Below are 226548 nucleotides of genomic sequence, written 5' to 3'. Positions count from 1 at the left end.
AGGACATCGTGGCGACCCTGCGGCTCATGGCCGACCCGATGGCCGGCACGGCGGCGATGCGACTGCTGACCGGGGCGCGGTTCCGGTTGGGCGCCGCCGATCTCGCGGCGCTGTGGCGGCGTGCCCGGGAGCTCGCGGTCGCGGGCGGTCCCGGCGCCGGGGGAGCCGTCGACTCCGTCGCCGCCCTCGACGACGCGCTCGACGCGGTGCTCCCCTCCGACAGCGCGGACCAGGCGGGTCTCGGTGACGCCATCGCCGACCCGGGAGAGGCGTCGCGGTACAGCCCGACCGGCCACAAACGCATCGTCGACCTCGGGCACATGCTCGAGGGCCTGCGTCGCCGGATCGGACAGTCGCTGCCCGATCTCGTCGCCGACGTCGAGGCCACCCTGGGAGTCGCCGTCGAGACCCAGGTCCGGGCGCGCCGGATGCGTGGGGTCATCACCGGGCGTGAACACCTCGACGCCTTCGCCGATCACGTGGCAACCTACGCCGAGCGGCCGTCGGCGACGCTGTCGGGGCTGCTCGCCTTCCTGGACTCGGCGGCCACCGTCGAGAAGGGTCTCGAGATGGGTGCGGTCGAGATCGCCGACGACCGCGTGCAGATCCTCACGATGCATGCGGCGAAGGGCCTTGAGTGGGAGGTCATCGTGCTGCCGCACGTGTGCACCGACATCTTCCCGGGCGGCAAGGCGGACGGCACCTGGCTGGGCAGCGCCCGCGAGCTCCCGGCCGACCTGCGGGGCGATCTCGCCGACGCCACCGGTGTCGGCTTCCCGCCGCTGCGCCTCGAGGGCGTCGACGACCGCAAGGAACTCGTCGACCGCATCGACGAGCACAAGCAGGCACTGCGTGACCGCAAACTCGAGGAGGACCGGCGACTGCTGTACGTCGCCCTCACCCGCACCCAGCGACGGCTGCTGGTGTCCGGTCACCAGTGGACGGCCAAGCACGACAAGCCGAAGGGTCCATCGGACTTCCTCGTGGAGATCGCCGAGATCGTGCGCGAGGCCGACGATCCCGGCATGCGCATCGTCACCTGGGCCGACGACCCGGCCGACGGGGCCACCAACCCGCTGGCCGAGCACGCGATCACCGAAGAGTGGCCGCGCGATCCGTTGGGCAAGCACCGGTCGCGGATCGTCGCCGGCGCCGATCGGGTGCGCGAGGCCCTGCGGCGCCGTGGCGCGCCCGGACTGTTCGACACCCCCGGCGCCGACATGACGGTCGACCCGGACCCCGAGGACGACATCACCGTCCTCGAACGTGAGGTGGACGCACTGCTCGCCGAACGCGCCGCCGAGACGGTCTACGACCTCGAAGTGGCGCTGCCGCAGCACCTCTCGGTGAGCGAACTGGTCGAACTCGACAGCGACCAGGCGGCGTTCGCGCGTCGGTTGCGTCGGCCGATGCCGTTCAAGCCGAACCGTCTCGCGCGCCGGGGCACCGCGTTCCACGCGTGGGTCGAACGACGTTTCGGGGCCACCCGACTGCTCGACACCGACGAGTTGCCCGGTGCCGCAGACGAATCGAACGACGCCGACGCCGACCTCGAGCTGCTGCGGGAGGCGTTCCTGGCGTCGGAGTGGGCATCACGAACGCCGACCGAGGTGGAGGTGCCGTTCGAGACCGTCGTCGGGGACACCGTCGTGCGCGGTCGGATCGACGCGGTGTTCACCGAGCCCGACGGGTCGGCGATCGTCGTCGACTGGAAGACCGGGGCCCTGCCCGCCGCTGCGCACCGCGCGTCGCTGCAGGTGCAGCTCGCGGCCTACCGGGTGGCCTGGTCGGAACTCTCGGGTGTACCGCTCGACCGCGTCCGGGCCGCATTCCACTACGTCCGGCCGGACGTCACCGTCGAGCCGGACGACCTGCCCGACCGTGACGGCCTCGCGCGCCTGCTGGCGGTCAGGAGTCCCGACGGATCCGCAGCGCCGTCGTGATCATCGGGACCTGCAGCGGCAGCCGTGCGGCGGCGCCGGCGAGCAGCACCGGCTTGTCCTTGAACAGTCGCAGCGTGTTCACGTTGGCCGGGAAGACCGCGACGAACAACGCGACCGCGGCCGTGGCCGCGACGCGGCGGGTGCGCGGGTAGAGCAGCCCCGCACCGATCGCGGCCTCGGCAGCGCCCGACGCGTAGGTCAGAGTGCGCGCGTCGCCGGGGATCTCGGGCGGCACGATCGAGTCGAACGGAGCGGGGACGGCGAAGTGCAGAACACCCATGCCGATCAGGGCGCCGCCCATGATCCGGGCGTCGCGCTCGGCGATGCGCCGACGGCGGACGGCTGCGGGAGTCGGGAGTCTGTCCAGGAGCGTGGCCATGCGCACCACTGTGCCTGATCGCCGCCGTCTGTCGGGCTAGAGTCCCCGTGATGCCTGGACCCCTACGTCGCCGCCTGCGTCCGGACGACCTCACCGCCATGCCCGACCACGCCTTGGTCGGCGTCGTCCGCATCCCGGAGATGCAGGCCAGCCCCGTACGGGCGATCAGTCGGCGGGTGCTGTTCGCGCTCCTCGCGTTGTTCGCCGCGGTGTTCATCGTCTACCTCGACCGCGGCGGCTACCGGGACGTCCAGGACAACGAGCTTTCGTTCCTCGACTGCCTCTACTACGCGACGGTGTCGCTGTCGACGACGGGCTACGGCGACATCACCCCGTTCACCCCCGAGGCCCGTCTCATCAACGTGCTGATCATCACCCCGCTGCGCGTGATGTTCCTGATCGTCCTGGTCGGCACCACACTCGAGGTGCTCACGGAACGGTCCCGGCAGGCTTTGAAGATCCAGCGTTGGAGGAGCAAGGTGCGCAACCACACCGTCGTCGTCGGATACGGCACGAAGGGCAAGACCGCGGTGCGCGCGATGGTGGCCGACGGGACCAAGCCGTCCGAGATCGTCGTCGTCGACTCGCAACCGACCGTTCTGGAGGGCGCGGCCGCCGAGGGTCTCGTCACCGTCCGCGGTGACGCAACGCGCTCGGATGTGTTGCGCCTTGCGGGTGCTCAGCACGCCGCGTCGATCGTCATCGCCACCAACCGCGACGACACCGCTGTTCTCGCCACGCTCACCGCGCGCGAACTCGCACCGCGCGCGAAGATCGTCGCGTCCATCCGGGAGGCGGAGAACACCCACCTCATCCGACAGTCGGGTGCGAACTCGGTCGTCGTCTCGTCGGAGACCGCCGGGCGGTTGCTGGGGCTCGCGACCTCCACCCCGGCCGTCGTCGAGGTGATCGAGGACCTGCTGACCCCGGACGCCGGCTACGCCATCGCCGAGCGGGACGTCGAGCGTGACGAGCACGGCGCCAGCCCGCAGCACCTCGTCGACATCGTGCTCGGTGTCGTGCGTGACGGCCGTCTGTACCGCGTCGACGACAGTGAGGTCGACGCCATCGAGGACGGCGACCGCCTTCTCTACGTGCGCAAGGGTCCCGCCTGACCCTGCGCCGGTGTAGACAGGGCGGGTGACGCGAACCTGTGTGGTCGTCCAGTGGGTGCTGCGGGTCCTCGTCCTGGGGCCGCTCTTCCGTCTGCGCGACCGCCCCGTCGTGGTCGGCTCCGACGCCATCCCACGTCGCGGACCGCTGATCCTCGTCGCGAACCATCAGGCCGTCTCCGACTCGTTCCACCTCGCGATCGCGGCCCGGCGCCCGGTCGTGTTCCTCGCGAAGGCCGAGTACTTCACGGAGACGGGGTTGCGCGGCCGGATGAAGCAGTGGTTCTTCCGGTCCATCGGACAGATCCCGGTCGATCGTGACGGCGGGGACGCCGCGTCGGACGCCTTGTCGACCGCGGGTGCCGTGGTCGCGTCCGGTGCCGCGTGGGCGGTGCACCCGGAGGGGTCCAGGGTGACGTCGCACAGCATCCACCGGGGTCACACGGGGGCGCTGCGCGTCGCGATCGCCACCGGAGCGCCCGTCGTGCCACTCGCGATCACGGGGACCGCCGACGGTGAGCACTGGTGGTCGCGTCGTGACGTGACCATCCATGTGGGTGACGTGTTCGACCCGACGGGTCTCACCCCCGACGACGCGCGGGAGGCGATCGACCGGCTGATGCGCTGGATGGCGGACGCCACCGGCTGGCCGTACGTCGACAGCTACACCCCACGCCGCGGGGCGGCCTGATCCGCGATCGTTAGGCTCGGCAGGTGGCCTTCACCTTCGTCGAACCGCCGTTGCTGTCGCGGTCGACCATCGATCGCGCCGACGAGATCCGTGACGACGCCGAGAGGCTCGCCCGGGGATGGGGTGACGCCCGCGTGTTGCCCGTCGACGCCGACGGGCGGTCGGGGATCGGCCCGGAGGGTCTCCGGTGGGAGCGGTCGTCGACGTTCGGCGACACCATCCCGCAGGACGCGGTGTTCATCGGCATCCGCGAGGGCATCGACCTGTGGACGATGCGTGTCGAGCAGATCGAGGGCAAGACCGCCGATCCGCGGGGCAGCCTCGGGCGCCTCGACCCCGACGAGGCCGGGCTGCTGGTCACCGCGCTGGGGATCCTGAACTGGCATGCGACGGCCCGTTTCTCGCCGGTCGACGGTAGCCCCACGGTGCCCGCGCGCGCCGGATGGACCCGCAAGAGCACGGTGACCGGGCGTGAGGAGTTCCCTCGGTCGGATGCGGCGATCATCACCGTCGTCCACGATGGCGCCGACCACGTTCTGCTCGGCCGGCAGTCGGGGTGGCCGGAGAAGTGGTTCTCGACGTTCGCCGGATTCGTCGAACCGGGGGAGTCGGTGGAGCAGTGCGTCGTGCGGGAGCTGCACGAGGAGACCGGCCTCGATGTCGTCGACCCGCGCTACCTGGGCAGCCAGCCGTGGCCGTTCCCGCGGTCGCTGATGCTCGGGTTCGAGGCCCGTGCCGACCGTGACCAGCCGCTCGACTACCTCGACGGGGAGATCACCGAGGCGGTCTGGTTCCCCCGCGAAGAGGTCCTCGCGGCGTTGGAGAGCGGCGACGAGTGGCTCCGCGGCGACCCGTCCGGCGCGCAGTCGGCCGCCGAGGACCCGTCGGTCCGCCTCCGCCTGCCGGGCTCGATCTCCATCGCCCGCGGCCTCGTCACCGCTTGGGCCACGAGCTGATCCGTAGCGAATCTTCCCGCTGAGCGGGAAAGATCGCTACAGACGTAGCAGTTCGTGTCGTCAGGCGACACGAACTGCCACGGATGTGGCGGTCAGCTCGCGAGCTTGGCGAGGACGTCCTTCACGGACGGGTTGGTGGCGGTGGTGCCGTCGGCGTACTTCACCGTCGGGACGACGTGGTTGCCGTTGTTGACGCTGCCGACGAACTCGGCGGCCGACGGCTCGCGCTCGATGTCGATCTCGGTCCACTCGACGCCCTCGCTGCGCAGACCGGTCTTCAGCCGCGCGCAGAAGCCGCACCAGGATGTGGTGTACATGGTCAGGGCGGGGTTCTCGCTGCTCATGAACACCAGAACGTACCGACACCCGCCGGAGATTCCGCTGTCGGTGGGTCCGGGGATACTGGAGCCATGCGCTCGCTCGACGGTCTCGACCCGGAACAGCAGGCCGCCGTCCTCGCGCCGCGCGGACCGGTCTGCGTGCTCGCCGGCGCCGGCACGGGCAAGACCCGCACCATCACGCGTCGGATCGCGCACCTGGTCGGGGAGGGCCACGTCCGGGGCGACCAGGTCCTCGCCGTGACCTTCACCGCCCGCGCGGCGGGAGAGATGCGGGGTCGCCTGCGATCCCTGGGCCTCTCCGGCTCCGGCAACGCGGTGCAGGCGCAGACCTTCCACGCCGCGGCGATGCGGCAGCTGCGGTACTTCTGGCCGCAGGCGGTCGGGTCCAGCCGCTGGGAACTGCTCGACAACAAGTTCCCCGTCGTCTCCCGCGCCGCACGCCGCGCCGGACTCGACACCTCGACCGAGACCCTGCGCGATCTGTCGTCGGAGATCGAGTGGGCCAAGGCCTCGCTCATCGGCGTCGACGACTACGTCGCCGAGGTCGGCAAGCGTCGTCGGGAGACACCGTTCGCGGCGGAGAAGGTTGCCGCGGTCTACGCCGGATACGAGGCCGCAAAGGTCTCACCGGACGGTGACCAACTGCTCGACTTCGACGACCTGCTGCTCGTCACCGCCGGGATCCTCGCCGACAACGCCGCGCTCGCCGAGGTGTTCCGCGATCGCTACCGCTGCTTCGTCGTCGACGAGTACCAGGACGTCACCCCCGCCCAGCAGAGCCTGCTCGACGCCTGGCTGGGCAACCGCGACGACCTCACCGTCGTCGGCGACGCGAACCAGACCATCTACACGTTCACCGGCGCCAGTCCCCGGTACCTCCTCGACTTCACCCGCCGCTTCCCCGAGGCGCACCTCGTCCGCCTCGAACGCGACTACCGCTCGACCCCGCAGGTGGTCAGCCTGGCCAACCGCGCGATCGGCGCCGCGCGGGGTCGCGTCGCGGGCACCCGCCTCGCCCTCGTCGGACAGCGACCGCCCGGGCCGGAACCGGAGTTCGCCGAGTACGACGACGAACCCGCCGAGGCCGCGGCCGTCGCGAAACGAATCACAACCCTCCTCGCGCAGGGAGTCCCGGCGTCGGAGATCGCGATCCTGTACCGCGTCAACGCGCAGGCGCAGGCCCATGAGGACGCGCTCACCGCGGCGGGTATCGCCTACCAGGTGCGCGGCGGTGAGGCGTTCTTCCAGCGCGCCGAGATCCGCCAGGCCATGCGCGCCCTGCAATCCGCGGCCAACCGGGACGACCTCCCCACCGACGCCGACCTGCCCACCCTGGTCCGCGCGGTGCTGGTCCCGCTCGGCCTCACCGACGAGGAGCCGGCGGGTACCCAGGCCAAGCAGCGCTGGGAATCACTGCGAGCGCTGGTGACCCTGACCGAGGACCTCGTGGCCGATGTCCCGGACCTCGCCCTCCCGGGTCTCGTCGACGAACTCGCCGCACGCGCTCAGGCACGGCATCCACCGACGGTGCAGGGCGTCACGCTGTCGTCGCTGCACGCCGCCAAGGGGCTGGAATGGGATGCGGTGTTCCTCGCCGGCGTCACCGACGGCTCGCTGCCGATCAACCAGGCCATCAACGGGTCCGACGAGGACGTCGAGGAGGAACGCCGCCTCTTCTACGTCGGGATCACCCGTGCACGTGAAGTGCTGCACATCTCGTGGGCGTTGTCCCGCGCGGAGGGTGGCCGCAAGACCCGACGACGGTCTCGCTTCCTCGTCGGTCTCGTCCCCGACGACTCGCCCGCCTCGCGGATCGCCGAGCCGACGAAGCCCGGCAAGCGCCCACGCTGTCGGGTCTGCGGCAAACAGCTGATGGGCAAGACACCGTCGCTGCTGGGTCGATGCGAGGACTGCCCGTCCGACATCGACGAAGACCTGTTCGTCGCGCTGAAGGAATGGCGACGCGCACAGGCCGCCGAGCAGAAGGTGCCGGCGTTCGTCGTGTTCTCCGACAACACCCTGATCGCCATCGCCGAGCAGAAGCCGTCCGACGTCGCCGGCCTCGTCGCCATCCCGGGGATCGGCGCCAAGAAACTCGACCAATACGGCGAGATGGTGCTGGGGCTCGTCGCCGACACCGTTCGCTGACCCATGTGTCGACAAAGTCGCAGGTCAAAAAATGGTTGTGCGGATCGCGAAGCATCTCGTAGTGTTCTGGTCGTCGGTACGGGATCTCCGTGCGACGCCTCGATGAGCGGAAGGGAGTGAGTCGGATGAACAACGAATTCGTCAACGGCTTCGCTGCCTCCGTGTCCGCGCCCGCCGGCGCGAGCCGCTGGCTGGTCGAGCGTCCGCGTACCGCCGCCGCGATGGGCTTCGCCGCCCTCGCCCCGCTGGCAGCCGCGCATCACGCCGCCGCAGCCCAGGCAACCGCCATCCGCCCCGCGATCCCCGTGCACACCTAGATCCTCGGCTCAGCGCAGCAGCGCTGACGACATCCAGGCCACGGCGATCGCAGCAGCGAGACCCGTGGCCTTCTTCGTTCCCGGTCCCGATCGGACCACTGGAGAAGCGCCTTCCGGGTCACCAGCCACACATGACCCCGATCCCGCCCATCCCAGTGGAGGAGCCGACATGACCGCCCCGGCAGTCGACACCCGACCGACCGACACCGACCTCACACCCGAGACCGCGGCCGCCGCTCTCCGTCTGCCCTGCCGTGTCTCCGACCCGGACCTGTGGTTCGCCGAGAGCCCGGCCGACCTCGAGCGGGCGAAGGCGCTCTGCAGCGAGTGCCCGCTGCGGCAGGCGTGCCTCGCGGCGGCGCTGGAGCGCGCCGAGCCGTGGGGCGTGTGGGGTGGCGAGATCCTCGATCAGGGGACCGTCATCGCCCGTAAGCGCCCGCGGGGGCGTCCGCGCAAGACCGCGGTCGCCGCGTGAGCCCCGGTGCCGGGGCTGTGGTCACCTACGACCGCAGCCCCGGCACCCACTTCTCCATGATCCGACGGTAGGGCGCCTCGGCGTCGAGTTGCGCTGCGATGCCGACACATCCACCGAGCACCCGGAACACCATCACGTACTCGGTCGGCACGTTCAGGTGCCGCGACGTCTTGTACACGTCGCCCCTGAGGTCGGTCGCCTTGCCGGCCGCTCGCTGCAACCACTTCCGGGTGAAGTGGAACGACTCCGACAGCAGCGGGTCCACGTACGGCTTGAGGTAGTTCTCGATGTCGACCGCGGTGACGCGGTCTTTGTTCGCCCCGGTGATGAAGCCGGCCTCGACCATCGCGTCGACGAGTTCGTCGTACTTCTGATCGCGGGCGAGCGCGAGGATCGGCCCGGTCTCGGCGGGCAGGCCGTTCGGGTAGAGCCCGACGGCGCCGTAGTCGAGGACGATGAGTCGTCCGTCGGCGTGGATGCGGAAGTTGCCCGGATGTGGGTCGCCGTGCAGCAGCCCGACACGCGCGGGGGAGCTGATCTCGAACTCGGCGAGCTTGGCCGCCGCGGTGTTCCGCTCCTCGGCGGTCCCCGACGAGATCACCTGCGACAGCGGGGTCCCGTCCACCCATTCGCTGACGACGACCTTCGGTGCGCTCGCGACGATCTTGGGCACCAACACCTCGGGGTCACCGTCGAACTCGGCGGCGAAAGCGCGCTGGTTGGCGGCCTCGGCCTGGTAGTCCAGTTCGTCCTCGGTACGGGCGATGAGCTCGTCGACAAGGGCGCGCACGTCGGTGCCGGGCGTCATCCGCTGGATGATCGACGACATCCGCGAGAGGGTCTTGAGGTCGGCGCGCAGCGCGTGGTCGGCGCCGGGGTACTGGATCTTGACGGCGACCTCGCGCCCGTCGGCCCAGGTGCCGCGGTGGACCTGGCCGATGCTGGCCGACGCGGCGGGTTCGTCGGAGAACTCGGTGAACCGCGTGCGCCATGCCGTGCCGAGTTGGGCGTCGAGAACCTGGTGGACCTTCTTCGCGGGCAGCGGCGGCGCCTCCGCCTGCAGCTTCACGAGTGCCTCGCGGAACGGCTCCCCGTACTCGTCGGGGATGGCGGCCTCCATGACCGACAGCGCCTGGCCGACCTTCATGGCCCCGCCCTTGAGTTCGCCGAGCGTGGTGAACACCTGTTCGGCGGCCTTCTCCATCAGCTCCGCGTTGATCTCGTCGCGGTCCTTGCCGGCGAGACGCTTGCCGAACCCGGCGGCTGCACGCCCTGCCATGCCCAGCGGGAGTGCGGCGAGTTTGGCGTTGCGGCGACCCCGTCCCTCGGTGATGTCGGCCATCTGCGGTGCACCTCCTGCGTCCACACCACGATAGTTCACCGACGAAAACAGCAACCGCAGAGCGGGTGTGGCGTCCATCGCCGCATCTCCAGGCGCGCAGGTCGGCTGCGGTACTCGAGGGTGTGACCGACGCTGGCCGGCAGCGGGACGCTGCGATCGGTCGGGTCGTCGGCGAACCGCGCGAGCCCTTCGGCGACGTGGTCGATCTGGTCGAGGGCGAGGCCGGCGGTCGCGACCGCCGTCGCGACGCTCGCGTGACCGACGGCACCGATCATCTGGCCGCTCACGACGGGCCACTGCGGGTCGCGGTCGGACCGGTGACAGTCGGCGCACCGCAGGCAGCTGGTGCGTCCGGGCAATACGAGAGGGCCGACGACGCCGACGCCGCCGCGCAGACACACCTGCAGATGCGGGATGCGGCGGGTCATGAGGCCGGACACCACCGACGGATCGTGGACGAGGGCGTCACAGAGAACCACGAGATGGTCGGTCCACGACGAGAGCGGGACGTCGTCGGGGTGCTGGGGGCGCGGTCGCTGGGTCGACGTCTCGACGGCCATACCGCCGTCGCGCAGCAGACCGGCCAGCCGCGTCGACAGCGGGCCGCGCCCGTGGACCCGCACCCGGAAGTCGCCGGGTGACGCGACCGTGTCGATGACGCCGGCCGTGGTCATCCGTCGCAGCAACATGCTGAGATCGTCTGCGGCGAGACCGATCTCGCGCGCGGCGCGTCGGACCTCGGTGGGGGTGCGCGGCGTCGTCAGCGACCGGAGGAACGCCACGAACGATCGCGGCGACAGGTGGCCGGGGAGCTCCACGATGAGCCCGGCCTCGGCGTCGCCGCCGATCTGGACGGCGCGGTCACCGCGGTGCACCACCGGGGTGTCGGGGCGCAGGGTGGGCGACTCGGTGCGGGACATGCCGCACACCGTCGCATCCTGCGCCGACCACGAGCCGCCGTCGACGGGAGTTGTCCACAGGCGCGGCCGGTGTGTCAGACCGCGGCGGGACCACCCTTGCCGTCGGTCGTGCCCTCGTCGTCGCCGGGTTCGTCGGTCGCGGCGTCGTCCGCTGCCTCGTCGTCCTTGGCCGATGCCTCCTGGGCCATCTGCTTCTCGAGTTCGGCGATCGGGTCGTCCGTGCCGCCGCCGATCACGCGGTCGATGAAGCCGGCGGGGGAGTCGACGTCGTCACCGTCGGGCATGAGGTCGGGGTGGGCCCACACGCCGTCACGGGTCGCGATGTCGGATGCCTCGAGCAGCTTGTCCCACAGCGCGGCGGCCTCGCGGACCTTGCGGGGGCGCAGTTCGAGTCCGACGAGCGTGGCGAAGGTCTGCTCGGCGGGGCCACCGGTCGCGCGACGACGGCGCATCGTCTCGGCCAGGGCGCCCGCGCTGGGAATCCGGTCGGCCAGGGCGTGGTCGACGACGCGCTCCACCCAGCCCTCGATGAGGGCGAGCAGTGTCTCGAGCCGAGCCAGGGCGGCCTCCTGCTCGGGCGAGGTCGTCGGCTCGAAGGACGTCCCCGCCGACATGAGCTCCTCGATCTTGCCCGGGTTCGACAGCAACTCGGTCGGGTCGATCGACTGCGCCGCCTCCTGGATGCCGGAGAAGTCCATCGTGATGCCGCGGGCGTACTCCTCGACCGTCGACAGCAGGCGCTGCCGCAGCCACGGGACGTGCGCGAACAGTCGGACGTGCGCGGCCTCGCGGGCGGCGAGGAACACGATGATCTCCTGCGCGGGCTGCTCGAGTCCGTCGGCGAACTTCGCGATCGCCTCGGGCAGTAGGACAGCGGTCCCGGTGGGCGCGAGGGGCAGACCGACGTCGGTCGACGTCAGCACGTCCTTCGCGAGATGACCGAGACCCTGGCCCAATTGGGTGCCGAACGCCATGCCGCCCATCTGGGTGACCATGCCGAGCATCGGGCCGGCGAACTGGCGGGCCTCCTCGGGCAGGCCGGTCGCGAACATCCCGGAGATCTGCGACGCGATCGGGTCACACAGCGTCTTCCACGTCGGCATCGTCTCCTCGAGCCACTGCACGGGGGTCCACGCTGTCGTCTGCGTCACACCGGCCGGGAGGGTGGTGACGCCGTCGAGCCACACCTCGGCCAGCCGCACCGCATCGGTGACCGCGGCGCGCTGGCCGTCGTCGAGGGGACTGAAGTCACCGATCTGCTGCCGGGCGAGTGAGGTGGCGACCTGGTAGTTCACGGGACCGCCGCCGCCCGCGCCGCCGCCCTGCCCCATCCCGCTGAGCATCGAGCCGAGTTGGGACAGCATCTGCCCCAACTGGTTCGGGTCGAAGCCGCCCATGCCGAACGGATCGCCGCCGGACGGGTTCGACGAGGAACCGTCGCCCTTGCGTTCGCGGTCGTCGTCACCGTCGCCGCGGCCCGAGCTGAATCCGAATGGCAGGTCGTTCATGGCCCCCACGGTACCGGCGCGACCACCCACATCGTCCGTGCTCAGGGCCCACGCGCGTGGGTTTCGCTCTCAGCGCAGTCCGGCCGGGTGGTTCGTCCGCCGCGTCGGACGACCCCCGCAGGTCACACAGGTCGTCCCTCTACTGTGGTGCGCGTGAGAGTCGTCCCGGCCAACCGGCGGATGGTGACACTGGCGGTCACCCTGGTGCTGCTGGTGCTCCTCGTGCTGGTCGGATCGTTCGTCCGCGTGCCCTACGTGAGCCTCGGTCCGGGGCCGACGGTGAACACCCTCGGAACGGTCGAGGGCAAGCCCGTCGTCGCGATCGACGGTGCCCCCGTCCGCCCCACCGACGGCAACCTCAACCTCACGACGGTCTCCGTCACCGACGGGCTGACGCTGTTCCAGGCGCTGGGCATGTGGTTCTCCGGCCGCGACGCACTGCAACCGCGCGAGGAGATCTTCCCGCCGGACCAGTCCGCCGACGAGGTCCGGCAGCAGGACCAACAGCAGATGGGGGGCTCGGAGGACTCGGCCACCATCGCCGCGCTCCGGTACCTGAAGCGCCCGGTCGCGCTCTCGGTCGTCGTCGACCCGAAAGGCCCCGCCGCCGGGAAGCTGACGTCCGGTGATCGGGTCGTCTCGGTGAACGGACGGTCGGTGTCGACCCCGGAGCAGCTGCGGCAGGCCGTGTCGTCGTCGAAGCCGGGGGCCACGGTGACGTTCGGCGTCGCCGGGACGACCGGCGCCACGCGTGCGGTGCCCGTCGTGCTCGGCGCCCGTCCCGACGACAAGTCGAAGGGCTACCTCGGGGTCAGCCCGGAGTACGTCAACGCCGACCCGTCGCTGCGCATCGATTTCACCGTCGGCGACATCGGGGGGCCGTCGGCGGGGCTGATGCTGACCCTCGCGGTCATCGACAAGCTCGGCACCACCGACCTCACCGGCGGCCGCTTCATCGCCGGTACCGGCACCATCTCCGACGACGGGGACGTGGGGGAGATCGGCGGCATCACGCACAAGACGCTCGCCGCCCGCGAGGCCGGCGCCACCGACTTCCTGGTCCCCGAGGGCAACTGCGCCGAGGCGCGCTCCGACGTCCCCTCCGGCCTGCGCCTGGTCAAGGTCGACACGTTGTCCGACGCGGTGACCGCGCTCGGCGACATCCGTGCTGGTCGCGACGTGCCCCGATGCTAGGGGTCGAGCGTCACCAGTCCTCGGGGTCGTTCTCCAGCGTGGCGGCGACCGCGGCGACGAGGTTGGGCGCCAGCTCCGGGTGCGACAGCAACTCGATCGGTGCGTCCTCCTCGCCCAGCGGCGGCTTCAGCTGCAACAGACACAGCGTCCGGCCGTCGCGCATGGCGGCGGCGATGAGGCGCGCGTCGGTGGCCTCCGGGTGCTCGCGGGCGGTCTGGCGTGCGGCCTCGTCGGCGGCGTCGGGGTCGGCGAGCAGCGGACCGAACGCCTCGTCCAGGTCGGACTCGGCGTCCGGGGGCAGCACGATGATCTCCTGGACCAGCGCGCATCCGGCCACGGCCGCGGGCCAGCTGGTGGTCCCGAGCACGTGCTCGATCTCCGACATCCCCGAATCCGGCGCGACGGGCAGCGACTCCTGCTCGATGAGCGTCAGCTCGGACTCGTCCAGCGTGTCGGCGAGGTCCGGTTGGGCCTGGGCGACCACCGCGGTCGGCACGAGCGCGAACAGCACCGGGGGCTGTCCCCAGCCGCCGGCGTCGACGAATTCCGCGACCTCCCGCACGGCGATGCCGAGCGCGTCGGGGGACAGGGGTACGTCGGGACTCGTCACGGGGTCATCCTGTCATCATCGGCGGTCGGTCTCGTGGGGACCGGACCGCCACCGAGCCGTCAGTAAAGTAATGGCAAAGACGCGAGCTCACAGCCCGCGTCGTCATATCGCAGTGGGAGCGTGACAAGTGGGCGTACGGGGTCCGGCAGGGATGCCGACACTGTCCAAACGGAGCAAGATCCTCATCGGCGTCGCGGTCGCGATCCTGGTGATCCTGCTGGTGGGGCCGCGGTTCGTCGGGTTGTACACCGACCTGTTGTGGTTCGACGATCTCGGGTACCGCAGCGTCTTCTCGACGATCATCTGGACGCGCGTGGTGCTCTTCCTGGTCACCGCGATCATCGCGGGCGGCATCGTGTTCGCGGGTCTGGCACTGGCGTACCGGTCGCGACCGGTTTTCGTGCCGACGTCGGGTCCCGGTGACCCGATCGCGCGCTATCGCGCCGTGGTGATGAGCCGGATCCGGTGGTTCGCGATCCTGCCGTCGGCGCTCGTCGGTCTGCTGTCGGGGCTGGTGGCGCAGGGGTCGTGGGCGACGGTGCAGGTGTTCCTGCACAGCGAGTCGTTCGGGGTGAAGGACCCGCAGTTCGGGCTGGACAACTCGTTCTACGCGTTCGATCTACCGTTCTACCGGTTCGTCCTGAACTTCCTCTTCGTCATCCTCGTCATCACGTTCCTGGCGAGCCTGGTGACGCACTACATCTTCGGCGGCATCCACCTCGCCGGGCGCAACGGTGCGCTGACGCGTGCGGCGCGGATCCAGCTCGCCGTGATCGCCGGACTCTTCCTGCTGCTCAAGGCCGTCGCCTACTGGTTCGACCGGTACTCGTTGCTGTCGAGCACGCGCAAGCAGGAGATCTTCACCGGCGCGAGCTACACCGACATCAACGCGGTGCTCCCGTCGAAGCTGATCCTGTTGGCGATCGCCGTGATCTGTGCGGCCGCCTTCTTCGCGGGCATCGTGCTGCGTGATCTGCGTGTGCCCGCACTCGCCACAGCGCTGATGCTGTTGTCGGCGTTGGTGATCGGTGTCGGCTGGCCCGCGGTGATGGAGCAGTTCTCGGTCAAGCCCAACGCGGCGCAGAAGGAGTCCGAGTACATCCAGCGCAACATCGACGCGACGCGTGCGGCCTACCAGATCGGCGACGACCGCGTCACCTACCAGGAGAACTGGACCGGGGGACAGGTCAACCAGCAGAACGTCGACAACGACGCGGCGACCATCTCCAACATCCGTCTCCTCGACCCGAACATCGTCTCGCCGGCATTCACCCAGCTGCAGCAGCAGCAGAACTTCTACGGCTTCCCTTCGCAGTTGGCGATCGACCGCTACCGCGTCGACAACCAGCTGCGTGACTACGTGGTCGCGGTGCGCGAGCTCGACCCGAGCCGGTTCGCGGCGAACCAGCAGAACTGGATCAACAAGCACACGGTCTACACGCACGGCAACGGGTTCATCGCCGCGCCGGCTAACCGCGTGAACGAGCCCGCGTCGTCGGGCACGGACGTGAACAGCGGCGGCCAGCCCGATTTCGACGTCAGCGACATCCAGAGCATCAACACGCCGGGCTACCAGCAGACCGCGCCGATCAAGGTGAAGCAGCCGCGGATCTACTTCGGCGAGTTGATCTCCAAGGTCAACCCCGACTACGCGATCGTCGGGTCGTCGAACGGTCAGCAGACCGAGTACGACACCCCGAACAGCCGGTACACCTACTCCGGTGGCTCCGGTGTCTCGCTGGGCAACGTCTTCAACCGCCTGGCCTACTCGATCAAGTACACCGAGCGGAACATCCTGCTGTCCGGGGCGATCAACTCGAACTCGAAGATCATCTACAACCGTGATCCCCGCGACCGGGTGAAGAAGGCCGCGCCGTGGCTCACCGTCGACTCCAAGACGTACCCGGCCGTCATGAGCGACGGATCCATCCAGTGGATCGTCGACGGGTACACCACCCTCGACGCCTACCCGTACGCGCAGAAGACGTCCCTGCAGGACGCGACCACCGACGCGCAGGAGCTGACCCAGGGCCAGACGGGTCGGACGCAGGTGAACCGTCAGGTCGCGTATGTCCGCAACTCGGTGAAGGCCACCGTCGACGCCTACACGGGCAAGGTGACGCTGTACCAGTTCGACGACAAGGACCCCGTCCTCAAGACGTGGATGAAGGTGTTCCCGGGAACGGTGAAGTCGCGCGCGGAGTTCGACGCGAACACCAGCCTCAAGGAGCACGTCCGCTACCCGGAGGACCTGTTCAAGATCCAGCGCTCCCTCCTGGCGAAGTACCACGTCTCCGATCCCGGCACGTTCTTCCAGGGCAACTCGTTCTGGTCGATCCCGGCCGACCCGACGGACTCGAACGCCCTCGACCAGGGTCTCGATCAGCCGCCGTACTACTTCGTCGCGTCGAACCCGCGGCGTGAGAGCGATGCCACCTTCCAGTTGACCAGCGTGATGAACACGCTGAACCGGGATTTCCTGGCGTCGTACCTGACGGTGTCGTCGGATCCGGACAACTACGGGCAGATGACGATTCGCGAGGTTCCCCAGAACCCGACCCGTGAGGGACCGCGTCTGGCGTTCTCGGCGATGTCGACGTTCGGTCAGGTCAACGCCGACCTGAAGAACCTCGAGAACACGGCGTCGACGCGCTTCGGCAACCTGCTGACGTTGCCGGTGGGCCAGAACGGTCTGCTCAACGTCGTCCCGCTGTACGCGCAGGCGAAGAACTCCGACGCGACGTTCCCGCGCCTGTTCCGCGTGATCGTGCGGTACCGCAGTTCGGATGCGGACCCGCCGAGCATCGGCTACGCGCCGACGATCGCGCAGGCGTTGCAGCAGGCGGGCATCAGTCCGGCCGCGGCAGCCGAGCCGGACAACACCCCCAGCGGTGACACGTCCGGCGGGACCACCGGTCAGCAGCAGCAACCGACCCAGCAGGGTTCGGTCCCGACGACAGCACCGTCGTCGCCGACGACGTCCGCGCCGAGCACCTCGGCCGCCGCGCCTGCGAACCGGGATGCCGCTGTCGCGGAGCTGAACTCGGCGCTCGATGCGCTGCAGCAGGCGCAGAGCTCGGGCAACTTCACGGCCTACGGCCAGGCGCTCGATCGCCTGAACGCGGCCGTGCGGCAATACGAGTCGCTGCCGAACTAACTGCAGGTCAGCGGGCGATTTGCAGTGCGCCACCCCGCGTGTGTAACGTTGTGTTCACCAACGCGGGGTGGAGCAGCTCGGTAGCTCGCTGGGCTCATAACCCAGAGGTCGCAGGTTCAAATCCTGTCCCCGCTACCAGATGTCGAAGGCCCCCGGAATCCGCTCCGGGGGCCTTCGTCGTGTGCGGCCACAGCGCCGACCGCACGGCCGTCGGACCCCCGATCTAGCGTGAGCGCATGACGCCGGCCCCAGTCACATCCGTGTCGCCGGCGACGACCGACTCGTCCCGCGCTCGGTTGTACGGGTCGGTGATGGTCGGCGCGGCCTGCCTCTCGGTCTCGGCGGTGCTCGTGAAGCTGGCAGGTGTCGACGCACCGACGACCGCGTTCCTGCGGTGTGCGCTCGCCGTCGTGGCGATGTCGCCGTTCGTCGTGTGGGAACGGCGTCGACACGGTCCGCTGTCGACGCACGCGGGACTGTGGTCGGTGGCGGCCGGTGTCGCCCTCGGCATGGACTACGCGGCCTGGACGGCGTCCATCTACGACGTCGGCGCGGGCATCAGCACCGTGCTGATCAACGTGCAGGTGATCGTCCTGCCCGCGCTGGCCCTCATCGTCGACCGAGAGGCAATCCCGCGGCGCTTCCTCGCCGCCACACCTCTGTTGCTGGGCGGGGTGGTCCTGGTGGGAGGGATCGGCTCCCACCACGCCGTCGGTGACAACCCGGTTCGGGGGACCGTGCTCGGCCTTCTCGCCGGGATCGGTTACGGCAGCTACCTCTACCTCACCCGCCGCGGGAGCCGGGGCAAGCACACGATGCTGCTGCAGCCCCTGTTCGTCTCGACGACGGTCGCGGCGGTGACCGCGGCCGCGGTGTCACCGGCGACGGGCAGTCTGTCGCTCACACACATCTCGCCGCAGGCGTGGTTCTACCTGGTCCTGCTCGCCGTCCTCGGGCAGGTGGTCGCCTGGTTGTTCATCCACCACGCGAGCGTCCGACTCCCGCCGACCACCACGGCGGGGCTCCTGCTGACCCAGCCCGTTCTCGCCCTCGTCCTGAGCGCGGCGGTTCTCGACGAGTTCCCCAGCGCCCTGCAGTGGTGCGGAGCCGCCGTCGTGCTGATCGGTGTCGCGATCGCGAACCGAGTCGTCAGGACGACGCCACGCCCAGCTGCCAACTGATCCCGAAGCGGTCCTGCACCCACCCGAACGGCCCGAAGCCGTAGTCGCTCAACGGCATGAACTCCTGACCACCCTCGCCCAGGGCGGTGAAGACCCGGCGCTGGTCGTCGGCGGAGTCGCAGTCGACCCAGAGGGACACACCCGGGGTGAAGTCCCACGCGTGCGCGATCGCCGAGTCGCTGCACCGGATCCGCAGCCCGGCGATCTCGAACTCGGCGAGGAACACGGTGTCCTCGCCGCCGGGTTCGTCGGCCGTACGTCGTCGGTCGGAGATCACGCGGCCGCCGAAGATCTCGACGTAGGCGGCCATCGCCGCAGCGGCCCCACGGTCCGGCGGGGCGGGCTGGAAGGTGAGGAACGGCAGTGCTCGCATCCGGTCATCGTAGGGTCTACATTCTTCTCGAATCCGGCGTTCGTCGACGCCGAACGAGAAGGGCGCAGCGATGCGGTTGGTGCAGCGATCCAAGCGGGTTCTCGAGGCGCACCTCGACAATTCGGCAGTGCGTGCCCTGTCCGGTTCCATGGTGGCCTATGAGGGCCAGATCTCGTTCAAGTCAGCGGGTTTCGGTGGCGGAGAGGGCGTTCTCGCCGGGTTCAAGCAGCGCGCGACCGGTGAGGGACTGTCGCTGATGGAGTGCGCGGGCGCCGGCGTCGTCTACTTCGCGCACGACGCCGCGGAGGTCACCGTCGTCGACCTCGCCGGCGACACCCTGCAGGTCGAGTCCGAACAATTGCTGATCCTCGCCGGCGATCTCTCGACCAACGTCACGTTCGCCGGGGTCCGTGGCATGAGTACCGGCCAAGGGTTGTTCACGACGACCGTCACCGGCCACGGACAGGTCGGGCTCCTCTCGCGCGGTGGGCCACTCATCCATCTCGAGGTGAGCCCGCAGTACCCGCTCGTCGTCGACCCCGACGCGTTCGTGTGTGCCCGTGGTGCGCTGTCGCAATCGTTCGTCACCGACGTCTCGTGGCGCAGCGCGATCGGACAGGGTGGCGGCGAGGCGTTCTCACTGCGCTGGGACGGCACCGGCGTCGTGTCCATCCAGCCGGCCGAGCGATAGGGGAGCGACGTGTTCACCGTCGTCAACGGCAAGGTGGTCTCGGTCGACCTCGCGCGGTCGGGGCCGGTGATCGCCCGGCGCGGGGCGATGCTCTTTTACGCCGGCGCCGTGAACTTCGCGCCGCATCAGATCCCCGGTGCCGGCGGCGGGATGGGCGCGGTGGGCGGCATGGCCGGTCGCATGATCGCGGGCGAGCACGAGGCCACGATGATCGCCCAGGGCACCGGCACCGTCCACTACGGGTTCCGCGGCATCGAGACCCACGTCGCGGACGTCGGGGCACTCGGCGGTCAGGTGCGGGTCGAGGCGTCGCGGCTGCTGGCATACACGGTCGGCCTGCAGGCTTCGGTGGTGTCCGTGGCCGCATCGGGCGGTGGGGGCGGAGGCGGTGGTCTGTTCGGTTCCCTGCGCTCGGCAGCCGCCGGCGCGGTGACGGGGCAGGGCATGTTCACCACCCAGCTGTCGGGACAGGGATCGGCGGTGCTGCTCGGTCACGGGGGAGTGTTCGACCTCCCCATCACCCCGGACAAGCCGGTGATCGTCGACCCGCAGGCGTACGTCGGGGCGGCGGGCCAGGTGTCGACCACGTTGAAGTCGGCGGTCAGCTGGCGCAACGTCGGGCGCACCGGGGGCGAGGCGCTCCAGCTCGAATGCACCGGCCAGGGAACGGTGTTCGTGCAGGCATCGGAGGAGAAGCTGTGAGCGACCTCACCACCGTCTGGACCCCGCACACGCTCCCGGTCGACGACAACGTCCCCGGCAACAACTACGCGTTCTCCATCGACCTCACCCAGCCGTGGTTCCTGTCGAAGGGCGCGATGATCGCCTACTACGGGCAGATGTCGTTCCGCTCGCTGCAACACGGCCTCGAACAGCACCTGCTGCACATGGTGGCGCAACGCTTCTCGGCTCCGCTGTACCTCGGTGACTTCGTCATCGCCGAGGGGCAGGGAAAGCTCGTCATCGGCGACCGCGGTTACGACATCAATGCCTACGACCTCGACGACGGCAACCTCACGATCCGCGCGGCGAATCTGCTGGCGCTGCAACCCCAACTCTCGCTGAAGCAGTCCATCGTGCCCGGGTTCCTCACGCTGCTGGGGACGGGCAAGTTCCTCGCCTCGTCGAACGGGCCGGTGATGTTCGCCGAGCCGCCGCTGCGCGTCGACCCCGAGGCGCTGGTCGGCTGGGCCGACTGCCCGTCACCGAGCCACCATTACGACGAGTCCTGGGTCACCGACCTCATCTCGGCCGCCGGTCGGCGGTTCGGGGTGCACTCCGGCGAGGAGCGCCAGTTCGACTTCACCGGTACCGGAACGGTTCTGGTGCAGTCGAGCGAGAAGGTGCGCGACGACTCGTCGGTCGTCCGCTCGATCCAGGGCCAGCTCCCGGGACTGTCGGTGCCGGGCCTGCAGCAGATCAACCAGCAGATCTCGCAGCAACTGCAGCAGCACCAGTAGCTCGGGTTTCGCCACCGCGAGCATCGTTCGCCTGCGGAATCGGCTGGGCGAACCAAGGGTGCAGTGGCGAATCGTCCAGATCGCGGGCGAGATCGCACCTCGCGGGGGAATCCAGTCTCAGCGGGCGTCGAGAGCGGCCTGCATCTGCCTCGCCGTCGCGGCGTCGAACGCGACGAGGACAGCGCGTTGCACTCGTGTCGGCGTCGCCGTGATCGTGTCGACAGCCGCGTCGATCGCGTCGTCCTTGGGCCACCCGTAGACCCCGGCGCTGATGAGCGGGAACGCGATGGTGGCGACGCCGAGTTCGTCGGCGACGTCCAGCGAGCGGCGATAGCACGATGTAAGCAGCGATCGATCACGCTGACCGGCAGCGTGATTCGGGCCGACGGTGTGGATCACCCACTGCGCCGGCATGTCCCCGGCGGTCGTCCAACCCGCGTCGCCGGTGGCCAGGCCGTTCGGGAACCGCGCGATGCAGTCCTGCAACACCGCCGGGCCGCCCGCGCGGTGGATCGCCCCGTCGACGCCACCGCCGCCCCGCATGCGGGTGTTGGCGGCGTTCACAACGGCGTCCACCTCGAGAGTCGTGATGTCGCCGGTGACCACCTCGATGTCCGTCATGCAGGCGATTCTGCGCGCGTCACAGCCGGGTGACCACTCCGTCGACGACGGTCAGGGCGTCCCGGTCGCCGATGCGGTGGTGCGCGATCCCTTCCCGGGTCAGCCGGTCGCTGAGAGCTGCGCACCGCAGCGCCTCGTCGTAAGCGCCGTCGACGTGCGGTACCACGGGCCGGTCGAGGAGACCGAGGCCGGTGGACACCGGCGAGATGCCCGCCGCGGAGGGGTCGTCGACCTCGGCGACGTAGCGCAGGTCGGGGGAGAGGACGGCGGCGCCGGCGCTGTACCCAGCCCACATCAGGGCCCCGGCGCGTACCCGGTCGACGACCACGGCGTCCGCGCCGGCGGCGGCGAACGCTGCACGCAGGACGAAGGTGTTGCCGCCACGCACCCACAGGGCGTCGAGATCGTCGAGGCGGTGAACGGCGTCGGGATCGCGGACGTCGAGGTGCGCGGGACGCAGGCCCAGCCGGGCCATCTCGTCGGACTCGACCTCGACGGCGAGATCGCGGTCGCTTGCGGGGCGGTCGTCGACCGCGTTGACCACCACCCCGATCTTCGCGCCCTCGCCGACGGTGCGCACCAGCGCATCCGGGTGATCACCGAATCCCAACGACGAGAGGAAGAGTCGCACGGCTCAGCCCGGGAGGACGACGACGGGCACGGGGCTGGACCGCACGATCTTGGCGGCACGCGACCCCAGGAACACCCGTCGGATCTGACCGCGCGGTGACGTGCCGATGACGAGGGGCTCGGTGGGTGCCAGGTCGGCGGCGGCGAGCGCGTCGCGCCACGAGTCGCCGGTCGCCACCCTGGTCTCGACGGTCGACGGGATGGTGCCGTCGCGGCGCAGCGCGTCGAGCGCTGCGTGCGACTGCTCGGTCAGGGCCGCGAGGACCGCATCCTCGGCGTGCAACCCCACCTCCGGCGGGTACATGGTGCGGCCGCGCACCGCGAAGGTGATGACACGTAGCGCGACGCCGAGCCGGGATGCGAGTGACACCGCCGCGCGCACCGCCGCCAGCGAGTCCGGCGTACCCGCGTAGGCGCAGGTGATCCGTGGGAATCCGGTTCCGCGACCGGCGTATCCGCGGGGGCTGAGCGCCATGGCCACCGACGACGAGTGGAGCAGGCGATCACCTGTCGAGCCGAGCGAGACCTCACCGTCGGGACCGTCGGCGGATCCGAGGACCAGGGTGTGGGCGTCGGTCTCGGCCACGGCCTGCAGCAGTCCGCCGGACACGGACTTGTGATGCACTGCGCGGTAGGAGACCTCCACCGGCGCGGGCAGCCGGGACAGGATGTCCGCGGCGTCGCGGGCCGCGCGCTGGGCGAGTTCGCGGGACCACTGGTCGAATTCGGCGTCCACCCGCGCCATCGACGGCGTCGTCCACGGCGTCGGGATCACGGTGGTCACCACCAGGGGCTGGCGGAGTCGCGACGCGAGCGCCGCGGCCAGTGTGAGGGCGTCCGCGGCACCACGATCCGGGTGGACGCCGACGACCACCGTCACGGCGTTGCCTTCTCCCCGCCCAGCAGGCTGTGATGCCGACCCCACACCAGGTAGAAGCCGATGACGACTCCCACCCACAGCGCGAACCACAGCCACGTGTACCAGTGCAGGCCGGACAGGACGTAGATGCAGGCGGCGATCGAGAGCACCGGGGTGACGGGATACCCGGGGACCTTGAACCCGCGCGGGAGGTCGGGCCTGGTGCGCCGCAGGATGATCACGCCCAGCGACACGACGATGAACGCGGTGAGGGTGCCGATGGAGACCATGTCCGCGAGCTTGTCGAGCGGGATGAAGGCGGCGAGGAGTCCCACCACCACCGCCACGACGAGGGTGTTGTTGACCGGGGTCTGGGTCCGCGGGCTCACGCGGGCGAACCACCGGGGCAGCATGCCGTCGCGGGCCATCGCGAACAGGATGCGGGTCTGCCCGTACATCGTGACGAGGGTGACCGAGAAGATCGAGATGACCGCTCCGGCAGCGAGGATCGTCGCCGGCCAGAGGTTGCCCGTCACCTTCTGCAGGATCGTCGACAGGCCCGCCTCGGTCTGCGAGGCGAAGTCCTGCCACGGCTGCGCGCCGATGGCCGACGCCGCGACGAGGACGTAGGCGGTGATCACCACGAGCAGCGCCGCGATGAGAGCACGCGGCATCGCGCGTTGCGGGTCCTTCACCTCGTCGCCGGCGGTGGAGATCGCGTCGAGTCCGATGAACGAGAAGAAGATGGTGCCCGCCGCGACGCTGATGCCGTGCACGCCGAACGGCAGGAAGTCCGAGAAGTTGTCGGAGTCGAACGCGGTGAACGCGATCGCCACGAACATGCCCAGCACGGCGATCTTGATGATGACCATGATCGCGTTGGCCCGGGCGGACTCGCTGGCACCCCGGATCAACAGCAGCGCACACATGGCCACCAGCACCACCGCCGGCAGGTTGAGGACACCGGGGTTCGGGTCGAACGGGCCGGCGATGATGGCGTCGGGCAGGCGGACGTGCAGGACGTTGGCCAGCAGTTCGTTCAGATATCCCGACCAGCCGACCGAGACCGCCGCCGTCGACACGCCGTACTCCAGCAGCAGGCATGCCGCGACGCCCATCGCGACGAGCTCGCCGAGCGTGGCGTAGGCATAGGAGTACGTCGATCCCGACACGGGCACGGTCGACGCCATCTCCGCGTAGCAGAGAGCAGCGAGGCCCGCCGCGATGCCGGCGACGACGAACGACAGGATCACCGCGGGTCCCGCGTCGGGGACAGCCTGGGCCATGACGAAGAAGATGCCGGTGCCGATGGTGGACCCGACGCCGAACATCGTCAGCTGGAACGTGCTGATGCTGCGCGTCAGCCGCGCACCGCCCTCGCCGGAGTCGACCGGCCCGGTCACGGGTTTGCGGCGTAGCGCCTGACTGCCGAGCGACGTCGTCATGGCAGGACTCTAGATGTCCGGACCCGATCGCGGGCGGCGTACGACGTCGCGATCAGGGGGCCGGGGTGGTGGCCGTGGTCTGCTCGGACGTGGTCTGCGTCGCGGTGGTCGGGTCCGCCGTGGTCGCCGACGGGGTGGTCGGCGTCGCGGACGTCGACGCCGGTACGGTCGCCGCGGCTGCCGTCGCCGCCTCGGGTGTCGTCGTGTCCGCGGCGGCTGTGGCGTCGGCCGGTGCCGTGGTCGTCGCCGCGGGCGTGACCGAGGTGGTCGCGGTGGGTGACGCCGTGGCGTCGGCGGTGGTCGTCGGTGCCGCGGTCGTGTCGCCCGCTGCGGTGGGTGAGCCTGCCGTGGTCGGTGCCGCCGTGGTCGGTTCGGTCGTGGTCGTCGCGGCGGCGGTCGAGTCGGTACCCGTCGTCGGCGGGGTGCTGCTGGCCGAGGACACCAGCGCGACCTTCCGTGCCGCGGTCGACGACGACGTCGGGTGGGTCGCGATGAACTGCGCGATCACCGACGCCGCGGGCTTGGCCGTGCCGTCGTCGCGGTAGACCCCGAAGGTGTTCTCGGGATCGGTCGTGTCCGCCGAGTTCCGGTCGTCGAGGGTGTAGAGGAACGCCGGCCCGGCGTAGGGGAGTGTGCTCCAGGTGTTCAGGAAGTCGCCGATGAACGACGCCTGGTTCTGATCACCCACTGTGCCGGTGGGCAATCCGTACTCCGACGCCCAGATCTCCTTGCTCGCATCGCCATTCGCGGACATGAGGTCGCGGATGCGGGTGAGCTGGCTGAGCGGCGACTCCGTGCTCACGCTCGGACCCTGCGAGAACATCAGGGTGTTCTGATACGGGTGGAACGAGAGCGCGTCGAAGGAACCCGCCGCGCCGGCGGCGTACATCTGCTGGACGTAGTCGACCGGGTTCTCGGTGTACGTCCCCCAGGTGAGCGTCGATCCCAGCACTCCGCCGATCACCTCGGCGTTCGGGTCACCGGCTTTGATCGCGGGGTAGGCGGCCTTGAGGAGCGCGGTGTAACCCGCAGCGTCCGGTGCGGGCGAGTACGCGACGTAGTAGTTCGGTTCATTCCAGACCTCGTACGCACCGATCTTCCCGGCGTACCGCGACGAGAGTGTTCGGAGGAACGCGGCGTAGGCGTTCGGGTCGGATGGGGGCGCGTAGACGGTGGTGTTCGCACCGCGCGTCCAGGTCGGCGAGGTGCTGACCACGGCGAGCACACCCATGCCGCGGGCGTCGGCGGCGTTCACCATCGCGTCGACGCTGCTCCAGTCGTAGTAGCCGTCGGCGGGTTCCACGCCGGCCCACGGCACACCGATCCGGATGTTCTGGACGCCGAGCGCCTGCATGCGATCGAGGGCTTGGTTCACCGACGCCGGGTCGTTGCCGTCCCAGTAGAGATCGGTGTCAGAGATCCCCACCGTGTCCGGTGAATCGACGATCGCGGCGACCGGCATCACCGACATCTGGCCGCTCGGAGGGGCCAGTGCGACCACTCCCACGACTCCGGCGATGCTCGCCAAAACTGTTGCGGCGGTGACGATCCGGGTGGCCAGCGGCCACCGAGTGCGAGTTCGTGCCTGGTGCACGATGTTCTCCGTTCCACCCCCCGAGGGTGTACCCGGTACTCGCGTTCGCTCCACGAGAGCGTTTCATTTTACACAGATAATTCACTGAAGTGAATGTCAGCGAGATATGCCCGATCCCAGGAGATCTGCCGTGCGACGCAGCCAGTCGTCGTCGAGACGCGCGTACGGGTCGATCAGGAGGGCGACGATGACGGCCCCGCCGATCACCTGCGACACCGTCATCGGGTCGGCGGCCGTCGTGATCGATCCGCGCCGGCGGGCGTCGGCGAGATGGGCGTCGAGCACGGCGAACGTCGGCGCGAAGCGCTCCAGGACGCGACCTGCGAGCGCCGGGTCCGTGCGCAGATCCACGATGATCCCGGGCAGCGCGGCGCGCATCGCGGGCTCGGTGAACCGGTCGCGCGTCCAGCGCAGCATCTGCTCGACCGCCGTCCGCGGATCGGCGTCGAGGGCGGCGATCCCCTCCACCCCGCTGGGGAGCACCGCCTCGTGCAGGAGCTCCGTCTTCGACGCCCAGCGCCGGTAGAGCGCGGTCTTCGTCGTGCCGGCACGACGGGCGACGGCGTTCATCGTGACGGCCCCGTAGCCCTCCTCGACGAGGAGGTCGCGGGTGGCCTGCAGGACGGCGTCGTCGATCGCCGCGTCCCGGGGGCGGCCGCGTGTCCCGTTCCGGCCCGCGGGGAGGGGTGACTGTGCTGTCATAACGCTACCCACGGTAGCGGAATACGAGAGCAGGTGCGCATGACCGACAACCCCACCCCGCCCGACATCACCTCGCTGCAGCACTCGAGCCGCGACCTCGAGGCACTGCCTGCGGTGGTCGCCGACTGGCTGGCGGATCGCGAACCCGACCGCGGTGGCGCTCCGACGGTGGTCCTCTCCGACGCGATCGAGAAGAACGGTCAGTCGTCGGAGACCGTGGCGATGACCGCGGCATGGCCGGGAGCGGCCGACCCCGAGCGGCTGGTGATGCGGCTCGCGCCGACGGCGCAGGACGTCCCGGTGTTCACCGAGTACCGCCTCGACCACCAGTACGAGGCGATGCGTCTGGTGCGTGACCTGACCGACGTCCCGGTGCCGGTGGTCCGCGGGATCGAGCCGACCGGATCGGTGCTGGGAGTGCCCTTCCTGGTGATGGAGCACATCGACGGCGTCATCCCGCCCGACGTGCTGCCGTACACGTTCGGCGACAACTGGTTCGCCGACGCGCCCGCAGAGCGTCGTGCGGACGCGCAGCGCGCGACGGTGCGCACCATCGCGGCCCTGCACTCGATCCCCGACGCCGCGTCGGTGTTCGGCTTCCTCGACCGCCGCACGCCTGGGAAGACGCCCCTGCACCGACAGCTGTCCTGGCTCGACGAGTGGTACGGCTTCGCGCGCGACGAGGTCGGTCCGTCGGCTCGCGCCGACCGCGCCCTCGCGTGGCTCCACGACAACGTCCCCGGCGGCGCGGCGGCCGCCGAGCCCGTCCTCTGCTGGGGTGACGCACGCATCGGCAATGTCATCTACCGCGACTTCAGCCCGGTGGGCGTCCTCGACTGGGAGATGGCCGCTCTCGGGCCCCGCGAGTTCGACCTCGCGTGGATCGTGTTCGCGCACCGCGTGTTCCAGTCGATCACCGAATCGATGGGTCTGCCCGGACTGCCCGACACGTTGCGCGAGGCCGACGTCGTCGCCACCTACGAGGACGCGACGGGTGTGCAGGTCGGTGATCTGCGGTGGTTCCACGTGTGGTGCGCGGTCGCGTGGTCGGCCATCCTCATGCGCGTCACCGCCCGTCGTATCCGCTTCGGCGAGTTGCCGGCCGGCGCCGACGTCGAGGAGAACCTCCTGCACAACCCGCTCATCGACGAACTGCTCGGAGACGCATCGTGATCGGACCGCTCGACGAGTACCCCGTCCACCAGGCGCCCCTGCCGATCGCACTGCCCGCGACCACCGACCGCAACTTCTACGACCGGTGCTACTTCAATGCCCACGACTCGTCCGGGGACATCTTCGTGGTGATGGGGTTGGGGTACTACCCGGTGCTCGGGGTGACCGACGCCTTCGTCCTGGTGCACCGCGGCGACGAACAGACCGCGGTCCACGTGTCGGATGCGTTCGGCCACAACCGCCTCCGGCAGGGTGTGGGTCCCTTCGCCCTCGACGTCGTGGAACCACTGCGGTCGGTGCACGTCTCGCTGGGGCTCACCGAGGGCATCGCGCTCGACGCCACGTTCACCGGGTCGTTCGACGTCGTCGAGGAACAGCGGCATGTCCTGCGTGCAGGGAGCCGCACCACTCTCGACGCGCAGCGCTTCGCACAGGTGGGCACCTGGACCGGTGGGCTCGAGATCGACGGTGACCGCATCGAGTTCGACCCGTCGTCGTGGGTGGGGACACGCGACCGCTCGTGGGGGATCCGTCCGATCGGCGAGGCGGAACCGGCCGGGCGGCCGGCGGATCCGCCGTTCGAGGGGATGTGGTGGATGTACCTGCCGCTCGCCTTCGACGACTTCGGTGTGGTGATGGTGATCCAGGAGGAGCCCGACGGCTCCCGGACACTCGACGACGCCGTGCGCATCTGGCCCGACGGTCGTCGAGAACAGTTGCGGAGTCCGGACGTCGTGATCACCTACCGCGACGGTGCGCGGATCCCGGAGTCGGCGGTCGTGACGACGCGGTCGGGAGCGGGCGAGATCCGCATCGACGTCACCTCCCTGCTGCCCACCGCGCTGCACATCGGAGGCGGCTACGGTGGCGACCCGGACTGGACCCACGGTCTCTGGTGCGGCGAGGGTTTCGTCGAGCGCCGGACCTACGATCTCGCCGATCCCGCCGTGGCCGGACGGATCCCGTTCGGCGTCTCCGATCACGTCCCGGCAGTGACGTGGACCGAGAACGGCGCCACCCGGCGCGGTGTGGGCATGTTCGAACACGCCTGTCTCGGACGTCACGACCCGTCGGGGTTCTCCGACTGGTTCTGAACGAAGGCCGCGGCGACGGAGTCGACGAGTCCCGTCACCGCGGCCCCCGTCGGTGACATCGAGTCGCGCGGCGGTCGTGACGGCGTCGTCGCGTGGTGTCCAGCCCGTCGCCGGTGACGTCGGAATTGACACGTGTTCTCGTTTTCGCCGATCATGAGGCGATGACCTGCGACGATCTCGACCCGTCCACGCCGGTGCTGGTGGGTGTGGGTGAGGCGTCGGAACGCATCGACGACCCCGACTACGCGGCCCGGTCCGAGGCGCAGATGGCGGCCGACGCAGTGCTGGCAGCGCTCGCGGACACGGGGGCCGACGCGGCGGCTCTTGCCGACGCCGTCGACACGGCGGCCATGACGCGGTCGTTCGAGGCCATGGGATTTGGCGCCCCGCTCGGTGCCCCGACCGACTACCCGTGGGCGGTGCTGCGCCGTGTCGGTGCCGAACCGACCCACGTCGTCTACGACGCGCTCGGCGGGCAGACGCCGCAGAGCCTCATCACCGAGATGTGTGGGCGCATCGGGGCGGGGACATCTCAGGTCGCGGTCGTGTTCGGTGCCGACGTCACCTCGACGACGCGCCACTTCAGCCGCGGTGCCGGTGCTGCCGGCGAGGTCCCGGACTTCGCCGAGACCGTCGACGCCGGACCGGTCGACGACCGCGGCCGCGGAACGCACCTGGTGAACACACGGGAGAACGTGCTGCACGGCCTCACCAACGCGCCCGCCCAGTACGGGATGCTCGAGAACGCCCGCCGGCACCGTCTCGGGCTGGACCGACCGTCCTACGTGCGGGCGATGGCGGGCCTGTTCGCCCCGATGAGCGTTGTCGCGGAGAGCAATCCGCATTCCGCGGCCCCGACCGCGCGCACGGTCGACGAGGTCGCCACCCGCACCGACCGCAACCGTCCCGTCGCCGAGCCCTACCTGCGGTTCCTCGTCGCCCGCGACCAGATCAACCAGGGTGCGGCGTGCGTCATCACCTCCGTCGGCGCAGCACGCCGACTGGGCATCGACCCGTCTCGGTGGGTGTTCCTGCACGGCCACGCCGATCTCCGCGAGCGGCCCCTCCTCGAGCGACCGGACCTGTCCCGAAGCCCCGCCACGGTCGCCGCGGTGCGGCACGCGCTCGAGACCGCCGGTGCGTCCATGGACGATATCGCGGTGATGGACCTCTACAGCTGCTTCCCGGTCGCGGTTTGGACGGTGACCGACGCGTTCGGCCTCGCCGACGACGATCCGCGTGGCCTCACCGTCACCGGGGGACTGCCGTATTTCGGTGGGGCGGGCAGCAATTACGCGATGCACGCGGTCGCCGGGGTGATCCGACGGGTCCGCGCGCAGCCGGGTGCCCTCGGTCTCGTCGGCGCCAACGGTGGACAGCTGAGCAAGTACTCCGCCGGGGTGTACTCGACGACACCCGTGCCGTGGGTGCCCGACGACAGCCCCGACATCCAGGCCGCGCTCGACGCCGTGCCCGGGTTGCCGACCACGAGGTACGCCCACGGCCCCGCGACCATCGAGGCGTGGACCGTGCACCACGCCACCGGCGCCGGGATCTGCGTCTGCCGAGACCTGCAGGGGCGACGGTTCATCGCCCATGTCTGCGACGGCGACACCGCTCTGCTCGCCAGGCTCCTCGGGGAGGACGGCACCGACGACCCGATCGGCACCACGGTTCACGCCCGCCACGTACACCCGACCAACCGCATCGCCGTGTCCCGCACGGTGATTGACCGGTTGCTCCCGGAGCGGGTGCCGTCGCTGGACCGCGAGTTCGACCACGTGCGCGTCCATCGGGCGGGTCACGTCTGCGAGATCGAACTGCGCGACACGTCGCTCCTCGCCGCGGCGCACGCCGAACTCGACGAGGTGGTCACGGCGTTCCTCGCCGACCGTGCCCTGTGGGTGGCGATCGTCCACGGCAGCGGTCCGGACTTCTGCCGCGGCGCCGACCGCTCCGAGATCGGCTGGGGGAACACCGCCGTCACGCCCCCGAACGGCTTCGCGGGCCTCACCGCGCGCGCCGACCTCGACAAACCGGTCATTGCGGCGGTCGCCGGCGCCGCCCACGACGGCGGCCTCGAGCTGGTACTGGCGTGCCACCTCGTCGCCGCCGGCCGGGACGCGACCTTCGCGCTGGATCCGGTCTCCACCGGTCTCGTCGCCCAGGACGGCGGGTTGGTCCGCCTCCCTCGGGTGGTGGGTGAGCGGGTCGCGGCGGAGATGACCCTGGCGTCCCGGGTGCTCGACGCCGACGAGGCCCTGCGCCTCGGCCTGATCAACCGCGTCGTCGAGCCCGGCGAGCACCTTGCCGCCGCCCGCGAGATGGCCGAGGCCGTCGTCGCGAACGCCCCGTTCGCGGTCAGGCAGTCGCTGCGGCTGCGGGCGGAGGTCGCCGACGACGCCGACCCGGCCGCCGCGACACGACGCTCCCCGGACGCCGTCGACGCCATGACCTTCTCGCAGGACCTCCTCGTCGGGACGGCGGCGTTCTCCGACGGCGAGAAACCGGTCTGGACGAACGCGTAACGAATCCCGCGGCACCGACGACTCACGGGAAGTCGTCGAAAGGGAACACCCATGCGCTCTGCCGCCCCGGGATCACCGCAGTGGACCGTGCTCGAATCACCGACCGGTCCCCGCACCCGGGTCCTGCGGGCGCTCGCCGTCGCGGTCGCGCTGGCGATGGGAGTCTTCGTCGCGACCGCCTACTTCTCGAACCAGAACACCGCGCAGGCCCTCGTCGGCCACCCCGAGGTGCTCCGACCCGGGTGCACCTGGGACAAGTCGGGCAATTTCGTGCAGAACTGCTGGGTGTGGTCGCCGTCGCAGAACAAGAACGTGATGGTGCAGATCCGCGCCTCGAACGACAGCACCCGCGGGGTCTACCTCCTCGACGGCATGCGGGCCAGTGACGCGCGCTCGGCGTGGACCACCGACGTCCAGGCGTCGAAGATCTACGACGGCTCGACCAACACGACCCTCGTCATGCCGGTGGGTGGCGCCTCGTCGTTCTACACCGACTGGAACGGCGGCGCGGGCGCGAACAACGTCCCCATCAAGCAGGAGACGTTCCTGACCTCCGAGTTGCCGGCGTACCTGCAGCAGCAGTTCGGGGTGGCGCCGAACAACAACGCCATCGTCGGGTTGTCGATGTCGGCGGGACCGGCCGTGACGCTCGCGGCGAAGCACCCCGAGCAGTTCAAGGTCGTGCAGGCGATGTCGGGCTATTACCAGACTGACAACCCGCTCGGCGCGCTCGGCGTGTTCGCGACGCAGACGATGGTGTCGAACTACACCAACGGCATCGTCAACATGTGGGGCCCGCCCGGGAGCGCGCAGTGGGCCGCCAACGACCCGTCGAAGAACCTCGCGAAGCTCAAGGAGAACGGCCAGGTGCTGGTCGTGTCGTCGGGCAACGCCTTCCTCAGCCCGCAGGAGATGGCGTCGATGGCGCCGCAGGACCGCATCTCGGCGATCCTGCTCGAGGCGCTGTCCGCGGTGTCGACCGTGCTGTTCCAGCTCCAGGCTGCTCAGCAGGGCGTGTCGGTGGTGTCGCTGCCGAACTACGGCGGCCACGACTGGGCGAACTGGCAGCGCGGACTGACCTCGGGGCGCGACACCGTCATGAACGCGCTGCGGTCCTCGCCCCCGGTGACGCAGAAGGTGACGGTGCTGCCGGCTGCGAAGATCGGCACGTCGTCCGCTTCGTCATCGTCGTCCAGCACGACGCCGCCGGGCGCCTCGTCCGCGCCCGTGAGCAGTTCCGCCGTGCCGTCGACCACCGCCACCACCACGACGACAGTCCCCGGTTCGGTCGACGCCTCGGCGCCCGCCTCGGTCGACGCGTCGTCGGAGGCGCCGTCGTCGGCACCGGTCTCGGGCGACGCCTCGCAGAGTGCCGACCCGTCGGACTCCTCGGTCGTCACGACCACGGTCACACCCGCCGGCTGAGACGCGCCGGGGTCAGCCCCGGCGTCGGGCCACGACGATCACGTCGTGGGTGTGGTGGCCGCCGCCGCCCTCCCCGGAATGGCGACGTGCGCGGGTCTCGTGGGTGACGATCTCCCAGCGGGTCGGGTCGAGCTGCGCGGCGACGTCGGCGGGGGTGTGGATGTCGTCGACGGGGTACGTCTCGTGGCCGACCACCAGCAGCGTCCCGTCGGGCGCGACGGAGGCGAGGACGTCGCGGAGCGCGTCGTCCCCCTCAGGCCGGCGGATCGGGAAGTACATCATCGACACCAGGTCGTAGGGCCCGGGCGGAACCCCATCGGCGACGATGTCCGCCCGGACCCAGCTGATGGACCGCGTGCCGCCGAGCTCACGGGCGCGGTCGATCGCGACCTGCGAGATGTCGACGGCGACCACCGACCACCCGTGGTCGGCGAGCCACCGCGCGTCGTCGCCCTCCCCGGAGCCGAGATCCAACGCCCGTCCCGGCGACAGCGGTGACACCTCGTCGACCAGGGTCGCGTTCGGGTCTCCGCTCCAGATGCGATCGCCGTCGGCGTACTTCTCGTCCCACCAGCTCTGGTCCCACGGGGTCTGTTCCGTCACGTGCGTCTCCTGTGAATAGTCCGTAACACCTGTACCGCATGGCACGAGAGCACCTAGGGTCACTCTCATGCTCGTGCGTCACTGTCAACGACCCGCCCGGCGTGTCGCCGTCCTGGCCGTCGTCCTCGCGGCCGCGCTCGGCCTGTCCTGTGCCCCCGCGCAGGCGGACACCGGGCCGGACGTCTCGTCGTGGCAACACCCGAACTATGCGCTCGTGGACTGGTTCGCGGTCAAGCGGTCCGGTCGGGACTTCGCGATGGTCAAGGCGACCGAGGGCCTGTCGTATGTGAACCCGTGGTTCGTGCCGGACTCGATCGGGATGCGACTGGCCGGACTCGCGCGCGGCACGTACCACTACGCCGACCCGTCGTTGCCCGCGGCGCCGCAGGCGGCGTTCTTCGCGGCGGTCACGCTGGGGCAGAACGGCTGGGGTGACCTCCCGCCCGTCCTCGACCTCGAGCAGAGCGGTGGCCTGCCGCCGGGCGCCCTGATCGCGTGGACGCAGCAGTACCTCGACACCGTGTCTGCGCTGACCGGTCGGACGCCGATCATCTACACCTATCCGACGTTCTGGCGGACGGCGATGGCGAACACCGCACAGTTCACGCGGTACCCGCTGTGGATCGCCGACTACAACGGCCGATCGGCGCCCGGACCGCTGCCCGGCGGATGGCGGAGCTGGACGTTCTGGCAGTACACCGACTCCGCGGTCATCCCCGGCGTCCCCGTCCGCGTCGACAAGAACGTCTACAGCGGAACCCAGGGTCCTCTGGGCCCGTTCGCGCGGATGTGACGTAGGTTTCGTCCCATGCGCGTCTTCACCTCTGCATCGGACATCCTCGCGGCCGCCGGCGAGGAACTCGGATCGAGCGACTGGCTCACGATCACCCAGGAGCGGGTGAACCAGTTCGCCGAGGCCACCGGCGACCACCAGTGGATCCACGTCGACGTCGAGCGCGCGCAGCGGGAGAGCCCGTTCGGCGGACCCATCGCGCACGGCTACCTGACGCTGTCGCTGGTCCCGATGCTGGCCTGGCAGGTCTACTCGGTCGAGAACGCGACGTTCGCCGTCAACTACGGCTCGAACAAGGTGCGGTTCCCCGCGCCCGTCCTCGTCGGATCGGACGTGCAGCTGACCGCGACGCTCGCATCGGCGCGTGAGGTCGCGGAGGGCACGGTCGAGATGGTGGTGACGCAGACGATCACCGTCCGCGACGCCGCGAAGCCGTCACTGGTGGCGGAGACCATCACCCGCGTCGCCTTCTGAGAAGGCGGGGAGGGGTCAGACGGCCGTGGTGGCCAGGAGCCAGATGACCGACGTGGCGTCGTCGGGCAGCGTGCAGGGTGCGCCCTTGGCAGCGCTCTGCAACGCGAGGCCGTCGGCGTAGACGAGGACGCGGTCGACCCGGGTGGCGACCTGATCGGCGGGGACGCCGGCAGCGGTGAACGCGTGGCTCAGGAGCCGGCGGTAGGCGTCGAGCACACGCGCGGCGATGGCCGCGACCTCCGGGTTGCGGGCGGCCTCGGTGTAGGTCTCGAGCTGCGCCAGCATGCGGGTGACGTCGCAGTACGTGGCGTCGAGGTCCGCGACGACGGTGCGCATGATCTCGCGGCCGGTCCGACCGTCGTGGTCGGCGGCGGCGATGGCCTTGTCGCACTGGTCGGTGACCGAGTCGGCGAAGCGGCTCAGCGCGGCGATCAGGAGGGCGTCCCGGTCGGCGAAGTGATAGGTCGTCGATCCCAACGACAATCCGGCCGCGCCGGCGACCTCACGCAGTGTGATGGCGTGCAGACCGCGATCGCCGATCAGGCGCAGAGTCGCATCGAGCAGGACATCGCGTCCGGTCCCGCGGGCCACTGTTGCCCGACGTGTGTTCTCCACCGTTCTCCGTCCTTCCCGCGTCAGCGAGTACCCGCGGTCGTGATTGACAATAGCTACCGTACGTAAACCAGACGCGATCGGTGGCCGGAAACTTTCATCTGCACACATTGTGCCTCACAGATGTGCGGACCCGGCACCGCCGCGCGGTGCCGGGTCCGGTTCCACCTGTCGTCCCGACGTCGGGTCGGGCGGGCTTCGTCAGCTGTAGAGGTTGCTGCCGCACACGGGCCACGCGCCGACGCCCTGCGACGCCAGCACGTTCTCGGCCACGCGGATCTGCTCCTCGCGGCTCGCCGCGGCCGGGGTGCCGGTCCCGCCGTTCGCCTCCCAGGTGCTCTGGGTGAACTGCAGGCCGCCGGAGTAGCCGTTGCCCGTGTCGATGGCCCAGTTGCCACCGCTCTCGCACTGCGCGACGGCGTCCCAGTTGTGGCCGCCCTCGGCGTGCGCGGTGCCGGCCAGGACGCCGAGCGGCGCGGCGGCGAGGACGCCGGTCATGCCGGCACGCAGGGCGAGCTTCTTCAGTGCGGTGCTCATGTGAGTACCTCCATGCCGTCCGCGGCGCCTGAGGCGGCGCCCCGCGGAGCGGCTCGTTCGTCTTTCCCGTCCGTCGTGTTCCGGACAGTCGTCGCGATGACCTCGTCCCGGATGTCCCGGGGGGTCGTGTCGCGAGCCGGGAGCGACGGTACGAACAGTCCCCCGGGTCGGTCACATCGGACGGGGGGCCGGTAACGGGCGGATCACGAACAGATCACGGCTGGCGAGATCGCCGTTCGTGCAGCGCAGTACGGCGTGTCGAGATCACGAGCGGTGCGAACGACATGGGCCCGCGGGTGATGCAACACACGTGGTTTCTGTGGCCCCGGACACGCGTGTGGATCAGCTCGCGGGGGGCCTCAGGCCGTCGACGACGACACGGATCATCGCCTCGGAGACAGCGGGGTCGTCGTTGTCCGACGAGGTCATCGAGAGCCCGCCGATGAGGCGGGACACCATCTCGACGTCGACGTCGCTCCGCAGTTTCCCGGCTGCCTGGCCCGCCGCGAGGATGGTCCCGATCATCCCTCGGGTGGCCGCTCGGACGTCCTCGAACACCGGCGCGTCGGCGCCGAGTTGGGCATGGATGACCTCCCGCATGCCTCGTTTCACCGCGGCTGTGCGCAGGAACTCGTGGAGCAGGGCCACCAGGGCCTCGTCCGGGGGCAGCGTCGCGGCCAGGCGGTGGCCGGTGGCGACGATCTCCTCGGTCTGCGTGCGGTAGGCGGCCTCCACGAGCGCCTCGCGACTGGCGAAGTTGCGATACAGCGTCCCGATGCCGACGCCGGCGGTCTCGGCGACGCGTTCGAGAGCGACGTCGGGTCCATCGGAGCCGAACAGCTCGCGCGCGGCGGCCACGATGCGGGCACGGTTGCGCACGGCATCCGCGCGGGGCGCACGGCGCGTCGACGGGTCTGTCTTCGAGGTCGCCACCGCGCCACACCTCCCACCGGTTGCAAAGCGGAGGAGCCCTCCGTATCGTATCCGGAGGAAGCTTCCGTTTCTCGGTCCGAGTCTACCCGTCCATCTCTGGGAGACATCCATGTCGTTTCGTTTCTCGTCGTCCCTGGTGCTCGCCGCGGTCCTGGGGTGCCAGCTCATGGTGGTGGTCGACTCCACCATCGTGAACGTCGCACTACCGGACATCCAACGCGCACTGGGCTTCTCGTCCGCCTCGTTGTCCTGGGTGCTCAACGCGTACACCCTCACCTTCGGCGGACTGCTGCTGCTCGGCGCCCGACTGGGTGACGTCCTGGGCCGTCGCCGCACGTTCCTCGCGGGGGTGGCGCTGTTCGCCGTGGCCTCCGCGGCCGGCGGCCTGGCGACCGACGCCGCGGTGCTCCTGGCCGCCCGGGCCGTCCAGGGCGTGGGCGCGGCGATCGCCGCCCCGGCTGCACTGGCACTGCTCATGATCCGGTTCCCGCAGCCCGCGGACCGGGCCCGCGCGCTGGGCCTGTTCACGGCTGTCTCCCTCGGTGGCTTCTCGATCGGCCTGGTCGCCGGCGGGATGTTGGTGGAGTGGCTGAACTGGCGCTGGGTGATGGTCGTCAACGTGCCCATCGGCGTCCTGGTGCTCGTGGCCGGCGCGATCGCGCTGCCCACCACGCCGCGGGAGCGTCGACCGTTCGACCTCGCCGGGGCGGTGCTCTCCACCGGTGGTGTCGGCGCGCTCGTGTTCGGGCTCGTCCGGGCGGCCGAGGCGGGATGGTCCGCGCCGTCGACCCTCGCGCCGATCGCCGTCGGTGTCGCGGCCCTCGGTGGCTTCGTCCTCGCAGAACGCCGTGCCCTGCAACCGATCACACCACTGCGCATCTTCGCCGACCTCGGCCGCTCGTCCGCGTTCGCGGGCCGGTTGTTCATGGTCGCCGGGTTCGTCGGGATGATGTTCTTCCTCACCCGGTTCATGCAGGGCGTCCTCGGGTTCGGTCCGTTGACCACCGGGCTCGCCTACCTGCCGATGACGATGGGGACGCTGGTCGCCACGCAGTTCTCCGCGCGCTGGGCCTCCACGAGGATCGGGCCGCGTCCGCTGCTGGTCCTCGGCTTCGCACTCGCCGCTGGCGGCACCGGATGGCTCACCACCATCGGCCCCACATCGGTCTACGGCGACTTCGTCGGTGCGACCGTGCTCGTGGGATTCGGTGGGGGACTGGCGTTCTTCTCGCTGACGACCGCAGCCCTGCGCGACGTCCACCCCGAGGACGCCGGCGCCGCGTCGGGGATGGTGAACGCCGTCCAACAGCTCGGAGGAGCTCTCGGCCTCGCTGTGCTCGTGTCGGTGTTCGGTGCCGCGACGCACGCCACGGGCGGATCCGCCGCCGATGTGTTCACCGGCGGGGTCCGTGCGACGTTCTGGGTCTCGACCGGTCTGCTGCTGGCGGGGATGGCGCTGATGGCGCTGACACAGCCGTCGCGCGTCGTGCGCACGCTCGCACCGGCCCCGCCGGTGGTGGAGGAGGAGCTCAGCGCCGTCTGACCGGAGACGACGACGGCCCGGACACACGCGGTGTCCGGGCCGTCGCCTGTGCGCTCTCAGGCGCGCGTGGTCACTTCAGTTCGGCGCTGGTCTTGTTCAGCACGCGCCGCGCGATGACCAGGTTCTGGATCTGCTGGGTGCCCTCGAAGATGTCCAGGATCTTCGAGTCGCGTGCCCACTTCTCCAGGAGCAGGTGCTCGGAGTAGCCCAAGGTGCCCGCGAGCTCCACGGCCCGGGTGGTCACGTCGACGACGGTGCGTCCGGCCTTGGCCTTCGACATCGACGCCTCCTTGGAGTTGGGCTCCTTGTTATCGGCCATCCACGCCGCCCGCAGCATCAGCAGGTACGCGCCCTCGAAGTCGGACTCGAGGCGGATGAACTCCGCGGCCGCGGCATGCTGCGACTGGGCGGGCTTGTCGTAGTCGATCTCGACGCCGGCCTCCTCGAGGAGACGACGGATCTCCTCGAGCGCCGCGCGCGTCACGCCGACCGCCATCGCGGCCACCATCGGGCGCGTGTTGTCGAACGTCTGCATGACGCCGCCGAAGCCCTTCTTGGTGTCCACCTCGGGCGAACCCAGCAGGTTCTCCTTCGGGATGCGGCAGTTCTCGAAGCGGATCTGCGCGGTGTCGGACACCTTGATGCCCAGCTTGTGCTCGAGGCGCTCGATGGTGACGCCCGGGTGGTCACGCGGGACGACGAAGCTCTTGATGGCCGCGCGACCCGCACTCTTGTCCACCGTCGCCCACACCACGATGTGGGTGGCGCGGGAACCGGCCGTCACGTAGATCTTCTCGCCGTTGATGACGTACTCGTCGCCGTCGAGGACCGCGGTGGTCGACACCGCGGCGGAGTCGGAGCCGAAGCCGGGCTCGGTGATGGCCATGGCGGCCCACACCTTGCCGAAGCTCTTCAGCTGCTCGTCGGTCGCGACCGCCGAGATGGCGGCGTTGCCGAGTCCCTGGAACGGCATGCTGAGCACGAGACCCACGTCGCCCCACGACGTCTCGAGGACGTTGAGGCAGGCCTGCATGTTGCCGCCGTTGGCGACGGCGCCCTCGGGCAGCTCCTTCTGGGGCTGCTTGCGACCACCGTCGGCGCCCGCGCCGGCCTGACCGGCCTCGGACAGGCCGTCGTAGAGGCTGGCGAGGGTGTCCAGCTCGACGGGGTAGTCGTGCTCGCGCAGGTCGTACTTGCGGGAGACGGGACGGAAGATGTTCGCCGCCGCCTGGTGGGCCTGATCGACGGTGACCAGGAGCTTCTTCGGGAGCTCGAGATTGATGGCCATGATGTCTCTCTTTTCGAGGAGGAAGGGGAGTGAGGGTCTACAGGACGACGATGCCCTCGCCGATGCTGGCGGCGCGCAGATCGCGGTACCAGCGCTCGACGGGGTGCTCCTTGGTGAAACCGTGGCCGCCCAGCAGCTGCACACCGTCGGAGCCGATTTGCATGCCCTTGTCGGACACGAGCTTCCGGGCCAGTGCCGCCTCGCGGGCGAAGGACAGGCCCTGCTCGGCGCGCGAGGTGCCGCGCTGGGTGACCAGGCGCAGGGCGTCGAGCTCGGTGGCCATCACGGCGACCGGGAAGGCCACACCCTGACGGTTGGAGACCGGCTCGCCGAACGCCTCACGGGTGTTCACGTAGGGCACGACGTAGTCGAGGACGGCCTGCGAGGTCCCGACCGCCAGCGACGCCCACCCCAGACGGGAGAGGCGCACGACGTCGCGGTAGGCGGCGAACGCGGCGTCGCCTTCCTCCTCGCCCAGCAGACCGGACTTGGGGACCCGCACACCGTTGAGGAGCAGGCGACCCATGCCGGCGGCGCGCACGCCCATCCCCGGGTCGGCCTCGACGATCAGTCCCTCGGAGTCGGACTCGACGATGAACAGTGCCGGACGCCCGTCGAGCAGGGCGCCGACGATGAACAGCTCGGCCGAGCCGGCGGCCGGGACGAACGACTTCAGTCCGTCGAGCTTGTAGCCGCTCGGGGTGCGCGTGGCGCGGGTGGTGATGGAGAACGCGTCGAAGAGCGGGCGCGGCTCGGCGATGACCACCGACGCCTGCGGGACCTCCTCGCCGGCGAAGTCGGGCAGATAGGTCTTCTGCTGGCCGTCGCTGCCGAACTGGGTCAGCGTCGCCGCGACACCGCTCGGGGCGAGCAGCGGGAGCGCGAGACCCATGTCGCCGAAGGCGAGCGCCTCGGCGACAAGGCCGTTGGTGACCACGCCACGCTCGGATGCGGCGCCGTCGAACTCCTCGGGCACGTTGATGGTGGTGATGCCCAGCTCGGCGAAGCGGGTCAGCAGCTCCTCGGGCGCAGCGGCGGCCTCGTCGGCGTCGTGGGCGGCCGGTCGGAGGATCTCCTCGGCGAACTCCTTGGCGGTGCTCGCGATCATCTCCTGCTCGTCGTCCGGGCGGAGGTTGAAGTAGTCCTTGCCCGGGGTGCTGAGCCGCTTGGGCTGGCCGCCACCCTGGACGGACTTGAACGCGCGGCTCGCGGCGCCCAGCGTCTGGAAGCCGGACTTCGTGCCCTGGAAGGCCACGCGGTTGATCGGCTCGCGCAGCCCGAAGCGCTCGGCGATGTCAGAGCCCGTGATGGTGCTCAGCACGCGCATGGCGACGCCGATCGCGTTCTGCTTCGGAGCTGTCTTGCCCACCGCGGACGTGTCGCGGGGCTCGGTGTGAGTGGACATGTGACACCTAACGGTTCGGTGATTCGACGGACATGGAGTTGTCGGCTATGAACGCCGGTCGCCGATCTTACTCAGCGGTAAGTTCGATCTTACCGAGTGGTAAGGAGGATGTCACCCCCCAGGTGGACTGAGTGTCCAACACGTGCATCACAGGCCCGCGACCAGCGCCGATCGCCTAATCTGTCCGATATGACCTACCCCCCGATGGGCACGCCCGGACCGCCGCCGGGTCCGGCCACCGACACCTTCTATGCGGCGGTGATGGGGCAGGAGTGGGGGCCGCTGGCCTACCCCGATCTGCAGACGATGGTCCGAACCGGACAGATCAAGGCCGAGACCCAGGTGCGCACCGCGACGAGCACCTGGTTCCCGGTCACCCAGGTACCGGGACTGTTCTCCGAGAAGGACTGGCTGACCACCGTCATCATCTCGTTCTTCCTCGGCGGTCTGGGGATCGACCGCTTCTGGCTCGGTTACACCGGACTGGGGATCCTCAAGCTCATCACCTGCGGTGGCTTCGGCGTCTGGGCGCTGATCGACTTCATCCTCATCCTCCTGCGCCGGGTGCCCGACTCCGACGGTCGACCCCTTCGGTGACCTCCGCGCCCGCGGAGGCCCCTCCGGCCGGCGAGAGGCGCCACGCCTCCCCGACGGCCATCGCGACGGTGGTCGGCGGCGGTGCCGTTGTCGCCGCGTTCCTGATCCCGACCTCGGTGGTGGGCGAGGGGCCGGTGCTCTGCCCGTTCCGACTCGCCACCGGACTGCCGTGCCCGGGCTGCGGACTCACGCGGAGCTGGGTGGCGGCGGCGCACGGCGATCTGTCGGCGGCGTTCGCGGACAACCTCTTCGGCCCGATCAGCCTCGCGGTCGTGATGATCGCGGTGGCGGCGGTGGTTGTGCTGCGGGTCGTCGCGCCGACCCATCTCGACCTGCCGGCGCGCGTCGCTCGCAGCCGCGTCCTGTACGCGGTGGCCGCGGTGTGGATCGTCTACGGGGTGGCGCGCGCGGTCGACGCCGCCATCGGGACGGGCCTGTTCCCCGCAGTCACCTGAACGCTCAGGAGATCTCGAGCGCGTTCTCCCTGTCGAGGGTGCGCCAGTCGGTGTCGGAACCCTTGAGGCCCTCCAGCATCGACAAATAGGCGCCCCGGCCGCCGTCGGACAGGACGGCCTCGTGGATGGGGAACGCCGCGCGCGGCGCGACGGCCCGGAGGAAGTCGGCGCCCTCGCTGAGCTTCATCCACGGTGCGGCCGTGGGGATGGCCAACACGTCGACGTCCTCCTCGGGCACGAACAGCGCGTCGCCGGGGTGCATCAGCTTGCCGGGCGTGGCGTCGTCGCCGAGCAGGTAGGCGACGTTGTCGATCTGGGCGATGTCGGGGTGGATGATGGCGTGTTTGCCGCCGCGGATGCGTGCCGTCACCGACTTGATGGCGAACTCGTCACCGGGGTGGGCGGCGGTCCAGGACCCGGCAACCGAGTCGCCGTTGAGCTGCTCGGTGGTCTGCGGATCGGCGTAGAGCACCGCGTCCGGGTTGTTCGCGACGAGGTCCGGCAGACGGTCGACGTCGACGTGATCGAAGTGCTGGTGCGTGATGAGGATCGCGTCGAGTCCGGTGATCCCGGCAAACCCGTCGGAGAACACACCGGGGTCGAACAGGACTGTCGTGCCGTCGATCTCGACGAGGATGCAGGAGTGTCCGAAGTGTGTGACGCGCATGTGATCAGCCTAGTCGCGCGACGCAGTCCGCAGCCCCGGACGACGGATCCGCTCCGAGCGCGCAGATCCGCGCCGTGCATGGCGCGAATTCCCTGACCGGACGCGGGTCGGCGCCGATCCGGGCGGTCCGCGTCGAGCGTGCTGACCCGCGCCGTGCCCGCTGACCCGCGCCACGTCCGCAGATCCGCGCCGTGCGCGGCGCGGGTTCCCGAGGTCGGCGCGGGTCGAGGTGCGGTCAGGGACGGAGCGCGCTGAGCACCGTCTCGTGGAGGGCCCCGTTGGTGGCGACGGCGCTGCCGCCGTGGGGACCGGGCGAGCCGTCGAGTGCGGTGAAGGTCCCCCCGGCCTCGCGGACGAGGACGTCGAGCGGCGCGAGATCCCAGAGCGAGACCTCGGGCTCGGAGGCGATGTCGACGGCGCCCTCGGCGACGAGGCAGTAGTGGAAGAAGTCGCCGTAGCCGCGCACCCGCCAGACCGTGTCGGTCAGGGCGATGAACCGATCGCGCAGTCCGCGTTCCGCCCAGCCGCTCAGGCTCGCGAACGACAAACTCGCCGACGACAGGTCGGCGACGCCCGAGACCTCGATCGGACGCTCGGTCGCGTCGGGACCGCGGGTGTGTGCCCCCAGGCCTGCGGCCGCCCACCACCGCCTGCCCAGCGCAGGGGCCGAGACGACGCCGACGGTCGGCGTGCCGTCCTCGACGAGCGCGATCAGCGTCGCCCACACGGGTACGCCGCGGACGAAGTTCTTCGTCCCGTCGATCGGGTCGATCACCCACTGGCGACCACGGAGCACGGCGTCGCCCCCGAACTCCTCGCCGAGGACGGCGTCGCCGGGACGCTCGCGTTCCAGCTCGGCGCGCAGTCGTCGTTCGGCCTCGAGGTCGGCGTCGGAGACGGGCGTCAGGTCCGGTTTGTCGTCGACACGCAGATCGAGCGCGCCGAACCGCGGGAGGGTGATCGCATCGGCGACGTCGGCCAGCGCGAGCGCGAGCCGCAGGTCATCGGGGGTCGAGGGCATGCCCGGTACGGTAGAAGACACGCCCGAGCGGGTGTGCGAGAGGAGGTCCGCGGTGCTCTCCATCGCGTTCACGATCATGTTCGCGATCCTGTTGGTGGTGCTCGTCCTGCAGTGGCAGCGCGGACGTGCCGCAGGTGGCCGCGCCGCGGGCGGGGGATTGTTCGGCGGTGGCACCGCGGGGTTGGTCGAGGGCACCCTCACCGTCACCGGTGTGTCCGACCAGGCCGAGCAGGGCGACAAGAACGGCGACATGTTCTGCACGGTCTCGGGCACCATCATCGGTCCCGAGACCCCGCCGACCGACGTCTACGGGCATCTCGTCCTCGGAGCGGATTCCCCGTGGCCCAAGATCGGCACCGACATGCCCGTCGTCTACAAGCCGGGCAAGGCCGAGACCAGCTGGCGTTTCGGATCGCTGGAGGTCCCGCCCGCGGCCTGAGCGCACCGCGATCGGCCGACAGCCCCTGCGTCGGCCGGACCGCCACCGGGGAACCAGTAGCCTGAACCACCGTGCAACCTGACGTCCAGACCGACATCGAGAACCTCGACGCCACCCTCACCACGGTGGAGAAGGTCCTCGACCTCGAGGAGCTCTCCCGGCGCATCGCCGAGCTCGAGCACGAGGCGGCCGATCCCGAGCTCTGGAACAACCAGGAGAACGCCCAGAAGGTCACCTCGGAGCTGTCGCACGCGCAGAGTGAGTTCCGCCGCGTCAGCGAACTCCGCAGCCGTCTCGACGACCTGCCCGTCCTCTACGAACTCGCCGAGGACGAGGAGGGCGACGCGCGGACCGCGGGTCTGGCCGACGCCGACGCCGAGCGCGCCTCGCTCCGCACCGACATCGAGGCCATGGAGGTCAAGACGATGTTGGCCGGCGAGTACGACGCTCGCGACGCCCTCGTCAACATCCGCGCCGGCGCCGGTGGCGTCGACGCCGCCGACTGGGCCGAGATGCTGATGCGCATGTACATCCGCTGGGCCGAGAAGCACAAGTACGGCGTCGAGGTCTACGACACCTCCTACGCCGAGGAGGCCGGACTCAAGAGCGCGACGTTCGCCGTGAAGGCCCCGTACATGTACGGGACCCTGTCGATCGAGATGGGGACGCACCGCCTCGTGCGCATCAGTCCGTTCGACAACCAGGGACGCCGCCAGACGTCGTTCGCCGAGGTCGAGGTGCTGCCGGTCGTCGAGACCACCGACCACATCGACATCGACGAGAACGACCTCCGCGTCGACGTCTACCGCTCCTCGGGGCCCGGCGGGCAGTCGGTCAACACCACCGACTCGGCGGTGCGTCTGACCCACATCCCGACGGGCATCGTCGTGACCTGTCAGAACGAGAAGAGCCAGCTGCAGAACAAGGCGGTCGCGCTGCGCGTGCTGCAGGCCAAGCTCCTCGAGCGCAAGCGCCAGGAGGAGCGCGCCGAGATGGACGCCCTCAAGGGCGACGGCGGGAGCAGCTGGGGCAACCAGATGCGGTCCTATGTCCTGCACCCGTACCAGATGGTGAAGGACCTGCGGACCGAGTACGAGGTCAACAACCCCACCGCGGTCCTCGACGGTGACATCGACGGCTTCATCGAGTCGGGCATCCGCTGGCGGATGGCCTCCGCGCAGAGCTGAGAGGGGACCTGTGCACGACGTATTGTTCCTCGCCGTCGGGTCGCCCCCCGGGTCCGACCGCCTGATCCGCGCCCTGTCGCTGCAAGGTCTGCAGATCGTCCTGTTCGTACTGGGTGCGCTGATCCTGACGCGCCTCATCCAGTGGGCGACCAGCCGGATCACCACCCGCATCGACCGCAACTTCACGGAGTCCGACGAGTTGGTGCGGTCGGAGACGGCCAAGCACCGGCACTCGCTCGCCCAAGTGATCTCCTGGGTCGCGATCGTGATCGTCTACATCGTCGCGGCGTTCAACATCATCAAGGCCCTCGGCGTGCCGATCACCGGCTTCGTCGCGCCAGCAACGGTTCTCGGTGCCGCGCTCGGTTTCGGCGCACAGCGCGTCGTGCAGGACCTGCTCGCGGGGTTCTTCATCATCACCGAGAAGCAGTACGGCTTCGGCGACGTCGTCGAACTCGCGGTGACCGGCGGCATCCCGCCCGCCGAGGGGACCGTCGAGGACGTGACACTGCGGGTCACGAGGATCCGCTCCTCCGACGGTGAGGTCATCACCGTCCCGAACGGTCAGATCGTCAAGGCGATCAACCTCTCCAAGGACTGGGCGCGCTCCGTCGTGGACATCCCGTTGCCCGTCGGCGCGGACATGGGACGCGTCAACGAGATCCTCACCAAGGTGGGCCAGCAGACGTTCGCCGACCCACGGATGCGTCCGCTGCTGCTCGACGAGCCGTCGTCGATGGGCGTCACCGACGTCGAGCTCGACAACCTCACCGTCCGCATGGTCGCGCGCACCCTGCCGGGCAAGCAGTTCGAGGTCAGCCGCGACCTGCGCGCCCGGATCGTGCGGTCCTTCGGCCGGGCCGGCATCGCCCTCGCCAGCGGTGAACGCATCGAGACCGGCGCCATGACCCCGTCCGGCGTCGGCGAGACCCGGACCGAGTCCGACCAACCCGCACCCGACTCCTCGAGGCGGTCCTCATGAGCCCCGACACGAACGATCGATCGCAGACCCCGACGGACGACCACGATCCGAAGCGCACTCTCTGGTCGCGCATCCCGAGGCATCTGCTGGGCGGTCGCGTCCGCACGACGACGGCGGTCATGGTGCTGCTGTTCGTCGGACTGCTGGCGCTCTACGGGCAGCGCGTCGACCACTACGCCCAGGTCGACGCCGCGGATGCGACCAGGACCGCCGCGCCCCGGACCACCCCGTCGACGACGGAGGAGTACGTCCCGGAGACGACGACCACCCGCCGCTCGACCTCGTCGTCGGCGCCGTCCTCGACGAGCGGCACGACGACGACCACCGACGGGCAGGACGAGTCGACGGGCACCGAGACCGTCCCGACGACCACCACCGGTGGCCTGCAGTTCCCGACGATCCCGGGCCTGCAGTTCCCCGGTCAGACGCCCACGACGACACCGGCGCGGTGACGCGCGCGGGCGGCCTCCGGGTCCCCGGGGGCGGTGTCGGCCGTGGCTACACTGGCCGCCGTGATCAGCCTCGACAACGTCACGATGAAGTACAAGAACTCCGGGAGACCGGCGCTGCAGGGGCTGTCGTTGGAGGTCGAGAAGGGTGAGTTCGCCTTCCTGATCGGGCCGTCGGGGTCCGGGAAGTCGACGTTCTTCCGACTGCTCCTCAAGGAGGACAAGCCGACGAGCGGCGACATCCACGTGGGCCGGTTCCACGTGACCAAGCTGCCGAGCCGCCGTGTCCCGCAGCTGCGCCAGTCGATCGGCTGCGTGTTCCAGGACTTCCGTCTGCTGCAACAGAAGTCGGTCGCCGACAACGTCGCGTTCGCGCTCGAGGTGATCGGCAAGCCGCGCACGACGATCGAGAAGGTGGTGCCCGAGGTGCTCGACTACGTCGGCCTGTCGGGCAAGGCCGACCGCATGCCGACCGAGTTGTCGGGTGGCGAGATGCAGCGCGTCGCGATCGCCCGCGCGATCGCGAACCGGCCGCTGCTGCTCCTCGCCGACGAGCCGACCGGCAACCTCGACCCGACCACCAGTGAGGAGATCGTCGACGTGCTCGACCGTGTCAACCGTCGGGGCACCACGGTCGTGATGGCCACCCACGACCGCCACATCGTCGACGCCATGCGGCGTCGGGTTCTCGAGTTCGACCTCGGGCGACTCGTCCGCGACGACCAGCGCGGCGTCTACGGGGTCGGCTGATGCGATGGAGTTTCATCGTCAGCGAGGTCGCGAACGGTCTGCGCCGCAACGTCACGATGTTCGCCGCGATGGTGCTGACCACCGCGATCACCCTCGCCATGTTCGGCGGCGGTCTGCTGGTGGTGCAGATGGCCGACAAGAGCCGCGACATCTTCCTCGACCGCGTCGAGATGCAGTTCTTCATCTCCGATCAGGTCGCCGACGCCGACCCGGAGTGCCGGGCGGATCCGTGCGCCGCGCTGCGCACCCGGATCGAGCAGACGCAGGGCGTCGAGTCCGTGCAGTACATCGATCGGGCCGCGGCCTTCCGCGACGCGAAGACGAAGACGTTCGCCAACGATCCCGACCTCGCGTCGATGATCCGCGAGAACACACTGCCGGCGTCGTTCAAGGTGCGCGTGTCCGACGCGAACCGGTTCGGGCCGGTGCTCGACGAGTTCCGCACCGCGGACGGCATCGACGGCGTCCTCGACCAACGAGAACTGGTGAAACGCATCTTCAGCGTCCTCGACGGCGCGCGGAACGCCGCGTTCACGGTCGCGTTGGTGCTGGCCTTCGCGGCGATCCTGCTGATCGCGAACACCGTGCAGATCGCCGCCTACACCCGGCGTACCGAGGTCGGCATCATGCGTCTGGTGGGAGCGACGCGCTGGTACACCCAGCTCCCGTTCCTGCTGGAGGCGGTCGTGTCCGCGCTGATCGGGTCGGTGATCGCGATCGCGGGCCTGTTCGCGGCGAAGGTCCTCTTCTTCGACAGAGCCCTCGGAGACCTCTACGGGGTGAACATCCTCGCGCGGATCACCATGGGTGACGTCGTGTTCGTGTCGCCGTGGTTGCTGCTGGCCGGACTCGGACTGGCCACGGTGACCGGTTACGCCACGCTGCGGTTCTACGTCCGGATCTGATCGAGCAGGAGGCGGACAGACACCGCCTCGACCGCGCCGAGTGGGCCAAAACCAGCCGCCGAGTGGGCCACAACCCACTCCGAACGGGCCAGAAATCGGCGCCGACCGCAGTCGCGGCGCGCTCGGCGTCGGGTATCAGCCCACTCGGCGAGTGATGTCGGCACGGTCGACGGTGATTTTTGGCCCACTCGGCGAGTTGTGTCCGCTCGTCAGACGTCGAGGCGCCGCTCGAACAACACGATTTGCATGTCCCGGCCGAACTGCGCGGGGAGATCCGCCTCGCGGAGCACCGTGAACCCCAGCGATCGGTAGTAGTCGACCATCGTCGTGTTGTGGGCGGCGGTGTCCAGACGGAGACGGTCGTGCCCGGCCGCGGCGGTCGCCTCGGCGGCCCATTCGATGAGGGCTCGTCCCCAGCCGTGTCCGGCGTGGTCACGGCGGACCATCAGCCCGTGGACGTAGCCGGCGGGTGCGTCGTCGTCACCCCAGAAGTCCGGGTCCGACCACGCGAGTCGCACGCACGCGACGACCTCGCCGTCGACCTCGGCGACATGCCACTCGCCGAGTCGCGCGCCCGCGGCGACGTGCTCGACGGTGATCTCGCCCTCTTGCCACTGGTTGACGCCGGAGTCGGTGAGCCACCGCGCGAGCCCGTCACGCAACGCGACGATCGCCGGCGCGTCGTCGGGGCCGGCACGACGCAGTCGGGGGAGGGGGAGGCGGTCGGACACGGTACGGACCCTAAAGGATTCGTCGGGGCCGCCGGTCCCTGCGTAGGCTGGACCGTCGACCCGCGTCGACCGAGAAACCGTGAAGGAGGTGCGCCGTGGTGAAGGAGAAGGGCCGCAAGGCCATCGCGACCAACCGCAAGGCGCGCCACCTGTACACGATCCTCGAGACCTACGAGGCGGGCATTGCTCTCGTCGGCACCGAGGTGAAGGCGCTGCGCGACGGCAAGGCGTCTCTCGTCGACGCGTTCGCCACCATCGACGACGGCGAGGTGTGGCTGCGCGGCCTCCACATCGCCGAGTACGGCAGTGGTAGCTGGACCAACCACGCACCGCGCCGCAACCGCAAACTCCTGTTGCACCGCAAGGAGATCGACGGACTCGTCGGCACGCTCCAGACGCAGAACCTGACCCTGGTCCCACTGTCGATGTACTTCAGCGACGGCAAGGTGAAGGTCGAACTCGCCCTCGCCCGCGGCAAGCAGGCGCACGACAAGCGCCGCGACATCGCCGAACGCGATGCCCGTCGCGACGTGATCCGCGAACTCGGCCGCCGCGTCAAGGGGATGTGACGCCCGTCCACAAGCCGCTCCGCTGAAGACCGGCGCATGCACGATGCCGTCGCCGACGCCGGCCGGTGCGGTTTGTGTACGCCCTCCTCAGAGGTCGTCGAACGGCGCGGCGTAGCGGAACGGACCGCGCGCATCGACGGTCCACGCGGACAGGCGTCGCGCTTGGAAGTGACCGCCCCACGCCGGGTCGGGGGATTCGACGCCCAGCTCGGCGGCCGTGACGAACCCGAAACGCGCGTAGAACCCGGGATCGCCGAGGAGCGCGGCCAGCGGGAAGCCGGCGGCGTCGGCGGCGGCGAGAACCGCGTCCACGAGAGCCGATCCGACGCCGGTCGACTGCCGAGAAGGACTCACCGCGAGGGGTCCGAGCCCGATGGCGTCGGTGCCTCCGACCTGTCCGATGCTGCCGAGGACCACCCCGACCACGGCACCGTCGCCCACGGCGACGAGGCCGAGCGGACCGGGCACGTGACCGCCCACGACCAGTGCCCGAGTCAGCCCGACCTCGACGGGCTGCGACCCCTGCGGTGCCTGCGGGGCGAACGCGGCCGCGACGACCTCGAGCGCAGGGGCCAGGTCGGTCACCGGATCGAGAACGCGGACGGAAACAGGAATGACCATCACCTCGTTGCTTGTTAGACTGAAGTGCTCGCCTCGGAGACGCGGCGGGTCCTACACGGGGCTGAACGGTTTCGACTGCGTGCGTCGATGTAGGGGAAGCGTGCCGGTGCAGGCTAGAGACCACCGTAAGCGTCGTAGCAACCAATTAAGCGCCGATTCTCATCAGCGCGACTTCGCACTCGCCGCCTGAGCGAGTGTGAGTCTGTCGGCCCGGGTGTGCTCCCGCCCCGGGTACCGGCATCATCAAGGGGGCTCACCGTCCGGCTCGGTCGCGGAGTCGGACGGGACAACCAACAGCGACTGGGATCGTCATCCTGGCTTGTTCGCGTGACCAGGAGATCCGAGTACAGGCTCAGCGGACTGCGCACGGAGAAGCCCTGCTGACACGACGAAGGACCCGGGTTCGATTCCCGGCAGCTCCACCGACGAGCCGCCCACCTGCATCACCGCAGGTGGGCGGTTCTCGTTCTGGGGGAGTGTCGTGCGATCAGCCGTAATCGGACTCCACCGGTAACGACGAGTCGGGCGACGGCGACGAATCGGACAAGTCATCCGTTCGTCGAACAAAGGAACTCCGCGATGCGTCGTGCCACCGCTGTCCTCCCGCTCGCCGCCGTCGTCCTGGCGCTCGCCGGCTGCTCGTCGTCCGACGACGCCGACGTCGCGCAGAGCAGCGCCACGGCCACCGTGTCGTCGAGCACGGCGGCGCCGTCGTCGGAGCCGACCTCGACGGCCGCGGCCGATGAGAACGCGGTGGAGTCAACGCAGACGGAGACCGCGACACGAGAACTCCCACCCGCCACGTTGACGGCCACGGTCACCGCCGCGCCTGCTCCCGCCGCCGCCGACGTCGACTGCTCGTTGGCCACCCCGACCGCGTTGCTGGAGGCGGTGCAGCCCACCGAGATCTACACGCGCATGGCGAAGCCGGTCGCCTTCGAGGCCATCCGGTGCGCGGGCCCGTTCGCGACCGGCCGCTCCGCCCCGCCGGACACGCAGGCCGCGCGCGTCCTGTTCCGCTACGAGGACGGCCGGTGGGTGGCACTGGATCTCGGCTCGGCGATCGACTTCCAGCGCTGGGGAGCGACTCCGGAACAGGCCTCGCGTCTGGGGTGATGACCGCGGCGTCGGAATGCCCGGCCCCCGCGGGGATGTTGGACAAGACCGTCGGTCCGAGATCCGGACCGTGTCCGACCCCGAGGAGGCCTGCCGTATGGCAACCGTCCCGAACCTCACCCTCAACGACGGCCGTAGCATCCCGCAGCTCGGCTTCGGTGTGTTCCAGATCGAGCCGGAGGACACCGCGAAGGCCACCCGCCTGGCGCTGGAAACGGGCTACCGGCACATCGACACCGCCGAGATGTACAACAACGAGCGTGAGGTCGGACAGGGCATCCGCGACAGCGGGATCGCGCGCGACGACATCTGGGTGACCACGAAGCTCAACAACGGCTTCCATCGTCCCGACGATGCGCGCAAGGCGTTCGACGAGAGCCTCGAAAAGCTCGGCCTCGACCACGTCGACCTGTTCCTCATCCACTGGCCGCTGCCGACCCGTTACGACGGCGACTACGTCAGCACCTGGCAGACGCTCATCGAGTTCCAGAAGGAGGGGCGCGCCACGTCGATCGGCGTCTCCAACTTCCAGCCCGACCACCTCGACCGTCTCGCGAAGGAGACCGATGTGGTGCCGGCGGTGAACCAGATCGAGGTGCACCCGTACTTCACCAACGACACCGCGCGCGCCTACGGCCGTGACCACGGCATCGCGACCGAGGCGTGGTCGCCCATCGCGCAGGGCAAGGTCCTCGACGACTCGACCATCTCCGAGATCGCGGAGCGTGTCGGCAAGTCGACCGCACAGGTGGTGCTGCGCTGGCACATCCAGCGCGACAACATTGTGTTCCCGAAGTCGGTGACCGAGAGCCGCGTCAAGGACAATTTCGACATCTTCGACTTCGAGCTGACCGACGACGATCTCACGGCGCTCGACAAGCTCGACAAGGGCGAGGACGGCCGCACCGGCCCGAACCCCGACACGTTCGACTACATCCCCGACTGACCTGTTCCCGACCGATCCCCGGTCGGAGCCGTCAGGGCACCGTCGACGACCCCGTCAGATGACGGGGTCGTCGATGCGTTCGTGGAGCCAGGCGATGACCTGGCCCCAGGCCAGCGCCCCGAACGACCATGTGTGCGTGCCGCTCTCGTACCGTTCGGTCACGTCGATCCCCACCGAGCGGGCCACCGGGGCCAGCAGCTTCGCCGCGGTGATCTGCGGCGAGTGCAGCTGCCCGTCGCGGCCCTTGCGCCCCTCGGAGATGAACCACCCCGCGACCCCCGTGTACGGACCGTGCCGTTCCATCACCGTCCGCGGGTCGAAGCGGTCCCAGGCCTGCGCGTCACCCCCGAACAGTGTCTTGATCGTCTGCTGCTTGTCGCCCACGTTGGGGGCGACGTCGCCGGAGATGTCGACGAACGTCGCGAAGTCGTCCGGATGGCGCACGACGAGATCGATGGCACACGTCCCACCCATCGACCAGCCGACGACCGCCCAGTTGCGGGCCGCCCGCGACGCCCCGAACCGCTCGATCACGTACGGCCGGACCTCGTCGACGATGTGGGTGTCGACGTTGCCGCGCGGGCCGTCGACACACTCGGTGTCGTTGGTGAGGCTGCCCGAGACGTCGGGGAGCACGAGGATCGGTGCCACCCCGCGGTGGTCGCGGGCGTAGGCGTTGACCGTCTGCAACGCCTCGCCGCTGCGGACCCAGTCCTCCGGGGTGTTGATGACCCCGCCGATCATCACGACCGCAGGCAGGGCCGGCGGTTCGGCGCCGACGAACCAGGCGGGCGGCAGGTACACGTACTCGCTGCGGGCGCGGAAACCGCTGCGGCGGCTGGGCACGTCGATCGTGACGATCCGTCCCTCCTTCGCCGCGGCGGGCGAGTTGCGGAAGGTGTTCAGACGATCCGGCGTCGTCTCGAGGGGGAGGGGATCGTCGGTGATGCCTGCCCAGGCACGGCTGAAGGTCGGGTAGTAGCCGGACCACTGGTTCAGGCTCAACGCCAGACAGAACACGCAGAGCAGCACGGCGACCACCGTGAGGCCGTTCTGCCACCAGCGTGCGGTCCGTACGCCGATCACCGCTGCGACCACGAGCCCGACGGCCACGACCGTCCACAGCCAGAAGCTCGCCGGCGCCGACGCGGGGTCCAGCCCGCGGGCGTCGAGGACACCGAACACCGTGACCGCGGCGATGCCGCCGGCGACGACCCCGATCGGCACCCAGACCATGCCCCACCGCTTCGACCGGCGTGCGGCGGCGGCCAGCACGAGCAGTGCCGCGAGCACCGACACGGCGATCGGGAACCAACCGTGCAGGAGTCGGACGTCGAAGAGGGAGCCGCCGGTGTGCGGGATGTAGGTCCAACCCGGGTTCACGGCGACACCGGGCCTGCTGTCGCGCGATCGGCGATCGCCGCGCCGACGAAGTCGAGCGCCGTACGCTGCCAGTCGAGGACGTGATCGAGCATCGCGTGTCCGCCGTCGGGAACGGGGATGTACGTCGCGTCGACACCGCGGGCACGCAGCTCGTCGATGCCCTTCTCGGTGCGCGAGGCGTAGGTGCGGGTGTCGGCGGTGCCGTGCATCGCGACCACGCGCACGCCGTCGCGGATGTGGCGCCAGTCGGCGTGCTGCCACCACGGGGCGAGCGCCAGCACCCCGTGGACGCGGGGGTCGGCGGCCAGGTGGGCCGCGACCCGACCGCCCATCGAATGACCGATGAGGTGGATCGGGACGCCCGGTGCCGCCGCCGCGAGGCGTTCGAGTGCCGCCCAGGCCGGCGCGAGGGGCGCGGCGTCGTCGTTCCAGCCGTAGAGGTCGTAGGCGACCTGCCGGACCCGGACCCGACGAGGGTGGCGCAGCGCGATGCTCGCGGCGAACGGGTACATCCGCAGGGCCGACGGGGACCGCCACGAGAAGGGCTCCCGGGACACGTCCGTCCCACCCGGCAGTACAAGCACGGCAGCGGCGGGTCCGTGAGATGTCACAACGTTCCCTTCCTGCTTCGTGCCGACGTGTCCGTGCGGTGCCGAGACTAATCCTCGTCCGATTTGGCAGAATCCCATCGGTGGCGCACCCGCGAGCCGGTCAACCGGCACTCCCCGAGGATCTCGTCGACATCGCGGCGCTCGAGAGTGCGTACTACTCCAGGCTCCCCGATCCCGACGATCCCGCCCAGCAGGTCGTCTTCGGCACCTCGGGGCACCGGGGATCGAGCCTCGACGGCGCCTTCACCGAGTCCCACATCATCGCCACGACGGCCGCCATCGTCGAACACCGTCGCGGAGCGGGGATCACCGGTCCGCTCTTCATCGGCCTCGACACCCACGCACTCTCGCGGCCGGCCTGGCGGACCGCGATCGAGGTGCTCGTCGCGGCCGAGGTGACCGTCGCCATCGACGACCTCGAGCGGCACACGCCGACACCGGCGGTGAGTCACGCGATCCTCGTGCACAACGCCTCGAACGCCGAGCGGGCCGACGGCATCGTCGTCACCCCGTCGCACAACCCGCCCCGGGACGGCGGGTTCAAGTACAACCCGCCGGATGGCGGCCCGGCCGGATCCGACATCACCTCCGCGATCGCCGCGCGCGCCAACGAGATCCTCCGCTCGGGCGTCGGCGCCGTCGCCCGTGTGCCGTTCGAACGGGCTCTCACCGACGACCACGTCGTCCGGTACCCGTTCAGCGCCACCTACGTCGACAACCTCAAGCAGGTGCTCGACATGGACGCCATCCGGTCGTCCGGTGTGCGGATCGGGGCCGACCCGCTCGGCGGTGCCTCCGTGGGGTACTGGGCCGAGATCGGGTTCATGTACAACCTCGCCGAACTGACCGTGGTCAACCCGACCGTCGACCCGCAGTTCGGGTTCATGACCCTCGACACCGACGGCAAGATCCGGATGGACTGCTCGTCACCGAACGCGATGGCGTCCCTCATCGCCGCCCGCGACTCCTACGACATCGCGACCGGCAACGACGCCGACGCCGACCGCCACGGGATCGTCACCCCCGACGCCGGGCTGATGAACCCCAATCATTTCCTCGCCGTGGCCATCGACTACCTGTTCACACACCGCCCGGGGTGGGGCGCGTCCGCCGCGGTCGGCAAGACGTTGGTGAGCTCGTCCATCATCGACCGCGTCGTCGGGGCACTGGGGCGCCGGCTGATCGAGGTGCCGGTCGGTTTCAAGTGGTTCGTCCCCGGGCTGCTCTCGGGCGACATCGCCTTCGGCGGTGAGGAGAGTGCCGGCGCGTCGTTCCTGCAGCAGGACGGATCGGTCTGGTCGACCGACAAGGACGGCATCATCATGGCGCTGCTGGCCTCGGAGATCCTGGCCGTCACGGGTCGGTCGCCGTCGCAGCACTACGCCGACCTCGTGGAACGTTTCGGCGACCCGGTCTACGCCCGCCGCGACGCCCCGGCGACGCGCGAGCAGAAGGCGGTGCTGTCGAAGCTGTCGGCGTCGCAGGTCGCCGCCGACACCCTCGCCGGCGAGGCGATCACGGCGGTCCTCACCGAGGCCCCTGGCAACGGTGCCGCCATCGGCGGGTTGAAAGTCGTGACCGACAACGCGTGGTTCGCGGCGCGGCCCTCGGGCACCGAGGACCTCTACAAGATCTACGCCGAGTCGATGAAGGGTCCCGAACATCTCGCCGCGGTCCAGGACGAGGCGCAGGCGCTCGTCGACGGGGCTCTGCGCGGCTGACCCGGGGGTGCCGTACCCACAGGTGGTTCTCAGCCGGGCGGGGTTACCGTATCGGGCGTGAACGAATCCCGTCGTCCCCGCGTGAGCGCGAAGTATCAGCCCAGCCGCACCTCCAGTCGGGCGACCTACCTTCTCGCCGGCGTCGCGATCGTCGTCATCGCGGTGGTCGTCATCGGCGGGATCATCTGGAACAGCCAACGTGACAAGGGCGGCAGCGCGGACCAGGCAGTGCTCGCGCAGAACTCGAGCCTGATCATCGGGAAAGCCGACGCCCCGCACACGATCGACGTGTTCGAGGATTTCCAGTGCCCCTACTGTAAGCAGTTCGAGTCCGCGTCGGGGCAGGCGATGATCAACGCCGCGAATGCCGGAAAGCTTCGCGTGCGCTATCACATCCTCAATTTTCTCGACCGCAACTCGGGGTCGGGTGACTATTCCTCGCGGGCCGCGGGTGCGGCACTGTGTGTCGCCCAGGCCGGCGGCGCGGACCAGTTCTTGAAGTACCACACGAAGCTGTTCGAGCAGCAGCCCGCGGAGGGTGGCGACGACCCCGACAACGCGGAACTCGCCGCGATGGCCGGTTCCGTCGGCGCCTCGCAGCAGACCCAGCAGTGCATCTCGTCGGGCGCGCGCGTGGACGCGGCGAAGGCCGACGCCGAGCAGTCCCTGACGCAGCTCAGCAAGGCGCTGGGCGGCGACGCGGGTACCCCCACCGTCCTCAGCGAGGGCAAGCCGGTGGCCAACGTGTTGAACGGTCCGGGCTGGCTCACCTCGCTCTTGGCGAACGATTCGTCCAGCTGACCAGGGATTTGGTCGGCGTCGAAGCGGTGGTGTAATTTCGATCGGGTCGCCGCGAGGCGACACGGGGCTATGGCGCAGCTGGTAGCGCACCACACTGGCAGTGTGGGGGTCAGGGGTTCGAGTCCCCTTAGCTCCACCCGACACACGACGGCCGGTTCCCGCTGATGCGGGAACCGGCCGTCGTGGTCTGTCCGGGGTGGGGCTGTGTCAGTGCGCCGCCTCGAACGCCTCCACGACGTTGATCGGGATGCGTCCCCGCTCGCTGACGGTGAACCCGTTGTTGTTCGCCCAGTCGCGGATCGCCTGCGTCTGCTCCTTCGACCGCGTCCCGCCGTTGCTCGCCGCCGGTGCCGCCGCACGACGACCGCCCCGGCTGCCCGTGACGGCGCGCGACGCCTCGACGTACTTGGTCAGCGAATCGCGGAACTGCTGCGCGTGCTTCGGCGAGGTGTCGAACTCGTACTGCTTGCCGTCCAGTGACCACCGGACGGTCTCGAACTCCTCGAGAACCTTTCCGTCAATGTCGTCGATGAATTGAACGATCTGCTTTTTGGCCATGCGCCGAAATGGTCCCTTCTGGACAGTTCTGGGGTACTCGACACAAAAGGTAGTGGACGTTCAAGAAATCAGCAATGACGCATCACAATGTGTCGCGACAACCTGAAAAAATGTCCGATCAATGCGACCGAGAAGTCCGCTACAGGTGTACAGAAATAGCGCGCGATGTCCATTTGTCGCACGAACGTGCATCAGTGGGACCATTCGCGGATGTGTCCCACGCGACTCTCGGCCGCGACGAGGATCGGCCGGCTGTCGCGTAGGCTGTGACAGATCATCTCCGCCCGCGATCTCGTGTCGGGCGATGCGCGTCATCGGTGGCGCGCCGGAAAGGCTTTCTCATCATGACGACGAATTTCTCTGATCTCGGCGTGCCCGCACCACTGGTGTCGGCTCTCGCCGCGGACGGCAAGACACAGGCGTTCCCCATCCAGACCGACACCCTTCCCGACGCGCTGTCGGGTCGCGACGTGCTCGGTCGCGGTCGGACGGGATCGGGCAAGACGCTGGCGTTCGCCATCCCACTGGTCGCCCGCATCTCGGCCGACGGTGTGGGCCCCACCCGCCGGCGCGGTCGGCCGCGGGCGCTGGTGCTGGCGCCCACCCGCGAACTGGCGACGCAGATCGCCGCGGTCATCGAGCCGCTCGCGTCCTCGGTCGGCCTGCGACTCACGACCATCTTCGGTGGCGTCAACCAGAAGCGTCAGGTCGACGCCCTCAACGGCGGCGTCGACGTCGTCGTCGCCTGCCCCGGTCGGCTCGAGGACCTCATGGGCCAGGGACACCTGACCCTCGACGACATCGAGGTCACTGTCATCGACGAGGCCGACCACATGGCCGACCTCGGCTTCCTGCCGGTCGTCACCCGCATCCTCGGGCGCACACCCCGCGGCGGGCAGCGACTGCTGTTCTCGGCCACCCTCGACAACGGCGTCGACGCCCTGGTGAAGCGGTTCCTCGACCAGCCGGTGCTGCACTCGGTCGACGAGGCGAACTCGCCCGTCGAGGCCATGACCCACCACGTCTTCCAGGTCCCCGACACCGGTACGAAGACCGATGTCGTCGAGGCCCTCGCGGGCGGGACGGGTCGCCGGATCCTCTTCATGCGGACCAAGCACCAGGCGAAGAAGCTCGCGAAGAAGCTGACCGCGTCGGGGATCCCCGCGGTGGACCTGCACGGCAACCTGTCGCAGGCGGCCCGCGATCGCAACCTGGCAGCGTTCGGCGACGGCTCGGTCCGCGTCCTCGTCGCGACCGACGTCGCGGCCCGCGGTGTCCACGTCGACGACGTCGAGCTGGTCATCCACGTCGACCCGCCGTCGGAACACAAGGCCTACCTGCACCGCTCCGGGCGCACCGCCCGGGCGGGTGCCTCCGGCGACGTCGTGACGATCGCCCTGCCCGAGCAGCGCGGTGACCTGACCAAGCTGCTCCGTCGCGCCGGCATCCGCGTGGACATCACACCCGTGACCGCGGGCTCCCGTGTGCTGACCGACCTCGTCGGCGACCAGGCCGAGCGCATCGCGCCTCCGCCGGTCACCGTCACCCACACGCAGTCGCGACCGGCCTCGGCGGGCAACCGCAGTGGGTCGGGTCGCCGCCGCGGGGCGCGCGGCGGCGGCGCCGGGCGCGCAGGTGCCTCGGCTCGCTCGGGCGGCGGCGGCCACTCCGCCGGCGGCAGCGGCCGGTCGGGCGGCTCGTCGCGATCAGGCGGCGCAACCCGCGGTCGCGGACAGTCCACCGGGCGGTCGCGCACCGCCTGACGTCGCGCCGCCTCAGGGGGTGGCGGCGGCCGCCACGACGAGGATCACGAGCAGCGCGAGCAGCCCGAGGATCATCAACGCGATCGCCACCCACCCGAGGAGCCGCCCGGCCACCGCCATCTGACGGCCGTCCTGCAGACCGCGGGAGTCGTCGATCTCGCCGAGTGCGAGATTGCCGAGGACGACCGCCGGGATGCCGAGGAACAACAGGCACGTCACCAGCCCCGCGATCCCGCACACCAGTGCCCCGATCGCCTTGCCGTTCGTCTGCCGCGCCATCGGGTAGCCGTAGACCGGCGGCGTGGGTGCGCCGTACTGGGGCTGCCCGCCGTACGGGGGTTGCCCACCGTACTGGGGGTGCTGTCCGTACGCGGGTTGCTTGTCGAAGCCGGGTTGGTCCCCGTACTGGGGCTGATCACCGTACTGGGGCTGGTCACCGTATCGGGGCTGTTCTCCGTACGGGGGTTGCGTCATGCCGGCGAGCTTAGCTGCGCCGGCGGTTCGTATCCTGGCTCGCGTGTCGCAGTCGAAGATCGTGCTGTTCTACGTCTTCGCGCCGCTCCCGGACCCCGAGGCGGTCCGCCTCTGGCAACACACCCTGTGCTCCGCCCTGGACCTGCGGGGACGGATCGTGATCGCGCCGCACGGGATCAACGTCACCGTCGGAGGGGAGATCCGGGCCGTCAAACGCTATGTCCGCGCGACGCGGGAGTACGCGCCGTTCGCCGCGGCCGACGTCACATGGTCCGACGGCGGTGCCGACGACTTCCCGCGGCTGTCGGTGCGCGTGCGGCCTAAGATCGTCACCTTCGGCCGGCCGGACATCCGCGTCGACGAGAACGGAGTCGTCGGGGGAGGGGCGCGCCTCGACCCCGACGCACTGCACGCGCTGGTCGCCGAGCGCGGTGACGACGTGGTGTTCTTCGACGGCCGCAACGAGATCGAGTCGCGCATCGGACATTTCCGCGACGCGGTGAGCCCACCCGCCCGCGTCACCACCGATCTCACGGCCATGCTCGACGCGGGCGAGTTCGACCACCTCCGTGATCGACCCGTCGTCACCTACTGCACCGGTGGGGTGCGGTGTGAGGTCCTCAGCGCGCTGATGGTGGAACGCGGGTTCGGTGAGGTCTACCAGCTCGACGGTGGGATCGCCCGATACGGCCGGCATCTCGGTGACGGTGGACTCTGGGAGGGCGCGATGTACGTCTTCGACCGGCGCGGCGCCCTTCGCTTCTCCGAGGACGCGGCGGTGGTCGGGGTGTGCGAACTCTGCGGTGCGCCGGGCGATTCCGTCGTGGACGTCGCGGTGGACGATCGCCACCAGGTCGTGCTGTGCACGACGTGTGCGCAGGGGCGCCCGTGACCGCGGTACCGGTGATCGTCCTGTCCGGCTTCCTCGGTGCGGGCAAGACGACGATGGTCAACCACCTGCTGCGGTCGGGCGCGCGGATCGGTGTGGTGGTCAACGACTTCGGTGCGGTCTCGGTCGACGCGCTGCTCGTCGCCGGCTCGGTCGATGGTGCGGTCCGCCTGGGCAACGGCTGCATCTGCTGCACCGCCGACGCCGACACCCTCGGTGACGTGCTCGCCGGTCTGGTGTCGCCGTCGGCCGCGCTCGACGCGATCGTGGTGGAGACCAGCGGACTCGCCGAGCCCGTCGCCGTGGTCCGGATGATCACCTCGAGCGCCGATCCGCGGATCGGGTACGGCGGCCTCGTCTACGTCGTCGACGCCGAGAACGTCGGCGCGCTGCGTCCCGACCACCCCGAGATCGACCGGCACGTCGCCGTCGCCGACCTGGTCGCGGTGAGCAAGACCGACCGGGTCGACGAGGCGCGGCGACAGTCCGTGCTCGCCGACGTCCGGGCCGCCAACCCGACCGCCGCGGTGACCGAGGTCCTCGACGGGCGCATCGATCCCGCACTGCTGCTCGACGTCCCCGATCGCCGCGACGACGGTCCGCGACAGCTCGAGCTCGCCGACCTGCTGGCGCAGGACGCGCACGACCACGACCACACCGACCACGCGCACGCCCGCTACGCGTCGGTGGCGCTGGCCGCGACCGGACCGCTGCACCCGCGCCGCCTCGCCGCGTTCCTCGAACGCCCACCGACCGGGACCTACCGGATCAAGGGCGTCGTGCACCTGCCGGGCCGGGGCGAGCCGGTGGTGGTGCACGCCGTCGGCGGTTTCGTCGACGTGACCCGCCACCGAGGTCGCGCATCGGGCGGGGACCTGGTCGTCATCGGCGCGGGGATGGACACTGGGGCGGTGCGACACACCCTCGACGACCTCCTCGTGCGCGACGACGAGTCCGTCGACCCGCACGCCGAGATCGCCGTGACGCGCCATCTGAGGGCGGGTCCGGGGCGTGGGGCGAGCCCGGGGGTGGGGCGGTGAGCGAACCGACACGCGCGGACCTGCGCACGGCCGTGCTCGACCTGCTGGCGCAGCGGAAGCCGACGTCGTCGATCTGCCCGTCCGACGTCGCGCGGCGGGTGCGGCCCGACGACTGGCGCCCCCTGATGGACCCCGTCCGGGCCGCGGCCCGTGACCTCGTCGAGTCCGGCGAGGTCGAGATCACCCAGGGCGGCGAGGTGGTCGACCCCGACACCGCCCGCGGACCGATCCGCATCCGCCGGCCACGCGCCACGGACTGATCACCCGGCGATCACATCCCGATCACGACACGCCGCAGCCGTCAACGATCCGCGCGGTGTGTCGACGCAACTTTTTGCACCCTGACCGAACTCGTGTGACAGTTGTGACTGCAGTGACCGTTGTGGTCTGTCTGTTGTCGCTGCCCAGAGTGTTCCTCGAGTGCCGAAAGAGATGCGATGACCAGCACACGCTTCCGTACCCGGACCGTCTCGGCGATCGCCGGCGCCGCCGCGGTCGTGATCGCGGCCGGTGTCGTCAGCGTTCCCGTGGCCTCCGCGGTCCCGGCGACCCCTGCAGCGCCGAGCGCCCCGGCTCCCGCGCCCGAACAGAAGAACGCCCTCGCTGGTCGAACCGTCTTCCTCGACCCCGGACACCAGGCGTCCGCCGCCGGGCACGACCTGCGCAAGCAGGTCCCCGACGGTCGCGGCGGCATGAAGGACTGCCAGACCACGGGTGCCACCGGCGTGAACAAGGCCGCCGAACACACCGTCGCCTGGGATGTGGTGCAGCTGGTCAAGGCAGGTCTCGAGAGCCAGGGCGCCAAGGTGGTCCTCAGCCGACCCGACGACACCGGGTGGGGCGGATGCGTCGACGAGCGCGCCGCCGCGGCCAACGCCTCCAAGGCCGACATCGCGGTGAGCGTCCACGCGGACTCCACCTCCACCGGAGCCGACCCGGTGAAGAAGGGCTTCCACATCATCGTCCCGCAGCTGCCCGTGCCCGACGTGGCCGTCCAGCGCGTGGCGTCGACGACGGGCAGGGCCGCGTCGAACCAGATGCGCGACTCGTTCAAGGCCGCCGGCTTCCCGCCCGCGAACTACGCCGGCGTGGTGGACGGGATCCAGACCCGCTCCGACATCGCCGCGGTCAACCTGACCCGCGTCCCCGAGGTCTTCGTCGAGATGGGCAACCTCTCCAACCCCGCCGAGGCCGACCAGCTCGCGAGCAAGCCCGGGCAGGTCAAGTACGCCGTCGCGCTGCTCGACGGGATCGTCAAGTTCCTCCAGTCGACGCCGGCGTCGACCGCGCTGAGCCCGAGCCTGCCGCAGGGCAGCCAGAACCCGCCGACCGGTGAGACCCCGCAGACGTCGTCGAACCCGCTGGACCTCTCCGGGCTGCAGGCGTTGCTCCCGCTGATCACCCAGGTCCTGCAGAGCAAGGACCCGTCGTCGATCCTGTCGCTCATCCAGGGTCAGGGGTCGGACGCCGCGTCGGACGTCCTGAAATCGCTGCTGTCCGTCGTGTACACGGCGTTCGGTGGCAAACTGCCCATCTGAGCGTCGTCGAGGCGAAAGGCCCTCCCGGATGGGTGCACGTGACCTGCTGTTCATGCGACCACCCGTCCCCGACCTCGCAGGCCGGTCGGTGTTCGTCACCGGCGCGGCCGGTGGCATCGGGCGCGCGCTCGCCGTCGCGTCGTCGGCAGCCGGGGCACGAGTCGCCATCACCGACATCGACGCCGATGGTCTGCGCGAGACCGAACGCCTGATCGCCGCCGCCGGCGGGACCGTCCTCGACGCCACGGCGGGTGACATCACCGACCACGAGTGGGTCGACGCGCTCGCCGCGCGCATCATCGACCGGCACGGCGTCGTCGACGTGGTGTGCAACGTCGCGGGCGTGTCGGCGTGGGGGACCGTGGAGAACCTCAGCCACGACACGTGGCGGCGGATGGTCGAGGTCAACCTGATGGGCCCGATCCACGTGATCGAGGCGTTCGTGCCGCCGCTGGTGGAGCGCGGCACGGGCGGGCACCTGGTGAACGTGTCGTCGGCGGCGGGATTGCTCGCGCTGCCGTGGCATGCCGCCTACAGCGCGAGCAAGTTCGGCATCCGCGGCGTGTCCGAGGTGCTGCGGTTCGACCTGCGTCGGCACCGCATCGGGGTGTCGCTGGTCGTGCCTGGTGCCGTGGCCACGCCACTCGTCGGGACCGTCGACATCGCAGGGATCGATCGGGATCACCCGTCGGTGCGGAAAGCGGTGGGGCAGTTCGAGTCCCGCGCGGTCTCACCCGAGAGCGCGGCGTCCTCGATCATCGACGGGATCCGCCGCAACCGCTACATGGTGTACACGTCCGTCGACATCCGGATCGGGTACTGGTTCGCGCGGAAGTTCGCTCTGCCCTACGAGGTGGTGATGCGGATCGCCAACGACCGCTTCGACCGCCTGGCGACGATCAGTCGCGCCACCAGTCGTCGAACGGGGTGACCGGCACGGCGCGCTTGTGCCGTGTGGCGGTGAAGAGGGTCTCGATCCGTTCCGCGGCGGAGTCGTCGACGTCGCCGCCCTCGAGGTAGGTGTCGATCTGGGCGTAGGTGACGCCCAGCGCCTCCTCGTCCGGCAGCGCGGGCCGGTCGTCCTCGAGGTCGGCCGTCGGGACCTTGCTGCTCAACGACTCCGGCGCTCCGAGGTGCCGCAGGATCTGCGCGCCCTGGCGCTTGGTCAGCCCGGTGAGCGGGGTGAGGTCGACGCCGCCGTCGCCGTACTTGGTGAAGAACCCGGTGACCGCCTCGGCGGCGTGGTCGGTGCCGACGACGAGCATCTGCAGCTGGCCGGCGATGGCGTACTGCGTGATCATCCGTTGGCGCGCCTTGACGTTGCCGCGCACGAAGTCGCTGGGGCGTTCCCCGAGGGCGTCGCCGACGACGTCGACGGTCGCGTCGGAGCCGGGCTTGACGTTGGTGACCACCGTCCGGTCGGCGCCGATGAAGCGCAGGGCGATCTGGGCGTCGTCCTCGTCGGCCTGGGTGCCGTAGGGAAGGCGTACGGCCACGAACTGGGCGTCGCCGCCCTCCGAGCGCACCTCGGACACGGCCTGCTGGCACAGGTGTCCCGTCAGGGTGCTGTCCTGGCCTCCGCTGATACCCAGCACGAACCCCTTCGCGCCGGTGACGCGGAGGTAGTCCTTGAGGAAGTCGACCCGACGCCGGACCTCGACGGCCGGATCGATCTCGGGGATCACGGCGAGTTCGGTGATGATGGTCTTCTGGAGAGGACGCATCGCCTCATGGTAGCGACGTGGGACGGTGCCCGGCAGCGCGAGAGAGGGCGACGATCGTGGCGACGACGGCAGATGTGCACCGGAAGTCCCGACCGGGTGCGCCGGCGGATTTCTTCGCCGCGGAGGCCGCGGGACTGCGCTGGCTGGCCGAGGCGGGGGCGCCGGTGGTCGAGGTCGTCGACGTCGGGTCCGACCACATCGATCTCCGTCGTCTGGACCGCGCCGCCCCGGCCGGGCCGTCGGCCCGGGAGTTCGGTGCTGCGCTCGCCCGCATGCATGACGCTGGTGCCGACGCGTTCGGGGCACCACCCGCGGGGTTCACCGGCACGACGTTCATCGGCAGTCGGGAGCAGCCGTCGGTTCCGACGCCGACGTGGGGACGTTTCTACGCCGAGCAGCGGGTGCTGCCGTTCGTGTCGGTGGCCGTCGACGCGGGGAACCTGCGCGCGGACGACGCCGACCTGGTCCGGGAGGTGTGTGCGCGGATCGCGGACGGCGTCTTCGACGACGACGAGCCCCCGGCGCGGCTGCACGGGGATCTGTGGAACGGCAACGTCATGTGGACGCCGGACGGGGTGGTGATGATCGACCCCGCGGCGCACGGCGGCCATCGCGAGACCGATCTGGCCATGCTCGAGTTGTTCGGGTGTCCGCGCCTCGACGACATCGTCGCCGGGTACGAGGGGCAGTCGGCGTTGCGATCGGGGTGGCGGGAGCGGACACCGCTGCACCAGCTGCATCCCCTGGCGGTGCACGCAGCGGGTCACGGGCCGGGTTACGGGCGCGCGCTGGCCGCGGCGGCGGCCGACGTCCGGGATCTGGCGACCCGGTCGTGACGGTCGGTCAGACGCCGCGGTAGCGGGCGCGCGGGGCCGAGCGTCTGTCGGGGCCGTCTGCCGGTCGCGGGGCGTCGGCGGTGGACCGTCGGATCGGGGGCTCGGCGCGCAGCGGCCGGTAGGGCTCCCGGGCACCGAGTGCCTCGCGGGCGACGACGCCCGGCTCGGCAGGTCGACGCATCTCGTCGGGCCGCCGCGGTATGTCCCGTCGGCGCGGGGGTTCCGGCGTTCGCCGAGGTGGTTCGGACGCCCGTCGGCGGGGCGGCTCGGCAGCGCGGCGGGTCGAGGGATCGCCCGCGGACCGACGGGCCGGTGCGTCGGCCACCGCGCGACGGCGCGGGGGATCGACCGGGGCGCGGCGGCCACCGTCGGACCCTGCGCGGCGCGATGTCTCGTCGGCCGTGCGCCTCGGCTTGTCGTCCGCGGCGCGGCGCGAGGGTCGCTCGGAGGACGCTCGACGGGTCCCGGCGGCGCGTCGGGCAGGCTCGGCACGGCGGCGGCTTTGCTGCGGCGTGGACTCCGTGTCGCCGCGGGTGAGGTACCACCGCGCCGCGCCGAGGATCCCGACGACGACGAACGTCCACGCCATCAGCGGGAAGGCCTTCGCGATGGGCAGCATCACGTTGATGACGAGGCCCTTGACACCCGAGGCGGCCTCGGACTCCAGGGAGTAGAGCGCGACGAGCGCGACGCCGAAGGCGATCAGCGGGGGCTGCGTCACCGCGGTGAACAGGGCCTTGCGTCGCACCGCGAGCACCGCGGCGACACACCCGATGAAGTACAGGACCCGGAACCAGGTGCCCAGGTCGCCGCTGCCGCCCGCGTCGATCAGTGCGCCGACGGCGGTGGGCACGAGCGCGATGAGAACCGCGCCCCACCAGGGCACGCCCCGCACGGTCGGCAGGACCGACTGACGACCCGTCGGTACGCCCGCACGGGCCTGGGGGGCGGAGAACACGGTCAGACCCTACCGGTGATCGGCGGCTCCACGGCGCACCGTGGCCGGTCACACGGGTGGTGTCACCGCCCGGACGGTCGTCTCGACGGGTGCCGGCCGATCGTGCGGGACGGCGTCCGTACCGGCGTACGCGTCGAGCTCCCCGAGGGCGCGGGCGGTGACCAGCACACGGGACTGCATCGAGGCGACCGTCGCGTTGTAGGCGGTCACCGCCGACCCGAGGCTGGTGCCGACCCGGTGGAAGTGGTCGACCATGGTCGCGACCCGGTGGTGCAGCTCACGGCCGAGGCGGTGGATCTCTTCCGCGTCGCGCGCGACGGCCTCCTCCCGCCAGCCCAGTGCGACCGTGCGCAGCAGCGCGACGAGCGTCGAGGGGGTCGCCGGGACGATGTCGCGGCCGAACGCGAACTCGAGCAGGTCCGGGTCGGCCCGGCAGGCCGCCTCCAGGATGGCGTCGCTGGGGACGAAGAGGACGACGAACTCGGGCGAACGCCGCACCTCCTGCCAGTACGCCTTCGCCGACAGCGCGACGACGTGCGCCTTGAGTGCCCGCGCGTGGTCGACGAGGAGCGCGGCCTCGAGATCGGGGTCGTCGGTGGCCGCGGCGTCGAGGTAGGCGTGCAGCGGCACCTTGGAGTCGACCGCGACGTCGTGACCGCCCGGCAGGTGCACCACGAGGTCGGGGCGTCGGCCCGACGCGGTCCGCGCCTGCGGGGTGAAGTCGCAGTGGCGGCTCAGTCCCGCAGCCTCGACGGCCGCCCGCAGGTGCACCTCACCCCAGCGTCCCCGCAGGTGCGGGGTGTGCAGTGCCGAGGCGAGGCGACGGGCCTGCGCGCCGAGCTCGCTCGACGCCGACCGCATCCCGTCGAGCTGTGCCGCGAGCCCGGCGTCGGCGCTGATGCGGGCGCGTTCGACCCGGTGCATCTCGGTCGCGAGGCGGTCCAGCGTCTCGCGGACCGGACCGATGACGTCACCGCCACCGCTGCGACCGCGCAGCACCCACCCGACGACCGCGCCGATCAGCGCGCAGACCGCCCCCACCACGACCACGGTTGTGCTCATGGCCGCAAGGGTGCCGGAGGGGTCCGACACCGACTCCTCAGGCGGCGTGGCGGGCGTGATGCGTCTCGTGGGCCTGCAGCCGGCGCTTGAGCTCGATGCCGTAGCGGAACCCGCCCATCGACCCGTCGGTGCGCTGGATCCGATGGCAGGGGACGAAGAGGGCGGCGGCGTTGCGGGAACAGGCCTGCGCGCCGACACGGGCGCCGTTCTCGTGGCCGAAGCGGGTCGCGAAGTCGCGGTAGGACAGCGGTTGTCCCGGGGCGACCCGCCGCAGCTCGGCCCAGGCGGTCTCGAGGAACGCGCCGTTGCTGCGCTGGCTCACCGTCACCGCGTCGAGGGCGCCGAGATCACCGTCGTCGTAACGGCGGACGGCCTCGATCACCGCGGGCAGGGCACCGTCGTGCACCGAGTCCGGCCGCAGCCGCGGGTGCACGAGCGCGAGCAACTCGTCGACGTCTTCTGTCCAGCCGGACGCGACGACGGCGTCGTCGACGCTGACGACCGTGAACGGTTCGCCGAGGGCGGTGGTGTGTGCGGTGACACCGGTGGTGGTCATGGACTCTCCTCTGGTTCGGACGATGCTCTTTCTCGATCGGACGCACGCGGTGGCCGATCGGTTCCGCCGTCGTGTCGCAGAGTGGGTCCGCTCGGCTGCAGCAGCGGCACCGTCGGGGCCAGCGCATCGCGCCAGAGGTGCATCGACACATAGCTGCGCCACGGGGACCAGCGGGAGGTCTCGGTGAGGTCGACGCCGAGTGCGTCGGCGTGACGCCGCAGGACGAGATCGCCGTCGAGGAGGATGTCAGGGTCACGCAGCAGGCGCATCACGACGTAGTCGGCGGTCCACCGGCCGATGCCGGGTTGGGCGAGCAGCACCTCCCGCAGTTCCGCGGACTCCATCGCCGGGTGCAGGGTGAGTGCACCGTCGGCGACGGACCGCGCGACGCCGACGATCGCGGCCATCCGTCGCCGCGGGCCGCGCAGCACCTCGTGACCGCGCTCGGCGACGATCTCGGCGGTCGGGAAGAGGTGTGTGACCGGCAGGTCGGGAGTGGCGTCGATCGGGGTCCCGAGTGCGGTGACGAGGCGCCCGACGTGCGTGCGCGCCGCGGCCAGGCTGATCTGCTGACCGATCATCGTGCGGACGAGGGTTTCGAACCCGTCGACCGCCCCCGGGACGCGGATCCCGGGCCAGGCGGCGACGAGCGGGCCGATCTCGGGGTCCTCGGCGAGGGCGTCGTCGACCGCCTCGGCGTCGGCGTCGAGGTCGAGGAGTCGGCGCAGTCGGTGGATCGACGGCCCGAGGTCGCGGAGGTCGCCGGCGCGCACCGCCGCGTCGACGTGGTCGTCGTGCAGGGTGGCCGAGACGACCACGTGACCGTGGGGGGTGCTCAGCGCGCGGTGGAAGGTGGTGCCGTCGTGGTGTTCGAGTCCGTCGACGGTGTGCCCGGCGAGGAACCAGTCGAGCCAGGCCGGCGCGAACGGGCGCCGCAGGCCGAGTTTCAGGTGGACCGTCGCGCCGTCGCCGCCCGGGTGCCCGCCACCGTCCGCGCGTCGACGCAACGCCGTCGGCGTCTCGGCGAACACCTCACGGATCGTGTCGTTGAACTGTCGGATGCTGGCGAACCCGGCGGCGAAGGCGATGTCCGACATCGTCATCGTCGTGCACTGGACGAGCAGCCGCGCGCTGGTCGCACGGTGTGCGCGGGCGAGCGCGAGCGGTCCGGCCCCGAGTTGCTCACCCAGCACGCGGGTGATGTGGCGGACGGAGTAGCCCAGCGCGCGGGCGAGCCCGTCGACGCCGTCGCGGTCGACGACGCCGTCACCGATGAGCCGCATCGCCCGGGACGCGAGATCGGTCCCGATGTCCCAGTGCGGCGACCCCGGCACCGCGTCGGGCAGACACCGGCGGCATGCGCGGAACCCCCGCTGCTGAGCGGCGGCCGCGGTGAGCACGAAGTCGACGTTCTCGCGACGGGGGCGGATCGCGGGACACGACGGACGGCAGTAGATCCCGGTGGAGGAGACGGTGACGAAGAACTGCCCGTCGAAGCGGCGGTCGCGGGCGGCGAGGGCGCGGTAGCAGCCGTCGAAGTCGAGGCCGACGACGCCGTCGGGTCCTGTCGGGACGACGGGTGCGGCTGCGGTCATGCCTCCACGGTGCCATCCGCCCGGTGGGGTCACCAGCGGGTTTCGGACACGACCATCCGCGTCCGGGGACGCCGGGTCAGCAGCAGCGCGCGCCGGGGTTCGCGTCGGCCTCGGCGTGCCGGGTGCGCCAGTACTCCCGTTCGGACATCAGGGGTGTCCCGGGGTGCCGGCGCCGGTGGTGGGCGACATAGCGCTCGTAGTGACTGTCGCCCATGACATCTCCGACATAACGGCGGACCGTGGCCAGTCCGCGGATGATGCCGCTCACGTCCGGCTCGTCACGGGCTCGCGACTCTCGTGCTCGCGCCACTGTTCGGCGACCGCCCGTTCGGCGGGTGTGGTTACCAGTCCAGTCGGGGCGAACAGGTGCGAGGGCTCCGGTTCCACCTCGGTGGTCGGCAGGCCGCCGGCCCGCACGGCTCGGATGCAGACCCACAGGCCGACGGCCGCGACGATGAGGACCAGCACCGCGAACACGATCGACAGGGTTCCCTGGATGAACGTGTTGCGGATGACGGCGTCGATCTCCGCGGCGGTCTTCGCCGTCTTGTACGACGTCTGCCCGGCGTCGCGGGCGGCGACGAAATCGCTGTGCTGCTGCCAGTACCCGATGGCCGGGTTCGACGAGAAGATCTTCTGGTACGACGCGGTCATGGTGACCGCGAGATCCCACACCAGTGGCACGGCCGGGATCCAGGCCCACCGGAACTTGCCCTTCTTCATCACCACCACCAGCACGACGGTGAGGGCGATGGCGGCGAGCAACTGGTTGGCGATGCCGAACAGCGGGAAGAGCGTGTTGATGCCGCCGAGCGGGTCGGTGACGCCCATCAGGAGGATCGACCCCCACCCGGCCACGACGACGAAGGTGCAGATCCAGGCGCCGACGCGCCACGACGGATCGGCGAACCGCTTGGCGCCCTTGATGTTGCTCAGACCGTCGGACAGCATGAACCGCGCCACACGGGTGCCGGCGTCGACGGTGGTGAGGATGAACAGCGCCTCGAACATGATCGCGAAGTGGTACCAGAACGACCGCAGCGAATCCCCGCCGAAAGCCCGTTGCAGCGTCTCCGACATGCCCATCGCGAGCGTCGGCGCGCCTCCGGTGCGCGAGATGAGGGACTGCTCGTCGACGCCGTCGGCATAGGCCTGTAGTTGTGCCGCGGTCGCCGGATCCCCCCGCAGCCCCAGCGAATTGGTGTACTCCGCCGCGCTCTGGGCTGTGCCACCGGTGACGCCCTTGGGCGCGTTCATGGCGAAGTAGAGGTGCTGGTCGAGGATGCACGCGGTGATCAGCGCCATGATCGCCACGAACGACTCGGTGAGCATGCCGCCGTAGCCGATGACCCGCGCCTGGCTCTCCTTCTCCAGGAGCTTGGGTGTGGTGCCGGACGCGATGAGCGCGTGGAAACCCGACAGCGCGCCGCACGCGATGGTGATGAACAGGAACGGGAAGAGCGACCCGGCGAACGCGGGACCCTTGCCATTGCTCGCGAACTCGCTGACCGCGGGCGCCTGCATGACGGGACGCGCTATGAGGATGCCGACGGCCAGCAGCACGATCGTGCCGACCTTCATGAACGTCGAGAGGTAGTCGCGGGGCGCGAGCACCAGCCACACCGGGAGCACTGCGGCGGCGAACCCGTAGACGATGATCGCCCAGGAGAGGAAGACGGGCGAGAGGGTGAACCAGTCCTCGCCCCAGGACGTCTCGGCGACCCAGCCGCCGGCGACGATCGCCAGGACCAGCAGCACGAACCCGATCACCGACACCTCGGAGATGCGCCCGGGCCGCAGATAGCGGAGGTAGATCCCCATGAACACCGCGATCGGCAGCGTCATCGCGAGAGAGAATACGCCCCAAGGGCTCTCGGCCAGAGCGTTGACGACGACCAGTCCGAGGACGGCGATGAGGATGATCATGATGACGAAGACCGCGACGATGGCGGCGACGCCGCCGACCGCGCCGAGTTCGTCGCGGGCCATCTGGCCGAGGCTGCGCCCGCGTCGTCGCGTGGAGATGGCGAGGACGAGGTAGTCCTGGACGGCACCGGCGAACACGACACCGACGATGATCCAGATGGTGCCGGGGAGGTAGCCCATCTGTGCGGCGAGGACGGGCCCGACGAGCGGGCCGGCGCCGGCGATGGCCGCGAAGTGGTGACCGAACAGCACCCGCCGGTCGGTCGGCATGTAGTCCTTGGCGTTGTCGAGGACCTCAGCCGGTGTCGCGTGGTCGTCGCGGGGGACGATCACCTTCGTCTCGATCAGGCGCGCGTAGAAGCGGTAGGCGATGACGTAGGTGCAGACCGCGGCCAGGACGAACCACACCGCGTTGACGGACTCGCCGCGGACGATCGCGATCACCGCCCACGAGATCGCTCCGAGCAGGCCGATCGCGGCGAAGAGGAGACGCTTGCCGACGGTCATGGGGGAGCGGTCGATGATCGCGACCGGCGGGGCGTCGGGGTCGGTCCGGACGAGCTCGATGTCGGGGTTGTCGAGGACGTCGCCGGCGCGATCCCGGGAGGCTGTCACGAAGGGTCATCTCCTTGCGATCCGGCCCTCGTGGGGCCGCGGCTGTGGCCCGGATCACTCTACATTCGGGCCGACCTGCGCCGAATGCTGGTCGTGGGCGCGACTGCGTGCCATTCTCGTAACATGCGCGTAACACGACGGAAGGAGCGGGACATCCCGCTCGCGGAGTACCCAGGCTGGGCTGTCGACGTGATGATGGGCCTCTACGGCGAGAAGCCGGTCGCCGACGCGATGGCCGCGGACGCGTCCACGCTCCCGCCGTCCGGGCCCGCCGCAGCCGCAGACCTCGACGCCGTCGAGTCGTTCCTCGCCCGCGTGCAGGCCTGGCGACGCGGTCTCAGGCGGCGCTGACCCGCAGCACCTTGTCGCCGCCGTCGCCGTTGTCGGTGGTGACGAGCAACGACCCGTCGGGCGCGGTCGTGATCGACCGCAGGCGTCCCTCGGAACCGTCGAGGAGGTCGACGCGTTCGGTGGTCGACCGGCCGTCGGGTGAGAGCCGCAGCAGGATCAGCTTCTGCGCCTTGAGTGCCGCGACGGCGAGCATCCCCGAGTACTTCCCCCAGACCGGGCCGAGCACCTCGATGTCGGCGATCGCGAGGGTGGGGTCACCCGACGACCACACCGAGGGCACGGCGGTCGGGAACTTGCGGGTGTCGGTCATCGGCACGCTCTCGTCGTACGAGCCGCTTCCCGTGTCCGGGTCCCACCCGTAGTTCGCGCCCGGCTGCTCCAGGTTCACCTCGTCGTCGACCTCCGGGCCGTGCTCCGAGGTGTAGAGCCGATCGGTGCCGGGCACGAAGGCCATGCCCTGCGGGTTGCGGTGGCCGAAGGAGTGGATGGGGGTGCCGGGGATCGTGCCGGCGGCCGGTGACCCGTCGGCGTTGACGTGCAACACCTTTCCGCCGAGTGCGCGGAGATCCTGCGCGACCGTGGGGGACGCGGTGTCACCGGTCGAGACGAACAGCGTCCCGTCGGGTGCAGGCAGCACCCGACAACCACTGTGTCGGCCACTGGGGTTGAGGGGGATGCCGGTGAGCACGTCCTGCGCCCGCGTCATGCCGCTCCAGTCCGGCGCCGCGGTCCACCGGACGAGGCGGACGTCGCCCGCCGTGCTCGCGAAGCAGGTGTAGACCGAGCGCGACGTGGCGAAGTCGTTCGCGAGCGCCATGCCCATGAGGCCGCCCTCGCCGCGGGCGCGGACGTCGGAGGTGTCGGCGCGGACCTCACTGACCTGACCGTCGTTCTGGCGCACCACGATCCGCCCGGATCGCTCACCGGTGACGACAGCGCCGCCGGGGTCGATCACGACGTCCCAGGGATGGTCGAGTCCGGTCATCTCGTCCGTGACGCGGATCGTCCCGTCGCCGGCGGGGGACGACGAGGGCGGCGGCGGTGCGCCGACTCGCGAGGATTCCTCGGAGTCGTCCGTGGTCTCGGCGCCGCAGGCCGACATCGTGAGGGCGGCGACCACGGCCGCCACGACGGGGGAATACCGGGCGATCCGTGATCGGTTCACCCCTTCGACCGTACCAGCGAGAACAGCCTTCTCGAGGGGCGGCGAGTGTAGCGTCGGACGCACAGTCGAGAAGCGTTGCTGTGCCCTGATGACATCCCCCGACATGCCGTGCGTCGACGCACAGGGCGAAGGGAGCAGCGCATGGCCGAGAAGAAGAACGAAGACGCCCCGCAGCTGAAGGATCCCGATCTCTACGAGGAGCTCCGCGACAAGGGAAACTCGAAGGAGAAGGCGGCGCGGATCTCCAATGCAGCCGCTGACAAGGGCCGGTCCGAGGTCGGCCACAAGGGCGGGAAGTCACCCTCCTACGAGGAGTGGACCGTCGACGAGCTCAAGAAGCGGGCCAAAGAGCTGGACCTGCAGGGCTATTCGGACAAGAACAAGGACGAACTCGTCGAGATGCTGCGCGACCACTGAGTGGTCGCACCTCGTCGAGCCATCACCACGAACGGAGCATGAACCATGAGTGACCAGCTGACCGGCAAGACCGTCGCCTTCCTCGTCGCCCCCGAGGGCATCGAGCAGGTCGAGTTGACCGAGCCGTGGAAAGCCGTCGAGCAGGCCGGTGGCACACCGAAGCTCGTGTCCACCGACAGCGGGACCGTGCAGGGTTTCAACCATCTCGACAAGGCCGACACGTTCCCCGTCGACTCCACCGTCTCTGACGTCACCCCGGCCGACTTCGACGCGCTGGTGCTGCCCGGTGGCGTCGCCAACCCCGACTACCTCCGCACCGTCGACGAGGCGGTCGCCTTCACCAAGGGCTTCTTCGACGCCGGCAAGCCGGTGGCCGCGATCTGCCACGCGCCGTGGACCCTCGTCGAGGCCGGTGTCCTGTCCGGACGCACCATCACGTCGTGGCCGAGCCTGCAGACCGACATCCGCAACGCGGGCGGCACCTGGGTCGACGAGGAGGTCGTCGAGTGCACCTCCGGACCGAACACCCTGGTGAGCAGCCGCAACCCGGACGACCTGCCGGCGTTCTGCGACCGTGTGGTCTCCGTCGTGGCGAAGGGCTGAGGACGTGCAGATCGGCTTCAAACTGATGGCGGAGGCGTTCGATCCCAAGGAGATCGTGCGGCAGGCCGTCGTCGCCGAGCAGGCGGGCTTCGACTTCGTCGAGGTCTCCGACCACTTCCACCCGTGGCTCTACAGCCAGCAGCACTCGGGGTTCGCGTGGTCGATGCTCGCGGCGATCGGCGCGCAGACGTCGACGCTCGAACTGGCCACCGGCGTCACCTGCCCGATCATCCGGTATCACCCGGCGATCGTGGCGCAGGCCGCCGCGACCACCGCGGTCCTCTCCGACGGGCGCTTCACGCTCGGGCTGGGTTCCGGCGAGCGGCTCAACGAGCACATCACCGGGGCTCCGTGGCCCTCGGCGCACATCCGCCACGAGATGCTGCGCGAGGCGATCGAGGTCATCCGACTGCTCTGGTCGGGTGGCTACCACTCCTACGAGGGCAAGCACATCACCCTCGACGACGCGCGGGTCTTCGACCTGCCCGACGAGCTGCCGGAGATCGTCGTCGCCGCAGGTGGCACCAACGCCGCCGAGATCGCGGCGAAGGCGGGTGACGGGATCTTCGCCACCGAACCCGACAGCGATCTGGTCTCGGCCTATCGCGACGCGGGCGGATCGGGGGCACGGTTCTGCGAGGTCCCGATGGCGTGGGCCACCGATGTCGACTCCGCGGTGAAGGCCGCACACTCGACGTTCCGGTTCGGCCTCACCGGGTGGAAGGTGCAGTCGGAGTTGCCGAATCCGATCAACTTCGAGGCGGCCACGTCGCTGGTCCGTGAGTCCGACATCGCCGACGCCATGTCGTGCGGGCCGGATCTCGACGCGCACGTGGAATCGGCCAAGAAGTTCGCCGACGCCGGCTTCGACCACCTGACCGTGCTCAACGCCGGGCCGGACGTCGACGCGTTCCTCGAGGTGTGCAAGTCCGAATTGATCGACACGATCCGTTCGTCCGTATGACCCCTGGGTGTGTGACCATGGCGGCATGAGTCGCCAGGTGAGCACCCGGGGATCGGTCTACGCCTCGCACCTGCGGTCGCTGTCGGTGGTCGCGGTGCAGGTCGTGGTCGTCGCGGCCGCAGCGTGGGTGGTGGGCTGGGTGATCTCCCGGACGTGGGTGATCATCCTGCCGGTGGTGCTCGCCACGATCGTCTGCACCGTGCTGTGGCCACCGGTGCGGTGGTTGCGATCCCGGTCGGTGCCGCCCGCGCTCGCCGCGTTGATCGCGGTGCTCGTCGCGGCGGGCGTCATCGCCGGGATCGTCGCCGCGGTGGCACCCTCGATCGCCGACCAGGTGACGACGCTGTCGACGAAGGCCGTGGTCGGTATCCGCCAGGTGCAGGATTGGCTGCAGGGTCCACCGCTGGACATCAGTGACACGCAACTGAACTCGGCGGTGTCCGCGATCACCGACCGTCTCGAGGCGAGCGGCGCGCAGATCGCCTCGGGCTTCTTCACCGGAGTCGGTGCCGCGACGTCGGCGTTGGTCACGCTGTTCACCGCGGCGGTCATCACGTTCTTCCTGCTCAAGGACGGTCCGCGGTTCCTCCCGTGGCTACGACGGTCCGTGGGCAGCCCCGCGGCGCCGCACCTCGCCGAGGTGCTCACCCGGATGTGGCGCACCCTCGGTGGGTTCATCCGGACGCAGGCGCTGGTCAGCCTCGTCGACGCGGTGCTCATCGGCATCGGGCTGGTGATCCTCGGAGTGCCGTTGGCCTATGTGCTCGCGATCGTCACGTTCGTCGGCGGATTCGTGCCGATCGTCGGTGCGTTCGTCGCCGGTGCGCTCGCCGTCCTCATCGCACTGGTGTCCAACGGGGTGGTCACCGCGCTCATCGTCCTGGCGATCATCGTCGCGGTGCAGCAGTTGGAGGGCAATGTCCTGCAGCCGTGGCTGCAGTCGAAGTCGATGAACCTGCACGCCGTGGTGGTGCTGTTGGCGGTGACGTTGGGCGGCACCCTGTTCGGCGTGATCGGTGCGTTTCTCGCCGTACCGGTCGCGGCGTGCGGTGCCGTGATCGTCCGCTACTACGGGGAGCAGGTCCGCGAGCGCACCGACGACCCGGAAGACGGGGAGCCGGAACCGGTCTCACTGGAGAAGAACCCACCGGAGTCGGACACCCCGACGTCCGACGCCGACGACCGCTCCTGACTCAGAGGATCTGGTCGCCGTACATCTCGCCGAGCGGGTCGGCGATCAGCTCGAGGCGTTCGTTGTCCGGGCCGCGGAAGTAGATCGACACCTCGTTGTGCAGGACCATCTCGACGCCGGCGTCGGCGAGTTTGCCGCGGAGATGTTCCCAGCGGGACGGCTCGACGCTGATCGCGACGTGGTGCAGCCCGCCGAGCACCTCCTGGTACGGCTCGTTGTCGAGTCCGGGGAAGTCGAAGAACGCCAACAGGTTCTCGTTGCCGATGTCGAAGAAGAAGTGCGTCGATCCGGCGTAGTCGCGGTTCTCGATCAGCTCGGTGAGCGGGAACTCGAGCAGTCCCTGGTAGAAGCGGATCGTCGTCTCGACGTCGCGCGAGATGAGCGCGGTGTGGTGCACGCCGCGGCCGCTCGACGCGGGTCGCTCTGACACCGGCGACAGGTACTGCGCGCTCAGCCGGTCGCGCTGCTCGGCGAACTCCGCTCTGCGGTCGGTCTCCTGCGACGTCATGCTCACCCCGTTCGGTCGGACTCGTGTGCGTCCGACCCTACGCCGGGGGTGATCGCGGACGATGCCGTGCGACGGGTCGCGGCGGCCGTCACTCCGAATCTCCGGTGAAAGGTGGTGGAGAACCACGGGATCGAGGAGAAGCCGCAGCGGAGGGCGACGTCGGCCACGGTCATTCCGTCGCGCGATGCGGTCAGCATCGCGTGCGCGCGATCGAGTCGACGGCCCAGGATGTGGCGGGGGACCGTGGTGCCGTCGTCGGCGAACAGCCGCGACAGCTGTCGTTCCGAGACGCCGACGGCCGCGGCGATGGATGCCGCGCTCAGCCCGGGATCGCCGAGGTTGTCGTCGATGAACGCGTGCGCCGTGACGCGGCGCTCCACATCGAGTGGCGCAGCACCGGCCAGCACGGCGGTCGTCGTCACGATGCGGGCGAGGTCGTCGGTCGTCGCGGTGGCGCCGGACAGCGCGGCCTCGGCGAGCCGGACCAGCGACCGCGCACGGATGTCGTGCCCGACGTCGATCACCACCGGTGTGACCCCGGCGCGACCGGTGACGTCGGCCCACGTCGTCCGCGGGATGACGATCGCCAGCTCGTCGAGACCGTTGGGGAACGTCCGTCGTAGTGGCCTGTCCGGATCACACACGACGAGCTGACCCGGCCGGACGAGACCGCCGACACCACCGGACCGGACGCGGGCGGTTCCGTGCCTCGCGACGTACACGGCGATCGCGTCGGCGGGACGCTCCTCGATCATCGACGCCGCCCGTTGCACGCGGTGCGCAGAGCCGCGCACATGGGCGAGGCGCAGAGACGGAGCAACGAGGTTCTGTTCGCGGGCGACGAACGTCGCGCCGCCCGGGATCTCACACGACAGCTCCATCAGCGCGGCGGCGTTGTGTCGCTCCCATGCCCGCACGGTCTGATCGTCCGAAGTCGAGACCTCGAACCGCGCGGTGGTCAGAGCAGCAGTGCTCACCGGTTCATGGTGACACAGGCCACACCGGGGGAGGTTCTTCCTCGATTCCGCCATGTCCGCGGCGATCGCGCGGCGGACACGTCACGCGGTCGCAGACTCGGCGGAGACGAGGAGAGGTGGAGCCATGACGGCCTTCGACGACGGCATCGCGGCGACGGAACTGCCGGATCACGGTGTGGTGGAGACCGACGTGCTGATCGTGGGTTCGGGACCGTCAGGATCGGCCGCGGCGCTGTTCCTGTCCGAGCTCGGTGTGTCGACCATCCTCATCACCAAGTACCGGTGGACGGCGAACACCCCGCGCGCCCACATCACCAACCAGCGGTCGATGGAGGTGTTCCGCGACCTCGGCATCGAGGACGAGGTGCTGGCCGAGGCCACGCCGCACGAGATGATCGGCGACACGGTGTTCTGCACCGCGATCGCGGGCGAGGAGATCGGGCGCATCCGGACCTGGGGGACCCGGCCCGACCGCGAGGGCGACTACCGCCTGGCCTCGCCGTGCCTCACCGTCGACATCCCGCAGACCTACCTCGAGCCGATCCTGCTGCGCAACGCGACCATGCGGGGGACCCAGACCAGGTTCTCCACCGAGTACCTCCGTCACGTCCAGGACGACGACGGCGTCACCGTGGAGGTGCGCGACCGCCTCACGGGGTACGAATACCGGATCCGAGCGCGGTATCTCATCGGCGCCGACGGGGCACGATCGCGGATCGCCGAGGACATCGCGTTGCCGTTCACCGGGCAGATGGACATCGCCGGCTCGATGAACATCACCTTCCGGGCGGACATCGCGCCGCTCGTCGACCACCGGCCCAGCGTCCTCTACTGGGTGATCGCGCCGGGCTCGAACGTCGGTGGCATCGGGACCGGGCTGGTGCGCATGGTCCGCCCCTGGGACGAGTGGCTCATCGTGTGGGGCTACGACATCTCCGGTCCGCCACCGGAACTCGACGACGAGATGGCGCGCGGGATCATCCGCGACCTCCTGGGCGTCCCGGACCTGGAGCCGGAGATCACCGGCTACAGCCTGTGGGGCGTCAACGAGATGTACGCGACCGAGCTGCAGCGGGGTCGCGTCTTCTGTGTCGGTGACGCGGTGCATCGGCATCCGCCGTCGAACGGGCTGGGCTCGAACACGTCGGTGCAGGACTCCTACAACCTGGCGTGGAAGATCGCGGCCGTCCTCGACGGCCATGCGGGTCCGGCGCTGCTGGACTCGTACACCGCGGAGCGCGCGCCCGTCGCCGAGCGGATCGTCACCCGGGCCAACCGGTCGGCCCGCGAGTTCTCCGACCTGTTCGAGGCGCTGGGTGTCGTCGGACTCGAGGGGGACGAGATGGCCGCCGCCATCGCCGAACGCAAGGCCGCGACGAGGGAGGGCGCGGCGAAGCGAGCCGCCCTGCTCAAGGCGATGGACACGAAGAACTACGAGTTCAACGCGCACGGTGTGGAACTCGGGCAGTTCTACACCTCCGGGGCGATCGTGTCGGACGGCACCGAGCCGGTAGCGCCGTCGGGTCGCGACGACGCCGATCTCTTCCACGTCATGTGCACCTCGCCCGGCGCGCACCTGCCGCACGCCTGGGTCGGCGACAACACCCGCCGGATGGCGATGATGGATCTCGCGCCGTACTCGCGGTGGACCCTGATCACCGGACTGATCGGCGGCGCATGGGCCGATGCCGCGGAAGCGGTGGCGACGGATCTGGGTGTACCCCTGGAGGCCGTGGTGATCGGACCGGGCTGTGCGGTGACCGACCTCTACTACGACTGGGCGAAGCTGCGGGAGGTCGACGAGTCCGGCGCGATCCTCGTCCGGCCCGACAAGCACATCGCCTGGCGGTCACACGATCTCCCCGACGACCCGACGGCTGCGTTGTCGTCGGCGATGCGGACGGTGCTCGGACGTGGCTGATCGTTTCGTCCACGAGACGCTGCCACAGCGCGTCGTGTTCGCCGCCGGCGACGCCCGATCGGCGCTCGAGGCGGAGGTCGGTGCACTGGGCGCACGGCGGGCGATGGTCATCGCATCCGATCGCGACGCCGCCCGGGTCGATGCCATCGTGGCCGGACTCCCCGACGTGGTCCGCCACACCGAGGTCGTCATGCACGTCCCGGTCGAGGTGGCCAAGCGCGCCAGGGCTGTTGCGGCCCAGCAGGACGTGGACGCCGTGGTGGCCGTCGGAGGCGGGTCGACGACGGGTCTCGCGAAGGCGGTCGCCCTGACCACCGGCGTGCCCGTCGTCGCCGTCCCGACCACCTTCTCGGGCAGCGAGGCGACCGACGTGTGGGGGCTCACCGAGGACGGCGTGAAGACGACCGGGGTGGACCGTCGGGTGCTGCCGCGCAGCGTCGTCTACGACGCCACCCTGCTGACGACGCTGCCCACGGATGCGACCGTGGCCAGTGGGTTGAACGCCCTCGCGCACGGTGTCGACGCGATGTGGGGCCCGCGTGCCGACCCGATCGACCGGGCCCTGGCCGAGGAGGGCATCCGAGCACTGCGTGACGGCCTCGTCGGTGCGGTCGGCGATCGGGGAGCGTCGGACACCGTCGACGACGTCGAGCGGACGCTGTACGGCGCCTACCTCGCGGCCGTGGCGTTCGCCTCTGCCGGATCGGCCATGCACCACAAGATCTGTCACGTGCTCGGCGGGATGTTCGACCTGCCGCACGCACCGACGCACGCCGTCGTGTTGCCGTACGTGCTGGCGTTCAACGCACCGAACGCGCCGGACGCCGCGGCGCGCATCGCGCGGGCACTCGGGGCCGATGACGCCGTCGCGGGGCTGACGGACCTGGGGACGCGGGTGTCCGCGCCGACCGCGCTGAAAGACCTGGGGATGCCGGAGTCCGGCATCGAGGCGGCCGTTCCGCGCATCCTCGACGCGATCCCCGGTGACAACCCGACCCCGGTGACGGAGCCCGCACTGACGGCGTTGCTGCGCGCTGCCTACGAAGGAGATGACCTGTGAGCACCGACGACCACCCAGCGATCTCCGACGAACAGCGCGCCGTCGAGGAGGACGTCACCGAGCGCGTGCTGCGGTCCTTCGACGGGTGCGAGAACCCGCGGCTGCGCCAGCTCATGACGTCGCTGACGCGCCACCTGCATGCGTTCCTGCGCGACGTTCGGCTCACCGAGGAGGAGTGGGAGCAGGCGATCGCGTTCCTCACCGAGGCCGGTCACATCACCGACGACAAGCGGCAGGAGTTCGTGCTGCTCTCGGACACCCTCGGCGCGTCGATGCAGACCATCGCCATCAACAACGAGGTCCGCGGCGACGCCACCGAGGCCACCGTGTTCGGGCCCTTCTTCGTGGAGGGTGCGCCGCGCATCGAGCACGGCGGCGACATGGCGTTCGGCGCACCGGGGCAGCCGTGCTGGGTCGAGGGGACCGTCACCGACACCGACGGCGCACCGGTTGCGGGTGCCCGGATGGAGGTGTGGGAGGCCGACGACGACGGTCTCTACGACGTCCAGCACGACGACGGTCGGGTCGCGGCGCGTGCCCATCTCTTCTCCGGCGACGACGGCTCCTACCGGTTCTGGGCGATCACGCCGACCCCGTACCCGATCCCCGACGACGGGCCCGTCGGGCGGATGCTGCAGGCGGTCGGCCGCTCGCCCTACCGGGCGTCCCACCTGCACTTCATGGTCACCGCCGACGGTCACCGGCGCCTGGTCACGCACATCTTCGTGCGCGGTGACGACCTCCTCGACCGCGACAGCGTCTTCGGCGTGAAGGAGTCGCTGGTGAAGGACTTCGTGGAACACCCCGCCGACGAACCCACCCCGGACGGGCGGCGGGTCGACGGATCGTGGTCCAGCGTGCGGTTCGACATCGTGCTCGCGCCATCGGGGTCGTAGAAGGGCATTCGTCGGCCGGGGCCTGCGAAACCTAGACTCGACACCCGTGAGTCTCACCCTCGGAATCGTCGGCCTGCCCAACGTCGGCAAGTCGACCCTCTTCAACGCCCTGACGCGCAACGACGTGCTGGCCGCCAACTACCCTTTCGCGACCATCGAGCCGAACGTCGGCGTCGTCGAACTGCCCGATGCGCGGCTGGGGCGGCTGGCCGAGATCCACAAGAGCGAGCGGATCCTGCCCGCCACGGTGTCGTTCGTCGACATCGCCGGCATCGTCAAGGGCGCGTCGGAGGGTGAGGGGATGGGCAACCAGTTTCTGGCCAACATCCGCGAGGCCGACGCCATCTGCCAGGTGGTCCGGGTGTTCGCCGACGACGACGTCGTCCACGTCGACGGACGCGTCGACCCGCTCGCCGACATCGAGGTCATCGAGACCGAGCTGATCCTCGCCGACCTGCAGACGTTGGAGAAGGCGATCCCGCGTCTGGAGAAGGATGCGCGCAAGAACAAGGATCTCGCCGAGTCCCTCGCCGCGGCGCAGAAGGCGAGCGAGCTGCTGAACTCCGGCAAGACGCTGTTCTCGCAGAAGGATTCGATCGACTTGTCGTCGCTGCGCGAACTGCACCTCATGACGACGAAGCCGTTCCTCTACGTGTTCAACGCCGACGAGTCGGTGCTCACCGACGACGCCCGCAAGGACGAGCTCCGCGCCGCCGTCGCGCCCGCCGACGCGGTCTTCCTCGACGCCAAGGTCGAGAGCGAGCTGCTCGAGCTCGACGCCGAGGACGCGCAGGAGCTCCTGGACTCCATCGGGCAGACGGAGCCGGGGCTCTACTCGTTGGCGCGCGCCGGGTTCCACACCCTCGGCCTGCAGACCTATCTCACCGCGGGACCGAAGGAGTCGCGCGCCTGGACGATCCACAAGGGCGACACCGCCCCGAAGGCCGCCGGCGTGATCCACACCGACTTCGAGAAGGGCTTCATCAAGGCCGAGATCGTCTCCTTCGACGACCTCGACGCCGCGGGATCGATGGCCGCGGCCAAGGCCGCCGGCAAGGTCCGCATGGAGGGCAAGGACTACGTCATGCATGACGGCGACGTCGTCGAGTTCCGCTTCAACGTCTGAGCCACCGCGCCGGGTGCGCGGGCACACTGGACTGATGCGCACTCCACGCCGTCCGTCACGTCTCCGATCGCTGGTTGCTCTCGTCGTCCTCGCCGTCGTCGGCGCGGTGTTCGTGACCGCCTGCGGGAGCGACTCGAGTCCCGCCCCGACCCACAACGCCACCGACGACGCCTTCGTGGTGGCGATGGCGCGCCACCACCAGCGCGCGATCGAGGTCGGACAGCTCGCGGCCGACAAGGGCAGCGACCCCCGCGTGGTCGACTACGGGCGGTTGATCGTCTCCCAACAGACGCCCGAGCTGCAGAAGCTCGACGGGTGGAAGAACCAGTGGACGCTGCCCGCTGCCGACCCGGGTGGCGCGATGCCCGACGGGTACATCACCGACGCGACACTGGCCGGCCTGAAGGGCATGTCGGGTGTGGCCTTCGACCGCGCCTTCCTGCTGGACTCGGCCACCAGCGAGACCGGGGCCGCGGCGATGGCGCAGCGGGAGCTGGCGTCCGGGGTGTACGCGCCGGCGCGGGAACTCGCGACGTCGATCTCCACCGCACCGACGACCCAGATCCCCAAACTGCGCGCTCTCGCCGCACAATTGGGCTAGCGAGTCATGGGACGATCACCCGCGTGACGAGCGCATCGCGGACGAACGAGTTCGGTCAGCCGGTCGGTGAGGACGTCGTCGACTGGCAGCCGCCCCCGCGGCCGAGCAATGCCGTCCTACGGGGGACGCACTGCACCCTCGAGCCGCTCGACGCGGACCGCCACGCCGATGACCTCTTCGCCGCCTACGCGGCGGCTCCGGACGGCCGCGACTGGACCTACCTCCCGCTCGGCCCGTTCGCGACGATCGAGGAGTTCCGCGCGTGGGCGGAACCTGCTGCTGCCGGACAGGATCCGTTCCTGTTCGCCGTCGTCGACACCGGCACCGGGCGTGCGGTGGGCACGCTTGCGTTGATGCGGCAGGACCCTGCGAACGGCGTGGTCGAGGTCGGGTACGTCATGTTCTCGCGGGCGCTCCAGGGAACGCGTGCGTCGACAGAGGCGCAGTACCTGCTCATGCGGCACGCCTTCGAGCTCGGCTACCGCCGCTACGAGTGGAAGTGCGACAGCTTCAACGACCCGTCCCGCCGGGCTGCGGCGCGGCTGGGGTTCACCTACGAGGGCACGTTCCGACAGGCCGTCGTCTACAAGGGTCGCACCCGGGACACGGCGTGGTTCTCGATCCTCGACAGCGAATGGCCCGACATCCGAACAGCTTTCGAGACCTGGCTCGATCCCGCCAACTTCGACGCCGACGGCCGCCAGCGCGCCCCGCTCCGCACGAATCCGTAATGTTTCTTCCCGCTTAGCGGGAACAATCACTACGGATCGGCCTGTGTGGGTCGGGCGATGACGGTGGCGACCTCCAGGACCGCGGTCGCGCCGAGCACGACGGCGACGAGGATCGTCGGACTGGAAGAGATCCCGTCCGCGCTGTTGACCGCAGCGATCACCGTGAGGACGGCGACGACGGGGATCGCGACCAGGAGCACGCTGATCAGCGCGCCGCGTCGGGCGGCGTCGGCCTGAACGATCGCGGCGATGACGAGGACCGCCACGGCGACAGCGGTGACGGGCCCGGCCCAGTCGACCGCTGCGTTCACGTCATCGCTGATCAACAAGGACGTGCTGTAGGCGTTCGACGCAGAGACGCCGGCCAGTGGCGCGTAGGAACCGTGGTAGGTGACCTCACCGGCGTCGCCGATGTTCAGCCAGCTGACGCGCCCCGCGACCAGGGCGACGACGACGAAGACCCACCACGCGGCGCGGCGCACCCACCGCGCGACAACCCATCCGGGACGACCGATCATGTGCCCACCCTGACAGATGCCCGAATCGGTAGCAGTTCTTCCCGCTGAGCGGGAAGAACTGCTACGGATTGTCGGGTGGGTGAGGCGCAGGAGGAGTTCGCGGCGATGGTGCTCGACGTCGTCGACCGCATCCCGCCGGGTCGGGTGATGACCTACGGCGACATCGCGGAGTACCTGCAGCGCGGCGGGCCGCGGGGGGTCGGGGGAGTGATGGCACGGGAAGGCGCCGCCGTCACCTGGTGGCGCGTGGTCCGCGCGAACGGCACTCTGCCCGCGCATCTCGTCGTCGACGCGCAGGAGCACTGGCACATCGAGGGCACGCCGCTCCGGCGCGGAGTCGTGCACGTCGACGCCGCGCGCTGGTGGCCTGATCAGGAGTGAGAGCGCACGGCAGCCACCTGCGCCGCGATCTGCTCGAGGTGGGTGTCCCACGTCCCGCAGCACCCGCCCCAGATGTCGATGTGCGGGAAGCGCTGCGCCAGTTGACCCATGAGCTCTCCGAGGTCGACGGGGTCGCCCTGTTCGAGATGACCGAGTGAACTCAGTTCGATCTTGTCCAGCAGTGCCGCGTTCGGACGCAGGCTGCGGACCCGCTGGAACCACGGGCCGGGGTCGATCGCGGGGATGAACTCGTGGGGATGCGAGCAGTTGATCCCGTAGAACGCGGGTGCGGCGTCACCGGTCTCGGCGTCGACGGTCTCGACCGCCTCCCGCAGCGACGGCCCCGACGCCAGGCAGTGGGTGGCGTTGTCCAGGGTGAACGAGATGGAGACGGGCAGTCCGACGTCCGCGGCGGCGCGCGCGATCCCGATCGCCTCGGGGACGGCGCTGAGCGTCAGTGACTGCACGAGGTCGACCTCGGCGCGGGCCAGGGTCGCGATCTGCTCCGAGTGGTAGTCCTGCGCCTCGTCTGCGGTCACCTGGCGCGCCGGGTCGTAGGCGTCCTCGCGGGGGCCGACGACCCCGGAGACCAGGATCGACGGGATGCGCTCGGCGTACGGGGCGGCGACCTCGCGTAGGAACTCGATGCCGCGGATCTGCGCGTCCGTTAACGCCTCCGACGACCAGCCCAGCCTCGCAGCCCAATCGGGACTCGCCCGATAGTCGACGCCGGCCATCAGGACGCCGAACCCGTGGCGAGCGGCCGTGTCGAGGTAGCGCCCGTACATGTCCCGCAGCACCGCGACAGCGTCGGGATCGTCGAGCAGCGGGAACATCGCGAACTCCGGCAGGTCGAAGCCGTGCCGATAGTGGATCTCGGTCTCGGGGCCGCCCTCGGTGAGGAACGTCAGTCCGGACATCTGGGTCGGGAACGGTGCCACGGGCGTCCCTTCGTTGGTGATCGACTGTCGCACATCCCGCCCGTGGCTACGCTGGAATCCATGCGCTTCGGACTGTTCGTTCCCCAGGGTTGGCGTCTCGATCTGGTCGGTATCGAGCCGGCACAGCAGTGGCAGACGATGCTCGACATCGCGACCGTCGCCGACCAGGGCCCATGGGAGTCGATCTGGGTCTACGACCACTTCCACACCGTCCCGATCCCGACGGAGGAGGCCACCCACGAGGCGTGGTCGCTGATGGCGGCGTACGCGGCCGCCACCTCGCGGGTCCGCCTCGGCCAGATGTGCACGTGCATGGGCTACCGCAACCCGGCGTACCTCGCCAAGCAGGCCGCGACGATCGACATCATCTCGGGCGGCCGCGTCGAGATGGGGATCGGAGCCGGCTGGTACGAGCACGAGTGGAAGGCCTACGGATACGGCTTCCCCCGCGCCGGCGAGCGGATCGCGATGCTCGACGAGGGCGTACAGATCATGCGGCAGATGTGGCGCGACGGGACCGCGGCCCTCGACGGGAAGCACTACCAGGTCGACGGCGCGATCTGCCGCCCGCTGCCGTTGCAGGACAACGGCATCCCGCTGTGGATCGCCGGTGGTGGCGAGAAGAAGACGCTGCGCATCGCCGCGCAGTACGCCGCGTACACCAACTTCGACGGCACCCCCGACGTCTTCGACCGCAAGTCACTGATCCTCGCCGACCACTGCCGTGACGTCGGCACCGACTTCGACGCGATCACCCGGTCGGCCAACTACAACGTGGTCATCGCGCCGACCGAATCCGAGGTGCAGGACAAGGTCGACCGCATCCGTGAGCAGTACCGGCCGTTCCTCGCACCCGAGGCCCTCGACGGCGCGGTCGAGTCGTTCGCGAGCGGACCCCTCGTCGGGACGCCGGACCAGATCGTCGAACGCCTGCGCTCGGCCGAGGGCCAGGGAATGACCTACGCGATCACCTATTTCGTCGAGGCGGCCCACGACCGGTCGGGTCTGGAGTTGTTCACCGACAAGGTCATCGGGGCCTTCACGTGACCGTCGATCCCGCCCCGGAGGTGTCGCGGCGACTCGCCCGACGCCTGGCCATCTGGGGCGGGGCGTCGACACTGGCGGGCGGGGCGCTCGCGGTGTTCGGCTCGACTGCTCGGGCGCGGGCCTTCGGGCAGCAGAACGCGGCGTGGGGGGCGATCGATCTCGTCATCGCCGCCGTCGCGACACGCCAGTCGACGCCACCGACCACCTCGAAGCTACGCCGACTCCTGTGGGTGAACACCGGACTCGACGTCGGCTATGTCGCGGGCGGGGCATGGTTCGCGCAGAACACCCCGGACCTCGGGGGTCGCGTCACACCGGAGCAGGCCCGCGGCCACGGCGCGGCGGTGATCGTGCAGGGCGCCGCGTTGTTCGTCCTCGACCTCACCCACGCCCGAGCGTTGTCGGATCGACAGCGGTAGCCTCGACAATCCTGTGCCACAGCGCATCCCGCGCGGCGGGATCGTCGTTGCGCCAGGACGGGTAGTGGGTCGGACGCGGTGCGCGATCATGCCAGAACAACCCGGTCGACCGTGCCGCCTCGTCGGCCGCGCACAGCCACACGATGGTGTCCGCGCCGTCGGAGTCGGTGCGCAGGATCGGTCCCACGACCTTCGCGAAGCCGGGGATCGAATCAGTGACACCGGGTGTGTCTGCCCAGCCCGGATGCATGCTGTGGACGACGGGACCGGGCTCGGTGACGGGGGAGCGGTCGCCGGTGATGCGGTCGGCGAGTTGCTCGGCCACGACCACCTGCATCCGCTTCGTGCGTGCGTAGGCGGTGAGGCCCGAGTACGTGCCGTGCTCGTATTCGAAATCTGTGTCGCGCAGGGGGACGGGGTACATGCCGCCGCTGGAGACGAACACGACCCGGGAGCCGGCGCGCAACACCGGAAGAAGTCCCACGGTCAGCGCGACCGGCCCGAGAACGTGCGTGGCGAAAGCGGACTCGTGTCCCTGCGCCGAGACCGTCCGCTCCGGGGGCATTACACCGGCGCTGTGGACCACCGCATGCACGGAGTCGAGTTCGGCGGTCACCTCGCCGACGAGCCGGCCGACCGCATCGAGGTCGCTGACGTCGCAGGGCCGGATGACCAGATCGGCGGCAGGGACGCGTGCGCGGATGCGATCGGCCGAGGCGTGGAGACGGTCGGCGGTCCGCCCGACCAGGTGGACGCGGGCGCCCAGGCGCGCGAGGCCGACGGCCGTGGCCGCTCCCAGGCCGGAGCTGCCCCCGGTCACGATCACGTCGACGGGTTCGCCGAACGGTTCGGGATCCGGTGCCCAGAACCGGCGGCGCACCGCCGACCCGATGCGGGAGTATCCGGGGATCACGGCGCGGTCGAGGAGGACGTCCACGCCGCGGAACAGGGGATTCACCCGCTCGAGGGTAGTCGGGGCCGCGTCTGTGAAACGTCACGAATCGGACAGACGTTTGTGTAGTTCGCCAACACAACTGTTATCGATCCTGAATCGAGCCGTGATCACGCCGGTTAGTTTGCAACGGCAATCGACTCCACGGGGCGTCGATCCGGACACGATCGGACAGAGCATGAGATTCCGCAAGCACGTCATCGCCGTCGTCGCAGCAGCCCTCTCGGCGGCGGCGGTGGGGGCGGTCGGTGTGGCGCCGGCCCAGGCCGATGTCGGCGACGACTATCCGGTGGGTATCGCCTTCACGGCCGACACCACCACGGTGATCTCGAAGACCGGGCAGCCGGTCACCTTCGGTACGACGACGCTGTCGACGCGGACCGACCTGACGAACCTCGTCGGTACCCTGAACCTGCCGCAAGCAACGGCCGCCCTGAAGCTCGGGCCCGTGACGCTGGCGACCTTCACCATCTCTCTCGTCGACCCGTCGAAGGTGACCGGCACCATCACGCAGGGTGGAACGGCCGACAAGCCGACGCTCGACCTGAAGGTCGCGCAGTCGTTCCGGATCCGCCTCGACAAGGTTGCGCCGCTGGGTATCGGCTCGCTGGGCTCCTCGGACCTGACCCTCGTCCCCGCTGGTGGCAACTGCTCGACGACCACGACCACCGCGAACCTGACCGGGTCCATCGACGCGACCGAACTGTTCCAGCAGAACACGACCGACACCCACGTGAAGGGCACCTACACGATCCCGCCGTTCCAGGGTGACTGCGGACTGTTCGCCCCGATCATCAACGGGCTCATCGCCGGTCCGAACAACACTCTGGACGTGCACCTGACAAAGCCGGTGTTCGACTTCGGTGCCACGTCCCGCGCGTCGGCGCTGAGGGCGATCGCCGCGCGTTAGGCCCGAGCGGCGAGCTGGTGCAGGCTCACCTGCGTCAGCTCGCCGTCGCCGACGGTGGCGGTCATGTACGTGCAGTGGGGTTGCCGGCGGCGGTCGGTCGGCGACCCGGGGTTGAGCAGTCGCATCCCGGTGGGGCCCACCGTGTCCCACGGGATGTGGCTGTGGCCGAACACGAGGATGTCGGTGTCGGGAAACGCTGTCGCCATGCGCTTCTCGCGTCCCGGCGTCGCGCCGGTCTCGTGGACGACGGTGAACCGCAGGCCGCCGAGCGTCACATCCGCGCGTTCGGGCAGTCGGTCGCGGATGTCGGGGCCGTCGTTGTTGCCCCAGCACGCGACGAGTCGCCGCGAGCGTTCCTGCAGCAGATCGACGGTGGCGAGGTCCACCCAGTCACCGGCGTGGATCACGACGTCGGCCTCGTCGATCGCGGCGAGCACCTCCGCGGGGAGTCGCTTCGCGCGCTTCGGGATGTGCGTGTCGGCGAGGACGAGCAGCCGCAGCGGCGTCATCCCGGGAAGGTTCCGGCCTTGCCCAGCAGTGCCTGCACCGGCGACGCGAGTTCGGCGCTGAGCCACGTCGCCGCGTCGACGACGACGTCGTGCGCGATGCCGGTAGACACACCGGACCGCTCGAGCTGGTAGCGCAGGTCCTCGGTGGCGATGTTGCCGGTCGCGGCGGGTGCGAACGGGCAGCCGCCGAATCCGCCGATGCTCGCGTCGAGTGCGCATTCGCCGAGGTCGAATGCGGTGAGCGCGTTCGCGTATCCGCTGTTGCGTGTGTTGTGGAAATGCCACCGGCGACGGACGTCGGGGGCGACACGGACCAGCCCGTCGTGAAGCGCACGGACCTGGGCGGGTACGCCCACACCGATGGTGTCGGCGATCGCGATCTCGTCGGGCCCGGACTGCGCGACGCGGTCGATGATCTCGATCACCTTCTCGCTGGGCACCTCTCCGCTGAACGGGCAGCCGAACGACACCGCGAGGGTCGCGGAGGTGAACACGCCTGCGGCCTTCGACCGCTCGGCGATGCGCTCCCACCGGGCGATGCCCTCGGCCACGTCGCACCCCTGGTTGCGCACGCTGAACTCGTCGGTGCAGACCACCACGACGTTCACCTCGTCGACCCCGGCCTCGAGCGCGCGGTCCAGGCCGCGCTCGTTGAGGACCAGTCCGATGTAGCTGACGTCGTCGCGGCGGGGGAGACCCGCCATCACCTCTTCGGCGCCCGCCATCTGCGGCACCCGCTTCGGGTTCACGAAGCTCACCGTCTCGATGCGCTTCAGGCCAGCGTCCACCGCACGATTGATCAGCTCGACGCGGGTGTCCACGTCGAGGACCTTCTTCTCGTTCTGCAGCCCGTCGCGCGGACCGACCTCCACCACGTGTGTGCCCGAGACCGTCATGGTCGCCATTCAACCATCGCGCACCAGGTCGTGAGTTGCATACAGAGACAACGATCGGCATGTGAAATCTCGGTAAAACACGCGCATTGCTCCGGTGGTCGACCTAAGTTGCATACAACACGACGACAGGAGTGGATGTGGAGCGAGCTGTCGACCGGGCGTACTCGTCGATCCGTGCCGCGATCCTCGACGGCAGCTACGGTCCCGGCGCGCGGCTCGGCGAGGCCGAACTCGCGCAGCTCACCGAGGCCAGTCGCACGCCGGTGCGGGAGGCCCTGCGCCAGCTCGAGGTCGAGGGCCTGGTGGAGGTCCTGCCTCACCGCGGTGCACGGGTGTCGGCGTTCACCGCCGACGACCTCGACGAGATCTACGACCTGCGCATGACTCTGGAGGCGCTCGCTGCGGGCCGGGCGGCGACCCGCATCACTCCTGATCGCATCGACCGGATGGCGCAGTTGTGCGACGAGATGGAGGCCGCCGCCGCGGCCGGTCAGCTCGACGCCGTCGCCGCGGCCAACGTCGCCTTCCACGGCATCGTCCGCGAGGCGTCGGCGAGCACGCGACTGACCTCGATGTTGGCCGCCGTCACACAACTGCCGCTGATGATGCGCACCTTCCACCGGTATGCGCCCGACGACCTGCGTCGCAGCGCCGGTCATCACCGTGAGCTGGTCTCCGCCCTGCGAGCACGCGACGAGGTGTGGGCCGACGCGGTGATGCGGTCACATGTGCGCGCAGCCAAGTCCGTCCTGCTCGCATCCCTGCGTGCCGACGAATCCGCCGCCGCAACGGCTCTCGACGACGAGATCGGAGTGACCGCATGACCGACACCGCACGCACGGGTCCTCTCGCCGACCTTCGGGTGGTCGAGATGGGGCAGCTCCTCGCCGGCCCGTTCTGCGGACAGCTCCTCGCCGACTTCGGTGCCGAGGTGATCAAGCTCGAGGCGCCGGGCAGCGGGGACCCCATGCGGCAGTGGGGGCGTGAGAAGCCCTACGGCAAGTCCCTGTGGTGGCCCGTGGTCGCCCGGAACAAGAAGTCGGTGACGTGCAACATGCGCACGCCCGACGGCCAGCGTCTGGCCCGCGACATCATCGCGCAGGCCGACATCGTCGTGGAGAACTTCCGTCCCGGCACCCTTGAGCGGTGGGGGCTGGGCTACGACGTCCTGAGCGCCGACAATCCCGGGCTCATCATGGCGAGGGTCAGCGGGTACGGACAGACGGGTCCGTACTCGACGCGCGCCGGATACGGCTCGATCGGCGAGGCCATGGGCGGGATCCGCTACGTGACAGGGGATCCCGGCAACGCCCCGTCCCGCGCGGGGATCTCTCTCGGCGACTCGCTCGCCGCGGTGTTCGCGACCATCGGCGTCCTGTCCGCGCTGCACGGACGTTCCGTCACCGGACGCGGGCAGATCGTGGACTCCGCCATCTACGAGGCCGTGCTGGCGATGATGGAGTCGATGATCCCCGAGTGGGGGATCGCCGGATACCAGCGCGAGCGGACCGGATCGGTCCTGCCGAACGTCTCGCCGAGCAACGTCTACCCGACCGTCGGCGGCGAGATGATCCTCATCGCCGCCAACCAGGACACCGTGTTCAAGCGACTCGCGGCTGTCATGGGCCGCGACGACCTCGTCGGCGAGCCCCGGTTCGCCGGGCACGCCGCCCGCGGCGAGAACATGGACGAGCTCGACGGGATGATCGCGGCCTGGACCGCAGACCAGGAGACCGACAAGCTCCTCGAGCGACTGCACGACGGCGGTGTCCCCGCCGGGCGGATCTACACCGCCCGCGACATGTTCGACGACCCGCACTTCGCCGCGCGCGACGCGATCGTGCGGCTCGCCCACCCCGATCTCGGCGAGTTCCCCGTGCACAACGTCTTTCCCAAGCTGAGCGAGACCCCCGGTGCCGTGCGACATCTCGGCCCCGAACTCGGTGAGCACAACGACGAGGTCTACGGCGGGCTGCTCGGCCTGACCGAGGCCGACCGCGTCGACCTGCACGACCGCGACATCATCTGACCCCCGACCCCGGACGACCCTGCGACACCCAGGAGGACCCATGCGCTATCGACTCGGAGTGGACGTCGGCGGCACGTTCACCGACGTGCTCCTGCTGGAGGAGACCTCCGGCAGCACCTACCGCGCGAAGACCCCGTCGACGCCTGCCGACCAGTCCGTCGGCGTGCTCAACGGTGTCGGCAAGGTGTGTGCCGACGCCGGGATCGACCCTGGTCAGATCGAACAGGTGCTGCACGGGACGACCGTCGCCACCAACGCGATCCTGCAGGGTCGGGGTGCGAAGGTCGGACTGGTGACCACCGACGGGTTCCGGCAGGTGCTCCAGATCGCGCGGTCGTTCGTGCCGGGAGGCCTGGCGGGCTGGATCATCTGGCCCAAGCCCGAACCGCTGGCCGCGCTGGAGAACACCGTCGAGGTGGTCGGTCGCATCGCCGCCGACGGCAGCGAGGTGCGGCCCCTCGACGAGGAGCAGTGCCGCGCCGCGCTGCGATCGCTGAAGGGCGCCGGCGTGGAGGCCATCACGGTGTCGCTCATCAACTCCTACGCCAACGCCGACCACGAGGAGCAGGTCGGCCGCTGGATCGCCGAGGAACTGCCTGACATCCCGGTCTCGCTCTCATCACACGTGCTGCCCGAGATGCGCGAGTACGAGCGCACCCTGACCACGGTCGCCAACAGCTACGTGCAGCCCGAGGTCTCCCGTTACGTGCGCAACCTCGACACCTCGCTGCACGACAAGGGGATCTCCGCACCACTGTCGATCCTGCGCAGCGACGGCGGCCTGGTACAGGCGGACAAGGCCGCCGAGGACCCGGTGTCGCTGCTGCTCTCCGGTCCGGCCGGCGGTGTCACGGGTGCCGTCTGGTTCGCCCAGCAGGCGGGGTACTCCGACTTCCTCACCTTCGACATGGGCGGCACCTCGACCGACGTCGCCCTCGTGCTGGACGGCAAGCCGCGCATCGGCCGAGAGACGAAGGTCGGTGACCTGTCCGTGCGGGCCACCAGCGTCGACGTCCGCACCGTCGGTGCCGGCGGCGGCTCCATCGCCCACGTCCCCGAGCTGACGAAGGCGCTGCGCGTCGGACCGCAGTCGGCCGGTGCCGATCCCGGACCCGCCGCCTACGGCAACGGGGGAACCGAACCGACGGTCACCGACGCCAACGTCGTCCTCGGATACCTGCCGAGCGAGCTCGCGGGCGGCGAGGTGGCACTCGACGTCGACGCCGCGCGGACGGCGGTGGCCACCGTCGCCGACGCGATGGGTCTGGACTCCCCGGAGGCCGCGGCGTCCGGGATCATCGACATCGTCAACGAGAACATGTTCGGCGCCCTGCGGCTCGTCAGCGTGCAGCAGGGGTTCGACCCCCGCGACTTCGCCCTGGTGTCGTTCGGCGGCGCCGGGCCGTTGCACGCCAACGCACTCGGGCGGCTCACCGGTTCGTGGCCGGTCATCATCCCGCCGTCACCGGGCGTCCTGTGTGCCTACGGTGACGCGACGACCTGCCTCCGTGCGGAGAGCGCCCGCACGATGGTGCGTGCGTTCAGTGACCTCAGCAGCGACGAACTGCGGTCGGTCATCGGCGATCTCGCCGACTCCGCGGCCGACCGTCTCGCCGAGGAGGGGGTCGACCGCGCGGACCAGACCGCGACCTATCAGGTCGACCTGCGCTACCACGGCCAGGGATTCGAGATCCCCGTCGACCTCGACGCGGACGTGCTCACGGGTACCGGGGACCTGCTCGCGGACCTGGGTGCCGCTTTCGACGGCGAGCACAAGCGACTCTTCTCGTTCCTGCTGCCCAACGAGCGCGAGGTGATCAACCTGCGCGTCACGGTCAGCGGCCCGCGGCCGCAGGTGGCCTTCACCGAGGTGGAGCAGGGATCCGAGGACCCTTCGGCCGCACTGCTGCGCGAGTCGAAGGTGTGGATGGACGGCGGCCACACCGACGCCGGCATCTACGACCGGTCGAAGCTCCTGGCGGGCAACGTCGTCCGCGGTCCGGCGATCGTCACCGAGATGGACTCGACGACGCTGGTGCTCTCCGGGCACGCGGCCACCGTCGACCCCAGCGGCTGCCTCGTCATCCGACCCCTCTGACCCCCTCGGCGACACAGGAGAACCTCATGGCCACCATCATCGAGACCACCACCGAGCCCGTCGAGAAGACCACCGTCGACCCGGTCACCCTCGACATCATCGAGAACGCCCTGCGCAACGCGCGCTACGAGATGGACGAGGTGCTGTTCCGCACCGCGCTGTCGCCAGGCATCCGCGAGCAGCACGACGAGTTCCCGCTCATCGCCGACCCCAGCGGCAAGATGGTGGTCGGCCAGTTCGGACTGTCGGTGCCCGACTTCCTCGACAACTTCCACGGCACCGTGGGCGAGGGCGACATCCTCCTCACCTCCGACCCCTACGCCTGTGGCGCTGCGATCAGCCACGCCAACGACTGGCTGGTCGTGCTGCCGATCTTCCACAGCGGCCGGGTCGTCGGTTGGTCGTCGATGTTCGGCCACATGTCCGACGTCGGTGGCAAGACACCGTCGTCCATGCCGGCCGACGCGCGCACCATCTACGAAGAGGGCGTGGTGATCCCGCCGTTCAAGCTGTACGACCACGGCGAGCTGAACGACACCGCGCTGGACATCATCCTCAACCAGGTCCGCATGCCGGACTGGAACCGCGCCGACCTCAACGGGCTGGTCGCGGCGTGCACCACCGCATCTCGTCGGATCGTCGAGCTCTGCGACCGGTTCGGGGTCGAGACGTATCTCTCGGCCCTCGACGCCCTGCTCGACCGGAACTACCAGGCGATGAAGGTCCTGCTCGCCACCCTGTTCGTCGACGGCGAGACGATCGAGTTCAGCGACTGGATCTGCGATGACGGGTGCGGTTACGGCCCGTATCAGCTCACCATCAAGCTGACGCGCCACGGCGAGAAGATCCACCTCGACTTCTCCGAACACGCCCCGCAGGCGGTCGGTCCGATCAACTACTTCATCAACGAGAACCTCGTCCGGATGTTCTTCGGCATCTACGTCATCACCATCGCCGATCCCCAGATCCTCTGGAACGACGGGTTCTATCCGCTCATCGACGTGACGATCCCCGACAACTCGTTCTGGAAACCCGCGTATCCCGCTGCCCTCAACGGTCGCAACCACGGGATCGGCCGCGTCTTCGACCTCTTCGGCGGACTCCTCGGGCAGAACAACCCGGAGATCCTCAACGCCGCCGGGTTCTCGTCGTCGCCGCACTTCATGTACTCGGGCCATTACGAGGGTGGGCCGCGGGACGGCGAGTGGTTCCAGCTGTACTCCATCGGGTTCGGAGGCATCCCCGGCCGGCCGATCGGCGACGGCCCCGACGGTCACTCGCTGTGGCCGTCGTTCGTCAACATCCCGTGCGAGTACCTCGAGTCGTATTACCCGCTGCGGGTGGAGCGCTGGGAGACGGTGCCGGACACGGGCGGTGCGGGTGTCCACCGGGGCGGCAACGGCGTCGACGTGTCCTATCACTTCGAGCAGCCGGGGACCATCGCCATCCACGACGACCGCTGGCTCACCTACCCGTGGGGTGTCAACGGCGGCAAACCCGGTGCGCGCGGCCGCAAGTGGATCCAGCGTGCGAGCGGTGAGGTCGAGATCCTGCCCAGCAAGATCCACGACGCGCCCGTGTACCCCGGTGACGTCCTGCACTTCGTGACCTGGGGTGGTGGCGGCTGGGGCGATCCGCTCGATCGTGATCCCGAACTCGTCGCCCTCGAGGTCCGTCGGGGTCTCGTGTCCGTCGACGGCGCCGCCGGCGGTTACGGCGTCGTCTGTGATGCGGACGGTGTCGTCGACGCCGCGGCCACCGACGCACGACGGTCCGAGATCCGTTCCACGCGGGGTGAACTGACCACCTTCGACATGGGCCCGGAGATGCCGGAGATCCTCGAGCGGTGCGAGGCCGAGACCGGCCTGCCGGCGCCGCGTCCGCCGGTGGCGGCCCGGTCGGGGCGGTGACCCCGGCGTCGGAGCCGCTGGACGAGTACCGCGCGTCGGGGTTCGCGGGCTCGGTCGGTGTAGGGGAGCACCCAGCGGTCCTCGTGATCGATCTCGCGCGCGCCTACACCGAGGACGACTCGCCTCTGCGTGCGCCGGTCGAGGGCGCCGTGGCGGCGTGCGGACGACTCGTCGACGCGGCTCGGGGCCTCGCCGTGCCGGTGATCTTCACCCGCGTCGAGTACCAGATGGACCCGCAGACCGGCGAGGTCGTCGACGGTGGCCTCTTCGTCCGGAAGATCCCGTCGCTGCGGGTGTTCGCGGCGGGGTCGCCGCTCGGCGACTTCGTCGACCATCCGCGGCCCGCTGCCGGGGAGACGGTGGTGACCAAGCAGTACGCGAGCGCCTTCAGCGGCACGTCGCTGGCCGCGACGCTGACCGCTCGTCGGATCGACACCCTCGTGATCTGCGGTCTGTCGACGAGCGGTTGCGTGCGCGCGACGGCCACCGACGCCATCGCCCACGGGTTCGCGCCCATCGTGGTGGCCGACGCGTGCGGTGACCGCACCCGGCCGATCCACGACGCGAACCTGCTCGACCTGCAGGCGAAGTACGCCGACGTCGTCGACGTGGACGCGGCGATCGGACTGCTCGGCGGCGGTCGGGCGACCTAGCGGGTCACGTCCGGAAGACCGCGTCGGGGCGGTCGTCGACGGCTGCGGCGATCCGGCGCCGCATCTCGTCGGACATCGGCGGCAGGGCATCGAGCGGGAACCACCCGCACTCGGTGTTCTCGTCGTCACCGATGGCCGGTTCGCCTGCGGTCCACCGCATCCGGAACGTGAGGTCGAGGTACTGCGAGACGTCGCCGTTCGGGTAGGTGATCGGGTCGGTGACGCCGACAGCGCTGAGGCGTTCGGGCACGGCCGTGCACCCGGCCTCCTCCGTCACCTCGCGCGCGGCAGCGATCGCCGGTTCCTCGCCGGGGTCGATGATGCCGGTGACGGGCGTCCACGCACCGGTGTCGGCGCGACGCACGAGGAGCACGTCGGTGTGCGGTGCGGCGTCGGGGTCGCGGAGCACCACGGCCGTCACCCCGGACAGCCACAGCGGCGCATGGCCGATCTTCTCGCGCAACGCGAGGATGAAGTCGGGAGTGGGCACGTCCCGAACTGTAGGCGGGGGTGACCTCAGGCGCTCCCGCCGGTGAGCAGCCACTGCAGAGTCGGGGCGAACCGCTCGACGATCTCCTCCCGTGTCGACGCGACGACCTCGGGAACCCGGACGACGTGGCGGAGCGTGGCCAGGCCGATCAGTGTGGACACGATCACCTCGACCGGCGGGGTCTCCTCGCGCGTCCCCCGTGCGGCCTCGATCGCAGGTCGCACCTGATGCTCGAACGTCGCGCGCATCCGATCGCCGGCCTCGGGGTCGGTTCCCGCGGCGGCGAGCAGCACCCGCAGAGATTCGCCGGCGTCGCCGTCCCACCGGTCGAGAAACGCCTCCACGACCGCACGGCCGAGGTGTGCGGGGTCGACGTCGGTGAAGTCGGGCAGGCCGAGGTCGACCTGCACAGCCACGTCGTAGAGCCCTCGTTTGCCGCCGAAGTACCGCATGATCAGCGCCGGGTCGACGCCCGCGTCGGCGGCGATCTCGCGGACCGTCGTCGCGGCGTATCCGCCGCGCCCGAATCGGTCGCGGGCCGCGGCGACCAGGGCACGGCGGGTCGCGTCGGCGTCGCGGCGGGGGGTGGGCACACGGGGAGTCTATGTCAACGAACGTTGACCTGGCGGGGGGTCCATGCCTAAAGTCAACGCATGATGACATCGACGGGACCGCAGACCGCGCTGGTGGTGGGAGCCGGGCCGACGGGGCTGACCGCGGCGATCGGTCTGCGACGCGCGGGACTTTCCGTCCGGGTGGTCGACGCGGCGTCGGAAGGGGCGAACACCTCCCGTGCCGCGGTGATCCACCCGCGGACACTGGAGGTCCTCGAGCCCCTGGGGGTGGTGGACGCGATCCTCGATCGCGCCCTGCGCGTCCCCCGTTTCGACATCCGCGACGGCGCCCGATCGGTGGCGCAGCTGAGCTTCGATGGCCTGCCGACGCGCTATCCGTGGACCTCGATGATCTCCCAGGCCGACACCGAGGCGATCCTGCGCGACCGGCTCGCCGCTCTCGACGTCCCGGTGGAGTGGACCACGCCGGTGACAGGGCTCGATCTCGACGACACCGGGCGGGCCACCGTGCACCTCGGGTCGGGGGAGGCGGTCCGACCCGACGTGGTGGTCGGTGCCGACGGCATGCACAGCACCGTGCGCGAGGCGGCGGGCATCGGGTTCCCCGGCAGCGGATACGAGCAGTCGTTCGTCCTCGCCGACGTCTCCATGGACTGGCCCGTTCCCCGCGACACCGTGTCGCTGACCTTCGCGCCGGACGGCCTCGCCGTGGTCGCGCCGCTGCCCGACGACCGGTTCCGCGTCGTCGCTACACTCGACGACGCGCCGCGGCAGCCGGGCGGGGACGAGATCGAGGCGTTGCTGGCCCGTCGCGGTGGATCCGCCGCCGTCCACGACGTCGCCTGGAGCGGGCGCTTCCACGTCCACCACCGTCTGGCGGAGACGTATCACCGCGGCGCCGTCGCCCTCGTCGGCGACGCCGCGCACGTCCATTCACCGGCAGGCGGTCAGGGCATGAACATCGGTGTCCAGGACGCTGTCGTACTCGCGGAGATCCTCGGTGCAGGAGACGAACTCGACGGCTATGAGAGCCGGCGACGCCCTGTCGCGCGACGGGTGCTCGCACTCACCGACCGGATGACCCGCGCCGCGACCACCCGGGGGGCCACCGTCCGGCATGCCCGGAACGGCGCGGTGCGCCTCGCGCTGTCCCTGCCGCCGATCCGCCGGCGTGCGGCGATGGAACTCGCGGAGCTCACCCACCGCTGACGGCCCTCGGGCGCGGCCGGGGATGACGCCGGGGTGGCGATCGGTTGCACCAGAGCGTGAATGCACCCACCCTCTTCACCCCGCTGTCACTGCGCGAGGTCACCTTCGGAAACCGTGCGTGGCTGTCGCCGATGTGCCAGTACAGCTGCTTCGAGCGCGACGGGATGCCCGGTGACTGGCACCTCGCCCACCTGGGATCGCACGCGATCGGCGGCTTCGGGCTCGTCATGACCGAGGCAGCCGCGGTGACACCGGGGGGACGGATCAGCCCGGAGGACGCGGGGATCTGGAACGACGAGCAGGCCCGCGCGTGGGCGCGCGTCGTCGACTTCGTGCACGCGCAGGACTCCCGGGCCGGCGTGCAACTGGCCCATGCCGGACGCAAGGCGTCGACGTGGTCGCCGTTCGCGGACGACGAGGGATCGGTGCCGGAGTCGGACGGCGGGTGGGAGGCGGTGGCGCCGTCCGCCGAGGCGTTCGAGGGTTACGCGACACCACGCGCGCTGACCGTCGACGAGATCGGTGACGTCGTACGGGCTTTCGCCGACTCCGCGCGCCGCGCCGACGACGCCGGGTTCGACGTCGTCGAGATCCACGCCGCGCACGGCTACCTGCTGCACGAGTTCCTGTCGCCGCTGTCGAACCACCGCGACGACGTGTACGGCGGTGACCTGGACGGCCGCATGCGACTCATGCTCAAGGTCGCCGAGGCGGTGCGTGCCGCGTGGCCGGCCGCCAAGCCCCTCTTCGTCCGCATCTCCGCCACCGACTGGACCGAGGGCGGCTGGTCTGGTGACGATTCCGTCGTGCTCGCGCAGCGCCTGGCCGATCTGGGCGTCGACCTCGTCGACGCGTCAACCGGGGGCAACGTCCTCGCCGACATCCCCGTCGGGCCGGGCTACCAGGTGTCGTTCGCCGCGCAGATCCGCGAGAAGGCGTCCGTCGCCACGGCGGCGGTCGGTCTGATCACCGACGCCGACCAGGCCGAGACGGTGCTGTCCACCGGGCAGGCCGACGCGGTGTTCCTCGCCCGCGCGGCACTGCGCGATCCGGCGTGGCCGCTGCGTGCCGCGCACACCCTCGGCCTCGACCACCACGAGGCGCCGTACCGCCCGCAGTACGTACGCGGCGCCTGGCGCGACTGACCGGCGCGCCCGCCTCAGGCGGGTCGGTGGATCAGCAGGGGGAGCACGCGATCGGCGCCGGCGTCACGGAGATGCGCCGCGGCCACCGTGACCGGCCACCCCGAGCGACTCGCGTCGACGACGAGCAGCACGACGCGGCCTGCGATCTCCGACGGTGCGGGACCCATGGACGCGCGCCACTGCGCGGCTTCCTCGGCCCCGGACGCCTCGCGGTCGATCTCGACGCCGTCGACCGGCTGGTCGGCGCGCTCGAGCGACCCGACGGAGGCGAGGTGGTCGGCGACGCGGGCGGCCAGGTCGCTGCCGGTGAGCGTCAGGGTGACCGCGACCTCGGGGCGCGCCACCCACTCCGATCGCCAGCGGGACAACGACCGCACCGCTGCGGCGCACACCTGCTCCACCGCGTCGTCGTCGCCCCGTCGCGCCGCGGCCAGGGTGTCCGCCCATTCCGGCGCGTCGGCGTGGACGAGGACGCGCCCGGGCTCGGCGGCGAGATGGGTCGGGATGCGACCCTTCGCGCCGAACACCCCGCCCGGCCACATCTTCCGCGGCGTCAGTTCCTGCGCATCGGACCGCAGTGCTCCTGCGATGGACCGTGCGGTCTCGGCGTCCGCCGCCTCGGACAGCCCCGGGGACAGCGCGCCGCGGCACACGGAGCAGCGGCCGCAGTCGCCGACGTCGGGGTCGTCGAGTGACTCGACCAGGAGGGCCATGAGGCACCGGTCGCCGCGGGTGTAGGCCCGCATGATGTCGGCCTCACGGCGTCGCGTGGCGACGATGCCATCGTAATGTGCAGCGTCATAGTGCCATTCACGATCGGTGGCGCGCCAGCCGCGTTCGATGCGCTCCACGGCGCCGTCGACGGCGAGCTGTTTGAGCATCAGTTCGACGCGCGTGCGGCGGATGCCGGTGGACGCCTCGAGCGCGATGGCCGACGGCGGGTCGTCGGGGTCGGCGGATCGCAACTCGGTCAGGACGGCGTCCATCTGCCGGGGGTCGGGGATCGTCGCGGTGGCGAAGTGGTCCCAGATGCCGGCGTCCGCCGACGAGGGCAGGAGCACCACCACGGCCTCGTCGATAGCGCGCCCGGCGCGGCCGACCTGCTGGTAGTACGACACCGGTGACGGCGGTGACCCGACGTGGACGACGAACCCGAGATCGGGCTTGTCGTAGCCCATCCCGAGCGCCGAGGTCGCGACGAGCGCCTTGAGGCGGTTGTCCCGCAGCGCGTCCTCGAGCTCATGTCGCCGGTCGGTGTCGAGTTGGCCCGTGTAGGCGGCCACCGCGACGTCGTCGCCGTGGACGGTCCGGATCGCCGCGACGAGACGGTCGGCGTCGGCGACGGTGAGGACGTAGACGATGCCCGAGCCCGGCAGGCGGTTCAGGTTCTGCGCCACCCACGCGTAGCGGTCGAGCGGGCTCATCGACGGACACACGTTGAGCGTCAACGAGCGTCGCGCGAGCGGGCCGCGCAGGACGAGGGTCGCGGCGCCGAGCTGGCGGGCGACGTCCTCGGTGACCCGCTCGTTGGCGGTCGCGGTGGTGGCCAGCACGGGCATGGCGGGGTCGGTGGAGGACAGGATGTCCGCGACCCGGCGGTAGTCGGGCCGGAAATCGTGTCCCCAGTCGGAGATGGAATGGGCCTCGTCGATGACGAGCATGCCGAGACGGGTCGCGACCGCGTCGAGCACACGACGTCCGAACCCGGGGTTCGCCAGGCGCTCCGGTGACACGAGCAGCACGTCGAGGGTGCCGTCGCGGAGGTCGGTCTCGATCGCAGACCAGTCGTCGACGTTGCTGGAGTTGACCGTCGCCGCCCGCAGTCCGGCCCGCTCGGCGGCCGCCACCTGGTCCCGCATGAGGGACAGCAACGGCGACACGATGAGTGTCGGGCCGGCGCCCTCCGCCCGGAGGATCGCGGTGGCCGCCCAGTACACCGCCGACTTGCCCCAGCCGGTCGCCTGCACCACGAGGACCCGAGCGCCGGGCGCGAGGAGCGCGGCGACCGCGGTGCGCTGGTCGTCGCGGAGGGTGGCGCCGGGCCCGGCCAGCGCCTCGATGACCCGTGTCGCGACGGCGGCCCGCTCGGGCGTGAGGTCGGCTGTCTGTTCTGTCTGCATCGGGATCCGACGCTACCGCGCGGCACCGACCACACTGTGCTTCTATTTCGCGTAAGTAATCATCAGCAGCGTGATGTGTCGTCGAGGAGACAGCATGAAGTGTGGGGTCATGGGACGTGCCGTGGCGGCAGCGGTGGTCGTCGTGGCGACGTCGTCGATGGTGGCGGGAGCCGTGGCCGACGCCGCGCCGTCGGCGCGGGCCGCCGGACACGGACTCGGTCTCGACGTGGCGCAGGCGCGGTCCACGAAAGGCACCGACACCTCGTCGGGCGACGCGTTGCCCGCGAAGCTGCGGGGGACCACCGCGCTGCCGGCGTCGGCGTCGCTGCAGCAATACGCCCTCGCGCCCGGCGATCAGGGCCAGGTGGGCGCGTGTGTGACCTGGGCGACCGGGTACACGGGCTACGGGATCCTCATGCGCGAACAGGGCATCGGAGGTGCGCCGATGGCGCCGATGTACATCTACTCCCAGATCGCCCAGGGTGACGACGAGGGCACCACCGCCGCGGTGGCCCTACCGATGGAGGTGTCCCAGGGCATCGACACCCGCGCCGACTACACCCAGGGCGACTACGACTTCACCACCCAGCCCACCGCCGCCGAGCGGACGAACGCGGCCCGCTACCGGCTCTCCGGCTCGAGCGACCTCACCGCGCGCGGCGACCTGAAGACCAATGTCGAGACCGCGATCGCCAGCGGCCTCCCCGTGACCATCGGCTTCCAGGTGCGACCGAACTTCGAGACCCTGTCCACCTCGTCCTACAACTACGTGCCCGACACGCGTCAGGCGTCCCTCGGTGGTCACGAGGTCACGATCGTCGGATACACGTCGTCCGGTGTGACGCTCGAGAACTCCTGGGGCTCGTCCTGGGGCAACAACGGCTTCTTCACCGCGCCGTGGTCGTTCGTCACCGGCTCCGAGGTCGTCGAGGTGCATTCCATGGGCAAGCTCGTCACCTCCTAACCGCCGCCGCCGGTGGTCCCTCGGGACCGACTAGGCTCCGCGGGCATGACCGGAGTGGGTGCCCCGACCGTTGCCGGTGGACGGGCCCCGGCGCTCGCCGTCGACATCGGCGGGACCAAAGTCGAAGCGGCGCTGGTCGATCCGGACGGCCGGATCCTGCCCGGCACCCGTCGCCGCGCTCCGACGGGAGGTGCGGCGTCCGCCGACGAGCTCGACGCCGCGGTGCTGGGCGTCGTCGCCGACGTCCTCGACGGTGACGTCGCACGCGACGTGGCGGCTTCGACGGGGATCAGCGGGATCGGCGTCGCGTGCGCGGGTCCCGTCGACGACGACGCGGGCACCGTGAGCCCGATCAACCTGCCTGCATGGCGGGATCACCCGCTGCGCACGGTGATCAGCACGGCACCTGCCGTCGTGGACTCGGGACTGGCGGTGACACTGCGGCGCGACGGTGTCGCGATCGCGATGGCCGAACACTGGCTCGGCGCCGGTGTGGGCGTCGACGACATGGTCGCGATGGTCATCTCGACCGGCATCGGCGGCGGGATCGTGCTGGGTGGGCGGGTGGTCGCCGGCAACGCCGGCCACATCGGACAGATCGACGTGTCCGGGTACACGGGCGAGCCCAGTCTCGGCAGCCGGACCACGCTGGAATCGGTCGCCTCCGGGCCGCACACGGTCGCCTGGGCGCGGTCGCAGGGCTGGCCCGGTGCGACGGGGGAGGACCTCGCGGCAGCGGTCGCCGGCGGCGACGCCGTCGCGCTGCGGGCGGTCGACAGGCTCGTCGACGTTGTCGCACAGGGCATCTGCAGCGCCTGTGCGCTCCTCGACGTCGAGCTGGTCGCCATCGGCGGTGGTTTCGCGCACGTCACCGACGACCTCGTCGAACGGATCGCGCTGCGGGTCGCGCGTCACCCGTTGCCCTACGTGGCGACCACCCGCATCGTGCCGGCGGCCCTCGGTGACACCGCACCTCTCGTCGGTGCCGCGGCGTTCGTCCATCGCGCCGAGCTGCTCCCGCGCTGAGTCGACCTCGTGCACAACGGTTCTCGCTCAATCGTGCTGGAGAGACAACTCGGCCCCGCCGCCGACCGTGAGGTCGGGGACGGGGCCGAGTGGATCCGGTGAGATCAGACCGCGGAGACGCCGACCGCCTGGGGGCCCTTGGCGCCCTGCTCGGTCTCGAAGGTCACGCGATCGTTCTCGTTCAGGCTGCGGTAGCCCGAACCCTGGATCTCGCTGAAGTGGACGAAGACGTCCTTGCCGCCGTCATCCGGGGTGATGAAGCCGAAGCCCTTTTCGGCGTTGAACCACTTCACGGTTCCCTGGCTCATGGTGTTTCTCCTACTGCTGTGTTGCTGACGGACCGTGCGGTTTGCCCGGCCCAGGGTGGTGCCACTACGGGAGCGAGGGAATTCGAGAAGAAAGCCCGACGCGCACGCGTGTGTATTTCTGCGAGCGACAATCGAACACAAAAACTACAACCGCGTATGAGTCAACACGGGCGCCAGACGCGTGTCAAGACGGCGCGCTCGACATCACGCGTGCCGCGATGAACGCCGTTTCCGCTCAGCGTGATCGCAGAGGTGTCGTGGAGCGAGAACTGCGCCGACACTGTGCGGTCGTGACCACCGAGAGCATCGCATCCACCACTCCGACCAGCGCAGACGGACCCTCCGACGCCGACCTGACCGCGCGGTTCGCGCCCATCTTCGAGCGGATCGCGGCGGGTGCCGTCGAGCGCGAGACGGACCGACGCCTGGCCTACGACGAGGCCCGTCTGCTGCGTGAGGCAGGGTTCGGCGCACTGCGCGTTCCCGTCGAGTTCGGCGGCCTGGGGGCGAGTGTTCGCCAGTTGTTCGGACTTCTCGTCGATCTCGCCGCCGCGGAATCGAATCTGCCGCAGGCGCTGAGGGTCCACTGGAGTTTCGTGGAGGACCAACGGTTGTCCACCGACGCCGCCGAGCGCGAGCGCTGGCTGCGGGCGGTGGCGCAGGGGACACTGGTGGGCAACGCGATCACCGAGCCCGGGGTCGGCGCCGTCGACCGCTACCGCACCACGGTGCGTCGCGACGGCGACGAGTACGTCGTCGACGGCACGAAGTACTACAGCACCGGCAGTCTCTACTCCGACCACATCCTCGTCGCCGCCGATCTCGACGGGGAGCGCGTGTCGATCCTCGTCGACGCCGACGCGCCCGGGGTCACCCAGCACGACGACTGGGACGGGTTCGGGCAGCGCCTCACCGCGAGCGGCACGACGGAGTTCTCCGGCGTCCGCGTCGGCGCCGACCGCCTGCTCGGGCCGGGCTACGGATCCGCGGGCGCCTCCTACGCGACCTCGTACCTGCAGTTGGTGCAGCTCGCCGTCCTCGCCGGCATCGCGCGGCGCGCCACCGACGACGTCGCCGCGTGGGTGCGCGATCGCACTCGCACCTTCACGCACGCCGCGGCCGACCTGCCGCGCGAGGATCCCCTGGTGCAGCAGGTGATCGGTCGACTCTCGAGCGCCGCCTACGTCGCGCGGACGACGGTGCTCGCCGTCGCCGACACTCTCGACGCCGCCCTCGACGACGCCGCCGCCCGGGGCGAGTTCGACACCGCTCTCCTCGACGCCGCCGAACTCGCCGCCGGACATGCGCAGGCCGTCGTGATCCCCCTCGTCCTCGACGCGACCAGCCAGCTCTTCGAGGTCGGCGGCGCGTCGATCACGAGCGAGCGTCTCCGGTTCGACCGTCACTGGCGCAACGCGAGGACGATCTCGGTGCACAACCCGCTGATCTTCAAGCTGCGGTCGATCGGTGACCACGTGCTGAACGGGACGGATCTGCCGTACGCGTGGAGCGCGGGTAAGCGCTGACCCGCCCGGCCGACCGGTAGCGTCGGTCGGCGTGCACCCGACGCCCTCGATCGTGGGGCGGCTCACGCCGACCGACGCCCAGGCGCTGTGGATGTCCGAGGTCATCCCCAGCGACCAGTTCCTGCTCTACGTCTTCGACGGTGCCACGACTCCCGCTGCCGACCTGGCCGCGCGGATCCCGCAGCGCGCGAACAGGATCGACGAGCTCAGCGTGCGCGTCGTCGACGTCCCCGGCCGCCTGGACCGCCCGTGGTGGTCGCCGGCCACGGTCACCGCCGACGCCGTGCGGTTGCACGCGGTCGACAGGTGGGCGGGCTGCCTGCGTCGCCTGGGTGAGCTGATGTCCGTACCGGTGGACACCCGACGTCTGCCGTGGCGGGTGCACGTGTTCGTCGGGGTCGACGACGCGCCGGGCTCCGGTGGCCCCTCGGTGGTGGCGGTGCTGCAGATCGCGCACGCCCTCGCCGACGGCACGCTGGCGTCGCAGCTCGCACGGCGACTGTTCGACGACACCCCGCTGCCGTCCCCGCCGCACCGGCGCGCCGGCACGGCACCTCCGATGCTGCTTGCGGCCGGAGGGGTGGCCCGGGTGCCGCTGCAGGCGACCGGGTTGGCGGTGCGGGGCGTCCGCGCGCTGCGTGCTCATCGCGATCGCGTCCGTGACGAGGAGGCGGGCCGGGTGCCGCGGGGGCGGGACGGGGTTCCGCTTCTGCCGGTCAACGTGCGCCCGGACGATCGTCGGGACCTCCGGGTGGTCACCACGGACACGGACACCCTGCGTGCGGTGGGCGGCACGGTCACAGTCGGTGCGCTCACCGTCATCGGGAGGGCGCTGGCCGACCACGTCGACGCCGCCCTCGTGCATGCCGAGGTGCTGGTCGCCGGTGTCGGGGACCGGCGGTCGCGCAACCACTTCCGGACCGTCGGCGTCGATCTCGCCGTCGACGAGCCCGATCCGCGCCGACGGGCAGCCCGGATCGCCGAGGACCTCGCCGCGATGGCTCGCCGCGGTCACCATCCGGCGGCACGGGCGGAGGCGTCCGCGGCGGCGGTGGTGCCCGCAGTTCTCGTCGCGTGGGGCGTCCGGTCGTTCGACGCGCACGCGGTGCCCGAGAGGGTCGTCGGGAACACCGTGGTGTCCAGCGTCGACCGCGGCGCCGACGACCTCGTGTTCGGCGGTGGTCGCGTCGTGCTGACGGCCGGGTTCCCCGCACTGTCGCCCGTGCAGTCGGTGACGCACGGGGTCCACGGCATCGGTGGGCGCGTCGCGCTGTCGGTGTGTTCCTCGCCGACAGGCCTTCCCGATCCGGACCGCTACGCCGGCCGGCTGGCCGCCGCACTGGGCTGACCCACGAAGTCCGCCACCGCGCGGGTGATGCCGTCGGCGTCGAGACCTGCTGCCCTGATGTGGTCCTCGGGCGTGCCGTAGCGCCGCAGTTCCTCGCGGCCGAATCCGAGCGCGAGCAGACGGTGCGGGCGATCTCGCACCGCAGCGGCCACCTCGTGGCCGGACGTCCCGGCCAGGTAGGGCTCGACGAGCACGATGTCGGGGACGGGTCCGCTCAGCCTGCGGAGGCCGGCGCCGTCGAACGGTCGCACGGTCGCGGTGTAGAGCACCGTCGGATCGAGATCCGTTGTGTCGGCGATGGTCTCGGCCGCCGCGAGTGTTGCGTCGAGAACCGGTCCGACGGCGACCATCACGAGCGCTCCCGAACCGGGCCGGGCCACGTGCAGGTCTGGCGTGTCCACGTCGAACGAGCGGGTGTTCTGCTGCGCGGTGACGCGGACGTAGTGGCGTCCGCGCACGCGGTGAGCGCGACGCATGAGCTGTTCGACCTCGTCGGCGGTACCGGGCACGTGAACGGCGAAGCCGGGTACCGCGGACATGAGGGCGACGTCGGCGTCGGTCTGGTGGGTGCGACCCATCGAGGCCATGTCGACCGAGCCGCCGGTGGAGACCAGCAGCCCGTCGACGTCCTGATGACCGAAGCCGAGTTTCACCTGCTCGTAGGCGCGTTCGACGAGGAACGGCGCGAAGGTGTGGGCGATGGGGAAGGCGCCGGCGAGGGCCATCCCCGCCGCGGCGTCGACCAGGAGTTGTTCGCGGATTCCCACGTTCACGACGCGGTCGGGGCGCGTGACGGCGTCGTCGCCGAACCATTGACCGGCGATCTCGGCGTAGACGACGGTCGTGTCGGGATCGTCGTCGACGAGCGCGAGTGCGGTCTCGGCGAAGCGGGTGCGGGGATCGTCGCTCATGCGTCTTTCCTCTCCACCCGAGCGGACACGAACACGGGGCGCCCCGGCCGGGTGAGCAGCGCCGATCGGATCGCGGGGTGGTCGTGACCGTCGATCTCGACTGCGTGCCAGCCCTCGAGGGCGAAGCGTTCGCGCAGACGCCCCGGCCGGTTGTACGTGGAGGACCGGTTGTCGATCGCGACGACCGTCAGGTTCGCCAGGCGACGGGCGCCCGCGAACGCGATGGCCTCGTCGTTCGACCCCTCGTCGAGCTCGGCGTCACCGACGAGGACGTGGACATTGGCGTCGCTGCCACGGCCGCGGAGCGCGATCGCGGTGCCGACCGCCATCGGCAGCCCGTGACCGAGCGACCCGGCGCTGATCTCGGCGCCGGGTACGAGTGTGCGATCCGGGTGGCCACCCAGCGGTGAGTCCCAGCTCATCCAGTCGTCCAACCACTCCGCGGGAAACCAGCCGTGTGCGGCGAGCACGGCGTAGAAGGCCATCGGGCCCTGCCCCTTCGACAGGAAGAAGCGGTCCCGGTCGGGGTCGTCGGCGCGATCGGGGGAGGATCGCAGCACGTCGTGGTGGAGCACCCAGAGCACGTCGAGCGTCGAGGCCGACGCGGGTGCGTGCTTCTCGTCGCCGGTCATGCGGGCGAGGAGGGCGGGCAGGTCGTCGTAGGTGTACGGGATGGGCGGGCTCGTGGTCGTCGTCATGCGACCAGGATCGAACTTCGAGTTCACTCGAAGTCAAGGTCGAACGGCCGCGCGGGTCAGTCGTGGTGCGAGTGGCCGTTGATCTCGTGCTGGCGACCGCCTCCACGGGTCAGTCGCTTCGGCAGGCGGCCGGCGAGTTCGCCGAGCGGGGTGACGGCGTCGTTGAGGACGTCGACGGCGTCACGGAGTTCGTGGACGGTCTCCTGGATGGCGACGATGCTCGGTGCGAGCTGACCGATGACGTCGGTGAGTTCGGAGATGCGCTCGATGGGTCCGCCCGGGGCGATGGCGCGCTCGACGGCCCCGTTCTCGCCGACGAGCTGGTCGAGAAGTCCGCCGTCGGCGACGAGGCGGTCGATGATGCCGCCCTCCTCGGTCATCTTGTTGAGCAGCCCGTCCTGCGCGGTGAGCTTGTCGACGATGCCGCCCTCGCTGGTGAGGCGCTCGAGGATGCCCTCGTTCTCGGTGAACTGGTCGATGACGCCGCCCTTGCGGGACAGGCGGTCGAGCGGTCCGCCGGCGGCGGTGAGGCGGATGAGGATCCCGTTCTCCTCCGCCATCTGGTCGAGGAGTCCGCCCTCGGCGGTGAGCTTCTCCAGCGAGCCGTCGCGGGCGGTGAGGCGGTCGACGACGCCGCCGTCGGCGAGCAGTCGGTCCAGCGGACCGCCGGGGGCGAGGATGCGGCCGAACGGGCGGTCGGGGCCGAGGAGTTCGGCGAGCTGGCCGATGAGCTGCAGCGGTGTGCGCGCCGAGAACGACGTGTCGTCCTCGACGCCGAGCACGGTGTTGATCTCGTGCGCGACGTTCTCGATGGTCAGACGGGCGATGGTGACTCCGGACTCCACCGCGGCGAGTGCGACACCCGTCGCGGCGAACCCGATCCGCAGAGGCAGCTCGACGGCGACCTTCACATCCATGGATGACAGCGTATGCCATCGGGATGTGACGTAAGACGCACCTGCGTGGTCGTCGTCGGGCGACCGTCGCGGGATGCAGCTCAGTCGGCGGAGGCGGCCTTGGCCTCGGCCTTCTTCTGCTTCTTGTACGCGCGGACCTTGGTCAGCGACTCCTCGTCGACGACGTCGGCGACGGATCGGTAGCCCTTCTTGCCGTAGTCGCCGACCGCGGTGGTCCAGCCGCGGGGCTTCACGTCGAGTTGCTTCGCCAGTAGTGCGGTGAAGATCTTGGCCTTCTGCTCGCCGAACCCGGGGAGGGCCTTCACACGGTCGACGAGATCCTTGCCGGACGTCGCCTCGGTCCAGATCCGTGTGGTGTCGCCGTCGTACTCCGCGACCACGGCGGAGGCGAGTGCCTGCAGGCGCTGGGCCATCGACCGGCCGTAGCGGTGGATCGCCGGCGGGGTGGCGCACAGGTCGGCGAAGCGCTCCGGGTCGGCGACGGCGATCTCGGCGGGATCCAGGGTCCCGAATCGCTCGAGGACCTTCGCCGGTCCGGCGAAGGCACGCTCCATGGGGAACTGCTGATCGAGGAGCATGCCTGCGAGGAGCGCGAAGGGGTCGGTCGAGAGCAGCTCGTCGGCCGCGGGGTCCTGCGCGATACGGAGCGTCACCATGGCGTGATCGTAATGCGCGTCGGGCTGTGAACCGTGCGGAGTAGCGTCGCCACAGGGTCCGCACCCGGACCCGCGACGTCGACGGGACAGGGCGGACGATGAGCACCACGGCAGGCACTCCGAAGGCCGATCAACACGTCGCGAAGGTCATCGGTGTCACCGTGGCCGCCGCCGTCGGCGGCTTCCTCTTCGGGTTCGACAGTTCGGTCGTCAACGGCGCCGTCGACTCCATCCAGGGGCACTTCGGTCTCGGCGAGTTCATGAAGGGCTTCGCCGTCGCCGTCGCGCTGCTGGGGTGCGCGTTCGGTGCATGGTTCGCCGGCCGCCTCGCCGACGTGTGGGGCCGCAAGCGCGTCATGCTGCTCGGCTCGTTCCTGTTCACGATCTCGTCGATCGGCACCGGGTTCGCCTGGAGCATCCCGGATCTGATCGTCTGGCGCATCCTCGGTGGTCTCGGTATCGGTATCGCCTCGGTGATCGCGCCCGCCTACATCGCGGAGATCTCGCCGGCGCGGTTCCGTGGTGCGCTGGGCTCGATGCAGCAGTTGGCCATCACGATCGGCATCTTCATCGCGCTGCTGTCCGACGCTCTGCTCGCCGACAACGCCGGTGGCGCCTCGAACGACTTCTGGTTCGGCATCGAGGCGTGGCGCTGGATGTTCTTCGTCGGCGTCATCCCCGCGCTCGTGTACGGCATCCTCGCGCTGCTGATCCCCGAGTCCCCGCGCTACCTCGTCGGCAACGATCTCGACGAGGAGGCCGCGCGCATCCTCCGCGACGTCACCGGTGAGGTCGATCCCCTCAACCGGGTCAAGGAGATCCGGATGACGCTGCGCCGTGAGTCGAAGGCGTCGCTGAGCGACATCCGTGGCAACTCCTTCGGCCTCCACCCGCTGGTGTGGGTGGGCATCTGGATCGCGATCCTGCAGCAGTTCGTCGGGATCAACGCGATCTTCTACTACTCGACGACCCTGTGGAAGTCGGTGGGCTTCAGCGAGAGTCAGTCCTTCCAGACGTCGGTGATCACCGGTGTCATCAACGTGGTCATGACGTTCGGCGCCATCCTGTTCGTCGACCGGATCGGCCGTCGCCTGCTGCTGAAGATCGGCTCCGTCGGCATGTTCGCCGGCCTGATCCTCGCAGCGATCGCCTTCACCCAGCAGCAGGGGAGCGGTGACGACGTCACGCTGCCGGGCAACTGGGGTGTCGTCGCGCTGATCGGCGCCAACCTCTTCGTGGTCGCGTTCGCCGCCACCTGGGGCCCGGTGATGTGGGTGATGCTCGGCGAGATGTTCCCCAACCGCATCCGCGGCGTCGCCCTGGGCGTCTGCACCGCGATGAACTGGGTCGCGAACTTCACCATCTCCCTGCTGTTCCCGCAGCTGAGCCAGAGCCTCGGCCTCGCGTACGTGTACGGGTTCTTCGCGCTCTGCGCGTTCATCTCGTACTTCTACGTCCAGTTCAAGGTCCCCGAGACCAACGGCATCGAGCTCGAGGACATGGGTGGCGAGTCGGCGGCGACCGCCAAGGCGCCTGTCTGACAACGGATTCATCCCCGCTTATCGGCGCGCGCTCCCGCGTCCATCTCGTGTACCCGCGCCGTGCACGGCGCGGGTACACGGATCCGCCGCGGGTTCGCCGCGATCCCAGCGAACCCGCGCCGGTCTCGCCGTCCCGGGCTCACCAGGCGTTCCCGCGCGGTTCCCGCGTCCCCGCGCCGTGCCCGGCGCGGGATGAGCGGATCGACGCGGGTTCACGGCTCGGCGAGCGAACCCGCGCTCGTCTCGCGTTCCCGCGTCGTGCCCGGCGCGGGTACAGCAATTCGACGCGGATCCCGTGCCCCAGACGCCGATTCGCCCGCTGCGATCCCGCAGCGGGCGAATCGATCTCGATGAGTGCTCGGGTGACGGTCAGGCGTTGGTGACGCCCACCATCGGGAGGAAGAAGCAGCTGCGGCCGCCGTTGTTCACGGTGCCGAAGACCGCCGAGAGGACGGTGCCCTTGCCGGTGGTGACCGGTGCCAGACGGCTCCCCGCCGGTGCGATCGTGTTGACGATCCCTGAGAGGGTCTTCGCGGCCATGTCCTTGATGGGGGAGGCGGGGACGTTCGCGAGCCAGGCGTCGACCAGGGTGTCCCCGGCCTTGCCCATCTGCCCGATGCCGAACTTGCCTGTCGCCGTGTTGAACCAGGCGACCTGCATCCCGGTCGAGGTCGGGTCGCTGGTGACGCCGGCGGGGACGAACCCGTAGAGCACCTGCCCGTCCTTCACCACGTTCGGGTCGATGTTCACCAGCGGGATGGTCGGCAGCGAGATCCCCGGCGCGGCCCAGGGCCCGGCGACGGCACCGCCCGCGGCGGGCAGGAGCCCCAACGGGTTCGACGCGGTCGGGGTGGTGCAGTTGAACGCGACGGTCGGGTTCAGGAACGGCTGGATGCCGAGGCTCCGCAACGTCTTGTTCGCCGTGTCCAGCAGGGCGAGGACGTCGGTGCCCGAGGTGGCGGAGAGCGTGGGCGAGCCCAGTGCGGCCGTGGCCGCTGCCTCGGGCGCGGTGGCCGGGTCGGCCGACGCCGGCGCGGCCAGTGCGGCGCCGCCGACAGCCATCGACACGGCGAGCGAGCCGGCGACGACCGCCCTGCGCAGGGACATGAGGGCGTGAGAAGGCATGGGGGTACTCCGAATCGGTCTCGAGGGGATGGTGCGGGGTCGTGACCGACTCGGTGTGTCGGTCAGGTCAGATGAAGGCGAGTCCCACCGTGGGGACGATCTGGCAGGCCACCGGCTTGCCCTTGGTTCTCGTGGTGACGGTGCCGTAGATCGCGGAGAGCACGCGGCCCTTGCCGGTCTGGGCGATGGCGGTGAAGGTGCCGGGGCCGTTGGCCGCGTTGATGCGGTCGTTGCGCGTGAGGTTGATCTGTCCGGTCTTGCCGGTGTCGATGTTGATCCAGATCGCGACCAACGGAGCGCGGGTGTTGTTCAGCGCGGGACCGGTGCCGAGGCTCGTGTAGACATAGCCGGCCTGACCCGCCTTCGGGCCGGGTGCGGGGGCCTCCTGCGGGCCCGCGGTGACCAACGCGGTGCCGACGGAGTTGCCGCCGGGGATGCATCCGACACCGATGGTCGGGTACAGGAACTGCTGGATGCGCGGCGCGTTCGGGCCGGTCGGGATGACCGGGTCGTTCGCGGCGGCGGCGACCTTGGCGACCTGGGTGGGCTTCGCCGATCCGTCGAGGAAGCCGGTGACCTGGCGCCAGATGGTGCTGACCTGCGGCGGCATGCCCGGCGACTCGGCGATCGCGGTGGCCTGCGAGATCAGGTCGGAGTTGATCTTGCCGTCGGGACCCGGCGTCATGGCCGAGCCGACGATCGCCGGGACATACGAGCCCAGGGAGTCGAGGGTGGACTTGTCGACCTTCGGTGGTGCGGGGGCGGACAGCGGCAGCGACCCCACCTGGGACGAGGGGCTCGCCGGGGCGGGCGCCGAGGGCGCGGGGGCGGCGAAGGCGACAGCGGGCACCGTCATCGCGGTCAAGACGCCCAGTGCGGTCGTCCCCAGCTTCCGGCGGGTTCCCATGGTCAGCGCTCACATCCCATCACGTCGTCGGGGCCGTCGCGCAGATGCCCGCGGCCAAGCGGTCAGTCTAGGTCGAGGCGGCGTGTCGCTGGCCGCCCAGGGGACCATAGCGTGGTACGCGTGTGACTGAAGAGACGGGTGATGCGATTGTTACGCGCCCGTCATGTCTCGGTTGCCGGAGTGTCAGCGGCGATCTCCCTCTCGATCACCTCGGCGAGGTCGGTGTCCTTGCCGGTCAGCCCGCCGGCGGAGTGCGTGGCGAGGGTGAAGCTCACCGTCCGCCACCGGATGTCGATGTCGGGGTGGTGGTCGCGCTCCTCGGCCGCCTCGGCGACACGTCGGACCAGGTCGATACCTGCGAGGAAGGAGGACGCGTCGTACGAGCGGCGCATCTCCGCGTCCTCGACCGTCCACTCCGGGAAGCGACGGCGCGCCTGCTCCCGCTCGTCGTCGCTCAGCAGGGTGTCGTCGCGTGCGGCCATCACCCCATGCTGTCAGCCTCTGGTTGGATCGGTGGGGTGATGCGCAGACTGACGCGACGGCCCCGGCTCGTGCTCCGCGCGGGGGCGCTCCTCGCCGCCTCGATCGCGGTGGTGGCGACGGCCACGGGATGTTCGAGTTCCGACGACAGCAAGCAGGTGACCCTGCTGACGCACGATTCGTTCGCGCTGCCGGACTCGGTGATCGCCGACTTCCAGAAGCAGACCGGGCTGAAGCTCGTCGTGACGAAGTCGGGCGACGCGGGTCAGCTCGCGTCGACGATCTCCCTCACCCCGGGGCGGCCGAAGGCGGACGCGGTCTACGGCATCGACAACACCTTCGCATCGCGCCCGGTGACCGCCGGTGCGCTGGCCGACTACACCTCACCCACCCTGCCGACGTCGGCGCAGGACTACGTGCTCGGCGGCGACGCCGGCAAGCAACTGACCCCGGTCGACCGGGGCGATGTCTGCGTCAACGTCGACACGGCCTGGTTCGCCCAGCGGAACATCCCCGCCCCGACCTCGATCGCCCAGCTCACCGACGCCCGGTACAAGGACGACTTCGTCGCGATGGACCCCGCCACGTCCTCGCCGGGCCTCGGGTTCCTCCTCGCGACGATCGCCGCGCGTCCGGCCGACTGGCAGGACTACTGGAAAGCTCTGCGCGCGAACGACGTCTCGATCGTCTCCGGTTGGGACGTCGGCTACAACCAGGACTTCTCCGGCGGTGAGGGGAAGGGGTCCAAGCCGATCGTCGTCTCCTATGCGTCGTCGCCGGCGGCCAACCCGGCCACGAAGGCGTTGCTCGACGGGTGCTTCCGGCAGGTCGAGTACATCGGTGTGCTCAAGGGCGCGGCGAACACGGCGGGTGCGCGGAAACTCGTCGACTTCATGCTCAGCGACGAGGTCCAGAAGGCCCTGCCCGACTCCATGTACGTCTATCCCGTCCGTGACGGGGTGCCGCTGCCCGAGTCGTGGGCGAAGTACGCGCCCCTCCCGACGGACACCGTCGACCTCGCGCCCGGCTCGATCGCGAAGAACCGCGAGAACTGGCAGCGCGAGTGGCGCACCGTCATGGGCCGCTGACGCGGTGACGCCCGACGATGCGCGGGCGCGGCTCACCGCCCACGCACACGGCGTCCTGTGCACCGTGCATCCCGACCGGGGACCCGATCCGGTCCCGGTCGTCTACGCCGTGACCGACGACGGCGTCGTCGGCGTCCCGGTCGACGCGGTCAAACCCAAGTCGTCGACGCGTCTGCGTCGGGAACGCAACCTCGAGGCGGACCCGCGCGCCTCGCTGCTCGTCGAGCACTGGGATCGCGACGACTGGAGCCGGCTGTGGTGGGTACGGGCCCACCTCGTGTTCGTGCCGGACCCGCCCGTCGATGTCCTCGACGATCTCAGCAAGCGGCTCATGGCGGCAGCGCCGCAGTACGCGGATGCGCCGTTCCACCGGGTGCTCGCGCTGCGCATCCGGTCGGTGTCGGGGTGGAGCGCGCTGGGTTGAGACACTGGGGGCTCGATCCGTCGAAAGGGGTGACACCGTGCTGGTCGCGCCCCGACGCGCACGGATCGTCTCCGGCGTCCTGACGACGCTGCCCCTGGCGTTCCTCGCCGTCTTCTTCGTGTGGCCGGTCGTCGCCCTCGTCCACCGCGCGGTGTCGACCTCCGACGGGACCGGCCTCACCGCCCTGCTCGCGCGCACGGACGCGTGGGGCCTGCTGGGGTTCACCCTCGCGCAGGCCGCGGCGTCGACTGTCCTGACACTGGTTGTGTCCGCACCGCTGGTCTGGCTGCTCACGGTGGTCCCGCGGTGGGCGTCGACGCCGCTGATGGTGATGGTGACCGTCCCGTTCGTGCTGCCCACGGTGGTCGTGGGCATCGCGTTCCGCGCGCTGCTGTCACCCGGCGGCCCGCTCGGGGGTCTCGGACTCGACGGCTCGGTCGCGTCGATCCTCGCCGCGCACGCCTTCCTCAACGTCGCGGTGGTGGTGCGCGTGGTCGGAGCAGCATGGCGTGCACTGGATACGCGAGCCGAACAGGCGGCACGCACCCTGGGCGCGAGCGGTCCGCGCGCGTTCCTCACGGTCGTCGCACCCCGCCTGCTGCTGCCCGCGGTCTCCGCGGCATCGTTGGTGTTCCTGTTCTGCGCCACCAGCTTCGGCGTGGTCGTCATCCTCGGTGGCGGTCGCCTGCAGACGCTGGAGACCGCCGTGTACACGCAGGCCATCGGGTACTTCGACATCCCGGCCGCGGTCGCGCTGTCGCTGTTGCAGATCGTCGTGGTCGTCGTCGCGGTGGTGCTCACCCGTGTGCTCGCCCCGCCGACGCAGGCCGTCGCAGCACGCACCCGCCCGCGCGTCGTGTTCACCCCCCTGCGTCGCACGGCCGCTGTGGCCGCGGCGATCTGGGGCGCGGTGATCCTGGTCGGTCCACTCCTCGTGGTCGCCGTGCGGTCGGTGCGGCCGACCGTGGGCGGTACCTGGACCCTCGAGGGCTATCGCGCGCTCTCGGTGCCGGTGAACGGCGAGGCGCCGTTGGACACCCTGCGCAGCAGCGTCGTCAGTGCGGTGTGGGCCACGGTCCTCGCCGTCGCGGTCGGGCTCCTCGCGGCGGTCGCGCTGCAGCGCTCGCGTGGGCCGGTGCGTTCGGTCACCTCCGGACTGACGCTGCTGCCGCTGGGGGTGAGTGCCGTGACCGTCGGTTTCGGCTACCTCGTCGTGCTCGCCGCTTTGCCGCCCGCGGTCGCGGCGTCACCCGTCGTCGTGCCCGCCGTGCAGGCCGTGGTCGCCGCGCCGGTCGTCGTGCGGATCATCGCCCCGGCGCTCGCGGCCGTCCCCGACACCCTGCGCGGCGCGGCCGCGGGACTGGGGGCCGGCCCATGGCGCGTGTGGCGCACCGTCGACCTCCCCGCGGTGTGGCGATCCCTCGGCGTCGCAGTCGGTTTTGCATTCGTGATCGCCCTCGGGGAGTTCGGTGCGACCGGTTTCGTCGCCCGTCCGGGCACCACGACGCTGCCGGTGCTCATCGGGTCCGCGTTGAACCGGCCCGGTGCTCAGTACCTGGCCACGGCGATGGCGGCGTCGATGCTGCTCATCGTGACCACGGCCGTCGTCGTCGTGCTCATGGAGTCGATCCGCGGGGTCGAGGGGAGCGAGTTCTAGATGCTCGAGATCAGCGGGCTACGGGTGGAGTACGGCGACACCGTCGTCCTCGACGGGCTCGACCTCGTCGTCGGCGCCGAGGGGGCGCCGGTCACCGCCCTCATCGGACCGTCGGGGTGCGGCAAGTCGACGCTCGTGCGGGCTGTCGCCGGGTTGGAGCCGTCGGCGGGCGGTGCGGTGCGGATCGACGGTCGCGACCTGTCGGGGGTGCCGCCGCACCGCCGGGACTTCGGGGTGGTGTTCCAGGACGGGGCGCTGCTGCCGGGCCGGTCGGTCGCGTCGAACGTCGGATACGGGCTGCGTGCCCGACGGTGGTCGCGGCGCGACGTCGCCGACCGTGTCGCCGAGATGCTCGACCTCGTCGGCCTGCCGGACCTCGGTGACCGGCCGGTGGCGCAACTCTCCGGCGGACAGGCGCAACGCGTGGCGCTCGCCCGCGCACTGGCGCCCCGCCCGCGCCTGTTGCTGCTCGACGAGCCCCTGTCGGCCCTCGACCGACGGCTGCGGGAGCGGCTCGCCGTCGACATCGCGGAGATCCTGCACACCACAGCCACACCGACCGTCCTGGTCACACACGACCACACCGAGGCGGCGACGATCGGCGACCGCGTCGCGGTGATGGCCGACGGCGTCGTCGCGCAGGAGGGCACGCCCGACGCGATGTGGCGACGCCCCGCGACCGACGAGATCGCCCGGTTCATCGGCTGCACGACGATCGTCGACGCGCCGGTGGAGGCCGGCGTCGCCCGCACGGTGCTCGGTCCCGTCGACGTCGCGTGGGCCGACACGGGCGAACGCTGCCGACTGGGCCTGCGAGCACGGTCGGTGGTGGCCGCGGACGGGGGAGTGCCGGTGCGGGTGGAGGCCGTCGCCGCGCTGCCCGAGGACCGTCACCTCTGGGTGCGGACCCCCGACGGCGAGCGTGTCGCCGCCGTCGCGACCGCGCCGGTCGAGGTCGGCGACGAGATCGCCGTCGCCCTCGACCCCGAGCGGGTCGCGGTGATCGGCGGTTAGTCGAGCGCGAGCTGCGACAGGTCGGTCCGCAGCATCATCACGTTGTAGTCCTGCCAGCGTGACGCGGTGAAGTAGAGGTAACGGCTGTCGCCCCCGGAGGTGGGGTAGATGTAGGGCGCGTAGACGCCCGAGTACTGCCGGGACGACAGCAGTGTCGTCGGCGCGCTCCAGGGTCCCTGCGGGGCTGTCGCGGTGCGCAACACCAGCGATCCGCTGGTCTCCTGGCCGTGCAGCATCACGTACTTCTGCAGACGGTCGTTCCACGCCACCGACATCTCGCCGACCGGCTCGGTGACGACCTTCTCCGACTTCGTCGTGTCGGGGGACCAGCCTTTGCCGTCCCAGTAGGTGTACTTCGTCAGGTCGAGGATGTCCTGGGGCGCGAACCGGCAGAGGAACGCGGCGCCGAAGCGCCCGTTCGGGGTGCCGTACTGGTAGATGAAGCCGTCACGCCCCCGGAGGTACGCGCTGACCTGGTACTTGCCGTTGCTGTCGTCGATCTGCTCGACACCGGGCACCGAGGCGGGCAGGTTCAGGCGGATCGTGCGTGGATCGGTGGTCCACGTCTGACCGTTGTCGCGGGAGGTGGCGATGATCGAGTAGTTCGTCACCCAGCGGCCGGGGGCGCCCCACTGCCGCACCGACATGATGTTCATGTACTGCACACCGTCGATCGCGATGGCCGCGGTCGGGATGGTGGTGATCTCCGCGCCGCTGACGCCGACCGCCGGCAGGGCCTCGTTCGCGAACCGCGGCGTCGCCGCCGACACCGACGCGCCCGACCGGACGTCGCCGGGGACCCCGTCGGGGATGTCGACGCCGTTCGACGGGTCCTTGTCGTTCGTCCGCAACACGACGTTGTGCCGCCACTGCTGGGTCGGGGCGTTGCAGTCGCCGAAGGTGTCGCCGAACGCCATCAGCGTCTGCCCGGAACCGTTGTCCCACCCGATGCCCAGATCGGTGCCGGTGATGCCGAACCGGCTGTCGGTGCGGTTGGGCGACTTCGGGCCCGTGATCCACCGGACCGTCTGCGTGGGTCCGTTGCCGATCGACGCGAGGTCACGCTGGTCGCTGGACTTGCCGAGCAGCCCGCCGCTGCTGCCGAAGCTGCCGGGGAAGGCGCTGCCGAAGAGCCCGCCGAGACTGGAACCGAGGATGCCGGAGTTGCCGCACGGCGCCGCGTTCGCCGGGGCCGCCACGGTGACGGCGGCGAGGACGCCGGTCGCCAGGGACAGCACGGTCGTGAGGGTGACGCTGTGCATGCGCCGCATCGCCGGTGTTCCTCCTGCTCGGGGTCCCGGACGCTGCATCAGGAGTGACGCATGTGGCTGGTGGGACTGATGATCGGAACGATCATCGCCGAGGTCGGCGCACCCCCGTCTACCCCGGTCGACATCGCGGCCGAACGGTCATCGGATCGTTACGCGCAGCTGTGACCGCTGTCTCTCGCCCCGACCCGATACCCTTGATCCGGCCACACACCGCGGTCGGCCGATATCGTCGTGCCCGCGCGGTGCCCCAGACCTCGATCTCGCAGATCTCGATGTCACAGACCTTCGGAGAATCCTCGTAGTGAACGCTGTCCAGAACTTCCGCAACGTCGCGATCGTCGCGCACGTCGACCACGGCAAGACCACGCTCGTCGACGCGATGCTCCGCCAGTCCGGCGTGTTCGCCGAACGCGAGGAGATGGTCGACCGCGTCATGGACTCCGGTGATCTCGAGCGCGAGAAGGGCATCACGATCCTCGCGAAGAACACCGCGGTGCACCGTCGCCAGCCCGACGGCACCGAGGTCATCATCAACGTGATCGACACCCCCGGCCACGCGGACTTCGGTGGTGAGGTCGAGCGCGGCCTGTCGATGGTCGACGGCGTCGTCCTCCTCGTCGACGCGTCCGAGGGTCCGCTCCCGCAGACCCGTTTCGTGCTGCGCAAGGCGCTCGCCGCGTCGCTGCCGGTGATCCTGCTGGTCAACAAGACCGACCGTCCCGACGCGCGGATCGAGGAGGTGGTCTCCGAGAGCCACGACCTGATCCTGGACCTCGCCTCCGACCTCGACGACTCCGAGGCCGCCGAGGCCGCGGAACTCGCACTCGACCTGCCGGTGCTCTACGCCTCGGGTCGCGCGGGCATCGCCAGCACCGTCGCGCCCGAGAACGGTCAGGTGCCCGCGGGCGAGAACCTCGACCCGCTCTTCGACATCCTCATGTCCTACGTGCCGCCGCCCAAGGGTGACCCGGACGCGCCGCTGCAGGCGCACGTCACCAACCTCGACGCGTCGCCGTTCCTCGGTCGCCTCGCTCTGATCCGGATCTTCGCGGGCAGCATCAAGAAGGGCCAGACCGTCGCCTGGCTGCGGGAGGTCGACGGTGAGCCCGTCACCGAGCGCGCCAAGATCACCGAGCTGCTCGTCACCGTCGGCGTTGCGCGGACGCCGGGCGAGTCGGCCGTGGCCGGCGACATCGTCGCCGTCGCGGGCATGCCCGGGATCATGATCGGCGACACCCTCGCCGACGTCGACCACCCCGTCGCGCTGCCGCGCATCACGGTCGACGAGCCCGCCATCTCGGTCACGATCGGCACGAACACCTCGCCGCTGGTCGGCCGGGTCAAGGGCCACAAGCTCACCGCCCGCATGGTCAAGGACCGCCTCGACCAGGAACTGGTCGGCAACGTCTCGCTGCGCGTGCTCGACATCGGCCGTCCCGACGCCTGGGAGGTCCAGGGTCGTGGTGAGCTCGCCCTGGCGATCCTCGTCGAGCAGATGCGACGGGAGGGCTTCGAGCTCACCGTCGGCAAGCCGCAGGTGGTCACACGGCAGATCGACGGCAAGCTCCACGAGCCGTTCGAGCACCTGACCGTCGACGTCCCCGAGGAGTACCTGGGCGCCGTCACGCAGCTGCTGGCCGCCCGCAAGGGCCGCATGGGCGACATGACCAACCACGGCAGCGGGTGGGTCCGCATGGAGTTCACCGTGCCGTCGCGCGGGCTCATCGGATTCCGGACCGATTTCCTCACCGAGACGCGCGGCACCGGCATCGCCAACGCCGTCTTCGACAGCTACGCCCCGTGGGCCGGCGAGATCCGCGCCCGCCACACCGGGTCGCTCGTCTCCGACCGCGCCGGCTCGGTCACCCCGTTCGCGATGATCCAGCTCGCCGACCGCGGGACGTTCTTCGTCGAGCCGGGTGCCGACACCTACGAGGGCATGGTGGTGGGCATCAACCCGCGCCAGGAGGACCTCGACATCAACGTCACCAAGGAGAAGAAGCTGACCAACATGCGTCAGTCCTCCGCCGACGTGATGGAGACGCTCGCCAAGCCCATCAAGCTCGAACTCGAGGCCGCGATGGAGTTCTGCACCGACGACGAGTGCGTCGAGGTGACGCCCGAGGTCGTGCGCGTACGCAAGGTGGAACTGGACTCGACGGCACGTGGACGCGAGCGCTCGCGCGCCAAGGCCCGGAACCAGAGCGTGAGCTGATCGCGCGCAGCCGATGACGAAGGCGAGCGTGAGCGGGACGATGCGCGGGGGTCTGGCCGTGGCGGCGCTCGGCGTCGTCGTGGCCGTGGTCGCGGGATGTACGGCGGATCCGCCGCCGCCGGTGCGGGAGTCGGCGGCGCCCGCCACCCCGACCACCACGACGCCGGGGCAGACCATCCAGGTCGCCACCGACAGCATCGGCGTGGGACTCAACCCCCACCTGCTCGCCGACCAGAGCCCGGTGACCACCGCGGTCGCCGCGGCCACCCTGCCGAGTGCGTTCGTGCCCACGGCGACGCCCACGGGCGTGCAGCGGGTGATGGACCCCGCGGTGCTGATCAGCGCGGCCGTGACGTCCCAGGCGCCGTTCACGGTCACCTACCGCATCTCGCAGGACGCGCAGTGGTCCGACGGTCTGCCCGTCACCGCCGACGACTTCGCCTACCTGTGGCAGCAGATGTCGCGACAGCCCGGCACCGTCGCACCCGCCGGCTACCGACTCATCGACGACGTGGCGTCGCGCGCGGGCGGCAAGGAGGCGGTCGTCCGTTTCCGTTCGCCCTACCCGGCATGGCGTGAGCTCTTCTCGGCGATGCTGCCGTCGCACGTGCTGCGCGGCGTGCCGGACGGCTTCCAGACGGGCATGGACTCGGGACTGCCGGTGTCCGCCGGTCGCTACACCGTCACGGTGATCGACCCCAGCCGCGACGAGGTCCGGATGCAGCGCAACGACCGCTACTGGCGCACCCCCGCCGTCGTCGACCAGATCGTGCTGCACCGCGTCGGGACCGCCACCCAGCTCGCCGAGTCGGTCCGGTCGGGTGACACCGGGGTCGTCGCCCTCGCGGGCGGGTCCGCCACCGCGGGCGCCCTCGACGTGATCCCCGGCGTCGTCGTCGGACGGACCGCCGTCGGACGTGTCCTGGAGCTCACAGCCAACACGCGCTCGTCGGTCATGGCCGACGCGGCGGTGCGTCGCGCGGTGCTCGGGATCGTCGACCCGCAGGTCGTCACCGACGCCGCCGCGGGCGACTCGGTGGTGACACCCGTCGCCAATCCTGTCTTCGCGCCGTCGGATCCCGGCTACTACCCGGTGGACCGCACGCGTCCGGACCCGTCGGCCGTGGCCGGATTGCTCGCCGGCGCCGGATGGCGTCCGACCCCGTCGGCGGTCTCGACCACCTCGACGAGCCCGTCGGGCAGTACCGCTGCCGACGCATCGGGCGGACCGGCCGACGGTGCACCGACGACCACCACCCCCACCAGCGCGGCCGCCGCCGGCAGCGCGGCGGGTGCGTCGCTGCCGGCCGGCATCGTCCCCCTGCAGCGGGACGGGAAGACCCTGACGGTCCGCATCGGCGTGGTCGCCGGCGACGTCCGCACCCGCGCCGCCGCCGACACCGTCGCCGATCAGCTGCGCTCGGCAGGCATCGCGACCGACGTGTCCGCGCTGTCGTCGTCGGACCTCTACGGCCCCGCGCTCACCGACCCCGACGTCGATCTCGTCGTCGGTTGGTCCGACGCCACCGTCGCCCCGGCCACGCGTCTCGCCGCGGCGGTCGCCTGCGAACCCACCCCGAGCCCGGGCACCTCGACACCGGGGCCGTCGACGCCGAGCACGACACCGACCACGACGAGTACGCCGAGCACCGGGTCCACGCCCGACGGTGAGTCCCGGCGCTTCCCCAGCAACCTCGGCGGCATCTGCGACCCGACACTCGCCGACATCGCCGACCGTGCGCTGACGGCGGTCGACCCGAGCGCGGATCTGCGTGCCGCGCAGGCGATCATCTCGGCCCAGGACGTCCGACTGCCGATCTTCGAGGACTCCATGCTCACCGCGATCGGGCCCGGCGTCCGGGAGGTGCCGCTCGAGGGGCCGGTCGGTACGGGCATCTTCGGTGCCGTCGGGTCGTGGGGGGTCGCGCAGCGGTGACCGAACGGACCTGGGGCACCGCGGACCGGCGGCTGCTCATCGTGCACGCGCACCCCGACGACGAGTCGATCCAGACGGCTGGTGTCATCGCCCACCACCTCGACGAGGGCGCCGAGGTGACCGTCGTGACCTGCACCCTCGGTGAGGAGGGGGAGGTGATCGGGCAGCGGTGGGCGCAGCTCGTCGCCGGCGGCGGCGCCGATCAGCTCGGCGGGTACCGCATCCTCGAACTGACCCGCGCGCTCGAGATCCTCAGTCCGCCGGGACATCGCCTCGAGCCGTACTTCCTCGGCGGCGCGGGGCACTGGCGCGACTCCGGCATGGCCGGGTCCCCGGCGGCCCGCAACCCCCGGGCCTTCACCCGGGCGGGTGACGAGGCGGTCGATCTCCTCACCGACCTCGTCCTGGAGCGTCGCCCCCAGGTCGTCATCGGGTACGACCCCGCCGGCACCTACGGCCACCCCGACCACGTCGGCGTCCACCGGGTGACCACCGACGCCGTGGCGGCCGCCGCCGACCGCGGGTGGTCGGTGGCCAAGCACTACTGGTCGGTGTCCGAGCGCAGCGCCGTCGTCGACGGGCTCGCGATCGCGGCGATGCGGGTCCCCGACGGCTGGCGCATGCCCGCCGAGGGCGAACTGCCGAGCTACCCCGACGACGAGATCACCACCGAGATCGACATCCGCGGGGTGTACGACCGCAAGGTCGACGCCATGGCCGCCCACGCGACGCAGATCACCGTCGCGCCCAGCCGGCGGGAGTACGCGTTGTCGAACGACATCGTGCAGCCGATCCCGGACGCCGAGCACTTCATCCTCGTGCGCGGGCAGGCCCACCCGGCGCCGGGCGGTCGGGAGACCGACCTGTTCGCAGGGGTCGTGGAGGACGGGACCGGCGATGCGTCTCGCTGACCGCCTCGTCCTCCTCGCGCTCACCGTCGACGGGCTGATCGTCGGCGTCCTGTCGGTGACCTACCTCGACATCTACGCCGGGTCGGTACCCGTGCCGGTCACCGCGATCGTCGGGGCGCTGCTGGTGGCGTGGTTCGTCCGCATCGCCACCAGCCTCACCGCGAGCGCCGTCCGTTACGGCCCGTTGCTCGGCTGGCTGGTCCCGGTGCTCGCCGGTCTGCTCGGCGGTCCGGGCGGCGACGTGACGCTCTACGCGGACTGGCGGACCCTGCTGCTCGTGGTGCTCGGCGTCGGTGCGCCGGTGGTCACGTCGTGGGTCTGGCGGGGACCCGCGCGCCGCCGCCCCGGCGATGGCGCATGATCGGGGGGTGACGAGCACCCCCGGCGACACACCCGCCGACCCGACGGTCGGACTTCCCATCCCCTCCTTCCCGCCCGGCGCCCCCGCCGAGCCCCCCGCACCGACCCCGGCCGCCATGCGTCGCGCGCTGCGACGCGCGCGCGACGGTGCCACCGTGAACCTCGACGAGGCGACCGTGCTGCTGGCAGCCCGCGGCGACGACCTGACCGACCTGTGCGCGTCCGCGGCGCGCGTACGCGACGCCGGACTGGCCGCGGAGAACCGCGCCGGCCAGATCACCTACTCGCGCAAGGTGTTCATCCCCGTCACCCGGCTCTGCCGCGACCGCTGCCACTACTGCACCTTCGTGACCGTCCCGGGCAAGCTCGCCCGAGAAGGACACGGCGCCTACCTCGAGATGGACGAGATCCTCGACATCGCCCGCCGCGGAGCCGAACTGGGCTGCAAGGAGGCGTTGTTCACCCTCGGCGACCGGCCCGAGGACCGGTGGCCCGAGGCCGCGCAGTGGCTCGACGAACGCGGGTACGACTCCACGCTCGACTACGTCCGCGCCGCGTCGATCCGGGTGCTGGAGGAGACCGGACTGCTGCCGCACCTCAACCCCGGGGTGATGAGCTGGGAGGAGATCTCACGGCTCAAGCCCGTCGCGCCGTCGATGGGGATGATGCTCGAGACGTCGTCGCGGCGGCTGTTCACCGACCGCGGTGAAGCTCACTTCGGCAGCCCCGACAAGGACCCCGAGATCCGTCAGCGGGTCCTCGTCGACGCGGGCCGGCTGTCGGTGCCGTTCACCACCGGCATCCTCGTCGGCATCGGCGAGACGCTGCGCGAGCGCGCCGAGTCGATCCTCGCGATCCGCTCCGCGCACAAGGCGTTCGGGCACGTGCAGGAGGTGATCGTCCAGAACTTCCGGGCCAAGGACGACACCGCGATGCGCACCGTCCCCGACGCCGGGATCGAGGAGTTCGTCGCGACGGTGGCGGTCGCCCGCGTCCTGATGGGCCCGTCGATGCGGATCCAGGCACCGCCGAATCTCGTCTCGGCCGACGAGTGCGCAGCGCTCGTCGCCGCCGGTGTGGACGACTGGGGCGGCGTCTCGCCCGTCACGCCCGACCACGTGAACCCCGAACGGCCGTGGCCCGACCTGGACGCGCTCGCGCAGATCACCGCCGACACCGGGTTCACCCTCACCGAGCGCATCACCGCACAGCCCCGGTACGTCCTCGCCGGGCAGCCGTGGATCGATCCCCGGATCACGGCGCACGTGCGCGCCCTGGCCGACCCGACAACCGGCCTCGCCGCCGATGTGCTGCCGCAGGGCCGCCCGTGGCAGGAGCCCGACGAGGACTGGCAGTCGTCGGGTCGCGTCGACCTCAACACCGAGATCGACACCGACGGTCGCGCCACCGACACCCGCAGCGATCTGAACAGCGCCTTCGGTGACTGGGACACCGTGCGCGAACAGGTGCTCGCCCTCGCGGACAGCGCAGCGCCCGAACGTCTCGACTCCGACGTCGCCACCGCACTGCGGCACGCCGAACGCGACCCGGCGGGGTGCAGCGACGCCGACTACCTGGCGTTGGCGACCGCCGACGGACCCGGACTCGACGCGCTCGCGTCCCTCGCCGACGCACTGCGTCGCGACGTCGTCGGCGACGACGTCACCTACGTCGTCAACCGGAACATCAACTTCACCAACATCTGCTACACCGGCTGTCGGTTCTGCGCGTTCGCGCAGCGCAAGGGGGATGCGGACGCGTTCACGCTGTCCGCGGCGGAGGTGGCCGACCGCGCGTGGGAGGCCCACGTGGCCGGCGCGACCGAGGTCTGCATGCAGGGCGGCATCGACCCCGAACTGCCGGTGACGGGCTACGCCGACCTCGTCCGCGCGGTGAAGGAGCGCGTGCCGTCGATGCACGTCCACGCCTTCTCGCCGATGGAGATCGTCAACGGCGCGTCACGGGGTGGTGTCGGCGTCCGTGAGTGGCTCACCGCGCTGCGCGAGGCCGGCCTCGACACGATCCCCGGAACCGCCGCGGAGATCCTCGACGACGAGGTCCGCTGGGTGCTGACCAAGGGCAAGCTGCCGACCGCCACGTGGATCGACGTGGTCACCACTGCCCACGAGGTGGGGCTGCGCTCGAGCTCGACGATGATGTACGGCCACGTCGACTCCCCGCACCACTGGGTCGGACACATCAACGTCCTGCGCGGCATCCAGGACCGCACCGGGGGGTTCACGGAGTTCGTGCCCCTGCCGTTCGTGCACCAGAGCTCGCCGCTGTACCTCGCCGGCGCCTCCCGACCGGGCCCGACGCACCGCGACAACCGTGCCGTGCACGCCCTGGCGCGTGTGATGTTGCACGGCCGGATCCCGCACATCCAGACGAGCTGGGTGAAACTGGGGACGGCCGGAACCCAGGTCATGTTGCGCGGGGGCGCGAACGATCTGGGCGGCACGCTGATGGAGGAGACCATCTCCCGGATGGCGGGATCGCAGCACGGGTCGGAGAAGACCGTCGCCGAGCTGCGGGCGATCGCAGCCGAGATCGGTCGCCCCGCCCGCGAACGCACCACCGTCCACGCCCGCCGAGAGTCGGCGGCCTGAGCGAAGGAAACCCTTGTGGCCCCTGCCTCACCGCAGCAGACGATCTCCGACCGTGACGTCGCCCGGGTCCTGTACGCCGCCACCGGGATCGTGAACCCGATGCTCGACGTGCTCGAGAACCTCGACGTGCTCGGTCTCAAGCGTGCGACCCGCGACGCGGTCACGTCGGCCTCGGGCGACGACGACTCGCTGCTGGCGACCGTCGCGCACGCGATCGTGTGGGCCACCGACCAGACCGGGGCGCCGGGCACCGCTCGGTGGGAGAAGTGGACCGTCGACCAGCGGACCGCGTGGTGGGTCGACCGCGTCGGAGCCCTGGGGACCGTGGTGGTCGCCTACCCGGGCGTGTTCGGCATCCTCGCCGACCGGCTGCCCATCCAGGACCTCTTCGGCTTCGCCCACCAGGCGATCATCATCTGCGCGGTGCAGCGTGTGCACGGCGTGCGCGACCGACACGACCAGACCGATCAGCTCGCCGCGCTGCTGTGTGACCGCGTCGTCGACTCCCGACGCCTCCTCGCCGACGGTGCCGACGATCGGTTGCCGGCCCGTCACGGCGTGCGCATCTCCTCACCGCTCGACCTGGTCCGCTCGGTGTGGACGGTGGTCGGGCTGCTGCGGTCGATCACCGACGTGCTGTCGCACCGTCCGCAGCCCAAGCAGCCGTGGCGGTTGCTGAGCAAGCTGCCCGTCGTCGGTGCGGTCGCCGACTACGTGGGGGAGCGGGCCGCGCTGTCCCGCGCGGCCGACGCCGCCACCGCGAGCCTCCGCGCACCCGTCCACGTCTGACGACGCCCCCGGGCGCCACCCGCCGAATGGGCCGAAACCCCTCGCCGAGCGGGCACAAAACCACCGTCGAACGTGCAGTAGATCCCGCCGAGCGTGCGGTAGATCCCACCGAGTGTGCACAAGATCCCGCCGAGCGGGTGTGGTGCGACACCTCAGTCGGCCACCAACTGCGGGCCGAGGCCGGTCGCCGGGCCGCGCTCACGCTGGCGACCGATGACGTAGCAGCCGGGTGCGATGCCGGTCGCCCCATGCTCGGGGTGGATCAGGTACGCGACGACGTCGGTGTCGAGGATGCCCAGGGCGAGTCCACGCGTGTCACTTACCGGTGTCGACCACATGCAGGTCCCCTCCTCCGAGAGGAGACTGTGCGGGTTCCCGCCCGCCGCGCTCCGCAACAGCTCGACACCGTCCATCGACACGGGCTGAGAACGCGTCCACGGACCTGTGGTGACCGCGCCGGCGAGGAGTCGATGAGGGACGACGATGAGATCGCCCTGCGCCTGCAGCCCGTCGATCACCGGGATGGAAACCGATCGATCGAGGTGGTCGAGGACGGCGAGTCCGGACAGGTCGGAGAGTGTGGACAGGGTCATGACATCCATGTGGGGGCACCTTGTGTCGTGGGGACGGGATGGGGTGGGAGCGGAGTGGGGCGGGAACTCATGTTCTGCGGAGCAGCTGGGCGTAATCGGACGCTGCGATGCCGTAGGTCCAGCCCGCAGCCTGCAGAGCTGATGAGGTCCACGACGGCACGGGCAACCCATAGCAGCGGCGACGTCCGTCGCGTTCAACAGATCCGTTGACCACCAGCAGTATTCGCTCGGGTCGGTCCCATCCGTCTGGCGTGGCGTACAGCGAGAGCGGTTCACCCGCGTTACCCGGATCGTCGACGCGATCGATCAGCGTCAGACCGGCGGCGTCGATGTAGGTGTCCCACCCGATCCGTTCGATCGCACATCGGCGGACCTCGACATTGCGCTCACACGCGATGCGTTCGACATCAGGGTCGTCCATCACCCAGGACGGGACGACGGTCCCGTGCAGCGCGAAAACGGCTGCGCCGTCGGCGAACTCTACTGCGGGACCGTCCTCGCGGTGCAGTCTCCGCTGATCGTGGACCTGATTCGGGATGGGTTCCATGTGCACCACCGTCGGCCTCTCCGCCATCACGCAGACGTCGGCGGAGGCCCACCACCACCCGGTGGCGCCGGCGAGTGCGACGAGCAGGTCGAGAACCTCGTCGTCCCTGGGGGCGAAACGGATCAGGCCCGACTGCCGCCAGAAGTCGTGGTGGGCGACCCGAGGGGCCTCCTGCTGCCCATACCAGGTCACCGCACCGACGGACGGCGGAAGCAGACCACGGATGGCGGCGGCTACTCCGTCGTGCACACTGGTCCGCAGCGGCTTCAGGAGATGTTCTTGCACAATCGATCTCGGACTGATGCCGTAATGCGGCGACGTGAACGGCGACGGAGGTCCGTCACCGGGACTTATCTGCCACCAGCCGAGCGTCCGACGATTTTCTCGGGTGATCCGAGCGTTCATCCGAGCGCGTGACGTGGACAGCAGGTGCGCGATGCGTGCCTGCGTGCTGTCGATGGTGTGCCGGTCGATCGCGAGCGTGCCGTCGGTGAGGCCGTTCGCGGCCATCAGGCGCGCTGCCTCGACCGGCGACGACACCCAGGCGAACTCCGGCAGAGGGCATCCGGACAATCGATATAGTTGCGCGACAGTCGACTCCGCGACAGCACGATCGGCCGGGTCGGTGGATGTGGCGCGGGCGAGCCAAATATCACGGAACACGCCCGGATCCGACTCGGGAGAGAAGCGCGGCAGAAACGGAACTCGATCTCGTCCAGGCGGTCGCTGGACGGCTGCGGCGCTCACGCGACGGTGGCGGGATCCGCCTTTCCTGTGGTCATGCGCTCAAGGGTGACACGTGATGCCGGCGGACGCAATATCCGGACCCTCAATCTGTTGGCGCGTAACCGATCTCGCGCAGCGCCTCCTGGCCCCCGATGACGTCGGTGGCGCGGTGCAGTCCGAGGTCCTGCAGGGCAGCGGCGGCCAGGGACGACGTGTAGCCCTGCTGGCAGACGACGATCCACCGGACGTCGTGGTCGACGGCCTCGGGGATGCGGGCGTCGCTGGTCGGGTCCGCGCGCCACTCGAGGACGTTGCGTTCGATCACCAGCGCCCCGGGGACGTCGCCTTCCTCGGCGCGTTGCGCGGCCGGTCGGATGTCGACGAGCACGGCACCGTCCGCGATCTCATCGGCGACCGCGTCGGCGGGGATCCGCCTCAGTCGCGATCGGGCGTCGGTGAGGAGGTCGTCGATGGTGCGGGGTGTGCTCATGACAGCTGAGTGTCGCCGATCGTCACTCGGGCTCGTCGGTGAGTTCGGTGCGCACCCGCCGCAGCGACTGCTCCGCGGTCACCTCGTAGAACGACATCGCGGTCAGCGGTGGCGAGTACGCGTGGACACTCAGGGTCGGTTCGACGGTCACCGGGGTCGTCGGGTTCCGCATCACGTCGTGGACCCACCCGAGGGGGAACGACGCCTGGTCGCCCGCGTCGAGCGTCCGCGCGCGCAGGTCGCGACCGGTCCAGCGGTATTCGGCGAGGCTGCCTGACACGACGGTCAGGGCGCCGAGGGAACCGGCGTGATCGTGCAGTTCGGTCGACACCCCGGGCGTCCAGCTGATCAGCCACACGTCGACCTCGTCGTCGGAGTGCAGCCGCGTCGACCAGCGCTCGGTGGTGCTCCAGTGCGCCGGGAGCGCGGCGTCGTGCCGGCCGTCGAGCACGTCGGCAGCGTTCAGGTCGGTCAGACGCAGCAGGTCCGCGGGGCACAGACGGGTGGGCAGGACACGCTGGGGGGACGGGAGGCGGGAGGGGGCGAGCGCCGACGGGCGGGTCTGGGTGAGCATGCGATCTCCGGGGCGAGGCGGGGCAGGACGGTCGACTCGATCAGTCGAGACATCGCCGCAGCTGTCGGGGAACACTCACGGATCCCAGGGTCGTTGTTCGGCACCGGTTCGGCGAGGTTTGCAGCCGCTGTGATCCGAAACTCGTCGGTCCGACCCCGCTTGTCCCTGCGTGTCGCCGACACGGATACTTGGGAGAACGCGCGTACTGCGAAGGAGAGTGTGTTGACGTACATCATCGCCGAGCCCTGTGTGGACCTGCTGGATCGGGCCTGCGTCGAGGAGTGCCCGGTGGATTGCATCTACGAGGGCGAGCGGATGCTCTACATCCAGCCCGACGAGTGCGTCGACTGCGGTGCCTGCGAGCCGGTCTGCCCGGTGGAGGCCATCTTCTACGAGGACGACGTGCCGGACGAGTGGGAGCCCTACGTGAAGGCCAACGTCGACTTCTTCGACGACCTCGGGTCTCCCGGCGGCGCCAGCAAGGTCGGCGTGACGGCGAACGACCCTGCGTTCATCAAGGGCCTGCCGCCCATGAACACCGAAGAGTGAAGCACTGCCCATGACGAGCACCCGATCGCGTCGTGAGCACGGCGCGGTCCTGCCCGACTTCCCGTGGGACTCGTTGACCGAGGCGAAGACCCGCGCCGCCGCGCATCCACACGGCATCGTCGACCTCTCCGTCGGCACACCGGTCGATCCCATCGCCGACGTCGTGCGTCGGGGCCTCGACGCGGGCGCCGGTTTCCCGGGATATCCCGCGACAGCGGGCACTGCGGACCTTCGCGATGCCGCCGCCGACGCGCTGACAAGGCGATACGGCGCGACGTCGCTCGACGGCTCGGCGATCCTGCCCGTGATCGGGACCAAGGAGGCGATCGCGTCGATCGTCTCGCTCCTCGGCTTCGGCCCGGGCGACGAGATCGTCATCCCCGAGGTGGCCTACCCGACGTACGAGGTCGGTGTCCTGCTCGCCGGGGCGACCCCGGTACGGGCGGATTCGACGGTGGCCCTCGGCCCGTCGCAGCCCGGCGCGATCTTCCTGAACTCGCCGTCGAACCCGACCGGGAAGGTCCTCGGCGTCGACCACCTGCGCAAGGTGGTCGCCTGGGCGCGCGAACGCGGGACCATCGTCATCTCCGACGAGTGCTACCTCGGGCTGGCCTGGGACGCCGAGGCCGTGTCCGTCCTCGACCCCCGCGTGTGCGACGACGACGTGAGCGGGTTGATCGCCGTGCACTCACTGTCGAAGATCTCGAACCTTGCCGGCTACCGGGCCGGCTTCCTCGCCGGCGACCACGAGCTGATCGCCGAGCTCCTCGCCGTGCGCAAGCACGCGGGACTCATCGTCCCGTTCCCGGTGCAGACCGCGATGACCGCGGCTCTCGGCGACGACGACCATGTCGCCGACCAGCGCGAGCGCTACCGCGCCCGTCGCATCGCGCTCTCGACGGCCGTGCGCCACGCGGGTTTTCGCATCGACCACTCCGAGGCGGGCCTGTACCTGTGGGCCACGCGGGGCGAGCCGTGCCGCGAGAGCGTCGCCTGGCTGGCCGACCTGGGCATCCTCGCCGCACCCGGCGAGTTTTACGGACCGGCGGGTGCGCAGCACGTCCGCATCGCACTCACGGCCACCGACGAGCGCATCGCTGCCGCCGTCGCCCGCCTCACCGAGTCCGTCTCCGCCACCACCGCCTGACCTGCGGTTCCACCCCGCCGAGTGGGCCCAAACCACCCGTCGAGCGTGCAGAAGATCACCGCCCACCGTGCGCTCGATGCCGCCCAGCGTGCAGTCGGTGTCACCGCACATGCCTCCACTGCACGGTCGGCCGGATCTGCCGCACGGTCGACGGGATCGAGTGCACGCTCGGCGCGTCTCGTAACGCCAACTGTTGGTCCGACAGTAATTCGGCGAAAACGCAGGCGACAAGTGGTTCGCGTCCATAACCTGATACGTCGTGCAGGAAACGATCGCGGCGGACCTCGACGCCGCCCCGGCACCGAGACACTCGGTCCGGAAGGTGCTCGCGCTGGGTGCGGGCAACACGCTCGAGTGGTTCGACTGGGGCGTGTACTCGACGATGCTGCCCTTCTTCAGCGGGTACATCTTCGGCGGTGATCCGACGGCGGCGGTGCTGCAGGGCCTGGGGGTCTTCGCCGCCGGCTTCGTCGCGCGCCCTCTCGGCGGGCTCGTCTTCGGCGTGATCGCCGACCGGTACAGCCGCATGACCTCGCTGATCCTGACGATCATCTGCGTCGCCGTCGGCTGTCTCGGGGTGGCGTTCCTGCCGAGTCATGCCGCGTTCGGCATCCTCCCCGCGGTGCTGCTCCTGCTGCTCCGCATCCTGCAGGGGTTCGGGCAGGGCGGCGAGCTGCCATCCCTGCAGGTCTACGTCGCCGAGAACGCACCACGACACCGTGTCGGGTTGTGGTCCAGCATGATCTACGTCTCGGGCAACGTCGGTGTCATCGCCGGGATGATCCTGGGCGCCACCCTCACCTCGCTGATGTCCGCCGACGATCTGCGCGAGTGGGGCTGGCGGATACCGTTCGCGGTCGGGGGAGCGCTCGGACTGGTCGCGATCGGGATCCGACTGTCGATGGGCCGCGACGACGACGGGACATCCGGACCACGACGCGTCGACGCGGCGACGCTGCTGCGCACGTTCGTCGCCGATCGCGCCGCGCTCGTCCGCATCACCTTCATCGTCGCGGGCTCCACGGTCGCGATCTATGCGTGGGGCAACTCGGCGTCGACGTTCGCGATCTCGTTCGGGCACATCACGCCGAAGACCGCTCTGTGGGCGGCGGTCGCCGCGTACTCCACCTCGGCGGCGTTCTTCCCGATCTGGGGGTGGCTCGGTGATCGCACCGACTTCCGGAAGGTGATGATCGTCGGTGCCGCGGCGGTGACGGTGGGCAGCATCCCCGTCAACATGGCGCTGTCCGGCTCGGCGGTGAACCTCTATCTCGCGATGATCGCGATGATCATCCCCATCAACACCATCCAGGCCCTCGAGCCGGTGTTCATGTCCCTGATGCTGTCGCCCGCCGCCCGTGCGACCGGCGTCGGCATCACCTACTCGTCGGTCGCCGCAGTGCTGGGCGGGACCGCGCCCTACATCCGCGCCTGGACCCACGAGCACCTGAACGACATGGTGTTCTCCGGCTACGTCACCGTGATGGCGGCCGGCGCGCTGGTCGCGCTCCTCCTGTCACCGTCGGTGCGTGCGACACCGCGGAGGGCTGAGGTCGATGACTCGGCGACGGCACGGGTGGCCGCCGGGTAGGAATCAGTCGTTGGCGTGCAGCGCCTCGTTGAGGGCGATGCCGTCGCCCTTCCAGGGCACCACCTCGACCGCACCGCTGACGCTGTTGCGACGGAACAGCAGGTTGCTCCGACCGGACAGGTCGCGCGCCTTCACGGTGGTGCCGTCGGGTCCGGTGACCTTCGTGCCCGCGGTGACGTAGAGACCGGCCTCGACGACGCAGTCGTCACCGAGGGAGATGCCGCAGCCCGAGTTCGCGCCGAGCAGGCACCGCTTGCCCAGTGAGATGACGGTGGTGCCGCCGCCGGACAGCGTCCCCATGATCGAGGCGCCACCGCCGACGTCGGATCCGTCGTCGACGACGACCCCGGCCGAGATGCGGCCCTCGACCATCGAGTTGCCGAGCGTGCCGGCGTTGAAGTTGACGAAGCCCTCGTGCATGACGGTGGTGCCGCTCGCGAGGTGTGCGCCGAGACGGACACGGTCGGCGTCACCGATGCGCACGCCCGACGGCACGACGTAGTCGACCATGCGGGGGAACTTGTCGACGGAGTGGACGGCGACCGGCCCGCGAGCCTTCAATCGCGCCCGCGTCATCTCGAAACCCTCGACCGCGCACGGCCCGAAGTTGGTCCACACGACGTTGCTCAGCAGCCCGAACTGCCCGTCGAGGTTCGCGCCATGCGGCGGGATCAGCCTGTGCGACAACAGGTGCAGACGCAGGTAGACGTCGTGCGCGTCGACGGGCGGCTGCGACAGGTCGGCGATGGTGGTCCGCACCGCGACCAGTGAGACGGCGCGCGCCTCGTCGACGGCGACGAGCGCGGCGAGGTCGGCGGGGACGTCGTCCCCGGACAGCCGCTGCGTGCCCGACTCGCCCCCGGTGCCGAGTTCGGGTGCGGGGAACCAGGTGTCGAGGACCTTGCCGTCGTCGGTGATGGTGGCGATGCCGACCCCGGACGCAGACGTTGCTTCAGTCACGGGGAGAGACGATACCGGCGATACTCAACGGGTGGACGAGGCCGTCGGGTACCGCGAGCGCCGGTCCACACTGCTGCCCGCGGTCCTGTGGCGGCGACGCTGTGAACCCGGCGAGTCCACCGTCCTGCCCGACGGCTGCATGGACCTGATCCACGACGGCACGACGATCCGGGTGGCCGGTCCTGACACACGGCCCCACGTCCACCGGACGGATCGACCCACCACGCTCGGCGCGATCCGGTTCGCCCCCGGCGTCGCACCGATCGTGTTGGGGTTGCCCGCGTCGGAGTTCCGGGACGACCGGGTCGACCTCGCCGCCCTGGTCGACCCGCGGGTCCGGCGGTGGATCGACGACGCCGCCGCGGCACCGGACCCCGTCCTTGCTCTCGAGACGCTCGCCGCGCGCGAACTGCGGGCTGCGGGCGGCCCCGTGTCGTGGACGGGCGCGACGATCGCGGAGCTGCGTCACGGGGCGACGGTCGACGCGGTCGCCGCGGACCTCGGTCTCACCACTCGCCAGCTGCACCGGCGGTGTCTGCACCACTTCGGGTACGGACCCAAGATGCTGCAACGGATCCTGCGGGTCCGCGACGCGCTGCCGGCCCTCCGACAGGACACGGTGTTGTCGGATTCCGCCCACCTCCACGGGTTCGCCGACTACCCGCACATGGTCCGCGAGTTCCGCGCGATCACGGGTTCGACGCCGCGCGAGATCGCGCGGCCCCGCGCCTGATCTCAGCTCACCGCCGCGAACAGGTCGACGGGATTGCCGTCAGGGTCGAGGACCACCGCGTACCGCTGGCCCCAGAACGCGTCGAACGGTGCGAGATGATCGGTCGCACCCGCGCCGACGAGCTCAGCGTGCCGCCGGTCCACCTCGGCGGGGTCGCCGCAGTCGATCGCCAGCGCCATCCGGTGTCCACCGGCGGGCGGCGTCCACGATGCATCGAACGATCGGATGACGTCGACGGTGTCGAACATCAGCCGGAACCCGCCGTCGAGGACCGTCTCGGCGTGCGGTTCGCCGTCCTGGGCGGGGTCGATGTCGAGGCCGCAGGCGCGATAGAACGCCAGCGCGCGGGGCATGTCGGAGACGACGACGGACAGTCCGGCCACGTGAGTTCGGGTCATGGGTGGACCGTAGGGCGCCCCGGCGGGCGCTGTCGTGAACGTTTCGGACGTCGCGTCAGTCGGAGTCGACCTGGATGCGGAAGCGGTCACGGCTCGTGTGCAGGTCCCACAGTTTCTCGGCCAGTGCGGTGGGGTTCTTCTCGGGGTGGTCCTCGGAGATGGCCCCGCCGATGATCAGCTGCGACACCTGGATGCCCTCCTCGCCCAGCACCTCGTTGAGCAGCTGCGCGTAGGCGGCCTGACCGGCGAACGCGACCGACGTCCCCGTCACCGCACGGCCCGGCTTCACCGCCGACCCGCCGTTGACGAACAGGATGGTGCCCTTGTTCTCGCCCAGGAACCGCATGCCGGGTACCACCTGGTGGACGGCGGCGACGGGCCCGTAGATCGAGAACTCGACCGGCCCGATCATGTCGGCGGGCGTCGTCTCCAGGACCGGCCGCATGAAGTCCTTCTGCGGCAGCGGGCTGTACTGCAGCACCTCGATCGGCCCGAGTGTCTCGGTGACGAGCTCGAGCGCGGCGGCGATCGACGCGGGGTCGCGGACGTCGGCGGTGAAGCCTCGGGCGTGCACGCCCTCCTTGCCGAGGTCGTCGGCCAGTGCGTCGAGCCGTCCCTGGTTCCGGGAGATCAGCCCGACCGAGAAGCCCTCCGCACCGAACCGGCGGGCCACCGCCGCACCGAGACCTCTGCCTGCACCCACGATCGCGATAGTCGTCATGGCTGAGGCAACTCACGCGTGCGCCGACGGTATTCCACGCCCGCCTCGTCGCCCGATTAGCCTCGGTGACCGTGAGCACCGCGGACCTGGACCTGCACGCCGACCCCGTCGAGCTGACGGCCGCCCTCGTCGACATCCCGAGCGTGTCGCAGGACGAGTCCGCCATCGCCGACGCCGTCGAGGCCGCGTTACGCGGTCAGACAACGGGTTTCGAGATCGTCCGTGACGGCAACCGGGTGCTGGCCCGCACCGACCGTGGGCGGGCGAGTCGCGTCATCCTGGCCGGACACCTCGACACCGTCCCGATCGCCGAGAACGTCCCGCACCGCCGAACCCCCGACGGCGACGACACCGTGCTGCACGGCTGCGGGACCGTGGACATGAAATCCGGGGACGCGGTCTTCCTGCATCTCGCGGCGTCCGTCGCCGACCCCGCACACGACCTCACCCTGATCTTCTACGACTGCGAGGAGATCGACGCCGCACGCAACGGTCTCGGCGTCATCGAGCGCGAGATGCCCGAGTGGCTGGAGGCCGACGTCGCCATCCTCGGCGAGCCGACGGGTGGTCTCATCGAGGCGGGATGTCAGGGGACGCTGCGTGTCCGCTTGTCCGCGACGGGGGTTCGCGCGCACTCGGCGCGATCGTGGATGGGCGACAACGCCATCCACCACCTCGCCGGCGTCCTGGGGATCCTCGCCGACTATGCACCGCGTCGGGTCGACATCGACGGCTGCGAGTACCGGGAGGGGCTGTCCGCGGTCGCGATCGGCGGGGGAGTGGCCGGCAACGTGGTCCCCGACGCCGCCTCGATCGACGTCAACTTCCGCTTCGCCCCCGATCGTGACGCCGATGCGGCACTCGAGCATGTCCGGGAGACCTTCGCCGGCCCGATCGACGCGGGTGAGGTCACGATGACCGTCACCGATCTCGCGCCCGGGGCCCTGCCGGGGCTGTCGCACCCGGCGGCGCGGGGTCTGGTCGACGCCGCGGAGGGTCGGTTCCGCGCGAAGTTCGGCTGGACGGACGTGTCGCGGTTCGCCGCGCGGGGCGTGCCGGCGGTCAACCTCGGACCCGGCGACCCCAGCCTCGCGCACCGTCGCGACGAGCGGGTGTCGGCCGCCGAGATCCGCACGGTCACCGAGACCCTCCGGCGCTACCTGACCACCCCGACGGGCTGACCGGCGGGGATCGGCGGTTCGACTACCGTTCGGCCCGTGTCCACCGATCCCGAACGCCCCGCGCACGAACGGCCCGCGCCGGCCCCGCTGAGCTACGCCGGCGCCAGTTGTCGGCGCCGCGACCGGTCGCAGCCGGTGTCGACGTCGGACCACCGATTGCTCGACACCACCGACCTCGACGCACGCAGTGACCTCGACGGTCGACTGCGTGCCGATCGCGTCGAACGCGACCCGTGGCGCGTGCTGCGCATCCAGTCGGAGTTCGTGGCCGGGTTCGACGCGTTGTCGGGCGTCTCCTCGGCGGTGACCGTGTTCGGATCGGCGCGCACCCGGCCGGAAGCACCCGAGTACGCGATGGGTGTCGACCTCGGCGCCGCCCTCGCCCGCGCGGGGCTGGCCGTCATCACCGGCGGCGGCCCCGGCGCGATGGAGGCCGCCAACCGCGGTGCCGCCGAGGCCGGCGGCGTGTCGATCGGTCTGGGGATCGAGCTGCCGTTCGAGCAGTCGATGAACGACTGGGTCGATCTCGGAGTCAACTTCCGCTACTTCTTCGCCCGCAAGACCATGTTCGTGAAGTACGCGCAGGCCTTCGTCTGCCTCCCCGGTGGGTTCGGCACCCTCGACGAACTCTTCGAGGCGTTGACGCTGGTGCAGACGCGCAAGGTCACCCGGTTCCCGATCGTGCTGCTGGGCACCAAGTACTGGGGCGGGCTCATTGACTGGATCCGCACGACGCTGCTCGAGGCGGGCACGGTCTCCGAGTCCGACGTGGCCCTGCTGACGACCACCGACAGCGTCGACGAGGCCGTCGAGACGGTGACCCGCGCGATCGCCGACCGGGCCGAACAGGCGCGGGTCGACACCGAGCGGGCCCGCGCCGCGGCGGACGCAGCCGGGTCGGCGGGGACAGGTCGGTCCGCATGAGCGCGATCTGTGTGTACTGCGCCTCCGGGCCGGTCCCGCAGCCCTACATCGACCTCGCCGCCGAGCTCGGTTCCGCGATCGCCGCGGGCGGGCACACCCTCGTCTCCGGCGGCGGCAACATCTCGATGATGGGGGCGGTCGCCCGCGCCACCCGCGAGGGCGGTGGCCGCACGGTCGGGGTCATCCCGCGTGCACTCGTCGACCGTGAGGTCGCCGACGTCGACGCCGACGAACTCGTCGTCACCGAGACGATGCGACAGCGCAAGCAGCTCATGGACGACCGCGCCGACGGCTTCATCACGCTGCCCGGCGGCGTCGGGACACTCGAGGAGCTGTTCGAGACCTGGACGGGTGGGTATCTCGGCATGCACGACAAGCCCGTCGTGCTGCTCGACGCGTTCGACTTCTACCGGCCGCTGCTCAGCTGGCTCGACGGCCTGCGCGGCGAGGGTTTCGTCTCCGCGACCGCGCTCGACCGCTTGTGTGTGACGGATTCTGTGACCCGCGCCATCGCGTTGTCTACCAGCCGGTAACCTCTGTCACAGCACGTGCCATCGTCGGTGTAGTCAGTGGGGAGCAGCCGAGTGTCGACCGAAGCCCGTTCGCATGTCGGAATGATGGACATGGCCAAGGGGGTGCTGGGGCTCGCGACCGATGCCACGGTGATGCTCCGGAACGCCCCTGGGTTCGTGCTCCGCAAGCCGACCAGCACCGTCACGATCGGCAGCCTCTTCGCCAAGCGCGCCTCCGATCACCCCGACCGGCCCTTCCTGCGGTTCGAGGGGCGCTCGTACACCTACGGCGAGTGCAACCGCCGCATCAACCGGTGGTCGGCGCTGCTGGCGGAGAAGGGTGTCTCCGAGGGCGACGTCGTCGGCGTGCTGTCGAAGAACCGTCCCGAGGCGGTGCTCGCGATGATCGCCGTGGTCAAGCTCGGCGCGATCGCCGGGATGCTGAACTACAACCAGCGCGGGAACGTCCTCGACCACAGTCTCGGTGTCCTCGAGGCCGACATCCTCATCCTCGACCCCGACGCCCGCGAGGCCCTCGACTCCGCGTCGGAGTCGGCGGTGCCGCGTGAGGTCCTCACCTTCGACGACATCGAGAAGCAGGCCGAGGGCAAGACGGAGTCCGAACCGGAGATCACCGCGACGCTCCCCGCGTCGACGAAGGCGTTCTACATCTTCACCTCGGGCACCACGGGCATGCCCAAGGCCAGCGTGATGTCGCACTTCCGGTGGCTCACGGGGATGTCGGGCATCGGCGGCATGGGTGTGCGCCTGCGCCACGACGACACGATGTACGCCTGCCTGCCGCTGTACCACAACAACGCGCTGACGGTGTCGCTGTCGTCGGTGCTCGGGGCGGGTGCGTGCCTGGCGATCGGTCGCAGCTTCTCGGCGTCGAAGTTCTGGGACGACGTGATCCAGAACCGCGCCACCGCCTTCTGCTACATCGGCGAGTTGTGCCGCTACCTGCTCGCGCAGCCGGAGAAGGACACCGACCGCAAGCACTCGGTCCGGGTCGCCGTCGGCAACGGCATGCGCGCCGAGATCTGGGACGAGTTCAAGGAGCGCTTCGGCATCGAGCGGATCGTCGAGTTCTACGCGGCGAGCGAGTCGAACCTGGCCTTCATCAACATCTTCAACCTCAACCGCACCGCAGGCTTCTGCCCGCTGACCTACAAGATCGTCGAGTACGACGGCGAGACGGGTGACCCGATCCGTGACGACAAGGGTCGGGTCAAGGAGGTCGAGAAGGGCGAGGCCGGACTGCTGATCTCGGAGATCAACGACCGCATCCCCTTCGACGGGTACACCGACCCGAAGGCGACCGAGAAGAAGATGATCACCGACGCCTTCAAGGACGGCGACAAGTGGTTCAACACCGGTGATCTCATGCGCGACCAGGGCTTCTCGCACGTCGCGTTCGTCGACCGCCTCGGCGACACCTTCCGCTGGAAGGGCGAGAACGTCGCGACGACCGAGGTCGAGGGTGGCCTGGACGGCGACTCCCAGATCGGCCAGTCGGTCGTGTTCGGCGTCGAGATCCCCGACACCGACGGCAAGGCCGGCATGGCCGCGGTGACGTTGAAGAACGGCGACAAGCTCGACGGTCAGCAGCTGGCCGAGCACCTCTTCGACGCGCTGCCGTCGTATGCGCTGCCGTTGTTCATCCGGGTGGTGGAGTCACTCGAGCAGACCTCGACCTTCAAGACCATGAAGGTGGAGCTGCGCGAGCAGGGCTACTCCGACACCGGCGACGACCCGCTGTACGTCCTCGCCGGCAAATCAGACGGCTACGTCGAGTACTACGACGGGTACGCCGACGACGTCGCCGCCGCCAAGGCGCCCCGCAACTCGTAACCGACGGCGTGTCGACGGAGTCGATCGGCCCCGCCACACCCACCGGGTGGTCACCCACCCTGTGCGGTCGTCCCGTCGACGCCGGACGAGCTCTGGTGATGGCGATCGTCAACCGGACACCCGACTCGTTCTACGACGGCGGCACCGCGTTCTCCGACACCGGCGCGATGGACCGCGTCACCCGGGCCGTCGACGAGGGCGCGGACATCGTCGACATCGGCGGGGTGAAGGCCGGCCCGGGCGCCGTGGTCGACGCCGACGAGGAGATCCGCCGGGTCGTGCCGTTCGTCGAATGGGTCCGCACCACGCACCCACACCTGGTCATCAGCGTCGACACGTGGCGATCGGAGGTGGCCGAGCAGGCCTGCGCCGCCGGCGCCGACCTCGTCAACGACACCTGGGCCGGCGCCGACCCCGATCTGGTGCACACCGCCGCACGCTGCGGCGCGGGGATCGTCTGCTCCCACACCGGGGGTGCGGTGCCCCGGACCCGCCCGCACCGTGTCCGCTACACCGACGTCGTGGCCGACGTGCTCGCCGAGGTGACCGCGGCGGCCGATCGGGCGGAGGCCGCGGGGGTGGCGGCCGACGGTATCCTGATCGACCCGACGCACGATTTCGGGAAGAACACGCACCACGGGCTGGCGCTGTTACGCCACGTGAACATTCTCGTTAACACCGGCCGACCAGTGCTGATGGCACTGAGCAACAAGGATTTCGTAGGGGAGACTCTGGGCGTGGGCCTGGAGGACAGGCTGGAGGGAACCCTCGCAGCCACCGCACTCGCCGCCTCGGCGGGAGCGCGGGTCTTCCGAGCCCACGAGGTCGCCGCCACCCGGAGAGTGGTCGACATGGTCGCCGCGATAGCGGGTACACGTCCACCGCAACGAACAGTCAGGGGACTCGCATGACCGCACAGAGGACACGTATGTGGCCGGCTCCGGCCGACGTCGACCCCCAGGCGCTCGCCTGGTCGGAGACCCACACCTTCGAACGACCCGACTTCGACATCGACGAGCTCGTCGCGGCCAAGCGCGGCCGCACCGTCTCGGTGGTGCTCCCGGCCCTCGACGAGGAGGAGACGGTCGGCGACGTCGTCGCGTCGATCCTCCCGCTGGTCGGCACCCTCGTCGACGAACTGATCGTCCTCGACTCCGGCTCCACGGACGCCACCGCCGAGCGGGCGACCGCGGCCGGCGCTCGGGTGGTCAGCCGCGAGGCGGCGGTCCCCGAGCTGGCCCCGGTGGCGGGCAAGGGCGAGGTCCTGTGGCGGTCGATCGCCGCGACCACCGGTGACCTCATCGCCTTCGTCGACTCCGACCTCCTCGACCCCGACCCGATGTTCGTGCCCAAGCTGCTCGGACCGCTTCTGCTCGACGAGTCGGTGCATCTGGTGAAGGGGTACTACCGGCGGCCGCTGCGCACCGGCGGTGCCCAGGACCCCAACGGCGGCGGTCGCGTCACCGAGCTGGTCGCCCGCCCGCTCCTCGCCTCGCTGAAGCCCGATCTGACCTCGGTGCTGCAGCCGCTGGGCGGCGAGTACGCCGGCACCCGTGAGCTGCTGGCGTCGGTACCGTTCGCGCCCGGCTACGGGGTGGAGATCGGCCTGCTCATCGACACCTACGACCGCTACGGGATGGCCGGGATCGCCCAGGTCAACCTGGGCGTACGCACGCATCGGAACCGCCCCCTGATCGAGCTCGGCGTGATGAGCCGGCAGATCGTGGGGACCTTCATGCGACGCTGCGGTATCGAGGACTCCGGCGTCGGTCTCACCCAGTTCACCGCACAGGACGACGGCACCTTCACCCCGTTGACCACCGAGGTGCACCTGGCCGATCGTCCGCCCATGACCACCCTGCGCCCCCCGGTCACCCGAGGAGTGCGCGCTTCCTGACGACCCGTGTGGTCTCATCGGTAGAACACGTTCCAGTTTCGGGGCGTGATCCACACCTTCGATGGGAGCGCGCATGACGGTCGGTTCGGTCTCGGGCAAGTCGATCCTGGTCACCGGCGGTGGCAGCGGGATCGGTCGCTGCATCGCGGAGACGCTGGTGGCCGGCGGTGCGACCGTGACGATCCTGGGTCGCAACCGCGAGCGGCTCGACACCGCTGCTTCGGAGATCTCTGCAGCGGGCGGTCCCGGCACGGTGCACGCCGTCTCTGCCGACATCACCGACGAGGAGCAGGTCGCGGCCGCCGTCGCCGAGGTCGTCGAGCGCGCGGGTGGTCTCGAGGGCGTGGTCGCCTGCGCAGGTGGCAGCGAGACCATCGGGCCGGTCACCCAGATCGACAGCGCGGCGTGGCGCAACACCGTCGACCTCAACGTCAACGGGACGATGTACACCTTCAAGCACGCCGCGCGCGAACTCGTCCGCGGCGGTGGCGGGTCCATGGTCGCGATCTCGTCGATCGCGGCGTCCAACACCCACCGATGGTTCGGGGCGTATGGCGTCTCCAAGTCCGCCGTCGACCACCTCGTCCGCCTGGCCGCCGACGAACTGGGTGCGAGCAACGTGCGCGTCAACGGGATCCGGCCCGGCCTGATCCGCACCGAGCTGGTCGCGATGGTGCTCGACTCGCCCGACCTGTCCGGCGACTACGCGCAGTCCACCCCCTTGCCGCGAGTCGGCGAACCCGAGGACGTCGCTCTCCTGGCCGCCTTCCTCTTGGGGGACGCGTCGTCGTGGATCAGCGGTCAGGTGATCAACGTCGACGGAGGCCAGAACGTCCGACGTGGACCCGACTACTCGTCGATGTTCGAACCGCTCTTCGGGGCGGACGCGCTGCGGGGTGTGGTGCCGCAGGAGTGACCACCCGCTACCTTCGGTGACGTGCAGACCCTCTTGCTCTACCTGCTCGTCATGGTGCTGGTGGTGGCGGTCGTGTTCGCCGTCGTCTGGTTCGTGTTCGGTCGGGGCGAGGACCTCCCCGCCCTCGACCCCGACACCACCCTCACGCGCCTCCCCCGGGCCGGGATCACCGGTGCCGACGTCCGGGACCTGCGCTTCGCGTTGGTGTTCCGCGGCTACAAGCAGGCCGAGGTGGACTGGGCGCTGGAGAAGCTCGCGCGGGAGATCGACGAGCTGCGCGGTGTCGTCCTCGACCTGCAGGGCCGCGAGGCGAACGACTTCTCGCGGGCCGAAGCCGACGCGACGGGGGACGACCGCGGTCCGGCCGCATAAGATCGAACTCTGACGCCGACGGACGGCGTGTTCTCGGAGGGAGCTTGTGACATGGCGGCGATGAAGCCACGGACCGGAGACGGTCCCCTTGAAGCAGCCAAGGAAGGGCGAGGAATCGTCGTGCGCATCCCGATCGAGGGCGGCGGGCGTCTGGTCGTGGAGCTGACCGCCGACGAGGCCGCAGCTCTGGGCGAAGAACTGCGTGGCGTCGCCGGCTGACGCCGATCACCTGACCGGGCGGTGACGCTCGCCCACGTCGTCGACCTCCTCGCGTGCCCCGTGTGCGGCGGCGAGGTCGACATCGACGAGCGGTCGGTCATCTGCGACCGCGGCCACACCTTCGACATCGCGCGGCAGGGCTACGTCGCCTTGCTCGCCGGCGCGTCCCACGGTCTGCGCTCGGACACCTCGGAGATGATCGCGGCTCGCGACCGTGTCCAGGCCGCCGGTCGATTCGACCCCGTCTCCGACGCCCTGCTCGACGCCGTCATCGGTTCCCGCGTCCTGGACGTGGGCGCCGGCACGGGGCACCACCTCGCGCGTGTGGTGGCCGACGACGACGCCCGCCGGGGCGTCGGCATCGATCTGTCGAAGCCCGCCGCACGGGCGATCGCCCGGGTCTCGGACCGCGTCGGTGCGGTCGTGGCCGACGCCTGGGCGGGCCTGCCGGTGCGCACCGATGCCGTCGACACGGTGCTGTCGGTGTTCTCCCCGCGCAACGTCGACGAATTCGCCCGCGTCCTGGTGCCCGGCGGTCGGGTTGTCATCGTGGCGCCGACACCGCGTCACCTCGACGAGATCGTCGCGCCGATGGGCATGATCGGTGTCGACCCGACGAAGTCGGACCGCCTGGGCGCCACCATGAGCGCCGCGTTCACGCGCCGCGACCGGCGGCTCGTCGAGTACGCCCTGGACGCCGACCGTGGGCTCGTCGCCGACCTCGTCGCGATGGGCCCTTCAGCGCATCACGTCGCACCGGCCGAGCTCGCCGACCGGGCGGCCGCCATGCCGCCGTCGACCGCGGTCACCTTCTCGATGACCGTGTCGGTCTACGAGGCGAGCGCCTGACGGTAGACGGCGACGGTCTGTTCGGCGATGGAGTCCCACGAGAACTCGGCGATCGCACGTTCGCGTCCCGCGGCGCCCATCTCGGCGGCCCGTGCCCCGTCCCCGGCGACGGTGTTCACGGCGGTGGCGAGGCCCGACTCGAACCCACGGGCGTCGGTCGCGTCGTAGGGGACGAGCAGTCCGGTCACCTGGTCCCGGACCACCTCCGGGATGCCGCCCACATCGGAGGCGACGACCGCGGTCCCGCACGCCATGGCCTCGAGGTTCACGATGCCCAGCGGCTCGTAGATGGACGGGCACACGAAGACCGTTGCCGCGGAAAGGATCTGGGCGACCTTGTCGGTCGGGAGCATCTCCTGGACCCAGTGCACGCCGCTGCGCTGCTCCGACAACTGCGCGACGGCGGAGGCAATCTCCGCACCGATCTCGGGGGTGTCGGGGGCGCCCGCGCACAGGACGAGCTGGATGTCGGGGTCGAACTCGTGCGCCGCGGCGACGAGATGCGCGACCCCCTTCTGGCGGGTGATGCGGCCGACGAACACGGCGATCGGGCGGTCGGGGTCGACGCCGAGTGCGCGCAGCGGCGAGTCGTCGGTCCACGGGTCGGCGACCGGCGCCCACTTTGTGGTGTCGATCCCGTTGCGCACCACGTGCACCCGTTGCGGGTCGAGCCGGGGGTAGGCGTCACAGACGTCGACCCGCATCCCGGCCGAGACCGCGATCACGGCGTCGGCGTACTCGACGGCGTTGCGTTCCGCCCAGCTCGAGAGGCGGTATCCGCCGCCGAGTTGTTCGGCCTTCCAGGGCCGTCGCGGCTCCAGCGAGTGCGCGGTGAGGACATGGGGGACGCCGTACAGCTGGGCCGCCAGGTGGCCGGCGAGGCCGGTGTACCAGGTGTGCGAGTGCATGATGTCCGCGCCCTGCGCGCCCGCGACCATCCGCAGGTCCGCCGACATCGTGGTCAGCGCCGCGTTCGCGCCGGTGAGCCCGGGGTCGGCGGTGTAGACGTGCGCGGTGTCGCGCGGGGCGCCCATGCAGTGCACGTCGACCGTGGCCAACGCGCGGAGGTGTCGGACGAGTTCGGTGACGTGCACCCCCGCACCGCCGTAGACCTCGGGCGGATACTCGCGCGTCATCATCGCCACTCGCATGACATGTGACGCTAGTGCGTGGGTGGCGGTCTCCGCCACGGACCGTCGGGTGTGGCCGGGGCCACCGATCACCGATAGGTTGGCGGTGTGAGATCACAGCCGCATGTGCTCGGGATCGTGCTGGCGGGCGGGGAGGGCAAGCGCCTCTACCCGCTCACCATGGACCGTGCCAAGCCTGCGGTGCCGTTCGGCGGCGCCTACCGACTGATCGACTTCGTGCTGAGCAACCTGGTCAACGCGGGATACCAACGACTCTGCGTACTCACGCAGTACAAGTCGCACTCACTCGACCGTCACATCTCGCAGACGTGGCGGCTCTCGGGTTTCAACGGGGAGTACATCACCCCGGTCCCGGCGCAGCAGCGTCTCGGCCCGCGCTGGTACACCGGCAGCGCCGACGCGATCTTCCAGTCGCTGAACCTCGTCTACGACGAGGAGCCCGACTACATCGTCGTGTTCGGTGCGGACCACGTGTACCGCATGGATCCCGAGCAGATGGTCGCCGCCCACATCGAGTCCGGTGCGGCCGCCACGGTGGCCGGGATCCGCGTCCCGCGGTCGGAGGCGTTCGCGTTCGGCTGCATCGACTCCGACGAGTCCGGGCGCATCACGCAGTTCCTGGAGAAGCCGAAGGACCCGCCGGGCACCCCCGACGACCCGAACGCGACGTTCGCGTCGATGGGCAACTACGTATTCACCACGCAGGCCCTCGTCGACGCCATCCGTGCCGACTCCGAGGACAGCGACTCCGACCACGACATGGGCGGCGACATCATCCCGGGCTTCGTGAACCGCGGTGAGGCGTTCGTCTACGACTTCGCCGACAACGAGGTCCCCGGCGCCACCGACCGAGACAAGGGCTACTGGCGCGACGTGGGGACGCTGGACGCCTTCTACGACGCGCACATGGATCTCGTGTCGGTGCACCCGATCTTCAACCTCTACAACCGGCGCTGGCCCATCCGCGGAGCGGCCGAGAACCTCGCGCCCGCCAAGTTCGTCCACGGCGGACTGGCGCAGGAGTCCGTCGTCGGCGCGGGTTCGATCATCTCCGCGGCGACCGTGCGCAACTCGGTGCTCAGCTCGAACGTCATCATCGACGACGGGGCCACCGTCGAGGGCAGCGTGCTCATGCCCGGCGTCCGCATCGGACGGGGAGCCGTCGTGCGCAAGGCCATCCTCGACAAGAACGTGGTCGTCGGACCCGGCGAGATCGTCGGTGTGGAGCAGGAGAAGGACCGCGGCAAGTACGCCGTCAGCGCCGGTGGCGTCGTCGCCGTCGGCAAGGGACAGCGCATCGGCGCCTGACCTCGCCACCCCCCGCGATCCACACGGCCCGCCCCACCCGTCGAGTGGGCATCTGGAGGCGTCGAGTGGGCGGTCGGAGGTGTCGAGTGGGCACCGTCGTCGACCGCCTGCCCACTCGACGCCTCCGACCGCCCAGTCGACGCCTCCAACGGCCCAGTCGACGCCTCCAACCGCCCACTCGACGCCTCCAACGGCCCAGTCGACGGCTCCGGACGCCCACTCGACGAGGGGTCGACGAGTGGCGGTGGCCGACCCGGGTCTAGGCGACGAGTGCGGCGTGCGCCGTGCGGGCTGCGTCGATCAGCTGGGTCATCTCGGCGGTCCGTGCCGACTCCGGGAGATCGTCGACGGGCCACCAGCGCAGATCGACGGACTCGTCGCTGCGGACGACGGGCGGTGGTGTGCCGTCGGGGGTCGGCGGCGTGACCCCGAGGAATCGGACGTCGAGGTGACGGGTCGGGACGCCGAGCGAACACGTGATCGGATGCGTGTGCAGCGCAACGGGATGAGGGTGCAGGCGCACGCCGTCGACTCCGGACTCCTCGACCGCCTCGCGGACGGCCGCGTCGAGCAGGGTCGGGTCGTAGGGTTCGCAGTGTCCTCCGAGTTGGATCCACGCACCGACCCTCGGATGCAGCGTCAGCAGCGCGTGACTCCCCGTGTGGTCGAGGACCAGGGTCGACGCGGTGATGTGTCCGGGCTCGCAGGCGCGCAGGCACGCGTCGTCCCGCGCGGCGAGGAACGCCAGCATGGTGTGCCGCAGGGCGTCCTGCCCCGCGTCGGGTGCGGCGAAGGTGGTGAGCGCCTCGACGGTGGAGGCGTGCAGAGAGGCCGCGGTCACCGGTCGTGCACCAGACCGTCGGTGGACGCGGGCGGGCGTAGCCCGGTCTCGGTCGCGGGGTGGCCGATCGCGATGGCGCCCAGCGGTTCCCAGTCGGACGGGACGTCGAGCAGCTCGGGGACGACCTCGGCGGCGAAGATCGTCGACCCGACCCAGCAACTGCCCACCCCGCGGACCGAGAGCGCGACGAGCAACGCCTGCACCGCGGCACCGACCGCGACGGTGAACATGGTGTGTTCGGCCGAGGTCCGGGTCTCGTCGGGGTAGTCGTGCGCACCGTCCATCACCAGCATCGGTACGACGAGTTCCGGTGCGTCGTACAGGATCTGTCCGCGCCGCAGGCGCTTCTGGATCGACTCCGCAGTCTTCCCGTCGGCGGTGAGGTCGCGTTCCCAGCGATCCGCCATGGCGTCGAGAAGGCGACGGCGACGCTGCCCGTCGCGCACCCAGACGAACCGCACCGGGTGGGTGTGGTGCGGCGCCGGTGCGGTGAGGGCCTCGGCGAAGGCGGCACGCATGTCGGCCTCGTCGACCGGTTCGTCGGTGAACGCTCGGACCGAACTGCGGGTCAGCAGGGCCTGACGACGCCCCAGGGCGACGGCCTCGTCGGCGCCGAGCCAGAAGAGGTCCTCCTCACCCGGCCGGACGAGATCGCGTGCCGTCGAACCGTCGTCGTGGGGGGACAGCCCGCGGATCACCGCGACCGGGGTCTCGCCGAGCTTTCCCTTGGCGAGGTCGGCGGCCGCGGCGATCTCGTCGGCGACGGCGATGTCGGTCACGACGAGTTCGTTGCCCCAGTGGTCCCGGACACCCTCGTAGGGATGGGTCACGGCGATGCCGGCGGCACCGATGGCCGCATCGGTCTGACCCGTCCGCCAGGCGCGACCCATGGTGTCGGTGACGACGACAGCGACCTCGACGCCGAGTGCGGACCGGATCCCGTCCCGGAGTCGGCGGGCGCTCTCGTCGGGGTCGACGGGCAGCAGCACGAGTTCGTCGGTCCCCACGTTCGACCCGTCGACGCCGGAGGCGGCCTGCACGATCCCCAGGGCGTTCTCGGTGATGAGCGTCCGGTTCTTGCGGGCCAGGACGCGGACCGACTCCTGTTCGACAAGCTTGCGGCGCAGCGCATCTCGCTCGTCGGGGTCGGCCGGCGCGACGACCGTCCGCCCCTCCGCCTTCGAGACGATCTTCGACGTCACCACGATCACGTCGCCCGACTGCAGATCGGGTGCTGCTGCGGCGATCGCCGCGGCGACGTCGTCACCCTCCGTGAAGCGGGGGAGGCCCGGGACGGCCCACATGTGGATCCCTCCGGCCGCGGCGTGGTCCGGCCCGCCGGGGGGATCGCTCGCGTCGGGATCGGTCACGTCGGGTCCACACCGACGAGACGGCAGGCGGCGCGCACCATCTCGGCGGTCGTGGCGGGGTCGGTCATGACGAGCGGGACGCTCGCCGTCGCGACCCCGGGGATGTCGGCGGTGTCGTCGGGCGCGACGAGCCAGCCGTCGAGGATGCCCGTGCCCGACCGGGCTCCGTAGTGCGCCCCGATCGCCTCGGCCGTGGTCTCCACACCGATCACCGAGAGGCACTCGTCGGCCATGCCGCGTAGCGGGGCGCCGCCGATGACGGGGGAGACGCCCACGACCGGCGCCGTCGTCGTGCGCAGCGCCGACCGCACGCCGGGGACGCTGATGATCGCGCCGATGCTGACGACAGGATTGCTCGGTGCCAGCAGGACGATGTCGGCGTCGGCGATGGCCTCGACGACGCCGGGGGCCGGGGTCGCCTCCTCGGAACCGACCTGGGCGAACCCGTGGGTCGGGATCTTGGCGCGGTAGCGGACCCACCATTCCTGGAAGTGGATGGCGACCTTCGCGCCGTCGTCCTCACGCGTGACGACGACATGGGTCTCGTGGCGGTCGTCGCTGGCCGGCAGCAGGCGCACGCCCGGCTGCCACCGCTTGCACAGCGCCGCGGTGATGTCCGACAGGCGGTACCCCGCGTCGAGCATCTGGGTCCGGATGAGGTGGGTGGCGAGGTCGCGATCACCGAGGCCGAACCAGTCGGGATCGGCGCCGTACGCGGCGAGTTCGGCCTTGGCGTTCCAGCTCTCGTCGCGGCGCCCCCAACCACGGTCGGTGTCGATGCCGTCGCCGAGCGTGTACATGCAGGTGTCGAGGTCGGGGCAGATCCGCACGCCGTGCATCCACGCGTCGTCGCCCACGTTGACGATGGCCGTGATACTCGGATCCGGCTGCGGCGCAGCGGGATCGACATCACCGGCCGGGAACGCCGTATGGCCCAGCAGATGGCGGACGCCCTGCAGGAACCGGGCGCCGCCGACGCCGCCCACCAGGACCGTTGCCTTCACGACGACCCACTGTAGTCATGGCCCGGAGCCGGCCGGCACCGCCGTCGGAGGGCGTGCGACACGCCACATCCGGGGATCGAGGGGAACTCGACCCCCCGGTGGTATTGGCAATGTGGCCGTTCCGCTTGACCGCGCGGCGAACCAGCGTGTCTAATCACATCAGTGTCATTAGCGATTTGTGACCGAGATGCGTTCCACCGCATGGTTTTCGATCACATGTTCGAACGGCACGTCGAACACGGAACGCGGTTTGAGTCGACCACCCACCCCCGGGCGGGTCATTGCACACCACACGATCTCCTGGACGGGCGATCGGACATCGGAACCATGAGGAGGCCCGGCGATGTCGTTCGAACACATGTTGGGTGACGGATTCCCGTCGCGCACGCCGGCACCGAACACCCCCCACCTGACCCTTGTCACCAATGACTTCGACGCGCTCTTCGACGACGCCGAGGAGCAGTGGCAGGAGCGCGCCCTGTGCGCGCAGACCGACCCCGAGGCCTTCTTCCCGGAGAAGGGCGGCTCCACCCGTGAGGCCAAGCGCATCTGCTCCGGCTGCGAGGTGAAGGCCGAGTGCCTCGAGTACGCCCTGCACAAGGACGAGCGCTTCGGCATCTGGGGCGGCCTGTCCGAGCGCGAGCGTCGTCGCCTCAAGCGCGGCATAATCTGAGCGACCGCGCTCAGCGCGGGTCGGGGTCGATCGTGTCCTCGTCGACGCCGAGGTGGGTCGCGACCTGATGCACCAGGACCTCGTGGACCAGATCGACGAGGTCGTCGCCGGAATCGGCCCGGCTCTCCAACGGCTTGCGGAACACCACGATCCGCGCCTTCGACGGACGCCCCTGGGCGTCGATCCCCGCCGGCAACAGCCGCGCGAGAGGGATGGCTCCGTCCGCGGTCACCTCGTCCGGCCACTGCACGGTCTCGGGATCGCGCGGCAGCATCCGCGGGATCTCGTCCACCGCGAGATCGAGATCGCCCAACTGGTCGTGCCAGCGCGCGTCGATCTCCGCGAACGCCTCGAGCACGATCAGGTCGAACGACTCCGAGCGCGTGTTGGCGGCCGGCAGGTCGGGCGGCAACAGTCGCGACCGCAGTCCTCGCCCGCGGCGGTCCCGACTGCGTCGTCGACGTCCCGACCGCGACGACGAGCCCGCACCGGGACGCATCGACTCCGATCGCGGCGAGCGAGACATGGCGCGAGTGTAGACACGAGCGGCGGGCGCGGTGTGTCGCCCGCGTCGCCGTCGTGTCGCCGGGATAACCTCGCGGGGTGAGACGTCCTCGTCACTGCAGCAGGCCCGGCTGCGCCGCGCCTGCTGTCGCCACGTTGACGTTCGTCTACGCCGAGTCCGTCGCCGTCGTGGGTCCGCTGGCCACCACCGACGAGCCGCACTCGTGGGACCTCTGTGACCTGCACGCCGGCCGGATCACCGTGCCGCGCGGCTGGGAGATGATGCGCAGCGTCGGCAGCTTCCCGGCACCAGTCGGCGACGAGGACGACCTGACCGCGCTCGCCGAGGCGGTGCGCGAGGGCGTCGTGCGTCCCTCCGGCTCGGCGACGGCGCGGTCCGCCGCGGTCGACCACGCGCCGTTCACGGCCCCGCCCGCGGTCGGCACCCGCCCGCGCCCGGGCCGGCGCGGACACCTGCGCGTCCTGCCCGACCCCGTCGACTGATCGATCGCGCAGCTCCGGGCCGCGACCTCGCCGCAAGGGGAACCCCTCGCGCGACGTCGCGCGACGATCATGCGTACGGTGTCGACCGCCCCGCGGACGCCCGTGTGATCGGGCCCCGGAGCCCGGTCACGGGCCACCCCCACCGACTAGGCTGAGTCCGACCCCGACGACCTCCTGTCGTCCCTGTCACCCGTCGGCGCTCAGCGCGCCGGGAGTCGAGGAGAAGCACCGTGTCCGACCCGAACGGGGTGCACGCCGTCACCGCACCGCGCACGGCCGAGTCCGTCGCCGCGATCGTGAAGGCGTACGACGTGCGCGGACTCGTCGGTGAGCAGATCGACGCCGACTTCGTCGCCGACGTGGGCCGGTCGTTCGCCGCGCTCATGCGGGGTGAGGGTGCCGGCTCGGTCGTCGTCGGACACGACATGCGGGCGTCCTCGCCCGACCTCGCGCGGGCTTTCGCCGAGGGTGTCTGCGACCAGGGACTCGACGTCGTCCTCATCGGACTGGCGTCGACGGATCAGCTGTACTTCGCCTCCGGCAGTCTCGACGTCCCGGGCGCCATGTTCACAGCCAGCCACAACCCCGCCGCCTACAACGGGATCAAGCTGTGCCGTCGCGGGGCGAAGCCGGTCGGTCAGCAGACGGGCCTGGCGACCATCGCCGACGAACTGGTGCACGGCACGCCCGCGTTCGACGGACCGCGGGGATCGGTGAGCGAGCGGGACGTCCTGGACGACTACGCCGCGTATCTGCACGGTCTGGTGGACCTCACGGGGAGCCGACCGCTGACGATCGCCGTCGACGCCGGGAACGGGATGGGCGGACACACCGTCCCCGCGGTCCTCGGCGCGAACGGTGCGTTCACCCTGCGTCCCCTGTTCTTCGAGCTCGACGGCACCTTCCCGAACCACGAGGCCAACCCGCTGGACCCGGCGAACCTCGTCGACCTGCAGGCCTACGTGCGGGAGACCGGTGCCGACATCGGCCTCGCCTTCGACGGTGACGCCGACCGCTGCTTCGTCGTCGACGAACGCGGAGAGCCGGTCTCGCCGTCGGCGGTCACCGGACTCGTCGCCGAGCGCGAACTCGCGAAGCACCCGGGGTCGTCGATCATCCACAACCTGATCACGTCGCGTGCCGTACCCGAGCTGGTGTCCGAGCGGGGCGGAACGCCCGTGCGCACTCGCGTCGGTCACTCCTTCATCAAGCAGCAGATGGCCGAGACGGGCGCGGTGTTCGGTGGCGAGCACTCCGCGCACTATTACTTCCGCGACTTCTGGGGTGCGGACTCGGGCATGCTCGCCGCCATGCACGTGCTGGCTGCGCTCGGCGAGAGCGACGTCCCCGCGTCGGAGATGCTGTCGGGGTACGAGCGTTACGTGGCGTCCGGCGAGATCAACTCGACAGTCACCGACGCGGCGGCGGCCACCGAGTCGGTCATCGCGACCTTCGCCGACCAGACCGCGTCGATCGACCGACTCGACGGCGTCACCGTCGATCTGAAGGACGGGTCGTGGTTCAACCTCCGCGCGTCCAACACCGAACCGCTGCTGCGCCTGAACGCCGAGGCCGCGACGACCGAGCGCATCGACGAGATCGTCGCCACCGTCCTCGGCATCGTCCGCGCCTGACCTCGATACGCTGGCCATGATGCTCACCGGCGCACCCGATCTCGACGACGTCCCGCAACTGCAGGACGCCGACGTCGACGGCTGGCTGCGTGCGGGCGCGCTCGCCGGTGCCCAGGTCCGCGCGGTGTCCGCGGCCCTGGAGGAGGGTGTCCTCGAACCGCTGTCGCGGGTCCGTCCCCGCGCCGTGATCGTCGTGGTGGGCCGTGGGACCGCCCGCGACGCCGCCGACCTCGTCGTCGCCACCATGTCCGCACACACCGACGTCCCGCTCGTCGTGGTGCCGACCATCCCGGGGTGGGTCGGCCCGCTCGACGTGGTGATCGTCTCCGGCGACGACGCCGGGGACCGCGCCCTCGCCGACGCGGCCGCCCGCGCGGTCCGTCGCCATGCCGAGCTGGTGCTCGACATCCCCGTCGAGGGACCGATCGCGGAGGCGGCGGCAGGAGGCGGACTGGACCTCTCGCCCCGCGTGTCCACGCCCGACCCGTTCCGGTTCTGCGGGCACGTCGCCGCGCTGGCCGGGGTGATCGGCGCCCTGGCCGAGGTCCGTACGGGCGGAGCGCGTTTCGACGCCGCCGCGCTCGCCGACACCCTCGACGCGGAGGCATCCGCGGCGCACCCCGGCAACGAGTCGTTCCACAACGCGGCCAAGTCGCTGGCCGCCCGGGTCCAGGGCCGTCAGGTCGTCTGGGCGGGTGACACACCGGCGGCCATGGCGCTGGCCACACACGCGGCGCGCACCGTGTACACCGTCGCCGGGATCTCCGGTGTCTCCGCCGCCGTGTCCGAGGCGCTCGTCGTCGCGGCGCGCCCGACGACGGTCGCCGCGCCCGAGGTCGACCCGATCTTCCACGACCCGGACTTCGATCCCCCTCTGGCGGCACCGCCACCACGGGTTGTCGTCCTGACCACCCGCGCGGCGGAATGGACGACGCGGCAACGGGTCTCGTCCCTACCCGAGGTCGACGTCCTCACCGCGACCGACGACGAAGCACCACCCCCGGCGCAGGCGCCCGTCGGTGACGCCCCCGGCGACATCGAGTCGCTGCTCGTGCTCGCCCTGCGCGTCGAGATGGCGGCGGTCTACCTCCGGCTGATCGGGGCGCGGTGATGCGCACCCTCGACGGTGTCGTCCGCCCCTACGCCTGGGGGTCGCGGACGGCGATCGCGTCACTGCGCGGGATGCCCACCCCCTCACCACATCCCGAGGCCGAACTCTGGTTCGGCGCGCACCCCGCCGCGCCGGCCCACTGTGTCGACGGTGGGGCGGGGGAGGACCTCCTGACGGTCATCGACGCCGACCCGGCCGGGCAGCTCGGTGCCCACTGCGCGGATCGCTTCGAGAACCGACTGCCCTTTCTGCTCAAGGTCCTCGCCGCCGAGGAACCGCTGTCCTTGCAGGCGCACCCGACCAAGGAGCAGGCGCGCGCGGGGTTCGCCCGGGAGAACGCCGCCGGCATCCCGGTGGACGCCCCGGACCGCAACTACCGCGACGACAACCACAAGCCCGAGTTGGTGGTGGCGCTCAGCGAGTTCGACGCGCTGGCCGGCTTCCGCGACCCGACCGTCACGGTGGAGCTCCTCCGTGATCTCCAGGTCCCCGAACTCGACTCGTACCTCGGACTGCTCGCCGGACAACCGGACTCGCACGGTCTGCGCGCGCTCTTCACGACGTGGCTCACCCTGCCCGACTCGATCCTGCGCAGTGTCATCCCGGCGGTGCTCGAGGCCGCCATCGCCTACCTCAACGCGGGTGGGCGACGGTTCGCCCTCGAGTTCCAGACGGTGCTCGAACTCGGCGAGGCCTATCCCATGGACCCGGGTGTGCTCACCGTGCTGTTGCTGAACAGGCTGCGGCTGTCGCCGGGTGAGGGTCTGTTCCTGGGCGCCGGGAACCTGCACGCCTACCTGCGGGGGACGGCGGTCGAAATCATGGCCAACTCCGACAACGTCCTGCGTGGCGGTCTGACGCCGAAGCACATGGACGTCCCTGAACTGCTCGCCGTCCTCGACTTCGCCCCGTCGGCGGTGAGCGACCTGCTCCCCGCGGTGCGCACCGTCGGACCCGAGCGCATCTACTCCACGCCGGCCTCGGAGTTCCGGCTGTCGCGGATCGAGCTCGACGGCACGGGGACGCGCCTCCCGTCGTCGGTCTCGCTCGACGCCCCGGGGCCGCAGATCCTGACGGTGATCAGCGGGACCGTCGAGGTCCGCGGTCACGGAGCGGACTACGTCTCGGTCACGCCGGGCCGGTCACTGTGGCTCGCCGACTCCGACCCGGACGTGGTGGTGCGCGCGGCGTCGAGCTCGGCGGTGTTCTTCCGTGCGATCGTGCCGGGGACCTGAGGAGGCCCGTCGTCACGGGTGGAGCGAACGCGCGAACTCCTCGAAGTGGTCGCCCATCTGCTCCAGCGTCATGCCCTCCCGGTGCAGCAGGAACCCGACCACGGCCGGCTCGAGCGGCGCCATGACGGCCTCGCGGATCGCGATCGCCGGCGCGGTGTAGCCGAGTTCGACCAGCAACGACTGCACGTGGATCGCCGACACGCGGCGAGCGGGGTGGTCGAGGCGCAGCGGACCGGCGGCCTCGTCGGCCTCGGTGAGGATGTCGAGGTGCGCGCACACCATCGCCAGCCGCGCACGGCCGTAGGCGACGAGCCGCTCACGGGCCGGGGCGCCGGGGCCCAACGGCGGGGGCCCGCTGAGGAAGGCGCGCTGCATCTCGGTCTCCGAGTGGTCCAGGAGCGACCGCATGAGGCCCGCACGCGTCCCGAAGCGACGGAAGACGGTGCCCTTGCCGACACCGGCGGCCCGCGCGACCTCGTCCATCGTCACCGCGGACGCCCCGTGTTGTTCCACGAGCCGCTGCGCGGCGGTCAGCAGCATCGACCGGTTGCGCACCGCGTCGGCCCGGACGGACTCGACGTCGTCGACGACGGGCAGCGCCGACCGTACGGAACGCACGGTGAGGTCGCCGCCGCCGGGGAGTGGCAGGTCGGTGGTCACGTGGCGAGCGTAGCGCGAGGTCGGAGCCGTCCTGACATCCCGAGGAATGTGATCGGACTCCGGTCCGTTTGCATCACCGACGGGTGCCGCGCAGGGCGGCGCCCCTGCGCTCCGGAGTGAGGGGACCCCCATGACATCGACCCAGCCGCGGACCGCGGACATCGCCGTGCTCGTCGGCAGCCTGCGGTCAGGATCGGTCAACCGCCAGGTCGCCGAGGTCGCCGCCGAGCACGCGCCCGAGGGCACGACGGTGCGGATCGTCGAGGACCTCGCGTCGGTGCCGTTCTACGACGAGGACATCGACAGCGCACCCCTCGACCCCGCTGCCGCCCGCCTGCGCGCCGAGATCGACGCCGCGGACGCCGTCCTGATCGTGACGCCCGAGTACAACGGCACCATGCCGGCCGTGGTGAAGAACGCCATCGACTGGACGTCCCGTCCGTACGGGGCGGGCGCCCTGAAGGGCAAGCCCGTCGCGGTCATCGGTGCGTCCGCGGGGCAGTACGGCGGGAAGTGGGCCATCGACGACACCCAGCGGTCGGTCGGGGTGGCCGGCGGCGTCGTCGTCGAGGAGGCCGCCGTGCCGATCGCGGCCGCGACCCTCGCCGGCGCTCCCGTCGCGGAGGTCTCCGAGGTGACCGATCGGGTACGCGCCGCGATCACGGCCCTCGCGGGGGCCGTCGCCGCCTGACCCACCTCGACCCGCACGCCGGCCCCGGGAATCCCACGGATGTGATCCGTCCCGAGGCCGGCGCCGTCGTCTGTGACGTGCGACACGCCGGGACATCGCGACGCAGCCGCGCGCGACCTGCGACTTTCACGAATGTCATTCGCAAGCTGTTGTGTCGGCGATGGATGTGAGACACTAGGTGTAGTGATCGGGACGCCGACAAGGCTCCCGAGAACCACGTCGGAGATCCGGTCCTCGAGGCCGTTCTGGCGGCCATCTCTCGCGTCCCCACTCGCGCCACCCGAGGAGTTCCCATGGCGATCACCGTCTACACCAAGCCGGCCTGCGTCCAGTGCAACGCGACCTACAAGGCGTTGGACAAGCAGGGTCTGGAGTACGACGTCGTCGACATCAGCGAGGACTCCGAGGCACGTGACTACGTGATGGCACTGGGCTACCTGCAGGCGCCCGTCGTGGTCGTCGGCGACGATCACTGGTCGGGCTTCCGTCCCGACCGCATCAAGGCGCTCGCGACCGCCGCCGCCTGACGGCACCCGCGCACCCATCCGTTCGTCCGCCGCAGCCAGACAGGGAGGTCCACAGTGACCGAGAACCCGTCGTCGGCGCCGCTGGTCGTCTACTTCTCGTCGGTGTCGGAGAACACGCACCGATTCGTCGAGAAGACGGGTCTGCGGGCACTGCGTGTGCCGCTCCACCATCCCGAGGCGTTCGTCGTCGACGAGCCCTACGTCCTGGTCCTCCCGACGTACGGCGGGGGCAAGGCGACGGGGGAGCGGTCGGGATACGTGCCCAAGCAGGTCATCACGTTCCTGAACCACCCGGGCAACCGGGCACTGATCCGCGGCGTCGTCGGCGCGGGGAACACCAATTTCGGCGAGGAGTTCTGCCTCGCCGGGGACATCGTGTCGCGCAAGTGCCGCGTCCCCTACCTCTACCGCTTCGAGTTGATGGGCACCGCCCACGACGTCGAGCGTGTGCGTGACGGCGTGGCCGAGTTCGGCCGCAGTCGTGCGTTCACCGATCCGGACCAGATCGACCTGGCCCCGGTCGCTGTCGGCGCCTGAGCGCCCGCCGCCTCTCCTTCCGCCCCCCGCAGCACCCGTCGAGCAGGAGTTCTCTCGTGACCCCCACCGCAGCCACCGTGTCCGACACCGCGACCGCCACCTCCGGTGTGCACCCGGGCCCCGCCGGCCACGATCCCGGCGAGCTCGACTACCACTCGCTGAACGCGATGCTGAACCTGTACGACGCGGACGGGCGCATCCAGTTCGAGAAGGACCGCGAGGCGGCCAACCAGTATTTCCTGCAGCACGTGAACCAGAACACGGTCTTCTTCCACGACCTCGACGAGAAGCTCGACTACCTGGTCGAGGAGAACTACTACGAGGCCGAGGTCCTCGAGCGCTACGACCGCGAGTTCGTCAAGGACCTCTTCGGCTACGCGTACAAGAAGAAGTTCCGCTTCCCGACCTTCCTCGGGGCGTTCAAGTACTACACCTCGTACACGCTGAAGACGTTCGACGGGAAGCGCTACCTCGAGCGTTTCGAGGACCGCGTGTGCATGGTGGCGTTGACCCTCGCCGACGGTGACACCGCCCTCGCGAAGGAGTTGGTGGAGGAGATCATCACCGGTCGCTTCCAGCCCGCGACCCCGACGTTCCTCAACTCCGGCAAGAAGCAGCGCGGCGAGCCCGTCTCCTGCTTCCTGCTGCGCATCGAGGACAACATGGAGTCGATCGGACGGTCGATCAACTCCGCGCTGCAGCTGTCCAAGCGTGGTGGCGGAGTCGCGTTGCTGCTCAGCAACATCCGCGAGCACGGTGCGCCTATCAAGAAGATCGAGAACCAGAGCTCGGGTGTCATCCCGATCATGAAGCTGCTCGAGGACTCGTTCTCCTACGCCAACCAGCTCGGTGCCCGCCAGGGTGCCGGCGCGGTGTACCTGCACGCGCATCACCCGGACATCTACCGCTTCCTCGACACCAAGCGCGAGAACGCCGACGAGAAGATCCGCATCAAGACGCTCTCGCTCGGTGTCGTGATCCCGGACATCACGTTCCAGCTCGCCAAGCAGAACGACGACATGTACCTGTTCAGCCCCTACGACGTCGAGCGCGTCTACGGGGTGCCGTTCGCCGACATCAACGTGAGCGACAAGTACCACGAGATGGTCGAGGACAAGCGGATCCGCAAGACCAAGATCAAGGCGCGTGAGTTCTTCCAGACCCTCGCCGAGCTGCAGTTCGAGTCGGGCTACCCGTACATCATGTTCGAGGACACGGTGAACCGGGCCAACCCGATCGACGGCAAGATCACGCACTCCAACCTGTGCTCGGAGATCCTGCAGGTGTCGACGCCGTCGACCTTCAACGACGATCTGTCCTACTCCCGGGTGGGCAAGGACATCTCGTGCAACCTCGGCTCGCTGAACATCGCGAAGACGATGGACTCGCCGGACTTCGGCCAGACCATCGCCACCGCGATCCGAGGCCTGACCGCGGTGAGCGACCAGACGGCGATCACCTCGGTGCCGTCGATCCAGGAGGGCAACAACAGCTCTCACGCGATCGGCCTCGGCCAGATGAACCTGCACGGGTACCTCGCCCGCGAGCGCATCTTCTACGGCAGCGAGGAGGGCATCGACTTCACGAACATCTACTTCTACACGGTGCTGTTCCACGCGCTGCGCGCGTCGAACGCGATCGCCCGTGAGCGGGGACGCGCGTTCGGCGGGTTCGAGAAGTCGAAGTACGCCAGCGGCGAGTTCTTCGACAAGTACACCGAGAAGTCGTGGGAGCCGGCCACCCAGCGCGTACGAGACCTGTTCGGCCAGGCCGGGATCCACATCCCCACCCAGGACGACTGGCGTGAGCTGAAGACCGCGGTGCAGCGTGACGGCATCTACAACCAGAACCTCCAGGCGGTGCCGCCGACGGGGTCGATCAGCTACATCAACCACTCGACCAGCTCGATCCACCCGGTGGCCGCGAAGATCGAGATCCGTAAGGAAGGCAAGATCGGCCGCGTCTACTACCCGGCGCCGTACATGACGAACGAGAACCTGGAGTACTACCAGGACGCGTACGAGATCGGGTACGAGAAGATCATCGACACCTACGCCGCGGCCACGCAGCACGTCGACCAGGGTCTGAGCCTGACCCTGTTCTTCAAGGACACGGCGACCACCCGCGACGTGAACCGCGCGCAGATCTACGCCTGGCGCAAGGGGATCAAGACGCTCTACTACATCCGTCTGCGTCAGCTGGCCCTCGAGGGCACCGAGGTGGAGGGCTGCGTCTCGTGCATGCTCTGACACCTGTCCGACCGACCACCACCCACACCCCGAGCGAGGCACGATGACGTCCACCCAGAGCCATTCACCGGCCGACGGCGCGCCGATCAAGCTGGTCAGCCGCGTCTCGGCGATCAACTGGAACCGCGTCCCCGACGAGAAGGACGCCGAGGTGTGGGATCGCCTGACCGGCAACTTCTGGCTGCCGGAGAAGGTGCCGGTGTCCAACGACATCCCGTCGTGGAACACGCTGACCGAGCTCGAGAAGCAGCTCACCATGCGGGTGTTCACCGGCCTGACGCTTCTCGACACGATCCAGGGCACGGTCGGCGCGGTGTCGCTGATCCCGGATGCGACGACCCCGCACGAGGAGGCGGTGCTCACCAACATCGCGTTCATGGAGTCGGTGCACGCGAAGAGCTACAGCTCGATCTTCTCGACCCTGTGCTCCACCAAGGACATCGACGAGGCGTTCCGCTGGTCGGAGGAGAACGAGTACCTCCAGACCAAGGCGCGCATCGTCATGGACTACTACCGCGGCGACGACCCGCTCAAGCGCAAGGTCGCCTCGACGCTGCTCGAGTCGTTCCTCTTCTACTCGGGCTTCTACCTGCCGATGTACTGGTCGAGCCGCGCCAAGCTCACCAACACGGCCGACCTGATCCGCCTGATCATCCGCGACGAGGCCGTCCACGGGTACTACATCGGCTACAAGTACCAGCGCGCTCTCGAGGTCTGCACCCCCGAGCGCCGGCAGGAGCTGAAGGACTACACCTTCGAGCTTCTGTTCGAGCTGTACGACAACGAGACCGACTACACCGCTGGGCTGTACGACGAGGTGGGTCTCAGCGAGGACGTGAAGACGTTCCTGCGCTACAACGCGAACAAGGCGCTGATGAACCTCGGTTACGAGGCGATGTTCCCGCGCGACGAGACGCTGGTGAACCCGGCGATCCTCTCGGCGCTGTCGCCCAACGCCGACGAGAATCACGACTTCTTCTCCGGGTCGGGCTCCTCCTACGTCATCGGCAAGGCCGTCAACACCGAGGACGACGACTGGGACTTCTAGACCGAGGAGTCAGACGAGACCGCCCCGGACTCCTCGAGTCCGGGGCGGTTCGTCGTCTCAGGCGACCCCGCCGTTCACGCGGATCACCTGACCGCTGATCCAACTCGACTCCGCGCGGGTGAGAAGCGCGACGGCGTCGGCGATCTCGTCGATCTCACCCAGACGTCCCCCGGGAGCTGCCCGCTCGATCGCCACGAGTTGGTCGGCTGTCTTCCCCTTCGCGAACATCTCCGACCTCACCAGGCCGGGTGCGACGGCGTTGACGGTGATCCCGCGCGGCGCCAACTCCTTCGCCGCGACACGCGTCAGGGTCTCCACCGCCGACTTCGCCGCGAGATAGACACCCATCCCGGGTGTCGCCGTCGACACCGCCGTGCTCGACAGCGTCACGATCCTCCCGTCGTCGACGAGCCGATCGGCCGCAGTGCGCAGGCAGTGGAAGGTGCCGCGTGTGCTGGCGTCGAAGACTCGGTCGTATGCGCCATCGTCGAAGGTCGCAATCGGTCCGAGTGCGCTGATGCCGGCGTTCGCGACGAGCACGTCCGCGCCGCCGAACTCCGTGTCGGCGACGTCGAACAGACGTCGCGCGGTGTCACCGTCGGCGATGTCGCCCCTCACCGCGACGGCTCGGCCGCCGGCATCGGTGATCGCCTGAACGGTCGTCGCGGCCTCGTCGGCCCGATGTGCGAAGCCGACGACGACCGACCGTCCGTCGCGGGCCAGGCGTTCCGCGATCGCGCGGCCGATCGAGCGGGAGGCCCCGGTGACGATCGCGGCATTCGGCGGTGGGGAGGTTGTCATGTCAACCACAGTAGCGGCGCCGGGTTGACGTGACAACCAGGGCGTCCCGACCTAGGCTGCCGGTGTGTCCGACGACGTCCTCGATCCCCGGGAAGTCGCGATCTGGCATGCGTTCAAGCGTGTCGGCGAGCAGGTGTCAACGGCGGTGGAGCGGGACATCCTCGCCGCGTCCGGACTCACCGGTCCCGAGTTCGGGGTGCTGACGCGCCTCGTCGACCTGGGTGACGGGCGCCTTCGACAGCAGGAGCTCGCGACGTCGATGCGATGGGACAAGAGCCGCCTGTCGCACCAGGTCACCCGGATGCAGAAGCGGGACCTGGTATCCCGCGACACCGTCGACGCATCGACGGTCATGGTCGAGATCACCGACACCGGTCGTGCCGCCCTCCGGCCGGCGCGGCCGGCGCACGCTCGAGCGATCCGGGCGCACCTTCTCGGTCGTCTCGACGACCGCGGCCGCGCACAGTTCGCCGCGGCGATGGATGCGATCCTGGAGCGGTGACGGGCGTCAGCGACGGTGGAGCACGGGCTCGACGACGATGCTCAGTGGCGGGGTGGTCGCCCGCACCGGGGGCACCGCGTCCGATCGGTGGGTCTGCGATCCGTTGGCATCGTCGAAGAGGCAGTGGCCGAACAGGTTCAGGATGGGTCCGCCCAGGTCGGACAGGTCCGCGCGGACCGCGCCGCGCACCTCCACCGCAGTTCCCGGCGGGGCCACGATCAGGTCGTGCACCCAGCGGGACAGGTACGGGTGGGCGGTCACCGTCGTCAGATTCCCTTCGGACGCGATGACGGGGCCCGGCACCTGGACCGGTGAGACCGGGGGCGTGATGACGTGACCGGTCACGCCGATTCCGTTGGGCGGCTGCGTCGGATCCGGTGCGAGGGGGTCAGCGGTGGCGCTCGCCGCGCCCAGCCAGATCGCGACCCCGACGACGCCGACCGTCGTGAGGAGGCGCAGGTTCAGCGGGTGACCTCGTTCAGCTTCCCGGTGGCCACGTCGAAGACGAAGCCGCGCAGCGAGGTGGTCTTCGACACGAACGGGCTGTTCTCGATGCGGGCGAGCGACTGCTTCACGTCCTCGTCGAGGTCGGGGAACGCCTCCGCCGACCACGCGGGCTTCACGCCGATCTCGTCCTGGATGCCGCGCTTGAAGTCGTCGTCGGTGAAGGTGAGCATTCCACAGTCGGTGTGGTGGATGAGGATGATCTCGGTGGTCCCCAGGAGGCGCTGACTGATGGCGAGCGATCGGATCTCGTCGTCGGTGACGACGCCACCGGCATTGCGGATGACGTGGGCCTCACCCTCGTTCAGACCGAGGATCCGGTAGACGTCGAGGCGGGCGTCCATGCACGCGACGACCGCGACGTGCTTGCTCGGCGGCAGCGGGAGCGGACCGGAGAACCCCGCAGCGTAGTCGGCGTTGTTCTTCAACAGGTCATCGGTGACGGTCATGCGGACATCGTGATCCGTGCATGCGTCGTCGGGGATGGTTGCGCGCACCCGGGGTTTTACGCGCTGAGGCGAGATCTCAGCCGGAGTAGCCGTTGAGGGAACGCTGGACGTCGTCGAGGACGACCGGGGCAGCGGCGAGGCCCCGCCGGCCGTACCAGATCGAGTCGTCGACGACGAAGACGCGCCTGCCCGATGCCGCGCCGAGATCGAGCCAACGGTCACTGCGCAGCACCGATACGCCGTGGTCCTTGCCCTTCGCGGACGTGAAGCTCACGTAGACGAGATCGGCGTCGGCGTCGTCGAAATTCTTCTCGGTGACCGTCACGGACCCGGGGGAGCGCTGCGACTGCGGGCGTTGGACGCCCATCGCGGCGAGGATGGACCCCGCGAACGACGCGGTGCCGGCAATCTGTTCGCTGTCGGCACCGAAGCGGACCAGGCCGACCTGACTGTGCGATGCATCAACGCGCTGTCCGGCGCGCTTGGCCTGCGCGGCGAAGGTGTCGAGGCGACGCGTCCCCTCCTCGCCTCGGCCGAGAGCGTCCGCGACCGCCTGGAACTGGTCCTGCCAGGACGCCGACTCGTCGACGACGACAGAGCGCGCGTCGTACGGCGCCGTCTGTGCGGTGGAGCGACCCAGCACGACGTCAGCCCGGGCACCGGCGGCGCGCTGGGCATCCGGGCGCGACCCGATCGTCGGCAGTGACGTCACGGTCGGTCCGAGATAGGTGGGGATGCCGCCCGGGTCGGCCGCGACCGCGACCACCTTCGACTGGATGCCCAGCGCGCACAGGGGGTCGAGCAGGGACGGGTCGGCGACGGCGATCCGGGACACATCCGCCTGGCCCGGGTCCGGCGTGGACGCGGTGCCGCAGGCGCGGTCGAAGGTGCGTTCGGGCGTGACGAGGTCGAACCCGCCGACGGCGGTGGTCGTCGTGGTCACCGATCCGGGGCCGGGAGGGGACTGTGTGTCGGCGCCGCCGCAGGCGGAGAGGCCCAGGACACCAGCCGTCACCACGCAGGTCACGGCCACCGCTCGCACGGGTCCGCGCACCCTCGTCACCACCGTTCTCCGACCACCTCGTGCCGGCCCGGACGGCCGCGCGATCGGGCATCAACCTAGCACCGCCGCATGTGTCGGAAAGCTCTGCCGCGGCGCGTCGTCGGGCTCCGTCGCCGTCCGCTCGCGGTGCGGGACAAGATCGCCCCGCGTGGGCGGGAAAGTTCCTACGACGAGTCGTAGGACCCGCTCGGCCACAGGGCGCATGAGGGTTTACGATCAGTTCAGTACGTTCGGCGTCGGGCAGACCGGTGCCCGCGTTCATCGTCACCACACGACCGGACACCGGTCGTGCAGGCAGGAGGACTAGTGACCGCCCTAGACCAGCCCACGCAGGTCGCCCCGGTTCGCCCCTACCCCGAGCGCACGGGCGTCAAGGGGTCGTTCATCTACAAGATGATCACGACGACCGACCACAAGGTGCTCGGCATCATGTACCTGGTCACGTGCTTCGCGTTCTTCCTCGTCGGCGGCCTGATGGCGCTGCTGATGCGCGGGGAGCTCGCACATCCGGGGATGCAGTTCCTGTCGAACGAGCAGTACAACCAGCTGTTCACCATGCACGGCACGGTCATGCTGCTGCTGTACGCGACCCCGATCGTCATCGGCTTCGCGAACGTGGTCCTGCCGCTGCAGATCGGCGCCCCCGACGTCGCGTTCCCGCGCCTCAACGCCTTCAGCTACTGGCTGTTCCTCTTCGGCGGCCTGATCGTCGTCGCCGGCTTCATCACCCCGGGTGGTGCCGCCGACTTCGGCTGGACCGCCTACACCCCGCTGACCGACGCGATCCACTCGCCCGGCGCCGGCTCCGACATGTGGATCATGGGCCTGGCCGTCGGTGGTCTCGGCACCATCCTCGGCGCGGTCAACATGGTCACCACCGTGGTCTGTCTCCGAGCGCCCGGCATGACGATGTTCCGCATGCCGATCATGACCTGGAACATCCTCGTGACGAGCATCCTGATCCTGCTCGCGTTCCCGCTGCTGACCGCCGCCCTGATGGGCCTCGAGGTCGACCGCCAGTTCGGTGCACACCTCTACGACCCCGCCAATGGCGGCGTCATACTCTGGCAGCACCTGTTCTGGTTCTTCGGGCACCCGGAGGTCTACATCATCGCGCTGCCGTTCTTCGGCATCGTGTCGGAGATCTTCCCGGTGTTCTCGCGTAAGCCGATCTTCGGCTACTCGACGCTGATCTACGCGACCCTCGCCATCGCCGCCCTGTCGGTCGCGGTGTGGGCGCACCACATGTACGCGACGGGCGCGGTGCTGCTGCCGTTCTTCGCCTTCATGACCTTCGTGATCGCGGTGCCCACCGGTGTGAAGTTCTTCAACTGGATAGGCACGATGTGGAAGGGCCATCTGACGTTCGAGACACCGATGTTGTTCTCGGTCGGCTTCCTCGTCACGTTCCTCTTCGGTGGCCTCACCGGCGTCCTGCTGGCCAGCCCGCCGCTGGACTTCCACCTGTCCGACAGCTACTTCGTCGTGGCGCACTTCCACTACGTCCTCTTCGGCACCATCGTGTTCGCCACGTACGCGGGCATCTACTTCTGGTTCCCGAAGATGACCGGCCGCATGATGGACGAGAAGCTGGGCAAGATCCACTTCTGGCTGACGTTCATCGGCTTCCACGTGACGTTCCTTGTGCAGCACTGGCTGGGCAACGAGGGCATGCCGCGTCGCTACGCCGACTACCTCCCGTCCGACGGGTTCACGACCCTGAACGTCATCTCGACGGTCGGCGCGTTCATCCTCGGCCTCTCGACGCTGCCGTTCCTCTGGAACGTCTTCAAGAGCTACCGGTACGGCGAGGTCGTCACGGTCGACGACCCGTGGGGCTTCGGCAACTCGCTCGAGTGGGCCACCAGCTGCCCGCCGCCGCGCCACAACTTCACCGAGCTGCCGCGCATCCGGTCCGAGCGTCCGGCCTTCGAGCTGCACTATCCGCACATGATCGAGCGGATGCACCGCGAGGCCCACGTCGGCCAGGCGTCCAAGCACATGGAAGAGGCCAAGCGCGATCCGGTGACCGTGGGTTCCCACGAGTCGTCGACGGATCCCGATCCGCGCTGACGTGACACCGGGGGGGTCCGGCACCACCGTGCTGGTGACCGTCACCGGTCCCGACCGACCCGGCGTCACGTCCGTCCTCCTGGGCGCACTCGCCCGCCACGATGTCCACCTGCTCGATGTCGAGCAGGTGGTCATCCGGTCTCGGCTGACCCTCGGTGTGCTGGTGGAGAGCCTCGGTGATCCGGAGACGCTGCAGGAGACCGTCGAGCAGGCGATGAGCTCCATCGGCATGGACGTCGCGGTCGACGTCGGCGCCCACCCGGGCGTCCGGACGGTGTCGTCGCACGCCGTGGTCATCCTCGGTAGCCCGGTGACCGCACGCGCCTTCCGGGCCGTCGCCGCCGAGCTCGCCGGCCAGGGCGGCAACATCGACTCGATCCGCGGCATCGCCGACTACCCGCTCACGGGTCTCGAGCTGATGGTCAGCGTGGACCGCGACGACGTGGCCGCCGACGCCGCGCTGCGCAAGGGTCTCGCCGGGGTCGCCACCCGCTACGGCATCGACGTGGCCGTCGAGCGTGGCGGACTCGCACGGCGCGCCAAGAGGCTCATCGTGTTCGACGTCGACTCCACCCTCATCCAGGGCGAGGTCATCGAGATGCTGGCCGCGAAGGCCGGGCGCGAGGCCGAGGTCGCGGCGGTCACCGAGGCCGCCATGCGCGGTGAGATCGACTTCGGCGAGTCGTTGCACAAGCGCGTCGAGGCCCTCGCCGGCCTGGATGCGTCGGTTCTCGAGGAGGTCGCGTCGGCGGTGGAGTTCACCCCCGGCGCCCGCACCACCATCCGCACCCTTCGTCGCCTGGGCTACCACTGCGGTGTCGTGTCCGGTGGCTTCCGCGAGGTCATCGATCCGCTGGCACACGAACTCGAACTCGACTTCGTCCGGGCCAACACCCTCGAGATAGTCGACGGGAAACTCACCGGACGCGTCCTCGGTGAGGTGGTCGACCGTCCGGGAAAGGCCGCGGCGCTCCGGGCGTTCGCCGATCAGGTCGGCGTCCCCCTCGAGCAGACCGTCGCCGTCGGTGACGGCGCCAACGACATCGACATGCTGACCGCGGCCGGGTTGGGCATCGCGTTCAACGCGAAGCCGGCTCTGCAGGAGGTCGCCGACGCGGCGTTGTCGCACCCGTTCCTGGACGCCGTGCTGTTCATCCTCGGCGTCACGCGCGACGAGATCGAGGCCGCCGACGCCATCGACGGCATCGCCCGTCGCGTCCCGCTCGGCTGAGGTCACCCGCGATGGGTTTCGACGAGCGCCTCGCCGTGCTCACCGACCGTCTCGGTGACGCCCCCGACCCGGACGACCCGGCTCAGGTCCTCGCGATGCCTGTCGTCGTGCGTATCGAGAAGCGTGATCCACCGGATCGGCGCGCCACGCTGGAGGCCGCGGCCCGCGCCGCTGTCCTGCTCTGCCTCGACGAGCGCGCAGACGCGGACGGCCCGTGGGGGCCGGCGGTGCAGGCGTGGTGCGACGCCCGGATCCGCAAGATCAGCCGACGGGCGCGCGGCAGCCACTGGACCGCGGCGCAGGACGTCGACGGCGTGACCGTCGACCAGGACGGTGCCGCGGCACGGGCGATCGTGCCCGGCCCGGTCGGATCGGTGGACCGGCGGATCGACCGGTTGCAGATCGGCGGGACCGACCTCGACGATCCCCTCGATCCGGGACCGACTGGGCCGGTGACCATCTGGGTGAACCCAGCCCTCGACATGACCCTGGGCAAGCTGGCCGCCCAGGTGGGCCACGGGTCGATGCTCGCGGTTCGCCTCTTCGACGTCGCGGGCGCGCGGTCGTGGTGGGAGGCGGGCTGCCCGCTCGCCGTCGCCGCACCCACCCCCGAACGGTGGGCGGATCTGCTGTCGCGGGACGGGAAAGACACCGTCGCCGTCCGCGACGCCGGGTTCACCGAGGTCGCACCCGGCTCGGTGACCGTCGTCGCCGAACGCACCGACAGAGAGGACCCACGATGAGCCCCACCGTGCCCGGCTGGGCAGCCGGACTCGACCTCGCGCCGCACCCGGAGGGCGGGTGGTACGGCGAGACGTGGCGATCGGATCTGACCCTGTCGCACGAGGTGCTCCCGTCCGCGCACTCGGGTGATCGCAGCGCGGGCACCGCGATCCTGTTCCTCCTGCCCGACGGCGCCGAATCCGCGTGGCACACGGTCGTGGGTGCCGAGATCTGGCTGCACCACCGCGGGTCACCGATCGAGCTCGTCGTCGGCGGTACGGGGTCGGCGCCGGGTGCCGAGACGACGATCGTCCTCGGCTCTGACCTGGCGAGCGGCCAGCGCCCGCAGCACGTCGTGGCTCCGGGTGAGTGGCAGCGGGCCCGGCCTGTCGCGGGCCACCCCGACGGCGCCGGTCTGGTCAGCTGCGTCGTCGTCCCCGGCTTCGATTTCGCCGACTTCGGCCTGCTCGATCCGCCGCCCGCCGACGACCCCGCCCCTTCCGGCGGCGCATGAGCCCGGTGGGGCACGATGGGTGACGTGGCCGACATCGATCCCGACCTCCTGATCGACTTCACCGACGTCACCCTCGTGCGCGGGGGGAAGACTCTCGTCGGGCCCGTCACCTGGCAGGTCGAGCTCGACGAACGCTGGGTCGTCATCGGACCCAACGGGGCGGGTAAGACCTCGCTCATGCGGATCGCCGCCGCGGAGACCCATCCGACCTCGGGGTCCGCCGTGCTGCTGGGATCGCGTCTCGGCGAGACCGATGTCCGTGAACTGTCGACCCGGATCGGCGTAGCGTCGTCGATGCTCGCCGCCCGCATCCCCGACCACGAGATCGTCACCGACCTCGTCATCTCCGCGGGCTACTCGGTGCTCGGCCGCTGGCGCGAGGCCTACGAGGACGTCGACCGCGCTCAGGCCGTCGAGACGCTGGAGTCGATGGGTGCCGAACACCTCGCCGACCGCACCTTCGGCACCCTGTCGGAGGGGGAGCGCAAACGCGTCGTCATCGCCCGTGCGCTCATGACAGACCCGGAACTGCTGCTGCTCGACGAGCCCGCCGCCGGACTCGACCTCGGTGGGCGCGAGGAGCTCGTGGCCCGGCTCGGTGCGCTGGCGATGGATCCCGACGCCCCGGCGATGGTCGTCATCACCCACCACGTCGAGGAGATCCCCGAGGGTTTCACCCACGCGCTGCTGCTGTCGGAGGGCGGCGTGGTCGCCCAGGGACTGCTCGACGACGTGATGACCGAGGACAACCTGACCGCGACGTTCCACCAGCGGATCGCCCTCGAGCACGTCGACGGACGGTACTTCGCGCGGCGGGCCCGCCGCGCCGGTTCGCATCGGCGCGCCCGCCCGTGAGCACCGGTGGGCGGGGGCAACTCCCGGAGTCGTTCCGTCCCGTCGACGACCCCGAGTCCGTCCCGATCCGGCATGCCGCGACGGTCGCGCTGATCCGCGACACCGACGCGGGCATCGAGGTGTTCCTCATCCGCCGTGCCGCGGGCATGGAGTTCGCCGGCGGGATGACGGTGTTCCCCGGCGGCGGAGTGGACCCCCGCGACGCGGAGGTCGGCGTGGACGTCTCCGACTGGGTGGGACCCGGACCGCGGTGGTGGGCAGCACAGTTCGACGCGACCACTCCGCCGGACGAGGATGCCGTCGTCCTCGCCTCGTCGCTGGTGCGTGCAGCGGTCCGCGAGACGTTCGAGGAGTGCGGTGTGCTCCTGGCCGGTTCGTCGGCGCAGGACCTCGTCGCCGAGCCCGACCTCTACTCCGACGAACGGCGGGCGCTGGAGTCGCGCGACCTGTCGCTGTCGGGGTTCCTCGGTCGCGCCGGTCTGGTGCTGCGTGCGGACCTGATCGCGCCGCTGGCCCGGTGGATCACGCCGCTCGGTGAGCGCCGACGCTACGACACACGGTTCTTCCTGGCGCAACTGCCGGCCGGTCAGAGCGCAGACGACCGCACATCCGAGGCTGCGTCAGCGGGGTGGCACCGGGTCGCCGACGTCATGACGGCGTGGGAGTCCGGCGACCTCTTCCTGCTGCCACCGACGTGGTCGCAGCTCGACAACCTCGCCGGGTTCGACACCGTCGCCGACGCGATGGCGGCGCCCCGCGAGATCGTCCCCGTCACACCGACGTTGATCTCCGACGGTTCCGCCCTGCACATCGAGTTCGACGGGTCCGCGCGCTACACCGGCGAGTGATCCCGCGTCACCAGATGGTGACGCGCTTGTCCGGAGCGAGGTACATCGCGTCGGACGGGCCCACCCCGAACGTGTCGTAGAAGCCGGAGATGTTGCGCACCACCTGGTTGCAGCGGAACTCCGGCGGCGAGTGCGGGTCGGTGGCGAGCTGTTCCTCGGCTGCGGCCGGTCGGTACTTGCCCCGCCAGATCCGCGCCCAGGCCAGGAACACGTCCCGGTCACGCGCCTGCGTCTTCGCCTTCTCCGCTGCGATCCGATACGCGGACAACGCGATCGACAGTCCACCGAGGTCGGCCAGGTTCTCCCCGACGGTCAGTGCGCCGTTCACCTTCTTGTCCGCCGGCAGGCCCTTCGGCACCAGGGAGCTGTACTGCGCGATCAGCGCGTCCGACCTCTTCGTGAACTCGGCGCGGTCCGATGCCGTCCACCAGTCGCGCAGGTTGCCGTCGGCGTCGTACTGCGAGCCCTGGTCGTCGAAGCCGTGTCCGATCTCGTGGCCGATCACCGCGCCGATCCCGCCGTAGTTGACCTGCGGCTCGGCGTCGGGGGAGAAGAACGGGTACTGCAGGATGGCGGCGGGGAAGACGATCTCGTTGAACGTCGGGTCGTAGTAGGCGTTCACGGTCTGCGGGGTCATCTGCCACTCGGACTTGTCGACCTTCGTGCCGAGCTTGGCGAACTCCCGCCTCGCGGCGAACATCTGACCGTTGCGGACCGACTCGACCACGTCGTCCGCGCGGATCGTCAGGCCCGAGTAGTCCTTCCACTTGTCGGGGTAGCCGATCTTGACCGTCAGCTTGTCCAGCTTGGTGTTCGCCTCCTTGCGGGTCGCGTCGCTGAACCAGGTGATGGTCGCGAAGCTGCGCCGGTAGGCCTCCACGAGGTTCGCGACGAGGTCGCGGGCGTCGTCCTTCGCCGACCCGGCGAAGTGCGCGGCGACGTACTTCTTGCCGAGTGCCTCCCCGAGCAGCGAGTCGACCAGCGCGACACCCGACTTCCACCGCTCGGGCTCCTTCTCGACACCGTTGAGGGTGCGGGAGAAGAAGTCGAAATGCGCCGACCGGAACGGTGTCGAGAGATAGCGGGCGTACGACCGCAGCACGGTGAGGCGCATGTAGTCACGCAGGGTGTCGATCGGGGTGTCGGTCCACACCGTCGCCGCGGTGCTGACGGACTTCGGGCCGGCGACGACGACCTGCCCGAGTGCGTCGTCGCGGAGACCCAGGCCGGATCGCCATGCCGCCCAGTCGATCCCCGGTGCCTGCGCGGTGAACTGCGCCCAGCTGCGCGGGTTGTAGGTCTTCTTCGCGTCCCGGCTCTCGACGGTGCTGAGATGGCCGGCGGCCACGGCGGTCTCCACCGACATCGCCCGTTGGGCACGACCCTGCGGATCGGACAGACCCGCGAGGCGCGCGATCGTGGTCAGGTACTCGACGTATTTCGTGCGGTCCTCGGCGTACGACGCCTCCCGGTAGTACGACTCGTCGGGCAGGCCGATACCCGACTGCACGATGTTCGCGACGTACCGGGTCGAGTCGGCCTGGTCCGGGGCGATGTACAGGTCGACGATGCCGGTCGCCCCGGCCGTCGACAGGGCGGCGAGGCCGCGGGTGAGGGTGGTCTTGTCCGGTGCGGAGTCGATCGCGTCGAGCAGAGGCCGGACGGGGTCCACCCCCGCTGCGTCGATGCGGGAGGTGTCCATGAACCCGCGGTAGAGGTCCCGGATCTTGGCGTCCTCACCCGATGCGTCGGAGCCGATGTCCTCGATGATCGTGCGGAGCTGCTTCTCCGCCTCGTCGCTGAGCTCGTCGAACGTGCTGTACCCGGCCTTGTCGGCGGGGATCTGATAGCCGTTCAGCCATCCGCCGTTGACGTACCGGTACAGGTCGGCGTTCGGTGACACCCCGTTGTCCAGCCCGGAGAGGTCGGGCGTCAACGCAGGCCGGCGCGGTGCGTCGTCACCGCACGCGGCGAGCACCCCCGCCACGGCGAGTCCGCCCATGCCGGCGAGAAACGCTCGTCGACCCAGGCCGGGGGTCATGGGATGGGCTGTGCGATCGGTCATTTCGGTCCCCTCTGCTCGTCGGACTCCGATGGTTCGTGGTCGTGCGTGTTCAGTCCTCGGCCGCTTCCAGGCCGTCGCGGTCGGCCCAGGCGAGAAGGTCGTCGAGGCGATGGGCGACGTCGTCGATCTCGGCGTGCAGGTCACCCAGGCGCGCGTACCGCTCGGGCACGGTCGCGATGGTCATGTCACCGGGGACGATGTCCTCGAGTTCGTCCCACGCGAACGGTGTCGACACGGTGCCCTCGGGGTTCCCGCGCACCGAGTAGGCCGCGGCGATGGTGTGGTCGCGGGCGTTCTGGTTGTAGTCGACGAACACGACGTCGGGCTCGCGGTCCTTGCGCCACCAGGTCGTGGTCGCCTCACCGCCGGCGCGGCGCTCGACCTCGCGGGCGAACGCGAGTGCGGCACGACGGACGTCGGCGAATCCCCATCGCGGCTCGATGCGGACATAGATGTGCAGGCCCGATCCGCCGGAGGTCTTCGGGAAGCCGCGGATGCCGAGTTCGTCGAGCACCTCCTGCGCGACCCGCGCGACGCGCTGCACCCGGTCGAACGGGCAGTCGGGCATGGGGTCGAGGTCGATGCGCCACTCGTCGGGCTTCTCGGTGTCGTCGCGGCGGGAGTTCCAGGGGTGGAACTCGACCGTCGACATCTGCACCGCCCACATGACGCTCGCGAGTTCGGTGACACACACCTCGTCGGCTGTGCGGCTGTAGCGCGGGAAGAAGATACGGACCGTCTCGAGCCAGTCCGGGGCGCCTGCGGGTATGCGCTTCTGGTGCACCTTCTGACCCGCGACGCCCTTGGGGAACCGGTGCAGCATGCACGGACGGTCCCGCAGCGCGCGGACGATGCCGTCGCCGACGGAGATGTAGTACATAGCGAGGTCGAGCTTGGTCTCGCCGCGGGCGGGGAAGTAGACGCGATCGGGGCTGGAGATCCGGAGGACCCGCTCACCGACGGTGAGCTCGACCGGCTCGCCCGCCGACTCCGTCGCCATGCCGTTCGACCCTAGGGCATCACCGCCCGCCGAGCGCCCTTTCCGGGACGCGCACGCGCGTCGCGAGGAACGCGGGTCCGGCGGGCGTCGGTGGCGGCGACGGTCACCGATGGCGGGACGGCTGCTCCTGTGGACAGGCGGTAGCCTGCGGACCATGCCTGAATTCGTCCGTCTCGAGCACAGCGACGACCACCCCGGCGTCGCCACCATCCGCCTCGACCGTCCGCCGATGAACGCGCTGAGCCGTCAGGTCCAGGACGAGCTCGCCGCGGCCGCAGACGAGGCGACGCGCGACGACGCGGTCAAGGCTGTCGTCGTCTACGGCGGACCCAAGGTGTTGGCGGCCGGCGCCGACATCAAGGAGATGAACGACATGACGTTCGCCGAGATGAGCAAGCTCGCCGGACGCCTACAGGCCGGACTGGGCGCGATCGCGACCATCCCGAAGCCGACCGTCGCCGCCATCACCGGTTACGCGCTCGGCGGTGGCCTCGAGGTGGTGCTCGGTGCCGACCGCCGTGTCGCCGGCGACAACGCGAAGCTCGGGGTGCCCGAGGTGCTGCTCGGTGTCATCCCGGGCGGCGGCGGGACGCAGCGCCTCGCGCGGCTCATCGGTCCGTCGCGTGCCAAGGACATGGTGTTCACCGGCCGCTTCGTCGGCGCCGAGGAGGCACTGAAGATCGGTCTCGTCGACGAGGTCGTCGCACCCGACGAGGTGTACGCGACCGCGGTGACGTGGGCGTCGCAGTTCACGAAGGCGGCGTCGGTGGCGCTCGCCGCGGCCAAGGCGTCGATCGACCAGGGTCTCGACACCGACCTCGCGACCGGCCTGAAGATCGAGGCCGCACAGTTCGCCGCGCTGTTCGCCACCGAGGATCGTGCCACCGGCATGAAGTCCTTCGTCGAGAACGGCCCCGGCAAGGCCGAGTTCCTCGGCAAGTGATCCTGCTGTCCCTCTGCCACATCCGAGGAGTTCGCCCGTGACCGCTCCGTCCGATCCCGCGCCGAATCCGCACGCCACCGCCGCCGAGGTGGACGCCGCACTCGCCGACACCAAACTCGCCCAGGTGCTCTACCACGACTGGGAGGCCGAGACCTACGACGAGAAGTGGTCGATCTCCTACGACGAGCGCTGCATCGACTACGCCCGCGGCCGGTTCGACGCCGTCGCCGACGACGCGTCGCTGCCCTACGAGCGTGCTCTCGAACTGGGCTGCGGCACCGGCTTCTTCCTGCTCAACCTGATGCAGTCGGGCGTCGCCTCGTCCGGGTCGGTCACCGACCTGTCGCCCGGGATGGTGAAGGTCGCGCTGCGCAACGCGGAGAACCTCGGCCTCGACGTGGACGGCCGCGTCGCCGACGCCGAGACCATCCCCTACGAGGACGGCACCTTCGACCTCGTCGTCGGGCATGCCGTGTTGCACCACATCCCGGACGTCGAGCAGGCGCTGCGTGAGGTGCTCCGGGTGCTCAAGCCCGGCGGCCGATTCGTGTTCGCCGGTGAGCCGTCGACCATCGGTGACTTCTACGCCCGGTGGCTGTCCCGGACGACGTGGAAGCTGACCACGACGGTCACCAGGTGGGCTCCTCTGCGCGACTGGCGGCGTCCTCAGGCCGAGCTCGACGAGTCGTCGCGCGCGGCGGCACTCGAAGCCGTCGTGGACATCCACACGTTCGACCCACGGGAGTTGGCCCGCCTGGCCCGCTCCGCCGGTGCTGTCGAGGTGGCCACCGCCACCGAGGAGTTCACCGCCGCCATGCTGGGCTGGCCGGTGCGCACGTTCGAGGCCGCCGTACCCCAGGGTAAATTGGGGTGGGGCTGGGCACGATTCGCGTTCGGCGGGTGGAAGCGCCTGACCTGGCTCGACGAGAACGTCATGCGCAAGGTGGTCCCGCCGCAGTTCTTCTACAACGTCGTGGTCTCCGGTCACAAGGCCTGATCCCGTCCCGTGGATGTCGACGACGTCGCATGGCTCGCCTCGCGATTCGGTGAGAAGGCGCTGTCGACGGCGAGCGATCTCCTGCTCCGCCCCGACACGCTGATCTCCGATCTCGCGACATTGCGGGCTCGCTACCCGGGCCGCGACGCCGCACTCGTCGACGTGATCCGCGGTCGGCGTCGTGCGCGCGGTCGGCTGAGACGAGCCGACGACCTCCTGCTGGACGACGCGTCGGCGCAACAGGCCACGGCCGCGTCCGTCGCGGTGCACCGCGCCCGTCGGATCGCCTCTGCGACACCGGGTGCCGTCGTGCACGACGTGACCTGCTCGATCGGCGCCGAGCTGCTCGAGCTGACGGCGACGTCGGGGATCGCCGGTGTGATCGGCAGCGACCTCGACCCGGCACGGGCGGCCATGGCCGCGCACAACGTTCCCGCGGCAGTGGTCGCTGTGGCCGACGCGTTGACCCCCACCAGCACCGCCGACGTCGTGATCGCGGATCCGGCGCGTCGAGATGCGACGGGTGCACGGAAGTTCCGACTCGAGGATCTGCGACCCGGTCTGTTCGAGTTGCTGTCGGTGTACGCGGGTCACTCGCTGGTCGTGAAATGTGCTCCCGGACTGGACCATCGGATGCTGCGCGACCGTTTCGGATTCGTCGGTGAGACCGAGGTGGTGTCGGTCGACGGCGGGGTTCGCGAGGTGGCCTTGTGGACCGGCGACCAGGACCTCCCACGGCGCCGCGCGACCGTCATCCGTTCGGCCGGAGGCGGTTTCGAGATCACCGACGACGAGCCCGACGACGTACCGGTGGCACCGGTCGGTCGGTGGATCGTCGACCCCGACGGGGCCGTCGTCCGCGCGGGGTTGGTGCGGCACTACGCCGCGCGGCACGGGCTGTGGCAGCTGGACCACCGCATCGCTCACCTCACCGGTGACGCGGTGCCGGCGGGCGAGCGGGGGTGGCCTGTATTCGAGCAAATGCCGCTCTCGGAGAAGGGCCTGCGGCGCCGACTGGTCGACCTGGACTGCGGCGTCCTCGAGATCCTCGTGCGCGGTGTCGACGTCGACCCCGACCGGCTACGCACACGTCTCCGCCTGCGCGGCAGTCGTTCTCTCGCCCTCGTCGTCACGCGCATCGGCACCGCGGCGACGGTGTTCATCTGCGGCCCGGGGGAGAGGGCGGGCGACGCTGCCGGCCCGACCCGCTAGATTCCACAGATCGGCCTGCGTCCACACTTCGACCGGTTGCGAGCGTTTTCGGCCGGAGTTGTCGGTGGGCCTGGCTAGTGTCGTACACATGTTCGAGGAAGTGCTGGAGGCGGCTGATCGCCTCGCCGATACCGTCCGTGAGTGCGAGGTGCCCGCCGATGATGACGTGTTGCTGGCGGGGGTGCGGGCGGCGGTGGCTGCGCGTAACGCCGCGGACGGGTTGCTGGCCCGGGTGACCGGGGAGATCGAATGCCGGGGCACCGCGAAGCGCCTGGGGTTTTCGGTGCGAGAACTGCTGCGCCGTAATGGGTGTGTGCCGGTGGTGGCGTCGCGGGCGATCCGGCTCGGTAGGGCGATCGGGCACCTGCCCGCACTGGCCCGACACCTACGCGACGGGTCACTGTCGGCGGAGTTCGCCGACGCCGTCGCCCGCGGAGTACGCCACGTCGCGATACGCACCCGGTCACCGCTCGGCTCGGAGCTGGCGGTCGAGACCGAGGCGGCGTTGATCGGACACGCGCTTGCTGGCCGCTCGCCGGTCGAGATCGACGACCGGGCCCGGACGATCGCCATCGAGCACGAACCCGAGATGGTCGACGACGGCGAGCCGGCGACGCCGGTCGCCGAGGACACGACGCTGAACGAGGTGGTCTGGGCGCAACGCGACGACGGCCGAATGGCGGGGACATTCGACCTCGACGTGGTCACGGGGGAGCGGTTCATCTCCTGTGTCGACTCCGCATCGCGACCCAGGCCGCTACCCGACGGGACACCCGACCCGAGGTCGGCCGCACAGCGCCGAGCGGACGCGTTCGCACAAGTCGTCGAAGCCGCGTCCCGTGCGCTCGGAGCCGAAGGGCTCGTGGGGTCGGCGAAGACCGAGATCCTGCTGACCGTCCCCGCAAACGACACCGACTGCTGCGGAGTCACCCCGGCGGGACCGGCGTATCTGCAGTGGATGGGCACCGTCACCGACGAGGCGGTGTCACTGCTGTCGTGTGATGCCTCGGTCACCCGCATCGCCGTCGATGTCGACGCAGCCCCGGTCGACATCTCCCCGACCGCGCGGCTGTTCACCGGCCGCACCCGCAAGGCGATCGTCGCCCGCGACCAGTCGTGCGTCATGTGCGGCAACCCCGCGTCATGGACCGACGTCCACCACATCGTCTTCCACTCCGACGGCGGACCCACGACATGCGACAACGGGTGCCTGCTGTGCCGAACCTGCCACGTCGCGGTGCACCAGCGCGGCTGGGAGATCGAGATGGGCCCCGACCGCCACCCCTGGATCCGACCACCCGCGACGGTCGACCCACGACGCGAACTGCAACCCGCCTACAACCGCCGCACCCTGCGCCTCGACACCATCGCCGCCTGAGAACCGACCAGCGACAGCACATCTCCCGCACCTGACCACCAGTCAGGACCGCATCAGAACCTTGACAACTCCACAGTGTGAGCCCGCGTCAATTCGTGGTCTTCGGCTTGTCGAAGAAGTAGACCTCGCCCAGGTTCGTGGCCGTCGCGATGGCACCCTCCGCGGAGACGGCGACCCCGGTCGCGAAGCCGAGCGCGCCGGGGAGGTCGAGGGTGCGCTCGGTCTTCCCGTCGCGGGCCGAGACCTCGAGCAGGGACAGCTTCTGGTCGCGCCCGGAACGCACCACCGTCCAGGCGCTTCCGGTGCTCGTCAGCGTGGACAGGCTCACGGTCTGCAGATCGGTGCGCTGCCAGAGGGGTTCGGCCTTGGCGCCGCGGTCGCGGAACGCCCGCAGCGGCGCGCCGATGACGCCGGTCGGGATGATCACCCCGTCGGGGGAGACGGTCATCGTCCCGAACCCGTACCCGCCGACGAAGTAACTCCAGCGGGTCTTGCCGGTCGCGGCGTCGAGTGCGTAGATGCTGCCCAGGCGGTCGAAGACATACAGCGTCTTCTTGTCCTCGGACAGCGTGGGCGTCCCGATGACGCCGCTCGGGATCTGGGCGGTCCACGCGTCTCGGATCGCCACCGCCCCGTTGACGGCGTCGTATCGCAGGGCCCGGACCTCCGAGGCGATCGACTTCGCCGGCCAGAAGCCGACGTAGAACCGCTGCGCCGCGGTGTCGACGGCCGGGCTGGCCTGGATCGGGCAGTTCGGTCCGCCGGTGATGCAGTCGCCGAGCCCGGCGGCCGGCTGTGAGGTGTCGAGGTCGGACCGCAGCGACACCCCGGGTGCGGCCGGCTGCCCGGTCTGCGAGTTGACGAGGACGACCTGGCCGAGGTCGGTGACGAGCAGCAGGACGCCGGGTCCGGCGAACTTGAGCGACACCGGCACGCCAGCGGCGGGGAAGCGCCACCGGATCGACCCGCCGCCGGTGTAGGCCACCAGATTGCCCGCCTCACCGACGTACACGTTGTCGTACTGGTCGACGAGCATGGCGTTCAGTTCGACGCCGGCCGCCATCCGTCGGCACCAGTTCTTCCGGCCGGCGCGGGAATCGAAGACGAAGGTGTTGCAGCCGCTCTCGGTACTGGAGGTCACCTGGACGTTGGACCGGCCCGAGATGGTGAGCGGGGCCGAGACGGGTCCACCGGTCGGGCGACTCCAGGACAGGGTCAGGTCGTCGGGGACGTCGGGGTAGGCGAAGTTCGCGTTGCCGGCGTCGCCGCCGTAGCTGGCCCATCCGGCGCTCGGGATCGAGCGGACGTCTGCCTCACCGTCGGCGCACGCGGCGACCAGGGTGACGGCCGCGAGGAGGAGGACGATCCACCGTGCGGTCGTCCCGCGACGGCCGCGCGTGGGCACCGAGCTGTCCCGCATCGTTCTCCTGTCCTGACCTGCACTTCCCGGGCCCGCCGTCATGCCGACGGCCCGTTCGCACCGGTGAGCCTATCGCGGGCCCCTCGGCGGACCGGGACCCCTCGCGGACGGCCGATAGGGTGTCTGGCCATGACGACCATGTGGAACGCGTCGCTGCGCTCGCGTCGGCGCGCGGGCCGCCGTCGAGATCCCGATCAGATCCGGTTCCTGACCCTGGCCTCGCTGCGCTGGGTCATCGACCACCGCGCCTACACGCCCTGGTATCTGGTCCGGTACTTCCGGCTCTGGCGCTTCCGCCTCGCGAACCCCCACGTGGTCCTGAAGGGCATGGTCTTCTTCGGTCGGGACGTCGAGATCCACGCGACACCCGAACTCGCACGGTTGGAGATCGGTCGGTGGGTGCACATCGGCGACGGCAACTCCATCCGCTGCCACGAGGGCTCGCTGCGTATCGGGGACAAGACGGTCTTCGGTGCCAACAACGTCGTCAACGCCTACCTCGACATCGAGATCGGCGCGTCGACACTGGTCGCGGACTGGTGCTACATCTGCGATTTCGACCACCGCACCGAGGACATCACCCTGCCGATCAAGGATCAGGGCATCGTCAAGGGGCCGGTTCGCATCGGTCCCGACACGTGGATCGCGGCGAAGGTGTCGGTGCTGCGCAACACCGTCGTCGGGCGCGGTTGTGTGCTCGGCTCGCACGCCGTGGTGCGCGGGGTGTTCCCCGACTACTCGATCGCAGTCGGTGCCCCGGCCCGAGTGGTGCGCAACCGTGCCGACGACTGGGCGGCCTCCGCCGCGCAACGCGCCGAGCACGCGCGGGCGCTGGCCGACATCGAACGCAAGAAGGCATCGAGACCCGACGTCGGCTGACCGGGCCCCGGGCGTCAGCGCAGGAGTTTCACCTGACCGGCGTCGAGCATGGCCGCGAACATCTCCTCCAGTGACTCCCGCATCGGCCGGTACGAGATCGTCAGCGCCTCACGGCTCTTCGTGTTGTCCAGGTGGAGCGGGCCGCCCGAGCAGCGCCTGACGAAGCGGCGGTCGCGGCCGACGAACGGCGCCACCGCGACCAGCAGCGGGATCGGCATCGGGAAACGGGGGAGCGGACGCTTCCGACCGAACTTCGGCAGCAGCGCCCTGCCCATCTCCAGCAGATCGGTGTCCGCCGCCGACAGGATGTGGCGACCCGACGCGCCCGTGGTGAACGCCGCGGTCACATGCGCCTGCGCGACCTCCCGCACGTCCACGACGCCGATCTTGATGCGCGGCGCACCCAGTGCCATCAGCCCGTTGCCGAGCTGGGTGACGATGGCGAAGCTCTCCGACGTGGGCGCGGGCCCGAGCGGCGGACCGATCACGAGCGACGGGTTGATCACCACCAGGTCCCAGCGTGACTGCGCGTCGGCGATCTCCCACGCCTTCCTCTCCGCCAACGTCTTCGACAGGTTGTAGGGCTCGTAGTCCAGAGTCGCCGAGGTGTTCCAGTCGTCCTCGGTGAGCGACCCGCCGGCGTTCTCGCAGTCGACGGTGTCGGTGTAGATCGCGGCCACCGAACTGGTCAGCACGACGCGACGGACCGACTCGGTGCGATCGGCCGACTCGAGGACCGTGCGTGTGCCCTCGACGGCGGGGTCGACCAGTTCCTTCTGCGGGTCCTTCACCGCGGAAGTGAACGGCGACGCGGTGTGGAACACGATCCCGCAGCCCGCCATCGCCTCGTCGTAGGAGCCGTCGGTCAGCAGGTCCGCGGCGAAGAACTCGATCGTCCCGGGTGCCGCGTCGGCGAGAGCCCGGAGGTGCGCGGTCTTGCGACGGTCGTCGGGGTTGCGCACCGCGGCGTGCACGGTGACACCGGCGTCCAGGAGATCCTTGACCACCCATCCGGCCACGTATCCGGTCGCGCCGGTGACCAGGACCGGCGTCGTGGTGTCGATCTCGAGGCTGCTGAGGTACTTCGCGGGGCTGGACACGGCGTCAGGGTAACGCCTCAGTCGGAGCCGACGTCACGATCGGGCAGCGGCCTTGTGGCGATCACCGGCCTGCCGATCGGATGGCGCACACGGCGCTTCGCCGACAGGTAGACCTCGGCGGTACGTGTCGCGACGAGTCGCCAGCTGAAGTCGGCGGTCAGCCGTTCGCGGGCGGCATGAGCGCGGCGTTGCGCGGCCGCGGGATCGAGGAGGACCGCGCGCACGGCGGCCGCGAGTCCGGTCACGTCACCCGGTGCGAAGGCCATGCCGGTGACACCGTCGGTGACCGCCTCGCCCAGACCCCCGGCCGTGGAGGTCACCAGGGGTGCGCCGACCGCGGCGGCCTCGAGGGCGACGATCCCGAACGGCTCATAGCGGCTCGGCAGCACGATCGCGTCGCACCGCTGCAGCGCGGACAGGAGCCCGGCGTGGTCCGCCGTGCCGCGGAAGTGCACCGCGCGCACCACCCGGTGCCTGCGGGCGAGGTCACGCAACCACGTCTCCTGCGTGCCGTCACCCAGGATGTCGAGGGTGGTGCCGGGGTGGGTGCGACGGAGGCGGGGCAGGGCGGCGATGAGGTCCTGGACACCCTTCTCGTACTCGAGACGCCCGGCGTAGAGCAGGCGAGGCGGCCCGTCGTGCGGACGCCGCGGACTGAACGGCCATGTGCTGACGTCGATCCCGTTGTGGATCGTGTGGATCTCGGACAGGTCCGGGCCGAACAGGCGCGCCACCTCGTCGCGCATCGAGGCCGAACAGGTGACGAGTGCGTCCGCCTCGGCGGCCAGCCACCATTCGACCGAGTGCACCTGCCGGTTGATCGTCCCGGCGACCCACCCGCTGTGTCGCCCGGCCTCGGTCGCGTGGATCGTCGCCACCAATGGGACATCATGCAGCTGGGCCAGGCCGATCGCGGCGTGCGCGACCAGCCAGTCGTGGGCGTGCACCACGTCGGGCACCCACCGCGAACCGTCGTCGTCCCCGATCGCCAGTCCGGCGCGGATCAGGGCATGGCCCAGGGCGAGTGTCCACGCCATCATGTCGCGGGCGAACTCGAAGTCCGGCGGATCCTCGGCCACCGCGATGACACGAACCCCCTCCACCACCGTGTCGATGGTCGGGTGGGAGAGAGCGTCGGTCCCCGAGGGTCGCCGGGACAGCACGACCACCTCGTGGCCTGCGGCGGCGAGCGCGACGCTCAGATGATGGACGTGGCGGCCCAACCCGCCGACGACGACCGGCGGGTACTCCCACGACACCATGAGCACCTTCACGAGGCGGCCCCCAGCAGACGGCGGGCGTCGAGCGCGCCGAACGGACCGTCCGCACGTCGCCAGGCGTCGGCCAGTCGGACGGCGGTCTCCTCGCGGCCCCGGTCGGCCGCGTCGGCGATCTCCCGGGCCGCGTGCGCGTGGGTGAACGCGCGCTCACGCGCGTAGTCGGCGGCGGTGTCCTTGGAGACCATGAACGCCCAGTCCGACGCGAGCGCCAGCACGGTCTCCCGGACGATCTGGTCGGCGACGCGATCACGCAGTGCCGCACCGGTGTCGAGGCGTTTGGCCACGCTGTCGAGTGCGGCGCCCGTCACCTCGCGCTGCACACGGACCAGATCGGACACGGCGGGCCCGTCCCACACCCGCCAGTCCTTGCCCGAACCCCAGCTCGAGGGGCCGAGATCGACAGGCGCGCCGACGAACCCGTCGTCGACGGCGGTCTGCAGGCTGCTCACCCGAACCCCCGCCTCGGGCAGAGCCCGCAGCACGGCCTCGAGCCACTGCGGCCCCTCGTGCCACCAGTGCCCGAACAGTTCTGTGTCGAACGCGGCGGTGACGAGCGCCGGCCGACCGATGCGCGCCGACTCGGAGGTCAGGCGACTCCGGACGTGGCGCACGAAGTCAGCGACGTGGCCGTCGACCGCTCGCCGGGCGCGATCAGGGTCGTAGGGGGCCTTGCCCTCCGAGGGCACCGACCGCCCCGTGACCCGCGACGCCTTGAACCCGAAACGGTGGTCCCATGTGTGGAAGTCGCGGTATGCGGCGTGTCCCGGGTACCCCGACCGCGGCGACCACACCCGGTAGCTGATCTCCAGATCGCGCCCGACGGCGACCACGCCGGACGACCCCACCGGTCGCGCCAGCGCGGTGTCGCCGCGCAGCGCCGGGCCGTCGACGAGGAAGTGCGTCACGCCGGCGGCGGCGTAGTCCTCCTCCATCCCGGGTGCGAAGGCGCACTCGGGCGCCCAGATGCCGGTGGGGCGCCGTCCGATCCGGCTCCTCGTGTCGGCAAGGCCCTCGTCGAGACAGAAGCGGCGTACCCGCGGGTCCATCGTCGGCGCGAAACCGTGGGCGAGCGGACCCGACAGCAGCTCGACGACATCGCCGTCGACGAGTGAGCGCAGGATCGCGGAAGCCCCATGGCGCCAACCGGTCTCGAAGTCGGCGAGGGCGTCGTCGGCGGCGCGGTGCTCACGACGGCCCAGTGCGGCGGCGGTCTCGTCGGCGCCGACGGCCCCGACGACCGATGCCTCGTGGGCTCGCGTGCGCCACGACCCCAGCCAGGCGTGCATGGCCTCACCGCAGTACGGGTCGTCGAGCTGCGCCGCCAGGATCGGGGTCATCCCGAGCGACAGCAGGTCGCGGTGACCGTCGTCGGCGAGTCGCCGCAGCGCCGCGAACAACGGCATGTACGACGCCGCCCAGGACTGGTGGAGCCATTCCTCGCCCACCGGCCATGCGCCGTGGTGGGCCAACCACGGCAGATGCGAGTGCAGCACCAGGGCGAACCGCCCCGGCACCGTCGACGCGCTCATCGCTCTGGGTTCATCGGTGTGGGGTCATGCGGTGGCGACGGCCAGCAGATCCAGGCTCTGATCGATGCCGCGCAGTCCCTCGGCGTCGTCGGGGTGGATCTCGAAGTCGTCGGTGCGGATGCTGGCGACGTCGGCCGCGAGAGCCGACGGCCACGGCTCGCCGGCGATCGCGCGCTCGATCTGCGCGTCGACGAACGACCCGTTCCACCGTTTGTCCAACGCGCGCAGCGCCGACCCGTGGTGCACGCCGAGCATCTGGCTGACGGTGAATCCGCCACCGGCCAGCAACTCCGTGAGCTCGGTGGCCGACAGCTCCCGCGTGTGGAACGGGTTGAGCGGGGTGTCACGCCCGGGGGAGAAGGTGAGGCGGTTGGGCGTGCTCATCAGGAGAAGACCGCCCGGCCGCAGCACCCGACGGCACTCGGCGACGAATCGCTGCTGATCCCACAGGTGTTCGACGACCTGGAAGGTGACGACCACGTCGACGTCGTCGTCGGGCAGGGGCAGGTCGACGAGGTTCGCCTGGTGCACCGTGAGGCGGGGGTAGAGGGCACGCGAGTGCGCGACGGCCGCGTCGTCGTAGTCGACGCAGACGACGTCGGCGCCCGCCGCGGCCAGCATGTCCGCGCCGTACCCCTCGCCGGAGCCGGCCTCGAGAACACGCCTGCCGCGACACAGCTCCACGACGTGGGCATAGGCGACCTCGTGCCGACGGAACCAGTAGTTCTCCTCGGCGATCCCCGGCGCGGTCCGCTCGCCGGTGAGCACCAGCGTCGGCTCGGGGGCGTCGGTTGCGTTGGTCATCTGCGGGAGCCTAACGGCCACGTCCGGTACACCCGTCGCCCCAGGATGTGACCGATGTCTCGGGTCTGGTGGCGGATTCGTCCAGCATCGCGTTTCACCTGCGCAGACGTGGTGCCGAGGCGGCCGATGCCGTGGCTAGAATGGAGAGTGGATGCTTTACCTTACCGGGCAGTAAGTTTACGGTGAGTTCACAACCGCTGAGTGGAGGTCGAAGAAGACCATGACGAACATCGTCGTACTGATCAAGCAGGTTCCGGACACATGGTCGGAGCGCAAGCTGTCCGATGGCGACTACACGCTCGACCGCGAGGCGGCCGACGCCGTCCTCGACGAGATCAACGAGCGCGCCGTCGAAGAGGCACTGCAGATCAAGGAGGCCTCGGGCGGCGAGGTCACCATCCTGTCGGCCGGCCCGGAGCGCACCACGGACGCGATCCGCAAGGCGCTGTCGATGGGCGCCGACAAGGCGATCCACATCAAGGACGACCTGATGCACGGCTCCGACGCCGTCCAGACCGCCTACGTCCTGGCCCGCGCGCTGGGCACCGTCGAGGGCGTCGAGCTGGTCATCGCCGGCAACGAGGCGACCGACGGCCGCGGTGGCGCGATCCCGTCGATGATCGCCGAGTACCTGGAGCTCCCGCACCTGACGCACATGCGCAAGCTGACCGTCGACGGCGAGAGCCTCACCGGTGAGCGCGAGACCGACGACGGCATCACGCACGTCGAGGCGACGCTGCCCGCGATCGTGAGCGTGAACGAGAAGATCAACGAGCCCCGCTTCCCGTCCTTCAAGGGCATCATGGCCGCGAAGAAGAAGGAAGTGCAGGTCGTGTCCCTCGCCGACATCGGGGTCGAGCCCACCGACGTCGGTCTGGAGAACGCAGGTTCGACGGTCACGTCGAACACCCCGAAGCCCCCGAAGACCGCCGGCGAGCGCGTCACCGACGAAGGCGACGGCGGCGTCAAGGTGGCCGAGTACCTCGTCGGCCAGAAGATCATCTGAGACCGCCCGACCCGACATCGAGGAGCAACACACCATGGCAGAAGTACTGGTTCTCGCCGAGCTCGACGCAGAGGGCGGCCTGAAGAAGGTCACCAACGAGCTCATCACCGCCGCGCGGGCGCTCGGCAGCCCGTCGGTCGTCGTGGCCGGCAAGCCGGGCACCGCCGACGGCGTCGTCGACGGCCTGAAGGAGGCCGGCGCGGAGAAGATCTACGTCGCGGAGTCCGACGACGTGGAGGGCTATCTGATCAGCCCCAAGGTCGACATCCTGGCCTCGGTCGCCGAGCAGGCCTCGCCGGCCGCGATCATCGTGGCCGCCACGGCCGACGGCAAGGAGATCTCCGGACGCCTGGCCGTGCGCCTGGGCTCGGGCATCCTCTACGACGTCATCGACATCAAGGACGACAAGACCGGCGTGCACAGCATCTTCGGTGGCGCGTTCACCGTGGAGGCCCAGCCCAAGGGTGACATCCCGATCTACTCGGTCCGCCCCGGTGGCGTCGAGGCGCAGCCCCAGGCCGGCGCCGGCGAGCGCGTCGACGTCGAGGTGCCCGCCCCGGCCGCGAACGCCGTGAAGATCACCAAGGTCGAGCCGATCGTCGGCGGCGACCGCCCGGAGCTCACCGAGGCGTCGATCGTCGTCTCCGGTGGCCGCGGTGTCGGCAGCGCGGACAAGTTCTCGGTCGTCGAGGAACTGGCGGACTCGCTCGGTGCCGCCGTCGGCGCCTCGCGTGCGGCCGTCGACTCCGGGTACTACCCGGGTCAGTTCCAGGTCGGTCAGACCGGCAAGACCGTGTCGCCGCAGCTGTACGTGGCGCTCGGCATCTCCGGTGCCATCCAGCACCGCGCCGGCATGCAGACCTCGAAGACCATCGTGGCCGTCAACAAGGACGAAGAGGCCCCGATCTTCGAGATCGCCGACTACGGCATCGTCGGCGACCTGTTCGACGTCGCGCCGCAGCTGACCGAAGAGGTCAAGAAGCGCAAGTGACACGTCCGGGCCCCAGGGCCTGACGTACCGCTCTCCGCGGCCCCCGAGACCTCGTGTCCCGGGGGCCGCGGTGCGTTCGGCGGCGTCGGTCACGTGCCCGTCGGCCCTGCGTAACCCGGCCGGTCGGGAGTTCATCACCCCTCCACCGACATGACACACCGGTGCAGCGCGGACGCCCGATCCGCTCGATAGACCTGTGCCCATGGCGACGACACTGCTCGACGGCACCACCCACACCACGTCGCCCACGCGGCGATCCCGCCTTCTCCTGCGCGGGCCGCGCTACACCCTGCACCTGACCACCCGCCCCGTCGACATCGAGGCCGCGCAACGCCTTCGGCACTCGGTGTTCTCGACCGAGCCGGGCTTCGCGACCGCGATGGCGGGCGCGGTCGACGGCCGTGACGCCGACCGATGGGACGACTTCTGCGACCACCTGCTGGTCCGCGACAGCGTCGACCAGGCGGTCGTCGGCTGCTACCGGATGCTGACGCCTGGCGGGGCGATCGCGGCCGGAGGGCTCTACGGCGCCGGCGAGTTCGACCTCACCGAGCTCGCCCCCATCGCCGCCGAGACCGTCGAGATGGGACGGGCCTGCGTCGCCGAGGGTCACCGCACCGGGTCGGTGCTGTCGCTGATGTGGTCGGGGATCCTGCGCTACCTCGAGGAGACCGGCCACCGCTATGTCGCCGGGTGCACCTCGGTACCGGTCGACCTCGGCGACGGGGTCGCCCCGGGCGCCGTCATCCGCGGCGTACGCGACCTTGTCCGCGACCGGCACCAGGCGTCGTGGCAGGTGTTCCCGCACCGCCCGGTCGTGATCGACGGGCTGCGGCTCGACGACATCGCGCCCCCACCGACCCTGTCAGTGCCGCCCCTGATGGCCGGCTACCTGCGCATCGGCGCCCGGATCTGCGGCGAACCGGCCCACGACGTCGACTTCGGCGTCGGCGACTTCGTCACCGTCCTCGACCGGCAGACCGCCGACCTGCGCTACCTCCACCGACTCCGCGCGCTCGCCGACCGCTGCGACGTCGAGGCGGCACGCCGATGACCGCCCCCACCCCGACCGTCCCTGCCCCGACAACCTCCGCCCGGACCACCCATGCCTGGTTCCCCGCCAGCCCCTGCGACGCCAGCTGCGTCCGCCCCGCCGGCCCGGCCCTGGGGCGACTCGGGGTAGCCCTCCGCGTGACCCGCTTCGCGGCGACCGCCACCGCGGTGGTCGTCGGTGGTCTGCTCGTCACCCCGGCGCCCCGTCCGATCCGACGACGCTACGTGCGCGGCGCGGCCCGCGGACTGCTGGCGGCGCTGGGCATCGGGTTCGAGGTCGACGACCGTCGCCCGCACGTCGGTCGCGGCGTCGGGCTGGTGGTGGCCAACCACACGTCGTTCCTCGACATCGTGGCCATCGCCGGGGTCGTCCCGGCGCGGTTCGTCGCGAAGGCCGAGATCCTCGGCTGGCCCGTCGTCGGCGACCTGGCGCGGCGTCTGGGGGTGATCGGCATCGATCGCGCCGCGCTCCGGTCGCTGCCCGCGACGATCGACACGATGACCGCCGGGCTGTACGACGACGACGCCGTCGGGGTGTTCCCCGAGGGCACCACCTGGTGCGGGCGGGCGGGCGGTCGCTTCCGCCCCGCCACATTCCAGGCCGCCGTGGACGCCCGGATGCCCGTGATCCCGGTGCACGTCGGGTTCCGGCACGCCGACGGGACGGTGGCCACGGTGCCGGCGTTCATCGGCGACGACGACCTCCTCGACACCGTCCGGCGAGTCCTGCGAGCCCGCGGGCTGCGGGTGGTCGTGCGGATCCACGAGCTGCAGCTGCCCGGCGACGACCGCCGTGCGCTGGCCGCACGGTGCGAACGGCTCGTCTTCGGCGCCGCCGACGGCCACGGCGACCCGCTCGAGGCGCTCACCGTGCTGTCGTCGTCCCCTCCGCCTCTGTCCGCACTGGTCGCGGCGGTCTGCGAGCACGATCACGACGAGGTCCCCGCGGGCGCGGCGTAACACGGCCCGCCGGTATCCTGGGTCGGTCATGGCCGACCCGCTGAGCACGCCCGTCTACCTCGATCACGCCGCATCCACGCCGATGCACCCGGCTGCCGTCGAGGCGATGACCCGCATCCTCGCCGACGCGGGCAACGCCTCCTCCCTGCACGGATCCGGTCGACGAGCGCGTCGCCACCTCGAGGAGGCCCGCGAGTCGATCGCGTCCTCCATCGGAGCCCGCCCGTCGGAGATCGTGTTCACCGCCGGTGGCACCGAGAGCGACAACCTCGCCGTCAAGGGGATCTTCTGGGCGCGGGTCGCCGCCGACCCGCGTCGGCGTCGCGTGGTCATCTCCGCCGTCGAACACCACGCCGTGATGGATCCGGCGCAGTGGCTCGCCGATCGCGGTGATGCCGAGCTCGTCGTCCTCGGCGTCGACGCACTCGGCCGGGTGTCCCCGGCCGAGCTCCGGGCGGAGCTCGCCGTGCACGGCGAGGAGACCGCGCTCGTGTCGGTGATGTGGGCCAACAACGAGGTCGGGACCATCCAGCCGATCGCCGAGCTCGCCGCCATCGCGTCGGAGTTCGGTGTGCCGCTGCACACCGACGCGATCCAGGCCGTCGGACACATCCCCGTGGATCTCGGTGCCGTCGGTGTGAGCGCTCTCAGCCTGGCCGCGCACAAGTTCGGTGGGCCGCACGGCATGGGCGCCCTCGTCCTGCGCCGCGACGTCGACTGCGTCCCGCTGTTGCACGGTGGTGGCCACGAGCGCGATGTGCGCTCGGGAACACCCGATGCCGCTGCCGCGGTGGGCATGGCCGCCGCATTGCGGATCGCCGTCGACGAGCTGCCGTCGACCATGCGCAGCGTCGCCGCGCGTCGCGACCGTCTCCTCGACGTCGCGGGCGCCGTCCCCGACTGCGTCGTCAACGGACCCATCGGGGAGGGGCGTCTGCCCGGCAACGCCCACGTGTCCATCCTCGGTTGTGAGGGCGATTCCCTGCTGATGCTGTTGGACGCCAACGGCATCGAGTGCTCCACCGGGTCCGCGTGCACCGCCGGGGTCGCCCGGGCCAGCCACGTCCTGCTCGCCATGGGCATGTCGACCGCCGACGCCCGCAGCAGCCTGCGGTTCTCGCTCGCCCCGACGACCACCGACGCCGAGATCGACGCCGTCGCCGCGGTTCTCGGCGAGGTCGCCGACCGCGCGCGGGTCGCGGGCATGGCCGGCGTCGGGGAGCGCTGAGCGATGCGTGTGCTGGCAGCGATGAGCGGTGGTGTCGACTCCGCCGTGGCCGCGGCACGCGCGGTCGACGCCGGCCATGACGTCACCGGTGTGCATCTGGCCCTGTCGACCGCGCCCGGTGCGCTGCGCACCGGCAGTCGCGGATGCTGTTCCCGGGAGGACGCCGACGACGCCCGCCGCGCCGCCGACGTGCTGGGGATCCCTTTCTACGTCTGGGATTTCGCCGAGCGGTTCCGGGACGACGTCATCGACGAGTTCGTCGACGCGTACGCCCGCGGCCTCACCCCGAACCCGTGCCTGACCTGCAACGAGAAGATCAAGTTCTCGGCGCTGGCCCACCGGGCGCGCGCGCTCGGGTTCGACGCACTCGCGACCGGCCACTACGCCCGTCTGCACGACGGGGTGCTGCGCCGCGCCGTCGACGCGGACAAGGACCAGTCGTACGTCCTTGCCGTCCTCACCGCGGATCAGTTGGCGCACGCCATGTTCCCCGTCGGCGACACCCCGAAGCCGGAGATCCGGGCCGAGGCCGCGCAGCGCGGACTCACCGTCGCCGACAAGCCGGACTCCCACGACATCTGCTTCATCCCCAGCGGGGACACGCGCGCGTTCCTCGGCGCGCGGATCGGCGTCCGTCCGGGCCTCGTCGTCGACAGGACCACCGGCGACACCCTCGCCGAGCACGACGGCATCCACGGTTTCACCATCGGGCAGCGCAAGGGACTCGGCATCGAGGCACCCGCCGCCGACGGAGCGCCCCGCTACGTCACCGCCATCGACCCCGAGACCGCGACGGTCACCGTGGGGACCTCGGCCGACCTCGCGGTCACCGAGATCCGTGCCGAGCGCGCCGTCTGGACGTCGGGCTCCGTGCCCGGCGGCGACGTCGACTGCGTCGTGCAGGTCCGCGCGCACGGCGGTCTCGCGCCGGCGACGGCGCGCGCCGTGGACGACGGCGCCGGGATCGTGGTCGACCTGCACGAGCCGCTCACCGGGGTGGCCCGAGGGCAGGCGGCGGTGCTCTACGCCCCGGACGCCGAGGCCGGCGACCGCGTCATCGGGTGCGGTCGGATCAGCGCGGCACCGCCGCGTGGCCGGATCAGCGCAGCGTGACGACCCCCGCCTCGTCGGGCCCACCCACCGGCGTGGCCACGGGCATCGGCTCGATGCCCGGCACCGATCCACGGTCGGCCGCCGACGTCGTCGCCGGCGAGGTCGCACTGATGCATCTGCCCGAGCTGCCCGCTCGTGGGCTCGCGTCGGACATGCTCGGACGCTGTGCCGCGCTGCTCGTCGACATGCCGATGGACGTCGGCATCCACGGCTTCCGTTTCGCCGGGGCCGGTTCGGGCCTGCGGCGCAGCGCACGAGACCTCTTGCGCGCCGACCTCGACGCGCTCCAAGAGATCTGGGAGACGCGAGGTCTCGGCGGCTCGGAGGCCTGGGTGAAGACGCAGGTCACCGGACCGTTCACCCTGGCCGCCGGTGTCGAGACGGCGACGGGGCACAAGGCCGTCGCCGACCGTGGGGCCTGGACCGACGTCGTCGGATCGTTGACCGAGGGCATCGCCGACCACGTCCGGGAGCTGGCGAAGCGTCTCGGTGCCCGGGTGCTCGTGCAGATCGACGAGCCGGCGTTGCAGTCCGTCGTCGCGGGAACCGTGACCCCGCTGTCCCGCTTCGACACCGTCCGCGCCATCCCACCCGCCGTGGTCGCCGAGCACCTGTCGGCGCTCTGCGAGGGCGTCGGTGCACCGGTGGTCCTGCACGACTGCGGTGAGGCGTTCCCGTGGGACGTCGCCGCTCAGACGCCTCTGTGGGGCCTCTCGCTCGACCTGGGCCGGCTCGGCTCCGGCCGCTCGCGCACCGAGGACCTCGACGGACTCGGCGAGGCCGTGGACGCAGGTCGGGTCGTCCTCGCCGGTGCGGTGCCCGCCGCCGGGCCGGGACCGGTGCAGCAGGCGGAGGACGTCACCGACCGTCTCGTCGCCCTCGCCGACACCATCGGGCTCGACCACTCCGTGTTGTCGGAGCAGATGCTCGTCACCCCGAGCTGCGGGTTGGCGGGCGTGTCGTCGGAGCGGGCCGCGGCCGTGCTCGCCGTCTGCACCGCGGTGGCCGACGAGCTGCACCACCGCTGAACGACGCGGTCAGGCGCTGATGGTCACGCGCGTGCCGAGCGTCGCCCAGTCGTAGAGCCGCGCCATCATCGGTTCCGGGACGTGCACGCATCCACGCGAACCCGACGACCGATACCTCGGGTCGCCGTAGGGGAAGTCCTGCCACGGCGAGTCGTGGAATCCGTAGTCGCCGAAGAACTGCAGCCAGTAGTGCACGAACACGCGGTAGTCGGGTCCGACCAGGAACCGATCGGTCTCCCGGTCGATGATCGTCCAGGAGCCGACCGGGGTGCGGTCGATCGGCGTGTCGATACCGGTGGTGACGGGTGAGGCGACCACGGTCGACGAGCCGGAGCACAGCCACATCCGCTGTCTGCCGATGCTCACCGCGACGGTGCGCGGTCCCGACGTCGTGCGGCAGGCCTGTGCGTCGGCGATCTGCTGCGCCGACTGTGTCGGTGTCGCGCTGGGGGCCGACGACGTCACCGCCGCGGACACGGTCTCGGTGCGGCCGTCGTCGTGACGTCCTGCGCCCCCGATGAGGACGACGGTGAGGACGACGGACAGCGGCACGACGAGCGCGGCCCACCAGTAGTCCCGCACCGCTCCCCGCATGGCGACCAGGATTCCACACCGTGCGCCGGGGACCGAGTCGTCAGAAATCGAGATCCCGGACCAACCGGGCAGGTGCGACGAGCCGGAAACTGGCGTCGACGAGTTCGCGGACCTCCGCCCAGTCGGGCGTGGCGGCATCGAGGTCGAGTCCGAGCCACCCGGCGGGACCGAGGTAGGCGGGAAGGAAGAACCGGGGGTCGTCGGCGAGAGCGCGTGCCTCCGCGGGGTCGGGCTTCACCAGGACGGAGTGCTCGCGGCGGTCGCCGCCCTTCACCGAGCCGCCGTAGTGGGCGAAGACCTTCCCGCAGCGGAACGTCGGCCGACCGTGCGCGATCACCTCGGTGGCCTCGGGGAACGCCAGCGCGATCTCGCGGACCCGCGCGAGCAGCGGGTCGGCGTCGTCGAACATGATCGGGTGCGGCATCGCAGGCGATGGTAGGGCCGGAGATGTCGGATCGCGCGACTATCGTCGTCGACGTGGAGGACGGTGATCTGCGCGCTCAGTGGACGGCGCTGGCCGACGAGGTGCGCGAGCACCAGTTCCGGTACTACGTCAAGGATTCGCCGACCATCACCGACGGTGAGTTCGACGAGCTGTTGAAGCGCCTGCAGCGTCTCGAGGACGAGCACCCCGAACTCGCCGTCGCCGACTCGCCGACCAAACTGGTCGGCGGTGGCTTCGCGACCGAGTTCGCCGCGGTGGACCACCTCGAGCGGATGTTGTCGTTGGACAACGTGTTCGACGCCGACGAGATGCGCACCTGGGTGTCGCGGGTCGAGGCCGACGCCGGGGCCGGGCTCGACTACCTGTGCGAGCTGAAGATCGACGGCGTCGCGCTCGCTCTGGTGTACCGCGACGGGCACCTCGTGCGCGGCACCACCCGCGGCGACGGTCGCACCGGTGAGGACGTCACCCTCAACGCGAAGACCATCGACGACATCCCCGCCACCCTCACGACGTCGGACGAGTACCCGATCCCCGAGGTGCTCGAGGTCCGGGGCGAGGTGTTCTTCCGCCTCGAGGACTTCGAGGCGCTCAACGCGTCCCTCGTCGACGACGGCAAGGCGCCGTTCGCCAACCCCCGCAACTCGGCCGCCGGGTCGCTGCGGCAGAAGAACCCGCAGGTGACGGCTCGGCGCCGTCTGCGGATGATCTGCCACGGCATCGGCAAGCTCGAGGGCTGGGCGCCGGAGTCCCTGCACGACGCCTACCTGGCGCTGGCGGCCTGGGGTCTGCCCGTCTCGACGCACACCACGAAGCTGTCGACCGTCGACGAGATCCTGGAGAAGATCAGTTACTGGGGCGAGCACCGCCATGACGTCGAGCACGAGATCGACGGCATCGTCGTCAAGGTCGACCGCACGTCGCTGCAACGCCGGCTGGGGTCGACGTCACGTGCGCCGCGGTGGGCGATCGCCTACAAGTACCCGCCCGAGGAGGCGACCACCACGCTCCTCGACATCAAGGTCAACGTCGGGCGGACCGGTCGGGTGACGCCGTTCGCCAGCATGGCCCCCGTGCTGGTCGCCGGCTCGACGGTCTCGATGGCGACGCTGCACAACGCGTCGGAGGTCAAACGCAAGGGCGTCCTCATCGGCGACACCGTCACCATCCGCAAGGCCGGTGACGTCATCCCCGAGGTGCTCGGCCCCATCGTCGACCTCCGCGACGGCAGCGAGACCGAGTTCGTCATGCCCACGCACTGCCCCGAGTGCGGCACCGAGCTGCGACCGGAGAAGGAGGGCGACGCCGACATCCGCTGCCCGAACAGCAGGTCCTGCCCGGCGCAACTGCGGGAGCGGATCTTCCACATCGCGGGGCGGGGCTCGTTCGACATCGAGGCGCTGGGGTACGAGGCGGCGACGGCCCTGCTGACGTCGGGCGTTCTGGAGAACGAGGCCGATCTGTTCTCGCTCACCGCCGACGACCTCACGCGGGTGCCGCTGTTCACCACCAAGGCGGGGGCGCTGTCGGCGAACGGCAAGCGGCTGCTCGCCAACCTGGAGAACGCCAAGTCGGCGCCGCTGTGGCGTGTGCTGGTCGGCCTGTCGATCCGGCACGTCGGTCCGTCCGCGGCGCGCGCGCTGGCCACCGAGTTCGGATCGCTCGAGGCGATCGAGGACGCCGACGTCGAGGCGCTCGCCCAGGCCGAGGGGATGGGCGCCATCCTCGCACAGAGCGTCGTCGACTGGTTCACCATCGACTGGCACCGCGAGATCGTCGAGAAATGGCGCGCGGCCGGGGTGAAGATGGTCGACGAGCGCGACGAGTCCGTCCCGCGGACCCTGACCGGCCTCACCATCGTCGTCACCGGGTCGCTGCAGGACTACAGCCGCGACGGGGCCAAGGAGGCGATCCTCGTCCGCGGCGGTAAGGCGTCGGGGTCCGTCTCCAAGAAGACCGACTACGTCGTCGTCGGCGAATCACCCGGCACCAAGGCGGAGAAGGCCGAGCAACTCGGTGTCCCGATCCTCGACGAGGACGGATTCACCCGGCTCCTCGCCGACGGACCACCGCCGGCACCCGAGACCGATGACGACGCCGATCCCGAGGGTCCCGCCGACTGATGGTCAGCGGGCGCCCGGAGCACAGACCTGCGCGCCTCAGCTGGTGGCGAGGACCGTGGTGACGATCCGGGTGAGATAGCCCACGCGCGCCAGCTCGGACGGGCGGAAGTCCGGACCACCGGAGCGGCCGAGCAGCAACGCCTTGGACGCCGAACCGATCGGCGCGGCCGCCATCCGGGTGTCGATGTCGCGCCACGGCTGCGGCACCCAGGAGGCGTCCGGGTCGAGCTGTACCGGCTCGGTGACGGGCAACCAGTCGCCGTCGCCGAGGGGTGTCTCGGGCGCACTCGAGCTGCCGAACAACTGCACCACGCCACCGGCGGCCGGACCGACGACCATCGCCCACGACACCCGCAGCACCCGCGGCGCCAGGTCGACCAGCAGCTGCATGCGCGCCCCGCCGGTGGCGCGGGCGATCTCGTCGACGAGTTCGAGCTCGCGATGGGTCTCCAGGACGCCGGTGTAGGGCCGGATGGAATCCACACGCACGCCGTCGATGTTCTCTGCCGCGGTGATCAGGGTGTCCGGCAGCGACCCGCGCGCGACCTCGACGACGATGTCGTCGACCGCGTAGCCCTCGCCGCGCTCGACCACGTCGAGCGAGAGGATGTCGGCCCCGACCGAACCCAACGAGACCGCCAGCAGGCCGAGGCTCCCGGGACGGTCCTGCAGGTACACCCGCAACAGATAGGACACGCCGGACAGTCTCGCACTGGTGGGCACGCGTCGCCGTCCGCCCGTGCGGCGCACGTCCGCCGGCCGGGTGCGACGGCCGGCCCACTAGGGTTGTCGGGTACTCCACTCCACCTGAGAAGGGACCCTGGCGTGTCTGCGATATCCCGGGACGAGGTCGCCCACCTGGCGCGGCTGTCGCGGCTGGCGTTGACCGACGACGAGCTCGACCAGTTCGCCGGTCAGATCGACTCGATCCTCACCCACGTCGCCCAGATCTCCGAGGTCGACGTCAGCGACACCGACGGCACCGCGCACCCCGCGGGTCTCGCCAACGTGCTGCGTCCCGACGAGCCGGTACCCGGTCTCACCCCTGACGAGGCGCTCTCCGGCGCCCCCGCGGTGGAGCAGGAGCGGTTCGCCGTCCCGCAGATCCTGGGTGAGGAGCAGTGACCGCGATCCGCCCGGCCGGTGACATCACCGGTCTCGACGCTGCGACGCTCGCCCAGCGCGTCCACTCCCGCGACCTCTCCTCGGTCGAGGTGACGCAGGCCCACCTCGACCAGATCGCGGAGATCGACGGTGACCTCGGGGCGTTCCTCCACGTCGGCGCCGACGCCGCACTCGCCGCGGCGCGGGCCGTCGACGACGCGATCGCCGACGGCAGCGCGCCGGTGTCGCCGCTGGCGGGTGTGCCGATCGCGGTGAAGGACGTCTTCACCACCACCGATGCCCCGACGACCTGCGGGTCGAAGATCCTCGAGGGCTGGGTGCCGCCGTACGACGCGACGGTAGCCCGCCGTCTGCGCGAGGCCGGGATCCCGATCCTCGGCAAGACCAACATGGACGAGTTCGCCATGGGCAGCTCGACCGAGAACTCGGCCTACCAGCTGACGCGGAACCCCTGGGACACCGACCGCATCCCGGGTGGCTCCGGCGGCGGCAGCGCCGCGGCGCTCGCGTCGTACCAGGCGCCGCTGGCGATCGGCACCGACACCGGCGGTTCGGTCCGACAGCCCGCCGCGGTCACCGCGACCGTCGGGGTGAAGCCCACCTACGGCACCGTCTCGCGGTACGGCCTCGTCGCCTGTGCGTCGTCGCTCGACCAGGGCGGTCCGTGCGCCCGCACCGTGCTCGACACCGCTCTGCTGCACCAGGTGATCGCCGGACACGACCCGCGCGACTCCACCTCGATCGACGCGCCCGTGCCCGACGTCGTCGGCGCGGCCCGTGCCGGGGCCGAGGGCGATCTGTCGGGGGTGAAGGTCGGCATCGTCCGCGAGCTGTCGGGGGAGGGGTATCAGCCGGGCGTGCTGTCGTCGTTCACCGCCGCGGTGGACCAGCTCTCCGCGCGGGGCGCCGAGATCGTCGAGGTCTCGTGCCCGCACTTCGGCTACGCGCTGGGCGCGTACTACCTGATCCTCCCCTCCGAGGTCAGCTCGAACCTCGCCCGGTTCGACGCGATGCGCTATGGCCTGCGCGTCGGCGACGACGGCTCGCACTCCGCCGAGGAGGTCATGGCCCTCACACGCGCTGCGGGTTTCGGGCCGGAGGTCAAGCGTCGCATCATGATCGGGACCTACGCGTTGTCGTCGGGTTACTACGAGAAGTACTACGGCCAGGCGTTGCGGGTCCGCACGCTGATCGCCCGTGACTTCGAGAAGGCCTTCGCCGACGTCGACGTACTCGTCTCGCCGACCACCCCGACCACGGCGTTCCGGCTGGGGGAGAAGGTCGACGACCCGCTCGCGATGTACCTCTTCGACCTGTGCACCCTGCCGGTCAACCTCGCCGGCAACTGCGCGATGAGTGTGCCGTCGGGACTGTCGGCCGACGACGGTCTGCCGGTGGGTCTGCAGATCATGGCGCCGGCGCAGGCCGACGACCGTCTCTACCGAGTGGGTGCCGCCTACGAGGCCGCGCGCGGCGCGATCTGATCCGACCGCCTGCACAGCGGGACGTGACCCTGTTCGGTGCCGTACTGGTGGCCGTGCCCGGCCGGGAACGACAGGGCGCCGAGCAGGTCCACACTCGTCTGCACGAAACTCGCGACGGGGAACCACGGTGCCCGGGGGATGTCGGTGTGCTCGGTCCGGTGCGGCGGTGCCCACAGCAGCGACGGTGACCACCGCGCGACGGGATCGCTGCCGTTCACGATGACGACGCGTCGATCCGCCTGCTGCGCAACCGTTCCCGCCGGTGCCCCCACCACCACGGTGGTACAGACCGGGATGTGATGCGTCAGCGCCCATCGGCGAGCGGCGTCGGCCCCGACCGCACCGAGGCTCTGCCCGTAGAGGTACAGCGCCGGTCTGCGCGCCGCGGGTGCGGTGGCGAGGGCGTCGCCGACCTCGGCGGTGAGGGCGATCGCCGGGCCGGTGCCACTCACGAATGCCCGCCAGCTGGGTCGGTGGTCGTACGCCAGCGACACCACGACCACATCACCCCCGAACCGCTCCCGGAACCCGATGACGGCGTCGGGGTCCACCCACCCCGACCCGGTCGGCACCGCGACCACGACTGCGTGCCGCGACATCCCGCCGGCCGCACGCCACCGTGCGACGACGTCCTGCGCACCGCGGTGGATGGCGACGGGTCCCGCGCTCCGTGCGTCCACCGTGCCGGTCACGACGGTCGGCTGACCCGCCGCCGCGGATGCCGCGACGCCGGTCGACGCGGGTGCCACGCCTGCAGACGCGACAGACGCCATGACGACCGCGGCGACGACGAGTCGCCGGGCAGGTCGCTGCGTCCGCGCCGAGCGCGCACACAGCACGAGGATCGGCGTGAGGGACCACGGCACCCAGCCCGGTCCGAGTGGCGCCATCCCGGGAATCGCGGTGCGCAACGCCCACTGCCACATGGTGTTCGCGGCCACGAGCACGCAGTAGACGACGAGCGCGACGACGGTCAGCGCGACAGTGGGGCCGGTGTCGGTCCTGCGCGGTCCACGCACAGCACAGCCGACGACCGTGCCCGCGGCTGCACCGGTGATCACCGAGGCACCCAGCAGCACCACCTGGACGGACTGATCGCGCGGAAGGCAGTTCGGGGCCAGAGCGATCGCCGCGCCGGCCAGCGCACCGACCGTCCCGGCGGGTCGCAGTGGCGGTCTCACGGTGCCACCGCGACGACGAGCCGGTCCACCACCGACGTCGCGATGGTCTGCGTGCTCTCGACCACCGGCACGCCGTCGCGCTGCCGCCAGGTGTTCACCGCCAGCGCCACCCGCGCGGTCTCGGCGGCAGCACGGCACAGGGGGTCTCGACAGCTGTCGTCCATCGCAGCGACCAGACTCGCGTCGAGGCGCAGTCGTGCCCACGGCCCCAACGGGTGTCCGGCCCGCGCGGCGGCCCGCAGCAGGTCGTAGCCGAGGTCGTGGATGCGGCACAGTGGTTCGAAGCGGCCGGGCATCGGCACCGGGGACGAGCACCCACCGTGCGGGTTCGCCGGGTGGCCGTCGACGATCGACGGACGGTACCCGAGGACGTGCTCCGGGTCGCCCAGCGCATGGAGCGCGGTCATCGGACGCGGGCCGGTGAGCGCCACCACCGCGGCGCCGGCCGGGGTGGCGAGGTCGGCCGGATCGGGTGTCGCCGGTCGCTGGTCTCCGAGGAGGACGACGAACACCGCCGCCATCCCGAGAAGTGTTGCGACCAGTACTGTTCGACGTTCGGTGAGCGGTGGGTGCGATGCCATGAGGCGACGCTAGGAACGGCGGGCGCCGCCGCACATCGCCCGCGAGGGCCGACCGCGGACCCCCGCAGGGGCGACATCGGACGCCGAGGCCCTCCGACCGACGGGGGAGAGGTCTGCTACCTGGGTATGACGACAGCGGTCGCTGCGGGAACTACCGTCGCACTGTGATCGTGAGCCGGGGACGTCTGCGACAGGTGCGAACGCACCTCCGTGCCGTCCCCCTGATGTCGGACCCCGCGGTGGTCGCCTTCCTCGGCCGCCGGATCAACCTGCTGTTCCTGCTCGCAGGACTGGTCCTGTTCTCCGTCGCCTGGCCGACACTTCCGCTCACGCACTCGCTGCTCGTCGTCCTGATGCCGGTCGCGGCGGGACTCGCCGCGTTCCCGGTGGCCCTCGCGTGGGCGAGACCCGATCTCGGGCTGGCCATCTCACTGGCGTCCGCCGTCGTGCTGGGCGTCGCCGTCCCGCGCGTCGGTGGGTGGGAGTGGCGGATCACCGTGGTGCACATCATCGCGATCGTCGTGTTGGCGGGGATGACGTCGCTGCGGGGTTCGCTGCGGTCGCTGCCGCTTTCCTGGCTCGGCGTGTGTGTGGTGTTCGCGATCACGGCGCCCCCCGGGGCGCGCGCCGGGTGGATCGCCGGGATGACCGTGCTGTTCGTCGTGTGCGGTCTCCTGCGTGTCGTGGTCCGGTCTCGGAGAGATCTCGCCCAGGAGAGCGCGATGAAGGACGTGGCCGACGCGCGGACCGCGGTCCTCGCCGATCGCGCGCGGATCGCCCGTGACCTGCATGACGTGGTCGCACACCGGATGTCGGTGGTGGTGGTCGCGGCGCAGACAGCCCGCTACCGCGTCGAGGGGATCGGGCCCGAGGCCGACGCCGAACTGCAGTCGATCGCCGATATGGCACGCGAGGCACTGGACGAGGTACGGCAGCTCCTGGGTGTGCTGCGGGTCGACGGCGAGACCGTGCCGCAGGCCCCGGCACCCGGCATCGGCGACATCCGTGCGCTCGTCGACGCGACCCGCACGGCCGGTGTCGTCGTCGAGCACCACTGCGACATCGACGCGACCGCCGTGTCCGAGGGCGTCGCGGTCGCGGCCTATCGCATCGTGCAGGAAGGCCTCGCCAACGCGGTACGCCATGCTCCCGGTGCCCCGATCACGGTGTCCCTGACCGGCGGCCCCGACGGTCTCGTGGTCCGGGTCGAGAACCCGAGAACGCCTCCGCACGACGATGCCGCATCCACCTCCGGTGGGCACGGGATCCCTGGCATGGCCGAACGTGCTCGAGCGGTGGGTGGTTCGTCGTCGATCGGGCCGCGTGAGGCGCCGCGCGACGGCGAACCGGCGCAGTTCGTCGTCGAGGCGTCGCTGCCCCTGCGGGGCGGGCGGGTCCCGGCGCTGGCCGTCGGCCATGGCCCGACGGGCAAGGGGCCGCGGTGACGACCGTCTTCATCGCCGACGACCAGGCGATGGTGCGCCAGGGATTCGGTGCGCTTCTCGCCGCGCAGACCGACATCTCGGTGATCGGGGACGCCCCGGACGGCGTGACAGCCGTCGCGGAGGTCCGGCGCCTCCGGCCCGACGTCGTCCTGATGGACGTGCGGATGCCCCGGATGGACGGGCTCGCGGCGACGCGCGCGCTCCTCGGTTCCGGTTCCGGCCATCAGCCGAAAGTGTTGATGCTGACCACGTTCGACATCGACGACTACGTGTACGAGGCGCTGCGGGCCGGGGCGTCGGGCTTCATGCTGAAGGACGCGCCGGCCGACGAGCTCGTCCGCGCGGTCCGGGTGGTCGCGGCCGGCGAAGCCCTGCTGGCGCCGTCGGTCACCCGACGTCTCATCGCCGAGGTCACCGGGCGTCGACCGGCGTCTGCGGCCGCCGACGCCTCACTGACGACGCTGACCGCCCGCGAGCGCGAGGTGCTCGACCACATCGCCGCGGGAGAGTCGAACGCGGAGATCGCCGCGGCACTGTTCGTCGCCGAGCAGACCGTGAAGACGCACGTCGGGAAGGTACTGGCGAAACTGGGTCTGCGTGACCGCGCGCAGGCCGTCGTGTTCGCCTACGAGAACGGGGTGCGCTGACGCGTCAGAACTTGTGCGGGATGTTGTTGATGACGCCGCCGTCGACGACGAACTCGGACCCGGTCGCGTAGGACGACTCGTCGGAGAGCAGGAACAGGACGAACGAGGCGATCTCCTCGGGCTGTGCCGGCCGCCCCAGGGGGATGGTGAGCATGTCGTCGGGGATCCCCTCGGTCATCGGGGTGCGGATCAACCCGGGGTGGATCGAGTTCACCCGCACATGCGGGGCCAACTCCGCGGCAACGGATTTGGTGATGCCGCGGACCGCCCACTTCGTCGCGACGTACCCGTGGGCCCACGGCGTCCCCCGCATGCCCTCGATCGAGGACATGTTGACGATCGACCCGTTCGTCGATGCGGTGAGCGCGTCGGCCGCGGCCTGCATACCCAGGAACGTGCCGGTGAGGTTGACGTCGATGATCTGCTGCCACTTGTCGTGCCGGAAGTCCTGCAGCGTCGCCCCGTTGGCGACACCGGCGTTGTTCACCAGGCCGGTCAACGACCCTTGGGTGCTGACCGCGGTCTCGACGGCCGCCGCCCAGTCGGCCGGTTGCGTCACGTCCAGGTGGACGTAGGTGGCTGCGTCGCCCAGCGCCTCTGCCGCGGCGCGCCCCTCGTCGTCGAGGACGTCGCCGATGACGACCGCCGCCCCCTCCGCGACGAGTGCGGCGGCGTCGGCCGCTCCTATCCCGCGCGCACCGCCGCTGATGAGCACGACCTTGCCGTCGACGCGTCCCATGGATGTGTCCCTTCTGACGATGGTTGTCGGAATCCTCAGCGCGCGAGGGTGGTCGGCGGTCGGACCACGCCGCGGCTCATGACCAGCGGCATGTCCAGGGTGGTCCGCAGCCCCGGCTCCGCGGCGACGACGGCCGGGATCGCGTTCACGATCCGCCCGGCTGCGGCCACGATCGCCGCGTGGTTGTGGTCGCCGTGCGCACTCGTCGGACAGATGTCGACGACATACGACGGTTCCCCGGTGATCTCGACGCGATACGACCCACCTTCCTGCGCCGACTGTGCCCAGTCGGGTCGCAGGTCGGGACGCAGGCGGGTGACGTGCTCGACCACGATCACCGGTTCACCGGCCACCATGCCGCGGATCTCGAAGCGGATCGCGGCGGTCGTACCCGCACGGATCGTCCCCGCGGCGATCTCGAAGTCTTCGGGCGCCGGCTCGCGCTCGTTGTGGTCGACGATCTCGTCGACCGTGATCCCGAGCGCGTCGGCGAGTTGTCGGATCGCCGATCCCCATGCGAGGGAGAGGATCCCGGGTTGCAGGAACAGCGGCGGCTCGTCGACGGGTGTGCCGAAACCCATGACGTCGTAGATGACCTCGGCGCCGTCGTAGGTCGCGTAGTCGGCGATCTCCATGCACCGGATCGACTGGATGTCCTGACATGTGCTCGCCAACGCGATCGGGAGGAGGTCGGTGGCGAACCCCGGGTCGACGCCGGTCACATACATGCTCACGCCGTTGTCGCGGCCGGCGGTGTCGATCCGCTCGATGAGCGCGTCCGGCATGATCTGCCACGGGTACTGGAAGGAGACCGGCGCGGAACCGACCACGTTCATCCCGGCCTCGAGCAGGCGCTGACAGTCCTTGGTCGCCTCGCCCATCCGCGTGTCACCCATCGCGCAGTAGACGACGCAGTCGGGCCGGGCGGCGATGACCTCGTCGAGCCCCGCGGTGGCGAGTATCCCGGTGTTGGTGTCGAGCCCGGCGAGGGCGCCGGCGTCACGGCCCACCTTCTCCGGTGTCGACACGCCCAGGGCCACGAGCTCTAAACGGGGATCGGTGATCAGCTGCCGGAGGGCGAGGCGACCGACGTTGCCCGTGCCGACGTGTGCGACCCGCACCGACATCGATGGACCTCCTCCGCGACGACCCCGGTGGTCATCCGCCTAGACACTAGTCCAGACAGGTGATCAGTCAAGCCCGTGTCGAAGTCGTGCGGTGTCGATCGCCGATGCCGTTCCGGGTGCGCATCCGGGGGAGCGTGGGGACAGGCGGGAGGGTCGGCAGTCCACCCGTCGGGCCGGGGGAGCCCCGCCACACCGCCACCAGTGCTGCCATGAGGACGGCGGCCGTCGCGGCGCGACCGGCGGGAGAGCCCAGGACATCGGCGGCGCGGACCACCGGCATCCACAACAACCGGACGATCGAGGTCGCGATCTGCCACGGTGTCTCGACGACGGGCACGCCGTCGTCCTGGCGGTGCGAGTTCGTGCGGACACCGGCACGGACGAGCTCGGCCGCGGTCCGGCAGGTCTCGTCGCCGACGGCGCACTCGGCCTCGACCCGGCGGACCAGCTGCGCGTCGAGGGCCTCGCGAGCCCACGGACCCTGAACGACGCCGGTGAGAGCGCTGTACCGCAGGAGGTCATAGCCGAGGTCGTGTGTCTTGCACGGTGCGTCGAACGATGCCGGCAGTGCGATGGGGGACGAACAGCCACCCATCGGATTGGCCGGTACCGCGTCGTCGACGACGGGGACGTACCCCATCGCGTCGGCGAAGCCCGCCGGGACCAGGCCGATGGCGGAGAGAGGATCAGGGCCGACGAGCGCCGCGATCTCGCGTCCGGTCGGTGTCGCGCGGCCGGCGTCCTGGGCGACCGTCGGTCCACCGGAGACCGTCGCACCTCTGGCGTCGACCACCGACGAGTCGGTCGCGGGCAGGGCACTCTGCGCCGAGGCGGTGGTCGCGACGGACGCGATCACGAGGCCCGCAGCGATCATGAGCACGACGGTGAGGGCACGCCACAGCCGTAGCCGCACGCGTTGCACTCTCCCTGTCCGCACCGGTCGAGGTTACGCGTCCACTGGCATCGCAGGTCGCCGAGGCGAGCAGCGTCACCGCGCGTTCCCTAGGTTTGTGTGGACCACACCGGCGGCGGAAGGACGGACACGACGTGAGCAGGTTCGGGATCCTGACCTCGGGCGGCGACTGCCCCGGCCTCAACGCGGTCATCCGCGGCGCCGTGCTCAAGGGGGAGGCCGTCCACGGCCAGCAGTTCGTCGGCTTCCGCGACGGGTGGCGCGGACTGATCGAGAACGACGTCATGCCGCTGGACCGCAGTTCGGTCCGCGGCCTGTCCCACGAGGGCGGGACGATCCTCGGGACGAGCCGGGTAGGCCCCTACTCCGAGCCGAACGGCGGCATCGAGGCGGTTCGTCGCACCATCGCCGACCTGTCGCTCGACGGTGTCATCGCGATCGGGGGCGAGGGCACCGCGTCGGCGTCGAAGCGGCTGCACAGCGAGGGCGTGAACATCGTCGGCGTGCCCAAGACGATCGACAACGATCTCGACGCCACGGACTACACGTTCGGTTTCGACACCGCCGTCGAGATCGCCACCGAGGCCATCGACCGTCTGCGTACCACCGGCAACTCCCACAAGCGCTGCATGGTGCTCGAGGTGATGGGCCGCCACGCGGGCTGGATCGCGCTCTACTCGGGCATCGCCGGTGGCGCCCATGCGATCCTGATCCCGGAGCAGCCCGAGAGCGTGGAGCAGGTGTGCGCCTGGGTGAGCAGCGTGCAGAACCGCGGCCGGTCGCCGATGGTCGTCGTCGCCGAGGGATTCCGACTGCCGGACATGGACTCCGCGCACTCGACCAAGGGTCTCGACGGGTTCAACCGTCCCCGTCTCGGTGGGATCGCGGAGGTCCTCGCGCCGATCATCGAGGACCGCACCGGGATCGAGACGCGCGCAACCGTTCTCGGTCACATCCAGCGCGGCGGGTCACCCACGGGCTTCGACCGCGTGTTGGCGACGAGGCTCGGGATGGCGGTCACCGACATGGTGGCCGACCGCGACTGGGGGAAGATGGTCGCCCTGCGCGGGACCGACATCGTCCGTGTCGCCTTCGACGAGGCGCTCGCCAACCACAAGACCGTGCCGGCCGATCAGTACCAGGAGATCCGGGTGATCTTCGGCTGACCAGGACCCGATTGCGCGAGACCTATCCGCGCGGGATCACGATCCACAGGAGCAGGTAGATCAACACCTGCGGTCCGGGCAGCACGATCGAGAGCACGAACAGCAGGCGCACGACGCCGCTGCTGAGCCCGAACCGCTGCGCGAGTCCGCCACACACGCCGCCGAACCACTTGTCGGTCGACGACCTGCGCAGTCGGCGCTGGGGTACCGGTGATCCGTGGACGGGCTGGTTCATGACGCTCCTGAGCTCGGTGGCCGCTTCTCGGCCGCGTCCCGCCGACGGTAGACACGGACGACGGGCCCGGCATCAGGGTTCACCCGGGGATCGGCCCGGATACACGGCGCTGTCAGCGCACCTTCGGCGACTTCGAGTCCGGGGTGAAGGGCAGCGGCGCCACGGTCCCGAGCGCGGACAGGAACGACGGGTCACGCGGCGTGCCGACCCCGGTGGCGGTGTCGTAGCCGCGCACCGACCGCAGGCTCTGGTTCGTCGCCTCGAGGGTCCGGACGCTGTACGTCCGGCCGCCCGCGGCCGACACGCCGTCGGTGAAGTTGACGCGGAACACCGCGGGCGTGGCCCCGAACGTCGCCGGGCTCGACAGGTCGGCCGCGTCGACGTCGTACAGCGTCCCGCCGGCCTGGCGGTACGCGGCGTAGATCCGTGGGTTCAGGAACCCGAGATCTCGACCGGCGCGCTGGTTCGCCACGGCGGCCATCCCTGCGATGAGCGGGGCGGCCAGCGACGTGCCACCGATCCGGTACTCGTCGTAGTAGGTGCCGTCGGGGAAGCGCTGCGTCTGTCCGACCAGGAATCCGGTGTTCGGGTCGGCGAGTGCGGCGATGTCGGGCACGGCGCGGCCGGTGGTGCCCGCCGCCCCCGAGGAGCCGTCGCGCGCCGAGTCGGTGATGCCCTGCTGGTAGCTCGGCTGGGGGAAGACGGCGCTGACGCCGCCGCCACCGCCACCGCCGAAGGTGGGAGCACCGCCGTCGAGGGTGCCGGTGAACGTGTACTGCGTCGCGGTGGGCGGTGCCGAGCCCGTCGGCGCCGGGGTCAGCGTCCCCGTCGCGGCGGTCACGCCGGTCTGCCAGCCGACCTCGAAGGCCCGCGTCCACCCGGGCTTGTTCACCGCGTTGTTCGGATCGTCGATGCCGTAGATCCCGCCACCGGTCACCGACGACTGCGGCGGCACGGAGGCGGGCGCGCCACCCGGTGTGAACACCGAACCGCCGGAACCGCGCACGATCGCCGCGGACGTCCCACCGACAGCCGTGACGTTCGACGTGTTGGCGTAGAAGTCGACGGCCGTCTTCCCGAGTGTGCTCGCGTTGTCGCCGTCGTCGCCGCTGGACACGAAGACGCCGACACCTGTCGCGACGGCCTGGGCGAAGATCGCGTTGAGGCTGTTGACGAATCCCTGCGGCACGCTCTCGCCGGAGAACCCGTACGAGATCGACAGGATCGGCGCGAGGTGCTTGTCGACGACGAACTTCACGCTGCGGTCGAAGTCCTGCCCGGCGTTCGACGATGCGACGTAGAGCAGCTTCGCACCGGGTGCCGTGGTGTGGATGGCCTCGGCGTCGAGCGTCTGTTCACCGAAGAACGACCCCGGGTCGTTCTTGGGCGTCGTCGGCCGCTGGTAGATCCCCGGCGGGACCATCTGGCTGATCTGCGGGTCGGGCAGGTTGTGAAGCCGCGAGTACTGGGTGACGTCGGCGACGATGGTCGGGGAGGCGTTGGCGCCGACGAAGGCGACGGTCTGTCCCGCGCCGGTGTCGCCGCTGCCCAGGCCGTAGAGCCCGCGCACCTGGGCGGGGGTGTACCCGCACGGGGCGAGCGGCGTGACGGTGCTGCCCGCGACGGCCTGGGGGAGTGTGACGGTCTTCTCGCCCCACGAGGTGGAACACGGTGTGCCCTGCCGGAACCCGACCCCCGGGTCGGCGACCTTCGACGGTGTGACACCCGAGGGGGCCTCGTTCGGCGGTGACGCCAACGGCCGAGCCCGGGTGCCCTCGTCGAGGCCGACGACGGCACTGACCGTGTGCGCGAGGGCAGCGGGTACGGACGGGGCGGTCTCGGGTGCGCGCAGGGTCGTGCCGAAGGCGCGATAGCGACCGAGGGTGGTCCCGAACGTCCGCTGAGCCTGCGCCACGGTGCCCTCGACGGCGACGTACTGGCCGTCGCCCGGGGTCTCGACCACGTGGAGACCGCTGTGCTGCAGCCAGTCCCGCACTCGCGTGACGTCGGACGCCGTCGGCGCGAACCGTTCCCGGAACTGCGCCGGGCTGAGGAACCGTCCGTGGTCGGCACTGCCCGGCGTGCTGACCGCACGGTCGACCGCGACGAGGCCGGCGGGATCGCGCCAGGGCAGGTAGACCCGCGCGTGGACGGTCTCGTCGACGGGCGCCGCCCCCACCAGCGCCGCCGGGTGCACCCAGCTCGGGACGCTCGTCGGGAGCATCGCCCGCGAGTCGTCGTATGTGGCGGTGGTCGTCACACCGGCGGCCAGGATCGCAGTCCCGACGATCGCCGCGATCGTCCTCCCGCTGGTCACACGCATGACGGCTGCACGCATCGCATTCCCCCGATCGACCCGTCCGGACCTGCGGCCGGCTCCGGTAGGAGTCCATCACGCCATAGGTTGTTTCTCTGGGTAATGACCGAAAGGTCCGAATCGGCAGCCGATCGGGCGGCGCCTAAACTGGCGGGATGACCGCGCCCACCGCCGAACTGATGGACTACGACGACGTCGTCGCCGGATTCGACCCCGTGATGGGCCTCGAGGTCCATGTCGAGCTCGGAACGCGCACCAAGATGTTCTGCGGGTGCCCCACCGCGTTCGGTGCCGAGCCCAACACCCAGGTCTGTCCGGTGTGCATCGGCCTGCCCGGATCGCTGCCCGTCGCCAACGCCGCCGCCATCGAGTCGGCCATCCGGATCGGGTTGGCGCTCAACTGCTCCATCCGGCCGTCGAGTCAGTTCGCGCGCAAGAACTACTTCTACCCCGATCAGCCGAAGAACTACCAGATCTCGCAGTACGACGAGCCGATCGCGTACGACGGCCATCTCGACGTCGTCCTCGGCGACGGGACCACCTGGCGCGTCGAGATCGAGCGGGCGCACATGGAGGAGGACACCGGCAAGTCGCTGCACATCGGCGGCAGCGGCCGTATCCACGGCGCGAGTCATTCGCTGCTCGACTACAACCGCGCCGGCGTGCCCCTGGTGGAGATCGTGACGCGTCCCATCGAGGGCGCCGGCGAGCGTGCCCCGGAGGTCGCCCGCGCCTACGTGGGCGCACTGCGGGATCTGTTGCGCGCCACCGGGGTCTCCGATGTCCGCATGGACCAGGGGTCGCTGCGGTGTGACGCCAACGTGTCGCTGATGCGCAAGGACGCGACCGAGTTCGGCACGCGCACCGAGACGAAGAACGTGAACTCGCTGAAGAGCGTCGAGGTCGCGGTGCGGTACGAGATGCGACGGCAGGCCGCGATCCTCGAGGCCGGCGGCGAGATCGTCCAGGAGACACGGCATTTCCACGAGTCGGACGGCACCACGTCGGCCGGCCGTCGCAAGGAGACCGCCGAGGACTACCGCTACTTCCCGGAGCCGGATCTCGCGCCGGTCCGCCCCGACGCGGACTGGATCGAGAGCCTGCGGGGGACACTGCCGGAGCTGCCGTGGGTGCGGCGCGCGCGGATCCAGTCCGACTGGGGTGTCTCCGACGAGGTGATGCGCGACCTTGTGAACGTCGGCGCGATCGACCTCGTCATCGCCACCGTCGACGCCGGCGCGACGCCCGAGGCGGCACGCAGCTGGTGGGTCAGCTTCCTCGCGCAGCAGGCCAACACACGCGGCGTCGAACTCGACGGTCTCGCCATCACGCCGACGCAGGTGGCCGAGATCGTCGCCATGGTCGACGACGGCACACTCACGACCAAGCTGGCCCAGCAGGTCGCCGTCGCCGTGCTCGACGGGGAGGGTGAGCCCGCCCAGATCGTCGCCGACCGCGGTCTGGAGGTCGTCCGGGACGACTCCGCGCTGCAGAAGGCCGTGGACGACGCTCTCGCGGCCAACCCCGACATCGCCGACAAGATCCGTGGTGGCAAGGTGGCCGCGGCCGGCAAGATCGTCGGTGATGTCATGAAAGCCACACGCGGACAGGCGGATCCGGCCCGCGTCAAGGAGCTCGTCATCGCCGCCTGCAGCTGAGGCGAGGCTACCGCCCGGTAGGACACGAGCGGGACACGGAATGTCCCGTTCGTCCCTTTTGCGGGCTCTGTGTTCGCTAGCGTCCGATCCGACCCACACGGTCGAATCGGAGGAGAACGATGACCAGCGACACGGAGTCCCCGCGCGCGACCGGCGCAGCGGATCCGCACGCCCCCCACGTCCCCACGGCCGAGGAGTTCGTCGCCGTCCAGGCGAGCCCGGAGTTCGTCGAGCTCAAGCGCCGACTGCGCAGGTTCGTCTTCCCGATGGCCGTGGCGTTCCTGACCTGGTACCTCGCGTACGTGCTGCTCGGCGCCTACGCGCACGACCTCATGGCGACGACGGTCGCCGGCACCGTCAACGTCGGACTGCTGCTGGGGTTGGCGCAGTTCGTCACCACGTTCCTGATCACGGGCCTCTACGTCCGCTACGCCAATCGCGAGATCGACCCGCGCGCCACCGAGATCCGTGAGCAGATGGAGGGCACCCGATGAGCGCGACGCTGACCACCGCCGCCGGCGAGACCGTCGGCAACCCGGCGGCGAACATCGCCATCTTCGGACTGTTCGTCGTGGTCACCCTCGTCGTCGTCATCCGCGCGAGTCGGAACAACGCCACCGCCGCGGATTTCTTCACCGGCGGGCGCGCGTTCTCCGGTCCCCAGAACGGCGTCGCGATCGCGGGTGACTACCTGTCGGCGGCGAGCTTCCTCGGCATCGCCGGCGCGATCGCGGTGTACGGGTACGACGGGTTCCTGTACTCGATCGGCTTCCTCGTCGCCTGGCTCGTCGCGTTGCTCCTGGTGGCCGAGATGCTCCGCAACACAGGCAAGTTCACGATGGCCGACGTGCTGAGCTTCCGGCTGCGGGAGCGGCCCGTGCGCACCGCGGCCGCCGTGACGACGCTCGCGGTGTCGCTGTTCTACCTGCTGGCGCAGATGGCCGGTGCCGGCGGACTCGTCGCGTTGCTCCTCGACATCTCCGACCGTGCCGGCCAGTCGGTCGTCATCGCGGTCGTCGGCGTCCTGATGATCGTCTACGTCCTCGTCGGCGGGATGAAGGGCACCACCTGGGTGCAGATCATCAAGGCGGCGTTGCTGATCGCCGGTGCCGCTGTGATGACGGTGATGGTGCTCGTGAAGTTCGGCTTCGACTTCTCCGGGATGCTCGGTGAGGCGCAGGCGATGGTGGCCGGGTCGACGTCGGAGAAGGTCGCCGCGCGCGACATCCTGGCGCCCGGCGCCCAGTACGGCGGCTCCTGGGAGAGCCAGCTCAACTTCGTGTCGCTCGGGCTCGCGCTCGTCCTCGGGACCGCCGGTCTGCCGCACGTGCTGATGCGGTTCTACACCGTGCCCACCGCCCGCGACGCACGACGCAGCGTCGTCTGGGCGATCGTGCTGATCGGCGCGTTCTACCTGTTCACCCTGGTGCTCGGGTACGGAGCCGCGGCGATCGTCGGGCCGGACCGGATCCTGGCCGCGGCCGGTGGCCAGAACGCGGCCGCGCCGCTGCTGGCGTTCGAGCTCGGCGGGGTGATCCTGCTCGGGATCATCTCGGCGGTGGCGTTCGCGACGATCCTCGCCGTGGTCGCCGGACTCACCATCACCGCGTCGGCGTCGTTCGCCCACGACATCTACGCGTCGGTGATCAAGAAGGGCGACGTGGACGAGAAGGAACAGGTCCGCGTCTCCCGCGTGGCCGCGGTGGTCATCGGCCTCGTCGCGATCGGCCTCGGCATCCTGGCCAACGGTCAGAACATCGCGTTCCTCGTCGCGCTCGCGTTCGCGGTCGCCGCGGCGGCCAACCTCCCGACGATCCTCTACTCGCTGTTCTGGCGCCGGTTCACCACTCGCGGTGCGCTGTGGAGCATGTACGGCGGGCTCATCTCGACCGTCGTGCTCATCGTGTTCTCCCCGGCGGTCACCGGGTCGTCGACGGCGATGATCGCCAGCGTCGACATCGCCTGGTTCCCGCTGTCGAACCCCGGCATCGTGTCGATCCCGCTGGCGTTCCTGCTCGGGGCGATCGGGACGTGGACCTCCTCGGACACCGAGGATCGTGCGAAGCAGGCCGAGATGGAGGTCCGCTCGCTCACCGGCGTCGGCGCGGAGAAGGCGGTCGTCCACTGACCCGATGCCACTCGGCGAGATCGACTGCACGCTCGGCGAGATCGACTGCACGCTCGGCGGTGGGTTTCGGCCCGCTCGGCGGGGCGGCGCCCGGGTCAGACCCGGCTCTGCGACCCGTTCGGCGGGAGGAAGCGGACGACGCGGTCGTCGGTGGCGACCGGCCGACCCGACTGCTTGTTGAGCGTGCCCACCTGGAACAGTCCCGACGGCGCCGCGTCCATCCGTCCGAGCACCCCGTAGCGCCGCTCGAGCACCGTCACCGGGGGAGTGACCGTCGGGTTCTCACGGGTGGGTTCGCCGAGGAGTTCCACGCGCTGGCGCCCGGCCTCGGACACCAGGACGCTGCCGCCGGCGGCGGCACATCCCGAGATCCCCGGACGGTCGGGCCACGTCCACAGCGGCCGCAGACCGCCGGACGGGTCGATGATCTGCAGACGATCCGCGGTGGGAGCTCGGTCGGTGAGGTAGAGCCGGCCGCTCGACGCGTTGGCGCAGATGGTGGCGTTCGTCCCCAGGCCCGACGCGAGCACGCGCGGACGCGCCGTCGACCCCGACGCCAGATCCGTCACCGACAGCAACTTCCCGGCCAGCGAGGACGGGTCGTTCGCCGCGGCCGGGTCGCCGGTGCTGCCGGTCGCGACGAGCAGCTCGCCCGGGGTGCGGAACCGGATCGACCCGACGTTGCCCGTCGCGCCGCGGGGGATCCCGGTGAGGATGGGTTTCGCGACGTCACCGGGTGCGATCCGCACGACGCGGTTGTCGCTCGGCGTCGACACCAACGCGTAGACGAGCCGGTCCTGGTCGTAGGTCGGCGACATGGCGAAATCGAGCAGGCCGCCGTCGCCGGATGCGTCCACGTCGAACGAGGCGATCGTCTTCTTCGGCGCGTCGCGCGCGGTCAGGATGATCTTCCCGGTGGTGCGTTCGGCCACCATCGTGGACTCGCCCTGGGCGTCACCGACCATCACCGAGCTCGTCGCGTCGAGACAGGTCGCGATGACGGCGGGGTCCGGGTCGACGCAGGGGCCGCTCGGCGGCGGTCCGTCGCTCGTCGGCGGCTGCGACGGCTCCGTCGGCGACGGGGCGACGGGCGTCAGGGTCTCGGAACTGAAGGGTCCCGCGGCCCGTTCGCGGTCCTGAGCGCCGAAGTCGGCGCAGCCCGCGCTCAGCATCAGCACTACGGCACCCACCGCGGCGACTGTGACGCGTACGCGTCGGGGACGGGCCGGCATGCGCCCCAGGGTAGGTGATCGACGGACACTCCCTCCGCGTCCGCGTCCGGCGCCCATCCGACGCCTAGGGTGAGCCCGTGAGCGAACGAGAACGGGATCCCCGCGCCCAGGGGGCCAGCCCGTACGACGAGCCGACCGAGACCTTCCGTGTGCCGCGCGATCTCGCCGACCGCGACCGCACGACGCGCGGCGACACCACCCCCGACACGACCCGAGACGACGCGGTGACCGGCGACTCGGGCACCGACGACTCCGGCGTCGTGGGCTATCAGCCCTACCGTCGACCCGGATCCGATGCCGACGCCGCGCCCACGGTCGCGACCCCCGCCGCCGACCGTCCCGACTCGGAGACCGACAGCCCGGCCACCGAGTCGGCACCCCCGACGACCGCCATCGACCGCGACGCGTTCCACCGCGAGCACAACCGCCGCGCGGCCTTCGACGACGACAGCCGCACGATGGCCTACTCCGAGCGCGACCTCGGCGCCGACGACGACCTGCCGGAGCTCACCCACGACGACCTGGCCGGACACGACGACGACCGGTGGGCCGACGAGCGCACCGAGAAGTTCGAGGAGGCCCCGGCGACGCGACGAGGACTGCGCCGCAGACGGGACAGAGACCGCGACCGTGACCGCGTCGCACGCGTCGACGAGGACGAGTTGGCGGCGGCACAGGCCGCTGCCCGGCGCGGGACCACCGACCTCGGACTCCTAGCGCTGCGCGTCGCGGTGGGGCTCATCGCGATGGCCCACGGCGCCCAGAAGCTGTTCGGCTGGTGGAACGGACCGCGGCTGAGCGGCTTCGAGGCGTTCCTGGCCAACAACCCGAACCCCAACATCGGGTTCCGCGGTGACGCGACGAAGCCCCTGGCCATCGTCGGTGCGCTGTCGGAGTCGCTGGGCGGACTGATGCTGGTGCTCGGGCTGCTCACCCCGATCGCGGGCGCGGCGGTTCTCGGCGTGATGATCATCGCCGCCACCTACAAGGCGACGCTCGCCGGCGGCGTCTGGTTCTTCGCCTCGGGTCAGGCCGGTCCGGGGATCGAGTACGAGGTGTTCCTGGGCATCGCCGCGGCGGTCATCATCCTCACCGGACCCGGCCGCATCTCTCTCGACTTCGGTCGGGGATGGGCGACGAGACCGTTCGTGGGGTCGGTCGCCTGGCTGGTGATCGGCATCGCGGCACCCGTGGCGATCTGGATCCTGCTCAACGGCACCAACCCGTTCCACTCGCCGGGCAACCCCACGTCTGGTTAGCCTGGCGGAGGTGCAGAGCAGGCCCGGCGCGTGAACGCGGTACTCGACATCGCCCGCGACTACTGGTGGCTGGTGTTCCCGTTCAGCGGGACGATCTTCGGTGGGTTCCGCGCGATCGGGGCGGCCAACGAGCGTCGCGCGCAGCGACGCCAGGAGCGGTACCGGCTCAAGCAGCAGGCGAAGATCGCGGCCGCGGAGGCGGCGGGCAAGACCCGGGTCGACGCCGAGGCGCAGAACCGCACCATCGCCCGGTTGATGACAGAACACGACACCGTCGACGGGCGGTGGTTCGCCTACGAGACCGACGTCGTGTCTCTGCTCGAGTTCCCGATGATGACGAACATGCGCGAGCCCCTCACCGTGGCGTTCCATCGCGCGCGGCGTGAGGCGGACTCGTTGCGACCGTCCGCCCCGGCGGACATCGTCGGCGACCCCGGGGTCCAGGCCGCCTACCGGACCGCGGTGCACGACTACGCGATCGCGTTCGACGCGGCCGAGTCGGAGGCGAAGCGGCGTCGTCGCGGCGACTTCAGCGCCGAGGAGCAGTCACGCCTGACGCGGGCGCAGAGTCTGCTGCGACTGGCGATGGACACCGGCGCGACGCCGCAGGAGCGGCAGTCGGCCTACAAGCGGGCGCTCGACGAGCTCGAGGGGTTGGTCACCCTGCCTGCCGTGGTCTACGCCCAACTCGAGCGGCGTGTGGCCGGCGAACTCGAGCGCTGATCGGCCGGCCCCCGGGAACGCGGGGCGGTCACTCTCCCCGGTAGACCGGCGGGCGCTTCTCGAACACGGCGGTGATGCCCTCGGTCAGGTCGTGGGAGGGCAAGAACGCGGAGTTCCATGCGGCGACGTAGCGCAGACCGTCGGCGACGGGTCCGCGGCGCGGGTGGTCGAGCACGTTCTTGACGCCCTCCACGACCCGTGGCGGGTTCGCGGCGATCTCGGCAGCGGTGGCCCGGGCGGCGCCCAGCGTGGCCTCGACGTCGTCGAGGACGTCGTTGACCAGGCCGATCCGCAGCGCCCGGTGCGCGTCGATGTCCTTGCCGGTGTACGCCAGTTCGCGCAGGTTGCCCTCGCCGATGATGGCGGGCAGGCGCTGCAGGGAGCCGATGTCGGCGACGATGCCCACCTTGGCCTCCCGCACGCTGAACTGTGCGTCGGCGCTCGCGTAGCGGATGTCCGCGGCGGCGATCAGGTCGACGCCGCCGCCGATGCACCAGCCCTGGATGGCGGCGACGACGGGTACGCGACTCTCGGCGACGGCCGTGACGGACGCCTGCATCGACTCGACGAGCTTGTGGAACCGGCTGCGCGGTCCCGCCAGTGCCTGGTCGGCGAGAAGCGGTGCGAACTCGCCGCCCATCTCGGCGAGGTCGAGGCCGAACGAGAAGTGTTTGCCCGACGCCGCGAGCACGACGGCGCGGATGTCGTCGTCCGCGTTGAGCTCGGCGAACACCTGCGGGAGCTCGGCCCAGAAGTCCCGGCCCATGGCGTTGCCCTTGGCCGGGCCGATCAGTGTCACCTCGGCGACGTGGTCGGCGATGTCGACGGTGAAAGCGCGCCAGTCGGTCATGTCCCGCAGCCTAGGGCATCGTCCGGGACGGGCCTGTTCAGCCGCCGGCGGCGATGATCGCGGCCATGTTGCGCTCCGCGAGGGCGGTGATCGTCAGCGACGGGTTCGACGCGCCGGAGGACCCGGGCAGCATCGACCCGTCGGCGACGTACAGGTTCTTGTACCCCTTCACGCGTCCGTGCGTGTCGGTGCCCGCGCCGAGCGCGGCGCCGCCGCACATGTGCGCCCAGAACAGGTCGGGCTCGTAGGCGACGGCGGCGATCGGCAACCCGGACCGTTCGGCGAGGCGGTGACCGATCCGCAGCGAGTTCGCCTCGACCACGCCGTTGCCGCCGGCCGGCCAGTGCAGCACCACGTTCTTCGACGCCCGGTCGAACCGGAACGCGCCGCGGGTCGGGTCGACCGATGTGATGCCGGTCTTGAAGGCCGACACGTTCGCCGCGGCGGCGACGTCGTCGAGCGGGCCGAGGCTGTAGGTGTTGTTGACGACCACGCGGGCGAACGGGCCGTCGGTGTCGTAGAAGCAGGAGGCCCCGACCGCCGACTGCGGACCCTTGCGCGCGTTGCCGATCGCGACGTCGATGTTGGCGTTGCCGTTGTTGCCCCACCCCGTGCCGATCTCCTCGCCGAGGTCCGGCAGGGTGCCGGTCTCGCGCGCGGTCACGAGCAGTCGGTTGGTGCCCAGCGATCCCGCCGCGAGGACGAGGCGGTCGGTGGTGAGGACGCGACGTGTCAGGACGTCGCCGTAGGGGCTCAGGTACTCGACCTCGACGACGTACCGGCCCGACTTGTCCTTGTGGATGCCGGTCACCTGGTGCCGCGGGTGGATCGTGGCCCTCCCGGTCGCCTCGGCGCGGGGCAGATAGGAGAACTGCAGAGAGTGCAGGGAACCGTTGGAGTTCGTCGCGGACGAGACGATGGACTCCGGTCGGGCGCGCCCGGCGATCTCGGCGCGGACGACGTCCCAGTTCCAGTTCCCGGGGACCAGGTGCGGGGAGTAGCCCGCGGCGCGGGCGACACGCTCGAAGTCGCGGACGTTGTCGAAGTGCCTGTCGGCCAACACATCCGGCGGGGTGATCGTCGCGCCCAGACCCGCCAGAGCCTTCGGGTACCAGAGCCGGTGCATCTCGTCGTAGTCGACGACGCCCCGGAACACCTCGTCGAACGGGGTGCGCTCGGGTTCGACGGTGATCCCAATGTACACCGTCGAGCCGCCCCCGACCGCCGCGGCGCACATGAGGGCGGCGTTGCGGTGCCAGCTGACCTCGAACAGACCGCCGAAGTCGTCGATACCGGCCATCGCCGCCGCGGCGAAACCGTAGGCCGGTAGCGACAGGGTGGAGTCCAGCGACTGCTCCGCGACCGAGCGCTGGGCGTGCCAGTACTGGCGGCCGTCGGATCCGAACACCTCACGCCAGGGGTCGTGCGGCCACCGTGACCCACGCTCGAGGACCGTGGTCTGGATGCCCGCCTCGGCGAGGCGCAGTGCGCTGACCGCGCCGCCGAAGCCGGAGCCGATGACGATGGCCTCGGAGTGCTGGGGCGGTGCGGGCACGGGACGGAAGATCTCCGGCACCAGGCGCTCGTAGCGACCGCGGGCAGGCGGCGCCGCCGACGCGAGCCCTGCCGTCGCGGTGCCGAGCGCCGACGGCACCGCGACCCCCGCCGCGGTGGCAGCGGACAACTTCATGAACGTGCGGCGATCCATGCCGTGACTTCCCCCCCCGAGCTGACGTGCCGGTCCACGCGGGACCCGCACCGATCGCCCTCCCCAGGCCGATCGGTGGGCCGCACACCCCTCCCTGGTGCGGCGCGGAGAAGTGTACGACACCGGGTGCCGTTGCGATTGTCGTGAGCGCAAGCGTGGGCGGGCGCCCGGGAGATCCGTAGAACTCCCGACATGCCTCGTCAACTCCACCTCGGTGGCTTCCAGATCGCCTCGCACGTCACGCATTCGCACGCCGCCTGGCGACACCCCGGCACCGACCCGGGCTTCCTGACCCCGGAGTACTACCACCGCGTCGGCCGCACGCTCGAGCGCGGCACCTTCGACTTCGTCTTCTTCGCCGACCTTCTCGCGTCCCCGACGCGGTTCGGTTCCGGACTCGACGTGTCGATCAGTCGGGGGACACAGGCGACCGCGACCCTGGACCCGACGGTCGTCGCCGCGTCGATCTCCGCCGTCACCCGCAATCTGGGCATCGCGATCACCAAGTCCACCACCTACTTCCACCCCTACGAGGTCGCCCGGACCTTCGCGAGCCTCGACCACATGTCTCGCGGTCGCGTCGCGTGGAACATCGTGACGTCGTTGTCGCAGGCGGAGGCGGTCAACTTCGGGTTCGCCGAACACCTCCCGCACGACCAGCGCTACGTCCGGGCCACCGAGTTCGTCGAGACGACCCTGGAACTGTGGTCGAGCTGGGAGCGCGACGCGCTCGTCCAGGACCGCGCGTCGGGCCTGTTCGCCGACCCGGAGAAGGTCCACACGATCGACCATGACGGCGAGTTCTTCACCGTCCGCGGACCGTTGAACGTCCCTCGGTCACCACAGGGGCGTCCGGTGCTCATCCAGGCCGGGTCGTCGGACAAGGGCAAGGACTTCGCCGCGCGGTGGGCGGAGGCCATCTTCGAGATCGACCCGACGCCCGAAGGCCGTCGGGCGTACTACGACGACGTCAAGTCGCGAGCGGTGAACCTCGGCCGGCGCCCCGACGACGTGAAGATCCTGCCGTCGTTCATCCCGTTCGTGGGCGAGACCGAGTCCATCGCCCGCGAGAAGCAGGCCTTCCACAACGAACTGGCCGACCCCATCTCGGGCCTCATCACCCTGTCGGTGCACACCGACCACGACTTCTCCGAGCACGATCTCGACGCCCCTGTCGAGCAGGTCGAGGTCCAGGGCACACAGGGCCTGTTCGACGTCGCGCGTCGGCTGTCGCAGCGGGACAACCTGACCCTGCGCGACATCGGGAAGCTGTACGCCCAGGGCGTTCTGTTGCCGCAGTTCGTGGGGACGGCCTCCGACATCGCCGACCAGATCGAGGCCGGGTTCACCGGGGGAGAGGCCGACGGCTACATCCTGTCCGCGGCCCAGTCACCGGGCACATTCGACGACTTCGTCGACTACGTGGTCCCGGAACTGCGTCGCCGGGGCCTCTTCCGGACCGAGTACACCGCGGACACGCTGCGCGGTCATCTCGATCTCGATCCGGTGGCCGACGCCGAACGCGCCGGGGGTCTCGTCGCCGCGGGGTAGCTCCTCGTGACGACGCGGCGGCGTCAGTCGACCCTGCGGACGGCTCCCCGGTCGGCCGACGTCGCCAGCTTCGCGTAGGCCCGCAGGGCGGTGGTGACCTTCCGCTCGCGATGTTCCCGCGGCTGCCACGGCCGTTCGGAGGCCTCCATCTTGGCGCGACGCTCGGCCAGCACCTCGTCGTCGACGAGGATCTCGAGCCGACGGGTCTTCACGTCGATGACGATCGGGTCGCCGTCCTCGACGAGGGCGATGTCGCCGCCGGCGGCGGCCTCGGGCGAGACGTGACCGATCGACAGGCCCGACGAGCCACCGGAGAACCGTCCGTCGGTCACGAGGGCGCATTTCTTGCCCATCCCGGTGCCCTTCATGAACGCGGTGGGGTGCAGCATCTCCTGCATCCCGGGTCCGCCCGACGGGCCCTCATAGCGGACGACGAGCACCTCGCCGGCCTGGATGGTCTTGCTCAGGATGACCTGGACGGCCGCCTCCTGGCTCTCGACGACCCGCGCGGGACCCTCGAAGTGCCAGAGGTCCTCGTCGATCCCCGCGGTCTTGAGGACGGCGCCGTCGACGGCGAGGTTGCCGGTGAGTACGCACAGTCCGCCCTCGGCGGTGTAGGCGTGCTCGAGGTCTCGGATGCACCCGGTGGATGCGTCGGTGTCGAGCGAGCTCCACCGGTTGGCGGTCGAGAACGGCGTCGTGGTGCGGACGCCGCCCGGTGCCGCGTGGAACAGGTCGAGCGCGTCCGCGGTGGCGGAACCACCGCGGATGTCCCAGTCGTCGAGGAAGTCTCCGAGCGTGGGGGAGTGGACGGTGCTCGCGGTGTCGTCGAGGAGGCCCGCTCGCCGGAGTTCGCCCAGGATGGCGGGGATGCCACCGGCCCGGTGCACGTCCTCCATGTGGTAGTCGGAGTTCGGTGAGACCTTCGCCAGACACGGCACCCGACGGCTGATCTCGTCGATGACCGACAGGTCGAAGTCGGCGACCTCACCCTCCTGCGCCGCCGCGAGGATGTGCAGGACGGTGTTCGTCGACCCGCCCATCGCGACGTCGAGGGCCATCGCGTTGCGGAAGGCGGTGGCGGTGGCGATGTTCCGCGGCAGCACGCTCGCGTCGTCGTCGCGGTACCAGCGGGTGGCGGCGTCGACGACGACCTCGCCCGCGCGGGAGAACAGCGCGCGACGGGCCTCGTGGGTCGCCAGCGTCGACCCGTTGCCCGGCAACGCCAGTCCCAGCGCCTCGGTGAGGCAGTTCATCGAGTTCGCGGTGAACATGCCCGAGCACGAGCCACACGTCGGGCAGGCGGACCGTTCGACCTCGGCGAGGGCCTCGTCGTCGACCGCGTCGTTCGCCGACGCGGAGATCGTGGTGATGAGGTCCGACGACGGGTGCACGACACCGTCGACGGCGACCGACTTGCCGGCCTCCATCGGTCCGCCGGAGACGAACACCGTCGGGATGTTCAGGCGCATCGCGGCATTGAGCATGCCCGGGGTGATCTTGTCGCAGTTCGAGATGCACACCAGTGCGTCGGCGGTGTGCGCGTTCACCATGTATTCGACGCTGTCGCTGATGATCTCGCGGCTGGGCAGCGAGTAGAGCATGCCGTCGTGGCCCATCGCGATCCCGTCGTCGACGGCGATGGTGTGGAACTCGCGCGGGACACCGCCGGCGGCGCGGACGGCCTCGGCGACGATCTCACCGACGTCCTTGAGGTGGACGTGGCCGGGGACGAACTGGGTGTAGGAGTTGGCGATCGCCACGATGGGCTTGCCGAAGTCGTCGTCGGTCATGCCCGTGGCGCGCCACAGTGAGCGGGCGCCGGAGGCGTTGCGTCCGTGAGTGGTGGTGCGGGATCTCAACGGCGGCATGGGGACACCTCGATCAGATGGTGGGATGCGGGGCCGATCGCGACGCGCGATGACGGCCGCGGAGGCCGGGGGTCAGCGTACGCCGCCCTGAGACCACGCGGTCAGGGTCATGGCGCGCGACGGACGAGTGGGTCAGGTGCCGGGGCTGTCCGACGAGGCGGCCTCGGTGGCGTTCCCGGCGGCGTAGGGGTCGGGGATGCGCCCGCCGCTCACCGCGGACAGTCGCGGGAGGTCGCGGAACGACACCGCGGGGAGTCGGACGCGCGAGGAGTCGGTCAGTTCGGCCCGCACCGAACCCCAGCGGGGGAACGACAGTCCACGCAGGTCCGCCCACGTGAACGTCCTCGTCCGGAAGGTCCCGACCGCGCGCACGCCGTCGGCGTCGGCCACCGTGCGGATGCGGTACATCCAGTAGGCGACGACGAGCGGGACGACGAGGGTCCAGCCCAGGTAGACCAGCGACGTCCCGGCGAGGATCAGCGCGGTCACCATCATCATCAGCGGACCGAAGTAGGCGAGCCCGCCGATCCGGAACACCGCGATCGACGCGGTGACCTGCG

226 protein-coding genes, 2 tRNA genes and 1 other RNA gene (2 of these 229 only partly in view) are annotated in these 226548 nt (G+C 70.4%); 136 read left to right on the top strand and 93 right to left on the bottom strand.

The genetic code is table 11. The features are described from left to right. Positions 1–1943, top strand: partial view of an ATP-dependent helicase gene (locus Q1A98_RS07025; protein ID WP_299571332.1) — the 3' portion only. It extends 1447 nt beyond the left edge of the window; 1943 of the gene's 3390 nt are visible here — the last part of the coding sequence; its start codon lies beyond the left edge, outside the window; its stop codon occupies positions 1941–1943. Here the strand turns inward: Q1A98_RS07025 and Q1A98_RS07020 are convergent. Next, on the bottom strand, positions 1909–2322 hold the full coding sequence (locus Q1A98_RS07020) for a hypothetical protein (protein ID WP_299571329.1): 414 nt from the start codon (positions 2320–2322) through the stop codon (positions 1909–1911). The genes Q1A98_RS07025 and Q1A98_RS07020 overlap by 35 nt on opposite strands. A gap of 50 nt (positions 2323–2372) precedes the next feature. Between Q1A98_RS07020 and Q1A98_RS07015 the strand changes: the two genes are divergently transcribed. From Q1A98_RS07015 to nudC, 3 genes are read left to right on the top strand one after another with little or no spacing between them, the layout of a single operon-like run. Further along, on the top strand, positions 2373–3437 hold the full coding sequence (locus Q1A98_RS07015; RefSeq protein WP_299571327.1) for a TrkA family potassium uptake protein: 1065 nt from the start codon (positions 2373–2375) through the stop codon (positions 3435–3437). A 25-nt stretch (positions 3438–3462) separates the two neighbouring features. Then, positions 3463–4125 carry a 1-acyl-sn-glycerol-3-phosphate acyltransferase gene (locus Q1A98_RS07010; RefSeq protein ID WP_299571324.1) on the top strand — a complete coding sequence of 221 codons (663 nt, stop codon included), beginning with the start codon at positions 3463–3465 and terminating at the stop codon, positions 4123–4125. Between the two features lie 23 nt (positions 4126–4148). Further along, the gene (gene nudC, locus Q1A98_RS07005) at positions 4149–5081 is read left to right on the top strand and encodes an NAD(+) diphosphatase (RefSeq protein WP_299571322.1); all 933 of its coding nucleotides are present in this window, start codon (positions 4149–4151) and stop codon (positions 5079–5081) included. 92 nt (positions 5082–5173) lie between these two features. Here the strand turns inward: nudC and Q1A98_RS07000 are convergent, their stop codons facing one another. Continuing rightward, positions 5174–5425, bottom strand: a complete 252-nt coding sequence (locus tag Q1A98_RS07000; RefSeq protein ID WP_299571320.1) for a mycoredoxin — start codon at positions 5423–5425, stop codon at positions 5174–5176. A gap of 66 nt (positions 5426–5491) precedes the next feature. Here Q1A98_RS07000 and Q1A98_RS06995 point away from each other — a divergent pair, with 66 nt between their 5' ends. From Q1A98_RS06995 to Q1A98_RS06985, 3 genes are all read left to right on the top strand, one after another. Beyond that, positions 5492–7570 carry an ATP-dependent DNA helicase UvrD2 gene (locus tag Q1A98_RS06995; RefSeq protein WP_299571318.1) on the top strand — a complete coding sequence of 693 codons (2079 nt, stop codon included), beginning with the start codon at positions 5492–5494 and terminating at the stop codon, positions 7568–7570. Between the two features lie 125 nt (positions 7571–7695). Continuing rightward, positions 7696–7887, top strand: coding sequence for a hypothetical protein (locus Q1A98_RS06990; protein ID WP_299571316.1), 192 nt, complete (start codon positions 7696–7698; stop codon positions 7885–7887). Between the two features lie 169 nt (positions 7888–8056). Continuing rightward, complete coding sequence (locus Q1A98_RS06985) at positions 8057–8362, top strand: WhiB family transcriptional regulator (protein WP_299571314.1); 306 nt, start codon at positions 8057–8059, stop codon at positions 8360–8362. Positions 8363–8387: 25 nt separating this feature from the next. Here Q1A98_RS06985 and Q1A98_RS06980 read toward each other — a convergent pair whose 3' ends face one another. The 3 genes from Q1A98_RS06980 to Q1A98_RS06970 form a co-directional block, all read right to left on the bottom strand. After that, positions 8388–9704: an AarF/UbiB family protein gene (locus tag Q1A98_RS06980; protein ID WP_299571312.1), complete on the bottom strand. Its 1317-nt coding sequence runs from the start codon at positions 9702–9704 to the stop codon at positions 8388–8390. 35 nt (positions 9705–9739) lie between these two features. After that, positions 9740–10624 carry a hypothetical protein gene (locus tag Q1A98_RS06975; protein WP_299571309.1) on the bottom strand — a complete coding sequence of 295 codons (885 nt, stop codon included), beginning with the start codon at positions 10622–10624 and terminating at the stop codon, positions 9740–9742. 74 nt (positions 10625–10698) lie between these two features. Further along, positions 10699–12132, bottom strand: a complete 1434-nt coding sequence (locus Q1A98_RS06970; protein WP_299571306.1) for a zinc-dependent metalloprotease — start codon at positions 12130–12132, stop codon at positions 10699–10701. 180 nt (positions 12133–12312) lie between these two features. Between Q1A98_RS06970 and Q1A98_RS06965 the strand changes: the two genes are divergently transcribed. Beyond that, positions 12313–13326, top strand: coding sequence for a PDZ domain-containing protein (locus Q1A98_RS06965; protein ID WP_299571854.1), 1014 nt, complete (start codon positions 12313–12315; stop codon positions 13324–13326). A 10-nt stretch (positions 13327–13336) separates the two neighbouring features. Here Q1A98_RS06965 and Q1A98_RS06960 read toward each other — a convergent pair whose 3' ends face one another. Continuing rightward, entirely contained in the window at positions 13337–13936 is a 600-nt protein-coding gene (locus tag Q1A98_RS06960; RefSeq protein WP_299571303.1) for a PPA1309 family protein, read from the bottom strand. Between the two features lie 127 nt (positions 13937–14063). On the opposite strand from Q1A98_RS06960, the gene Q1A98_RS06955 reads away from it, so the two are divergent. From Q1A98_RS06955 to Q1A98_RS06945, 3 genes are all read left to right on the top strand, one after another. Beyond that, positions 14064–17093 (top strand): UPF0182 family protein, encoded by a 3030-nt coding sequence (locus Q1A98_RS06955; protein ID WP_299571300.1) that lies wholly within the window; start codon positions 14064–14066, stop codon positions 17091–17093. Positions 17094–17154: 61 nt separating this feature from the next. Beyond that, a tRNA-Met gene (locus tag Q1A98_RS06950) sits at positions 17155–17231 on the top strand. Positions 17232–17329: 98 nt separating this feature from the next. Further along, complete coding sequence (locus tag Q1A98_RS06945) at positions 17330–18274, top strand: DMT family transporter (RefSeq protein WP_299571297.1); 945 nt, start codon at positions 17330–17332, stop codon at positions 18272–18274. On the opposite strand, the gene Q1A98_RS06940 is transcribed toward Q1A98_RS06945, so the two are convergent. After that, the gene (locus Q1A98_RS06940; RefSeq protein ID WP_299571294.1) at positions 18243–18647 is read right to left on the bottom strand and encodes a VOC family protein; all 405 of its coding nucleotides are present in this window, start codon (positions 18645–18647) and stop codon (positions 18243–18245) included. The genes Q1A98_RS06945 and Q1A98_RS06940 overlap by 32 nt on opposite strands. A 70-nt stretch (positions 18648–18717) precedes the next feature. Here Q1A98_RS06940 and Q1A98_RS06935 point away from each other — a divergent pair, with 70 nt between their 5' ends. The 3 genes from Q1A98_RS06935 to Q1A98_RS06925 are packed head-to-tail and all read left to right on the top strand — an operon-like array spanning position 18718 to position 20798. After that, complete coding sequence (locus Q1A98_RS06935; protein WP_299571291.1) at positions 18718–19338, top strand: AIM24 family protein; 621 nt, start codon at positions 18718–18720, stop codon at positions 19336–19338. Positions 19339–19347: 9 nt separating this feature from the next. Then, a complete protein-coding gene (locus tag Q1A98_RS06930) occupies positions 19348–20040 on the top strand; it encodes an AIM24 family protein (RefSeq protein ID WP_299571288.1) in 693 nt (230 codons plus the stop codon). Next, positions 20037–20798 carry an AIM24 family protein gene (locus Q1A98_RS06925; protein ID WP_299571285.1) on the top strand — a complete coding sequence of 254 codons (762 nt, stop codon included), beginning with the start codon at positions 20037–20039 and terminating at the stop codon, positions 20796–20798. The genes Q1A98_RS06930 and Q1A98_RS06925 overlap by 4 nt, the downstream gene beginning before the upstream one ends. Before the next feature lie 117 nt (positions 20799–20915). On the opposite strand, the gene Q1A98_RS06920 is transcribed toward Q1A98_RS06925, so the two are convergent. The 6 genes from Q1A98_RS06920 to Q1A98_RS06895 all read right to left on the bottom strand — a co-directional run bounded on the left by Q1A98_RS06920 (position 20916) and on the right by Q1A98_RS06895 (position 26649). Beyond that, a complete protein-coding gene (locus Q1A98_RS06920; protein WP_299571282.1) occupies positions 20916–21419 on the bottom strand; it encodes an O-acetyl-ADP-ribose deacetylase in 504 nt (167 codons plus the stop codon). Between the two features lie 19 nt (positions 21420–21438). Next, a complete protein-coding gene (locus Q1A98_RS06915) occupies positions 21439–22050 on the bottom strand; it encodes a Type 1 glutamine amidotransferase-like domain-containing protein (RefSeq protein ID WP_299571279.1) in 612 nt (203 codons plus the stop codon). Between the two features lie 3 nt (positions 22051–22053). After that, positions 22054–22929, bottom strand: a complete 876-nt coding sequence (locus Q1A98_RS06910; protein ID WP_299571276.1) for a universal stress protein — start codon at positions 22927–22929, stop codon at positions 22054–22056. Continuing rightward, the gene (locus tag Q1A98_RS06905) at positions 22926–24353 is read right to left on the bottom strand and encodes an amino acid permease (protein WP_299571273.1); all 1428 of its coding nucleotides are present in this window, start codon (positions 24351–24353) and stop codon (positions 22926–22928) included. Before Q1A98_RS06905 ends, Q1A98_RS06910 begins: the two co-directional genes overlap by 4 nt. 52 nt (positions 24354–24405) lie before the next feature. After that, on the bottom strand, positions 24406–25947 hold the full coding sequence (locus Q1A98_RS06900; RefSeq protein ID WP_299571271.1) for a cellulase family glycosylhydrolase: 1542 nt from the start codon (positions 25945–25947) through the stop codon (positions 24406–24408). A 96-nt stretch (positions 25948–26043) separates the two neighbouring features. Beyond that, complete coding sequence (locus Q1A98_RS06895) at positions 26044–26649, bottom strand: TetR/AcrR family transcriptional regulator (protein WP_299571270.1); 606 nt, start codon at positions 26647–26649, stop codon at positions 26044–26046. Positions 26650–26688: 39 nt separating this feature from the next. Between Q1A98_RS06895 and Q1A98_RS06890 the strand changes: the two genes are divergently transcribed. From Q1A98_RS06890 to Q1A98_RS06875, 4 genes are all read left to right on the top strand, one after another. Then, complete coding sequence (locus Q1A98_RS06890) at positions 26689–27822, top strand: phosphotransferase family protein (RefSeq protein ID WP_299571267.1); 1134 nt, start codon at positions 26689–26691, stop codon at positions 27820–27822. After that, positions 27819–28916, top strand: coding sequence for a hypothetical protein (locus Q1A98_RS06885; protein ID WP_299571264.1), 1098 nt, complete (start codon positions 27819–27821; stop codon positions 28914–28916). The genes Q1A98_RS06890 and Q1A98_RS06885 overlap by 4 nt, the downstream gene beginning before the upstream one ends. Before the next feature lie 161 nt (positions 28917–29077). Beyond that, a complete protein-coding gene (locus tag Q1A98_RS06880; protein ID WP_299571263.1) occupies positions 29078–31444 on the top strand; it encodes an enoyl-CoA hydratase-related protein in 2367 nt (788 codons plus the stop codon). A gap of 51 nt (positions 31445–31495) precedes the next feature. After that, on the top strand, positions 31496–32869 hold the full coding sequence (locus tag Q1A98_RS06875; protein ID WP_299571259.1) for an alpha/beta hydrolase family protein: 1374 nt from the start codon (positions 31496–31498) through the stop codon (positions 32867–32869). 12 nt (positions 32870–32881) lie between these two features. On the opposite strand, the gene Q1A98_RS06870 is transcribed toward Q1A98_RS06875, so the two are convergent. Then, positions 32882–33472, bottom strand: coding sequence for a bifunctional 2-polyprenyl-6-hydroxyphenol methylase/3-demethylubiquinol 3-O-methyltransferase UbiG (locus tag Q1A98_RS06870; protein WP_299571256.1), 591 nt, complete (start codon positions 33470–33472; stop codon positions 32882–32884). 67 nt (positions 33473–33539) lie between these two features. Between Q1A98_RS06870 and Q1A98_RS06865 the strand changes: the two genes are divergently transcribed. Then, a complete protein-coding gene (locus Q1A98_RS06865; protein WP_299571253.1) occupies positions 33540–34265 on the top strand; it encodes a glycoside hydrolase family 25 protein in 726 nt (241 codons plus the stop codon). A gap of 15 nt (positions 34266–34280) precedes the next feature. Then, positions 34281–34739 (top strand): MaoC family dehydratase, encoded by a 459-nt coding sequence (locus Q1A98_RS06860; RefSeq protein WP_299571251.1) that lies wholly within the window; start codon positions 34281–34283, stop codon positions 34737–34739. A gap of 15 nt (positions 34740–34754) precedes the next feature. Here Q1A98_RS06860 and Q1A98_RS06855 read toward each other — a convergent pair whose 3' ends face one another. The 3 genes from Q1A98_RS06855 to Q1A98_RS06845 form a co-directional block, all read right to left on the bottom strand. After that, on the bottom strand, positions 34755–35354 hold the full coding sequence (locus Q1A98_RS06855; protein WP_299571248.1) for a TetR family transcriptional regulator: 600 nt from the start codon (positions 35352–35354) through the stop codon (positions 34755–34757). 198 nt (positions 35355–35552) lie between these two features. Further along, entirely contained in the window at positions 35553–35888 is a 336-nt protein-coding gene (locus Q1A98_RS06850) for a transglycosylase family protein (RefSeq protein WP_299571245.1), read from the bottom strand. A 342-nt stretch (positions 35889–36230) separates the two neighbouring features. Continuing rightward, positions 36231–36821: a TetR/AcrR family transcriptional regulator gene (locus Q1A98_RS06845; protein ID WP_299571242.1), complete on the bottom strand. Its 591-nt coding sequence runs from the start codon at positions 36819–36821 to the stop codon at positions 36231–36233. A 109-nt stretch (positions 36822–36930) separates the two neighbouring features. Between Q1A98_RS06845 and Q1A98_RS06840 the strand changes: the two genes are divergently transcribed. Beyond that, on the top strand, positions 36931–38364 hold the full coding sequence (locus tag Q1A98_RS06840) for an MFS transporter (protein ID WP_299571239.1): 1434 nt from the start codon (positions 36931–36933) through the stop codon (positions 38362–38364). Positions 38365–38434: 70 nt separating this feature from the next. On the opposite strand, the gene Q1A98_RS06835 is transcribed toward Q1A98_RS06840, so the two are convergent. Both Q1A98_RS06835 and Q1A98_RS06830 read right to left on the bottom strand, forming a co-directional pair. Then, positions 38435–39652 (bottom strand): acyl-CoA dehydrogenase family protein, encoded by a 1218-nt coding sequence (locus Q1A98_RS06835; RefSeq protein ID WP_299571235.1) that lies wholly within the window; start codon positions 39650–39652, stop codon positions 38435–38437. A 37-nt stretch (positions 39653–39689) separates the two neighbouring features. Continuing rightward, entirely contained in the window at positions 39690–41057 is a 1368-nt protein-coding gene (locus tag Q1A98_RS06830; RefSeq protein WP_299571232.1) for an acyl-CoA dehydrogenase family protein, read from the bottom strand. A 189-nt stretch (positions 41058–41246) separates the two neighbouring features. Here Q1A98_RS06830 and Q1A98_RS06825 point away from each other — a divergent pair, with 189 nt between their 5' ends. Beyond that, positions 41247–41654: an NINE protein gene (locus Q1A98_RS06825; protein ID WP_299571229.1), complete on the top strand. Its 408-nt coding sequence runs from the start codon at positions 41247–41249 to the stop codon at positions 41652–41654. Further along, a complete protein-coding gene (locus Q1A98_RS06820) occupies positions 41651–42109 on the top strand; it encodes a DUF2752 domain-containing protein (protein WP_299571227.1) in 459 nt (152 codons plus the stop codon). Before Q1A98_RS06825 ends, Q1A98_RS06820 begins: the two co-directional genes overlap by 4 nt. A gap of 4 nt (positions 42110–42113) precedes the next feature. Here the strand turns inward: Q1A98_RS06820 and Q1A98_RS06815 are convergent, their stop codons facing one another. Both Q1A98_RS06815 and hisN read right to left on the bottom strand, forming a co-directional pair. After that, entirely contained in the window at positions 42114–42776 is a 663-nt protein-coding gene (locus tag Q1A98_RS06815; RefSeq protein WP_299571225.1) for an MBL fold metallo-hydrolase, read from the bottom strand. Positions 42777–43011: 235 nt separating this feature from the next. After that, positions 43012–43797, bottom strand: a complete 786-nt coding sequence (gene hisN / locus Q1A98_RS06810; RefSeq protein WP_299571224.1) for a histidinol-phosphatase — start codon at positions 43795–43797, stop codon at positions 43012–43014. Positions 43798–43873: 76 nt separating this feature from the next. Between hisN and Q1A98_RS06805 the strand changes: the two genes are divergently transcribed. From Q1A98_RS06805 to ftsX, 6 genes are all read left to right on the top strand, one after another. After that, a complete protein-coding gene (locus Q1A98_RS06805) occupies positions 43874–44236 on the top strand; it encodes a hypothetical protein (RefSeq protein ID WP_299571852.1) in 363 nt (120 codons plus the stop codon). Between the two features lie 71 nt (positions 44237–44307). Beyond that, positions 44308–45423: a peptide chain release factor 2 gene (prfB, locus tag Q1A98_RS06800; RefSeq protein ID WP_299571221.1), complete on the top strand. Its 1116-nt coding sequence runs from the start codon at positions 44308–44310 to the stop codon at positions 45421–45423. A 61-nt stretch (positions 45424–45484) separates the two neighbouring features. Next, the gene (locus Q1A98_RS06795) at positions 45485–46405 is read left to right on the top strand and encodes a mechanosensitive ion channel family protein (protein WP_299571850.1); all 921 of its coding nucleotides are present in this window, start codon (positions 45485–45487) and stop codon (positions 46403–46405) included. Then, positions 46402–46857: a hypothetical protein gene (locus Q1A98_RS06790; RefSeq protein WP_299571219.1), complete on the top strand. Its 456-nt coding sequence runs from the start codon at positions 46402–46404 to the stop codon at positions 46855–46857. Before Q1A98_RS06795 ends, Q1A98_RS06790 begins: the two co-directional genes overlap by 4 nt. Before the next feature lie 60 nt (positions 46858–46917). Then, complete coding sequence (gene ftsE, locus Q1A98_RS06785) at positions 46918–47604, top strand: cell division ATP-binding protein FtsE (RefSeq protein ID WP_299571217.1); 687 nt, start codon at positions 46918–46920, stop codon at positions 47602–47604. Then, positions 47604–48509, top strand: coding sequence for a permease-like cell division protein FtsX (gene ftsX, locus Q1A98_RS06780; protein WP_299571214.1), 906 nt, complete (start codon positions 47604–47606; stop codon positions 48507–48509). The genes ftsE and ftsX overlap by 1 nt, the downstream gene beginning before the upstream one ends. A gap of 209 nt (positions 48510–48718) precedes the next feature. Here the strand turns inward: ftsX and Q1A98_RS06775 are convergent, their stop codons facing one another. Next, complete coding sequence (locus Q1A98_RS06775) at positions 48719–49240, bottom strand: GNAT family N-acetyltransferase (RefSeq protein ID WP_299571211.1); 522 nt, start codon at positions 49238–49240, stop codon at positions 48719–48721. Positions 49241–49338: 98 nt separating this feature from the next. On the opposite strand from Q1A98_RS06775, the gene smpB reads away from it, so the two are divergent. Beyond that, positions 49339–49809 (top strand): SsrA-binding protein SmpB, encoded by a 471-nt coding sequence (gene smpB, locus Q1A98_RS06770; protein ID WP_299571847.1) that lies wholly within the window; start codon positions 49339–49341, stop codon positions 49807–49809. Between the two features lie 87 nt (positions 49810–49896). On the opposite strand, the gene Q1A98_RS06765 is transcribed toward smpB, so the two are convergent. After that, the gene (locus Q1A98_RS06765) at positions 49897–50430 is read right to left on the bottom strand and encodes a GNAT family N-acetyltransferase (RefSeq protein ID WP_299571208.1); all 534 of its coding nucleotides are present in this window, start codon (positions 50428–50430) and stop codon (positions 49897–49899) included. Positions 50431–50487: 57 nt separating this feature from the next. On the opposite strand from Q1A98_RS06765, the gene ssrA reads away from it, so the two are divergent. From ssrA to Q1A98_RS06750, 3 genes are all read left to right on the top strand, one after another. Continuing rightward, positions 50488–50855, top strand: a transfer-messenger RNA (tmRNA) gene (gene ssrA / locus Q1A98_RS06760). A gap of 154 nt (positions 50856–51009) precedes the next feature. After that, on the top strand, positions 51010–51546 hold the full coding sequence (locus Q1A98_RS06755; RefSeq protein ID WP_299571206.1) for a hypothetical protein: 537 nt from the start codon (positions 51010–51012) through the stop codon (positions 51544–51546). 97 nt (positions 51547–51643) lie between these two features. Continuing rightward, on the top strand, positions 51644–52492 hold the full coding sequence (locus tag Q1A98_RS06750; RefSeq protein ID WP_299571203.1) for an aldo/keto reductase: 849 nt from the start codon (positions 51644–51646) through the stop codon (positions 52490–52492). A gap of 54 nt (positions 52493–52546) precedes the next feature. Here the strand turns inward: Q1A98_RS06750 and Q1A98_RS06745 are convergent, their stop codons facing one another. Together Q1A98_RS06745 and Q1A98_RS06740 are read right to left on the bottom strand one after the other, a co-directional pair. Beyond that, the gene (locus tag Q1A98_RS06745; protein ID WP_299571200.1) at positions 52547–53875 is read right to left on the bottom strand and encodes an alpha/beta hydrolase-fold protein; all 1329 of its coding nucleotides are present in this window, start codon (positions 53873–53875) and stop codon (positions 52547–52549) included. Next, a complete protein-coding gene (locus Q1A98_RS06740) occupies positions 53872–54486 on the bottom strand; it encodes an alpha/beta fold hydrolase (RefSeq protein WP_299571197.1) in 615 nt (204 codons plus the stop codon). Before Q1A98_RS06740 ends, Q1A98_RS06745 begins: the two co-directional genes overlap by 4 nt. An 80-nt stretch (positions 54487–54566) precedes the next feature. On the opposite strand from Q1A98_RS06740, the gene pgm reads away from it, so the two are divergent. The 3 genes from pgm (at position 54567) to Q1A98_RS06725 (ending at position 57144) form a co-directional block, all read left to right on the top strand. Beyond that, positions 54567–56207: a phosphoglucomutase (alpha-D-glucose-1,6-bisphosphate-dependent) gene (gene pgm, locus Q1A98_RS06735; RefSeq protein ID WP_299571194.1), complete on the top strand. Its 1641-nt coding sequence runs from the start codon at positions 54567–54569 to the stop codon at positions 56205–56207. A gap of 57 nt (positions 56208–56264) precedes the next feature. Beyond that, complete coding sequence (locus tag Q1A98_RS06730; RefSeq protein ID WP_299571192.1) at positions 56265–57008, top strand: thioredoxin domain-containing protein; 744 nt, start codon at positions 56265–56267, stop codon at positions 57006–57008. Positions 57009–57071: 63 nt separating this feature from the next. After that, positions 57072–57144 (top strand) — tRNA-Ala (locus Q1A98_RS06725). Positions 57145–57215: 71 nt separating this feature from the next. Here Q1A98_RS06725 and Q1A98_RS06720 read toward each other — a convergent pair. Beyond that, positions 57216–57566, bottom strand: coding sequence for an Lsr2 family protein (locus tag Q1A98_RS06720; protein ID WP_299571190.1), 351 nt, complete (start codon positions 57564–57566; stop codon positions 57216–57218). A 344-nt stretch (positions 57567–57910) separates the two neighbouring features. On the opposite strand from Q1A98_RS06720, the gene Q1A98_RS06715 reads away from it, so the two are divergent. Continuing rightward, entirely contained in the window at positions 57911–59329 is a 1419-nt protein-coding gene (locus Q1A98_RS06715; RefSeq protein WP_299571187.1) for a DEAD/DEAH box helicase, read from the top strand. Positions 59330–59341: 12 nt separating this feature from the next. On the opposite strand, the gene Q1A98_RS06710 is transcribed toward Q1A98_RS06715, so the two are convergent. Further along, positions 59342–59803, bottom strand: coding sequence for a DUF4190 domain-containing protein (locus Q1A98_RS06710; RefSeq protein WP_299571184.1), 462 nt, complete (start codon positions 59801–59803; stop codon positions 59342–59344). A gap of 43 nt (positions 59804–59846) precedes the next feature. Between Q1A98_RS06710 and Q1A98_RS06705 the strand changes: the two genes are divergently transcribed. From Q1A98_RS06705 to Q1A98_RS06685, 5 genes are all read left to right on the top strand, one after another. Then, positions 59847–60695 carry a rhodanese-related sulfurtransferase gene (locus Q1A98_RS06705; RefSeq protein WP_299571181.1) on the top strand — a complete coding sequence of 283 codons (849 nt, stop codon included), beginning with the start codon at positions 59847–59849 and terminating at the stop codon, positions 60693–60695. Then, positions 60692–61732 carry a GTP-binding protein gene (locus Q1A98_RS06700; RefSeq protein WP_299571179.1) on the top strand — a complete coding sequence of 347 codons (1041 nt, stop codon included), beginning with the start codon at positions 60692–60694 and terminating at the stop codon, positions 61730–61732. Before Q1A98_RS06705 ends, Q1A98_RS06700 begins: the two co-directional genes overlap by 4 nt. A gap of 20 nt (positions 61733–61752) precedes the next feature. Then, positions 61753–61992 (top strand): DUF3253 domain-containing protein, encoded by a 240-nt coding sequence (locus Q1A98_RS06695; RefSeq protein WP_299571844.1) that lies wholly within the window; start codon positions 61753–61755, stop codon positions 61990–61992. Positions 61993–62169: 177 nt separating this feature from the next. Further along, positions 62170–63270: an N-acetylmuramoyl-L-alanine amidase gene (locus Q1A98_RS06690; protein ID WP_299571177.1), complete on the top strand. Its 1101-nt coding sequence runs from the start codon at positions 62170–62172 to the stop codon at positions 63268–63270. Between the two features lie 28 nt (positions 63271–63298). Next, on the top strand, positions 63299–64201 hold the full coding sequence (locus Q1A98_RS06685; protein ID WP_299571174.1) for an SDR family oxidoreductase: 903 nt from the start codon (positions 63299–63301) through the stop codon (positions 64199–64201). Here Q1A98_RS06685 and nadE read toward each other — a convergent pair. Further along, positions 64170–64994, bottom strand: coding sequence for an ammonia-dependent NAD(+) synthetase (gene nadE, locus Q1A98_RS06680; protein WP_299571172.1), 825 nt, complete (start codon positions 64992–64994; stop codon positions 64170–64172). The two genes, Q1A98_RS06685 and nadE, sit on opposite strands and share 32 nt — an antisense overlap. Before the next feature lie 56 nt (positions 64995–65050). On the opposite strand from nadE, the gene Q1A98_RS06675 reads away from it, so the two are divergent. Continuing rightward, positions 65051–65830 (top strand): fructosamine kinase family protein, encoded by a 780-nt coding sequence (locus Q1A98_RS06675; protein WP_299571169.1) that lies wholly within the window; start codon positions 65051–65053, stop codon positions 65828–65830. A 7-nt stretch (positions 65831–65837) separates the two neighbouring features. On the opposite strand, the gene Q1A98_RS06670 is transcribed toward Q1A98_RS06675, so the two are convergent. From Q1A98_RS06670 to Q1A98_RS06645, 6 genes are all read right to left on the bottom strand, one after another. Continuing rightward, positions 65838–66788, bottom strand: coding sequence for a DUF6542 domain-containing protein (locus Q1A98_RS06670; RefSeq protein WP_299571166.1), 951 nt, complete (start codon positions 66786–66788; stop codon positions 65838–65840). A gap of 48 nt (positions 66789–66836) precedes the next feature. After that, entirely contained in the window at positions 66837–67850 is a 1014-nt protein-coding gene (locus Q1A98_RS06665) for a DNA recombination protein RmuC (RefSeq protein ID WP_299571164.1), read from the bottom strand. Between the two features lie 37 nt (positions 67851–67887). Then, positions 67888–68406, bottom strand: coding sequence for a methylated-DNA--[protein]-cysteine S-methyltransferase (locus Q1A98_RS06660; protein WP_299571162.1), 519 nt, complete (start codon positions 68404–68406; stop codon positions 67888–67890). After that, entirely contained in the window at positions 68403–70001 is a 1599-nt protein-coding gene (locus tag Q1A98_RS06655) for an AlkA N-terminal domain-containing protein (protein ID WP_299571161.1), read from the bottom strand. Before Q1A98_RS06655 ends, Q1A98_RS06660 begins: the two co-directional genes overlap by 4 nt. A gap of 76 nt (positions 70002–70077) precedes the next feature. After that, positions 70078–70269 (bottom strand): YbdD/YjiX family protein, encoded by a 192-nt coding sequence (locus Q1A98_RS06650; RefSeq protein WP_299571158.1) that lies wholly within the window; start codon positions 70267–70269, stop codon positions 70078–70080. After that, a complete protein-coding gene (locus tag Q1A98_RS06645) occupies positions 70266–72542 on the bottom strand; it encodes a carbon starvation CstA family protein (RefSeq protein WP_299571156.1) in 2277 nt (758 codons plus the stop codon). The genes Q1A98_RS06650 and Q1A98_RS06645 overlap by 4 nt, the downstream gene beginning before the upstream one ends. A 123-nt stretch (positions 72543–72665) precedes the next feature. Here Q1A98_RS06645 and Q1A98_RS06640 point away from each other — a divergent pair, with 123 nt between their 5' ends. Beyond that, the gene (locus tag Q1A98_RS06640) at positions 72666–72893 is read left to right on the top strand and encodes a hypothetical protein (RefSeq protein WP_299571154.1); all 228 of its coding nucleotides are present in this window, start codon (positions 72666–72668) and stop codon (positions 72891–72893) included. On the opposite strand, the gene Q1A98_RS06635 is transcribed toward Q1A98_RS06640, so the two are convergent. Next, positions 72880–74058 (bottom strand): PQQ-dependent sugar dehydrogenase, encoded by a 1179-nt coding sequence (locus tag Q1A98_RS06635; protein WP_299571152.1) that lies wholly within the window; start codon positions 74056–74058, stop codon positions 72880–72882. The two genes, Q1A98_RS06640 and Q1A98_RS06635, sit on opposite strands and share 14 nt — an antisense overlap. Positions 74059–74199: 141 nt before the next feature. On the opposite strand from Q1A98_RS06635, the gene Q1A98_RS06630 reads away from it, so the two are divergent. The 4 genes from Q1A98_RS06630 to Q1A98_RS06615 are packed head-to-tail and all read left to right on the top strand — an operon-like array spanning position 74200 to position 77234. Next, positions 74200–74475: a Rho termination factor gene (locus Q1A98_RS06630; RefSeq protein ID WP_299571150.1), complete on the top strand. Its 276-nt coding sequence runs from the start codon at positions 74200–74202 to the stop codon at positions 74473–74475. 45 nt (positions 74476–74520) lie between these two features. After that, entirely contained in the window at positions 74521–75078 is a 558-nt protein-coding gene (locus Q1A98_RS06625) for a type 1 glutamine amidotransferase domain-containing protein (RefSeq protein WP_299571148.1), read from the top strand. Between the two features lie 4 nt (positions 75079–75082). Continuing rightward, entirely contained in the window at positions 75083–76042 is a 960-nt protein-coding gene (locus Q1A98_RS06620) for a TIGR03557 family F420-dependent LLM class oxidoreductase (RefSeq protein ID WP_299571146.1), read from the top strand. A gap of 25 nt (positions 76043–76067) precedes the next feature. Next, positions 76068–77234 carry an AI-2E family transporter gene (locus tag Q1A98_RS06615; RefSeq protein ID WP_299571143.1) on the top strand — a complete coding sequence of 389 codons (1167 nt, stop codon included), beginning with the start codon at positions 76068–76070 and terminating at the stop codon, positions 77232–77234. Position 77235: 1 nt separating this feature from the next. Here the strand turns inward: Q1A98_RS06615 and Q1A98_RS06610 are convergent, their stop codons facing one another. Next, positions 77236–77742 (bottom strand): VOC family protein, encoded by a 507-nt coding sequence (locus Q1A98_RS06610; RefSeq protein WP_299571141.1) that lies wholly within the window; start codon positions 77740–77742, stop codon positions 77236–77238. 2 nt (positions 77743–77744) lie between these two features. Further along, on the bottom strand, positions 77745–78719 hold the full coding sequence (locus Q1A98_RS06605) for a helix-turn-helix domain-containing protein (RefSeq protein WP_299571138.1): 975 nt from the start codon (positions 78717–78719) through the stop codon (positions 77745–77747). Positions 78720–78843: 124 nt separating this feature from the next. On the opposite strand from Q1A98_RS06605, the gene Q1A98_RS06600 reads away from it, so the two are divergent. Genes Q1A98_RS06600 through Q1A98_RS06575 form a run of 6 tightly spaced genes read left to right on the top strand, consistent with a single transcriptional unit; the run spans position 78844 to position 85054 of the window. Further along, complete coding sequence (locus Q1A98_RS06600) at positions 78844–80640, top strand: FAD-dependent monooxygenase (protein ID WP_299571135.1); 1797 nt, start codon at positions 78844–78846, stop codon at positions 80638–80640. Beyond that, positions 80633–81700, top strand: coding sequence for a maleylacetate reductase (locus Q1A98_RS06595; RefSeq protein ID WP_299571133.1), 1068 nt, complete (start codon positions 80633–80635; stop codon positions 81698–81700). The genes Q1A98_RS06600 and Q1A98_RS06595 overlap by 8 nt, the downstream gene beginning before the upstream one ends. After that, positions 81697–82596: an intradiol ring-cleavage dioxygenase gene (locus Q1A98_RS06590; RefSeq protein WP_299571131.1), complete on the top strand. Its 900-nt coding sequence runs from the start codon at positions 81697–81699 to the stop codon at positions 82594–82596. Before Q1A98_RS06595 ends, Q1A98_RS06590 begins: the two co-directional genes overlap by 4 nt. Before the next feature lie 46 nt (positions 82597–82642). Beyond that, positions 82643–83722, top strand: a complete 1080-nt coding sequence (ychF, locus tag Q1A98_RS06585; RefSeq protein WP_299571130.1) for a redox-regulated ATPase YchF — start codon at positions 82643–82645, stop codon at positions 83720–83722. 34 nt (positions 83723–83756) lie between these two features. Further along, positions 83757–84323, top strand: coding sequence for a DUF305 domain-containing protein (locus Q1A98_RS06580; RefSeq protein ID WP_299571127.1), 567 nt, complete (start codon positions 83757–83759; stop codon positions 84321–84323). Between the two features lie 23 nt (positions 84324–84346). Then, positions 84347–85054: a GNAT family protein gene (locus tag Q1A98_RS06575; protein WP_299571125.1), complete on the top strand. Its 708-nt coding sequence runs from the start codon at positions 84347–84349 to the stop codon at positions 85052–85054. A gap of 29 nt (positions 85055–85083) precedes the next feature. On the opposite strand, the gene Q1A98_RS06570 is transcribed toward Q1A98_RS06575, so the two are convergent. Beyond that, the gene (locus tag Q1A98_RS06570) at positions 85084–85572 is read right to left on the bottom strand and encodes a hypothetical protein (protein WP_299571123.1); all 489 of its coding nucleotides are present in this window, start codon (positions 85570–85572) and stop codon (positions 85084–85086) included. A 75-nt stretch (positions 85573–85647) separates the two neighbouring features. Between Q1A98_RS06570 and Q1A98_RS06565 the strand changes: the two genes are divergently transcribed. Continuing rightward, positions 85648–85953 carry an MGMT family protein gene (locus Q1A98_RS06565; protein ID WP_299571122.1) on the top strand — a complete coding sequence of 102 codons (306 nt, stop codon included), beginning with the start codon at positions 85648–85650 and terminating at the stop codon, positions 85951–85953. Here the strand turns inward: Q1A98_RS06565 and Q1A98_RS06560 are convergent. Then, entirely contained in the window at positions 85944–86894 is a 951-nt protein-coding gene (locus Q1A98_RS06560; RefSeq protein ID WP_299571120.1) for a homocysteine S-methyltransferase family protein, read from the bottom strand. The genes Q1A98_RS06565 and Q1A98_RS06560 overlap by 10 nt on opposite strands. 60 nt (positions 86895–86954) lie before the next feature. Between Q1A98_RS06560 and Q1A98_RS06555 the strand changes: the two genes are divergently transcribed. Continuing rightward, positions 86955–87941 carry an LLM class F420-dependent oxidoreductase gene (locus tag Q1A98_RS06555; RefSeq protein ID WP_299571118.1) on the top strand — a complete coding sequence of 329 codons (987 nt, stop codon included), beginning with the start codon at positions 86955–86957 and terminating at the stop codon, positions 87939–87941. After that, positions 87938–88360, top strand: a complete 423-nt coding sequence (locus Q1A98_RS06550; RefSeq protein WP_299571115.1) for a hypothetical protein — start codon at positions 87938–87940, stop codon at positions 88358–88360. The genes Q1A98_RS06555 and Q1A98_RS06550 overlap by 4 nt, the downstream gene beginning before the upstream one ends. On the opposite strand, the gene Q1A98_RS06545 is transcribed toward Q1A98_RS06550, so the two are convergent. Next, complete coding sequence (locus tag Q1A98_RS06545; protein WP_299571112.1) at positions 88323–89318, bottom strand: SDR family NAD(P)-dependent oxidoreductase; 996 nt, start codon at positions 89316–89318, stop codon at positions 88323–88325. The genes Q1A98_RS06550 and Q1A98_RS06545 overlap by 38 nt on opposite strands. A gap of 172 nt (positions 89319–89490) precedes the next feature. Between Q1A98_RS06545 and Q1A98_RS06540 the strand changes: the two genes are divergently transcribed. Next, the gene (locus tag Q1A98_RS06540; protein WP_299571110.1) at positions 89491–90222 is read left to right on the top strand and encodes a hypothetical protein; all 732 of its coding nucleotides are present in this window, start codon (positions 89491–89493) and stop codon (positions 90220–90222) included. Here Q1A98_RS06540 and Q1A98_RS06535 read toward each other — a convergent pair. Together Q1A98_RS06535 and Q1A98_RS06530 are read right to left on the bottom strand one after the other, a co-directional pair. Continuing rightward, the gene (locus Q1A98_RS06535; RefSeq protein ID WP_299571842.1) at positions 90219–90722 is read right to left on the bottom strand and encodes a metallophosphoesterase; all 504 of its coding nucleotides are present in this window, start codon (positions 90720–90722) and stop codon (positions 90219–90221) included. The two genes, Q1A98_RS06540 and Q1A98_RS06535, sit on opposite strands and share 4 nt — an antisense overlap. A 5-nt stretch (positions 90723–90727) precedes the next feature. Then, a complete protein-coding gene (locus tag Q1A98_RS06530; RefSeq protein WP_299571108.1) occupies positions 90728–91627 on the bottom strand; it encodes a hydroxymethylglutaryl-CoA lyase in 900 nt (299 codons plus the stop codon). 137 nt (positions 91628–91764) lie between these two features. Here Q1A98_RS06530 and Q1A98_RS06525 point away from each other — a divergent pair, with 137 nt between their 5' ends. The 5 genes from Q1A98_RS06525 to Q1A98_RS06505 are packed head-to-tail and all read left to right on the top strand — an operon-like array spanning position 91765 to position 98317. Then, positions 91765–92451, top strand: a complete 687-nt coding sequence (locus Q1A98_RS06525; protein ID WP_299571105.1) for a GntR family transcriptional regulator — start codon at positions 91765–91767, stop codon at positions 92449–92451. After that, positions 92448–93656, top strand: a complete 1209-nt coding sequence (locus Q1A98_RS06520) for a CoA transferase (protein ID WP_299571103.1) — start codon at positions 92448–92450, stop codon at positions 93654–93656. Before Q1A98_RS06525 ends, Q1A98_RS06520 begins: the two co-directional genes overlap by 4 nt. Before the next feature lie 40 nt (positions 93657–93696). After that, positions 93697–95754 carry a hydantoinase/oxoprolinase family protein gene (locus Q1A98_RS06515; protein WP_299571102.1) on the top strand — a complete coding sequence of 686 codons (2058 nt, stop codon included), beginning with the start codon at positions 93697–93699 and terminating at the stop codon, positions 95752–95754. A gap of 26 nt (positions 95755–95780) precedes the next feature. Beyond that, positions 95781–97664: a hydantoinase B/oxoprolinase family protein gene (locus Q1A98_RS06510; RefSeq protein WP_299571100.1), complete on the top strand. Its 1884-nt coding sequence runs from the start codon at positions 95781–95783 to the stop codon at positions 97662–97664. After that, on the top strand, positions 97661–98317 hold the full coding sequence (locus tag Q1A98_RS06505; protein WP_299571098.1) for an isochorismatase family protein: 657 nt from the start codon (positions 97661–97663) through the stop codon (positions 98315–98317). Before Q1A98_RS06510 ends, Q1A98_RS06505 begins: the two co-directional genes overlap by 4 nt. 4 nt (positions 98318–98321) lie before the next feature. On the opposite strand, the gene Q1A98_RS06500 is transcribed toward Q1A98_RS06505, so the two are convergent. Continuing rightward, positions 98322–98807, bottom strand: a complete 486-nt coding sequence (locus Q1A98_RS06500; protein ID WP_299571096.1) for an NUDIX domain-containing protein — start codon at positions 98805–98807, stop codon at positions 98322–98324. Positions 98808–98833: 26 nt separating this feature from the next. Then, positions 98834–99400: a TetR family transcriptional regulator gene (locus Q1A98_RS06495; RefSeq protein WP_299571094.1), complete on the bottom strand. Its 567-nt coding sequence runs from the start codon at positions 99398–99400 to the stop codon at positions 98834–98836. A 60-nt stretch (positions 99401–99460) separates the two neighbouring features. Here Q1A98_RS06495 and Q1A98_RS06490 point away from each other — a divergent pair, with 60 nt between their 5' ends. Further along, complete coding sequence (locus Q1A98_RS06490; protein ID WP_299571091.1) at positions 99461–100591, top strand: FAD-dependent monooxygenase; 1131 nt, start codon at positions 99461–99463, stop codon at positions 100589–100591. 56 nt (positions 100592–100647) lie between these two features. Beyond that, positions 100648–101736 carry an NADH:flavin oxidoreductase/NADH oxidase gene (locus tag Q1A98_RS06485; protein WP_299571089.1) on the top strand — a complete coding sequence of 363 codons (1089 nt, stop codon included), beginning with the start codon at positions 100648–100650 and terminating at the stop codon, positions 101734–101736. Between the two features lie 14 nt (positions 101737–101750). Here the strand turns inward: Q1A98_RS06485 and Q1A98_RS06480 are convergent, their stop codons facing one another. Next, entirely contained in the window at positions 101751–103856 is a 2106-nt protein-coding gene (locus tag Q1A98_RS06480; protein ID WP_299571087.1) for a DEAD/DEAH box helicase, read from the bottom strand. Positions 103857–103950: 94 nt separating this feature from the next. Between Q1A98_RS06480 and Q1A98_RS06475 the strand changes: the two genes are divergently transcribed. Together Q1A98_RS06475 and Q1A98_RS06470 are read left to right on the top strand one after the other, a co-directional pair. Next, positions 103951–104820, top strand: a complete 870-nt coding sequence (locus Q1A98_RS06475) for a C1 family peptidase (protein ID WP_299571085.1) — start codon at positions 103951–103953, stop codon at positions 104818–104820. Positions 104821–104865: 45 nt separating this feature from the next. Beyond that, positions 104866–105846 carry an ROK family protein gene (locus Q1A98_RS06470; protein WP_299571083.1) on the top strand — a complete coding sequence of 327 codons (981 nt, stop codon included), beginning with the start codon at positions 104866–104868 and terminating at the stop codon, positions 105844–105846. 104 nt (positions 105847–105950) lie between these two features. Here Q1A98_RS06470 and Q1A98_RS06465 read toward each other — a convergent pair whose 3' ends face one another. After that, a complete protein-coding gene (locus Q1A98_RS06465; protein ID WP_299571080.1) occupies positions 105951–106154 on the bottom strand; it encodes a cold-shock protein in 204 nt (67 codons plus the stop codon). Positions 106155–106459: 305 nt separating this feature from the next. Between Q1A98_RS06465 and Q1A98_RS06460 the strand changes: the two genes are divergently transcribed. Both Q1A98_RS06460 and Q1A98_RS06455 read left to right on the top strand, forming a co-directional pair. Further along, a complete protein-coding gene (locus tag Q1A98_RS06460) occupies positions 106460–107680 on the top strand; it encodes an acyl-CoA dehydrogenase family protein (protein ID WP_299571840.1) in 1221 nt (406 codons plus the stop codon). 31 nt (positions 107681–107711) lie between these two features. Continuing rightward, positions 107712–109028: a wax ester/triacylglycerol synthase domain-containing protein gene (locus Q1A98_RS06455; RefSeq protein ID WP_299571077.1), complete on the top strand. Its 1317-nt coding sequence runs from the start codon at positions 107712–107714 to the stop codon at positions 109026–109028. On the opposite strand, the gene Q1A98_RS06450 is transcribed toward Q1A98_RS06455, so the two are convergent. From Q1A98_RS06450 to Q1A98_RS06435, 4 genes are all read right to left on the bottom strand, one after another. Then, positions 108995–109939: a transketolase gene (locus Q1A98_RS06450; protein ID WP_299571075.1), complete on the bottom strand. Its 945-nt coding sequence runs from the start codon at positions 109937–109939 to the stop codon at positions 108995–108997. The two genes, Q1A98_RS06455 and Q1A98_RS06450, sit on opposite strands and share 34 nt — an antisense overlap. Next, positions 109936–110637 carry a transketolase gene (locus Q1A98_RS06445; protein ID WP_299571072.1) on the bottom strand — a complete coding sequence of 234 codons (702 nt, stop codon included), beginning with the start codon at positions 110635–110637 and terminating at the stop codon, positions 109936–109938. The genes Q1A98_RS06450 and Q1A98_RS06445 overlap by 4 nt, the downstream gene beginning before the upstream one ends. Before the next feature lie 56 nt (positions 110638–110693). Next, entirely contained in the window at positions 110694–111554 is an 861-nt protein-coding gene (locus tag Q1A98_RS06440) for a hypothetical protein (protein ID WP_299571069.1), read from the bottom strand. An 80-nt stretch (positions 111555–111634) separates the two neighbouring features. Beyond that, positions 111635–112210 carry an HhH-GPD-type base excision DNA repair protein gene (locus tag Q1A98_RS06435; RefSeq protein ID WP_299571066.1) on the bottom strand — a complete coding sequence of 192 codons (576 nt, stop codon included), beginning with the start codon at positions 112208–112210 and terminating at the stop codon, positions 111635–111637. A 98-nt stretch (positions 112211–112308) separates the two neighbouring features. On the opposite strand from Q1A98_RS06435, the gene Q1A98_RS06430 reads away from it, so the two are divergent. Next, positions 112309–113751, top strand: a complete 1443-nt coding sequence (locus tag Q1A98_RS06430; RefSeq protein ID WP_299571064.1) for a sugar porter family MFS transporter — start codon at positions 112309–112311, stop codon at positions 113749–113751. 369 nt (positions 113752–114120) lie between these two features. Here Q1A98_RS06430 and Q1A98_RS06425 read toward each other — a convergent pair whose 3' ends face one another. The 3 genes from Q1A98_RS06425 to Q1A98_RS06415 form a co-directional block, all read right to left on the bottom strand. Then, positions 114121–114876, bottom strand: coding sequence for a hypothetical protein (locus Q1A98_RS06425; RefSeq protein ID WP_299571061.1), 756 nt, complete (start codon positions 114874–114876; stop codon positions 114121–114123). Positions 114877–114943: 67 nt separating this feature from the next. After that, positions 114944–115783 carry a hypothetical protein gene (locus Q1A98_RS06420; RefSeq protein ID WP_299571059.1) on the bottom strand — a complete coding sequence of 280 codons (840 nt, stop codon included), beginning with the start codon at positions 115781–115783 and terminating at the stop codon, positions 114944–114946. Between the two features lie 161 nt (positions 115784–115944). After that, positions 115945–116265, bottom strand: a complete 321-nt coding sequence (locus tag Q1A98_RS06415) for a 4a-hydroxytetrahydrobiopterin dehydratase (protein ID WP_366943372.1) — start codon at positions 116263–116265, stop codon at positions 115945–115947. A gap of 39 nt (positions 116266–116304) precedes the next feature. On the opposite strand from Q1A98_RS06415, the gene Q1A98_RS06410 reads away from it, so the two are divergent. The 4 genes from Q1A98_RS06410 to Q1A98_RS06395 are packed head-to-tail and all read left to right on the top strand — an operon-like array spanning position 116305 to position 120446. Then, positions 116305–117351, top strand: coding sequence for a thiamine ABC transporter substrate-binding protein (locus Q1A98_RS06410; protein WP_299571056.1), 1047 nt, complete (start codon positions 116305–116307; stop codon positions 117349–117351). A 4-nt stretch (positions 117352–117355) separates the two neighbouring features. Next, complete coding sequence (locus tag Q1A98_RS06405; protein WP_299571054.1) at positions 117356–117775, top strand: pyridoxamine 5'-phosphate oxidase family protein; 420 nt, start codon at positions 117356–117358, stop codon at positions 117773–117775. 37 nt (positions 117776–117812) lie between these two features. Further along, the gene (locus Q1A98_RS06400; RefSeq protein WP_299571051.1) at positions 117813–119432 is read left to right on the top strand and encodes an iron ABC transporter permease; all 1620 of its coding nucleotides are present in this window, start codon (positions 117813–117815) and stop codon (positions 119430–119432) included. Beyond that, positions 119433–120446, top strand: a complete 1014-nt coding sequence (locus Q1A98_RS06395) for an ABC transporter ATP-binding protein (RefSeq protein WP_299571049.1) — start codon at positions 119433–119435, stop codon at positions 120444–120446. Here the strand turns inward: Q1A98_RS06395 and Q1A98_RS06390 are convergent. Further along, positions 120443–121717: a DUF4185 domain-containing protein gene (locus Q1A98_RS06390; protein WP_299571046.1), complete on the bottom strand. Its 1275-nt coding sequence runs from the start codon at positions 121715–121717 to the stop codon at positions 120443–120445. The genes Q1A98_RS06395 and Q1A98_RS06390 overlap by 4 nt on opposite strands. A 301-nt stretch (positions 121718–122018) precedes the next feature. Between Q1A98_RS06390 and typA the strand changes: the two genes are divergently transcribed. From typA to Q1A98_RS06360, 6 genes are read left to right on the top strand one after another with little or no spacing between them, the layout of a single operon-like run. After that, positions 122019–123932 (top strand): translational GTPase TypA, encoded by a 1914-nt coding sequence (gene typA / locus Q1A98_RS06385; RefSeq protein WP_299571045.1) that lies wholly within the window; start codon positions 122019–122021, stop codon positions 123930–123932. 13 nt (positions 123933–123945) lie between these two features. Then, positions 123946–125868, top strand: a complete 1923-nt coding sequence (locus Q1A98_RS06380; protein ID WP_299571043.1) for an ABC transporter family substrate-binding protein — start codon at positions 123946–123948, stop codon at positions 125866–125868. Then, positions 125865–126779, top strand: coding sequence for an N-acetyl-1-D-myo-inositol-2-amino-2-deoxy-alpha-D-glucopyranoside deacetylase (mshB, locus tag Q1A98_RS06375; RefSeq protein ID WP_299571040.1), 915 nt, complete (start codon positions 125865–125867; stop codon positions 126777–126779). Before Q1A98_RS06380 ends, mshB begins: the two co-directional genes overlap by 4 nt. Then, complete coding sequence (locus tag Q1A98_RS06370; RefSeq protein WP_299571037.1) at positions 126766–127140, top strand: facilitated glucose transporter; 375 nt, start codon at positions 126766–126768, stop codon at positions 127138–127140. Before mshB ends, Q1A98_RS06370 begins: the two co-directional genes overlap by 14 nt. After that, complete coding sequence (locus Q1A98_RS06365) at positions 127130–129748, top strand: bifunctional FO biosynthesis protein CofGH (protein WP_299571036.1); 2619 nt, start codon at positions 127130–127132, stop codon at positions 129746–129748. The genes Q1A98_RS06370 and Q1A98_RS06365 overlap by 11 nt, the downstream gene beginning before the upstream one ends. 15 nt (positions 129749–129763) lie before the next feature. Beyond that, positions 129764–130537 (top strand): hypothetical protein, encoded by a 774-nt coding sequence (locus tag Q1A98_RS06360; RefSeq protein ID WP_299571035.1) that lies wholly within the window; start codon positions 129764–129766, stop codon positions 130535–130537. 152 nt (positions 130538–130689) lie between these two features. Here Q1A98_RS06360 and Q1A98_RS06355 read toward each other — a convergent pair whose 3' ends face one another. From Q1A98_RS06355 to Q1A98_RS06340, 4 genes are all read right to left on the bottom strand, one after another. After that, positions 130690–131139, bottom strand: a complete 450-nt coding sequence (locus tag Q1A98_RS06355; protein ID WP_299571034.1) for a hypothetical protein — start codon at positions 131137–131139, stop codon at positions 130690–130692. 58 nt (positions 131140–131197) lie between these two features. Further along, entirely contained in the window at positions 131198–132340 is a 1143-nt protein-coding gene (locus Q1A98_RS06350; protein WP_299571033.1) for a DUF6745 domain-containing protein, read from the bottom strand. A gap of 166 nt (positions 132341–132506) precedes the next feature. Beyond that, positions 132507–132893 carry a rhodanese-like domain-containing protein gene (locus tag Q1A98_RS06345; protein ID WP_299571031.1) on the bottom strand — a complete coding sequence of 129 codons (387 nt, stop codon included), beginning with the start codon at positions 132891–132893 and terminating at the stop codon, positions 132507–132509. A 22-nt stretch (positions 132894–132915) separates the two neighbouring features. After that, positions 132916–133467, bottom strand: coding sequence for a cysteine dioxygenase family protein (locus Q1A98_RS06340; protein WP_299571030.1), 552 nt, complete (start codon positions 133465–133467; stop codon positions 132916–132918). A gap of 222 nt (positions 133468–133689) precedes the next feature. On the opposite strand from Q1A98_RS06340, the gene fdxA reads away from it, so the two are divergent. From fdxA to Q1A98_RS06325, 3 genes are all read left to right on the top strand, one after another. Further along, positions 133690–134016 carry a ferredoxin gene (gene fdxA, locus Q1A98_RS06335; RefSeq protein WP_253647709.1) on the top strand — a complete coding sequence of 109 codons (327 nt, stop codon included), beginning with the start codon at positions 133690–133692 and terminating at the stop codon, positions 134014–134016. Between the two features lie 10 nt (positions 134017–134026). Next, on the top strand, positions 134027–135163 hold the full coding sequence (gene dapC, locus Q1A98_RS06330; RefSeq protein WP_299571028.1) for a succinyldiaminopimelate transaminase: 1137 nt from the start codon (positions 134027–134029) through the stop codon (positions 135161–135163). A 259-nt stretch (positions 135164–135422) separates the two neighbouring features. Continuing rightward, positions 135423–136754, top strand: coding sequence for an MFS transporter (locus Q1A98_RS06325; RefSeq protein WP_299571026.1), 1332 nt, complete (start codon positions 135423–135425; stop codon positions 136752–136754). Between the two features lie 3 nt (positions 136755–136757). Here the strand turns inward: Q1A98_RS06325 and dapD are convergent, their stop codons facing one another. Then, on the bottom strand, positions 136758–137714 hold the full coding sequence (gene dapD / locus Q1A98_RS06320) for a 2,3,4,5-tetrahydropyridine-2,6-dicarboxylate N-succinyltransferase (protein WP_299571023.1): 957 nt from the start codon (positions 137712–137714) through the stop codon (positions 136758–136760). A gap of 31 nt (positions 137715–137745) precedes the next feature. Here dapD and Q1A98_RS06315 point away from each other — a divergent pair, with 31 nt between their 5' ends. Next, complete coding sequence (locus Q1A98_RS06315) at positions 137746–138447, top strand: AraC family transcriptional regulator (protein ID WP_299571020.1); 702 nt, start codon at positions 137746–137748, stop codon at positions 138445–138447. 2 nt (positions 138448–138449) lie between these two features. Here Q1A98_RS06315 and Q1A98_RS06310 read toward each other — a convergent pair whose 3' ends face one another. Both Q1A98_RS06310 and Q1A98_RS06305 read right to left on the bottom strand, forming a co-directional pair. Continuing rightward, complete coding sequence (locus tag Q1A98_RS06310) at positions 138450–138845, bottom strand: VOC family protein (RefSeq protein ID WP_299571018.1); 396 nt, start codon at positions 138843–138845, stop codon at positions 138450–138452. Between the two features lie 55 nt (positions 138846–138900). Continuing rightward, positions 138901–139548, bottom strand: a complete 648-nt coding sequence (locus Q1A98_RS06305; protein WP_299571016.1) for an SDR family NAD(P)-dependent oxidoreductase — start codon at positions 139546–139548, stop codon at positions 138901–138903. A gap of 89 nt (positions 139549–139637) precedes the next feature. On the opposite strand from Q1A98_RS06305, the gene dapE reads away from it, so the two are divergent. The 10 genes from dapE to Q1A98_RS06255 all read left to right on the top strand — a co-directional run bounded on the left by dapE (position 139638) and on the right by Q1A98_RS06255 (position 148290). After that, on the top strand, positions 139638–140747 hold the full coding sequence (gene dapE / locus Q1A98_RS06300) for a succinyl-diaminopimelate desuccinylase (protein WP_299571014.1): 1110 nt from the start codon (positions 139638–139640) through the stop codon (positions 140745–140747). Positions 140748–140834: 87 nt separating this feature from the next. Beyond that, positions 140835–141671, top strand: a complete 837-nt coding sequence (locus tag Q1A98_RS06295; RefSeq protein ID WP_299571836.1) for a TIGR00730 family Rossman fold protein — start codon at positions 140835–140837, stop codon at positions 141669–141671. After that, entirely contained in the window at positions 141668–142204 is a 537-nt protein-coding gene (locus Q1A98_RS06290) for a TIGR00730 family Rossman fold protein (RefSeq protein WP_299571012.1), read from the top strand. The genes Q1A98_RS06295 and Q1A98_RS06290 overlap by 4 nt, the downstream gene beginning before the upstream one ends. Positions 142205–142255: 51 nt before the next feature. Further along, positions 142256–144037 (top strand): long-chain-acyl-CoA synthetase, encoded by a 1782-nt coding sequence (locus tag Q1A98_RS06285; protein ID WP_299571010.1) that lies wholly within the window; start codon positions 142256–142258, stop codon positions 144035–144037. A gap of 98 nt (positions 144038–144135) precedes the next feature. After that, a complete protein-coding gene (gene folP, locus Q1A98_RS06280; RefSeq protein ID WP_299571833.1) occupies positions 144136–144948 on the top strand; it encodes a dihydropteroate synthase in 813 nt (270 codons plus the stop codon). Between the two features lie 17 nt (positions 144949–144965). Then, positions 144966–145934 (top strand): glucosyl-3-phosphoglycerate synthase, encoded by a 969-nt coding sequence (locus Q1A98_RS06275; RefSeq protein ID WP_299571831.1) that lies wholly within the window; start codon positions 144966–144968, stop codon positions 145932–145934. Between the two features lie 73 nt (positions 145935–146007). After that, positions 146008–146850, top strand: a complete 843-nt coding sequence (locus Q1A98_RS06270) for an SDR family oxidoreductase (RefSeq protein ID WP_299571008.1) — start codon at positions 146008–146010, stop codon at positions 146848–146850. Positions 146851–146871: 21 nt separating this feature from the next. Then, the gene (locus tag Q1A98_RS06265; protein WP_366943368.1) at positions 146872–147222 is read left to right on the top strand and encodes a DivIVA domain-containing protein; all 351 of its coding nucleotides are present in this window, start codon (positions 146872–146874) and stop codon (positions 147220–147222) included. 51 nt (positions 147223–147273) lie between these two features. Beyond that, the gene (locus tag Q1A98_RS06260) at positions 147274–147441 is read left to right on the top strand and encodes a DUF3117 domain-containing protein (protein ID WP_005171222.1); all 168 of its coding nucleotides are present in this window, start codon (positions 147274–147276) and stop codon (positions 147439–147441) included. Positions 147442–147462: 21 nt separating this feature from the next. Continuing rightward, entirely contained in the window at positions 147463–148290 is an 828-nt protein-coding gene (locus Q1A98_RS06255; protein WP_299571006.1) for a putative RNA methyltransferase, read from the top strand. On the opposite strand, the gene glgA is transcribed toward Q1A98_RS06255, so the two are convergent. Next, positions 148272–149480, bottom strand: a complete 1209-nt coding sequence (gene glgA / locus Q1A98_RS06250; RefSeq protein WP_299571004.1) for a glycogen synthase — start codon at positions 149478–149480, stop codon at positions 148272–148274. The two genes, Q1A98_RS06255 and glgA, sit on opposite strands and share 19 nt — an antisense overlap. A 48-nt stretch (positions 149481–149528) precedes the next feature. On the opposite strand from glgA, the gene glgC reads away from it, so the two are divergent. Beyond that, positions 149529–150749, top strand: a complete 1221-nt coding sequence (gene glgC, locus Q1A98_RS06245) for a glucose-1-phosphate adenylyltransferase (protein ID WP_299571002.1) — start codon at positions 149529–149531, stop codon at positions 150747–150749. 259 nt (positions 150750–151008) lie between these two features. Here glgC and Q1A98_RS06240 read toward each other — a convergent pair whose 3' ends face one another. The 3 genes from Q1A98_RS06240 to cofD are packed head-to-tail and all read right to left on the bottom strand — an operon-like array spanning position 151009 to position 153964. Then, complete coding sequence (locus Q1A98_RS06240; protein WP_299570999.1) at positions 151009–151590, bottom strand: NUDIX domain-containing protein; 582 nt, start codon at positions 151588–151590, stop codon at positions 151009–151011. Further along, positions 151587–152960 (bottom strand): coenzyme F420-0:L-glutamate ligase, encoded by a 1374-nt coding sequence (locus tag Q1A98_RS06235; protein ID WP_299570996.1) that lies wholly within the window; start codon positions 152958–152960, stop codon positions 151587–151589. The genes Q1A98_RS06240 and Q1A98_RS06235 overlap by 4 nt, the downstream gene beginning before the upstream one ends. Beyond that, a complete protein-coding gene (gene cofD, locus Q1A98_RS06230; RefSeq protein WP_299570993.1) occupies positions 152957–153964 on the bottom strand; it encodes a 2-phospho-L-lactate transferase in 1008 nt (335 codons plus the stop codon). The genes Q1A98_RS06235 and cofD overlap by 4 nt, the downstream gene beginning before the upstream one ends. A gap of 358 nt (positions 153965–154322) precedes the next feature. On the opposite strand from cofD, the gene Q1A98_RS06225 reads away from it, so the two are divergent. Beyond that, on the top strand, positions 154323–154637 hold the full coding sequence (locus Q1A98_RS06225) for a WhiB family transcriptional regulator (protein WP_299571830.1): 315 nt from the start codon (positions 154323–154325) through the stop codon (positions 154635–154637). A gap of 10 nt (positions 154638–154647) precedes the next feature. Here Q1A98_RS06225 and Q1A98_RS06220 read toward each other — a convergent pair whose 3' ends face one another. Further along, entirely contained in the window at positions 154648–155136 is a 489-nt protein-coding gene (locus Q1A98_RS06220; protein ID WP_299571828.1) for a metallopeptidase family protein, read from the bottom strand. Between the two features lie 104 nt (positions 155137–155240). Here Q1A98_RS06220 and Q1A98_RS06215 point away from each other — a divergent pair, with 104 nt between their 5' ends. The 4 genes from Q1A98_RS06215 (at position 155241) to manA (ending at position 159625) form a co-directional block, all read left to right on the top strand. Then, positions 155241–155645 (top strand): DUF3499 domain-containing protein, encoded by a 405-nt coding sequence (locus tag Q1A98_RS06215; RefSeq protein ID WP_299570990.1) that lies wholly within the window; start codon positions 155241–155243, stop codon positions 155643–155645. Between the two features lie 230 nt (positions 155646–155875). Continuing rightward, the gene (locus tag Q1A98_RS06210) at positions 155876–157279 is read left to right on the top strand and encodes a phosphomannomutase/phosphoglucomutase (RefSeq protein WP_299570987.1); all 1404 of its coding nucleotides are present in this window, start codon (positions 155876–155878) and stop codon (positions 157277–157279) included. Between the two features lie 19 nt (positions 157280–157298). Further along, positions 157299–158390: a hypothetical protein gene (locus Q1A98_RS06205; RefSeq protein ID WP_299570985.1), complete on the top strand. Its 1092-nt coding sequence runs from the start codon at positions 157299–157301 to the stop codon at positions 158388–158390. Then, a complete protein-coding gene (gene manA, locus Q1A98_RS06200; protein WP_299570982.1) occupies positions 158390–159625 on the top strand; it encodes a mannose-6-phosphate isomerase, class I in 1236 nt (411 codons plus the stop codon). The genes Q1A98_RS06205 and manA overlap by 1 nt, the downstream gene beginning before the upstream one ends. A 12-nt stretch (positions 159626–159637) precedes the next feature. On the opposite strand, the gene Q1A98_RS06195 is transcribed toward manA, so the two are convergent. Continuing rightward, on the bottom strand, positions 159638–160285 hold the full coding sequence (locus Q1A98_RS06195) for a TetR/AcrR family transcriptional regulator (protein WP_299570979.1): 648 nt from the start codon (positions 160283–160285) through the stop codon (positions 159638–159640). 130 nt (positions 160286–160415) lie between these two features. On the opposite strand from Q1A98_RS06195, the gene Q1A98_RS06190 reads away from it, so the two are divergent. From Q1A98_RS06190 to nrdF, 5 genes are all read left to right on the top strand, one after another. Continuing rightward, complete coding sequence (locus Q1A98_RS06190; RefSeq protein WP_299570976.1) at positions 160416–160976, top strand: NAD(P)H-dependent oxidoreductase; 561 nt, start codon at positions 160416–160418, stop codon at positions 160974–160976. A 293-nt stretch (positions 160977–161269) separates the two neighbouring features. Then, complete coding sequence (locus Q1A98_RS06185; protein ID WP_299570974.1) at positions 161270–161503, top strand: redoxin NrdH; 234 nt, start codon at positions 161270–161272, stop codon at positions 161501–161503. 54 nt (positions 161504–161557) lie between these two features. Continuing rightward, on the top strand, positions 161558–162040 hold the full coding sequence (gene nrdI, locus Q1A98_RS06180) for a class Ib ribonucleoside-diphosphate reductase assembly flavoprotein NrdI (RefSeq protein ID WP_299570972.1): 483 nt from the start codon (positions 161558–161560) through the stop codon (positions 162038–162040). 56 nt (positions 162041–162096) lie between these two features. Further along, the gene (gene nrdE, locus Q1A98_RS06175) at positions 162097–164289 is read left to right on the top strand and encodes a class 1b ribonucleoside-diphosphate reductase subunit alpha (protein ID WP_299570970.1); all 2193 of its coding nucleotides are present in this window, start codon (positions 162097–162099) and stop codon (positions 164287–164289) included. Positions 164290–164332: 43 nt separating this feature from the next. Next, positions 164333–165337, top strand: a complete 1005-nt coding sequence (gene nrdF / locus Q1A98_RS06170) for a class 1b ribonucleoside-diphosphate reductase subunit beta (RefSeq protein ID WP_299570967.1) — start codon at positions 164333–164335, stop codon at positions 165335–165337. A 57-nt stretch (positions 165338–165394) separates the two neighbouring features. On the opposite strand, the gene Q1A98_RS06165 is transcribed toward nrdF, so the two are convergent. After that, entirely contained in the window at positions 165395–166138 is a 744-nt protein-coding gene (locus Q1A98_RS06165; protein ID WP_299570964.1) for an SDR family oxidoreductase, read from the bottom strand. A gap of 64 nt (positions 166139–166202) precedes the next feature. Here Q1A98_RS06165 and Q1A98_RS06160 point away from each other — a divergent pair, with 64 nt between their 5' ends. Continuing rightward, the gene (locus Q1A98_RS06160; RefSeq protein ID WP_299570963.1) at positions 166203–166640 is read left to right on the top strand and encodes a MarR family winged helix-turn-helix transcriptional regulator; all 438 of its coding nucleotides are present in this window, start codon (positions 166203–166205) and stop codon (positions 166638–166640) included. A gap of 6 nt (positions 166641–166646) precedes the next feature. Here the strand turns inward: Q1A98_RS06160 and Q1A98_RS06155 are convergent, their stop codons facing one another. The 3 genes from Q1A98_RS06155 to Q1A98_RS06145 all read right to left on the bottom strand — a co-directional run bounded on the left by Q1A98_RS06155 (position 166647) and on the right by Q1A98_RS06145 (position 168647). After that, complete coding sequence (locus tag Q1A98_RS06155) at positions 166647–166985, bottom strand: hypothetical protein (RefSeq protein WP_299570960.1); 339 nt, start codon at positions 166983–166985, stop codon at positions 166647–166649. 116 nt (positions 166986–167101) lie between these two features. Then, entirely contained in the window at positions 167102–167593 is a 492-nt protein-coding gene (locus Q1A98_RS06150; protein WP_299570957.1) for a carbonic anhydrase, read from the bottom strand. Between the two features lie 76 nt (positions 167594–167669). Continuing rightward, entirely contained in the window at positions 167670–168647 is a 978-nt protein-coding gene (locus tag Q1A98_RS06145; protein WP_299570955.1) for an ABC transporter substrate-binding protein, read from the bottom strand. Between the two features lie 315 nt (positions 168648–168962). Here Q1A98_RS06145 and ctaD point away from each other — a divergent pair, with 315 nt between their 5' ends. The 6 genes from ctaD to Q1A98_RS06115 all read left to right on the top strand — a co-directional run bounded on the left by ctaD (position 168963) and on the right by Q1A98_RS06115 (position 174900). After that, positions 168963–170729 (top strand): cytochrome c oxidase subunit I, encoded by a 1767-nt coding sequence (gene ctaD / locus Q1A98_RS06140; RefSeq protein ID WP_299570952.1) that lies wholly within the window; start codon positions 168963–168965, stop codon positions 170727–170729. A 1-nt stretch (position 170730) separates the two neighbouring features. Next, positions 170731–171960 (top strand): phosphoserine phosphatase SerB, encoded by a 1230-nt coding sequence (serB, locus tag Q1A98_RS06135; protein ID WP_299570950.1) that lies wholly within the window; start codon positions 170731–170733, stop codon positions 171958–171960. An 11-nt stretch (positions 171961–171971) separates the two neighbouring features. After that, on the top strand, positions 171972–172703 hold the full coding sequence (locus tag Q1A98_RS06130) for an aminoacyl-tRNA hydrolase (RefSeq protein WP_299570947.1): 732 nt from the start codon (positions 171972–171974) through the stop codon (positions 172701–172703). Next, positions 172700–173197, top strand: a complete 498-nt coding sequence (locus tag Q1A98_RS06125; RefSeq protein ID WP_299570945.1) for a cupin domain-containing protein — start codon at positions 172700–172702, stop codon at positions 173195–173197. Before Q1A98_RS06130 ends, Q1A98_RS06125 begins: the two co-directional genes overlap by 4 nt. Positions 173198–173221: 24 nt before the next feature. Next, the gene (locus Q1A98_RS06120) at positions 173222–174052 is read left to right on the top strand and encodes an ABC transporter ATP-binding protein (protein WP_299570943.1); all 831 of its coding nucleotides are present in this window, start codon (positions 173222–173224) and stop codon (positions 174050–174052) included. Between the two features lie 65 nt (positions 174053–174117). Continuing rightward, a complete protein-coding gene (locus Q1A98_RS06115) occupies positions 174118–174900 on the top strand; it encodes an NUDIX hydrolase (protein ID WP_299571827.1) in 783 nt (260 codons plus the stop codon). Between the two features lie 7 nt (positions 174901–174907). Here the strand turns inward: Q1A98_RS06115 and Q1A98_RS06110 are convergent, their stop codons facing one another. Both Q1A98_RS06110 and ligD read right to left on the bottom strand, forming a co-directional pair. Further along, positions 174908–176965, bottom strand: coding sequence for a M13 family metallopeptidase (locus Q1A98_RS06110; RefSeq protein ID WP_299570940.1), 2058 nt, complete (start codon positions 176963–176965; stop codon positions 174908–174910). Positions 176966–177014: 49 nt separating this feature from the next. Then, complete coding sequence (gene ligD, locus Q1A98_RS06105; protein WP_299570937.1) at positions 177015–177965, bottom strand: non-homologous end-joining DNA ligase; 951 nt, start codon at positions 177963–177965, stop codon at positions 177015–177017. A 154-nt stretch (positions 177966–178119) separates the two neighbouring features. Here ligD and Q1A98_RS06100 point away from each other — a divergent pair, with 154 nt between their 5' ends. The 4 genes from Q1A98_RS06100 (at position 178120) to Q1A98_RS06085 (ending at position 182495) form a co-directional block, all read left to right on the top strand. Next, positions 178120–178908 carry an enoyl-CoA hydratase-related protein gene (locus Q1A98_RS06100; protein ID WP_299570934.1) on the top strand — a complete coding sequence of 263 codons (789 nt, stop codon included), beginning with the start codon at positions 178120–178122 and terminating at the stop codon, positions 178906–178908. A 37-nt stretch (positions 178909–178945) separates the two neighbouring features. After that, positions 178946–179905, top strand: coding sequence for a class I SAM-dependent methyltransferase (locus tag Q1A98_RS06095; protein WP_299570931.1), 960 nt, complete (start codon positions 178946–178948; stop codon positions 179903–179905). A 9-nt stretch (positions 179906–179914) separates the two neighbouring features. Further along, on the top strand, positions 179915–181117 hold the full coding sequence (locus tag Q1A98_RS06090; RefSeq protein ID WP_299570928.1) for a class I SAM-dependent methyltransferase: 1203 nt from the start codon (positions 179915–179917) through the stop codon (positions 181115–181117). An 88-nt stretch (positions 181118–181205) separates the two neighbouring features. After that, on the top strand, positions 181206–182495 hold the full coding sequence (locus tag Q1A98_RS06085; protein WP_299570925.1) for a DUF222 domain-containing protein: 1290 nt from the start codon (positions 181206–181208) through the stop codon (positions 182493–182495). A gap of 88 nt (positions 182496–182583) precedes the next feature. On the opposite strand, the gene Q1A98_RS06080 is transcribed toward Q1A98_RS06085, so the two are convergent. Beyond that, complete coding sequence (locus Q1A98_RS06080) at positions 182584–183915, bottom strand: PQQ-binding-like beta-propeller repeat protein (protein ID WP_299570922.1); 1332 nt, start codon at positions 183913–183915, stop codon at positions 182584–182586. A 129-nt stretch (positions 183916–184044) separates the two neighbouring features. Between Q1A98_RS06080 and Q1A98_RS06075 the strand changes: the two genes are divergently transcribed. After that, entirely contained in the window at positions 184045–184794 is a 750-nt protein-coding gene (locus Q1A98_RS06075; protein ID WP_299570919.1) for an acyltransferase, read from the top strand. Positions 184795–184808: 14 nt separating this feature from the next. On the opposite strand, the gene Q1A98_RS06070 is transcribed toward Q1A98_RS06075, so the two are convergent. Genes Q1A98_RS06070 through Q1A98_RS06055 form a run of 4 tightly spaced genes read right to left on the bottom strand, consistent with a single transcriptional unit; the run spans position 184809 to position 189507 of the window. After that, positions 184809–185894, bottom strand: coding sequence for an NAD-dependent epimerase/dehydratase family protein (locus Q1A98_RS06070; RefSeq protein WP_299570916.1), 1086 nt, complete (start codon positions 185892–185894; stop codon positions 184809–184811). Positions 185895–185911: 17 nt separating this feature from the next. Further along, positions 185912–187168, bottom strand: a complete 1257-nt coding sequence (locus Q1A98_RS06065) for a glycosyltransferase family 4 protein (protein WP_299570913.1) — start codon at positions 187166–187168, stop codon at positions 185912–185914. Then, positions 187165–188703: a glycoside hydrolase family 57 protein gene (locus Q1A98_RS06060; protein ID WP_299570911.1), complete on the bottom strand. Its 1539-nt coding sequence runs from the start codon at positions 188701–188703 to the stop codon at positions 187165–187167. The genes Q1A98_RS06065 and Q1A98_RS06060 overlap by 4 nt, the downstream gene beginning before the upstream one ends. 24 nt (positions 188704–188727) lie before the next feature. Next, positions 188728–189507 carry a class I SAM-dependent methyltransferase gene (locus Q1A98_RS06055; protein WP_299570908.1) on the bottom strand — a complete coding sequence of 260 codons (780 nt, stop codon included), beginning with the start codon at positions 189505–189507 and terminating at the stop codon, positions 188728–188730. Positions 189508–189727: 220 nt separating this feature from the next. On the opposite strand from Q1A98_RS06055, the gene Q1A98_RS06050 reads away from it, so the two are divergent. The 7 genes from Q1A98_RS06050 to Q1A98_RS06020 all read left to right on the top strand — a co-directional run bounded on the left by Q1A98_RS06050 (position 189728) and on the right by Q1A98_RS06020 (position 196886). Continuing rightward, positions 189728–190513: an electron transfer flavoprotein subunit beta/FixA family protein gene (locus Q1A98_RS06050; RefSeq protein WP_299570905.1), complete on the top strand. Its 786-nt coding sequence runs from the start codon at positions 189728–189730 to the stop codon at positions 190511–190513. Between the two features lie 34 nt (positions 190514–190547). After that, positions 190548–191504 carry an electron transfer flavoprotein subunit alpha/FixB family protein gene (locus Q1A98_RS06045; protein WP_299570903.1) on the top strand — a complete coding sequence of 319 codons (957 nt, stop codon included), beginning with the start codon at positions 190548–190550 and terminating at the stop codon, positions 191502–191504. Positions 191505–191706: 202 nt separating this feature from the next. Further along, positions 191707–192558 carry a GNAT family N-acyltransferase gene (locus Q1A98_RS06040; RefSeq protein ID WP_299570900.1) on the top strand — a complete coding sequence of 284 codons (852 nt, stop codon included), beginning with the start codon at positions 191707–191709 and terminating at the stop codon, positions 192556–192558. Positions 192559–192695: 137 nt separating this feature from the next. Continuing rightward, entirely contained in the window at positions 192696–193517 is an 822-nt protein-coding gene (locus Q1A98_RS06035) for a 1-acyl-sn-glycerol-3-phosphate acyltransferase (protein WP_299570898.1), read from the top strand. A gap of 28 nt (positions 193518–193545) precedes the next feature. Then, complete coding sequence (locus Q1A98_RS06030; RefSeq protein WP_299570896.1) at positions 193546–194745, top strand: cysteine desulfurase family protein; 1200 nt, start codon at positions 193546–193548, stop codon at positions 194743–194745. 3 nt (positions 194746–194748) lie between these two features. Then, positions 194749–195858 (top strand): tRNA 2-thiouridine(34) synthase MnmA, encoded by a 1110-nt coding sequence (mnmA, locus tag Q1A98_RS06025; RefSeq protein WP_299570894.1) that lies wholly within the window; start codon positions 194749–194751, stop codon positions 195856–195858. Next, positions 195855–196886 carry a vitamin-B12 independent methionine synthase gene (locus tag Q1A98_RS06020; RefSeq protein ID WP_299570892.1) on the top strand — a complete coding sequence of 344 codons (1032 nt, stop codon included), beginning with the start codon at positions 195855–195857 and terminating at the stop codon, positions 196884–196886. Before mnmA ends, Q1A98_RS06020 begins: the two co-directional genes overlap by 4 nt. A 9-nt stretch (positions 196887–196895) precedes the next feature. Here Q1A98_RS06020 and Q1A98_RS06015 read toward each other — a convergent pair whose 3' ends face one another. Both Q1A98_RS06015 and Q1A98_RS06010 read right to left on the bottom strand, forming a co-directional pair. Beyond that, positions 196896–197480 carry a L,D-transpeptidase gene (locus Q1A98_RS06015; protein WP_299570889.1) on the bottom strand — a complete coding sequence of 195 codons (585 nt, stop codon included), beginning with the start codon at positions 197478–197480 and terminating at the stop codon, positions 196896–196898. Positions 197481–197520: 40 nt separating this feature from the next. Next, positions 197521–197904 carry an MmcQ/YjbR family DNA-binding protein gene (locus Q1A98_RS06010; protein WP_299570886.1) on the bottom strand — a complete coding sequence of 128 codons (384 nt, stop codon included), beginning with the start codon at positions 197902–197904 and terminating at the stop codon, positions 197521–197523. A gap of 23 nt (positions 197905–197927) precedes the next feature. On the opposite strand from Q1A98_RS06010, the gene ligA reads away from it, so the two are divergent. Then, positions 197928–200048 (top strand): NAD-dependent DNA ligase LigA, encoded by a 2121-nt coding sequence (ligA, locus tag Q1A98_RS06005; protein WP_299570883.1) that lies wholly within the window; start codon positions 197928–197930, stop codon positions 200046–200048. Positions 200049–200084: 36 nt separating this feature from the next. Here ligA and Q1A98_RS06000 read toward each other — a convergent pair whose 3' ends face one another. Next, positions 200085–200753: an amino acid-binding protein gene (locus Q1A98_RS06000; RefSeq protein ID WP_299571826.1), complete on the bottom strand. Its 669-nt coding sequence runs from the start codon at positions 200751–200753 to the stop codon at positions 200085–200087. Between the two features lie 102 nt (positions 200754–200855). Here Q1A98_RS06000 and gatC point away from each other — a divergent pair, with 102 nt between their 5' ends. Both gatC and gatA read left to right on the top strand, forming a co-directional pair. Beyond that, positions 200856–201173, top strand: a complete 318-nt coding sequence (gatC, locus tag Q1A98_RS05995) for an Asp-tRNA(Asn)/Glu-tRNA(Gln) amidotransferase subunit GatC (RefSeq protein ID WP_299571824.1) — start codon at positions 200856–200858, stop codon at positions 201171–201173. Beyond that, entirely contained in the window at positions 201170–202657 is a 1488-nt protein-coding gene (gatA, locus tag Q1A98_RS05990) for an Asp-tRNA(Asn)/Glu-tRNA(Gln) amidotransferase subunit GatA (RefSeq protein ID WP_299570880.1), read from the top strand. The genes gatC and gatA overlap by 4 nt, the downstream gene beginning before the upstream one ends. Here the strand turns inward: gatA and Q1A98_RS05985 are convergent. Together Q1A98_RS05985 and Q1A98_RS05980 are read right to left on the bottom strand one after the other, a co-directional pair. Further along, entirely contained in the window at positions 202630–203838 is a 1209-nt protein-coding gene (locus tag Q1A98_RS05985; protein ID WP_299570877.1) for an alpha/beta-hydrolase family protein, read from the bottom strand. The genes gatA and Q1A98_RS05985 overlap by 28 nt on opposite strands. After that, positions 203835–204419 carry a hypothetical protein gene (locus Q1A98_RS05980; protein WP_299570874.1) on the bottom strand — a complete coding sequence of 195 codons (585 nt, stop codon included), beginning with the start codon at positions 204417–204419 and terminating at the stop codon, positions 203835–203837. The genes Q1A98_RS05985 and Q1A98_RS05980 overlap by 4 nt, the downstream gene beginning before the upstream one ends. 224 nt (positions 204420–204643) lie before the next feature. On the opposite strand from Q1A98_RS05980, the gene Q1A98_RS05975 reads away from it, so the two are divergent. After that, positions 204644–205864 (top strand): sensor histidine kinase, encoded by a 1221-nt coding sequence (locus tag Q1A98_RS05975; RefSeq protein WP_299570871.1) that lies wholly within the window; start codon positions 204644–204646, stop codon positions 205862–205864. Then, on the top strand, positions 205861–206511 hold the full coding sequence (locus tag Q1A98_RS05970; protein ID WP_299570868.1) for a response regulator transcription factor: 651 nt from the start codon (positions 205861–205863) through the stop codon (positions 206509–206511). Before Q1A98_RS05975 ends, Q1A98_RS05970 begins: the two co-directional genes overlap by 4 nt. 4 nt (positions 206512–206515) lie before the next feature. On the opposite strand, the gene Q1A98_RS05965 is transcribed toward Q1A98_RS05970, so the two are convergent. The 3 genes from Q1A98_RS05965 to Q1A98_RS05955 form a co-directional block, all read right to left on the bottom strand. Continuing rightward, a complete protein-coding gene (locus tag Q1A98_RS05965; protein ID WP_299570865.1) occupies positions 206516–207250 on the bottom strand; it encodes a glucose 1-dehydrogenase in 735 nt (244 codons plus the stop codon). Positions 207251–207285: 35 nt separating this feature from the next. Further along, on the bottom strand, positions 207286–208377 hold the full coding sequence (locus Q1A98_RS05960) for a diacylglycerol kinase (RefSeq protein ID WP_299570862.1): 1092 nt from the start codon (positions 208375–208377) through the stop codon (positions 207286–207288). Between the two features lie 67 nt (positions 208378–208444). Further along, positions 208445–209290: a hypothetical protein gene (locus tag Q1A98_RS05955; protein ID WP_299570859.1), complete on the bottom strand. Its 846-nt coding sequence runs from the start codon at positions 209288–209290 to the stop codon at positions 208445–208447. A gap of 134 nt (positions 209291–209424) precedes the next feature. Here Q1A98_RS05955 and Q1A98_RS05950 point away from each other — a divergent pair, with 134 nt between their 5' ends. Next, on the top strand, positions 209425–210456 hold the full coding sequence (locus Q1A98_RS05950) for a 6-phosphofructokinase (protein WP_299570857.1): 1032 nt from the start codon (positions 209425–209427) through the stop codon (positions 210454–210456). Positions 210457–210478: 22 nt separating this feature from the next. On the opposite strand, the gene Q1A98_RS05945 is transcribed toward Q1A98_RS05950, so the two are convergent. Next, positions 210479–210691: a PspC domain-containing protein gene (locus tag Q1A98_RS05945; protein ID WP_299570853.1), complete on the bottom strand. Its 213-nt coding sequence runs from the start codon at positions 210689–210691 to the stop codon at positions 210479–210481. A gap of 112 nt (positions 210692–210803) precedes the next feature. Further along, positions 210804–213029, bottom strand: coding sequence for a S53 family peptidase (locus Q1A98_RS05940; protein WP_299570851.1), 2226 nt, complete (start codon positions 213027–213029; stop codon positions 210804–210806). Positions 213030–213163: 134 nt separating this feature from the next. On the opposite strand from Q1A98_RS05940, the gene gatB reads away from it, so the two are divergent. The 3 genes from gatB to Q1A98_RS05925 all read left to right on the top strand — a co-directional run bounded on the left by gatB (position 213164) and on the right by Q1A98_RS05925 (position 216794). Beyond that, a complete protein-coding gene (gene gatB / locus Q1A98_RS05935; RefSeq protein WP_299570849.1) occupies positions 213164–214666 on the top strand; it encodes an Asp-tRNA(Asn)/Glu-tRNA(Gln) amidotransferase subunit GatB in 1503 nt (500 codons plus the stop codon). Between the two features lie 119 nt (positions 214667–214785). After that, positions 214786–215160 (top strand): DUF485 domain-containing protein, encoded by a 375-nt coding sequence (locus tag Q1A98_RS05930; protein ID WP_299570848.1) that lies wholly within the window; start codon positions 214786–214788, stop codon positions 215158–215160. After that, the gene (locus Q1A98_RS05925) at positions 215157–216794 is read left to right on the top strand and encodes a cation acetate symporter (RefSeq protein WP_299570847.1); all 1638 of its coding nucleotides are present in this window, start codon (positions 215157–215159) and stop codon (positions 216792–216794) included. Before Q1A98_RS05930 ends, Q1A98_RS05925 begins: the two co-directional genes overlap by 4 nt. 95 nt (positions 216795–216889) lie before the next feature. Here the strand turns inward: Q1A98_RS05925 and Q1A98_RS05920 are convergent, their stop codons facing one another. Further along, complete coding sequence (locus Q1A98_RS05920; RefSeq protein WP_299570845.1) at positions 216890–218026, bottom strand: PQQ-dependent sugar dehydrogenase; 1137 nt, start codon at positions 218024–218026, stop codon at positions 216890–216892. Positions 218027–218103: 77 nt separating this feature from the next. Between Q1A98_RS05920 and Q1A98_RS05915 the strand changes: the two genes are divergently transcribed. Together Q1A98_RS05915 and Q1A98_RS05910 are read left to right on the top strand one after the other, a co-directional pair. Beyond that, positions 218104–219285 (top strand): DoxX family protein, encoded by a 1182-nt coding sequence (locus Q1A98_RS05915; RefSeq protein WP_299570842.1) that lies wholly within the window; start codon positions 218104–218106, stop codon positions 219283–219285. 30 nt (positions 219286–219315) lie between these two features. Then, positions 219316–220008: a hypothetical protein gene (locus tag Q1A98_RS05910; RefSeq protein WP_299570839.1), complete on the top strand. Its 693-nt coding sequence runs from the start codon at positions 219316–219318 to the stop codon at positions 220006–220008. Positions 220009–220036: 28 nt separating this feature from the next. On the opposite strand, the gene Q1A98_RS05905 is transcribed toward Q1A98_RS05910, so the two are convergent. Both Q1A98_RS05905 and Q1A98_RS05900 read right to left on the bottom strand, forming a co-directional pair. After that, positions 220037–220858 carry a crotonase/enoyl-CoA hydratase family protein gene (locus Q1A98_RS05905; protein WP_299570836.1) on the bottom strand — a complete coding sequence of 274 codons (822 nt, stop codon included), beginning with the start codon at positions 220856–220858 and terminating at the stop codon, positions 220037–220039. 37 nt (positions 220859–220895) lie between these two features. Then, positions 220896–222566, bottom strand: coding sequence for a GMC oxidoreductase (locus Q1A98_RS05900; RefSeq protein WP_299570833.1), 1671 nt, complete (start codon positions 222564–222566; stop codon positions 220896–220898). 192 nt (positions 222567–222758) lie between these two features. Between Q1A98_RS05900 and Q1A98_RS05895 the strand changes: the two genes are divergently transcribed. Next, complete coding sequence (locus Q1A98_RS05895; RefSeq protein WP_299570830.1) at positions 222759–224117, top strand: LLM class flavin-dependent oxidoreductase; 1359 nt, start codon at positions 222759–222761, stop codon at positions 224115–224117. A gap of 23 nt (positions 224118–224140) precedes the next feature. Here Q1A98_RS05895 and ilvD read toward each other — a convergent pair whose 3' ends face one another. Beyond that, positions 224141–225988 carry a dihydroxy-acid dehydratase gene (gene ilvD / locus Q1A98_RS05890; RefSeq protein WP_299570827.1) on the bottom strand — a complete coding sequence of 616 codons (1848 nt, stop codon included), beginning with the start codon at positions 225986–225988 and terminating at the stop codon, positions 224141–224143. Positions 225989–226120: 132 nt separating this feature from the next. Beyond that, positions 226121–226548: the 3' portion of a PH domain-containing protein gene (locus Q1A98_RS05885; RefSeq protein WP_299570825.1), read on the bottom strand. It continues 52 nt past the right edge of the window; only the last 428 of its 480 coding nucleotides appear in the window; the start codon falls outside the window, past its right edge — the gene reads right to left on this strand; it ends in the stop codon at positions 226121–226123.

Source organism: uncultured Williamsia sp. (assembly GCF_947494875.1).
GTDB lineage: Bacteria > Actinomycetota > Actinomycetes > Mycobacteriales > Mycobacteriaceae > Williamsia_A.
Note: the sequence above shows the minus strand (reverse complement) of the source record. Positions and strands in the feature narration are given on the sequence as shown.

What these genes read in the sequence shown, in the direction of transcription:
- Q1A98_RS06010 (WP_299570886.1), bottom strand. Translation starts at nt 197,904, where the DNA reads ATGCCGCACCCGATCATGTTCGACGACGCCGACCCGCTGCTCGCGCGG.
- Q1A98_RS06420 (WP_299571059.1), bottom strand. Translation starts at nt 115,783, where the DNA reads ATGGGAACCCGCCGGAAGCTGGGGACGACCGCACTGGGCGTCTTGACC.
- Q1A98_RS06830 (WP_299571232.1), bottom strand. Translation starts at nt 41,057, where the DNA reads ATGTCCACTCACACCGAGCCCCGCGACACGTCCGCGGTGGGCAAGACA.
- Q1A98_RS06920 (WP_299571282.1), bottom strand. Translation starts at nt 21,419, where the DNA reads ATGACGGACATCGAGGTGGTCACCGGCGACATCACGACTCTCGAGGTG.
- ftsX (WP_299571214.1), top strand. Translation starts at nt 47,604, where the DNA reads ATGCGATGGAGTTTCATCGTCAGCGAGGTCGCGAACGGTCTGCGCCGC.
- Q1A98_RS06710 (WP_299571184.1), bottom strand. Translation starts at nt 59,803, where the DNA reads ATGACGCAACCCCCGTACGGAGAACAGCCCCGATACGGTGACCAGCCC.
- Q1A98_RS06850 (WP_299571245.1), bottom strand. Translation starts at nt 35,888, where the DNA reads ATGAGCACCGCACTGAAGAAGCTCGCCCTGCGTGCCGGCATGACCGGC.
- gatB (WP_299570849.1), top strand. Translation starts at nt 213,164, where the DNA reads ATGACCGCGCCCACCGCCGAACTGATGGACTACGACGACGTCGTCGCC.
- Q1A98_RS06880 (WP_299571263.1), top strand. Translation starts at nt 29,078, where the DNA reads ATGACCTGCGACGATCTCGACCCGTCCACGCCGGTGCTGGTGGGTGTG.
- Q1A98_RS06625 (WP_299571148.1), top strand. Translation starts at nt 74,521, where the DNA reads ATGAGTGACCAGCTGACCGGCAAGACCGTCGCCTTCCTCGTCGCCCCC.
- Q1A98_RS06815 (WP_299571225.1), bottom strand. Translation starts at nt 42,776, where the DNA reads ATGCGCGTCACACACTTCGGACACTCCTGCATCCTCGTCGAGATCGAC.
- Q1A98_RS06100 (WP_299570934.1), top strand. Translation starts at nt 178,120, where the DNA reads ATGCCTGAATTCGTCCGTCTCGAGCACAGCGACGACCACCCCGGCGTC.
- Q1A98_RS06050 (WP_299570905.1), top strand. Translation starts at nt 189,728, where the DNA reads ATGACGAACATCGTCGTACTGATCAAGCAGGTTCCGGACACATGGTCG.
- Q1A98_RS06905 (WP_299571273.1), bottom strand. Translation starts at nt 24,353, where the DNA reads ATGACGACGTCGCTCGGCAGTCAGGCGCTACGCCGCAAACCCGTGACC.
- dapC (WP_299571028.1), top strand. Translation starts at nt 134,027, where the DNA reads ATGACGAGCACCCGATCGCGTCGTGAGCACGGCGCGGTCCTGCCCGAC.
- ligD (WP_299570937.1), bottom strand. Translation starts at nt 177,965, where the DNA reads ATGGCGACGGAGTCGGCGGGCGAGCCGGTCGAGCTCACCGTCGGTGAG.
- Q1A98_RS06630 (WP_299571150.1), top strand. Translation starts at nt 74,200, where the DNA reads ATGGCCGAGAAGAAGAACGAAGACGCCCCGCAGCTGAAGGATCCCGAT.
- Q1A98_RS06130 (WP_299570947.1), top strand. Translation starts at nt 171,972, where the DNA reads ATGGGTTTCGACGAGCGCCTCGCCGTGCTCACCGACCGTCTCGGTGAC.
- Q1A98_RS06425 (WP_299571061.1), bottom strand. Translation starts at nt 114,876, where the DNA reads ATGCCTTCTCACGCCCTCATGTCCCTGCGCAGGGCGGTCGTCGCCGGC.
- Q1A98_RS06370 (WP_299571037.1), top strand. Translation starts at nt 126,766, where the DNA reads ATGCGTCTCGCTGACCGCCTCGTCCTCCTCGCGCTCACCGTCGACGGG.
- Q1A98_RS06995 (WP_299571318.1), top strand. Translation starts at nt 5,492, where the DNA reads ATGCGCTCGCTCGACGGTCTCGACCCGGAACAGCAGGCCGCCGTCCTC.
- Q1A98_RS06640 (WP_299571154.1), top strand. Translation starts at nt 72,666, where the DNA reads ATGCGCGTAACACGACGGAAGGAGCGGGACATCCCGCTCGCGGAGTAC.
- Q1A98_RS06510 (WP_299571100.1), top strand. Translation starts at nt 95,781, where the DNA reads ATGGCCACCATCATCGAGACCACCACCGAGCCCGTCGAGAAGACCACC.
- Q1A98_RS06515 (WP_299571102.1), top strand. Translation starts at nt 93,697, where the DNA reads ATGCGCTATCGACTCGGAGTGGACGTCGGCGGCACGTTCACCGACGTG.
- Q1A98_RS05925 (WP_299570847.1), top strand. Translation starts at nt 215,157, where the DNA reads ATGAGCGCGACGCTGACCACCGCCGCCGGCGAGACCGTCGGCAACCCG.
- Q1A98_RS06040 (WP_299570900.1), top strand. Translation starts at nt 191,707, where the DNA reads ATGGCGACGACACTGCTCGACGGCACCACCCACACCACGTCGCCCACG.
- Q1A98_RS06080 (WP_299570922.1), bottom strand. Translation starts at nt 183,915, where the DNA reads ATGCGGGACAGCTCGGTGCCCACGCGCGGCCGTCGCGGGACGACCGCA.
- Q1A98_RS06825 (WP_299571229.1), top strand. Translation starts at nt 41,247, where the DNA reads ATGACCTACCCCCCGATGGGCACGCCCGGACCGCCGCCGGGTCCGGCC.
- manA (WP_299570982.1), top strand. Translation starts at nt 158,390, where the DNA reads ATGCGCACCCTCGACGGTGTCGTCCGCCCCTACGCCTGGGGGTCGCGG.
- Q1A98_RS06490 (WP_299571091.1), top strand. Translation starts at nt 99,461, where the DNA reads ATGATGACATCGACGGGACCGCAGACCGCGCTGGTGGTGGGAGCCGGG.
- Q1A98_RS05960 (WP_299570862.1), bottom strand. Translation starts at nt 208,377, where the DNA reads ATGTCGGTGCGGGTCGCACACGTCGGCACGGGCAACGTCGGTCGCCTC.
- Q1A98_RS06075 (WP_299570919.1), top strand. Translation starts at nt 184,045, where the DNA reads ATGACGACCATGTGGAACGCGTCGCTGCGCTCGCGTCGGCGCGCGGGC.
- Q1A98_RS06225 (WP_299571830.1), top strand. Translation starts at nt 154,323, where the DNA reads ATGTTGGGTGACGGATTCCCGTCGCGCACGCCGGCACCGAACACCCCC.
- hisN (WP_299571224.1), bottom strand. Translation starts at nt 43,797, where the DNA reads ATGCCCTCGACCCCCGATGACCTGCGGCTCGCGCTCGCGCTGGCCGAC.
- Q1A98_RS06945 (WP_299571297.1), top strand. Translation starts at nt 17,330, where the DNA reads ATGACGCCGGCCCCAGTCACATCCGTGTCGCCGGCGACGACCGACTCG.
- Q1A98_RS06465 (WP_299571080.1), bottom strand. Translation starts at nt 106,154, where the DNA reads ATGAGCCAGGGAACCGTGAAGTGGTTCAACGCCGAAAAGGGCTTCGGC.
- Q1A98_RS06600 (WP_299571135.1), top strand. Translation starts at nt 78,844, where the DNA reads ATGACGGCCTTCGACGACGGCATCGCGGCGACGGAACTGCCGGATCAC.
- Q1A98_RS06165 (WP_299570964.1), bottom strand. Translation starts at nt 166,138, where the DNA reads ATGACAACCTCCCCACCGCCGAATGCCGCGATCGTCACCGGGGCCTCC.
- Q1A98_RS05965 (WP_299570865.1), bottom strand. Translation starts at nt 207,250, where the DNA reads ATGGGACGCGTCGACGGCAAGGTCGTGCTCATCAGCGGCGGTGCGCGC.
- Q1A98_RS07015 (WP_299571327.1), top strand. Translation starts at nt 2,373, where the DNA reads ATGCCTGGACCCCTACGTCGCCGCCTGCGTCCGGACGACCTCACCGCC.
- Q1A98_RS05905 (WP_299570836.1), bottom strand. Translation starts at nt 220,858, where the DNA reads ATGACCGACTGGCGCGCTTTCACCGTCGACATCGCCGACCACGTCGCC.
- Q1A98_RS06860 (WP_299571251.1), top strand. Translation starts at nt 34,281, where the DNA reads ATGCGCGTCTTCACCTCTGCATCGGACATCCTCGCGGCCGCCGGCGAG.
- Q1A98_RS06365 (WP_299571036.1), top strand. Translation starts at nt 127,130, where the DNA reads ATGGCGCATGATCGGGGGGTGACGAGCACCCCCGGCGACACACCCGCC.
- Q1A98_RS05940 (WP_299570851.1), bottom strand. Translation starts at nt 213,029, where the DNA reads ATGCGTGCAGCCGTCATGCGTGTGACCAGCGGGAGGACGATCGCGGCG.
- Q1A98_RS06765 (WP_299571208.1), bottom strand. Translation starts at nt 50,430, where the DNA reads ATGGTCATTCCTGTTTCCGTCCGCGTTCTCGATCCGGTGACCGACCTG.
- Q1A98_RS06085 (WP_299570925.1), top strand. Translation starts at nt 181,206, where the DNA reads ATGTTCGAGGAAGTGCTGGAGGCGGCTGATCGCCTCGCCGATACCGTC.
- Q1A98_RS06395 (WP_299571049.1), top strand. Translation starts at nt 119,433, where the DNA reads ATGCTCGAGATCAGCGGGCTACGGGTGGAGTACGGCGACACCGTCGTC.
- Q1A98_RS05945 (WP_299570853.1), bottom strand. Translation starts at nt 210,691, where the DNA reads ATGAACCAGCCCGTCCACGGATCACCGGTACCCCAGCGCCGACTGCGC.
- Q1A98_RS06940 (WP_299571294.1), bottom strand. Translation starts at nt 18,647, where the DNA reads ATGCGAGCACTGCCGTTCCTCACCTTCCAGCCCGCCCCGCCGGACCGT.
- Q1A98_RS06150 (WP_299570957.1), bottom strand. Translation starts at nt 167,593, where the DNA reads ATGACCGTCACCGATGACCTGTTGAAGAACAACGCCGACTACGCTGCG.
- Q1A98_RS06185 (WP_299570974.1), top strand. Translation starts at nt 161,270, where the DNA reads ATGGCGATCACCGTCTACACCAAGCCGGCCTGCGTCCAGTGCAACGCG.
- Q1A98_RS05980 (WP_299570874.1), bottom strand. Translation starts at nt 204,419, where the DNA reads ATGGCATCGCACCCACCGCTCACCGAACGTCGAACAGTACTGGTCGCA.
- nadE (WP_299571172.1), bottom strand. Translation starts at nt 64,994, where the DNA reads ATGCGTCCTCTCCAGAAGACCATCATCACCGAACTCGCCGTGATCCCC.
- Q1A98_RS06720 (WP_299571190.1), bottom strand. Translation starts at nt 57,566, where the DNA reads ATGGCCAAAAAGCAGATCGTTCAATTCATCGACGACATTGACGGAAAG.
- Q1A98_RS06440 (WP_299571069.1), bottom strand. Translation starts at nt 111,554, where the DNA reads ATGGATGTGAAGGTCGCCGTCGAGCTGCCTCTGCGGATCGGGTTCGCC.
- Q1A98_RS06790 (WP_299571219.1), top strand. Translation starts at nt 46,402, where the DNA reads ATGAGCCCCGACACGAACGATCGATCGCAGACCCCGACGGACGACCAC.
- Q1A98_RS06430 (WP_299571064.1), top strand. Translation starts at nt 112,309, where the DNA reads ATGAGCACCACGGCAGGCACTCCGAAGGCCGATCAACACGTCGCGAAG.
- Q1A98_RS06895 (WP_299571270.1), bottom strand. Translation starts at nt 26,649, where the DNA reads ATGACAGCACAGTCACCCCTCCCCGCGGGCCGGAACGGGACACGCGGC.
- Q1A98_RS06685 (WP_299571174.1), top strand. Translation starts at nt 63,299, where the DNA reads ATGGGTGCACGTGACCTGCTGTTCATGCGACCACCCGTCCCCGACCTC.
- Q1A98_RS06190 (WP_299570976.1), top strand. Translation starts at nt 160,416, where the DNA reads ATGACATCGACCCAGCCGCGGACCGCGGACATCGCCGTGCTCGTCGGC.
- Q1A98_RS06975 (WP_299571309.1), bottom strand. Translation starts at nt 10,624, where the DNA reads ATGTCCCGCACCGAGTCGCCCACCCTGCGCCCCGACACCCCGGTGGTG.
- Q1A98_RS06310 (WP_299571018.1), bottom strand. Translation starts at nt 138,845, where the DNA reads ATGACCCGAACTCACGTGGCCGGACTGTCCGTCGTCGTCTCCGACATG.
- Q1A98_RS06835 (WP_299571235.1), bottom strand. Translation starts at nt 39,652, where the DNA reads ATGGCCATCAATCTCGAGCTCCCGAAGAAGCTCCTGGTCACCGTCGAT.
- Q1A98_RS06990 (WP_299571316.1), top strand. Translation starts at nt 7,696, where the DNA reads ATGAACAACGAATTCGTCAACGGCTTCGCTGCCTCCGTGTCCGCGCCC.
- Q1A98_RS06655 (WP_299571161.1), bottom strand. Translation starts at nt 70,001, where the DNA reads ATGACCGCAGCCGCACCCGTCGTCCCGACAGGACCCGACGGCGTCGTC.
- Q1A98_RS06660 (WP_299571162.1), bottom strand. Translation starts at nt 68,406, where the DNA reads ATGACCACCACCGGTGTCACCGCACACACCACCGCCCTCGGCGAACCG.
- Q1A98_RS06755 (WP_299571206.1), top strand. Translation starts at nt 51,010, where the DNA reads ATGCGTCGTGCCACCGCTGTCCTCCCGCTCGCCGCCGTCGTCCTGGCG.
- Q1A98_RS06865 (WP_299571253.1), top strand. Translation starts at nt 33,540, where the DNA reads ATGCTCGTGCGTCACTGTCAACGACCCGCCCGGCGTGTCGCCGTCCTG.
- Q1A98_RS06125 (WP_299570945.1), top strand. Translation starts at nt 172,700, where the DNA reads ATGAGCCCCACCGTGCCCGGCTGGGCAGCCGGACTCGACCTCGCGCCG.
- Q1A98_RS06555 (WP_299571118.1), top strand. Translation starts at nt 86,955, where the DNA reads ATGCGCTTCGGACTGTTCGTTCCCCAGGGTTGGCGTCTCGATCTGGTC.
- Q1A98_RS05900 (WP_299570833.1), bottom strand. Translation starts at nt 222,566, where the DNA reads ATGGATCGCCGCACGTTCATGAAGTTGTCCGCTGCCACCGCGGCGGGG.
- Q1A98_RS06520 (WP_299571103.1), top strand. Translation starts at nt 92,448, where the DNA reads ATGACCGACACCGCACGCACGGGTCCTCTCGCCGACCTTCGGGTGGTC.
- Q1A98_RS06205 (WP_299570985.1), top strand. Translation starts at nt 157,299, where the DNA reads ATGCTCACCGGCGCACCCGATCTCGACGACGTCCCGCAACTGCAGGAC.
- Q1A98_RS06055 (WP_299570908.1), bottom strand. Translation starts at nt 189,507, where the DNA reads ATGACCAACGCAACCGACGCCCCCGAGCCGACGCTGGTGCTCACCGGC.
- Q1A98_RS06435 (WP_299571066.1), bottom strand. Translation starts at nt 112,210, where the DNA reads ATGGTGACGCTCCGTATCGCGCAGGACCCCGCGGCCGACGAGCTGCTC.
- Q1A98_RS06340 (WP_299571030.1), bottom strand. Translation starts at nt 133,467, where the DNA reads ATGCTCACCCAGACCCGCCCGTCGGCGCTCGCCCCCTCCCGCCTCCCG.
- ilvD (WP_299570827.1), bottom strand. Translation starts at nt 225,988, where the DNA reads ATGCCGCCGTTGAGATCCCGCACCACCACTCACGGACGCAACGCCTCC.
- Q1A98_RS05975 (WP_299570871.1), top strand. Translation starts at nt 204,644, where the DNA reads ATGTCGGACCCCGCGGTGGTCGCCTTCCTCGGCCGCCGGATCAACCTG.
- Q1A98_RS06665 (WP_299571164.1), bottom strand. Translation starts at nt 67,850, where the DNA reads ATGAGCACAACCGTGGTCGTGGTGGGGGCGGTCTGCGCGCTGATCGGC.
- Q1A98_RS06475 (WP_299571085.1), top strand. Translation starts at nt 103,951, where the DNA reads ATGAAGTGTGGGGTCATGGGACGTGCCGTGGCGGCAGCGGTGGTCGTC.
- folP (WP_299571833.1), top strand. Translation starts at nt 144,136, where the DNA reads ATGGCGATCGTCAACCGGACACCCGACTCGTTCTACGACGGCGGCACC.
- Q1A98_RS06985 (WP_299571314.1), top strand. Translation starts at nt 8,057, where the DNA reads ATGACCGCCCCGGCAGTCGACACCCGACCGACCGACACCGACCTCACA.
- Q1A98_RS06275 (WP_299571831.1), top strand. Translation starts at nt 144,966, where the DNA reads ATGTGGCCGGCTCCGGCCGACGTCGACCCCCAGGCGCTCGCCTGGTCG.
- Q1A98_RS06355 (WP_299571034.1), bottom strand. Translation starts at nt 131,139, where the DNA reads ATGGATGTCATGACCCTGTCCACACTCTCCGACCTGTCCGGACTCGCC.
- Q1A98_RS06750 (WP_299571203.1), top strand. Translation starts at nt 51,644, where the DNA reads ATGGCAACCGTCCCGAACCTCACCCTCAACGACGGCCGTAGCATCCCG.
- nrdF (WP_299570967.1), top strand. Translation starts at nt 164,333, where the DNA reads ATGACGTCCACCCAGAGCCATTCACCGGCCGACGGCGCGCCGATCAAG.
- Q1A98_RS06530 (WP_299571108.1), bottom strand. Translation starts at nt 91,627, where the DNA reads ATGACGGTCTCGGGCACACACGTGGTGGAGGTCGGTCCGCGCGACGGG.
- Q1A98_RS06015 (WP_299570889.1), bottom strand. Translation starts at nt 197,480, where the DNA reads ATGCGGGGAGCGGTGCGGGACTACTGGTGGGCCGCGCTCGTCGTGCCG.
- Q1A98_RS06030 (WP_299570896.1), top strand. Translation starts at nt 193,546, where the DNA reads ATGGCCGACCCGCTGAGCACGCCCGTCTACCTCGATCACGCCGCATCC.
- Q1A98_RS06045 (WP_299570903.1), top strand. Translation starts at nt 190,548, where the DNA reads ATGGCAGAAGTACTGGTTCTCGCCGAGCTCGACGCAGAGGGCGGCCTG.
- Q1A98_RS06270 (WP_299571008.1), top strand. Translation starts at nt 146,008, where the DNA reads ATGACGGTCGGTTCGGTCTCGGGCAAGTCGATCCTGGTCACCGGCGGT.
- ligA (WP_299570883.1), top strand. Translation starts at nt 197,928, where the DNA reads ATGTCGGATCGCGCGACTATCGTCGTCGACGTGGAGGACGGTGATCTG.
- Q1A98_RS06540 (WP_299571110.1), top strand. Translation starts at nt 89,491, where the DNA reads ATGAGATTCCGCAAGCACGTCATCGCCGTCGTCGCAGCAGCCCTCTCG.
- Q1A98_RS06410 (WP_299571056.1), top strand. Translation starts at nt 116,305, where the DNA reads ATGCGCAGACTGACGCGACGGCCCCGGCTCGTGCTCCGCGCGGGGGCG.
- Q1A98_RS06980 (WP_299571312.1), bottom strand. Translation starts at nt 9,704, where the DNA reads ATGGCCGACATCACCGAGGGACGGGGTCGCCGCAACGCCAAACTCGCC.
- Q1A98_RS05920 (WP_299570845.1), bottom strand. Translation starts at nt 218,026, where the DNA reads ATGCCGGCCCGTCCCCGACGCGTACGCGTCACAGTCGCCGCGGTGGGT.
- Q1A98_RS05895 (WP_299570830.1), top strand. Translation starts at nt 222,759, where the DNA reads ATGCCTCGTCAACTCCACCTCGGTGGCTTCCAGATCGCCTCGCACGTC.
- Q1A98_RS06380 (WP_299571043.1), top strand. Translation starts at nt 123,946, where the DNA reads ATGACGAAGGCGAGCGTGAGCGGGACGATGCGCGGGGGTCTGGCCGTG.
- Q1A98_RS06260 (WP_005171222.1), top strand. Translation starts at nt 147,274, where the DNA reads ATGGCGGCGATGAAGCCACGGACCGGAGACGGTCCCCTTGAAGCAGCC.
- Q1A98_RS06580 (WP_299571127.1), top strand. Translation starts at nt 83,757, where the DNA reads ATGCGCACTCCACGCCGTCCGTCACGTCTCCGATCGCTGGTTGCTCTC.
- Q1A98_RS06690 (WP_299571177.1), top strand. Translation starts at nt 62,170, where the DNA reads ATGACCAGCACACGCTTCCGTACCCGGACCGTCTCGGCGATCGCCGGC.
- Q1A98_RS06445 (WP_299571072.1), bottom strand. Translation starts at nt 110,637, where the DNA reads ATGACGACGACCACGAGCCCGCCCATCCCGTACACCTACGACGACCTG.
- Q1A98_RS06470 (WP_299571083.1), top strand. Translation starts at nt 104,866, where the DNA reads ATGACCGGAGTGGGTGCCCCGACCGTTGCCGGTGGACGGGCCCCGGCG.
- Q1A98_RS06110 (WP_299570940.1), bottom strand. Translation starts at nt 176,965, where the DNA reads ATGACCGATCGCACAGCCCATCCCATGACCCCCGGCCTGGGTCGACGA.
- Q1A98_RS06965 (WP_299571854.1), top strand. Translation starts at nt 12,313, where the DNA reads ATGGTGACACTGGCGGTCACCCTGGTGCTGCTGGTGCTCCTCGTGCTG.
- Q1A98_RS06615 (WP_299571143.1), top strand. Translation starts at nt 76,068, where the DNA reads ATGAGTCGCCAGGTGAGCACCCGGGGATCGGTCTACGCCTCGCACCTG.
- Q1A98_RS06570 (WP_299571123.1), bottom strand. Translation starts at nt 85,572, where the DNA reads ATGATCGGTCGTCCCGGATGGGTTGTCGCGCGGTGGGTGCGCCGCGCC.
- mnmA (WP_299570894.1), top strand. Translation starts at nt 194,749, where the DNA reads ATGCGTGTGCTGGCAGCGATGAGCGGTGGTGTCGACTCCGCCGTGGCC.
- Q1A98_RS06290 (WP_299571012.1), top strand. Translation starts at nt 141,668, where the DNA reads ATGAGCGCGATCTGTGTGTACTGCGCCTCCGGGCCGGTCCCGCAGCCC.
- Q1A98_RS06840 (WP_299571239.1), top strand. Translation starts at nt 36,931, where the DNA reads ATGTCGTTTCGTTTCTCGTCGTCCCTGGTGCTCGCCGCGGTCCTGGGG.
- Q1A98_RS06480 (WP_299571087.1), bottom strand. Translation starts at nt 103,856, where the DNA reads ATGCAGACAGAACAGACAGCCGACCTCACGCCCGAGCGGGCCGCCGTC.
- Q1A98_RS05930 (WP_299570848.1), top strand. Translation starts at nt 214,786, where the DNA reads ATGACCAGCGACACGGAGTCCCCGCGCGCGACCGGCGCAGCGGATCCG.
- Q1A98_RS06970 (WP_299571306.1), bottom strand. Translation starts at nt 12,132, where the DNA reads ATGAACGACCTGCCATTCGGATTCAGCTCGGGCCGCGGCGACGGTGAC.
- Q1A98_RS06390 (WP_299571046.1), bottom strand. Translation starts at nt 121,717, where the DNA reads ATGCGGCGCATGCACAGCGTCACCCTCACGACCGTGCTGTCCCTGGCG.
- Q1A98_RS06715 (WP_299571187.1), top strand. Translation starts at nt 57,911, where the DNA reads ATGACGACGAATTTCTCTGATCTCGGCGTGCCCGCACCACTGGTGTCG.
- Q1A98_RS06890 (WP_299571267.1), top strand. Translation starts at nt 26,689, where the DNA reads ATGACCGACAACCCCACCCCGCCCGACATCACCTCGCTGCAGCACTCG.
- Q1A98_RS06875 (WP_299571259.1), top strand. Translation starts at nt 31,496, where the DNA reads ATGCGCTCTGCCGCCCCGGGATCACCGCAGTGGACCGTGCTCGAATCA.
- Q1A98_RS06450 (WP_299571075.1), bottom strand. Translation starts at nt 109,939, where the DNA reads ATGAGCGACGATCCCCGCACCCGCTTCGCCGAGACCGCACTCGCGCTC.
- Q1A98_RS06415 (WP_366943372.1), bottom strand. Translation starts at nt 116,265, where the DNA reads ATGGCCGCACGCGACGACACCCTGCTGAGCGACGACGAGCGGGAGCAG.
- Q1A98_RS06935 (WP_299571291.1), top strand. Translation starts at nt 18,718, where the DNA reads ATGCGGTTGGTGCAGCGATCCAAGCGGGTTCTCGAGGCGCACCTCGAC.
- Q1A98_RS06060 (WP_299570911.1), bottom strand. Translation starts at nt 188,703, where the DNA reads ATGAGCGCGTCGACGGTGCCGGGGCGGTTCGCCCTGGTGCTGCACTCG.
- Q1A98_RS06345 (WP_299571031.1), bottom strand. Translation starts at nt 132,893, where the DNA reads ATGAGCACACCCCGCACCATCGACGACCTCCTCACCGACGCCCGATCG.
- Q1A98_RS06610 (WP_299571141.1), bottom strand. Translation starts at nt 77,742, where the DNA reads ATGACGTCGCAGGAGACCGACCGCAGAGCGGAGTTCGCCGAGCAGCGC.
- Q1A98_RS06805 (WP_299571852.1), top strand. Translation starts at nt 43,874, where the DNA reads ATGTTCGCGATCCTGTTGGTGGTGCTCGTCCTGCAGTGGCAGCGCGGA.
- Q1A98_RS06220 (WP_299571828.1), bottom strand. Translation starts at nt 155,136, where the DNA reads ATGCGTCCCGGTGCGGGCTCGTCGTCGCGGTCGGGACGTCGACGACGC.
- Q1A98_RS07000 (WP_299571320.1), bottom strand. Translation starts at nt 5,425, where the DNA reads ATGAGCAGCGAGAACCCCGCCCTGACCATGTACACCACATCCTGGTGC.
- Q1A98_RS07020 (WP_299571329.1), bottom strand. Translation starts at nt 2,322, where the DNA reads ATGGCCACGCTCCTGGACAGACTCCCGACTCCCGCAGCCGTCCGCCGT.